Consider the following 229,642-nt stretch of genomic DNA (forward strand, 5'->3'; position numbering starts at 1 on the left):
GCGACCGCCTGGCGCGCAGCTTCCGCCACCGAGTCCAACGTCATGACGTTGGTCGAGCAGAAGCCGTAGGCGCCGCCGGCGATCACGCGCACACCGACGCCGGAGGATTCGGTGTTGACGATGTTTTCCACGTTCAGGTCGCGCGTGGTGATGAACTGGTTCAGGTAGCGGCCGATGCGCACGTCGCAATAACTGGCGCCGGCCTTGGTGGCGGCGTTCATCGCGGCGTCGGCCAGCGATTTTTTGAATTGCACGGCCATGGGATTGAGCAGCTCCTCGGCCGCGATGGCGTTGCCGAAAACCGGGATCAGCAAACTGCCGCCGGCGGCCGCGCCGACTTTTAGAAATGAACGACGTTCCACATGAACTCCTGAAAAATATGATCGAGTAAGTGGCGGCGCATGCATGGCGGATTACGCTGCGCTAATCCGCCCTACGTGGTTCCGCGCGACGCACGCGCCGCAGTCGAAGAGATACGTAGGGCGGATTAGGCGGAACGCCGTAATCCGCCAATGCCCGCGCGGCCCGCGTCTTTACACCGCGTCCGACAGCGACGTGAAGTTGAAGTCGCGCACCCGCATCGCCGGAATCAGCAACTGGTAATCCGACTCGTCGCCCGACAGGATCTCCGGCTTGCCCAATTCATCGATATTGTTCAACATCGACACCGGGCTTTCATTGAAGCGGAAGTTCTTGATCGGGTGCTTGATCTTGCCGTTCTCGATGTAGAAGGTGCCGTCGCGCGTCAAACCGGTCAACAGCACCGACTGCGGATCGACCATGCGGATGTACCAGGTACGGGTCACCAGCACGCCCTTCTTGGTGTTGGCGATCAGCTCCTCGGTCGACTTGTCGGTACCGGCCATGATGATGTTGCCGGGTGCGCCGATGGCGCGCTTGCCCTGCTTCTTCGCCCAGTACGTCGAGTAGTTCAAGGCGTTGATCTTGCCGTTCTTGATCAACTCCTGGTGCTCGCGCGCCAGCATGCTGCCGTTGTCCCACGGGAGCACCGCCACATTCTTGTCCCACGGGTCTGCCCACACATTGACCTGCTCGTCGAACAGCTTCTCGCCCATGCGGTTGCCGCCGCCCTTTTTCGACAGGAAGCTGCGGCCCTCGTCGGCCTGGCGCGCGTCGAAACCGTTGAACATATAGGCCAGCAGGTCGGACGTGGCGGCTGGCTCCAGGATCACCGTATAGCGGCCCGGTTCCAGCGCCTTGGCCTCGACCGACCGCAACGCCTTTTCGATCGCCACGTTGGACGCTTCACGCGCGTCGAATTTGCTGGCGTCGCCCACGCTGCGCTTGGCCCAGCCGGAACCGCGGCCATCCTCGGTGCGCACGGTCACGCTGAAATCGAGGCCGGTGTCGCGCTGGAAGCCGAACACGCCGTTCGAATTGGCGATGGCGGTGAACTTGGAAGTATCGGTGAAGAAGCCCGCCGCCACCAGCTTGTTCTTTTTGCTGTTCTCGATGCTGTACGCCGCCACCTGGGCGCGGAATTCAGGATCGATGTCGGCGGTCTTCTGGAAGAAGGTCTCGCTGGCCTTGTACTGCTGCTTGCCCGGCGTCGGCATGAACTCCGGGTTTTCCGGCGCCAGGCGCGCCAGGTCCTCGGCGCGGCGCACGGCCTTCTCCAGCGACTTGTCGTCCAGCTCATTGATGGTGGCGATACCCTGCTTCTTGCCGAAAGCGACCGACACCACCAGCTGCGTATCCTCGATCAAGCCGGCGGTCGACACGGCGTTGCGCGCGTAGCGGATATTGCCGGTGCGGCTGCCGCTCAGGTTCACTTCGCACTGGTCGGCCTTGGTCAGCGACAGCACCTTGTCGCAGATACGCTTGGTCTCTTCTTGACTCAAATTCTTCATATTCTCTGTTCTCCAGGCTTAGCCGATTTTGCGTGCGGTGTTGATGACGTTGATGCCGTTGAAGCGCGTGGTGCTGGCGCCGTGCGACACCACCGACGACTGCGAAGGCTGACCCTTGCCGTCGAAGAAGGAGCCACCCATGCGCCAATCGCGCTCGTCGCAGATGCCGGCGCAGGCGTTCCAGAATTCCTGCGTGTTGGACTGGTAGGCGACGTCCTCGAGCATCTGGCCGATCTTGCCGTTCTTGATTTCGTAGAACAGCTGTCCGCCGAACTGGAAGTTGTAGCGCTGCTGGTCGATCGAGAACGAGCCGTCACCGACGATGTAGATACCTTTCTTGACGTCCTTGATCATTTCGTCAGGCGTCATCTTCTTCTTGCCCGCCTGGAGGGAGACGTTGGGCATGCGCTGGAACTGCACGCTGCTCCAGTTGTCGGCGTACGAGCAGCCGTGCGACTCTTTTTCGCCGATGATGTGGGCCTGGTCGCGCGTGGCCTGGTAGTTGACCAGGATGCCGTCCTTGATGATGTCCCAGCGCTTGCACTTGACGCCTTCGTCGTCGTAGCCGACGTTGGCCAGCGAGCCTGGCGTGGTCTTGTCGGCGACGATGTTGACGATGTCCGCGCCGTACTTGAACTTCTTGCTCTGCCACTTATCGAGCGTGGCGAAGCTGGTGCCGGCAAAGTTGGCCTCGTAGCCCAGCACGCGATCGAGTTCGGTCGGATGGCCCACCGACTCGTGGATGGTCAGCCACAGGTGCTCGGGCGACAGCACCAGATCGTACTTGCCCGGTTCGACCGACTTGGCGGTCAGCTTTTGCTTGGCCTGTTTGCCCGCCGCGCGCGCGTCCTCGATCAAATCGTAGGAACCGGTGTACAGCGTGGTCACGCCGCCGGCGGCCTTGATCTTGTGCTCGGGGCGCGCGTCCAGGTATTCGTAGCCCATGCCGACCGGCGCCGACAAACCCTGGCGCGAGCGGAACTTGTTGGTCTTCTTGTCGACGGCGGTGGCGAACACCGGCATCCACAGACGGTGCAGGTCCTGGTCGATGTAGGAGCCGTCGGTCGATGCGAAGTACTTCTGCTGGTTCACCTGGAACAGCAACGATTGCATGAAGCTGGCGCCGCCGTCCATGCCGGCCTTGTTGGCGGCGATCAGCAGGTCGGCCTTCTCCTTGATCGGCACCGTGCGCCAGTCCTTGACGATCGGCGTGGCCCACGACACTTCGCCCACGCCCTTGACGGGGGCCAGTTGAACGGGTTCGGTTTGCAGCCTGGCGTTGGCCTTGGCGATGGCGACCGCCTGGCGCGCCGCGGCGGCCACGCCGTCCGGGGTCATGTCGTTGGTGGCGGCGAAGCCGTAGGCGCCGCCGGCGATCACGCGCACGCCGACACCGGCCGATTCCGTGTTGACGACGTTTTCGACATTCAGGTCGCGGGTGGTGATGAACTGGTTCAGATAGCGGCCGACGCGCACGTCGCAGTACGAGGCGCCGGCCTGGGTGGCCGCCGTCATCGCGGTATCGGCCAGCATCTTCTTGAACTGCACGGCGACCGGCGCGAGCAGCTCCTCGGCGGCGATCGCGCGACCGAAGGCGGGCAGCAGCATCGTACCCAGGGCCAGACTACTAATATTGAGGAAAGCACGTCGTTCCATCGTATCTCCAAACGTAAGGCAATGATTGTGGGCCAGCCGCCCAAGGTTCTGCTTTGCTTTTATTTGCTCTTCTAGCGCGTCCTACTCTGATAGCGCTTGCTTCTTTACGTGACACCTGAATATCCGTCGCCGTTTCCGCACGATTGCCAATATTAGCGCCGGATCAGGAATCGGGATAGGCAAAATGTATGCCATCCACCACAACGAAACACTGTGTTACAAGAGTCCCCGGACGGGGCGTCGAAGGTGGGAAAAGTGTCCGCGAAAGTGTCCGCGAAGTGTCCGGCAGGTGTCCGCGAGTGTCCGCGTCCGGCGCGACGAGGTCCAGCCTAACGCGCGGCGACGGCACGCCGCACTTCGGTGGTGCGGCCGTCGCAATTCGCTTGATCTTTTTGCATGCATGGCCGATGATCGCGCAGGGCGGGCGACTGCGCGCCGCCAACCGAACCCTCAGGAGACTTTGCATGAAGAGATATCTCGTGGCCGCCCTGGCCACCACCACGCTGTTCGCTGCAAGCGGCGCGATCGCCGCCACCGAAGCGGCCGACGCCAAACTGAAGGCCGCCGTCGCCGCCAGCACCCGCACCCCGGCCAACGTGCAGCGCGACGCCTACCGCCACCCTTACGAGACGCTGGCGTTCTTCGGCATCCGCCCGGACATGACGGTGGTCGAACTGGCGCCGGGCGCCGGCTGGTACACCGAGATCCTGGCGCCCTACCTGCGTGATAGCGGCAAATTGATCCTCGGCGGCGCCGACCTGGCCGCGCCGGACGAACGTGAACGCAACTCGGCGCAGCGCGTCATGGCGCGCCTGAACGCCAATCCGGTGTACAACAAGGTGGCGCTGGGCGTGTTCTCGCCGCCGCGCAAATATGAATACGCGCCGGCCGGCAGCGTCGACATGGTGCTCACCTTCCGCAACATCCACAACTGGATACCGGCCGGTCCGGAGAATATGAAAGCGCTGTTTGCCAGCGTCTACACGGCGTTGAAGCCGGGCGGCGTGTTTGGCGTGGTCGAGCATCGCCTGCCGGCCAACAAGACCCAGGACGAAACGGCCAGCAGCGGCTACATGCACGAGAAGTATGTGATCGGCCTGGCCGAGGCGGCGGGCTTCAAGCTGGCGGCCAAGTCGGAAATCAACGCCAACCCGAAAGACACCGCCGACCACAAAGGCGGCGTCTGGGCGCTGCCGCCGACCTACGGTAATAAAGACGAGGACCGCGCGAAGTACCAGGCGATCGGCGAAAGCGACCGCATGACGCTGAAGTTCGTCAAACCGTAATCATGTGACGGGGATCAGAACCGGGTGAACTTGTTCTCGTCCGGCGATCCCTGGGCGGCCGCCGAGACAACCCGTGCCGAACGTGCCATCGGCGCCGCCGCTCCCTTGATGGAAGCGGCGCGCCGCGCCGGCACCCGCTCCTCGACCGCATAGCGTTTGAATACCGCCATCAACTGCCCCAGCTGCTCGGCCTGGGCGCTCATCTCCTCCGACGTCGCCGCCAGTTCCTCCGAGCTGGCCGCGTTCACCTGCGTGGTCTGGCTAAGCTGATTGACCGCGCTGTTAATCTGACGCACGCCGGAGCTCTGTTCTTCCGACGCCGCCGATATTTCCTGCACCAGGTCCGACGTCTTGCGGATATTGGGCACCAGCGCATCGAACATCACGCCGGCCTGCTCGGCCAGATCGACGCTGTCGGCCGCCACTTTGCTGATCTCCTGCGCCGCCACCTGGCTGCGCTCCGCCAGCTTGCGCACCTCCGCCGCCACCACCGCGAAGCCCTTGCCGTGTTCATGCGCGCGCGCCGCCTCGATGGCCGCGTTCAGCGCCAGCAGATTGGTTTGATAGGCGATATCGTCGATGATGCTAATCTTGCTGGCGATCTGGCGCATCGCCGCCGCCGTCGCCTTCACCACTTCGCCGCCCCGCGTTGCATCCACGGCGGCCTGGGTGGCGATGCCGTCGGTGACCTTGGCGTTTTCGGTATTCTGCGCGATCGACGCCGTCATCTGCTCGATCGAGGCGCTGGTTTCCTCGACCCCGGCGGCTTGCTCGCTGGCCGCCTGCGACAGCGACTGCGCCGTCGAACTGACTTCCTGCGACGCCCCGGCCAGGCCGGCGACCACCATCTGCACTTCGCGCACGATGCCCGACAGGCTGCGCGCCAGCCATACCGCCAGCACGCATCCCAGCATGGCGATCACGATGTCGACCGACAGGATCAAGCGCTTGGCCGATTCCGTTACCTCGGTCATGGCCGCCGATTCACGGTCGGTGACGTTGTCGTTGAGCTTGAGCAGCTTGCGGAAGGCGCCGGCGATGGCGGCGTCGGCGCCTTTGATGGACTTGTCCATTTCCGTCGCCGTCATGCCTTTCGCCTGCATCGCTTCCAGCTCGACCATGCTGTCGCCATAGGCCTTGACGCCGGCCGCCACCTCGCCCAGCAGCACCTGCTCTTCTTCGCTGAGCGGGCCGACTGCCTTGTAGTTGGCCATTTCCTTGTCGATATTGGTCAGCGCGGCGCGGAACTGGGTGTTTTGCTCGCCGCCGCGCAGGATATAGTTCTTGAATTGCTGGACCGCCTGGCCCTGCGAGATGACGCCTTCGAGCACGGCGTTCTTGCGCGCCAGCGTGACGCTCTCGAAGTGCCCCCATTGATCGTGAAGCGCCGTCAGTTTGGCGAAGGCGATAATCCCCAGCGCCACCACCAGTAATACGATGGCGCCGAACCCGGCATGCAGCCGGGTCTCCATTTTCATTTGTTTGAACATGATGGTTCTCCAGGGTGATTTGTTGGTGTAGAAGCGGTGCGCGCCTACACGTGATCGAGGGCGGCGGGAGCGATGGCGGCCAGGTCGCCGACCGACGCCACCCGCCGCACGTCGAGCAGCAGCACGAAGCGGCCATTGACCTTGCCTATCCCCTGCAGCATCTCGGCCCGCACCTGCGCGCCAAGGCTGGGCGCCGGCTCCACCTCGGACGCTGGAATGTCGAGCACCGCGTTGACCGCGTCGACCAGGATGCCGATCACGAAGGCGCCGGCGCCGGCGTGGCCATCGACTTCGACGACGATGATGCAGGTGCGTTTGCTGACCGGTACCGGCTCGCGCTCCAGCCGGCACGCCAGGTCGAGCACCGGCACCGCCGTGCCGCGCAGGTTGATCACGCCGCTGATACAGGGCGGCATTTGCGGCACAGGCGTCACGCCCGCATACTCCAGTATCTCGCGCACGGCCAGGATACCCATCGCGAACATGTCCTGTCCCAGCATGAAGCTGAGATATTGCGGCTCAGCGCCTTGTACGTTGCTCATCATCGGTCCCGCTTTAGAATTTAACGAAATGCGATTCGTCCGGATCGGCCATGTCCATCATCTGCTTGCTGCTGCCGTGGCCCGGACGACCACGCCCGTTGCCTGGCTTGGCCGGCCTGGCCGGCGCCCGGGTGGTGCGCAGCGGTCGCGAGGCGCCCGACAGCTTGAAGAAGGACATGGTCTCCTGCAGTTGCTCGGCCTGGCCGCTCATCTCCTCGGCGGTGGCGGCCAGCTGCTCGGAGGCGGACGCGTTCTGCTGCGTGGTCTGGCTCAATTGCGTGATGGCCGAATTGATCTGGCCAACGCCGGCCGATTGCTCCTCCGACGCCGCCGTGATCTCCTGCACCAGGTTGGAGGTGCGGCGGATGTTGGGCACCATTTCATCGAGCAGATGGCCGGCCTTCTCGGCCAGCTGCACACTGCTGCTGGCCACCTGCTCGATTTCCTGCGCCGCGATCTGGCTGCGCTCGGCCAGCTTTCGCACCTCGGCCGCCACCACCGCGAAGCCCTTGCCATGCTCGCCGGCGCGCGCGGCCTCGATTGCCGCGTTCAGCGCCAGCAGGTTGGTTTGATAGGCGATATCGTCGATGATGCTGATCTTCTTGGCGATCTGCTGCATCGCGGCCACCGTCGACTTGACCGCGTCGCCGCCTTCGACCGCTTCAACAGCGGCCTTGCTGGCGATACCGTCGGTGACCTTGGCGTTCTCGGTGTTCTGCGAAATCGACGCCGTCATCTGCTCGACCGAGGCGCTGGTCTCCTCGGTGCCGGCGGCCTGCTCGCTGGCGGCCTGCGACAGCGACTGCGCCGTCGCGCTGACTTCCTCGGAGGCGCTGGCCAGCGACTCGGCACCGTTGTTCACGTCCTGCACCACCTGCGAGAGCTTGTCGATCATGCCCTTCATCGCCGCCAGCAGGCTGGTGGTGTCGCCCGCTTTGACCTGCACGTCGGCGCTCAAATCACCGTCGGCCACCTTGCGCACGATCTCCGCCGCGTAGCCCGGGTCGCCGCCCAGCTGGCGCATGATGCCGTTCAGGATGATCAACCCTATCGCCGCCAGCAACGCCAGCGCGACACCGCCGCTGACGTACATGCTGTTCATGGCGCTGGCGGAAGCGACATCGGCGTGTTTGACGTCGTTCTCACCGTATTGGACGTTCAGCGCCACCAGTTTGTTGAGGCTCTCCTCGGCGGCGGCGAAGGACGGACGGTTTTCCTGCAGCGTCTTATGCAGGAGCGCGAACAATTCCCTGCGCTTGCCTGGCTCCGCGCGCGCTATCTGCGCCGCGATGTCGGTGATGGCCATGTCGCGCGTCTTCCAGGTATCCCACTGTTTGGCGAAGGTCTTCCATACGTCGGCCTCCTCCGGCTCCTGCGGCAAGGCGTCATAGGTTTTCCAGGCCGCGTCGACCGCGCTCCAGGTGTCCTGCTTGCGTTTTACCTCGGCGGCGATATCGTTGGCGTCTTCTGGGAACATGCCCATCGCGTCGATGAAGCGGCTCGACGAGCGCAGCGCGGTCTGCGCTTCGTTGATGACCATCAAAGCCCGTACCGAGGGCATGCGGTTCTTGCCCAGTTCATTGAGCATCTCCCCTTGCCCCTTCAAGCCGGAGAAGGCAATGAAGACCACCACCACAAGCGCCAATATCGCTACGGCGAGCAATGCCAGGATCTTGGTCCTGACGGTCAGGGTTGATAGCATGATGGTTCCTTCCGTGTGATGCGGATAAAAAGCGATTTATAGGGCCAATTGCTGCAGGATTTCGCGATAGATCGCATTGAGTGCTACTGTTTTTTCGACGCCGCCGCGCTTGACGGCCTCCTTGGGCATGCCGTAGACCACGCAACTCGCCTCGTCCTGCGCGACGGTGCGCGCGCCGGCCTTGAGCATCTCCAGCATGCCGGCGGCGCCGTCGTCGCCCATGCCGGTCATGATCACGCCCAGCGCGTTGGCGCCAGCCGCCCGCGCGGCGGAGCGGAACAGCACATCGACCGATGGCCGATGGCGGTTGACCAGCGGGCCGTCGACCACTTCCACAAAGTACTGGGCGCCGGTGCGGCGCAACAGCATATGCTTGCCGCCGGGCGCGATCAGCACCTGGCCCTGGAGCACGCGGTCGTTGTTGGCCGCCTCCTTGACGCGCACCGCGCACACGCTGTCGAGGCGTGCCGCGAAGGCGGCGGTGAATTTTTCCGGCATGTGCTGCACCACCACGATGCCGGGGCACACGCGCGGCAGCGATGTGAGCACCTCTTCCAGCGCCTGCGTGCCGCCGGTGGAGGTGCCGATCGCCACCACGCGCTCGGTGGTGGCGGTCATCGGCCGGGCATCGGCCGGCGGCAGCACGGCGTCCGCATTGAGCTTGGCGGCGACCGGCGGCGCCGGCGCCCGGCCCGCCAGCTTGCCCACGCGCGCGCCGGACGCCGCCCGCACCGCCGACACCAGTTCGTCGGCGCTATCGTGCAGGAACTGCTTGAGGTCCAGGCGCGGTTTGGTGATGATGGCGACCGCGCCGGCGCCCAGCGCCTCGACCGAGGTCTGCGCGCCCTTCTCCGTCAACGTCGAACAGATCACCACCGGCGTCGGACGCTCGGCCATGATCTTGCGCAGGAAGGTGATGCCGTCCATCTTGGGCATCTCGACATCGAGCACGATCACGTCCGGCCACTGCACCTTCATGCGCTCCATCGCCAGCAGAGGATTGGCCACCGCGTAGGTGACGGTGATGCCCGGCGAGGCGTTGAGCAAGCCGCTGAGGACCTGCCGCACCACGGCCGAATCGTCGACGATCATGACGTTGATTGTACTCATGCGTTTTCCCTGGTGCGGGCAGCTTTCGGTTCCGGCGGAACCTGGCGGCTGAGTACATCGCCGCTGCGGATGGTGAAGATCAATTGCCGGTGCCCTTCGCCGAACAGGCTCTCGGAGACGACGTGGATGCCGTTCTTGTGCAGCATTTCGCGCGCGAAGTCGCCGTTTTGCAGGCCGATGTCGCGCACATTGGGATTACGGGGAAACATGGCGCCGCCGCCGAAGATCTTGGCCTGGCACTGGCCGGGCGCCACGTCGTGGCGCGCCAGGCCGTCGAGCAGCAGGTGCATGGCGTCGTCGCCGTACATGCCCGGCTTGTCGTGGGCTTTTCGATGTCCCGTGCCCGGCAGCAGAAAGTGCGACATGGCGCCGATGCGGCGCGCCGGGTGCCACAGCGTGACGGACACGCAGGACCCCAGCAGCGTGCGCACGCGATAGCGCTCGTCGCCGACGAAATAATCGCCGGACATCAGAAAGACATCGATCAGTTTCGAATCGGGCATGGCGCCGCTATGCCTTCCTGTAGATCGATGGCGCGACGACCGACATGGTGTCGTTGATGTCGTTCAGGGTCTCGGAGTGGCCGATCAGGAAATAGCCGCCGGGACGCAGCTGGGCGAGCAACCGTGCCACCACCTGGCGCTTGGTCTCCAGGTTAAAGTAGATCATGACGTTGCGCAGGAAGATCACGTCGAAGCAGCCGATCTTGGGCAGCGGCGCGTTCAGGTTCACCTGCTGGAACTGGACCCGCTGGCGCAACGCGCGCTCGATCAGCATGGTGCCGACCTCGCTGCCCTGGCCCTTGAGGCAAAAGCGCTTCAGGTAATCCTGCGGCATCTGGCTGGCGCGCTCCATCGGATAGTGGCCGCTTCGGGCGCGCTGCAGCACCCGCGTGCTGATGTCGGTGCCCAGCACTTCCCAGGCGGCGTCGCCCAGCACGTCGGCCAGCACCATGGCGATACTGTAGACTTCCTCGCCGCTCGAGCTGGCGGCGCTCCACACGCGCATCGTCTGGCGCTTCTCGCGCGCATCGAGGGCCAGCTCGCGCAGCAGCTGGAAGTGTTTGGGTTCGCGGAAAAAATAGGTTTCGTTGGTGGTCAGCAGATCGACCGCCATCTGCAGCTCGGCGGGGTCCGAGCGGCTTTCGAGCAGGCGCAGATAGTCGCTGTAGCTATCGAGTTGGTAATGCGCCAGGCGCTTGGCCAGGCGGCCGCTGACCAGCGCCTGCTTGCCATTGGACATAGTGATTCCGGCGGCGTCGTAGATGAAGCGCTGGAACTGCATGAACTCACGATCGGAGATGGCTACCAAGGGCATGACGCGTCACATTCAAAAAATCTGGAGAACAATCAGGAAAGCAGCGGGGGAGCGGCGGCTGCCGCGCCGCCGGCGGCGGAACGGGCCATCTCCACCACCTCCTCGGTCGACAGCACGCGGTCGATCGCCAGCAGGATGACGAACTTGCTATTGAACTTGCCGATGCCGGCGATGAAGTCGGGACGGATGCGGGTGCCGAACGACGGCGCCGGCTCGATGTCGCCGGCGGCGATTTCCACCACCGCGTTGACGGCGTCGACCAGCATGCCCAGCACCTGCTTGCCGTCGCCGCCGGCGCCCGCGACTTCGACGATGACGATGCAACTGCGCTTGGTGATGGCGCTGGGACTGCGGCCGAAGCGCGCCGACAGGTCCATCACGGGCACCACCGCGCCGCGCAGGTTGATCACGCCGCGCACGCAGGCAGGCATCATCGGCACCGTGGCCAGGCTGCCGTACTCGATGATCTCCTTGATGTGCAGGATGCCGACGGCGAACTGCTCCTCGCCCAGCATGAAGGTCAGGAACTGGCTCGGCAGCGCCGCCCCGCTTTGCAGCGCGACGATCGCACTGCTGCCGTAGGTGACGATGTTGCTGGCGGCGGCGTTGGCCGACTGGTTAACCATATGCGTAGTCTCCTCGTTTCACTAGGCGGCCAGGGCCACCGTGCCTTTGCCGCCGACGGCCTGCATCAGCGAGGCCACGTCCAGGATCAGCGCCACCTCGCCGCTGCCCAGGATGGTCGAGCCGCTGATGCATTTGACTTCGCTGAACATGGGGCTGAGCGGCTTGATGACGGTCTGGAATTCGCCCAGCAAGGTGTCGACCACCAGGCCGGCGCGGGTGGTGCCCAGCTTGAGCACCACGATACTCTCGCGCCGCGTGGCCGCGCCGTCGATGCGGAACAGCGAGCGCAGACGGATGAACGGCAGCACCTGTCCGCGCAGGTTGCAGTAGTCCTGCCCCGGTTCGGTGGCGAACTCGATGCACTCTTCGATCATGTCGAGCGGGATGACGAACACCGAGCCGCCCACCTGCACCAGGAAGCCGTCGATGATGGCCAATGTGAGCGGCAGGCGCACGGTGACGGTGGTGCCGGCGCCCTCCCTGCTGCTGACGTCCACGCTGCCGCGCAGCGCGGTGATATTGCGCTTGACGACATCCATGCCGACCCCGCGCCCGGACAGGTTGGTGACCTTCTCCGCCGTCGAGAACCCGGCCTCGAAGATCAGGTTGTAGATTTCGCTGTCGCTCAGTTTGCGCTCCGGATCGACCAGCCCGCGCTCGACCGCCTTGGCCAGGATCTTCTCCTTGCGCAGACCGCCGCCATCGTCGCTCACCTCGATGACGATGCTGCCCGATTCGTGGAAGGCGTTCAACTTGATCATGCCCTTGGCCGGCTTGCCGCTGGCGATGCGCACATCGGCCGGCTCGATGCCGTGGTCCATGGCGTTGCGCACCAGGTGCATCAACGGGTCGCCGATCTTCTCCACCACGGTCTTGTCCAGCTCCGAATCCTCGCCGTCGACCATCAGGCCGATGTCCTTGCCCAACTCGCGCGCGACATCGTGCACCACGCGCTGGAAGCGGTTGAAGGTGGCGCCGATCTTCACCATGCGCAGCTCGAGCGCGGCGTCGCGCACCTCCTCGACCAGGCCCGATAAGGTCGACGTGCATTCCTGCAGGTCGGTGTTGTGGATCTGCTGGCCGATCATGCTGGCGCGTGCGCCGGCGATGATCAACTCTCCCACCAGGTCGATCAGGCGATCGAGCTTGTCGGAATCGACCCGGACCGAGCGGCTCTCCTGCGCCTTCTGCTCGACCACCTGCTTTTGCTTCGCCAGCGCCGCCTCCACCACCACCGGCGGCACGTTGCCGGCGGCGACCAGGATGCTGCCCAGGCGCGGCGGCGATTCATCTCCGCCATCCTTGCCCTTTACCTCGCCGCTCGATTGCTGTTGCAGCGCGCCGGCAAGTTCGGACGCGGTCACACTGCCGCACAGGACCAGGATCTCGCCCAGGCGCGTGGGCTGCTCCGGCAAGGCGCGGATCAGATCGACGTACTGCGACACTTTGCTGTGCGGCGGGATGATGCGGATCTCGCAGTCGTCTTGCACGAACTCGAACACGCCGACGATGGCCTCGCGGTCGGCGTTGCTGTCGAAGGCGATCTCGAAACCCAGATAGCACAGTTCCGCGTCCATCTCCTCGGCCGCCGGCATGGCGTCGGGCACGGTGGCGATGCCGACGATCTTGCCCAGTTTGGCCAGATAGCGCAGGAACGCGATCGGATCCATCCCGTTCTGCAAAACGCCACGGCCGAAGCGCAGCGAGATGTGCCAGTAGTCGCTGTCGCCGGCCACCTTGTCGATGCGCTCGACGCCCGGTTCCGACTGCACGGTCAGCGACTGCGCCGAGGCCGGGGCGGACGCGCCGTGGGCGGGTTCGGCCCCGCCGTGGCCGCCCGACATGTGCCGGCGCAGCTGGTGCAGCAGCATCTCGCCCTCGGGCGCGGTATCGGGATCGGCCTCCAGCTGGCCGGCGGCCAGCGCCTCGGTCATGCCGGACAAATAATCGCAGCACGACAGCAGCAGCACGATCATTTCATCGTTGATCACCACGCGGCCGTCGCGCACCTCGTCGAGCAGGCTTTCCACCACGTGGGTGAAGGCGACGATGTGATCGAGGCTGAACAGGCCCGCCGAGCCCTTGATGGTGTGGGCGGCGCGGAAGATGGCGTTGATCGCCTCGCCCTGGTCCCCGGCGATGTCGATGTTGAGCAGCGCGTTCTCCATGTCCTCCAGGAGTTCGCGGCTTTCGGTGATGAAGGTCTGTAGCGCTTCGTCCAGGTTCATGACTGGCCTTCCGATGAATTTAGCTGTGGATCAGCAGGGCGTCGCCGAAGAAGGCGCCCAGGTTGAGCATCTCGACAATCTCGACCACGGCGGGGCTGTGGTTCAGCAGGCGCAGTTCGCGCTTGTCGGCGGCGGCGGTGTTCTTGGCCAGCATCAGCACCTGCAGGCCGGCCGTATCGAGCTCGGTGACGCCAGACAGGTCCACTTCCAGCACGGGCGACTTGCGCAGCGCCTCCAGCACCGTCACCTTCAGATCGGCGGCGCGGTAGATCGTCAGCTCGCCGTCGATGGCGAGACGGGTCACCCCGGTGGCATCGTCGGAACTCATGGCAGCACCAGCTTGGCCACGGCGCCGAGCAGCACCTCAGGCTTGAACGGCTTGACCACCCACGCCTTGGCGCCGGCGGCCTTGCCCTCCTCCTTCTTGCCCTCCTGCGATTCGGTGGTGAGCATGATGACCGGCGTGAAGCGGTAGTTCGGCAACTGCTTGAACTCCTTGACGAAGGTGATGCCGTCCATATTGGGCATGTTCACGTCGCACACCACCAGATGGATTTTCTGGCCGGTGCATTTGGACAGCGCGTCGACACCGTCGCGCCCTTCGATGACATCGTAGCCCGCGCCCTTGAGCGCGATGCCCACCACCTGGCGCAGAGACGCGGAATCGTCGACCACCATAATCGTTTTTGCCATGGCTTATGTACCCTATCTACCTTGTGGTTTCAGAAAAAAGTGATCTCGTCGGCGGCGGCGGCAACCGGCGCGGCGTGCTTGGAGCCGCTGTGCACCGCGTGCTCCTCGGCCATCGCGTAGGTCTTCTGCAGCTCGTGCAACAGCGGCGCCGGATCGAGCGGCTCGAGCACGTGGTGCGCCTCGTAGCGGACGCGGTTCTCGCGCAGCAGCGACGGCAGCAGCTCCATGTTCTCGCGCACGTGCGCCATCACCTGGCTGACGCGGTCCTGGAACTGCAGCTGCACCAGCGCCTGTCCCACCTCGCCCTGGATGTCGATGCTCTCCTGCTTGAGCAGATCGGACGACTGCACCAGCGCGTCGGTCATGCTGCGGAAGTCGGCCAGCACGGTGTCGATCATGCCCTCGGCCGACTGCATCGAGCGGTCTTCCTGCTCGCTCGATTGCTCGGCCGCCTGGCTGGCGGCGAGGATGGCGCTGCTGATCAAGCCGACCCGGTTGGAGATGTTGCGGCCCGTCTCGGCCGAGCGGCTCGACAGGTTGCGCACCTCCTGCGCCACCACCGCGAAGCCGCGCCCCGCCGGTCCCGCGCGCGCCGCCTCGATCGCGGCGTTGAGCGCCAGCAGGTTGGTCTGCGCGGCGATGCTGGCCACCCCTTCGGCCATGTCGCGCAGCTCGCGCGTGAAGCGTTCCAGGTCCTTGATCTGCGCCAGCATGGCATGCTTGGATGACATCGCCGACTTCATCGACGTCACCACGGAGCCAAGCTGCGACTCGCTGCGCGCGAATACCTCGGTCATCGACGGCGCGCCCTTGCCGCCACCGCCATCGACGCTGGAGACGTGCAGCGCATGGTCCAACTTATCGACGATGCTCGAGAAGCGGCCGGCCAGGTCGGCGACGGCTTCCTCCATTTGCGTGCGGGAGTTTTCAATATGGCGGCACCAGATCGGCAGCACGGCGTCGCCGAAGCGTTCGCGCCCGTCGAGGTAATCGTCGACCATCGACGCTCCGCCCGCAGCGGCGCCGGCGGCGCCCTGGCCGAACGCGCACCAGGCGGCGGCGGCCAGCAGCAGCACGGCCCACAGCACCGCGTACCAGCCCCATGCGTTCCATCCTGCGGCCATCGTTCCTGCCGCGCCGGCGCCGGCGAGCGCGAACGGCACCACCACGCTTCTGTCCAATACAAATTTTGTCTTCACTGTCTTCACTAAACGCCACCCCGCTGAAGTCTCAAAAACGTCGCCGATGGGAACGTCTGAAGGTCCAACTCTATCGCAATTGAACCGCCTTTGTTCTCATAAACTTTAAATCTGGCCGGCCCATTGCAACATCCTGTTGCACCCGCGCAACCACGAACGGAGCCTTATAGAGACTAGCAAAACGGTACTTTGGGGGACCCCGCAGCGGGCCGCCGACTCTCGACAATTTCTTACTTTCAATGTAGATTGGCAAGGTTGCATAGCTGTTAATGACAGCGTCGCACCCCCCACTTGATAAAGGAAGAAACATGAAACAATATGGCGCGGAATTTTTTGGAACATTTTGGCTGGTGCTCGGCGGCTGCGGCAGCGCGGTGCTGGCGGCGGCCTTCCCTGGCGTCGGCATCGGCCTGCTCGGCGTGTCGCTGGCGTTCGGCCTGACGGTGCTGACGATGGCATACGCCATCGGCCACATCTCCGGCTGCCACCTCAACCCGGCGGTGTCGATCGGCCTGTGGGCCGGCGGCCGCTTCCCGGCCAATAAACTGCTGCCGTACATCGTGGCGCAGGTGCTCGGCGCGATCGTCGCCGGCGGCGTGCTGTATGTGATCGCCACCGGCAAGGCCGGCTTCGACGTGGCGGGCGGCTTCGCCTCGAACGGCTATGGCGCGCACTCGCCGGGCGGCTACTCGCTGACGGCGGCGCTGGTGACCGAGGTCGTGATGACGATGATGTTCCTGCTGATCATACTGGGCGCGACCGACGAGCGCGCGCCGAAGGGTTTTGCGCCGCTGCCGATCGGCTTGGGGCTGACCTTGATCCACTTGATCAGCATCCCGGTCACCAACACCTCCGTCAACCCCGCGCGCAGCACCGGCGTGGCGCTGTACGTCGGCGACTGGGCCACCGCGCAGCTGTGGGCGTTCTGGGTCGCGCCGATCGTCGGCGCGCTGCTGGGCGCCGCCATCTACCGCTTCATCGGCAAGCCGGAGGAAGTCATCGCGGTGACCAGTCAACGTAAAGCGGCGTAACACCGAAGTCATCCTCCCATCCTCTCCCGCAGGTCCGTGCCCGGCGCCCGGACCTGCCCCGCCCAGGCGCTTTCGCGCACCGCCGTACCCTCCGGCGCGAAAAGGTTTACACTTCGTCCTCGCGTGGTCGGCTATTCACATACCGGCATCCATTACATCATCGCCGGTTGCTGCAGCCGCGCCATCGAAACATGAACCAGGCATTCTTAGAGCACAGGGCAAAGTACCGCGACGTCGTCACACAGCGCTACCGCGTGACCCCGGAAATGTACGACGAGGTATCGCGCCTGCTGGCGCCGATCGCCGCGCCAATCAGCATGCGCAAGGGCGAGTACCTGCAGCGCATCGGCGTGCTGGCGCAAAGCGTCTACTGGCTGCACAGCGGCGTCGCCCGCACCGGCTTCCTCACCGACGCCGGCAACGAGGTGACTTTGTACTTCCGCACCGACGGCCAGGCCGCCGCCTCCCACGACGATCTGCTGCGCGCCAACCGCAACGAGCTGTCGCACAATTTCGTCATCGCCGAAACGGCGATCCACGGCTACCACATCGACTGGGTCGCGCTGACCGGTCTGGCCGAGCGCCACGGCGTGTTGCGCGACTATTATCTGAAGGCCTCCGAGCACGGCATCATCGACCAGGGCAAGCGGCTTTACCTGAGCGTATGCCCGGCGCTGGGACGGCTGGCGGCGTTCCGGCGCGACTATCCGGGCCTGGAGCACCGCATCTCGCAAAAGGTGGTGGCGTCCTTCCTTGGCGTCACGCCGCAGTACATGTCGCAGCTGCTGCGCCAGGACGCGGCCGAGAACAAGCGAAACTAACCGGCTGAACGACCAAACCGCGAGGCGAAAAAAAGCGTCCCGTGGGACGCTTTTTCCTGACCAATGCAGCGGTCTTATTTCTTCATGCCGGTGATCTTGTTCTGCGCGTCGACGAACACGATCTTCGGTTTGTAGTCGGCGATCTGCTCTTCGGTCATCGGCGCGTAGGTGCAGATGATCAGCAGGTCGCCCAGGTGCGCCTTGCGGGCTGCGGCGCCGTTCAGCGAGATCTCGCCGGTGCCGCGCAGGCCCGGAATCGCGTAGGTCGCGAAACGCTCGCCGTTGTTCACGTTATACAGATCGATATGCTCGTTCGGCAAAATATCGGCCGCCTCCAGCAGATCCATGTCGATCCCGCAGGAACCCTCGTAGTTCAGATCCGCCTGCGTGACCGTAACCCGGTGCAGCTTGGCACGCAGCATAACTCGTTGCATAGACATCTTCTTCATCCCTCGATTAGTAATCATTCAAGCTTGCCAAAGTGCCTTTGCGGGACCCGATGCAATGCGAGGGCGATATCATATCACTAGCCGGACTCATGCGGCTACTCCTGCCATTTATTTAGGCGACGGCGTGAAGTTCAAATCGCGGAAGTCGTAGCTGAAGTCCGTCTCGGTCGAAATGGGCTCCATCTTCATGCGCTCGATGCTGCCGTTCGGGTTCAGTGCAAACGTGACGTAGGCGTCGGCGTTGAAGCTGCGCTCCTTCCAGCGGACGATGAAGGTATCGTGCTGGAAGTGCTCCAGCTCCCCCGTCAGGTCCGGCGTGCGGGCGAAGCGCATCACGCGCTTGCCACCTTCGGCGGCGATGGTGACCTTGCCGTACCACGGGTCTTCATACGCGCCGTCGTAGGACGCCAGCGGCAGCGACGGCGACGACCTGGCCGCGCGCGCCGTGTGCTCCTTGCCCAGGCGCTCCAGCTCCTCCTTGTGGGCCGCCGCCTCCTGCTCGGCGTACAGCTTGATCCAGTCGGTGGCCGGCACCTTGAGGTACTGGTCGAGGATGCGCCAGTACAGGGCCGCCATCGCCGGGCCGTTTTCGGCGTTGGTCAGGATCGCGATGCCCAGTTTTTCCTCGGGCACCATCAGCACCGTCGAATAGAATCCCACCAGCGCGCCGCCGTGCATGGCGATCTTGCGGCCCTTGTAGTCGCGCAGGCTGAAGCCCAGGCCGTAGGCGGCGAAGTTGGCCTTGGTGGCCGCCAGCGCCGGTTTCGGCTCGCGGATGCGCATCGGCGTTTGCTGGGTCCACATCTCGGCCAGTTGTTTGGCGCCGATCAGTTGCTTGCCGTCCGGTGTCTTGCCGTCGTTGAGCAGTAAATTCATCCAGCGCGCCACGTCCCCGGCGCTGGTGTTCAGCCCCACCGCGCCGACCGCGTTCGGCACCGGTATCGGCTTGACCACCACCGGCTTGTCATTGACCTTGCTGTGCGGCGCCGCGTAGTCGGCGCTGGCCAGCATCGCGGCCACGCTGGTGGTGGTGTCGTCCATGCCCAGCGGCGTGAGGATGCGGTCGCGGATGGCGTCGCCCCACGGCTTGCCATCCTTCTCTGCGATGATTTTTCCGGCAACGATGTAGAGCAGGTTGTCGTAGGCGTAGCTGTTGCGGAAGCTGGTGGCCGGCTTGATGTAGCGCAGCCGCGAAATGATTTCGTCGGTGCTGAAACTGGTGGTGGGCCACCACAGCAGGTCGCCGGCGCCCAGACCCAGGCCGCTGCGGTGCGTGAGCAGGTCGCGCACCGTCATCGCGCCGGTGACGTAGGCGTCGTACATCTGGAAGCCCGGCAGGTGCTTGGTGACCGGATCGTCCCAGGCGATCTTGCCCTCGTCGACCAGCATCGCCAGCGCCGCGGCGGTGAAGGCCTTGGAGTTGGACGCCACCTCGAACAGCGTTTTGGCGTCCACGGGTTTGGGCTCGCCCAGCTTGCGCACGCCGTAGCCCTTTGCGGCGACGACTTTGCCGTCCTTGACGATGGCGATCGCCATGCCCGGCACGCCGAAGGTCTTGAGGGCGCGATTGACGTCGGCGTCGAGGTCGAACGCGGGGACCGCCGCGGTGCTGGACGCCGTGCTGGACGCCGTGCTGGACGCCGCGCTTGCGGTCGCGGTGGCGGCGGCGTCCGGCGCGGCGAGCGCCGTGCAGGTTGCCGCGCCGAATGCCGCCATCAACGCGGCCGCTACAAAAGTACGGGAGAACTTCATTATTTATACAGTTTGAATTGTTTGTCGACCGAGGCCTGCGTCACGGGATGATAGTGGTCGCGCGCCTTGGCGTAGACGGCGCGCGCCCAGTCCTTGTCGCCCGGGTTCTTCAGCAGCGCGCTATACAGCGGCACGACGAACTTCTGCCGGCCCACGCTCATGAGGAATTTGTTGAGCGGATCGCGCACGTTGTAGCCCGCCTTGACGGAACCCAGGTAGAAGCGATACGCGATCTCGTTGTTGCCGGTCTTGGCCAGGCCGAACGCCTGGTCCAGCTCCTGCATCTGCGCGGCGGTGGCCTTGCCCTCGATGGCGTTCAGGAAGTGCATCCACTCGAGCGCGATCCAGCCCTTGCCGCCCAAATCGGCGGTCGGCAGTTCGCCCTTGAGCCACGCGGCGCGCTGGGCGTCGAGCGCCGCCAGGCGCGGCGAGGCCGCGCGCACGGCGGTGGCGGGAATGCCGGGGGCGTACAGCCATTCATCCAGCTCCGCCTGCGGCATGTACTCGGGGTGCGCGTCGAGCAGGTTCTTTTTCAGGTACTCGACGAATTCGTCGGTGGTGGCGGACTTGAACGCGTGCTGGTCGAACCAGCCGCGCAGGAAGGGATCGAACACCTCGCGTCCGGCACGCTGCTCGATAGTGCGCAGGAACCACGCGCCCTTCGGATAAATCAGGCCGCCGTCGGCGTAGGTCGACGGGTCGGTGTCCGGGCCGCGCGTCGACAGCGCCTGCTTGGAGGCCGGCACGGTCAACAGCGAGACCAGCGCCTCCTCCTGCTCGACCTGCAGGTTCATCTCGGCGATCTCGGGGCCGTAGATCTTTTCGACGATGCGGGTGGTGACGTAGGTGGTGAAGCCCTCGTTGAGCCACATGTGCTTCCACGAGGCGTTGGTCACCAGGTTGCCCGACCACGAGTGCGCCAGTTCGTGCGCTATCAGGTCGACCAGGCTGCGGTCGCCGGCGATCATGGTCGGCGTGAGGAAGGTCAGGCGCGGATTTTCCATGCCGCCGTACGGGAACGACGGCGGCAGCACGATCATGTCGTAACGCTCCCACCGGTAAGGGCCGTAAAGGCTCTCGGCGGCGCTGATCATCTTCTCGGTGTCGGCCAGCTCGCTGGCGGCGGCCTCGATGCGGGCCGGTTCGGCGTAGACCGCCGAGCGCGGACCGAGCTTGCGCACCTCGATCTCGCCGATGGCGATGGCCAGCAGGTAGGAAGGAATCGGCTGCGCCATCTTGAACTTCCAGCCGCCGTCGCCGGTGGCGGCGGGGTCGTTGTCGGCGCTCATCAACACGCGCAGGCCGGCCGGCGCGTCGATGCGGGCGCTGTAGGTGAAGCGCACCGCCGGCGTATCCTGCACCGGCGCCCACGAGCGCGCGTTGATGTCCTGCGACTGGCTGAACATGAACGGACGCTTGCCGGACATGGTCTGCGCCGGCGACATCCATTGCAGCGCGGCGGCCGACGGCGCGGTGCGGTAGTAGACGCGCACCTTCTGCGGCTGGAATGGCAGCGCGATGCGCAGCGCCCGGCCCTTCTGCACATCGAGCTTGTCGAGCATGAAGGAGGCCGAGGTCCAGCGGCCGCCCGGATTGAGCACCTGCACCTTGGCGATACTAAGTTCGTTCGTGTCCAGCACCAGGGTACGGGCCGACTTGTCGATCCAGTTCAATGTCAATTCGGCGTAGCCGCCCAGCGTCTTGCGGCCGAAATCGGCCTTCAGGTCCAGATACAGGTCGCTGGTGCGGACCTGGTCGTAGCGCGCATAGCTCAGCGGATCGGCGTGGGCGGCAAGCGACATCAGTGCGGTAAGCACGAACGCGGACAGTGTCTTCTTGATAGGCATGGTGATCTTTTCAATGTTGGTCTGAAGCGCGATGCAGAATATCACAGGCATGTATCGGGGATGTGTACAGCGGCCAACCGGAGCGGCGAACTGTCCCGGAGAACGGCTGTGTTAAAATACGCGCCGTAATTGGGGAGTAGTCGGCTTGCGCCTCCCGGCGCAGGAACCTGCATCAACATAATCGGTCCGCAGACCGTGGTGCAGGTGGTTGAAAAACTTGACGAGACCATGATCGAGGTGCGGCCATGATGGGCCGGAGTCGCGCCTGGATCATTGGTTAATCGTTTCCGGCCCGCGTACTACTCACATCATCCAATGGAAGCATTCCTCGTCTCCACAGGCATTGTCGCTCTCGCAGAAATCGGCGACAAAACCCAGCTGCTCGCTTTCGTCCTGGCCGCCAAGTTCCGTCGTCCCCTGCCCATCATCGCCGCGATCTTCATCGCCACCATCGCCAATCACGCGTTCGCGGCCGCCATCGGCACCTGGATCACAGGCCTGCTGGGGCCCGACACCCTGCGCTGGGTGCTGGGCGCCTCGTTCCTGGCGATGGCCGCATGGACCCTGGTGCCCGACAAGCTCGATGACGAGGACACGCGCCTGGCCGGCTACGGCGTGTTCATGACCACCCTGATCGCCTTCTTCGTCGCCGAGATGGGCGACAAGACGCAGGTGGCCACGGTGGCGCTGGCGGCGCGCTACGATGCGCTGATCGCCGTCGTCTGCGGCACCACCCTCGGCATGATGATCGCCAACGTCCCGGCGGTCTACCTGGGCGACAGGATCGCCAACCGCGTCTCGCTCAAGCTGGTGCACGGCATCGCCGCCGCCGTCTTCGCGGTGCTCGGTGTGGCGACGCTGCTGGGCGCCGGCGCCAGCCTCGGCGTCTAAACCCCGGGGGTCAAGTCTGTCATTCGGACACGGCCCCATCCGTAATGGGATCGCAGCGCTGAGCTTGTGTCCGAATGTCAGACTTGACCCCAAGTGGTTATGGTAGCTCCTTTGCAGGGATGGCCGACCGCGCCGGCAGACGCAGTTCGACCTGGTGGGTCATGCCCGTGTCGACCAGCGCGATCGCCTGCTCCTGTTGCGGCACGCCGTCGACCGTCAGCACCGGCACCGCGCTGGCCCCGGCGCCATTGTCATGCAGCACGCGGATCACGTACGAGGATGTCTCGTAACGGTAGGTCAGCGTGAACGTGTTCCAGCCGGCCGGCATGCGCGGCGTCAGCGTCAATTGCTGCGCGCTGCGCGTGAGGCCAAGCAGGGATTCGATGATCAGGCGGTACATCCAGCCCGAGGACCCGGTGTACCAGCTCCAGCCGCCGCGCCCGACGTGCGGCGCCACCGCGTAGACGTCGGCCGTCACCACATAAGGCTCGACCTTGTAATTGGCCGTGCCTTCCGCCGTCCTGCCGTGCATGACCGGATTGATCATGCGCGCCAGTTCCCAGGCGCGCTCGGTGTCGCCCAGGCGGGCGAACGCCATCGCGGTCCAGATCGCGGCGTGGGTGTACTGGCCGCCGTTTTCGCGCACACCCGGCACATAGCCCCGGATGTAGCCGGGGTTCGGCCCGGCCTTGTCGAACGGTGGATCGAGCAACTGGATAATGCCCGAGTCGCGCCGCACCAGGCGCTGGTTGACCTGCTCCATGGCGCCGCGCACGCGCGCCGGATCGGCGGCGCCGGACAGCACGCCCCAGCTCTGCGAGATCGAATCGATCTGGCATTCCTCGTTGGTGTGGGAGCCGAGCGGCGTGCCGTCGTCGAAATAGGCGCGGCGATACCACTCGCCGTCCCAGGCATTCTGCTCGACGTTGGCGGCCAGCTTCCTGGCCTCCTCTCGGCATTCGGCGGCGAACACCGCGTCGTCCTTCATGTCGGCGACATCGGCGAAGCGTTGCAGCACTTCGCACAGGAAGAAGGCCAGCCACACGCTCTCGCCCTTGCCATGCTCGCCCACCTTGTCCATGCCGTCGTTCCAGTCGCAGGAGCCGATCAGCGGCAGACCGTGTTCGCCGAAGCGCAGGCCGTGGCGGATCGCCTGCACGCAATGCTCGTACAGGGTGCCGCTCTGGCCCGAACGGCTAGGCAGGTCGTAGTAGGAATCCTCTTCCGGCTTGACGGCGCGCCCTTCCAGGTATGGCAGGTTTTCCTCCAGCACGCTCATGTCGCCGGTGCTGGCGACGTAGCGCCAGGCGCCAAGCGGCAACCACAGATAATCGTCCGAGCAGTGCGTGCGCACGCCGCGGTCCGACGGCGGATGCCACCAGTGCTGGACGTCGCCCTCGAGGAACTGGTGGGCGGCGCACAGCAGCAGCTGGTCGCGCAGCAGGTGCGGCTGCGTGTGGATGGTCGCCATCGCGTCCTGCAGCTGGTCGCGGAAACCGAACGCGCCACCGGACTGGTAGTAGCCGCTGCGCGCCCAGATGCGGCAGGCGATGGTCTGGTACATCAGCCAACCGTTGGCGATGACGTCGAGCTCCGGTTCCGGCGTTTCGATGCGCACCGCGCCCAGGGTCTGTTCCCAGTGCGCGTGGACGGCGGCCAGCGCCTCCTGCGCTGCGCCGGCGCTGCGGTGCTTTTGTACCAGGCTGCTGGCGTCGGCGTTGCGGCGGCCGGCCACACCGAGCACGAAGACGATCTCGCGCTCCTGGCCCGGCAGCAGGTCGAACGGCGCCTGGATGGCGGCGCAGGCGTCGAGCCCCGCGCCGACCTTGCCGGACAGGCGAGAACGGCGCAGCGCGGCCGGCGCGGCGAGCGAGCCATTACGGCCCAGGAACTCGCCACGGTCGCCGGTGATCGAGCGCAGGCTGGCGTCGCAATTGAAGAAGGCGACGCGGCCGGTGAACTCGGTGTTGTACGGATTGCGGGCGAACATCGCGCCGCTGACCGGATCGACCTCGGTGAGGATATGCATGCCGGACTTGGAACGCATATCGCCCAGCACCCATTCGACGTAGCCGGTGACGGACAGCTTGCGCGCCACCAGCGTATCGTTGCGCACCTTGAGCACCGTGTACTTGATCGGCGCGTCGGTCGAGACGAAAGTCGTCATCTCGGTGGCGATGCCATTCTCGCTGTGTTCGAACACGCTGTAGCCGAAGCCGTGGCGCGTGACGTAGTCGCCGGCGCCGCGCGCGGGCAGCGCGGCCGGCGACCAGAACTCGCCGGTCTGCTCGTCGCGCAGATAGAAGGCTTCGCCGCTGGCGTCGCTGACCGGATCGTTGTGCCATGGCGTCAGGCGGTATTCATGCGCGTTCTCGTGCCAGGTGTAGGCCTGGCCGCTTTCCGAGATGACGGTGCCGAACTGCGGATTGGCCAGCACGTTGGACCACGGCGCGGGCGTGCGCTGGCCTTCGCGGGTGGTGATCACGTATTCGCGGCCGTCCGGCGTGAAGCCGCCGATGCCGTTTTCCAGCATCAGCGGACGCGCGGGACGGGCCGGCGGCACCGCGTCGCCGTACTCGCCGCGACCGTCCGCCAGCAACGGCGGCATGCGCATCGACTGCGGGCCCGGGCGCTTGATCTGCTCGGCCAGCGGACCACGGGTGTCGCTGAGGATGGCGCGCGCCACCGATTGCAGCAGGATGCGGTCCTCGTTGGAGATCTGGTCGGCCAGGCGCACGAAGATGCCGCCCGGACGGTCGACCGCCTGGGCGTCGATGCCCGAGGCGATCAATCCCATGATTTGTTCGTGCAGCAGCTGGCGGTATCCCGACTGGTCCTCGTACCAGATGACCAGGTCGACCACCAGGCCTTTGAGGCGCCAGTAGGCGTGCGCCTGCACCATCTGGCGCACCAGATCGATGTTGGCCGGGTCGCGGATCTGCAGCAGCACGATCGGCAGGTCGCCGGAGATCGCGTACGCCCACAGGCCGGACTGGCCGCGATGGTTCTTGACCAGCGTGCCGACATCGGCGCGCAGCGCGGCGTTCGGATAGATGACCGAGTTGGCCAGGCGGCCGTACAGCTGCGCGTCCGCCTCGCTGGCGTTGAGCTGGCGCAGCACGACCTGGCTGTGGGTCCACGCAAGTTCGAAGGTGCGGTCGGCCAAGTGGCGGTCCTGGTATTTGTCGATCAGGTGCAGCGCGGCGTCGCGCTGCTCGGTCATGCCGGTGACGATATCGACGGTGGCCGTCTGGTCCGGCTTGAGCGTGATGGTGTAGCGGATCGCCACGACCGGATCGAGCACCGAGCCTTCGGCGCCGTCCAGCGGGCCGCTTTCCAGCAGCGCACGCGGCGCGGCGGCGGTGTTGCCGCGGCCGAGGAAGCGCGAACGGTCGGTTTCGAACGACACCTCGACCACCTTGGCGTCGTGCACCGTCATCGAGTGCAGCATGTACGGCATGGCCTCGTTGCCGCCGCGCGGACGGCGCGTGCACAGGATCGCCTGCTGGTCGCGCAGGATCTCGGTTTGCACGAACAGCTTGCTAAAGGCCGGGTGGGCGGCATCGGCGGCCGCCGGCGCCATCACCACCTCGGCGTAGCTGGTCACCTCGATGGTGCGCATGCTGTCGCTCTTGTTGGTGATGCGGGTGCGGCGCAGTTCGATGTCGTCTTCCGGCGAGACCACGATTTCCGTGTACAGCTCCATGCCGCGGTCGGAGCGGCGGAATTCGGCGCGTCCTTCCGAGAAGATCACTTCGTACTTGCGCGGATCGACCAGGGTTGGTTGATACGTCGTGGACCAGAACTGGCCATCATCCAGGTCGCGCACGTAGCAGAAGTTACCCCAGTTGTCGCGGGTGCTGTCTTCGCGCCAGCGCGTCACGGCCAGGTCGCGCCAGCGGCTGTAGCTGCCGCCGGCGTTGGTGACCATGACGTGATAGCGTCCATTCGACAGCAGCTGGGTTTCCGGTACCGGTGTGCTGTGCTGGGTGAGCACGCGCATCGGCGCCGCCTGCTGATCGGGCACGGTCGAACGCAGCGCCGCCAGCTCGGTGGTGTTGGAATAGAAGGCGCCGGCTTGCGGGCTGCGTTCCTGCAGCACCAGCAAGGTCGATTGCAGCAGCGGATCGGATTCGAAGCGGCGCTGCATCGGCCGGTCGTGCAGCAGGTAGCTGAGCGACAGCAGGCCCATACCCTGGTGGTGGACCATGAACGAGCGCACCACGGCGCAGCTCTGGCCGCGCGGCAGGCGAGAGGCGGTGTAGTCGATCGCCTCGTAGAAGCCGTAGCGTCCCATGAAGCCCAGGCCCGCCATCTTCTGCAGGTTCAGGCAGGACGCTTCCGGCTGCACCATCAGTCCCATCATGGTGGCGTACGGCGCGATCACCAGATCGTCGGCCAGGCCGCGCTTGAGGCCGAGGCCGGGAACGCCGAAGGCGCGGTACTGGTAATTGAGGCTGGTGTCGACGGTGTTGTAGCCGGACTCGGAAATCCCCCACGGCACGCCACGGCGCTTGGCGTAGTCGATTTGCGCATCGATGACGGCATTGTAGGTCTGGTCGAGCAAGGTGCTCGGGTAGTTCGGCATCACCAGCAGCGGCATCAGGTACTCGAACATCGAGCCGCTCCAGGACAGCAGCACCGGCTTGCCGGCGACGATGCACAACTGGCGGCCCAGCGCGAACCAGTGGTCCTGCGGCAGCTGGCCCTGGGCGATGGCGATGAAGCTGGCCAGGCGCACTTCGGACGCCAGCAAATCGTAATAGCTGGCGTCGAGGCGGCGCTCGCTGACGTTGTAGCCGATAGCCAGCAGGTTAGTCGTCTCGTTGTACAGAAAGCCGTATTCCATCTGGGCGAACCCGCAGCTGCGCTGCGCCAGTTCGGCCAGCGCGCGCATGCGTTCATGCGCGGCGGCGCTGCCCTGCTCGAGCAGCTGCGCCAGTTGTTGCTGGCGTTCGCGCTCGGCCGGGGCCAGGTCGGTCACCGGAATGGCGGCGGTGGCGTGGGACAGGCTGGCCAGCTCGCGCAAGGTCGGCACGCGCGTCATGCTGGTGTCGAATACGGTATCGGAAGACAGGTTGACCCATGGCGTCAACACCGCCAGTTCGTCAAGCGCGGCGTGGCTTTGCTGAACCAGCGAGGCACTCCACATCGCGGCGTCGCTTTGTGGATCGACCTGCGCGTGCAGCGCTTCGGCGGCTTGCGCGGCCAGCACCAGCCAGCCATTCAACTGCTGCAGGTGTGTGGGGTCGGGCTTCGCGGCCATAAGCGCCAGCAGCGGCGCCAGGTCCGGCGGCGTGGCGATGGATTCGGCGCTCTGGGTTGCGCTGGATGGCGCGGCCTTGTCGGCGTCGCCGTCGGCGTTGGCAACGGTCGCCACGCTGACGCTTGCAGCCGGTGCACTGGCGGTGGCGGCGTCGTTGAGCGTCTCTTCCAGCACGCGCAGGGTGGACAGCATGCCGTCGATGATTTGAGGACCGAGCACCGGCTGGTCGAACATGCCGGTCAGGCCGGGCTGCAACGTCAGCAGGTGGCCCGCCAGGTTGCCGCTATCGACCGTCGAAATATAGATCGGGTGGAGCGGCTTGAGGGTCTGCGTGTCGTACCAGTTATAGAAGTGGCCCTGGTGGCGCTCCAGCTGATCCATCGCATCCAGCGTGGCGCCGGTGCGCGCGATCAGCTGCGACACCGTGATGTAGCCGAAGTCGCATGCGCTCAGGTTGGCCAGCAGCGCCATGCCGATATTGGTCGGCGAAGTGCGGTGCGCGATGACCTGCGCCGGATGCTCCTGCATGTTATCGGGTGGCAGCCAGTTGTCGTCCGGGCCGACGAAACGGTCGAAATAGGCCCAGGTGCGGCGCGCCAGCTTATGCAGGAACACATTCTGCTCCGGCGACAGCTGCGCATCCTTGCGCTTGATCGGACGGCTGATCCAGTCCGCGAGCGCCGGCGCCACCAGCCACGCCAGCAGGAACAGCGCGGCCGGCGCCAGGCTGGCGGGACGCCAACCGAGCAGCATGCCGCCGATGAACAGCGCCAGCACGGGCGCAGGCCACATCCTGACCCAGGTGCTGGCGTTGGCGCCGGTGCGCGACAGCGCCGAGGCACGCCACTCGAGCATGTGCTTATGCGATACCGTCATGCGGTAGACGCTACGGACGATCGCGTCAAGGCTGAAATAGGCCTCGTATGGCAGGAAAACCAGCATCAATATCGCGTGCGAGAAGTGCAGGCCGGTGCGGCGCATGGTCGCGCGCAGATGCTGGCTCCATAAAGTATCCTTGGGCCGGTGCAGCAGGTCGTGCAGCGCGCTGACAAACGGCGGCAGGAAGATCACGGTCAGCACGGCGCCGGTCCACAGCCACGGGTCGGGCAGCCAGCGCCACGCGACGATCAGCGACAGCACCAGCGCCGGCGCGGTCAGGCTGCGGCGCAGATTGTCGAACAGCTTCCAGCGCGACAGCAGCGACAGCGGATTTTTCTCGCGCTTGCGGCCGGGGCCCGGCACGCGGCCGAACAGCCACGAGATCAGCTGCCAGTCGCCGCGTATCCAGCGCTGGCGGCGGCTCACGTCGTCGCTGTAGCGGCTCGGATATTCTTCGTAAAGTTGGGCGTCGCTGAGCAAGCCGGCGCGCAGATAGCAGCCTTCCAGCAGATCGTGGCTGAGCACCTGGTTGTCGGGCAGGCGGTGTCCCAGCACCTGCTCGAAGACGTCGACATCGTAGATGCCCTTGCCGATGAAGGAGCCTTCCAGGAACACGTCCTGGTAGACGTCGGAGACGGTGCGGGTGTACGGGTCGATACCCGGCTCGCCGCCGCACAGCTTTTCGTAGTGCGATGCGTTTTCGCTCGGCAGGCTGACGGCCACGCGCGGTTGCAGGATGCCGTAGCCTTCGACCACGCAGCCGCGCGCAGCGTCGACACGCGGGCGGTTCAGCGGATGCATCATGGTGGCGATGAACTGCGCCGCCGCGTCGCGCGGCAGCTGGGTATCGGTATCGAGCGTGATGACGTACTTGATGCTTTCGAGCTGGCTGATATCGCCGACGACGACCGAGAATTTGTCGCGCGCGCCGCCACGCAGGAAGCGGTTCAGGTCCTGCAGCTTGCCGCGCTTGCGCTCGTAGCCCATCCAGGCGCCTTCCTGTGGATTCCACAGGCGCGGGCGGTGCAGCAGCAGGAACGGCGTGGCCGGGTCGCCGCTCGGATGGACGGCGTACTTGCGATTGAGCTGTTCGATCCGGTGCTGCATTTGCTCGAGCAGCGAGGCGTCGCCCGGGAGGGTCTCGGCGGGTGCGTCGGCGAAATCGGTCAGCAGGCAAAACACCAGGTTGGGATCGCGATTGGCGAGGAAGCGCACTTCCAGCTGTTCGCACAATTCCTCGATGTTGTCCTTGCTGTAGGCCAGCGTCGGCACCACCACCAGCGCCCTGCCCTCGGCGGGAATGCCGTCGTCGAGGTCCATGCGCGGCAGCGGATTGGGACGGGTGATCTGGGTGGTCACCCAGTTGACGAGGCTCAGCGCCAGCTGGCTGCTGCCCAGCAGCGCCAGCACGCCCAGCGCCACCAGCACGATGCCGTTCACGCCGTGGAAGGCGGCGCGTTCGAGCAGCAGCGCGGTGGCGACGAAGGTGATGGCGGCGATCGCGCCCAGATAGGATGTCAGCGGCGAGGCGCCCGACGTATGGCGGAACACCTCGCGCCACGGACGGCGCATGCCGGTCACTTTTTCCAGCGCCGGCAGTCCGCCGCCAATCAGATAGAAACCGACGTGGCTGTGGCGCTCATCGCCGCTGTTAGAGTGCGCCACGGCCAGTTGCAAGGCCTGCTGCGCGACTTCCACTTCCGACAGGCGCGAATGCTTGGAGATCTTCTCCACCGAATGGCGGTAATGGTCGCGCGTGGCGAATTCCATGCGGCCGTAGACGCCGGCCGGGTCCTGGCGCAAGGTCTGTTCGACCACGCTCATGGTCTCGACGAACTCCTGCCAGTCCATGGTGCCGAGGAAGCGCAGGCTGCCGATGCTGTTGGCGATCGACACCTGTTCGGCCGCCTGCTGCTGGATCTCGGCCTGGATCTGTTGTTCGATGGTGTGGCCCGATTCGGCCAGGCGGTGCGTGATCCACGACAGCGCCAGGGTCAGCGCAGAACTTTGTCCCTGCAGGCGGCGCGCCAGTTCAGCGACGAAGGCGGTGGTGATCGGTGGATTGGAGCGGGCCATGTCGGCCACCATCAAAATCAAACCGCTCGGATTTTTTTCCACCACCTCGGTCATCTGGTCGGCCCAGCTGTTGGCCAGATCGCGGTCGGCGCGGTTGTCGGCCACGCGCACGGCCACGCGGCGCAGGTTCTCGATCAGCGCGAGACGCAGCATGATCGGGATCGCCCACAATTCGCCCAGCTTGAGCGGCGCGATTTCCTGATAGGCGGCGACGAAGCGGCACAGCGATTCGAAATCGACGCGGCCATCGCCGTGCGAGATGATTTCCAGCGCCAGCTTGTAGACGCGCGGGCAGCCTTCCGGCGCGCCACGGCTCAGGCGCGGCAGCTCCTTGCTGTACCCCTTGGGCAGGTGACGCCGGGCGATGCGGATCTGCTCTTCGATCAGATAGAAGTTATCGAGCAGCCATTCGGAGGCGGGCGTGATCTGCCGGCCGGCCTTGACGGCCTCGGTAAGTTCGTCGCAGGTGGTGTTGATGAAGTCGGCGTTTTCCGACAGGCGCGACAGCAGCTGGTCGGGACCGCCGCGGGTGCTCAGTTCGTGGTGGGCCGCCAAGGTCCTGCCGTGCGCGCCCATTTGTGCGGCGCTGAAGAGCTCGGCGCGTAAGGGCAGGTCTTCGTCGTCTTCGTCCGAGACCAGGGAGGCCGTTGTCGATTCGCGGAATCCGAGCGTCATCTCGGGCATTAGGGGATTGGACTTTTTCAACTTATACCTCGCTATGTTGCATGCGAGACGCGGCCGCGCTCCAGCTACGGGCGCGACGAATCTGCGAATGGGAAATTATGTGCTAAGGCATCGTACTGGGGCGCGCGAGATGGCACTGTACGGTGACGAACATACAGCCGTGAGTGACGGAGTCCGGGCAAATAAAAAGGGCCATTCAGGCCCTTTTGGTGACTAGCATTTTGCCGTGCCGGTTGTGGCGGCAAGTTTATGCGGCGAGCGCCAAGCCGCCGCTGAGGCTATACGATTGCTGATGACCAAGGCGGCGCAGGCACTGCGTGGCTTTCATGCTGCGATTGCCGCTGCGACAGAAAAATACCAGCGGCCGCTGCTCGCCGCGCAACCATACGCTGGCCTGGCCCGCCAGCCGGCTCAGCGGCACGCTATGCGCCACGCGCCCTCCCGGACCTGGCATGACGGTGGCGGCGAATTCATACGCCTCCCGCACGTCGATCAAGACGGCGTCCGGATGCGCGGTCAAAAACGCTTCAAGCTCGGCGCTGTCGAGTTGCATGTCGCGCTGTGTTGGCAGTTGCGCGGAGGCAGTCAAGGTTGCCTGCGAGTGCTTCGTCATGCTAGTACAGAACTGATTCTGCTCGTCGCGGGTGGGGCACAGCAAGGTGTGCGGTCCGCTGACGGCCCGCAACGCCTCGTCCAGCGAATCGGCGCTGAATACGAAGCGAACGGACGAGGCCGGCAAGCGGCCGGCGTCGGTAGTTCCCAGCAGATACGCGCGCGATCCATTGTAGGAAACAGCGGCGGCACCACCGGCGGCCACGCTGGCCAGCACTTGCGCGCCGAGCGCGATCGCGCGCGCGGTCGCGCCGCCCTCCAACGCCACCTCCACCTGCGCGGCGGCCGGCCAGCCAAACTCGTCCACCGAATCGGCAACGTAGTGACCGCCCAACGCGTCCACCAGCGACTGGCGCCCCGTGTCCGCCGAGGTGCCGACCACCGCCAGCACGCGATAGTTTTGGCAGCGCACATACGAGGCGATGCGCGACGTCATTTCCGGCAACGGATCGATGACCACGCAACTGCCGCTTGCCGCGTCCAGCACCAGCCAGCTGCACGCGCCTTCGACACCCAGTTGCAGCAAGCCGTCATGCGGCACGGCGGCACTCTCGGATGCGATCAGGCAACTGGCGCGCAGCGCGGCGCCGCAGCGCTCGATGCGGGCACAGGCGGCGGCGATCATTTCTTCGTCGGCCAGCGGACCGAAGGACATGCGGATGGCGCCGGCGCTGCGCCACAGCGGCACGCCCATCGCGTCGAGCACGTAGCTGGGCGCGGCCTTGGCCGACGAACACGCGCTGCCGGCGCTGACGCGCACTTCGGCCGCGTCGAACACGTCCATCAACTCGCGGCTCGACAGGCCGGGCACGGAGAAGTTGAGCGTGGTCGGCAAGGCCTTGCCGAACGGATTGTTGAACACCACGCCGGGCAAGGCGGCGCGCAGGCTGTCGGCCAGGCGCGCCCGGAAATTCCACAGCGCGTCGTGGCTGCGGAAGGTGTCGCCGCGTTCGAGCGCGGCCAGCACCACGCCCAGCGCGGCGATGCCGGCCATGTTCTCGGTGCCGGAACGCTGGCCCGACTCCTGGCCGCCGCCCATGATCAGCGGCGTGAACGGCGCGCCGGCGCGCACGTACAACATGCCCACGCCTTTGGGCGCGTAAAGTTTATGGCCGGAAAATGGGGCGTAATCGATGCGGGTGGCGGCCAGGTCCAACGTCAGCTTGCCCAGCGCCTGAACGCAATCGACCATCCAGTAGGCGGCCGTGCCGGTTTCCTTGATGACCGCTTCGATGCCGTCCAGATCGCTGACGACGCCGGTCTCATTATTGGCGGCCATGGTGCAGATCAACGCGGCCGAGCCGGCCACTTGCCGCAGCAGCGCCAGGTCATGGGCGCCGTCCGTGTTGACCGGCAATTTGTGCAGGGTCAGATTCAAACCCAGCAGACGGTTCCAGTGCGCCAGGCTTTCCGGCACGGCCTTGTGTTCGGTGGCGCCGTAGACCAGCAGACTGCCGATGGCCTCGCCGCGCGCCTGGCGCTCGCGCAAGGCCACCAGCGCCGACAGCACCGAGGTCTGGATGCCTTCGGTGGCGCCGCTGTTGAACATCAGCCGGCCGTCGCCGACACCCAGCAAGCGCACCGCGCAGGCACGCGCCTGGTCGAGCATGGCCTTGGCCTTGAGCCCGGTGGCGTGGGTGCTGCTGGGATTGCCGAAGCGTTGGCCCATGGCATCGATGGCGGCGCTGATGGCGGCGGGCAGAACGGCGGTGGTGGCGTTGCCGTCGAGGTAGATTTCAGTGGTCATGGTGTTCGCCGCAAGGATATACAAGTCAGCTGAACAGTTTAACCAGGCACCAAGGAGAAAATATGCCAAAATAGTCTCTCCTTAGCGGGTAAGTTAGCATGAGCATGCTTCATTACTCCGCAATCCGGTTCAAATCGTTTTCTTAGCCTATTTCATATGAATTCACTCGATAAATTCGACTGTGCCATCCTGGCCGCGCTGCAGGTGGACGGCACGCTCTCGATCGCCGCGCTCAGCGAGAAGGTCGGCCTGTCCAGCACGCCGTGCTGGAAGCGGGTCAAGCGCCTGGAGGAGGAAGGCTATATCGAAAGCCGCGTCGCCATCGTCAACCGGCGCAAGGTCGGGCTGCCGGTGACGGTGTATGTCAGCGTGCGCACCGGCCAGCACGACGCCAAGTGGCTCGACCGCTTCGCCGCCGCCGTCATGGCCTTGCCGGAGGTGCAGGAATTCCACCGCATGAGCGGCGACGTCGACTACCTGCTCAAGGTGGTCACCACCGACATCGACGGCTATGACGCGTTTTACAAGCGCCTGATCAAGGTCGGCCAACTGACCGGCGTGTCGTCGGCGTTCTCGATGGAACAGATCAAATACACGACCGCCTTGCCGCTGGAACTGGTATCCCATCAGGATTCGCACCAATAAGGTGCAACGTGCGTGCGTGAGCCGGCCCGACATGGGATAATGCTTATTTCGAATACTCATTAAGCCCATGCGCGCTATCCTGGACCGCTGGCTCCCCAGCCCCACCACCGCCAGCGGCGCCGAACAACTGCGCGCCGCCATCGGCGCCCTGTGCGGCCTGCTCATCACCGCCGTCCTCAGCCACTTCCTGCTCGAACCCAGCAGCGCCACCATCTTCATGGTCGCGCCGGTGGGCGCCTCGGCCGTGCTGCTGTTCGCGCTGCCCGCCAGTCCGCTGGCCCAACCCTGGTCGGCCATCGGCGGCAACGTCGTCAGCGGACTGGTGGGCGCGGCCTGCGTGCGCTGGCTGGGCGCGGGTTCGGCCATATCGTTGCCGATGCCGATGCTGTGCGGCGTCGCCGTCGGCGCGGCGATCGCCGCCATGTTCGCGCTGCGCTGCCTGCATCCGCCCGGCGGCGCGGTGGCGTTGACGACCGTCATCGGCGGCCCCGCCGTGCACGCGGCCGGTTTCGAATTCGCGCTGCTGACGGTGCTGGTCAACACCGCGCTGCTGACCGGCATGGCCATCATCTACAACAACCTGACCGGGCGCCGCTATCCGCACACGCAGCAGGCCGCCCATCCGAATCCGCACGGCACCAGGGACGCGGTGCCGACCGTGCGGCTGGGCTTCAAGCCCGAGGACCTGGACGCCGTGCTCAAGCAACACGACCAGGTGCTCGACATCAGCCGCGACGATCTGGAATCGCTGTTCATGCAGACCGAGCAGCGCGCCTACCAGCGCCGCTTCGGCATCATCAATTGCGCGGACATCATGTCGCGCGACATCGTCAGCGCCGAATTCGGCACCGACCTGGAGCAGGCGTGGCAGTTGATGCGGCGCCACCACGTGGCGGCCTTGCCCGTGCTCAACCGCGCGCGCAGGGTGATCGGCATCGTCACGCAAACCGACTTCCTCGACCATGGCGGCCTGGATAATTACGGCGACATCCGCCGGCAACTGCGGCGCTTCCTGCGCAAGAGCGGCGTCACCCACACCGAAAAAGCCGAGGTGGTCGGCCAGATCATGACCCACCACCCGACCACGGCGCGGCTCGACACGCCCATCGTCGACCTGGTGCCGCTGATGGCCGACTCCGGCTTCCACCACATTCCCGTGGTCGACGACGAGCAGCGCTTCGCCGGCATCATCACGCAATCGGACCTGGTGGCGGCGTTGTATGAGAGCCGCTTCGCCGAAGCGGCCGCCTGACGTGGCTTGATACAATTTGTTTCTTGGCCGGCCGACGCTATGCCTTATGCTAGTCGCCGCCAGAGTTCTCATTGACCAGGAAACAAAACATGAAGCATGCATCCCGTCTTGCCAGCGTCGCGGCCGCGCTCGCGCTGGTGTTCGTTCCAATCAGCAACAGCATGGCGGCCCCGGCAGCCGCCGTGCCACGGGTCAGCGCCACCCCGGCGCACCAGGCGCTGCTGGCCATCGCCGACCAATACTACGACGCCGTCGCCCGCTACGAGCCGATCGGCGCGACCGAGAACGGCGACAACCGCTACGACGACCAGCTGGGCCTGAGCATCTCGCCGGGCAAGCGCGCGCTGCAGTTCAAGATGTACCGCGATTTCAGCAAGCGCCTCAAGACCATCAAGCGCGCCCACCTGAACGCCGAAGACCGCCTCAACCTGGACATCCTCGCCTATGAACTGCGCGGCCTGCTGGCCATGGAGCGCTTCCCCGAGCACCTGTTGCCGGTCACGCAGATGGACAGCGTGCCGGTCGTGCTGGCCAACTACGCCGGCGGCGAGGCGTCGCAGCCGATCGCCACCGTCAAGGAATACGACGCCTATCTGAGCCGCATTTCGCAGATGCCGGCCTGGATCGACCAAGCCATCGCCAACATGCGCGAAGGAATGAAAAAAGGCATCACGCAGCCGAAGGCCATCATGATCTCGGCGCTGCCGCAGTTCAAGAAGCTGGTCAGCGACACGGCGGAAGCGAATATTTTCTACACCCCGATCAAGAAATTGCCGGCCGGCTTCAGCGACGCCGACAAGCAGCGCCTGACGGCCGCCTACCGCAAGACCGTCGGCGACGACATCATGCCGGCGCTGGCCCGCCTGGCCACCTTCCTGGAAAAAGATTACCTGCCGGCCTGCCGCACCTCGACCGGCCTGGGCGCGCTGCCGGACGGCGCCGCCTGGTATCAGGCGCGCGTGGCCAACGCCACCACCACCACGCTCAAGCCGGACGCGATCCATGCCATCGGCCTGCGCGAAGTGGCGCGCATCCAGCAGCAGTTCGCCGAGCTCGGTCCCAAGCTCGGCTACAACGGCCCGGCCAAGGGCTTGCCGGTATGGGTCGCCGCGCAGGACAAGTTCCGCCCGTTCAAGACGGAGGAAGAAGTGCAGGCCGTGTTCCACAAGCTGAACGACGTGCTCGACACCAAATTGCCGCAGATGTTCACCTTGATGCCCAAGGCCAAACTGGACCTGCGCCTGGAACCTGAACTGAGCCGGGCCACCGCGTCCGACCACTACACGGCGCCGGCCGGCGACGGCTCGCGTCCGGGCGTGTTCTGGTCGGTGGTCAACGATCCGGCCAAGTACGGCAGCACCGGCATGACCACGCTGTTCCTGCACGAGGGCAAGCCGGGCCACCACTTCCACATCGCGCTGATGCAGGAATTGAACCTGCCCGACTTCCGCAAATACGGCGGCAACAACGCCTTCACCGAAGGCTGGGCGCTGTATTCCGAAACCTTGGGCAAGGAAATGGGCTTGTTCGATGATCCGGCGCAATACTTCGGCCACCTGAACGACGAGCTGCTGCGCGCCACCCGCCTGGTGGTCGACACCGGCATGCACGCGCAGGGCTGGACGCGCGAGCAAAGCATCCAGTACATGCGCGACACCCTGGGCTACGACGACTACGCCAAGACCGAAACCGAACGCTACATGGCGTGGCCGGGCCAGGCGCTGGGCTACAAGATCGGCTCGCTCAAGATCGTCGAACTGCGCCACCGCGCGGAAGAGGCGCTGGGCGATCGCTTCAGCCTGCCTAAATTCCACGAAGTGGTGCTCAGCGACGGCACCGTGCCGCTGGCGCTGCTGGAAGAAAAAGTGGACCGCTGGATCGCGTCGCAGCGATAACCGCAATGGGCCGCGACGATGGCGACATCGCGGCGGCCCAGCTTGCCGTGCCCCGCCCCATTTGTTACGTCTGCTTCCGGCGTTGACACAATCCTGCGCCACCTTGATCTATCGCAAGAACCCTCCTGAAATACAAGCGCCCTCTTCCGGCTCGCGCAATACTGCGACTATCATTAAGCCTGCTGAATGCGCTCATGCACTCTCTCCTGCCCGCCATTGTCTCGCTACTCTTCCTGAGCTACGGGGCATATGTGCTGCATTCGCGCGGGGTCAGCCGGGTCAGCCTCACGTTATTCCTGCTCTGCACCACCACCTTTTGCTGGCAATTCTCCTGGGCGATCCTGTTCCAGATCCGCGACCCGGACGAGGCCCTGGCGGCGGCCAAGCTCGGCTATCTGCTGATCCTGTTCCTGCCGACCACCTTGTACCATTTCGTCGCCGAACTCACCGCGCAGCGCAGCGAGCGCCGCTGGGTCGAGCTGTCCTATCTGTTCGCCGGCTTCCTGGGCGTGATCCTGCTGAGCAGCAACTGGCTCATCGCCGGCCTCTACACTTACTTCTTTGGCTTTTATCCCAAAGCGGGCCCGCTGCATGTGCTGCACTTGCTGCACACGATGGTGGTCGTCGGCCGCAGTCTGTGGCTGCTGTACCGCCGCCAGCAGTTGGCCGTGTCGACCGAAAAAACGCGCTTGCGCTATTGCCTGGTCAGCATGCTGATTTACTTCTTCGCATCGGTCGATTATCTGTGCAACTACGGCGTGCAGTTCTATCCGCCCGGCATGCTGTTTGTCGCCGCCAGCCTCGGCCTGATCGCCCAGGCCATGGTCCGGCACAACTTGCTGGCCGACCCGATGGAAGTCGCCGCCTCGATCGCGCACGAAATGCGTACGCCGCTGGCCACCATCCGCAGCCAGTCGCGGGTGTTGGCCAAGTCGCTGCCGGAGTTACTGGCCGGCTACCATCTGGCGGTCGAACACAAGTTGATCGAGCCAACCTTGCAACCTGCGCAACTGAACTACCTCGGCAAGCTGACCCAGCACATCGACGCGGAGATCAGCCGCTCCAACTTCGTGGTCGACATGATGCTGGCCTCGGCCCGCGCGGGGATGCTCAGCCGTAGTGATTTTGCCAACCATTCGATCCAGAAATGCGTGGAGGAGGCGCTGGCCTGCTACCCGTTCGAAAGCTCGATGCGGGACAAGGTGGTGGTCAAGGGCGGGCACGATTTCACGTTCTTCGGCTCGGACGTGCTGCTGGTCTACGTTTTATACAACCTGTTCAAGAACGCGCTATACGCGATCAAATCGGCGGGACGGGGAGAATTGGAGATCGCTTTCTTTATCGACGGCGCCGATAAAAAGCTGTTGGTAACCGATACCGGCAGCGGCATACCGGCCGACGTGCTGCCCCACGTTTTCGAACCGTTTTACAGCACCCGGCATAATGGCGGCGGCACGGGGATGGGGTTGGCGTTTTGCGAGCAGGTGATTACCGCATTTGGAGGGAAGATTCATTGCGAATCCCAGGCCGGGCGTTATACACGGTTTTCTTTATCGTTCCCCCAAAGACAGGTATCTGCCGCTTGGGCGAATGAGCGGACGATGGAATATTAGATGCAATATTCAAAGCGAAGATTAAGCCGCCGCGTCCTCGTTGATGACTTTCTCCAGATCGGATTCCTCGCCCAGCACATAGATTTTCTGTTCGCGTAATACCTGCAGAATGAATGGCTGTTGTTCGCGCAGGCGCCGCTTAAAATCGGGAATCGAATACAGGTTGGGATTGATCTTTCGGCGCAATAAGCGCTCCGCGACCGGCAACCTGGATAACAACTCGCCGTAGCTGGTGTTATCTCCGATCAGCAGCAACTCCACCGGCGTATCCATACCCTCGTGTTCCTTGGCCGTCGCGCCATAAACGAAGGCCACGTTCAATACATGCTGCAGCGGCGCCAAGGCCGAATTCAATACGCTGACCAGTCCGAAGGTTTTCTTGACCAAGCTGCTTAATTCCCCGAACACGATGCATTCCTTGTTGGGCTTGAAGCGGCGCACATTGCCGATGCGTTCGGACGTGATAACACCAGACTCGTGCAGGCGTTTGAGCTCGCGTTGGGCCGAGGCGCTTCCCAGACCGGTCAGGCGCATGATCTCGTTCAGGTGGAAACCTTGATTGACACGTACAAACAGCAAGCCCAGCAGTTTTTGCTGGGCGGGAGTGAAGAGGGCTTGAGCGATCATGAGCCAGATATTAGCATGAACGAACTAAATGCTGGCGCAAACTCCGGGGTCAGGTCCGCCATTTCTACACGGACTATAGCGTAGGGGGCTGGGCGCGTGCGCGCGGTTGGCTGTCAGGCGGCGCTTGGCGGATTACGGCGTGCCGCCTAATCCGCCCTACGTGGATCTGTGGTGTCGCGGCGGTCCCAGCACGGAATTAACCGAATCACAGAATTAATTTCCTTCGGGCGAACGATGTGAATTCGCGACTTTTATTAAATCGTGGGCATAAAAAAACGGCACCCGAAGGTGCCGTTTTACATTGCGCTATATTTCTCTTACGCTTCGCCGTCGTGCGGAGTAACGGTTTCCACCGCTTCCACATCGCCGCCGGACATCGAGGCTTTTTCGGCCAGCAGCAGAGCTTGACGCTCTTCCACTTCCCACTGCTCTTTCTCTTTGCGAGCGCGGTGGAATGCCAAGCCGGTGCCGCCTGGAATCAGACGACCAACGATGACGTTTTCTTTCAGACCGCGCAGACCATCGCGCTTGCCCATAATTGCGGCTTCCGTCAGAACGCGGGTGGTTTCCTGGAACGATGCGGCCGAGATAAACGAATCGGTCGACAGCGATGCCTTGGTAATACCCAGCAGAACGTTTTCGTAGGTTGCAGGAATCTTATTCTCTACATTCATACGGTCGTTTTCATCCAGCAGTTCCGAACGCTCAACCTGCTCGCCAACGATGTAGTTGGTGTCGCCGGCATTCACGATCTGAACGCGACGCAGCATCTGACGCACAATGACTTCAATGTGCTTGTCGTTAATCTTAACGCCCTGCAGACGATAAACGTCCTGCACTTCGTCAACGATATAACGCGCCAGCGCTTCGATACCCAGCAGACGCAGAATGTCTTGTGGATCGGCCGGGCCGTCGACAATCATTTCGCCCTTGTTCACCACCTGGCCGTCGTGTACCAGCACTTGCTTGTCCTTGGTGATCAAGAACTCGTGCTTGTTGCCGTCCATGTCCGTGATTTCCAGACGCTGCTTACCTTTGGTTTCCTTACCGAATGCAACCGTACCGGTCACTTCAGCCAGCATACCCGCGTCTTTCGGCGAACGTGCTTCGAACAGCTCGGCAACGCGCGGCAGACCACCGGTAATATCGCGGGTCTTCTGCGATTCGGTCGGGATACGTGCCAGCACTTCGCCGACCGATACCGCCTGGCCGTCTTTCACCATGATCAGCGCGCCGACCTGGAAGCCGATCGCCACCGAGTGTTCGGTGCCGGCGATCTTGACTTCTTCGTTCGAGTCGTTCAACAGTTTGACCTGTGGACGCAACGTTTTGGTCAACGAACCGCGACGCTTCGCATCGATCACGACCAAAGTCGACAGACCGGTCACTTCGTCCACCTGACGGGCAACGGTCACGCCTTCTTCGACGTTCTCGAAACGCACCACACCGGCGTATTCGGTGATGATCGGACGGGTCAGCGGATCCCAGGTCGCCAGGGCCGTACCGGCCTTGATGACCATGCCGTCCTTGACGATCAGGGTCGCGCCGTACGGCACCTTGTGACGCTCGCGCTCACGGCCGTGGTCGTCGGTGATCAGCACTTCGCCCGAACGGGAAATGACGATTTGCGCGCCCTTGCCGTTGGTGACGTAACGCATGGTCGAGGTGAAACGGATGGTACCGTTCGACTTCGCTTCCACCGACGAGGCAACCGCCGCACGCGACGCCGCACCACCGATGTGGAACGTACGCATGGTCAGCTGGGTACCTGGTTCACCGATCGACTGCGCGGCAACCACACCGACGGCTTCGCCGGCGTTGACCAGCATGCCACGGCCCAGATCGCGGCCATAGCACTTGGCGCACAGGCCGAAGCGCGTGTCGCAAGTCAGCGGGGTACGGACCTTGACTTCATCGATCGACAAACGCTCGATCTCTTCAACCATGTCCTCGTCCATCAGGGTGCCGGCTTCGTACAAGGTCGCCTGGGTTTCCGGATTGACGACGTCGTTGACCACCACGCGGCCGAGGATACGGTCGCGCAGCGCTTCGATGACTTCACCACCTTCAACCATCGCCTTCATCAGCGTGCCGTTCGAGGTGCCGCAATCATCTTCGATGACGACCAGATCCTGGGTCACGTCGACCAGACGACGGGTCAGGTAACCCGAGTTCGCGGTTTTCAGCGCCGTATCGGCCAGACCTTTACGAGCGCCGTGGGTCGAAATGAAGTACTGCAAAACGTTCAGACCTTCGCGGAAGTTCGCGGTAATCGGCGTTTCGATAATCGAACCATCCGGTTTCGCCATCAGACCACGCATACCGGCCAGCTGGCGAATCTGCGCCGCCGAACCGCGGGCGCCCGAGTCGGCCATCATGTAAATCGCGTTGAACGATTCCTGGGTCGACTTGGTGCCGTCACGCTTGATGACGTCTTCCACTTTCAGCTGGTCCATCATGGCCTTGCCGACTTCGTCCGAGGTCTTGCCCCAGATGTCGACGACCTTGTTGTAACGCTCGCCGGAGGTCACCAGACCCGAGGCGTACTGCTGCTCGATCTGTTTGACTTCGGATTCCGCAGCCGAGATCAGGGTGACTTTTTGTGGCGGTACCAGCATGTCGTCCACGCAGATCGAAATACCGGCGCGGGTTGCCAGGCGGAAGCCCGACTGCATCAGTTGGTCAGCAAACACGACCGTCGCGCGCAGGCCGCACTTACGGAACGAGGTGTTGATCAGTTTGGAAATTTCTTTCTTCTTCAGCGCGCGGTTCAGCACCGAGAAAGGCAGGCCTTTCGGCAGGATTTCCGACAGGATGGCGCGGCCGATCGTGGTCTCGTAGCGAGTCACGGTGCGGACGAATTCGCCGGTCACTGGGTCTTTTGGATTCTCGACGATACGCACGGTGATGCGAGTCGTCAGTTCCACTTCCTTGTTGTCGTAAGCACGAATAACTTCCGACACGTCCTGGAACAGCATGCCTTCGTTTTTCGCGTTGATCGCTTCGCGGGTCGCGTAGTACAGACCCAGCACGATATCCTGCGACGGAACGATCGACGGTTCGCCGTTCGACGGGAACAGGATGTTGTTCGACGCCAGCATCAGGGTACGCGCTTCCATCTGCGCTTCGATCGACAGCGGAACGTGCACAGCCATCTGGTCACCGTCGAAGTCGGCGTTGAATGCCGCGCAGACGAGTGGGTGCAGTTGGATGGCCTTGCCTTCAATCAGGACCGGCTCGAAAGCCTGGATGCCCAGACGGTGCAAGGTAGGCGCACGGTTCAGCATGATCGGGTGTTCGCGGATCACGTCTTCCAGGATGTCCCAGACGACCGGCTCTTGAATCTCGACCAGCTTCTTGGCGGCCTTGATCGTCGTAGCCAAGCCCATCAGTTCCAGCTTGTTGAAGATGAACGGCTTGAACAGCTCGAGCGCCATCAGTTTCGGCAGACCGCACTGGTGCAGTTTCAGCTGTGGACCCACCACGATGACCGAACGGCCCGAGTAGTCGACGCGCTTACCCAGCAAGTTCTGACGGAAACGACCGCCCTTACCTTTGATCATCTCGGCCAGCGATTTCAGCGGACGCTTGTTGGCGCCGGTCATCGCTTTGCCGCGACGGCCGTTGTCCAGCAGCGAGTCGACCGCTTCTTGCAGCATGCGCTTTTCGTTGCGCGTGATGATCTCTGGAGCACGCAGCTCCATCAAACGCTTCAGACGGTTGTTACGGTTGATGACGCGGCGATACAGATCGTTCAGATCCGAGGTCGCGAAACGGCCGCCGTCCAGCGGGACCAGTGGACGCAGTTCCGGCGGCAGCACCGGCAGCACTTCCATGATCATCCACTCAGGCTTGATGCCCGAACGCTGGAACGCTTCCAGCACTTTCAGACGCTTGGCGTATTTCTTGATCTTTGCTTCGGACTTCGATTCCTTCAGTTCCACGCGCAGGGTCTCGGCATCGCGGTGGATGTCGATCGAGCGCAGCAATTCACGGATACCTTCGGCGCCCATGAAGGCGGTGAAGTCGTCGCCGTACTCTTCGTACTTGGCGGCGTAGTCGTCTTCCGACATGATCTGGCACTTCTTCAGCGGGGTCATGCCTGGATCGGTCACCACATATGCTTCGAAGTACAGCACGCGTTCGATGTCCCGCAGGGTCATGTCCAGGACCATGCCCAGACGCGACGGCAGCGATTTCAGGAACCAGATGTGCGCGGTCGGCGAGGCCAGCTCGATGTGGCCCATGCGCTCGCGGCGCACTTTGGCCAGGGTGACTTCAACGCCGCACTTTTCGCAGATCACACCGCGGTGCTTGAGGCGCTTGTATTTGCCGCACAGGCATTCGTAGTCCTTGATAGGACCAAAGATCTTGGCGCAGAACAGGCCGTCGCGCTCAGGCTTGAAGGTACGATAGTTGATGGTTTCCGGCTTTTTAACTTCGCCGTAGGACCACGAACGGATTTTTTCAGGCGAAGCGAGACCGATCTTGATCGCGTCAAAGGTCTCGTTCGTCTGTACTTGCTTGAATAGATCGAGCAGTGCTTTCATGTATCACTCCAGAGGTGATTAAACTTCTAATTCCTGAGACTACATCGCCCGGCCGGGTTGCCCCGCCGGGCTTTGTGCTTCTCAAACCAAACGACAGTCTTATGTAACCGAGCTGTCTTTTAGTTTCGTTCGAGGTCGATATCGATACCCAGCGAACGGATTTCCTTGACCAGCACGTTGAACGATTCAGGCATACCGGCGTCGATCACGTGGTCGCCTTTGACCAGGTTTTCGTACACTTTGGTACGGCCGTTGACGTCATCGGACTTCACGGTCAACATTTCTTGCAGCACGTACGATGCGCCGTACGCTTCCAGTGCCCACACCTCCATCTCACCGAAGCGCTGGCCGCCGAACTGGGCTTTACCGCCCAGTGGCTGCTGCGTCACCAGCGAGTATGGACCGGTCGAACGCGCGTGCATCTTGTCGTCGACCAAGTGGTGCAGTTTCAGCATGTGCATCACGCCAACGGTGACCTTGCGCTCGAATGCTTCGCCGGTGCGGCCGTCGTACATCGTGACCTGGTTCTTCGACGGCGTCATACCCAATTTCTGGGCGATGTCGTCAGGGTACGCCAAATCCAGCATGCGGCGGATTTCCGACTCGTGCGCGCCGTCGAACACCGGCGTAGCGAACGGAACACCCTTCTTCAGGTTGTTCGCCAGCTTCATGATCTCTTCGTCGTCGAACTGGTCCAGATCTTCCGGACGGCCGTTCTCGTTGTAGACGGTGGTCAGGAACTTGCGCATCTCTTCGACTTTGATCTGCTGTTGCAGCATCTCGCCGATACGGATACCCAGGCCTTTTGCCGCCCAACCAAGGTGGGTCTCGAGAATCTGACCCACGTTCATACGCGAAGGAACACCCAGCGGGTTCAGCACCACGTCCGCCGGCGTACCGTCGGCCATGTATGGCATGTCTTCGACCGGCACGATACGGGAAACCACACCCTTGTTACCGTGGCGACCCGCCATCTTGTCGCCCGACTGCAGACGGCGCTTAACGGCCAGATACACTTTGACCATCTTCTGCACGCCAGGTTGCAGCTCGTCGCCTTGCGTCAGCTTCTTGCGCTTCTCTTCGAAGGCCAGATCGAACTGGTGACGCTTCTCGTTGATCGATTCCTTGATCGCTTCGAGGGCGGTGGCGGCGGCGTCGTCCGCTGGACGGATGTCGAACCAGTGGTACTTGTCCAGATCGTCCAGGTATTCCTTGGTGATCTTGGCGCCCTTGGCCAGCTTCTTCGGACCGCCGTTGACGACCTGGTTGATCAGCATTTTTTCCAGACGCTGGAAGGCGTCGCCCTCCACGATGCGCATCTGGTCGTTCAAGTCCAGGCGGAAACGCTTCAGTTCATCGTCGATGATCTGTTGCGCGCGCTTGTCGCGGACGATGCCTTCGCGGGTGAACACTTGCACGTCGATGACGGTGCCGATCATGCCCGAAGGCACGCGCAGCGAGGTGTCTTTGACGTCCGAAGCCTTCTCGCCGAAGATCGCGCGCAGCAGCTTTTCTTCCGGGGTCAGCTGGGTTTCGCCTTTAGGCGTCACTTTACCGACCAGCGTGTCGCCGGCTTGCACTTCGGCGCCGATGTAGACGATACCGGACTCATCCAAACGAGCCAGCTGGTTCTCAGCCAGGTTCGAGATGTCGCGGGTGATTTCTTCCGCGCCCAGTTTGGTATCGCGAGCAACGACGCTCAGTTCTTCGATGTGGATCGACGTGTAACGGTCGTCTTTGACGACGTTTTCCGAGATCAGGATCGAATCCTCGAAGTTCAGACCATTCCATGGCATGAAGGCCACGGTCATGTTCTGGCCCAGAGCCAGCTCGCCCAGGTCGGTCGATGCGCCGTCGGCGATCACGTCGCGCTTGGCCACACGGTCGCCCACCTTGACGATAGGACGCTGGTTGATGTTGGTGTTCTGGTTCGAACGGGTGTACTTGATCAGGTTGTAGATGTCGACACCGACTTCGCCGGCGGTTGCTTCGTCATCGTTCACGCGAATCACGACACGGCCCGCATCGATGTAGTCGACGATACCGCCGCGCAATGCTTGCACGGTGGTGCCCGAGTCGACTGCCACGGTGCGTTCGATACCGGTACCGACCAGTGCTTTTTCAGGGCGCAGGCAAGGAACGGCCTGGCGCTGCATGTTGGCACCCATCAATGCGCGGTTCGCATCATCGTGTTCCAGGAACGGAATCAGCGACGCGGCGACGGACACGATCTGGCCTGGAGCAACGTCCATGTACTGGATGCGCTCTGGCGAGACCAGAATGGTTTCGCCGGCTTCACGGGCCGAGACCAGCTCATCGCTGAGCGTGCCTTCGCTGCTGATGGTCGCGTTCGCCTGAGCGATGATGTAGCGGCCTTCTTCGATTGCCGACAGGTAATCGATCTGGTCGGTGATCTTGGAACCTTCGACCTTGCGGTACGGGGTTTCCAGGAAGCCGTATTCGTTCAGGCGGGCGTACAGCGCCAGCGAGTTGATCAGACCGATGTTCGGGCCTTCAGGCGTTTCGATCGGGCACACGCGGCCGTAGTGGGTCGGGTGCACGTCGCGCACCTCGAAACCAGCACGTTCGCGGGTCAGACCGCCAGGTCCCAGGGCGGAAACGCGGCGTTTGTGCGTGATTTCCGACAGCGGGTTGGTCTGGTCCATAAACTGCGACAGCTGCGACGAACCGAAGAATTCACGGATCGCGGCCGAGATCGGCTTGCTGTTGATCAGGTCGTGCGGCATCAGGTTGTCCGCTTCGGCTTGGCCGAGGCGTTCCTTGACGGCGCGCTCGACGCGCACCAGGCCGGCGCGGAACTGGTTTTCGGCCAGTTCGCCGACGCAACGTACGCGGCGGTTACCCAGGTGATCGATATCGTCGACTTCGCCGCGGCCATTGCGCAGTTCCACCAGGATCTTGATCACGGCCAGCACGTCTTCGTTCGACAAGGTCATGGCGCCGGTCAGTTCGTCACGGCCGATGCGGCGGTTGAACTTCATGCGGCCGACGGCGGACAGGTCGTAGCGGTCGGCGCTGTAGAACAGGCCGTTGAACAGCGCTTCGACGGAGTCTTCCGTTGGCGGTTCGCCAGGACGCATCATGCGGTAGATCGCGACACGGGCGGCCATCTGGTCGGCGGTGTCGTCGATGCGCAGGGTTTGCGAAATGTACGCGCCCTGGTCCAGATCGTTGGTGTACAAGGTCTGGATTTCGCTGATGTTGGCTTCGCGCAGGCGGCCGAGGACGTCTTCGGTCAGCTCATCGTTGGCGGACGCGACGACTTCGCCGGTCTCCGGATCAACGATGTTCTTGGCCAGCACGCGGCCCAGCAGGTAGTCTTCCGGCACGGAAATATGCTTGATGCCGTTCGATTCGATGTCGCGCACGTGCTTGGCGTTGATGCGCTTGTCCTTCAGCACCAAAGTCTTGCCTTCCTTGTTGACGATGTCGAAGCGGGCGACTTCGCCACGCAGACGCTCGGCAACGAATTCCATCTCCGCGCCTTCCGAGCGCAGGTTGAAATTGTCGAAGACGAAGAAGTTCGCCAGGATTTGCTCGTGCGACATGCCGATCGCCTTCAGCAGGATCGTCACCGGCATTTTGCGGCGGCGGTCGACGCGGAAGAACAGGATGTCTTTCGGGTCGAACTCGAAGTCCAGCCACGAACCGCGGTAAGGAATGATACGCGCGGAGAACAGCAGTTTGCCCGACGAGTGGGTCTTGCCGCGGTCGTGTTCGAAGAACACACCAGGGGAGCGATGCAGCTGCGAAACGATAACGCGCTCGGTACCGTTGATGACGAACGAACCGGTGGTCGTCATCAAAGGCAGTTCGCCCATGTAGACTTCCTGTTCCTTCATCTCTTTGACGACCGGCTTGGTCGGCGATTCCTTGTCCAGGATCACCAGACGCACCTTGGCGCGCAGCGGCGACGCGAACGTCAGGCCACGCAGTTGGCATTCCTTGACGTCGAAGGCGGGATCGCCCAGGACGTACGACAGGAATTCGAGACGCGCAAAGCCATTGTGCGAAACGATAGGGAATATCGAGGTAAAGGCCGACTGCAGGCCGTCGTTCTTGCGGGTCGACGGTGCGACGTCTTCCTGCAGGAAACTATGGTAGGACTCGAGCTGGGTAGCCAGCAGGAACGGAACGTGGTGAACGTTGGCGCGCTTCGCGAATGATTTGCGAATGCGTTTCTTCTCAGTAAATGAGTAGTGCATGGACACTCCGTGAGTGACAGAAAGGATAAAAAATTCAGGTTTTGCCAGTGCGCGAACCGGTCGACTTCAACCGTTCCACAGCCACTTCAGCAACAATCTCGGCTGCATGTCACACAGACGAAACCTGAAATCTCTACCATTTCCAGCTGATTTGAATAAACTACTAACCACTGCAGCGTCGGACAATACGCTACAAATACGACGAGGACGACAAAGGAGCCAAAGCCGGATTTCCTCCCTTTCGAAAGGAAATCCGCAGCTTTGGCTCGAGGCGCTAACTAGCCGCCGTACAACTTGATTACTTCAGTTCAGCCTTGGCGCCAGCTTCTTCCAGCTTCTTCTTAGCGGCTTCAGCGTCAGCTTTCGACAGGGCTTCTTTAACGGTCTTAGGAGCGCCATCAACCACGTCTTTGGCTTCTTTCAGGCCCAGACCGGTGATTTCGCGAACAGCTTTAATCACGCCAACTTTGTTCGCGCCGATTTCGGTCAGAACAACGTTGAACTCGGTTTGCTCTTCAGCGGCAGCTGCGCCGCCGGCTGCGCCGCCAGCTGCTGGAGCAGCCATTGCAGCGGCCGAAACGCCGAATTTTTCTTCGAAAGCTTTGACCAGTTCGTTCAGGTCCATTACGGACATTTCGCTAACTGCTGCCAGGATGTCGTCTTTGCTAATTGCCATTTGAAACTCCAATAATTTATTGATTCGTTAGTACATCAGATTGGTACTTGAGAAAAACCCGCCCTAGCTAAGCCAGGGCACAGTCGCTATTAAGCGGCTGGGGCTTCTTCTGCTGCAACTTCTTCAGCTGCGGCAGGAGCGCCTTCGGATTTTTTCGCTGCCAGAGCAGCCAGACCACGTGCAAAGCCCGACACCGGAGCCAGCATAACGCCCAACAACTGCGAAATGAGGACTTCACGGCTAGGAATGCTCGCCAACGCGGTAACAGCTGCTTTATCCAGCTGCTTGCCTGCGTAGTTACCTGCGGTGATGACCAGTTTGTCGTTGGTTTTAGCGAAGTCAGCGATGACTTTAGCTGCTGCAACGGCATCGTCCGAGATCGAGTAGATCAACGGACCGGTCATGCTGTCTGCCAGGTTGGCGAACTGCGTGCCTTCGACGGAGCGACGAGCGAGCGTATTTTTCAACACACGCAGGTACACGCCTTGAGCGCGCGCTTTGGCACGAAGTTGCGTCAAGTGAGCAACCTGGATGCCACGATATTCGGCCACGACGATAGTTTGCGCAGTTGCTACTTTTGCGGAAACTTCGGCGACGACGGCCTTTTTGTCATTCAGATTGAGACCCACGGTCAACCTCCTTAAATGATGACGGGCGACTGCCTGCCATCGGTTCGAACAACGGCGTCCGAGGTTTAGGAGTCCAATGGACTACGAAACTTGATCGGGTACACCATCTGCGTTGGGCGGAAAATCCAATTAACCCGGCGCCTGCCTGCTGCGCTGAGCCCAACGGTCTTTGATTGTCTGGCCGCCACTGCAAGCAGTGTCGACCAGCCCAAAGAACTGCCCCATGCTTTTCAGCATAAGGACTAAATTTATTCAGTGGGTATCAGGGTCGAACACGCTGCGCGCATCCGAACCTGACACCCAGTTGTTGCCTATTAAGCAGCCAGGGTAGCCTGGTCAACACGGACGCCAGCGCCCATGGTCGACGACAGGGAAACCTTGCGCAGGTAAACACCTTTGCTCGATGCTGGCTTGGCTTTGTTCAGCGCGTCGATCAGGGCAACCAGGTTGCTCTTCAGATCGGCGTCGGCGAACGACTTGCGGCCGATCGTAGCGTGGATGATACCGGCTTTGTCGGTACGGTACTGAACTTGACCGGCTTTCGCGTTTTTCACGGCGGTAGCGACGTCAGGGGTAACAGTGCCGACCTTCGGGTTAGGCATCAGGCCGCGTGGGCCCAGGATCTGACCCAAGGTACCAACGATACGCATGGTGTCTGGCGAAGCGATGACGATGTCGAAAGGCATGTCGCCGGCTTTGACGCGCTCGGCCAGGTCTTCCATACCAACAACGTCGGCGCCGGCGGCTTTGGCCTGCTCGGCTTTTTCGCCCGAAGCGAACACGGCGACGCGAACGGTCTTGCCTGTGCCGGCTGGCAGCACGACGGAACCGCGAACGACTTGATCCGACTTCTTAGGATCCACGCCCAGCTGAACCGACACGTCGATCGATTCGTTGAACTTGGCGGTGGCCAGCTCTTTGATCAGCGCAACAGCGTTGTCGAAGGCATAGGTCTTGGTGCTATCAACTTTGGATTTGATAACTTTTGCGCGTTTGGACAGTTTTGCCATGATTACAGACCTTCCACCGTGATGCCCATCGAACGTGCGGAACCAGCGATGGTGCGTACAGCAGCATCCATGTCCGCAGCGGTCAGATCTGGGGTTTTCAATTTAGCGATTTCTTCAGCTTGCGCGCGGGTCAGCTTACCGACTTTGTCGGTATGTGGCTTCGGCGAACCTTTGGTGATACCCGAGTGCTTCTTGATCAGGTAGGTCGCTGGCGGCGTCTTCATCACGAAGGTGAACGACTTGTCGGCGAAGGCGGTGATGACGACCGGAATCGGCATGCCTGGTTCCATACCCTGGGTCTGCGCGTTGAACGCTTTGCAGAATTCCATGATGTTCAGACCGCGCTGACCCAGCGCTGGACCGATCGGTGGGGATGGGTTTGCTTTACCAGCTGGCACTTGCAGCTTGATAAAACCAATGATTTTCTTTGCCATGATGGCTCCTATCTTGGGTATGAGTAGTAGCGCCCCGCCATGCGATCGATTGCATGGCGGGGCTCCTCTGGTGCCAGATTGTCGGGGTTTTTACACCGTCGCCCGTTCTGGCGAACGGTATTTATACTTTTTCGACCTGGCCGAATTCGAGCTCGACTGGTGTGGCGCGGCCGAAGATGGTGACCGAGACGCGCACTTTCGATTTCTCGTAGTTGACTTCCTCGACGTTGCCGTTGAAGTCGGTGAACGGGCCATCCTTGATGCGGACTTGCTCGCCCACTTCGTACAGCACTTTTGGCCGCGGCTTCTCGACACCCTCTTGCATCTGCTGCATGATCTTGTCGATCTCGCGCGCCGGAATCGGGGTCGGCTTGTTCGATTTGCCGCCGATGAAGCCGGTCACCTTGTTGGTGTTTTTCACCAGGTGCCACGTCTCGTCGGTCATTTCCATCTCAACCAGGACGTAGCCCGGGAAGAAACGACGCTCGGTGACGGACTTTTGACCGTTCTTGACCTCAACCACTTCTTCGGTCGGCACCAGGATCTGGCCGAACTGGTCTTGCATGCCGGCGCGTTCGACGCGCTCGGTCAGCGCGCGTTGCACGCTTTTTTCCATACCGGAATACGCATGAACAACGTACCAGCGCTTATTGCTCACTGGAACGCTTACCGGCGCGGATACAGCTTCAGCAGCTTCAGCCGCCGGTGCTGCGCCGGTGACTTCTTCGCCTGCCGCGTCATCTTGCACGTTTTCGTTCATTATTTTCGTATGCCCAGAATGAGATCGTACAACAGGAATTCCAACGTCTTATCCGTGCCCCACAGGAACAGCGCCATCACCAGAACGAAGGCGAATACAATGCCGGTGATCTGGGTTGCTTCGCGACGGGTAGGCCAAACGACCTTTTTCGTCTCGCGTACGGCTTCTTTGGCGAAATTCAGGAAATCACGGCCAGTCGACGAAGTCCACAAGAGCAGAACGGCAAAAGCCAAACCAGCTACAAGTGCGCCTGCGCGTACGAGAGCTGGTTTGTCTGACAGGTAATAGAACCCCACCACGCCTGCGATTGCAACGGCTATTGCCAGCGCAACCTTAATCTTGTCATTCGACGTGCTGACGGTCTGCACGGATTGATTTGACATTTAATTTACTTTCGGTGCCCTGCACCTGAAAACGGTGGCAGGGACGGAGGGCATCGAACCCCCAACCTTCGGTTTTGGAGACCGACGCTCTGCCAATTGAGCTACGTCCCTACGTAAAACTACAAAGGATATCGATTATACCACCAGAGACGCCCCTGGTGGTAGATCAGGATATTCCTTAAGCGATGATCTTCGCAACAACACCTGCACCAACGGTACGGCCACCTTCGCGGATAGCGAAGCGCAGACCTTCTTCCATCGCGATCGGGTTGATCAGCTTGACGGTGATCGACACGTTGTCGCCTGGCATAACCATTTCTTTGTCCGCTGGCAGTTCGATCGAACCGGTCACGTCAGTCGTACGGAAGTAGAACTGTGGACGATAGTTGTTGAAGAACGGGGTGTGACGGCCGCCTTCATCTTTCGACAGGACATAGATCTCGCCGGTGAAGTGGTTGTGCGGCTTGATCGAACCCGGCTTGGCCAGAACCTGACCACGCTGGACGTCTTCACGCTTGGTGCCGCGCAGCAGCAGACCGACGTTGTCGCCGGCTTGACCCTGGTCCAGCAGCTTGCGGAACATTTCCACGCCGGTGCAAGTGGTCTTGACGGTGTCGGTGATACCAACGATTTCGATCTCTTCGCCGACCTTGATGATGCCGCGCTCGATACGACCGGTCACAACGGTACCGCGACCCGAGATCGAGAACACGTCTTCCACTGGCATCAGGAAGGCGCCATCGACTGCGCGCTCTGGCGTAGGGATGTAGCTATCCAGTGCATCGGCCAGACGCATGATCGCGTCAACGCCCATTTCGCCTTCTTTGCCTTCCAGCGCCATACGGGCAGAACCTTTGATGATCGGTACGTCGTCGCCTGGGAATTCGTACTTCGACAACAACTCGCGAACTTCCATTTCGACCAGTTCCAGCAGCTCAGCGTCGTCGACCAGGTCGCACTTGTTCAGGAACACGATGATGTATGGAACGCCAACCTGGCGGGCCAGCAGGATGTGCTCGCGGGTCTGTGGCATTGGGCCGTCAGCTGCGGAGCACACCAGGATCGCGCCGTCCATCTGTGCCGCGCCGGTGATCATGTTTTTGATGTAGTCGGCGTGGCCTGGGCAGTCAACGTGTGCGTAGTGACGGGCAGCGGTTTCGTACTCGACGTGCGCGGTGTTGATGGTGATGCCGCGTGCTTTTTCTTCCGGAGCCGCATCGATCTGGTCGTATGCTTTAGCTTCGCCGCCGAATTTCTTCGACAGAACGGTTGCGATCGCAGCGGTCAGGGTGGTCTTGCCGTGGTCGACGTGGCCGATGGTGCCGACGTTGACGTGCGGCTTGGTCCGTTCGAATTTACCTTTTGCCATTTTAGACTCCTAACGATTTGGTGTGATTGCCCGGGCTCGCGCCCGACTGTCTGTGAATACTGCTGAATTTGTTGCTACCGAATTTTTTGCTGCTCTGTGCCGACGTGCTGCGTATTACTGATGCACTGCGAATTCTGGTGCCCTTTACGTGGATTGAACACGTGGCCTCTCCCTTACCAAGGGAGTGCTCTACCACTGAGCTAAAAGGGCTGATGGGGTACTACTATTTGATGCCCTGCCTGCGCATCTGCATTGCAACAACACTGGAGCGGGTGAAGGGAATCGAACCCTCGTCGTAAGCTTGGAAGGCTTCTGCTCTACCATTGAGCTACACCCGCGAGGTATCGTTCATTTCACTTTTGCTACTCAGTCTCACCGCAACAACTTGGTGGAGGGGGCTGGATTCGAACCAGCGTACTCATAGAGAACAGATTTACAGTCTGTCGCCTTTAACCACTCGGCCACCCCTCCGCGAGGAACCGCAGAGTATGAAGCAATTACTTTGACCTGTCAACCCTCCAATTTCACTTGGACTGCGATATTTTGCGTCCCTGAGGATGAACCGTCTGCTTCGGGGCGAGATTTTAACTGGACCGCGTGCAAAAGTGCAAGTGTTGTTTTTACGTTGAATGATTTCCTATACAATCGGTCGCAGCTGGACCCGCTTTTCGACCCACCCACGCGACCCGGGAGCACCGCAGTTGAACACCACGCAGCTGTATTCCCCCGGCTCAGGCCGACGTCACCTGGCGCTGGCCAACCTGGCCCTGCTGGCAGCCTATCTGATCGCCGGCCGCCTCGGCCTGCTGCTGGCGCTGCCGCCCGGCTACGCTTCCCCGATCTTCCTGCCCGCCGGCCTCGCCCTGGCCGCCTGCGCCATGGGCGGCATGCGGCTGTTGCCGGCCGTCGCCCTCGGCGCGCTGTGCGTCAACCTGATGCCGTCGTGGCAGGGGTTGGGCGGCATCGCCGCGCCCGCCCTGCTCGGCGCGCTGTCGGCCGCCGCCGGCGCCACCTTGCAAGCCTGGGTGGGCGCCAGCCTGTTCCGCCGCCACATCGATCCGGCCCTCGGCTCGGGACGCGACGTGGCGCGCTTCATCCTGCTGGCGGTCAGCGTCACCGTCATCAGCTGCACCGTCTCGCTGTCGGGCATGCTGCTGGCCGGCGCGCTGCGCTGGGACGGCCTGGTGGGCGACTGGCTGGCCTGGTGGATGGGCGACACCATCGGCGTGCTGCTGGCCGCGCCGCTGACGTGGATCGCCATCGGCCGCCCGCGCGCGCTGTGGGAACGGCGCCGCCTGCTGGTGGGCCTGCCGCTGGTGCTGTCGGCGGCCGCCTTCATCGCCATCTATGTGCAGGCCGACAAATGGGAAAGCAACCAGCAGTTGCAAACCTTCCGCCTCAAGGCGCAGCAGACGGGCGACCTGCTGCAGGCGCAATTTAGCGAGCACGAACGCTTCATCTACGCCATGGCCAAGGCGCTCAACGATCCCAGCCGCATCCTCGGCGCGGACGACTTCAGCAACCTGGCGCACGGCTACCTCGACCAGCGCCCCGAGCTGCTGTCGATGGGCTGGCTGGTGCCGGTGGCCGGCGCCGACCGCGCCACGTTCGAGTCGTGGGCGCGCCAGCACGTCGCGCCGGCGTTCGAGATCCGCGAACGCTCGCTGGCGGGCACCTGGCGCGTGGCACCCAGGCGTGCGCGCTACTTCCCGGTCACCTTCGTCGAACCGGGCGAGGCGCGCGACTATATCGGTCTCGATTTCCTGTCCGAGGACCAGCGCCGCGCCGCGCTGGAGCGGGCGATCCAGTCGGGCCAGCCGACGGCGACGTCGCCGCTGCAATTCGCGCGCACCCTGCCCGGCCATGGCGTGGTGCTGCTGCAAACGGTCTATCCGAACAACGCCCAGCACCAGCCGGCCGGCGCGCTGCTGATCGCGCTGCAGTTCGACGCCTACCTCGACCAGGCGCTCAAGCGCTCCGAGTTCGAGCACTTCCTGGTGCGCTTCGAGGACATGGACGACGACACCCCGGGCCGCAGCCTGCGCGACACGCTGCTGCGCGCGCCGGCCACCGGCGACTTCCAGCACCAGCTGCATTTCGGCGGCCGCATCTACGAGCTGACCTTGGCGCCGACGCCGGCCTACCTGCAGCAGCAGCGCGGCTGGCAAAGCTGGACGGTGCTGACCTGCGGCCTGCTGCTGACTGGCCTGCTGGGCGCCCTGATGCTGCTCATCAGCGGCGAGCGCGCGCGCATCCAGGCGCAGGTCAAGGACAGCACCGCGCGCCTGCGCGAACGCGAAGCCAGGCTGCAAGCGATCCTGAACAAGGCCGCCGACGCCATCCTCACCATCGACGGCGACGGCCTGCTGATGTCGGCCAACGCCGCCGCCGGGCGCCTGTTCGGCTACACGCCCGAGCAGATGACGCGCCTGCGGCTCGAGCGCCTGATCCCGGTCGGCGTCGGCGAGGCCGACGGCCTCGACGCGGCCGGCCTGCTGCGCATGATCGCCTGCGGCGTCACGCACGACTACACCCTGACCGGCTGGCGCAGCGACGGCAGCGAATTCCCGCTGGCGATCTCGGTGAGCGAAGTCGAGCTGCCCGACGAGCACCTGTTCGTCGCCATCCTGCACGACCTCACCGAGCAGCGCATGGCGCAGGAGCGCATCCACCGCCTGGCCCACCACGACACCCTGACGGGGCTCGACAACCGCCTGTCGCTGAACCTGCGGCTGGAGCAGTTGCTGGCGCAGACGCGCCGCACCCACGGCGCGGCGGCGGTGCTGTTCATCGACCTCGATCACTTCAAGAAGATCAACGACACCCACGGCCACCAGACCGGCGACCTGCTGCTGGTCGCCGTGGCCCAGCGCCTGCGCGAGCTGCTGCGCGAGGTCGACATCATCGCCCGCCTTGGCGGCGACGAATTCATCGTCGTCACCTCCGGCGGCGTCACGCCGGACGACGTCACCCACATCGCCGTGCGCATCGTCGAGTCGCTCACCGAGCCTTATCCGCTCGAGGGCAAGACCATCCACAGCGGCGCCAGCGTGGGCGTGGCGATGTTCCCGTCCGACGGCGACGACGGCAGCACCCTGATGCGCCACGCCGACACCGCGATGTACGCCGCCAAGAGCCAGGGACGCGGCAACTTCCAGTTCTTCTCGGCGGCGATGAACGTCGCCACCCACGAGCGGCTGATGCTGGAGAACCGATTGTGGCAGGCGCTCGAGCAGGACGAGTTCGAGCTGTATTTGCAGCCGCAGGTGGAGCTGGCCACGCAGCGCATCATCGGCGCCGAGGCGCTGCTGCGCTGGCACCATCCGGAGCTGGGCATGGTGGGGCCGGACCGCTTCATCCCGATCGCCGAGGAGTCGGGGCTGATCCTGCCGCTGGGCGACTGGGTGCTCAAGCGCGCCACCGGCCTGCTGGCGGCGTGGCGCGGCACGCCGCTGGCGCACCTGCGGCTGGCGGTCAACCTGTCGGCGCGCCAGTGCCACGGCGCCGGCCTGCTGCCGCACCTGGACCACCTGCTATCGAGCCAGGGCATCGATCCGGCGCTGCTGGAACTGGAGATCACCGAGTCGGCGGCGATGCAGGATCCGGAACGCAGCCGCGCGCTGCTGGTCGAACTGCGCTCGCGCGGCATCAAGGTGGCGATCGACGATTTCGGCACCGGCTATTCGTCGCTCAGTTATTTGAAGTTGTTCGAGATCGACCGCATCAAGATCGACCGCGGCTTCGTCAAGGATATCGAGACCGATCCGGACGACGCGGTGATCGTCGCGGCCACCATCGCGCTGGCCCATTCGCTGGGGCTGGGCGTGGTGGCGGAAGGGGTGGAAACCGAGGCGCAGCGCGACTTCCTGCGCGCCAAGCAGTGCGACGAGGCGCAGGGGTATTTGTTTGCGCGGCCGATGCCGGCCGCCAGCTTCGAAGCGATGGCGCAAAACGAGGATGCTGAAGATGAGGAACCACGCAAACACGTAGGGCGGATTAGCGCAGCGTAATCCGCCATTTATGAGCCGCCGGCGGCGCACGCAATGGCGGATTACGGCGTTCCGCCTAATCCGGCGTGCGGCCTATTGTGGGATCGCGCTCGATCAACTCCAGCAGCGACGCCACCACCTCCGGGTCGAACTGCTTGCCGGCGCGCTCGGTGATGTAGGTCATCACCTCGGTGTGCGGCCACGGTTCCTTGTACGGCCGCTCGTGCAGCAGCGAGTCGAACACGTCGACCACGGCGACGATGCGCGCGGCAACCGGGATGTCGGTCCCTTTGAGCTGGTTCGGATAGCCGTTGCCGTCGAAATGCTCGTGGTGGCCGCCGGCGATCGCCGCGCCATACGTCAGATAACTCACGCCGTCGACCATGCCGGCGGCGCGCTCGAGGATCGCGCGCCCCACCGCCGCGTGGGTCTGCATCTGCGCCCGCTCCTCGGGCGTGTGCGCGCCCGGCTTGAGCAGGATGTGGTCCGGCGTGGCCACCTTGCCGACATCGTGCAGGATGCTCGCCAGCCCGATCATCTCGAGCAGCTGCGGCGTGATCTCGTCGGGATAGGAGCCGCGTTCGGCCAGCCGCGCGGCCAGCGACGACGACAGCTGCTGCACGCGCCGCACATGGCCGCCGGTGCCGCTGTCGCGGAACTCGGCCAGGTCGGCCAGCGCCACCACGGTGGCCTCCTGCGCCTTGCGCAATTGCCCGAACATGTACAGGTTGTCGAAGGCGGCCGCGATGCGCTGGCAGAACACCTCCAGCAGGTCGCGCTGGATCTGCGCCAGGGGCCACGGCGGCGTGACCGAGATGGCCACCTCGCGGTTTTCCTGGGTGTGGATGAACAGCACGTTGGCCGGGTGGTCGAACTGGCTTTTCTTTTCGGCGAAGGCTTTGGCGATGGTGGGCCACAACGGATGGCCGGTCGGCATCAGCTCGGACTCGCTCAGTTGCGCGTAGCCGCCGGTGGCCGCCACCACGCTGGTGACGCCGGTGTCGCCCTGCATCAGGCATAGCACGCCGTCGGAGCCGACGTCGAGGATCGCGCTGACCTGATTGAGCACGCCGGAGGCGAATTCGCGCAGCGAATGGATCTGGTACAGATTGGTGGCGCCGGCCAGGATCTTGCCCAGGCCGATGCGGCTGCGTTCGAGCATGTTGAGGCTCTCGTACGCGCGCAGCGCCGAGATCACGGTGGTGAACAGCTTCTGCGTGGTCAGCTCGGTCTTGGCCTTGTAGTCGTTGATGTCGTATTCGATGATGACGCGCTGCTCGGGCGCCTGGCCCGGCTGGCCGGTGCGCAGCACCACGCGCACGATTGCGTTGTGCAGCTCCTCGCGGATGCGGCGCGCCAGTATCAGGCCGGCGTCGTCGGTCTCCATCACCACGTCGAGCAGCACCAGCGCGATGTCGGGCGTGTCGCGCAGGATGTCGAACGCTTCGCGCCCGCTGTAGGCGGAGAACAGTTCGAGTTCGCGGCCCTTGAAGCTGACGTTGCGCAGCGCCAGGCGCGTGACGGCGTGGACGTCGGCGTCGTCGTCGACGATCAGCACGCGCCATTGGCGCTGGTCGGGAGCGCCCGCCCCATCGGCCGGCTGGTCTTCCTCGTCTTCCTCGATCAGCCAGTCGTCGTCTGAGGCGGTTGCATCTGTCATACACAAATCTCCTGGAAGGTCCGGCGTCCGGCCGCGCCGTGTGCCTGAGCTGAGGCTAGCATAATCAGATTCCCCCCCTGTGACAAGCTCCATGGAAGCGATAGCAACAGCGCGCCGCTTTTTACCAAACGGCGCTTTCCCAACGCTCGTCACGGCGCCCCGACTCTGCTACTCTTAGAGGGCGGCTGCCACCCCGGATCAACATTTCAAGGACCACAACAAGGTGCCGGGACGGGCCGGCAAGGGACACAAATAAAGACACGACAAGGACCATCGCCATGCAAGAAAACGCCTCCGATATCGCCGGCCGGGAGTTCCTGGCCTTCACGCTCGGCGCCGAGGAATACGGCATCGACATCCTCAAGGTGCAGGAGATCCGCGGCTACGAGGCCGTCACCCGCATCGCCAACGCGCCGGAGTTCATCAAGGGCGTGATCAACCTGCGCGGCATCATCATCCCGGTGGTCGACATGCGCATCAAGTTCAACCTGGGCGCGCCGGTGTACGACCAGTTCACGGTCGTCATCATCCTCAACATCAACGGCCGCGTGGTGGGCATGGTGGTCGATTCGGTGTCCGACGTGACCACGTTGACGCCCGAGCAGGTCAAGCCGGCGCCGGAGATGGGCACCGCCTTCAGCTCCGACTACCTGATCGGCCTGGGCACCATCGACGAGCGCATGCTCATCCTGGTCAATATCGACAAGCTGATGTCGAGCGAGGAAATGGGCCTGATGGAGACGGTGGCGAGCTAATTGCTGACCGGCAGCGTGTCGGCCTCGGCGGCGGCAGTGCGGCTGGGGGCCGCGCCGCCGCCGGGACCGGCGCCGGAGCAGCCGCCGCGGTTGGCGGCGGGGTCAAGGTTCTGGTAGCGGATCTCGTACTTGCCATTCGATAGTTTGTCAACCATCAGCTTGTCGTGCGCGCGCACATAGGCGTAGCGCACATTGGCGCGCCGCTCGACGTCGTAGACCTTGATGAACACGGCCGAGGCGTTGTTGGCGTTGTCGACCATCAGCTGGATGTCGTCGCCGCGGTTGCCGACGCTGAAGCCCTCGATATAGCCGGAGTTGGCCGGCCACGGCTCGCCGTTGGGCGAGACCAGGGTCTGGCTGTCGTTGTCGCAATCGGGCGTGAGGCCCGGCAGCACGATCTGCGACATCGCCACCACCTTGACCGGAGCCCCCTTGGGCGCCGGCGAGGTGTCGGCCTCCGGATAGAACGATTGCGGCCCGGCCCAGTCGTCGCGTTCGCGCTCGCGCGGTTCGGCCTTGGCCGCGCGCACCGGCTCGGCCTTGGCGCCGCCGCGCACCTTGCCGCCGAGCGCCGCGTCCAGCAACGCCGACTGGGACGCCATCGTGCCGCCGAGCCAGCCGGCCACCAGGCAGCCGGCCAGCCCGGCCCACCACTTCCATTTGCGCAGCGGCGCCGGCAACGGTTGCGGCTCGTCGACCGGCTCGGGATTCCAGCGGTCGGCGTCGTGGCGGTACTTGTCGGCGCCCCGGCCATCCTCGTTGCGGGTGCTTTCCAGCCACTCGATCTCCCACTCCTCGGCGGCGATCCATTCGTCGTGCTCGCGGCGGCGCTGGGTGTCGGACAAGGTGTCGTAGGCGCTGTTGAGAATGGCCATGATGCGCGCAGCCTTTTCATCCCCCGGATTTTTGTCCGGATGGTATTTCTGGCTGAGGGCCTTGTAGGCGGCACGTATGACTTCCTGAGGCGCCATGCGCGACACTTTCAGGTTGTCATAGTGAGTGTGTATCTTTCCCATTGGTCCCATGGCGTTAAATCGGCGCTCGATCCTGCATCATAGCCGATCTTGGCCCGCCCATCCCGCCGTTCAGGCGGCGGCGGCCTTTGCCTTTCTCGCCATTGTGTCATTTTGTCTACAAACGATGACTGCGGTCATGCATTGTGATGGCGTCGGGCAAGGTGACGTTCTTTCCTATAACCAAGACTTTAAACAATTCGCCCATCTCGGCCGGCGACAGCAGTTTTTGCACGGCGCCCGCCCGCGGCAGGTAATGCTTGGTGTCGGAAGGGTCGGTGCGCATCAGCAGCTCGCCGATGCCGGCGCCGATCAGGAAGGCGGCCTGGTTCAGGTACGCCAGCACGCCGGCGCCGGCGTCTTGCGCCGCCAGCGCCATCGCCGTGAAATCGACGTGGGCGGTGATGTCCTGCAGGCCGGGATAATAGAACGGGTCCGGATGCGCGTGGTGGCGGTAGTGGCACATCAGGGTGCCGGTGGCGCGCAGGTCCAGATAGTATTCGTGCGCCGGGAAGCCGTAGTCGAACAGGAAGGCGGCGTTGGCGCCGCCGTCGCGCAGCATGCGCCCCAGGGTGGCCATGAAGCCGCAGGCGACGCCGTGCACCTCGGTGACGTAACCGACCGGCAGTTCGGCGTGGCCGGCGACCTGGCGCTCGATCTGCGCCAGCAGCGCCGCGTCGGCCGGCGCCTCGAGCCAGTCGAAGCGGCCGTCGCGCACCGTCACGCGCAGCTCCTGCCAGCCTTGCGGGTGCCTGGTGACCAGGTGGACCGGCATGGCGTCGAGCACCTCGTTGCCGACAACGACGCCGTCGAAGGCGTCCGGCAGCGCGTCGAGCCATTCCACCTGCGGGAAGTCGCGCAACCGCTCGCGCTGGCGCGCGCGCAGTTCGCCGGACAGTTCGACGATGAAATAGCGCTCGACGGCGACGCCGTCGGCCGCCAGCGCGCTCAGGATGTCGAACGCCAGCTTGCCGGTGCCGGCGCCGAATTCGAGGATGCGCGGCGCGCTTTGGGCGATAATAGCGGCTGCGACACGCGCCAGCGCGGCGCCGAACAGCGGCGTCAGTTCCGGCGCGGTTGTAAAATCGCCATCTTTGCCAAGCTTGGCGGAGCCGCCGCTGTAGTAGCCCAGATCGGGCGCGTACAGGGCCAGCTCCATGAAGCGGGCGAAGGAAATCGCGCCGTCATGGCGTTCGATGTCGGCGGCGATCAGGTTCTGCAGGGCGTGGGACGCGGCCAGCGCGTCGCTAGAAGGTACGGGTAGGGACATACCGGCATTGTAGCGAATCGGCGCAGGTGCGTGATATTACGTGACACCCACAACATTTTTTGAACAGCGACTATGACCACAACGCAGCACTCCACCTCCCCCACCCCGGCAGCGCCGGCGCCCGTCCGCGTCGCCCTGGTGACCGGCGCCGGGCGCCGCATCGGCCGCGCCATCGCGCTCGGGCTGGCGCGCGCCGGCTGGGACGTGGCGGTGCACTACCGCGCCTCGGCGGACGAGGCGCGCCAGGTGGCGGCCGACATCGTCGCGCTGGGCCGGCGCGCCGTCGCGCTGCAATGCGACCTGTCGGACGAAGCGGCGGTGCGCGAACTGCTGCCGCGCGCCATCGCCGCCCTCGGGCCGGTGCGCTGCGTGGTCAACAACGCCTCGCTGTTCGACTACGACAGCGCCGCCGACTTCACCGCCGCCCGCCTCGACGCCCACATGCGCGCCAACGTCGCCGCGCCGATTTTGCTGTCGCAGGCGCTGCACGCGGCGACCGTCGGCAGCGGCGGCGAGCCGGCCGCCGTCATCAATCTGCTCGACCAGAAACTGTACAATCTCAATCCTGATTTTTTGTCGTACACCCTGTCCAAGGCCGCGCTGCACACCGCCACCACGATGCTGGCGCAGCAGCTGGCGCCGGCGGTGCGGGTGGTCGGCATCGCGCCCGGCATCACGATGGTGTCCGGCGACCAGACCGAAGCCGGTTTCGCCAACGCGCACCAGCAAACCCCGCTGGGCCGTTCCAGCACCCCAGAGGACATCGCCGACAGCGTCGTCTACGCCGCCTCGGCGCGCGCCATGACCGGCACCACCCTGCTGGTCGACGGCGGCCAGCACCTGATGCCGCTGCCGCGCGACGTGATGTTTTTGGCTAAATAAGCTCGCTGAATAAGTAGAATTTAAATCGAAAGAAGGTAATCCCATGTTGTCCGCCCTGTCCCACCCGAGCCTGACCGACTGCCGCCGCCTGTTCCTGCGCAATTACGAAGTGCTGATCAACATCGGCGTGTACGAATTCGAGAAAAAGGGCGAGCAGCGGCTGCTGATCAACGTCGACCTGTACATCCCGCTGGCGGTGTCGACGCCGACCCACGACCAGCTGGACGAGGTGGTCGACTATGACTTCATCCGCGACACCATCGCCAAGCTGATGGCGCGCGGCCACGTGCAGCTGCAGGAAAGCCTGTGCGACGACATCGTGCGCGCGATGCTGGACCACCCGCGCGTGCGCGCCGCCCGCGTGTCGACGATGAAGCCGGACGTGTATCCGGACTGCGAAGGCGTCGGCGTCGAAGTCTTCAAGATCAAGGACAACGTCTGATATGAACGCCCCACTGCACCTCCCGCAAGAACACCACGCCGCAGCCGCCGCGCCGGAGCGCGACCCGACCGATTCGCGCCGCTTCGAGCTGCTGCAAAAGAAGCTGCGCACGCAAACCGGCAAGGCGATCGTCGATTTCGACATGATCACCGAGGGCGACCTGGTGATGGTCTGCATGTCCGGCGGCAAGGACAGCTACGCGATGCTCGACATCCTGATGCACCTGCGGAAAATCGCGCCGGTCAAGTTCGACCTGATCGCGGTCAACCTCGATCAAAAGCAGCCGGGCTTCCCGGAGCACGTGCTGCCGGAGTATTTTGAAAAGATCGGCGTGCCGTACAAGATCGTCGAGCAGGACACCTACAGCATCGTCACCGAGAAGATCGAGCCGGGCAAGACCACCTGCTCGCTGTGCTCGCGCCTGCGCCGGGGCATCCTGTACCGCACCGCCAAGGAGCTGGGCGCGACCAAGATCGCGCTGGGCCACCACCAGGGCGACATCCTCGAGACCTTCCTGCTCAATATGTTCTACGGCGGGACCATCAAAACCATGCCGGCCAAGCTGACCGCCGACGACGGCGAGAACGTGGTGATCCGCCCGCTGGCCTACTGCCGCGAGCAGGACATCGAAAAATACGCCGGCAAGATGGGCTTCCCCATCATCCCGTGCAACCTGTGCGGCTCGCAGCCGAATTTGCAGCGGCAGGCGATGAAGGAGATGCTGGCGACCTGGCAGCAAAAGAATCCGCTGTGGATCAAGAGCATGTTCACCGCGATGGGCAACATCAAGCCGTCGCACATGATGGACCGCGGCCTGTTCGATTTCAGCAAAAACGAGATGCGCGAAGCCGAAGGCGCCTTCACCGGCGACATCCTGTTCGACAAGGACGAGAGCATCACGCTCGATGGCGTCAACGGCGCGTTCGCGATCCAGAGCGAAGTGCTCAAGCGCGCGCCGTAACAGGCATATAATCAAAGCCGGTTCTTAACGGGAGTGCGTCATGAGTGACAACCTCAACATCGAAGTCGCGATGTCGCCTGAATTGAAGCGGGCCATGGACAAAATCGAAACCTTGTCCGGCCAACCGGCTGAATCAATTGCGCAAGATGCGCTGAGACACTACGTCACTTGGCGGGTGCCGCAGTTGCTCGATCTGCAGGAAGCCGTCGCTGCGGCAGACGACGGCGATTTCGCCTCGAAGGACGAGGTCGACGAGTGGTTCGCTCGTCATGGCGCCTGACCTGCAAACCCACTGGTCGCGCCGCGCCCTATCCGATTTGTCCGACATCATCGATTTCATCTCGATCGATAAACCGCAAGCCGCGCGCAAACTGGCCCAAGCGATTCGCGCCAAAACCGAGACATTGGGAACGAATCCTAAGTTGGGGCGGGAAACCACGCCTGGTGTCCGCGAGATCATCGTGCATCGCCATTACTTGATTACTTACCGCATCAAAGCCGGCCGGATTGAGATACTTCAGATTTGGCACACTGCGCGAAAGCGATAGCTCCGCCACCTTGCTCGGGACCAGCGAGATGCAAGCCCAAACCACACCGTGCGGGAACGCGTCTCTTTCGCTGGTCTCTTTCGGTCTCTTTTTGTCTCTTTTCTACTCCAGCCTGCTTTAAAAGAAGCAGGAGACCGAAAGAGACCAAAAGCGACAAAAAGAGACAGCCAAAAGAGACCGTTTCCCGCACGGGCCATTTGCGCTACCGCCCCTCCCCGCTTAAAACTTCTGCGCCGTGCGCATCACCGGGTACAAGTTGAAGCGCTCGTCCCACGACGCATGGCGGCGGGCGAAGAACTCCAGGCGCGCCTGCTGGCTCTTGTTGAACTCGGCGTCGGTGTCGAGCTTTTTCTGGAACTCGGCGCGCAGCGCCGGATCGGCTTCGAGCTGCTCGCGCGCGACATCCTCGGCCACATACTCCTCCATGTACTCCTTGCGCTCGAAGGCGTTATTGAACTCGCCCCACGCCAGCAGCGAATCGGCGCCGCGCGGCTCGAGCATCGTCATCACCAGGCGCGCCTTGGGCTGCGCGATCGGCACAAACAGCGAACCCTTGGCCACGCTGCGGCGCTCGCGGCCCCAATCGCCTTCGACCGCCAGCGACTGCCGTCCTTCGAACGACTGCGCGCCGAATGTGGTTTTGCTGGCGCGGAAAGTCTCCACCTCCGCCGCCATCTGGTCCGCGCCCAGCACCTTGAACGTGATGCCGTGCTGTTTCAGCTTGGCCGCCACCCGGGGCGCGTCGGCCAGCGGCACCAGATAGCCGCCCCTTGGCGCGGCCACCCGCAAATCGGGCACGATCTCGTCGCGCAGCGGCACGGTCCACATCTGCGGCTTGCTTTCGTCGTAGTGCGTCATCAAACCGCCCGACACTTCCGAATGCGCGCGCGTGTACTCGTAGCCGGGGAACTGGATGGTCTTGGTGTTGTAGGTGGTGCGATAGCTCAGCGGCACCTCGGCGCCCGCCAGCGCCGCCGCGCGCGCGTCCGCCTCGCGCGCCGCCTTCAGCCACTGCTGGCCGTGCGCGCCGACCTGCGACAGCAGCGAGACGATGGTGTTGCGCGTGATGCGCACGCGGGTCGGATAATCCTTCCACGAGTGGGTCTCGACCAGCATCGCGAAGCGGTTACGCATCGGGAAGTAGCCGGTCGAAAAACGCGGCGCCGGCATGCTGTCGACAAAGCCGGAGGCCGGATCGTCGTTGAGCGCGAACGAGATGTAGTACGGCTTGGGATCCGAGCCCTGCGCCGCGAGGTCCGCCATCACGGCGGTGCGCAGCGCCAGGCCGGCCTGCTTCAGGTCCTCGTCGCCGCCGTGCACCGGCTCGACCTGGATCGAGACGTCCGGCTGGAACTTGGCGCCGTCGGTCACGTGCAGGTCGATGTAGGCCAGCGGGTCCCAGGCGTTCACCAGCGCCAGCATGGACTGCATCTCCGGGGCGTCGGCCTTGACGTAGTCGCGATTGAGGTTGTAGTTCTGCGCCGTCGTGCGCCAGCCCATTTCGACCGGGCCGCGCTGGTTCGGCCGGTTCCATTTGCCGAAGCGCTCATGGCCGTCGACGTTGAACACGGGGACGAACAACAGCACCTGCTTGTCCAGCGCGCCGGGGGCGGCCTTGTTCTCCAGCGCCTCGCGCAGCGCCAGGAAGCCGGCGTCCTTGCCGTCGATCTCGCCGGCGTGGATGCCGCCCTGGACCAGCAGCACCGGCAGGCCTCGCTTTTTCGCCTGCTCGGCGGTCAGCGCGCCGGTGCGCGAGACGGCCAGCGCCAGCATCGGACGGCCTTCCGGCGTGCGGCCGAATTCGAAGCATCGCACCTGCTTCGGATAGGCCTTCTGGAAGCGCGCGCACAGCGCGACCACCTCGTCGTAACGGCCGGTGTTCTGGAAGCCGGATCGCTCGGCGATGGTGCTCAGGGAAGCGGCGGCGGTGGCCGGCGCGGCGCCGGCGGTGGTGGCGGTGATGGCAGTGGTGGCGGAGGCAAAGGCAAGCAGTATGGCGGAACGGATCATGGACGAACTTCCAGCGTGGGGTTGATCGACCGGTGCCTGCGCCGGCACCGGGTACGCTGGAAATTATAGTCGGCTTTGCGCGCTAGCGATTGCGGATCGCGATTTCCCTGGCCTGTGGGCGCACCAGCGTCATGGCGCCGGAACCGATGGTGGCGGTGGCGGAGCGCGCGCGGTTCATGGCCGGCTGCGCCGGGCAGGCGCCGCTCGCGCGGTAGCTGAGCGCCGTCGATAGCAGCCGCTCGGCGCTGTCGCCCAACACGTGATCGAAGTCGTCGTCGGCGCGGCAGGTCGGCTGGAAACCATCGGCGTAGTCGCCGAAGCCCTTGTGGTTGGCGCCCTGCAGCTGGATCGCGAAGTAGGTGGTGCCGCAGTTATTCGCCGGCACAAAGCCGTATGGCTTGCCGCAGGTTTCGCCGCCGATCAAATTGACTTCGACGTCGATGCCGCGCAAGCCGTTGATTACCGATTCGCTGGCCGAGCAGGTGCCCGGCGTGGTCAGGATGGTGACGCGCTTGAGCCCCAGATAGGGCAGCGCGGCGCCGGCGGCCAGCTGCGACGACTTGAAGCCGTAAGCCTTGGTGCGGAACATGTCCGGCGGCTGCGGCGTGGTCTTGTCGTTGTATTGCAGCTGCTCGAAGATCTTGCCGCTGGTGGCCGCGGGTCCGGCGATCATGTAGGCCAGCTCGTTGGCCACGGCCAGGTAGCCGCCGCCGTTATAGCGCATGTCGAGCACCAGATCGACGATGTTGGCCGCCTTGAACGTGCCGATCGCCTTCGCCAGCTCGCTCTCGGACAGCTGATTGTGGTCGTCGAACTGCAGGTAGCCGACCTTGCCGGTCGGCGTGTCGATGGTTTTGACGTTCTGCACCGGCGGATTGCTCACCTGCCTCGAGGCCAGGTTGACCGTCAGCGGCACGCCGGCGCGCGTCAGCACCAGGCTGTGCGTCTCGCCGGCGGTGGCGGGGAACAGGCCGGCGTTGAGCCGCGCGACGCCGGCGCTGGTCGTGTCGGTCAACGCGACGCCGTCGACGGAGAGCAGGCCGTCGCCGCGCCGCAAGCCGGCCAGCGCGCCGGGCGACGCCGGCGCCACCATCGCCACCGCCCATACGCGCGGCGCCGCCGGGTCGGCGTTGCGCGCCCAGGTCACGCCGTAACCGACCTCCGTGCCGGAACTCGACAGCCCTTCCCACACTTCGGTCGGATAGGTGAAGTGGAAGCGGTCCTTGGCCCGGCCGGAGGCGGTGGTGGCAAACGTCTTGTAGTCGGCGAAGAAGTCCACCGCGCGCGTGTAGTTCTCCAGCCGCGGGTTGGCGGGCAGCTCGCGGTACCACAGATAGGTCTCGCTATAGAAGGAGCGCAGCCACTTCAATTCGTCCATCAGCGAACCTTGCCGGTCCGAGCTGCCCGGAAGCGGATGCTCGCAGCGGTTGGCCAGCGCCAGCCAGTCGGGTGGATTGTTGGGATCGATCACGGGCGGGCCCACCGGCGTGGACGGAGTCGGATCGGGAGCGGGCGACGGCGTCGGCACCACCGGTGGCGTCGGTGTCGGCGTGACGCCGACCGGCGGCGCGGGGGTGGCCGCGGGCGCGTTGCCACCGCCGCCGCCGCCGCACGCCGACAGCAGCGCCAGCGACGTCGCGGCTGCTGCCGCCAAACGTATCGAATGTTTTTTCATGGGAATATTATAGACCGGCACGGTGTCCGGGATGCCAGTAAAACAACGCTTTTTACAATTCAGGCTTGCAGGTCGGCATCGTCGCGGAACAGGCCGGCCAGCCAGGCGGCGAACACGTTCAGGCGCGGCGACGCCATGCGGCCCTGTGGATACAGCAGCGAAATCGGCATCGGCGTCGGCGGCATGGCGTGCAGCACCTCGACCAGCGCGCCGCTGGCCAGGTGATGGCGCACCTGGTAGCGCGCCGCCTGGATCAGGCCCATGTCCTGCAGCGCGCAGATGATGTAGGCGTCCGGATCGTTGACCGCGATGGCGCCGCGCACGGCCACCGTCACCACGCGGCCGTCGGCGACGAAATCCCAGTCGAACGGACGGCCGGTGCGGCCGGAAAAATGCGTCACGCCGCGATGCGCGTGCAGGTCCTCCAGCGTGCGCGGCACGCCGTGGGCGGCCAGGTAGCCCGGCGAGGCGCAGGTCAGGAAGCCCATGCTGCCCAGGCGCCGGCCGATCATCGATGAATCCTGCAGGTCGCCCACGCGCAGCGAGCAGTCCAGCCCTTCGCGCGTCAAATCCTTCACCTGTTCGCTCAGGGACACGACCAGATCGATCTCCGGATAGTCGCGGCAAAAGGCGCCGATGTGCGGCATGACCAGGTTGCGGCCGACCGCGCCGGGCAGCTCGACCCGCAACCGGCCTTTGGGCGTGGCGGCGCGCTGGCCGCGGAAAGTGCCCTCGGCGTCGTCCACCGCCTGCAGGATATCGAGGCATTTCCTGAAGTAGTCGGCGCCGTCGGGCGTCAGCGACAGGCGGCGCGTGGTCCGCTGCAGCAGCTGGGTGCCCAGAAACGCCTCCAGCTTCTTGATCGTCGCCGTCAACGCGGCGCGCGGCAGGTCCAGCGTTTCGGCCGCCTTGGTGTAGCTATTGGCCTCGACGATGCGCACAAACACCTGCATGGCCTTCAAACGATCCATGATTGTTCATATAAAGTGAAAAGTATGGGAGCATTATGCCCTAATTATCTTCATCGCGGTTTCGCCTACACTGGGCTCATCGAAATTCCATTCCTGGAGCCATCATGAACAAACCTTCGGAAACCGACATCAGCCCCGGCATGGTGCTGTTGCTGGCCGCCGCGACGGGCCTGATCGTCGCCAACCTGTATTACGCGCAAACGCTGGTCGGCCCGATCAGCGCCGCCACCGGACTGTCGGCGCAGGCGGCGGGCCTGATCGTCACGTTGACGCAGATCGGCTACACCATCGGCCTGCTGTTCGTCGTCCCGCTGGGCGACCTGCTGGAAAACCGCCGCCTGATCGTCAGCGGCCTGCTGTTCACATCGGCGATGCTGGTGCTGGCCGCGTTCAGCACCAGCGCCTGGATGTTCTTGACGGCGGCGCTGGGCATCGGCCTCGGCTCGGTGGCGGCGCAGATCATCGTGCCGTTCGCCGCGCACCTGTCGAAGGAATCGACGCGCGGCCATACCGTGGGCAAGGTGGTCAGCGGCCTGCTGTTGGGGATCATGCTGGCGCGCCCGGTCGCCAGCCTGGTGGCCGACGCCAGCAACTGGCACGTCGTCTTCGGCGGCGCCGCGATCATCGTGCTGGCCGTGGCGCTGGTGCTGCGCGCCAAACTGCCGCTGCGGGTGCCGGCGTCGAACATCACCTACCCGGCGCTGATGGCGTCCCTGTGGCACCTGTTCCTGCGCACGCCGCTGCTGCGCCGCCGCGCCGCCTACCACGCCGGCCTGTTTGGATCGTTCAGTTTATTCTGGACCGTCACGCCGCTGATGCTGGCCGGTCCGCAGTTCCACCTGTCGCAGACCGGCATCGCCATCTTCGCGCTGGTCGGCATGGCCGGCGCGGTGGCCTCGCCGATCGCCGGGCGCCTGGCCGATGCGGGCCACACCCTGATGGCGACGGCCGCCGCGCTGGCGCTGGGCGTGGTCGGCTTCGCCCTGCCGATGATCGCGCCGGAATCGCGCAACGTCGGCCTGGCGATACTGGTGATCGCCTCGATCGTGCTCGATATGGGCGTGGCGGCCAACCTGGTGCTCGGCCAGCGCGCCATCTTCACCCTGGGCGCGGAGGTGCGCAGCCGCTTGAACGGGGTGTATTTCGCGCTGTTCTTCGCCGGCGGCGCGCTCGGTTCGGCGCTGGGCGGCTGGATGTTCGCCACGCACGGCTGGCATGCGGCGCTGCTGACCGGCATGGCCTTCCCGGCCCTGGCGCTGGCGTATTGGGTGACGGAATATGCGGGGCATGGCGGATTGGCGCGCAGCGCGTAATCCGCCAATGCGTCAGGAACCGAAATGGTAGTTCAGTTCCACCCAGCCTTGACGTCCGACCGGGCTGTAGCTCCCGACCGGGTAATACGGCCAACCGCCGCTGGTGTCGCTCTTGACCTTGTTGAACAGGTTGTTGACCGCCACGGAGATCGTGGTGCTCGGATTCAAACGATACACCACGCTCGCATTGACCAACGTCGTCGGCGTCAGATACGCCTCGCCGGCGCCGTTGGGCACTTTGCTGTAGCGCTGCACGAACAGCGTGTTCGACCACTTCTCCAGATTCCACGTCACACTCGCATTGAGCTTGTCGCGCCAATCGGGATTGGTCAGGTCCTTGAGGTCGTCGTTCAACGGATCGCCCGAGAACTGGCGCGACTTCTTGTCCAGCGTCTTCGAATAATTCAGCTTCGAGACGAACAGGCCCCAGCCGGCCGTGCGCAGCACATGCTTGACGCTGACATCGATGCCGTTCACGCTGGTGGACGCGGCGTTGATCGGATTGACCGTGATCTGGCGGATCTCGCCCGGCTTGTTAAGCGCGGTGAGCGGGTTGCGTTCGATGCGGGCGATGGCGTCGGCGCACGTCGGCGAGGTCAGGTCGCCGGCCATGCGGCAATCCGATTCGTCGCGCAGCAGCTTGTCGGCGCTCAGGTTGGTCACCAGATCGTCGATCTTGATGTTCCAGTAGTCGAGCGAGACGTCGAAGTCGGCGCTCGGCGACCACACCAGGCCGAGGCCCGTCGAACGGCCACGCTCCGCGCGCAGGTCCTTGCTGCCGTTCTGCACATAGTCCGATCCCGGCGAGACGTTGGCGAACTCGCAATCGGCCACCGGCTGGCCGGCCTTCGCGCAGCGGTAGTAGTCGGTGGTGGAAGAATAATAGCCGGTGCCGCGCGCCTTGAAGATGTAGTTCATGTCCGGCGCCCGGAAGCTGGTCGCGTAGTTACCGCGCACCAGCAGCTGCTTGACGGGACGCCATTCCAGGCCGCCGTTGTAGGTGGCCTTGCCCTGATCGCGGCCGGCGTAGCTGTAATGGTCGTAGCGGCCGGCCAGCGTGGCCGACAACTGCTGCAGCAGCGGCACGTTGGCCTCCACGCCCAGCGCGTAACGCTTGCGGGTGCCGGCGGTGACGTCGGCCGGCGGCGCCAGGTTGAAGTAGCCCTGGTTGATGCGTTCATCGGGACGGTTCGAGAACCCCTGCTTGCCCACCTCCGCCACCGTCGCCAGCCTGACCGGACCGGCCGGCAGCGCGAACGCCTCGCCGTTGGCGGACAAGCTGAGGGTATTGGTCCACGACTTGTCGTCGCTGTGGGTGAAGCCGGTGATGCTGTCGAACTCCGTCGGCGTCAAACGGCGCGTCAGGCGCGACTGGTCGGGCGCGAAGATCGCCACGCCGTCGGCGTCCACGCCCAGTTGCGGGCCAAGGAAGAAGCTGTCGATATTGGCCAGCGCGCGCGGCGCCTTGGCCTGGCTCTTGTAGAGCGACGCCGTGTAGGCTGCTTCGTACTGCCAGCTGCCGGCGAGCTGCCCCTTGGCGCCGAACGACAGCGAACTGGCCTGGTCGTCCCAGGTGCGGTTGTAGCGATCGACGCCGCCCATCTCCTCGGGCGAGATGTATTTGTTCCACGCTTCGTAGTTGCCGGTGTTCTGGTTGACGAAATAAGCGTCGGTGAGCGAGCGCGAGGTCCACGACGGGCCGCGCGTGTTGTTCGCGCTGCGATTCTGGCCGTATAACCCCTCGATGAACAGGGTGGTGGACGGCGACAGCTCGTAGTTGGCGCTGCCGAACACATTCTGGCTGCTGTTTTTGGTCTGCGTGGTCCAGTAGGTGGGACCGACGTTCGGGCTGGCGCAGTAGCTGCCGGTCCTGGCGGTGTATTTGACGGCGCTGCCGTTGAAGACGTCGCCCAGGCCCGCGCAGGCGTCGCCCAGATCGACATAGCGCCCGCTGGTGACATTGCGCCGGCCCAGGATCGAGGTCGGCGCCACGCCGGTGCGGGTGCTCATGAAATCGCGGTCGCGGCTCCACAGCGGATCGCGCTCCAGCAATTCGATGCTGAACAGGGTATTGAGTTTGTTGAAAGCGTGGCCGCCGGTGACCTGCAGGCGCTTGTCGCCGCCCCCGCCGCGCGAAGTACCGCCGGCTTTCAGGTTGATATCGTAACCTTCCGCTTGTTTTTTCAGGATGATATTGACCACCCCCGCGATCGCGTCCGAGCCGTAGACGGCCGACGCGCCGCCGCTGAGGATCTCGATGCGCTCGACCACGCTCGAGGGGATGTTGGCCAGGTTGGTGAAGTTGACCGTGCCTTCATAAGCGATCGGGAAGTCGGCCATGCGACGGCCGTTGAGCAGCACCAGCGTGTGGTTCGGCCCCAGGCCGCGCAGGCTGATGGTGTTGGCCGACGGCGTGAAGGTGTTGCCGTAGTCGGCGCCCTGCGTGAAGCCGCTGTTCTGCGCCTGGTTGTTCAAGGCGTCGAAGACGTTGCGGTAGCCCTGCTTGGTGATGTCCTCGCCGGTGATGACGGTGACGGCGGAAGGCCCCTCGAGCGTGGCGCGCGGAATGCGCGAGCCGGTGACGACAACTGCGGGCGGGTTCAGGGTTTCCGAGCCCGCCACCTGCGCGCTCGACGAGCCGGCAGCGCCGCACAGCAGCGCGATAGCGCCTGCCGCCAGCGGATTCAATTTAAATTGTGTTTGCACTGAAGTGGTCCGATGAAAGATGGGGATGCCATCCTATCAACCACAGGACCAGAAATGAACGAACGAATCCGCGCAAGCTTATGCATTATTTTGGTGCATGGTCCGGAAGCGCCGCTCCGCTGCTCTACAATCGCAGTTCGCGCATCTCACCGGGGACATTCATGACCACAACCGCCAGCGCCGGCCCCAAATGGGGCATGGCCATCGATCTCGAACGCTGCATCGGCTGCCACGCCTGTTCGGTCGCCTGCAAAGTCGAGAACTCCGTCTCGCTCGGCCACTTCCGCACCAAGGTGTACTACTACGATTTCGCCGCGCTCAATCCGTACAACCAGCAGCCGACGACCAAGCGCGCCTTCCTGCCGACGCTGTGCATGCAGTGCGAGGACGCGCCCTGCCTGGACGCCTGTCCCACCGATGCGATCACGCGTGGCGCCGACGGCATCGTGCGCATCGACGACGCGGTCTGCGACCGCAGCCGCGATTGCATCAAGGCCTGTCCCTACGGCGCTATCCACATCGACCCGGTGGCAGAAGTGGCCGACAAATGCGATTTCTGCTCGCACCGGCTGGACGCCGACATGGAGCCGGCCTGCGTGGAGGTCTGCCCCGCCGAGGTCTTCGCCTTCGGCGACTTGAACGACCCGGCCAGCAAGGTCAGTCTGTTCCATGCCAAACACCGCGCGCAGACGGCGCCCCTCAAGCCGGAGGAAAAAACCCGTCCGCTGGTGCAGTACCGGGGTCTGGGCGGCGTGGTGCCGCGCGCGATGGAGCGCAAGATCCCCAAGGGCCGCAGCCACGACCCGTTCTCGTACGAGGTCGAGACCTGGGACCAGCTCAAGTCCGAGTTCCCGCCGGCCGCGCCGCGCGCCAACAAACCGCGGGGAGGCTGACATGGACCGTCGTGGATTCATCAAAAACGGCATCGGCTCGATGGCCACCCTGGGTTTGGGCGAGACCATCCTGCTCACGCCGAACGCCGCCGGCGCCATGAACTACCGGCCGGCCGCCGACGGCCGCCAGCGCAAGGTCAAAAACGATTACCGCAGCGCCAAGCGCGTCACCAGCGTGTGCCTGAACTGTTCGACGGTATGCGGCATCGAGGCCTTCGTCCAGGACGACAAGGTGATCAAAATTCGCGGCAATCCGCTCGACCCGAACATGGGCAGCTACATGACCTGCGCCAAGGGCCAGTCCGGACCGACGATCAACGACTATCCGGAGCGCCTGCTCTACCCGCTAAAACGGGTGGGCGCGCGCGGCGAGGGCAAATGGCAGCGCATCAGCTGGGAGCAGGCCTACACGGAAGTGGCCGAACGGATCAAGGCCAGCATCGCCAGCGGCCACCCTGAGCGGGTCGCGCTGCACCAGGGCCGCTCGCGCATCGACGCCGAGATCAACCGCTTCCTGAGCGCGATCGGCACGCCGGTGCAGTTGAACCACCGCGCGCTGTGCTCCTCCAACAAGCGCGCCGCCAATTACGTCTCGCTCGGCGAGACCGACTGGGAATCGATCGACGCCGAGCGCTGCAAATACTTCCTCAACTTCGGCGCCAACTTCTACGAGGCGCACCAGGGCGGCCTGCACCTGGTCAGCCGCGTGGTCAAGGCGCGCTTCGACCACGGCGCAAAACTGGTCACCTTCGACGTGCGCCTGTCCAATACCGCCGGCCGCAGCGACGAATGGCACCAGCCCTTCCCCGGCACCGAGGGCGCCGTCGCGCTGGCGATGGCGCACGTGATCATCCGCGAAAACGAAATCGACCACGACTTCGTCGCCAAATTCGTCCAGCCGGGGTTGGAGACGATGCGGGCCTGGCTGGCCACCTGCACGCCGGCATGGGCGGCCAAGCTGTCCGGCATCGCCGCGCGCGACATCGAACGCCTGGCGCTGGAGTTCGCGCGCCTGCGGCCGGCCGTCGCCGCCTTCACCAACCGTGGCACCGGCGCCCACTACAACGGCTTCAATGCCGAACGCGCGGTGGTGATGCTCAACGCGCTGGTCGGATCGATCGCCAAGCCGGGCGGCTATTGCTACGGGCTCGATGAAAAGCTGTCCGCCAGCCGCTACCCGCAACCGCAACCCGTTCCGCCGAGCCCGAAAATCCGCACCGACCTGGAAGATCCGCCCGAATGGCCGCTGGCGAACCGCTGGCAGAAGATGAAGGTCGGCCAGATCGTCTACGACTACCTGCGCCAGGGCCGCGCAAAGCTGGACGTCTACATCAGCTACACGCTGGGATCGCCGATGACCTGGCCCGAGGGCCGCAGCACCACGGTCGAAGTGCTGCTGGACGAAAAACTGATTCCGTTACACGCCTGCTCGGACGTGGTCTATTCCGAGATGGCGCACTACGCGGACCTGATCCTGCCCGACGCCACCTACCTGGAACGCTGGGGCATGGACATACGCAACAACCTCGAGCTGACCCACTACGTCGCGCTGCGCCAGCCGCTGACACCACCGCCGGGCGAGGCGCGCAGCTTCGCCGACGTGCTGTTCGACATCGGCCGCCGGCTCGCGCCCGAACAGGCCAAGTATTTCCAGTTCGGCAGCCACGAGGACTTCGTGCGCGCGCAGTGCGCCAAGCTGCCGACGACGGGGCCGGACGGCCGGCAATTCAAGGATGGCTTCGAATATATGAAGCATTACGGCGTGTTTGTCGACCGTTCGCAGCCCAAGCCTTACCAGGTCTATCAAAAGCCGCTGAACGACAAGCAGCTGGAGGGCAGCCGCACCGATGCCGGCACCGGCGTGATCTACCGGGCCAACGATAAAGGCAAGGAGGTCGCCGTGGGCGTGCGGGTGGGCGACGCGGCGGTGCGTGGCTTCACCACGCCGTCGCGCAAGTTCGAGGTGCACGCGCCGGAGATCACGCAGGTGGCCAAGACGCTGGGCATCGCCGATGACGGGCTGCCGACCTTCGCGCAGATCCCTTCGCACCGCAACCTGCCGGCGGACCGCTTCATCCTGACCACGTTCAAGTGGAACGTGCACACGCAGGCGCGCACCGCGTCGCAAAAATACCTGACGGAGATCGTGCACGACAATCCGATGTGGATCAACGCCGGCGTGGCCAAAAAGATGGGGCTCAAGAGCGGCGACATGGTGGAGCTGACCACTTACCGGCCGAGTTCAGGGCCGGCGGACAAGGCCGAGCAGCAGGCCTATCGCGGCACCGGGGAGAAGATCGGCTCGGCGCGGATGCGGGTGTTCGTCACGCGCGGCATGCACCCGCGCGTGGTGGCGGTGTCGAATTCGGTGGGCTGGATCAGCGGCGGGCGGGCCAGCGAGGGACGCAGCGGACGCCGGGTCGAGGTGGCCGCGCGCGGCATCGCGCCCGACGCCGCCAAGGGCTTCGGGCCGGCGCCGGCGCTGGACGATCTGAATGCGGGGGTATGGTGGGACGAAAAGAACGGTGGCAAGGGCAATGGCGTCAACATCAACGCGCTGCTGCCAATCAACCCGCAGCCGCTGGTGGGCATGCAGGCGTGGTTCGATACCGTATGCTCGCTGCGTAAGGTATAGCTGAATGACATGTGATCCGCCAATGCATGCGCCGTCGAGACGCATGCATGGCGGATTACGCTTCGCTAATCCGCCCTACGTGTTTTAGACGTGTTTCGGACGTGTTTCAGATGACGTGTCAGGCAGCGTGCGTATGGCTATCGACCGGCACCGGCGCGACCGGCTTGCCGAAAGCGGCCAACAGCGTCGCCTCCTTCTGCTTGGCCGATTTCAGGTGCCGCTCCTTCACATGCCCGTAGCCGCGAATATCCTCGGGGATGCTGGCGATGGCCACCGCCTGCGCCAGGTTCTCCGCCGTCAGCTTGGGCAGCAACGAGGCCACCGTCTGACGATACTCGCCGATCAACGCGCGCTCCATTTTGCGCTCGGCCGTGTAGCCGAAGACGTCCAGCGCCGTGCCGCGCAAGCCCTTGAACTTGGCCAGCACACCAAACGCCTTCATCATCCACGGGCCGAATTCCTGCTTGATCAAGCGTCCCTGCGCATCATGCTTGGCCATCAGCGGCGGCGCCAGGTGGAACTTGAGCTTGATGTCGCCCTCGAACATGCCGGCGATCTTCTGCTGGAACGCGCCGTCGGTGTACAGGCGCGCGACTTCATACTCGTCCTTGTACGCCATTAGCTTGTAGTAGTAGCGCGCCACGGCCTCGCTCAGGCGGGTCGACTTGCCCAGCTTGGCCTCCTCGGCGCGCACCTGCTCGACGAACGCCTTGTACTGCTGCGCATAGTCGGCGTTCTGGTACGCGGTCAGCAGTTCGACGCGGCGGTTGACGATATCGTCGAGCGTCTGGATGCGTTTGAACTCTATCACCTTCGCCGGCGTGGTCAGTTTGGTGACCGAACCCAGATCATGCGCGGCGGTGCGGCCCCAGTGGAAGGCGGCCTTGTTGAAGTTGACCGAGATCGCGTTCAATTCGATCGCCTTGATGATGGACGCTTCGCTCAGCGGCACATGGCCCTTCTGGAACGCATAGCCCAGCATGAACATGTTGGTGGCGATCGAATCGCCCATCAACGCGGTGGCGATCTGGCCGGCGTCGACGAAGTCCACATGGTCGTTGCCGCAGGCGCGCACGATCTCGCTGCGCGAGCCGGCGTCCGGGAACTGCCAGTCCGGATTCTTGACGAAAGCGGCGGTCGACGAGCCGGTCGAATTGATCATCGCATGGGTGCGGCCCTCGCCCATGCGCGACAGGGCGTCGCGGCTGGCGGTGACGATCAAATCGCAGCCGATCACCAGATCGGCGCTGCCGGTGCCGACGCGGGTCGAGTGCAAATCGGCCTGGTTGTCGGCCAGGCGCACGTGCGACATGACCGGGCCGCCCTTTTGCGCCAGTCCGCTCATGTCCAGCACGATGGCGCCCTTGCCTTCGACGTGCGCCGCCACGGCCAGGATCTGGCCGACGGTGACCACGCCCGTTCCGCCGATACCGGTGATCAGGATGCCGTACGGCGTGTCCGTCGACGGCAATGCCGGCATCGGCAAGACGGCAGCGGGCGCGTCGCCCGTCGCCGCTTTTTTAGGCTTTTTCAGCGCCCCGCCTTCGACCGTCACGAAACTCGGACAGAAGCCGGTGGTGCACGAGAAGTCCTTGTTGCACGACGACTGGTTGATCTGGCGCTTGCGGCCCAGTTCCGTCTCCAGCGGTTCGACCGACAGGCAGTTCGATTGCACCGAACAGTCGCCGCAGCCTTCGCACACGGCTTCGTTGATGACGGCGCGCTTGGCCGGATCCGGATACTCGTTGCGCTTCCGGCGGCGGCGCTTCTCGGAGGCGCAGGTCTGGTCGTAGATCATCGCCGACACGCCAGGCTTGTCGCGCAGTTCGCGCTGCACGTCCATCAACTCGCTGCGGTGGCGTACGGTGACGCCTTCCGCCCATTTGTAATCGGACGGGTATTTTTCCGGCTCGTCGGTGACGACGATGATCGGCGTCACGCCTTCGGCCGCGATCTGGCGCGAGATCATGCCCGGATCGAGCGGTCCGTCGAACTGCTGGCCGCCGGTCATGGCGACGGCGTCGTTGAACAGGATCTTGTAGGTGATGTTGACCTTGGCCGACACCGCCGCGCGGATCGCCAGGATCCCGGAGTGGAAGTAGGTGCCGTCGCCCAGGTTGGTGAAGACGTGCTTCTCGTTGGTGAACGGCGCCTGGCCGACCCAGGTCACGCCTTCCGCGCCCATATGGGTGAAGGTCGACGTTTCGCGGTCCATCCACAGCACCATGTAGTGGCAGCCGATGCCGGCCAGCGCGCGCGAGCCTTCCGGCACCTTGGTCGACGAGTTGTGCGGGCAGCCGGAGCAGAAGTACGGCGTGCGGTCGGTGTCCGGATTGGCCTTGGTCGGCAGCGTCTTGAGTGCCAGCTCCTTGGCTTCGAGGAAGGCGACGCGCTGTTTGACGCGCTCCGCCACCGGATGGCCGTCGCAGTAGTGGGCGATGCGCGAGGCGATGGCGCGCGCGATCTGCGCCGGGTTCAGTTCATAGGTGGCCGGCAGCAGCCAGTCGCCGTGGCCCGTCTTGCCCTTGTTGCTCCATTCGCCGGTGTCGTCGAACTTGCCGACCACGCGCGGACGCTGGCCGTCCGGCAGGTTGTACAGTTCCTCCTTGAGCGCGTACTCGAGGATCTGGCGCTTCTCTTCCACCACCAGGATCTCGTCGAGGCCCTTGGCGAATTCGTGCACGCCGTCCGCCTCCAGCGGCCAGGTCATGCCGATCTTATACAGGCGGATGCCGATGTCGGCGGCGGCCTGCTCGTCGATGCCCAGGTCGGCCAGCGCCTGGCGCGTGTCCAGGTAGGATTTGCCGGCGGTGATGATGCCGATCTTCGGCTTCGGGCTGTCCCAGATGATTTTATTGAGCTTGTTGGCGCGCGCGTAGGCCAGCGCGGCGTACCACTTGTAGCTGTTCATCCGCACTTCCATATCGAGCACGGTGTCGGGCCAGCGGATATTCAGGCCGCCGGCCGGTAGTTCGAAGTCGGTCGGTAGCTGGATCTGCACGCGGTCCGGATCGAAGTCCACCACGGCGCCGGACTCGATGATGTCGGTCACGCACTTCATCGACACCCACAGGCCGGTATAGCGACTCATGGCCCAGGCGTGCAGGCCGTAGTCGATGTACTCCTGCACCGACGACGGATACAACACCGGAATGCCGCAGGCGTTGAGGATGTGGTCAGACTGGTGGGCGGTGGACGACGATTTGGCCGCGTGGTCGTCGCCGGCCAGTACCAGCACGCCGCCGTGCTTCGCCGAGCCGGCGTTGTTGGCGTGCTTGAAGACGTCGCCGCAGCGGTCGACGCCGGGGCCTTTGCCATACCACATGGAGAAGACGCCGTCGTATTTGGCGTCCTTGAAAAGATTGGTCTGCTGCGTGCCCCACACCGCCGTGGCGGCCAGGTCTTCGTTCATCCCGGGATGGAATTTGACATGGTGGGCATCGAGGTACTTCTTGGCCTTCATCGCCGTCATGTCGACGCTGGTGACGGGCGAACCGCGATAGCCGGTGATGTAGCCAGCGGTGTTGAGGCCCGCCTTGAGATCGCGTTCGCGCTGCATCATCGGCAGGCGGATCAGCGCCTGGGTGCCGGTCATGAAGGCGCGGCCGCGCTCCAGCGTCCATTTGTCGTCGAGCGAAATGTCGTCCGAGGGGGTGCCCGGGTCCAGCAGCGTACCCTTGTGAGGTGCGTTCATTAATGTCTCCAATATTCTCTGAAATACTGAACGCGGCAGGACCGGATAGGCCCTGCCGCGCGATTGCCGGTGCTCCGTTCTATGCGGTGCTACCGGCGGTTTTTCCTGCGATTTCTACTACTATAAGCCTTATGCGGGCGCTTTAGCCGGATCTTGCAGCACGCCGCGCTTGATCTGATCCAATTCGATCGATTCGAACAACGCCCGGAAGTTGCCCTCGCCGAAGCCCTGGTCGCCCTTGCGCTGGATGATCTCGAAGAAGATCGGGCCGATCACGTTCTGCGTGAAGATCTGCAGCAGCAGTTCACGCTCGTTCTCGTTGCTATGGCCATCGATCAGGATGCGCAGGCGGCGCAGGTCTTCCAGGCGCTCGCCGTGGCCCGGAAGGCGGCGGTTGACCAGCTCATAGTAAGTCTCGATGGTGTCCTGGAAGGCGATACCGGTCGTCTTCATCTTCTCGATCGAGGTATAGATGTCGTCGGTGCCCAGCGCGATGTGCTGGATGCCCTCGCCGTGGTACTCGTCGAGGTACTCGGCGATCTGCGATTTATCGTCCGACGATTCGTTGATCGGAATCCGCACCTTGCCGCACGGGGAAGTCATCGCTTTCGACTTCAAGCCGGTCAGCTTGCCCTCGATGTCGAAGTAGCGCACCTCGCGGAAGTTGAACATCTTCTCGTAGAAGTCCGCCCATTCCTTCATGCGGCCGCGATGGACGTTGTTGGTCAGGTGGTCGATATAGGTCAGGCCATTGCCGACCGGGTTGGCGTCCGCGCCGGGGATGGCGACGAAGTCGACGTCGTAGATGCTGATGTCGCCGATCGATCCCTGCTCGCCGTTGTTTTTACCGCGCCAGCGGTCGACCAGATAGATCAGCGAGTCGCCCACGCCCTTGATGGCGGGGATGTTCAGCTCCATCGGGCCGGTCTTGTTGTCGAAGCCCCAGGCGCCGAGGTCCAGCGCGCGCTTGTAGGCGGCCGCCGCGTCCTGCACGCGGATCGCGATCGCACACACGGACGGGCCGTGGTGGCGCGCAAAGCGTTGGGCGAACGAATCCTGTTCGGCGTTGATGATGAAGTTGATGCCGCCCTGCCGGTACAGCGTCACGTCCTTGTGACGGTGGCGGGCGATGGCGGTGAAGCCCATGCGCTCGAACAGCGCGCCGAGCGCTTTCGGGTCGGGGGCGGCGTATTCGACAAACTCGAAACCATCGGTTCCCATCGGGTTGTCCCAAGGCTGGAATTGCATGCGTGTCTCCTCGTTAGAATAGCGCCAGTATAGTCCCGCACACCGGGCATTAAATTGCAAACAATTCGCACCCACGGCCATTTTGAGCAATAATATTGCCTCAACACTGAATTATCGAGGGATTTATGACCAAAATTGCGCTGGATAAAACCGACCGTAAGATTCTGTCCATCTTGCAGGCCGACGGCCGGCTGTCGAACCAGGACGTGGCCGAGCTGGTCGCGCTGTCGCCGTCGCCGTGCCTGCGCCGCATCAAGCGGCTGGAGGAGGCGGGCGTGATCCGCCAGTACGTGGCGCTGCTGGACCCGGACAAAATTGGCCTGGGGTTGCTGGCATACGTGAATGTACGGCTGGAGAAGCACAGCGACGCGGCCGCGCACAGCAACGCGCGCGCGCTGGGCGCGCAAAACGCGCCGGCCTCGCCGCGCGCCGACTTCGCGGTGTCGGTCGAGCAGTGGCCGGAGGTGGTGGCCTGCTACGCGATGACGGGGGAGATGGATTACCTGCTGCGCGTTCACGTCGAAGACATGGACCACTTCTCGCGCTTCATGATGGCGACGTTGCTGCGCCATCCGGCGGTGCTGGACGTGAAATCGAGCTTCGCCCTGCAGCGCATCAAAGACACGACGGCCCTGCCGCTCGTATAGTCTTAACAGCGGCAATAAAAGTGAATATATCCGGACAGACATGGATATATTCAGCCCGCCCGATCCTTCATGCCATCGGGCGGCACGATGACCCAAACAATCCGTGCGCTCGGCACGCTGTAATCCAGCAACGAGAACACGCGCGGACGGTCATCGCAATGAAAAAAGCAGACTTCCCTCCACTTTGGCCACCGGGCATTCACCCCGTGACACTGGCCGAACTACAAGCCGTCGCCGTCACGCCTTTCTTGGCGGATGCGCGCCGGGCGATAATATTTGCTTCGTTCAAACAGTGGATTCAAAAACTTCAATCTTTTGAAGTCCACGCTATACTTTGGATTGACGGCTCGTTTTTAACGGCCAAAATTGGCCCGGATGATATTGATTGCATCATGTGGAATCCAAGCGCTGGGACTGATCTGACGAATGATCAAAAGTTGGAAGTTCGGGCCTTGACCGACCGCGCCAAGGTTAGCAGACGCTTCCATGTAGACTTATATATGGAAGCGCCAAGTGCCAATGAATCATTACATCGGCAGGCATATTTTAAAGGTTTGTTTGGTTTCCAGCACGACGGCAAGACGCCGAAGGGATTTGTCGAGTTGAGAATATGAACATCGAATTTCTCAGGAACCATGCTCGCGCGCTTAGCGAATTTGCGGCGGCGACGACCGCACGCGCCGCACTGAATCCCGATGATTTCTGGTTGGAGATCGCCGCGAAGAACCAACAACAGGCCGCCCGCGACGCAATGCAGGCGCTTGCCGCCGCGTGCGCCCAGGAAGCCGGTGAAATAGACAAGCAAGAACCGTTCAAGCGTCAGCTTGTCGACATCGAAAAGCTCGATTAACTCGCGAAGTGACGGTTCAAATGCTGCAGGAACGGCTCGGCCGCCATGAAGCCGATCACGCGGCTGTTCGGAATCTCCTTGCCGCCGTTGAAGAAGATCAGGCCCGGTGGACCGAACAGGCCGAAACGCTTCATCAGCGCCTTGTCGTCGGCGTTGTTGGCGGTGACGTCGACCTGCAGCAGCATCACCTCCTTCATCTTGCCGCTGACGGCCGGCTTGGAGAAGGTGAACCGCTCCATCTCCTTGCAGGCCACGCACCAGTCGGCGTAGAAGTCCAGCATCACCGGCTTGGTGCTGGTGGCCAGGATCTGATCCAGTTCGGCTACCGTCTTGATGCGCGTGAAATGGGCCTCGCCGCCTGCCGCTGCGCCGCCAGCGGCGCCACCTTCGGCGCGGGCGATGGTCAAGTGGCCCAGCGGCTGCAGCACGTCGCGGCCGGCGCTGGCGGCGCCGGTCAACTCGAACAGTCCGACCAGCAGGAAGGCGAGGCCCAAGGTCTTGCCGACATAGGCGCCCAAGCCCGCACCCTTCGGAATGCCATCGAACACGTGCAGGAACATGGCGCACAGCAGCGCGAACACGCCCCACATGATCATCATCGTGGTCACCGAGAACACCGGCGTGACCATCCAGATGGCGACCGCGATCAGCAGCAGGCCGAAGACCTTCTTGACGCCGTTCATCCACGCACCGGCGCGCGGCAGCAGGCTGCCGGCCGACAGGCCAGTCAACAGCAGCGGCACGCTCATGCCGACCGCCATCGAGAACAGCGCCCAGCCACCGGTCCAGACGTTGCGCGTCTGGCTGATGTAGAGCAGCGCGCCGGCCAGCGGACCGGCCACGCACGGACCGACGATCAACGCCGACAACGCGCCCATGATGAACACGCCTGCGAATTTGCCGCCGCCCATATTGCCGCTGGTGGAACTCAGGCGGCTTTGCAGGCTGCTTGGCAGCTGCAACTGATAGACGTCGAACATCGACAGCGACAGCGTGAACAGCAAGGCGCCAAACGTCAGCAGCACCCACGGTTTTTGCAGCGCGGCGGCCAGGCCTTCACCGGCCAGGCCGGCGCCGACGCCGAGCGACGTGTAGACCAGCGCCATGCCAAGGCTGTACGCCAGCGCCAGCATGAAGCCGCGGCCACGCGAGACATTGCCTTCGCCGACGATGATCGACGACAGGATCGGCACCATCGGCAGCACGCACGGCGTGAACGACAACAGCAGGCCGAAGACCAGGAAGGCCAGGCCGATGCGCCATGCGCTACCGCTTTGCAGCGTGCGCTGGGCCAGCGAGCTGTCATCTTCCGGCGCGGCGGCCGAGGGGGCAGCCGAAGCGGATGCCGCAGTGGATGCCGGGGCTGCGGGAGCGGCGGCTTTCGTCGCGTCCAGGGCGGCTGGATCGATCGCCGTCAGCTTGCCGGGCTTCCTCGGGTCGACACGGTAGCTCTGCTCCGCCGGCGAATAACACAAGCCGGCGTCCGCGCAGCCCTGGTAGCCGACCAGCAGCGTGTACGGCTCCTTGGCCGCCACCGGGAGATCGACCACCAGCGTGTCCTGGTAGGTCTCCATCTCCTTGTTGAAATTGGTGTCGAACTTGCGTATGCCGTTCGGCAGCACCGGCGCCGTCACCTGCGCGCCGTCGGCGGCGTTGAAGCTCAGACGATCGCGGTACAAGTGGTAATCCTTGGCGATCTTCCACGTCAGCCGTACGGTCTTGGCGTCCAGCGCCTCGGCGCTCAGTTTGAAAGCCTGGTCAGGCTCGAGAAAATCGCCGGCCCGCACCTGGCTGCCCGCAAACAGCGCGATGAGCGCCACCAGCATCGTCGCCAGCATCTGCAAACGCACCATCCATTTTTGTCGTTTCATGAGATATCCCTATACAACATCTGCCCCTGATCATCGATGGTCAGATAACCCATGTCAGAGGCGTTCAGAAAATTGAGTCCGCCCTGCTGTTTCAGCATGGCGATCGTCGAACAACTACCTGCCGCTATCGCCATCGGCGCCATCACGCTCACCGAGCGCCAGTGCCGCACCGGCATGCCGGTGCGCGGATCGAGGATGTGGCAGTAACGCTGCCCATCCAGTTCAAAATAACGTTCGTAGTCGCCGCTGGTGGCCAGCGCGCCCTGGCTGATCGGAATACTGGCGACCACCGCGTCGGGATCGCGCGGGTCCTGTATGCCGATGCTCCAGGGGCGCCCGTCCAGGCGGGGGCCGATGAAGCGCATGTCGCCGCCCAGGTTCACATACCCGTGCCGCACGCCGGCCTCCATCAACAAGGCCGCCGCGCGGTCGGCCGCGTACTCCTTGCCGAAGCCGCCGAAGTCGATCTCCATGCCGGCTTCGCGAAGATGGACCGCCTCGCCCTCGCAGGCCACCTTGTCCCAGCCGACCAGCGCCAGCAACGGTTCCAGCACCTCCGGCTTCGGCACGCTCGGCCGGCGGAAATCCCAGGCCTTGCGCAGCACGCCGGAAGTGATGTCGAACAGCCCTTCGCTGGCGCCGTACAGCGCGGCGGCGTAGGACATCAGCGCCATGGTCTCCTTGTCGCAGACCACCGGCCCCCTGTCCGCCCCAGCGCCGGCGTTAATCCGCGAGACGATGCTCTCGGGCCGGTAGCGCGAGTACTTCTCTTCTATCCTCCGCACCTCCGCCACGGCCTGCCGCGACAGCAGTTCGGCCGTGTGGGCGTCGGGCGCGGCCAGCCGGATCTCGCAACGGCTGGCCATCGCGTCGAACGCGGTGCGGTGGATCGCGTCTACCATTGCCGGTTGACCGCGATCTGGAAGGTCTGCGCGCGCAACGGCTCGAGCCCCGGGCTGCCGGAGTGGAACGCGCGCCAGCTGCCGCGCTGCTGGTAGGCCGAGGCCTTGACGTCCACCGACCACAGCTTGTCGATCTGCTTGCTGACCTTGAGCCCCACGGTCACCGCGCCAAAGCCGGACAGGCGCTGGTCGGCCGACGACAGGCCCGGATTGGCGGCGTTGAAGCCCGGCGGGAACGGCGTACCGAACACCGGATCGTAGACCGGGTCGTAGTAGAAGTCCGCCGCGCTCTGCGTGTAGAGGCGCACTTCCGGCGTCACCGTCCAGCCCTGCGACAGCGGCTGCACATATTCCTGCGACAGCGTATGCCCGCGCACGCCGAAGCTGTCGCGGTAGTAGCGGTAGGAGCTGCGGCTGATGCCACCGGTCGATTCGATATGGTGGTTCCAGCGCAGCAGCACCGTGTTCTCGTTGCGGCTGCGCGGGCGGTTGTCGAAGGCCTTGTACGGATCGGAGAAGAAGCCACGGCCACGGTCGTGCGCCAACGTCAGTTGCACCACGTCGTTCTTGGTCAGCACCTGGGTCACGCCGACCAGCAGGTTGGTGGTGTTCTTCTTCGCGCCGACGACGGCGCCGCCGGTGGAATTGATCTCGTCGTTGGAACGGCCGAAGCCCGCCGACCACGTGGTGTTGCGGTCTTCGCTCTCGAAGGTGCCCTGCAGCGACAGCGCGCGCGACACGTAGTCATGCTCGGTCGAATAGCTGGCGCCGACCGACACGCTGCCGCGATCGAGGTAGCGCTTGAGCGAGACGTCGCCGGCCTTGCGGTCGTCGTTCATGCGCGAGGCGCCGGAGACGGCCGTGTGGTAGCGCGGCGAGGCGCCCGACACGTCGTCGGTCACGGCCGAGGCGCTGATGCTCCAGACGCCGGCCACCGGCGCCATGATGGATACCGACGGCGCGTGCACGCGGATGCGGTCCATGTCGGACTGGCTTTCGCGATAGTCAAGGTAGCCGATGCTGATCACGCCATTGGTCGGCGGCGCCTCGGCGTGGGCCTGCACGCCCGGCAGCATCAGCGCCGCCGCCAGGATCGAACCGGCCAGCGACGTTGCCGGGGATGGCGCCGAAGATGAGGACATCGACGGCTGGCCGTCGTCATGCATGGTGATGTTTTTGCTCGTCATAAGGGATTCCATGTCAGTTGCAACCGCAGCCGCCACCACCGACACCGGCGCCGCCCGACGAGGACTCGCGGCTGGTGTAGATATGGTCGTCGTAACGGCTGAACAAACCGCCGTCGTTAAAGGTCATCTCGGGCTTGGCCAGCGTGCCTTTTTCCCACGGCTGGACATTGCCGAACGAGGCGCAGCCGGACAGGCTGGCAGCCAGCGCCAGAACGATCAGGGTTTTCATTTAACGGCTCCCAGTGCGGATTGAATCTTCGCTTCCAGCTCGGCGCGGTCGGCGTCGCGGAAGCCCGAATGCTCCAGCAGGACCTTGCCGTCAGGCCCGATCAACACGCTGCTCGGCATGCCCTTGATGCCGTACTGGCGCGGCGTCGCGCCCTTCGGATCGAAGGCGATGGTGAACTTGGCCGGCGTCGCCGCCAGGAAGGTCTTGGCGTCCTCGCTTTTGGCGTCGACGTTGACGCCGATGATCTGCAGGCCGCGCGGGCCGTACTTGGCCTGCATCTCGTTCATCCACGGGAAGGACTGGCGGCACGGGCCGCACCACGAGGCCCAAAAGTCGACGTACACCACCTTGCCGGTCAATTTCGCCAGCTGGACGGGGCCGTCCATGCCCTGCAGGTCGAACTGCGGCGCGGGTGCGCCCTTCTCCAGCGCGAACGCGGACGATGCGCCCAGCGCGGCGGCCAGCAAGATCGATATGGCTTTGATTTTCATAAGGGCTCCAGGTTAGTTTTGATCGTTACGACGGCGGCGCCACACGATCACGCCCAGCGACAGCATGACCAGCAATGCCAGCATCGGATCGTTGACGCTCTGCGAGGCCGAGCAGCCGCCGCCACCGCGGTTTTGCGGCGTGGCGTTGGACGGGGCGGCATTGGCCTGGCCGTTCAACGCGATGGTCCAGCTGCTGCCGGCCACATTCGACTGGATCACGACATTGCCGCTGTTGCCGCCGGCGTTGACCGGCGTGTAACGCACCACCAGGTCGCAGGTGGCGCCGGGTTGCAGCGTGAACGGGAAGGCGGCGCAGCCGGTGCTGTCGGCGACGGCGGCGAACGGGCCGCTGAAGGCGGCGCTGGCCAGCGTCAGTGGCGCCGAACCGCTGTTGGTCAGCGCGAAGCGGCGGGTCGGTGCGGCGGCGCCGATGGCGACGGCGCCGAAGTCGAAGCTTTGCGGGCTCAGTCCCAGCGAAGGGGCGCTGACCGCGACCGCCACGCCGTTGCCGCTCAGTGGCAAGGTGAACTGGGCGCCGGCGTCGGTCACCAATTGCAGGTTCGCGCTGCGGGCGCCTGCCGCCGTCGGGCGGAAGGCGGTGGTGATGGTGCAGCTGGCGCCGGCGCTGACGGCGCCATTGGCCGCGCAGGTGCCGCCGGTGACGAAGTCGCCCGGCTGGGCGCCGCCCAGGGTCAGGGTCGAGATGCGCACCGCCGCGCTGCCGGCGTTGTTCAAGGTCGTGGTGTGCACGGCCGCGCTGGCGCCGACTTGCGTGTCGGCGAAGGCGATCGGACCGGTCTCGGACAGCACCGGGACGCCGACCGATTGCGTGGTGCCGCTGCCGGTGATGGCCACCTGCGCCGCCGCCGCGTTGGAGGTCACGCCCAGGGTCGAGGTCACCGCGCCGTCGGCGGTCGGTGCGAAGCGCACCGGCACCGAGCAGCTGGCGCCGACGGCCAGCGTGGCGCCGCAGTCGCCGCCGGCGATGGTGAAGGTGCTCGATCCGGTCAGCGCGATGCGCGTGAAGGCGACGGCGACGTTGCCGGTATTGGCCAGCACCACCGACTGCGATGTGGCCGGGGAGCTGATCGTGCGCAGGCCGAAGGCCAGCGCGGACGGCGTGGCGGTCAGCGCCGGGGCGGCGGCCGAGGCGGTGCCGGACAGGCCCACGGTGGCGTTGCCGTTGGCGGCGTTGGAGGCCAGCGTCAGGCTGGCGGCGAAGGCGCCGGCGGCCGTTGGCGTGGCCTGTACCGTGACGGCGCAGCTGGCGCCGGCCGCCAATGGCGTGGCCACCGCGCAGTTGCCGCCCAGCGTGAAGATGTTGGCGTTGGCGCCACTCAGGGCGATGGCGCTGAACGTCAGCGGCGCTTGGCCGCTGTTGGTGACGTTGATGGTGGAGACGGCCGACGCGGCGCCCGTCAGTTGCGGGCCGAAGTTGACGCTTGGCGCCGACAAGGCGATGGTCGCCTGCGGCGTGGCGTTGCCGGTGCCGCTCAGGGCCACGGTGCTGCTGCCGCCGGTGGCGTCGTGGGTGATGGTCAGGGTGGCGGCGCGCGCGCCGGCCACGGTCGGACGGAAGCTGACCTGCACGGTGCAGTTGGCGCCCGCCGCGATGGCCGCGCCGTTGGCGCAGCTGCCGCCGGCCAGGCTGTAGTCGCCGGCCGCCGCGCCGCCCAGGGAGATGTTGCCGATATTGAGCGCGGCGTTGCCGGTGCTGCTCAGGGTGGTGCTCAACGGCGCGCTGGTCTGGCCGATGCTGGTGCCGCTGAAGGCCAGGCTGGCCGGCGCCAGCGAGGCGGCCGGCGACGCCGTCACGTTGGGATTGCCGATGTAGGCGGCGATGTCCGCCAGTTCGGCGGCGCTGAAGCGGCCGGCGAACTGGCCCATGCCGCCACCAGCGTTGCGGGCGATGGCGGCGGCGATGACGGACGGCTGATTGGCGGCGCGCTGGATGTTACTGACGTTGTTGGCCGGTGAGGGGCCATGACAAGCGACGCAGGTGCCGCCGCCGCCGACAGGACCGCTCTGGTACAGGGTGCGGCCGTTCAAGGCGTTTTGCGCGTGCGCCGATTGCGAAGCCAGTCCCAATAGCAGCGCCGCTGCCGCCGCCGCCGCCCGGTATTGCAGCCGGAATTCCCACGTTAAACCTGTCATGCCACTCTCCTGAAGTTGATCTTGAAGTCGATCTAAAATAGATCTATGAACCGCAGACAGAGATAGCAAAGGCGTTGAAAGCGCTGTGCACCAGCGCGCACCACAACCAGTTGCGCGTGCGCTGATAGAGCAGCGCCAGCGCCAGCCCCGGTAGCAGCACCGCGACGGCGGCCTGCCAGCCGGAGCCTAGGTGCAGCAGCCCGAAAGCGGCCGTCGACACCAGCACGGGCCAAGTCCACCCAGGGCACTGGCGCAGCCCCGGCGGCGAGCGCCGTATCAGCCACTCCTGCAGGCCGGCGCGGATCACGCACTCCTCCAGCAGCGGCGAAAGCACCAGCAGCCGCAGGCAAACACCCAGGTCGGGCGCCCGCAACTGGGCGCCGCACAAGGCGTCCGCCGCCCAGGGCATGGGCAGAAGTGAGGAAATCAGCGGCACGTTGGGAAGCCTGGTTACCGGTTTGCGTATCTTGTCTGACCGTTCATTCCAGGCCAGCCGGTAAGGGTTCTAACTATAGTGGGAGAAAATGCGATTTATTTTCGGCCGGTCAGGCGACCGAGCCATTTGGTGGCGAAGCGCTTGTTCGCCTTGAGGGTGTAGTCCAGCGTGGCGAATTGCTCGTCCAACGCTTCCTGCAGCACGCTGGCCGGATTGGCCGGTGGCAGTTTGAGGTAGGCGTCCGCCTCGCCGTAGTCGCGATGGATCTCCATGCCGGCTTTTTTCGCGATGTGCATCATCGTCTTGTTCGACGACAGGCAGTGCATATATAAGGTGTCGACGTCGTTGTTGCGGCAGTGGATGGCGGCGCGCTCGAACAGCTTGGAGCCGACGCCCGTGCCGCGCGCGCTCTTGCTGACCGAGACGCCGAATTCGGCCACCCGCTCCTTCTCGGTGACGGCGCTCTTCGACTCGTCGCGCGGCGCGAAGGCCAGGTGGCCGACGGCCACCAGCTTGAACAGGCGGTTGTACACGCCAAACACCATGTCGCGTGAAAAATCGATGTTGTTGACGTACTTCTCCACCTGCTCGTCGGGCAGCATGGTGCCGAAGCGCAGCAGCCGGTCGCTGCTTTCCAGTTCAAGGAAGTGCTTGACCATGCGCCGGCGGTCGCGCTCCTGCAGCTCCTTGACGAGCACCGTCGGACGGTGTTTGCCGTCTTTGTGCTTGCCCCAGCGGCGCAGCGGATTTTGGAACAGATCGATGGAGTTCATAGTGGCGAAAGTGACATCATGCGGCGGCATGGTGCAGCGCACCATCGACCCCATTGTACTCCTGTTTATGCGGGGCCGCCGTCCGGGGCGGCCGGCGGCAGCGGCATGCCGGCGTCGTCCTCGCCATCGATGTCGGCCGCCCGCAGCGCCACTTTCACGGCCGTCACCCGCGCGCGGTGCACGAATTCGGGTATCCGCTGCGGGTTGGCCGCGCTGGCCTGGGCGATCTCGCCGGCGTTGACGCCGCGCGCGGCCGCCATCGCCGCCTCCAGGTGCGCCAACTGCGGGAACGGCGCGTCGAGATAGCTGGCGGTGGGGCCTACGCGGCCGCGCGAATCGCACTCGGTGGCCAGCAGCATCTGCGAAAAGCGCGCCGGCTTGCGGAAGGCGTCGCAACGCTCCAGCAGCTTGACGATGGTGTTGGGTCGCAGCTGCAAAGCGCGTCCCACGTTGCCATGTTCGCGCGCGGTCATCACGGCCAGGTCGCGGCATTCGGTCGGCACCTTGAGGCGTTTGCACACCTGCTCGACCAGTTTGACGCCCAGCTCCTCGTGGCCGTGGTGCGCCGGCCACGTGGCCGACGGCGTCACGCCCTTGCCCAAGTCGTGCATCAGGCAGGCGAAGCGCGTCGGCAGCTCCAGCTTCGCCCGCGCGGCGCAATCGATCACCTGCAGGATATGGACGCCGGTGTCGATCTCCGGATGCCACTTCTCCGGCTGCGGCACGCCCCACAGCGCGTCGAGCTCCGGCAGGATGCGCGCCAGCGCGCCGCAATCGCGCAGCACCTCCAGCATGCGCGACGGCTTGTCTTCCATCAGCCCGCGCGACAGTTCCTGCCACACGCGCTCCGGCACCAGCGCGTCGACCTCGCCCTGCTCCGTCATCTGCCGCATCAGCGCATTGGTTTCCGGCGCCACGCGGAAGTCGCTGTAGCGGGCGGCGAAGCGGGCCACGCGCAGGATGCGCACCGGGTCCTCGGCAAAGGCGTCGGAGACGTGGCGGAACACGCGCTGCTCGATATCGCGGCGGCCGCCGAAGGGATCGGTCAGCGTGCCGTCGTCGGCGCGGGCGATGGCGTTGACGGTCAGGTCGCGCCGGATCAAATCCTCCTCCAGCGTGACGTCGGGGGAAGTATGGAACACGAAGCCCTTGTAGCCGGGCGCGGTCTTGCGCTCGGTGCGGGCCAGCGCGTACTCCTCCTGCGTCGTCGGATGCAGGAACACCGGGAAGTCCTTGCCGACCGGGCGGAAGCCCTGCGCCAGCATATCGTCCGGCGTGGCGCCGACCACCACGTGGTCGTGGTCCTTGACCGGCAGGCCAAGCAGCGCGTCGCGCACGGCGCCGCCGACGACATAAATCCGCATCATCGTCAGTCCGGCAGTTCGGCGTCGTGCTTGGGCACCGTTTCGGTTTCGGCCAGCGCCTCGGCCACCCAGCGCGCGACGGCCGGATGCGCCAGCACGCGCTGGCAGTAGGCGTCCAGCGCCGGCGCCAGCGACACGCCGTAGGTGCGGAAGCGCATCACCACCGGCGCGTAGTAGGCGTCGGCGATCGAGAAGTCGCCGAACAGGAACTGGTGGTGACCGAAGCGCGACAGGCACTCCTCCCAGATCTCGCTGATGCGGCCGATGTCGGCCTGCGAGCCGTTGGTGCGGCCCCTGCCGGGGAAGCTGGCGCGGATGTTCATCGACATCGCCGTGCGCAGGTCGGCAAAGCCGGCGTGCATCTCGGCGCAGACCGAGCGCGCCATCGCGCGCGCGGCCACGTCCTGGGGCCACAGGTGCAGCTCCTGGAACTGCTCGGCCAGATATTCGCAGATCGCCAGGCTGTCCCAGATGGTCATCTCGCCGGCCAGCAGCACCGGCACCCGGCCGCTGGCCGAGTAGCCGCAGATGCGGTTGGCGGTGTCGGGTTGGTCGAGCAGCACGCGCACCTCCTGGAACGGAATGCCGAAAGCGGTCATCGCCACCCACGGCCGCATCGACCATGACGAATAATTCTTGTTGCCGATGATGAGCGTCAGGCCCGGCTCGCGCGCGGCGGCCAGGGAAGTCGACAGGCTGGGATCAAGTTTGGTGGTCTGCATGATGCGTCCGTAATGATGGTGTGGTCTATGCGTGGTCTATGCGTGGTCAATGCGCGGTCAACGCGAGCCGTAGCTCGATTCCTGCTCTTCCTCGGGGGTGTAGGAGCGCGGCGCGACGGTTCCGATGCGCGCCTTCAGCGATTGCGGGCGGCCCTCGAACAAGGCCGCGTAGTAGGTGGCGTTTGACATCACGTTCTTGACGTAGGTGCGCGTCTCGTAGAACGGAATGGTCTCGATGAAGATGGCGCTGTCGATCGGCTTGGTCAATGTGGCGCGCCAGCGGCGCGAGCGCCCCGGCCCGGCGTTGTAGGCGGCCGTGGCCAGCACCTCGGAACCGTCCATGTTCCCGAGCACCATGTTCAGGTAGTTCGTGCCCAGCATGATATTGGTGCGCACGTCGGTCAGCATGTCCTGCGCGAAGTCGGTCAGGCCGAGTTTCTTGGCCACCCAGCGCGCGGTCGACGGCATCACCTGCATCAGGCCCGAGGCCCCCACGTGCGATTGCGCGCCGAGGATGAAGCGCGACTCCTGCCGCATCAGGCCATACACCCAGGCCTTGTCGAGGCCCAGCGTTTGCGTGGCGGGGTGCATGACGTCGTGGTGCGGCGACGGGAAGCGCTGCGTGTAGTCGACCTGGATGCGGGTGCGGTCCGAGGTGTTGACCATGCGGTCGAGGATCTCGTTCTGGCGCGCGAATTCGGCGGCGGCCAGGTAGCCGCGTTCGTCCAAGCCGCGCAAGCCCCAGTTCCATTCGCGCGTGCCCTCGAAGCGCAGGCGCATGCCGAAGAACTTGAGCGAACGCTGGAAGTTGGGATTGGCGGCGATCGCCGCGATTTCGGCGGGGGTGATCGGCAGCCCAGGCAGCGGGATGGTAATCAGTTTGCCGGTTTCCTCCAGCGCCAGCTGGCCGTAGAAGTTCGGCTGGTCCGAGATGCTGCGGAACAGCCGCTCGGCCTCGCCGGCCGGATGGCTGGTCACGCCGGCTTCGGCCATCAGCGCGCGGCCCATCCAATAGATCCAAGCCGGATCGTCGCGCAGCGAGGCGGGCATCGCCTGGATATTGGCCTTGACCTGGCGCCAGTCGCCGGCGCGCAGCGCGATGCGGGTTTTCCACTGGATCTGGTCGATGGACAGCCTGGCGCCGTTCGAGCGGCGCCAGTATTCGGCGGTGTCGGTGTCCAGCGAATAGGACGATTGCAGCGCGATCGCCGCCCAGCCTTCCTGCCGCTCCAGCGGCGTCAGGGACGAGGCCTTCTCCAGCGCCAGCGCCGCCAGCTTGACGCTGGTCTTGGCCATGCGGCCGACGGCCACCACGAAGATCTCGTGTTCGGTGCGGCCGGCGCCCGGCCCCTTGGCCAGCGCCAGCGCCGGCGTGTCGACCGCCTGCACCGCCTTCTTCTCCGGGCCGCCCAGCAAGGCGACGATGCGGCGCGCCTGCCCGGTGGCGTTGAATTCGCCGGCCAGGCGCAGTTGTTCATACAGGTCGTTGGCGTCGAACTGGCCGGTCTGGAACAGGGTGGCGATCAGGCCCGCGCAAGGCTCGCCGTAGACCGCCGGTGATGTCAGCAGCGCGCGCGCCTCGTCGGCCACCTTCTGGCCCTTGAGCGCGCGCGATTGCAGCGCGTAGCATTTGACCTGGGTGTCGTCGTTGAGCACAAACAGCGGCAGCTGCTCGTCGAAGGTGATCCAGTCGCGTTTGCGGCCCAGGTCCAGCAGCCAGTCGTTGCGCAGGCGGTCGACGATGGCCTGGCCTTCGTAGCGCTTCATGAAATCGCGGATTTCCGCGTAGGAGGCGTCCTTCAGGCGCGATTTGAGCCGATAATAATCGACATACGAAGGAATCGAATAATTGGCGAGACGGGCCGCGTAGAAATCCACCTTGGCCGCGTCGTCCTGCCGCACCGCGTCGCGCATCAGCAGGAAGGCATCGTCCTGCCGCTTGGTCTCGGCGCCGATATCCTCGGCGTGGGCCAGCGAGATATACGACGGGTTGAACGCAACCCAGGCCACGACGACAACGCCGGCAATCCATTTCGAAGCGGAAATCAATGTGAAACTCTCTTTAAGCAGTGTACGAAGCGACAACCGAATCCATGACCGGCGATGAATCCATGACCAGCGACCCTAGAATACCACGTGCCGAGAGCGAACGAATAGCCCCGGCCGCCACACAAAAGGCCGATTTGCGCAAGCAGTTGCTGACCGCGCGGCGCGCGCTCGATCCGGCCGCGCGGGCGGCGTGGGACCATGCCATCGGCGCGCGGGTGATCGCCTGGTGGCGCGCGGCGCGGCCGGCGGCATTGGGGGTGTACTGGCCGCTGCGCGACGAGCCGGATCTGCACGCCGCCTACGTGGCTCTGGAGCGCCTGGGCGCGCGGCTGCTGCTGCCGGTGGTGGTGGAAAAACACGCGGCGCTGGAATTCGCCGACTGGCGCATCGGCGAGGCGATGGTCAAGGATGCGATGGGGGTGGCGGTGCCGGCGGAGTTGCGGCTCGCGGCGGCGTACCCGCCGGCATTGCTGGTGCCTTGCCTGGGATACAACCCGGATGGTTATCGATTGGGTTATGGCGGGGGCTTTTACGACCGCACGCTGGCGCGGGCGCCGCGTCCGGAGACGGTGGGCATCGCGTACAGCTGCCTGGAAGTGAGGTTCGACGCCGACGCGCACGACGTGGCGCTGGACGGCATCGTCACCGAAATCGCGGACATTTAACCCGCAGTGCGGCCACAGGGGTCGTACCCCTTGGGGTATGACCCCGCGTCGGTTTGCGGGTTACGCGTATGCGCCGACTGTCACACCAGCCGTTGCCAAAGCGCGGTTGTCGCCGCGGCCTGGTTCATGCTGTAGAAGTGCAGGCCCGGCGCGCCGCCGGCCAGCAGGCGCTCGCACAGCTGCGACACGACATCGAGGCCGAAGGCCTTGATCGACGCGGTGTCGTCGCCGTAGCTGGCCAGCTTCAATCGCACCCAGCGCGGTATCTCGGCGCCGCACATGTCGGAAAAGCGCATCAGCTGCGTGTAGTTCGTGATCGGCATGATGCCGGCCACGATCGGCACGTCGATGCCCATCTTGCGGGTCTGGTCGACGAACTGGAAGTAGGCGTCGGCGTTGTAGAAGTACTGCGTGATGGCGGCGTTGGCGCCGGCCTTGACCTTGCGCTCGAACGCCAGCAGGTCGTCCTGCGGCGACTTGGCCTGCGGGTGGACCTCCGGATAGGCCGCCACTTCGATGTGGAACCACTCGCCGGTCTCCTGGCGGATGAACTCCACCAGCTCGTTGGCGTAGCGGAATTCGCCGGACGCGCCGTAGCCGCTCGGCAGGTCGCCGCGCAGCGCGACGATGCGCTTGATGTTGTGCGACTTGAATTCGGCAAGGATGGCGCGGATCGACTCGCGCGTGCCGCCCACGCACGACAGGTGCGGCGCGGCATCCTCGCCGGCGGCCAGGATCTCGACCACCGTGTCCAGCGTGCCGCGCTGCGTGCTGCCGCCGGCGCCGAAGGTCACGGAAAAATATTTGGGTTTCAGTTCGGACAGCTTGGCGCGCGTGGCGCGCAGCTTTTCCGCGCCTTCCGCTGTTTTCGGCGGAAAGAATTCGATACTGAAATTATGACTAGTCATCTGCGTTCTTCAAAAGTAAGGTAGACAGAGCCCAGGAAATCACGCTGTACAACAGTGCGCCACCGATCGCCGACAGGAAGCTGTCGACGTGGAAACCATCGACGAATTGCGCCACCAGCCAGAACATGAAGCCGTTGATGACAAAGATAAACAGTCCCAGCGACAGCATGGTCACGGGCAAGGTCAACAGCAACAGCACGGGGCGGATCAGCGTGTTTACGAGGGCTAACACGAAAGCCGCGACGAGGGCTGCGCCTATGCTTGTGACATCGACGGAATGCATGAGGTACGGAATTGCCAGCAGGGCAACCGCATTGATTAACCAGGTAAGGACCAGACGCATAACTAAGTCTCGCTGCAAAAAAATTAGCTCAATAAAACAGGGCCGGCACGCGCCGGCCCCGCATCACACCGTCAGATTAATAACGGTAGTGGTCCGGCTTGTACGGACCTTCCTGCGTCACGCCGATGTAGGCCGCTTGCTCTTCGGTCAGCACGGTCAGCTGGGCGTTCAGTTTCTTCAACTGCAGGCGCGCCACTTTTTCGTCCAGGTGCTTCGGCAGCACGTAGACGCCGACCGGGTACTTGTCGGTGTTGGCGAACAGCTCGATCTGGGCGATGGTCTGGTTCGCGAACGACGAGCTCATCACGTACGACGGGTGGCCGGTGCCGCAGCCCAGGTTCACCAGGCGGCCTTCGGCCAGCAGGATGATACGTTTGCCCGACGGGAAGATGACGTGGTCGACCTGCGGCTTGATATTTTCCCAGGTGTACTTCTTCAGGGCGGCGACGTCGATCTCGTTGTCGAAGTGGCCGATGTTGCAGACGATGGCCTGGTCCTTCATGGCCAGCATGTGCTTCTCGGTCAGGATGTGATAGTTGCCGGTGCAGGTGACGAAAATGTCGCCGTGTTCGGCGGCATAGTCCATGGTCACGACGCGGTAGCCTTCCATCGCCGCCTGCAGCGCGCAGATCGGATCGATTTCGGTGACCCACACCTGCGCCGACAGCGCGCGCATGGCCTGGGCCGAGCCCTTGCCGACGTCACCGTAACCGGCGATGACGGCGACCTTGCCTGCGATCATGACGTCGGTGGCGCGCTTGATGCCGTCGACCAGCGACTCGCGGCAACCGTACAGGTTGTCGAACTTCGACTTGGTGACGGAATCGTTGACGTTGATCGCCGGGAAGGCCAGCTTGCCCTCTTTGTGCATCTGGTACAGGCGGTGCACGCCGGTGGTGGTTTCCTCGGTCACGCCCATGATTTGCGGCAAACGCTTGGAGTACCAGCTCGGGTCGATCGCCAGGTGCGCCTTGATGGCGTTGAACAGGCAGATTTCTTCTTCCGAATTTGGCGAAGCCAGCACCGAGATGTCTTTTTCGGCGCGCGCGCCCAGGTGCAGCAGCAACGTGGCGTCGCCGCCGTCGTCGAGAATCATGTTGGAGTAGACGGCGTTGCCGGCGGCGTCGGCGGGCCACTCGAAGATGCGGTGGGTGTAGTCCCAGTATTCGTCCAGCGTTTCGCCCTTGATGGCGAACACCGGCGTGCCGGCGGCGGCGATGGCGGCGGCGGCGTGGTCCTGGGTCGAGTAGATGTTGCACGAAGCCCAACGCACCTTGGCGCCCAGCGCTTCGAGCGTCTGGATCAGCACGGCGGTCTGGATGGTCATGTGCAGCGAACCGGTGATGCGCGCGCCCTTGAGCGGCTGGGCGGCGGCGAATTCCTCGCGGATCGCCATCAAGCCTGGCATTTCGGTTTCGGCGATGCGGATTTCTTTGTCACCCCAGGAAGCCAGGGAAATATCGGCGACCAGGTAGTCTTGTGCGGATTTGAGTACGGCGTTCATCACGCCCTCCTTTCAGTTAGAAAAAAGTAACGTGAGCGCGGTTGCAGATTCCGAGCCTGGCAAAAATGAATTCGTCGCAGCGCTCCTCGGAAGGTGCATTTTAGCACCACCTTGGCGCGCAGCACACACGCCACGCCAAATAAGGTGGGTCAAGCGAGGTTCAAGCAACACTACAATCCGGGGAGTAACCCCCAGCTTCGGGGTCAAGTCTGTCAATCGGACACGGCCTCTAGCGTAGATACCTTCCACGGTAGAGCTTGTGTCTGAATGTCAGACTTGACCCCGGAGTTGCTTTATTTCAGGCCGGCGGCGTCGCGCAGGATCGCGGCCTTGTCGGTGCGCTCCCACGTGAATTCCGGCTCTTCGCGGCCGAAGTGGCCGTAGGCGGCGGTCTTGGCGTAGATCGGACGCAGCAGGTCGAGCATCTGCACGATGCCTTTCGGACGCAGGTCGAAGTGCTCCATCACCAGCGCGGCGATCTTGTCGTCGGGGATGACGCCCGTGCCTTCGGTGTAGACCGTGATGTTGATCGGACGGGCCACGCCGATGGCGTAGCTGACCTGCACCTGGCATTGGCGCGCCAGGCCGGCGGCGACGACGTTCTTGGCGACGTAGCGCGCGGCGTAGGCGGCCGAACGGTCCACTTTCGTCGGATCCTTGCCGGAGAAGGCGCCGCCGCCGTGCGGGCTGGCGCCGCCGTAGGTGTCGACAATGATCTTGCGGCCGGTCAGGCCGCAGTCGCCCTGCGGGCCGCCGATGACGAAGCGGCCGGTCGGGTTGACCAGGTATTTGGTTTCGGCGAGCCATTCGCGCGGCAGCACCTGCTTGATGATCTCTTCGATCACCGCCTCTTCGATCTGCTTGTGCTGCATTTCCGGCGCGTGCTGGGTCGACAGCACGACGGTGTCGACCGCGACCGGACGGCCGTTGACGTAACGCAGCGTAACTTGCGATTTGGCATCCGGGCGCAGCCATGGCAGGCGGCCGTCCTTGCGCAGCTGCGACTGGCGCTCGACCAGGCGGTGCGCGTAGTGGATGGCGGCCGGCATCAGCTCGGCCGTCTCGTCGCAGGCGTAGCCGAACATCAGGCCCTGGTCGCCGGCGCCCTGGTCGAGGTCGATACCGGCGCCTTCGTCCACGCCCTGGGCGATGTCCGGCGACTGCTTGTCGTAGGCCACCAGCACCGCGCAACCGCGGTAGTCGATGCCGTAGTCGGTGTTGTCGTAGCCGATGCGCTTGATGGTTTCGCGCGCAACTTGAATATAATCAACGTTGGCGTGCGTGGTGATTTCGCCGGCCAGCACGACCAGGCCGGTGTTGCACAGCGTTTCGGCGGCGACGCGCGCCTTCGGGTCCTGCTCGAGGATGGCGTCCAGAATGGCGTCCGAGATTTGGTCGGCGACCTTGTCGGGATGGCCTTCCGAGACGGATTCGGAAGTGAAAAGATAATCGTTTGACATCGCAAGCTCCTGCTACTGGTTGAGAATGGTTGTCGCTCACCCAATACGGCTTGCGACGCTTTAGCGATATTTATATTCCGCTTCGCAAGTTGTCTATTAACTCAGCGGGTAGTGCATACGTGGTATTTTACGCTTCTTAAAAAAATTTTGGCTAGAGCAATAGCAGCCGAACACTCCTCCATATTGACGATTTAACTTCATGCTTGTTTATCTATTCCGCTTTTTATCGATCTTTCCGCTGCCGCTGCTGCACGCGGTGGGCGCCGGGTTGGGCTGGCTGGTTTATCTGTGTTCTCCCTCGCATCGTCGGCGTATGCGCGAGAACATGGCCCTTGCGGGCTATTCGGGCCACCTGTCGGCTGCCATCGCCGAGGCCGGAAAAAGTATCGTCGAGCTACCATTTGTCTGGTGCGCGTCCCCCGCGCGGGTGTCGCGCCTGGCGCAGGCCGAGAACTGGGAGTTGGTGCAAACGGAGCTCGACGCGGGACGCGGGATCGTGTTCCTGACGCCACACTTGGGCTGTTTCGAGATCGTCGCGCAGGAAATCGCGCTGCGCACCGAGCTGATGGTGATGTACCGCCCGCCCAAACAGGCGGCGCTCAAGCCGCTGGTCGAGGGCGCGCGCGCGCGCAAGAACCTGCTGCTGGCGCCGGCCAATATGTCCGGCGTGCGCATGCTGGCCAAGTTCCTTAAGAAAGGCAAGCCGATCGGCGTGCTGCCCGACCAGGTGCCGCAGGAGGGCGAAGGCGTGTGGGCCGATTTCTTCGGCCGCAGCGCCTACACCATGACCCTGCCGGCCAAGCTGGCGCAGATGGGCGACGCCACCATCATCGTCACCTACGCCGAGCGCCTGCCCGGCGGCAAAGGATTTATCGTGCGCTTCGTGCCGTTCGACGGCTCGCTGGCCGGTAGCACGGCCGAGCAGGCCCGCGCCATCAACGCCGCCATGGAGCGGCTGATCGCCCGCAATCCCGAGCAATATTATTGGAGCTACAACCGCTACAAGGTACCGGCCGGTATCGACGCGCCGGTCGCGGCGGGAGAACAGGCATGAAGCTGCTGTTAGGATTGATGTGGCTGCTGCATTGGCTGCCGCTGCCGCTGCTGGGCCGTGTCGGCAAGCTCACCGGCAGTCTGTTGTTCATGACCCTGCGTTCGCGCCGCCACATCGCGCTGACCAATCTGCGCCTGTGCATGCCGGAGCTGAGCGAGGCCGAACGGATCGACATCGCGCGCGGCCATTTCCAGGCGTACTCGCGCAGCGTGTGGGAGCGCGGCATCCTGTGGTGGGCCTCGGAGGCCCGGCTGCGGCGCCTGATCCGGGTCGAACCCGGTCCGGTGCCGGTGGAAGAGATGACGGCCCGGCCGACCATCCTGCTGTGCCCGCACTTCGTCTGCCTGGACGTGGCCGGCGCCTCGATCGCGATGGTGGCGAGCGCCTCGTCGATGTATGTGCAGCAAAAGAACACCGCCTTCGACAAGGTGCTGCGCGCCGGCCGCGCCCGCTTCAAGCCGGTCAAGCTGTTCACCCGCCAGGACGGCATCAAGCCCATCCTGCGGGCCTTGCGCGACAAGCTGCCCTACTTCATGCTGCCGGACATGGACTTCGGCGAAAAAGATGCCGAGTTCGTGCCATTCTTCGGCATCCAGGCGGCCACGTTGACCGCCACCGCGCGCATCGCCGCCACCACCGGCGCCCAGGTGATGCCAGTGATCGCCACCTTCCTGCCAAACTATCAAGGTTATTGTGTGAAGTTCTATCCGGTGTGGGACAATTACCCCGGTCCCGACATGGTCGCCGCCACCCGCCGCATGAACGAGTTCATCGAGGAAAGGGTGCGCGAAGCGCCGTCGGAGTATTTCTGGACGCATAAGCGCTTCAAGACGCGGCCCAACGGCGAGCCCTCGCTCTATCAAACTTCCAAGTAGAAGACCGACGATGAAACTCAAATTCACCAAAATGCACGGCGCCGGCAATGACTTCGTGGTCATCGACGGCATCAACCAGCAGATCGACCTGACGGCGGCGCAATGGAAGCTGCTGGGCGACCGCCGCTTCGGCGTCGGCGCCGACCAGATCCTGCTGGTGGAAAAGTCCGTCCAGCCGGACGTCGATTTCCGCTACCGCATCTTCAACGCCGACGGCGGCGAAGTGGAACAGTGCGGCAACGGCTCGCGCGCCTTCGTCAAGTTCGTCTCGGAAAAAGGGCTGACCGACAAGCAGAGCATCAAGGTGGAAACCAGGGCCGGCGTGATCGCGCCGCGGCTCGAGGCCGACGGCAGCATCACCGTGGACATGGGCCCGCCGGTGTTGGACGCGCCGCGCGTGCCGTTCGACGCCGAAGGCTTGCAGGGTGAACGCCACGGCGGCGCCACCTTGTGGCCGCTGGTGCTGGAGCTCGCGGGCGCCAAGGAAAGCGTGCTGATCTCGGCCGTGTCGATGGGCAATCCGCACGCGGTGCAGGTGGTCGACGACGTCGACGCGGCGCCGGTGGAGCTGACCGGTCCGCTGATCGAGCACCATCCGCGTTTCCCGAACCGGGTCAACGCCGGCTTCATGCAGATCGTCGATCGCGGCCACATCAAGCTGCGCGTGTTCGAGCGCGGCGTCGGCGAGACGCTGGCCTGCGGCACCGGCGCCTGCGCGGCGGCGGTGGCCGGCATTGCGCGCGGCCTGCTCGACAGCCCGGTGCGGGTCGACGCGCGCGGCGGCCAGTTGTCGATCAGCTGGGCGGGCGAAGGCCAGCCGGTGCTGTTGACAGGCCCGGCCGTGACGGTGTTCGAAGGCGAGATGGAAATTTAATTACGCGGCCAATAAATCGTCGCCATCGGCCGCCGGCAGCCACGTCTTGAGCCGGTACAAGCGCTGGCGGTAATTGCCTTCCGGGCCATCCGGCCCGCCATCGACCGCGTCGAACAGGCGGCTGATGCGGTCCAGCGCCTGGCGCTCGCGGGCGGTGCGCAGCAAAATCAAACGCCGCTTGCTGCGCCCGTAGCTGGCGCGGATATCGACCACCAGGCAATGCCCCTGGTCGGCCGCCTTGACATCGAGCAGCAGCGCTTCGGCCCGGCTCAATCCAAACAACTCGGCCAGCTCCAGCCGCGCCGCCAGCAATGGCTGGCTGACCGTCAGCTCGCGCGTGACGCAGCCGGCGATGCTTTCCGTCCAGCCCGACTCCTTGGGCGAGTGCGCGATCCGCTCCAATGCCGCGTCGGCCTCGTCGCAGCCCTGCGCCGCCGCCTTTTGCAGCCAGTAGACCGCGCGCACGTCGCTGTTCTCGTCGTTGCGGCGGTTGCGCCAGGCATACATGCCGCATTCGAGCTGGGCGCCGCAATGCCCCATCTCCGCCGCCCGCTCCAGATAGGCTTGCGCTTCGGCCACGCAACGCTGCGAGAATTCCGGCTTCAGATAAATGCGCGACAACGCGAACCAGGCGTCGGCCAGGCCCTGCTCGCCGGCCAGGGTCAGCCAGCGTATCGCCCGCTTGAAGTTGACGGCGGCGATGCCCCTGGTTTGCCGCTTGCCCTCGCTGTCCATGCGCGCGAACCACAGCCCCAGCGCCAGCTGCGCGCAGCGCTCGCCACCGTGTGCGGCCAGCTCGCGGCATTGCCGCAGTTCGGCCTGGTATCCGGCCGCGTATCCGGCCTCATACCCGGCCTCGCACCCCCGCGCGCTGTCGAGCAGGCTGGCGCAGCGCGAAAGCAACGTCAGTTGTTGCGGGCCGAGCGGCCAGTCGGCCGCCCGCGCCGCCTCGGCGTCGCACGGTGCCTCGGCCAGCAACTTGCGCAGCGGCGGCATCGCGCGTTGTAAAAACACGTCGCGGTCGCCATGCCAGGCCTCGTCGAGCATCGCATAGTGGGCCGCCATGCCGTAGTCGGCCGTATGCGCCCACGGCGGACGCGCACCGGTCCGGTTGGCAGGCGGGCGCGGGCCGCGGCCGGCGCGCGCGGACGGCGGCGCCGACGCCTGCGCCGCGTTGGCCGCCGGCACGCCGCCCTGCTGGGCCAGCAGCCACTGCGCCTCCACCGAGCCGGAGCGGGCGGCCGTGTCGAGCGCCTGCAGCGCCTTGTCGCGCAGCTGGGCGTGATGGGGAAGCTGGGCGGCGTCGGGCGGCGCCGACTGGTTCAGCACCAGTTGCGCCAGCACCACACCGGCTTGCTGGACACCGGCGTCATACGCGCGGTCGTACCAGGACAGCACGGCTGGAAGGCAATGTTGTGCGTGTTCGAAGGGGACGTAGCTGCCGATCAGCATCCAGGCTTCATCCTGGTCCTGCAGCGCGGCGCGATTGAGCCAGTGCAGCGCCGTCGGCAAGCTCAACGGAAGACTGGCGCCACCAAACAGATACAGCTTCCCCAACGCTAACTGGCAGACCGCGTCTCCGGCGCGGGCGCCCCGTATGATCCCTAACTCTTCTCGATTTGCCATCGTCTCACTATGAATGTGATTTATCGAAGCGGGCGGTGCAGCGGCGCCGTTGCCGGGCGGCCGGGTCACCATGAGCCTTCAAGTGTAGCGTGCCATCGACGCCACACCCTAGACATAATGCGCGGGCGCTTGATCTGCCACAAGCTCGAACCCCCTGCCGCCCCTGTACGCTGGAACTGTTTTGATGCTTTCATGAAAAGAAATAATGCACAAACAGCAGGTTAGACCCTGTAACGGCAAGGGCCAAGCGGGCGGCTGACGGAGCACCGGTCGAGCGTTTCGAAAATACAACAGGAAGCCGCGATTCACCTGCTTTTGACACAAACAAGCCGCCATAGCCGACCATTCCAGCGCGTTTGTAGCGGTCAGCCTTTAAGGTTCGATCCAACCGGGGAACATGAAGCGGCCGGAAAGCATTAGACCTTTGTACGATTTTCTCTGAAAAGGAATAACTCAAATGATCAAAAAATCTTTAGTGACCGTGGCACTCATGGGCGCGTTCGGCGCTGCATCCGCGCAATCGTCCGTCGCCATTTATGGCACTCTGGATGCAGGCCTTTCCAAGCGCACCAACTCCGGCAACACCTCCACCATGGTTGGCAAACGCGACAACAACAAGCTGGGTTTCCGCGGCGTCGAGGACCTGGGCAACGGCCTCAAGGCCCTGTTCCAGCTGGAGATCCGCTACGAGCCGGACACCGGCGTGATCGAAAACACCACCCGTCCCCTGTTCCAGGGCCAGAGCCGGGTCGGCCTGCAGGGCGGCTTCGGCACGGTGCGCATCGGCCGCGGCCTGACCGCGTTCCAGGAAACCAGCACCGCCTTCGAGCCGTGGGCAGGCATGCCGGCCACGGCCGGCTACCAGACCGACCTGCAAGTGGCCGGTTACACCAGCGATCCGCTGAGCGCGGCCGGCAACTCGGCCAACCGCTTCTCCAATGCCGTGTTCTATAACACCCCCGTGATCGCCGGCATCTTCCAGCTGAACGCCACGGTGGCCTCCAAGGAAGCCAACAACAACCCGGTCATCATCGGCCGCGGCACCACGCTGGCGCCGCAGTTCCCGGCCAATAGCAAGGCCGCCGCAGTGCCGTACTCGCTGAGCGCCACCGCTACCAGCGGCCCGTTCGCCGCCTACGGCGCCTACGAGCGCAACGCCGTCGACACCAAGCTGTGGTCGGTCGGCGCATCGTTCAAGCCGATCCCGGACTTGAAGCTGATGGGCTCCTACCAAAAGCAGGACCAGGAAGAAAGCGTGCTGATCAATCCTGAAACCAAGGCATGGCTGGTCGGCGCCAACTACACCATCGGCGCCGGCATGATACGCGCCGGTTACGGTCAGAAAAAGCCGGACAACCAGGCCAACAATCCGAACATCGCCAAGACCAAACAGGTCTCGATCGGTTACGACTACAACCTGTCGGCCCGCACCTATCTGTACGTCGATGCGGCCCGCAAAAAAATCACCCCTGCCGCGACGTTTAATTTCTACAGTCTCGGCATACATCACAACTTCTAAACCTCGCGGTCGGCAAGAACCGCTGGTGTGACGTTGGGGATACGGACAAGGGCAACCTTGTCCGTTTTTTTTCGCGTGCTTTTCGTTTAGTACAACGCCGCGCGTCGGTTAAAATGTGTGACTAGCCCCAACTTTGCAGATAGAGCACCCATGACCGTCCCACTGGATTCCACACTTGTCGCGCAGTACCTGACAGACCACCCGCACTTCTTCGAAGAACACGCTGACTTGCTCGGTGAAATCAAACTGGCCAGCCCCATCACCGGCCGCGCCGTCTCGCTGCAGGAGCGGCAGATGGAAGTGATGCGCGATAAGTACAAGGCGCTGGAACTGCGCATGAGCAACCTGATGCGCCTGGCTTCCGAAAACGAAGCCATCGCCAACAAATTCCACCGCTGGACCAAGGTGCTGCTGGAGGCCGAAGATGTGGGCTCCATGCCACACTCGGTGGTCAGCGGCCTGAAGTCGGCGTTCGACGTGCCGCAGGTGACGTTGCGCATCTGGGACACCGAGCGCGAGTACGACGGCGAATGGTTCGTCAAAGGCGTGACCGAGGACGCGCGCCTGTTCGCCAACAGCCTGATGGCGCCCTACTGCGGCACCAACAAGGATTTCGAGGCGGTGCGCTGGCTCGACGACGCCACCGGCATCACCTCCACCGTGATCATCCCGCTGCGCAAGCCGGGCAACAAGAACGCCTTCGGCCTGCTGATCCTGGGCTCGGCCGACCCGGCGCGCTTCACCTCGCTGATGGCGACCGACTTCCTGGTCCACATCGGCGAAACCTCCAGCACCGCGCTGGCCTGGCTGCTGGCCTGAGGGGCGACACCATGGGCGCCGAACCGGACAGCAAGCTGGCCTGGATCGACGCCTACCTCGGCTATTTGCGCACCGAGCGCAAGCTCTCGGGGCACACCACCGCCGCCTACGCGCGCGACTTGCAGGAACTGGCCGCGCTGTCGGACGGCCACGACTGGCAGGCGATCGATCATTTCCTGATCCGCCGGCTGACCGCCAAACTGCACGCAAAAGACCTCGATCCGCGCTCTATCGCGCGCAAACTGTCCAGTTGGCGCGGATTTTTCGGCTGGCTCGGCGACCGGATCGCGCTGTCCGCCAACCCGGTCCAAGGGGTGCGCGCGCCCAAACGCGCCAAGACATTGCCGCGCGCACTGGCGGTCGACGACGCGGTGCGGCTGGTGGCGCCGCCCACGCCGCGCGCCGGCGCCGGCTTGGAACCTGCCGACCTGTGCAACCGCGCGATGTTCGAACTGTTGTATTCCAGCGGCCTGCGCGTGTCCGAACTGGCCGGCCTCGACCTGACCGCCGGCAAGGCGGCGCTGGGCTGGGTCGACCTCGACAACCGCGAAGTGATCGTCACCGGCAAGGGCGACAAGCGCCGCGTGGTGCCGGTGGGCGCCGCCGCGCTCGAGGCGCTGGCGGCGTGGATTGCCGTGCGCCCGGCGCCGGTCGACGGCGGCAACGCGCTGTTTGTCAGCACCCGGGGCACCCGGGTCTCGCCGCGCGTGATCCAGCAGCGTTTGCAGGCCCACGGCGTGGCCGGCGGCGCCCCGGTGCACGTGCATCCGCACATGCTGCGCCATTCCTTCGCCTCGCACGTGCTGCAATCGTCGGGCGACCTGCGGGCGGTGCAGGAAATGCTGGGCCATTCGAGCATCAGCTCGACGCAGGTCTATACGGCGCTCGATTTCCAGCATCTGGCCGAGGTCTACGACAAGGCCCACCCGCGCGCCAAGGTGAAATAGCGGCGCAACAGCGTCTAAATCCAGTCCGTACTGACGCCGCTCAATCGGACCAATTGCTGGCACAATTGAAATTCCGGCATAATCGGCCGATTGCATTTTTGCTGTAGAGCCCCATATAGGGTTCCCGACCACCAGACTCAGGCTGCTTGAACATGGAATTGATCCCCACCACCATCCTGACCGGCTTCCTTGGCGCCGGCAAGACCACGTTGCTCAATCGCATCTTGCAAGAACAGCACGGCATGCGCATCGCCGTCATCGAGAACGAGTTCGGGCAGGAAAACATTGACAACGAAATCCTGGTCCAGGATAGCGGCGAACAGATCGTCGAAATGAACAACGGCTGCATCTGCTGTACGGTGCGCGGCGACCTGATCGTGGCGCTGACCGGCCTGGCGCAAAAGCGCGCCGCGGGCGAGCTCCACTTCGACCGCGTGGTCATCGAGACCACCGGCCTGGCCAATCCGGGACCTGTGGCGCAGACCTTCTTCGTCGACGAAGAAGTTGGCACTCACTACATGCTCGATGCGGTGGTCACCGTGGTCGATGCCCGCCACGCGATGGACCAGCTGGACCAGCACGAGGAAGCACAGCGCCAGGTCGGGTTCGCCGACAAGATGCTGCTCTCCAAGACCGACCTGGTCACCGAGGACGAGCTGGCGACCCTGACCGCCCGCCTCAAGCGCATCAATCCGCGCGCACCGATCGGCAAGGCCGATTTCGGCCGCGCCCCGCTGAGCGACGTGCTGGACCTCAAAGGCTTCAACCTGAACGACAAGCTGGAGCTGGACCCCGATTTCCTGGCGACCGACCAGGCCCACGACGACGACCATGTGCACGACGAGCACTGCGGCCACGATCACGGCCATGAAGGCCACGACCACAACCACCATCACGGCCACCACAGCGATGACATCGCCGCGTTTGTGTTCAAAAGTACACGCCCGTTCGACACCGCCAAGCTGGACGAATTCCTTGGCGGGCTGGTAAATGTCTATGGTCCTCGCATGCTGCGCTACAAAGGCGTATTGTTGATGCAGGGCGCCGACCGCAAGGTGGTGTTCCAGGGCGTGCACCAGATCATGGGCAGCGATCTGGGCGCGAAATGGGGAGAAAACGACGTTCGCGGCAGCAAAATGGTGTTTATTGGTAAAAATCTGCCAAAAGACATCTTTATTAGCGGTTTGGAACAATGTCTGGTATAAACTATCCGGGTTTTGTGGGGATGGCAATTTGTCACTAAACTGTCACAGCAAGCGCCACGAAATCCGGGCTGATTAATTTGAAAACTCTGTCGTATCGAAGGTAAGCGAAGTTATGACCAAAACTAATAAATCGACCCCCGCCGCCGCCGACCGCGTCCTGACCGAAGAAGAAATTCTGAAGATGGATGAAAAGGATTACATGAATCCGGCGCAAATGGCATTTTTCAAAGCAAAGCTGCAAGCCCTTGAAAAAGAGCTGCTGAAAAACGCCGGCGAAACCACCGAACACCTGCGCGAAACCGTGCTCGTACCGGACCCGGCCGACCGCGCCACGATCGAAGAGGAACACGCGCTGGAACTGCGCACCCGCGACCGCGAGCGCAAGCTGCTGAAAAAAGTCCAGCAGTCGATCGTCGCCATCGACGGCGGCGACTATGGCTGGTGCGAGGAAACCGGCGAGCCGATCGGCATCCCGCGCCTGATCGCCCGTCCGACCGCCACCCTGTCGCTGGAAGCGCAACAGCGCCGCGAACTGAAACAAAAACTGTACGGCGACTGATCCCGCCGGCCGGCCCCTGCGGCCGGCCGCCGCCAAGCCAGAAAGCACGCGCTCGCCGCGTGCTTTTTTACGTGTTTTTTTTGCCTGCTTCTACGCACCCTTCCCATCCGTAACACGAAAACCCCTTTCCCTTCCGCTACACTAAGCTGACACGGCCAGCGCCGACGACAACGAGGAAAGCGTGGGACTGTTTTCGCTATTCAAAAAACCCGATCCGCCGCGTCCGGACCAGGCGCCGGACCCGCTTGGCGACGACGACGCCGCGCGGCTGGCCGCCAACAGCGAAACCGCGCGCCAGCACCAGCAGGCGCGCCAGCGCGAGATCGCCCGCGCCACCGCCATGAAAATCGACGCCATCGAATCGGCGATGGCGTTCGACATCTTCAACCAGCCGGAACCGGCCTGGGGCAGCGGCCCGCGCGCGCCCAAATCCGCCCCCTCATCCGAACCCGCCAAACCCGCCAGCACCGGCAACGACGGCGGCCCCGACACCGAGGCGCCGGCCGACCTCCCCACCACCGTGCTGCTGGGCGACGACGACTTGCCGGAGGCGGCGGTGGCGGCGCAGACCGCGCCGGTGGTCGAGGAAATCGCCATCCTCTACGCCAACGGCCAGAGCGCGGCCGCAGAGCAGATGCTGACCGACAGCGTCGGCGCCAGCCAGGACCGCACCGTCTGGTGGATGCTGTTCGACCTGTACCAGGCCGACGGCCGGCGCGAGCGCTTCGACAACCTGGCCATCGATTACGTCACCACCTTCGAAACCTCGCCGCCGTCGTGGAGCGCGGCGGCCGGGCTGGCGGCCGCCTCGCCCGGCTGGGCCGGCGTGACGCCCACCACCACCTTCAGCGGCGTGCTCGGCGAGCACATCGCCGGCCGGCTCGAGGACCTGCTGCGGCTGGCCGACGCGCATCCGGTGCTGCGGCTGGAATTCCACCGCGTCACCGACATCGAAGCCACGGCCTGCTGGCTGCTGCTCGACACGCTGCGCCGCCTACAGGACCGCCGGCGCGAACTGATCCTGGTGGGCGCGGCCGAACTGGCCGCGCAGATCCGCGCCGGCATCGCCATCGGCCGCCCCGACGACACCGAAGGGCCGTGGCTGCTGCTGCTCGAACTGCTGCAACTGCTCAACCGCGAAAAGGAATTCGAGGAAACCGCCATGGATTATTGCGTCACCTTCGAGGTGTCGCCGCCGTCGTTCGCCGCCCCGCACCAGGTGGCGATGGCGCCGGCCCAGCGGGCGCCGGCGTCGCCCGACCGTTTCATGTTGCCGCCAATCATGGAAAGCCAGCTCGGCCCGCTGCTGCCGGCCATCGCGCACTACGCCGGGCAATACCAGGCCATCGTGTTCGATTGCTCGCGGCTGCTGCGCATCGACTACCCGGCCGCCATCGGCCTGCACGCCTGCCTGCAGCCGCTCGCCACCGGGGGCCGCAAAATCGAATTCCGCGACGTGAACCATCTGGTCACGGCCCTGTTAAGATTACTCGGCTACGGCGACATCGCCCGGCTCTATCCGCATAAGTACTAGGCATAAGTACTGGTTTTGTACTAACTTGCAATTCCGCTTTCCAGCCCCACTTTTCAGTCTTGAAGCAGTTCGCGTCATTACTTTGAGGTCAATATGGAACAATTTCACGGTACCACCATCCTGTGCGTGCGCCGCGGCAAAGACGTCGCCCTCGGCGGCGACGGCCAGGTCACGTTGGGCAACATCGTCATGAAGGGCACGGCCCGCAAGGTGCGCAAGGTCTACCAGGGCAAGGTCCTGGTCGGCTTCGCCGGCGGCACCGCCGATGCTTTCACCCTGCTCGACCGCTTTGAAGGCAAGCTGGAAAAACACCAGGGCAATCTGCTGCGCGCCTCGGTCGAACTGGCCAAGGACTGGCGCACCGACCGCGTGCTGCGCCGCCTGGAGGCGATGCTGCTGGTGGCCGACCACGAGTCGACCCTGGTGATCACCGGCAACGGCGACGTGCTCGAGCCCGAGGACGGCGTCGGCGCCATCGGTTCGGGCGGCACCTACGCCCAGTCCGCCGCCAAGGCTTTGGTGGAAAACACGGAACTGTCGCCTGCCGAGATTGTCAAAAAGTCACTGACCATCGCGGGGCAGCTGTGCATCTACACCAACTTGAATCACATCGTTGAAACACTGGAACCAGCATGAACATGACTCCCCATGAAATCGTCGGCGAACTCGACAAGCACGTGGTCGGCCAGGGCAAGGCCAAGAAGGCGGTCGCCATCGCGCTGCGCAACCGCTGGCGCCGCCAGCAGGTCGAGGAGCCGCTGCGCCACGAGATCACGCCCAAGAACATCCTGATGATCGGCCCGACGGGCGTCGGCAAGACCGAGATCGCGCGCCGCCTGGCCAAGCTGGCCGACGCGCCGTTCATCAAGATCGAGGCCACCAAGTTCACCGAGGTCGGCTACGTGGGCCGCGACGTCGACACCATCATCCGCGACCTGATCGACATCGGCGTCAAGCAAACCCGTTCGGCCGAGATGGCCAAGGTGCGCGCCCGCGCCGAGGACGCCGCCGAGGACCGCGTGATCGACATCCTGCTGCCGCCGGCGCGCGACTTCGGCTTCCACCAATCGACGCCGTCGGACGCGCCGCAGGCCGGCGACGCCACGCGCCAGACCTTCCGCAAGCGCCTGCGCCAGGGCGAGCTCGACGATAAAGAGATCGAGCTGGAACTGGCCGAGGCCGGCCCGCAGATGGAAATCATGGCCCCGCCCGGCATGGAGGAAATGACCGAGCAGATCAAGTCGATGTTCTCGGGCATCGGCGGCGCCCGCAAAAAGGCGCGCAAGGTCAAGATCAAGGAGGCGATGAAGTTCCTCATCGACGAGGAAGCCGCCAAGCTGGTCAACGACGATGAGATGAAGCAGAAGGCCATCCAGAACGTCGAGCAGAACGGCATCGTCTTCCTCGACGAGATTGACAAGATCGCCTCGCGCTCGGAAGTGGGCGGCGCCGACGTCTCGCGCGCCGGCGTGCAGCGCGACCTGCTGCCGCTGGTCGAGGGCACCACCGTCAACACCAAGTACGGCATGATCCGCACCGACCACATCCTGTTCATCGCGTCGGGCGCCTTCCACCTGGCCAAGCCGTCCGACCTGATCCCGGAGCTGCAGGGCCGCTTCCCGATCCGGGTCGAACTGGAGTCGCTGTCGATCGCCGATTTCGAGCGCATCCTCACCAGCACCGACGCCTGCCTGACCAAGCAGTACGAGGCGCTGCTGGCGACCGAGAACGTCAAGATCGAGTTCGCGCCGGAGGGCATCACGCGCCTGGCGGAGATCGCCTACTCGGTTAACGAGCGCACCGAGAACATCGGCGCGCGCCGGCTGTACACGGTGATGGAAAAGCTGCTGGAGGAACTGTCGTACACCGCCAGCGAGGACGGCGGCAAGGTCATCACCATCGACGCGGCCTACGTCAACGAGCGGCTCGACGCGCTGGCGGTCAACGAAGACCTGTCGCGCTACGTGTTGTAAGAAGGGGCGGCAATGGCGAACAAGGCCTTGTCGACGCGGCAGAAGATGACGATCCGCGTCGAACCGTCGCAAAAGCCGCCGCGCAATCCGGTGGCGCTGGCGGCCAAGGCGCGCGCCGGCGGCGCCGGTCCGCACGCCAAACCGGTGGCCTCCGAGCGCCAGGCCGCCAAGCGGCTGCTGGCCAAGGCCAAGCTCAAACCGGACCCGGAAGATCTGTGAAATAGCGCTGTGGGCAGATCTGTGAAACCGTCGACGGGCGCCTGTGGTGGCGCCCGCTCTCGGGGAATGACGCCATCGTCCTCCACATCCTCCCGTTGTACTAATTGATTGTTCCAAGAACTACTTTTCAGCACGGCAAGTACCGTGCTACGATACCTTTCGCGTGCTGTCTAGCCGATTTGTCAAGGTATCCATGAGTTCACCGGAATTGCTGTTGCAGGTACTGCGGACCCAGATGCGGGCCGCCGGCGTCACCTACAAAATGCTTGCCGAGCGCATCGCGATGAGCGAATCGAGCGTCAAGCGCATGTTCGGTCAGCAGGACATGTCGCTGTCGCGGCTGGCGCAGATCTGCAAGGCGGCCGGGGTGGCGATGGAGGACGTGCTGCGCGGCGCCGCCGACGCCACGCCGCAGACCGACGCGCTGACCCTGACCCAGGAAAAATCGCTGCTGGCGCAGCCGCATCTGCTGCTGATGGCGATCTGCTGCCTCGGCCACTGGACCCTGGAGCAGGTGCTGGAAACCTACGACCTGACCGAACCCGAATGCATCATGCTGCTGGCCGAGCTGGACCGCCTTGGCGTGATCGAACTCAAACCGATGAACCGCTACCGCCTGCGCGTGTCGAACGCCTTTAGATGGCTGCCGGACGGCCCGGTGCAGCAATTTTTCCGCGAGCACGCGGTCAACGACTATTTCGGCGGCAGCTTCGACGGCGCCGGTGAAACCTTGCTGTGCCTGCCCGCGCGGCTGTCGCTGCCGAGCGCGCAGGAGCTGGTCGGCCGCATCCAGCAGCTGGCCGGCGAACTGGCGCGGCTGCACCAGGGCGACCGCAAGCTGGCGCCGCAGGAGCGCGACGGCTTCACGCTGCTGGTCGGCTTCCGCTCATGGGAATTCGCCGCCTTCACGGCGCTGCGGCGGGCGCCCGCCAAGGGCTGACCCCATCCTTCCCCTTACCGCGCTTCACGCGCTCAGCCGGGCTCGACTGCCGGCTGACCTTCCCTGCATCCCAGATGTTGCTCCACCCCTACAAAATATCGCCGTTCCAATGTCGATTAAATAAATCCCGCAAGAAATTTATTTAAAACCTGCAACTGATCCTGTACCTTCGCTTTATTCGAAGGCGCATCGCCACATCATTAACTTGCAGATTGGATGGCATTAAGCCGGTAATTAACGGCATGGCCATCTTGCATAAATTTTCAATTTTTTATATGTTCAAGAATAACACTCAGATATTATTTATATTCTTGAAATCGGCGCGCATCGCTTTGTGCGCGGCCGCGCTTGCAGCGTTCTCGTTGCACGCGCCGGCGGCTTGGGCCGGGCGTCCGCTGGTAACGGAAGATGCCGCGGTCCTGGACGCGGGCGCGTGTGAACTGGAAGGCTATATCGCACGTCTTGGCCGGCCCCGACTCAACCTGCAATGGGGGCAATTAGGCTGTGGCACCGGTTTTGATACGCAAATCAATGCCGGCGCCGGCAGGGAAAAAACCTATCCCGGCCATGTGACGATCGCGGCGGTCAGCGGGAAAACCGCGCTGCGCGCGCTGACGGACCAGCAGGCCGGCATCGCCATCGCCTATTCGGTGCTTGGCGGCAACCACGTCGACCACATGCGCCACGAAGCGACGGAAATCAAGGCGGTGCTCAGCGTGCCGCACGGCCACTGGCTGGCCCACGCCAATGCCGGCTGGGTCCGCACGCCGTCTTCCCATGGCGGCAAAACGATCTGGGCGCTGGCGCTGGAGCGGCGCAACGCCGCCGGCCCGGTCGACCTGATGGGCGAAATCTTCGGTGACGACAGGGCGGCGCCATGGGCGCAGCTCGCCGCTCGCTGGACCGTTGTTCCGGATCGCCTGGTTTTCGATACTTCCATCGGCGCGCAATTCAACGGCATCCATAGCCGGCAGGCGACCATCGGTTTAAAACTTGCTTTTTAAAAGCATACTCATTCATTCATATCAAGCGGAAAGGATTATTGTGATTTCAATTACCAGTTTATCGGTCGGCAAGCGTATCGGGATGATCGCTGGAAGCGGGCTCGTCATAAGCGTGATCATCGGCATTTTCGCGATTTATCAGCTGAACAATATGAGCGATGTTGAAACCAGCCTGGTGGAGGATGCGCTGCCGAGCATGAATATCATCAACGATATTAATGACGACATGAATAATGTCCGCGAAAGCGAACTCAACTATACACTTGCGCAAAATGAAAAACAGCTCCAGGACGAGGAAAAAGCCGCCCAGGAATACCGTGCCGAAGTGCAGAAGAATGTGCAGGACTACGCCCGCCGTATCGACAACGATGCGGAGCGCGCAGCGTTTGCCGATCTGACCCGGCAAATCGAGCTGTATTATGCCGAACACGCGAAAACCCTGACCAGCGCCCGCGCCAGCCTCGGCCAGGCCAACGCCGATCTGGCGACGCAGGCGCGCGAGGTGTCCGGCAAGTCCTTCGATGAATTGGGCAAAAAGATCGACGCGCTGGCCACCTATAACAATGGCGCGGTCAAAGACGTGCACGCAATCGCGCAAGCGCGCCACGTCGGCAGCGTGCGGGCGATTACGGCGCTGCTGCTCGTCGCCCTCACCCTGGCCGGCGGGCTCACCGTGTGGATCACGCGCGGCCTGCTCAAACAACTCGGCGGCGAGCCCGGCGAGGTCAGCGATATCGCCGGGCGCATCGCCAACTGCGACCTGATGGTCGATGTCCGCGTCAAGGCCGGCGACGGCGGCAGCGTCATGCATGCGATGAAGACCATGCGCGACAGCCTGGTGCAAGTGGTCGGCCAGGTGCGCGACTGCACCGATTCCATCAACGCCGGCGCGACCGAAATCGCCACCGGCAACCTCGACCTGTCGTCGCGCACCGAACAGCAGGCCAGCGCGCTGGAGGAAACGGCGTCGTCGATGGAAGAGCTGACCAGCACCGTCAAGCAAAACGCCGACAGCGCGCGCCAGGCCAACCAGTTGGCGATCTCGGCGTCGGGCGTCGCGGCCCAAGGCGGCTCGGTGGTGGCCCAGGTGGTCAATACGATGGCGTCGATCAACGCGTCGTCGAAAAAAATCGTCGACATCATCGGCGTCATCGACGGCATCGCCTTCCAGACCAACATCCTGGCGCTGAACGCGGCGGTCGAGGCCGCGCGCGCCGGCGAGCAGGGGCGCGGCTTCGCGGTGGTGGCGTCGGAGGTGCGCAACCTGGCGCAGCGCTCGGCGGCGGCGGCTAAGGAAATCAAGACCCTGATCGACGATTCGGTCGAGCAGGTCGACGCCGGCGCCAGGCTGGTCGACCAGGCCGGCGCGACGATGGCAGACATCGTCGACTCGATCGCCCGGGTGAGCGGCATCGTCTCCGAAATCGCCTCGGCCAGCGTCGAGCAGACGGCGGGCATCGAACAGATCAACACCGCGATTTCCGAGATGGACGGCGTGACCCAGGCCAACGCGGCGCTGGTGGAGGAAGCGGCGGCGGCGGCCGGTTCGCTGCAGGAGCAGGCCAACACCTTGTCAGAGGTGGTCGGCGTCTTTAAACTGCACGCGGGCGCGACGGTACAAAGCAAGGCCCCCCGGCGGCCGTCGCCGACGTTGACCGCCTCTCCACAGCGGGCACTGCTGTCGTAAGTTCGCCTTGGCCCGGGCCGCCTCAGCCGGCCCAGGCCGTCACCAGATCGGCCCCAGGAACAGATACATGCTGCTGTCCCCCGACTTGGTGGCGCCGGAGCCGAAGTACAGCGGCCCGAAGCGCGTATCCACCGACACGAAGCCGCTGGCGGCGTGCTTCAGCGATCCCACCTTGAGCGGGTTGTCCGGCCCGTAGGCGGCGCCGGTCTCCAGCGAAAAGCCCAGCCGCACGTCGCCGCCCAGCGCGGTTGGCATGACGCCGATGCGCTTGGCCATCACCACACGGCCCAGCACCGTGCGGCTGCCCATGACCGAATCGGTGGTCGTGCCCGACAGCCGCAGGAAGCCGCCCAGGGTCGATTGCGACGCACCGCCCTGGTTGCGCGCCCACTCGCCATACACATGGCCGGCCCAGCTGCCGAAGCTGAACGCCTTCAACGCCTGCACGCTTTGCCGGGCCGGCACCGGACCGTCGCGCCCGCGCGTCATCAGCCGCTGCAATTCGACATTGAACAAGGTGCCGCGCGTGGGGAACGCCACCGTGTCCAGGCTGTCGATATTGAACGACAGCGCGCTAACGTTTTGCGCCTCGCGCACCTCGCGCGGGTCGTGCGGGATGGTGCGCTGGGACGTGACCGTCTGCCGCGACGCGGTGTAGCGCAAGTCGCCCCAGTTGCCCAACTGGCGGCCCAGCGCCATCGACACGGTCTTGGCATTGTAGCCAAGGCGCGCCTGGCGGAAGCCGGAGGCATCGAACACGTCGAACGCCGACGAGCCGTACTGCAACTCGGGCGCCACATACCACTGCGACCCCGCCCCCAGCGGCTGCCACCACTGCGTGCCGATGACGCGCTCGGTGCCCACGCGCGCGACCGTGCGCAACTCCGCGCCCCAGTCGTTGAGCGAGGACAGCACGTGCATGACCTTGAGCTCGTAGGCGTTGTTGTCGGTGAAGTCGCTGTTCAATTCGAGGCCGATGCGCAGGCGGCTGCGCGCCCAGTCGGCCTCGGTCGGCTTGATCAATACGCTGCGGCCGTCCTGGTCGTCGCGGATCTCGGTTTCCACGCGCGCCAGGTCGCCGCGTCCGAACAGCTGGTTGCCGGCGCGCTGCGCCTGTTCGCTAGTGATCATTTGGCCGACCTTGAGGCCCGACTGCACGGCCAGCGCCTGCGGGTTGATGCGTCCGCTCGGCGCCACCTCCAGCTTGGCCAGCCGCACCGGCTGGTCGATCGGCACCGGCGCCGACAGGCGGCTGGTTTCATAGGCGGCGTACTGCGCCTCCGGCAGCGCCAATTGCACCAGTTTGTCGCTCATCGACCGCACCGCCGCCTCGCCCTCCTTCATCGCGCGGTCGTGGCTGCCGAAATCGAGGAAGCCGATGCCGCCCAGGTCCGGCGCCAGCAAAATGTCGCTGGGGCGCAGCTCCTTGAGCGAGCGCTGGACGTTCTGCTCGGTCAGTATCTGCAGCATCTGCTGCGCCACGCTGACCGCGCTGACCAGTTCCTTCTCCTGCGCCAGCGGGGTGCCGACGTTGACGGCGATGATGATGTCGGCGCCCATCTCGCGCGCCACGTCGACCGGCAGGTTGCGCACCAGGCCGCCGTCGACCAGCAAACGCTGGCCGACGCGCACCGGCGCGAACACGCCCGGCACCGCCAGCGAGGCGCGCATGGCCAGGAATAGCGGCGTGTCGCGCAGCTCCACCAGCTCGCCGGTGACCAGGTCCGAGGCGACCGAGCGGAACGGCAGTTGCAGCAGATCGACCGGTTTGTCGCGCGCGCCGTGCGGCAGCACCTGCGTCAACGCCAGCTCAAGCGCCTCGTTGCCGGCGGCGGCCGGCGGCAGGGTGACGCCGTCCATGCGGGCGCCCAGCTCGATGCGCGACGGCAGCAGCAAATCCTCCTCGCGGCGGCGGTACACCAGCTGGTCGCGCGGCGGGCGGTCCGCCACCACCGCGTTCCAGTCGGTGCGGCGCACCAGTTGCTCGAGCTGCTCGACCGAGCTGCCGGCGGCGAAGGCGCCGCCGACCACGCTGCCCATGCTGGTGCCGACGACGAAATCGACCGGGATGCGCAACTCCTGCAGCGCGCGCAGCACGCCGATGTGGGCGAAGCCGCGCGCGCCGCCGCCGGACAGCACCAGCGCGACCTTGGGACGCGACTTGGCCGCGGCATCGGCGGGCGGCGGCGGGGCGGCGGCCGGCGCCACCGAGGCGGCGTTCGGGTGGACGGGCGACTGCGCCGAGGCGCCGACCATGGCGATGGACAAGAAAAAGCCGCAGCAAACAGCTGCGGCCAGGGAGCGGGCGATAACCATAAGCCTCTCTTATTGTTGACGGTCGAAGCCGGGAACGGGCGCGATGGTGGTCGATGAGCTGCTGGAGCGTGGCGGATTCTGCTGCTGTTGCTGCTGTTGCTGCTGTTGCTGCTGTTGCTGCTGCGGCGTTGGCTGCATCGCCGGCGCCGGTTGCATCGCGGGAGCCGGTTGCATGGCGGGCGGTGTCGGCGGCACGGGCGCCGGCGGTGGCGATCCCTGCTGGATCGGCTGCATCGACTGGTACGGCTGGCCGCCGGCCGGCCCCGCCGAACTGGTGGCGCCGGCGTCGCTCGGCAAATCGATGCGCTTGATGGCGCCGCCCTCGGACAGCAGCACATACTTCGGATGCACCTCCTTGACGGTCACGCCCGGCACCACTTCCTTGCCGATGCCCAGCGCCAGCGCCGGCTTGTTGTCGACCGCCAGGATGGCGGCGCTGCCGACACCGCTCGAAGCGACCACGCCCTTGAGCTGATAGTTGCTGGCGGCGGCGACCGAGATCTGGCCGCCGAACAGGCCCTTGGCGGCGTCCAGGTTGAGCGCCATCGGTGGCGGCGGCGGCGGCGCGGCGATCGCGCGCTGCGGCGGCTTGAACAACTGCAAACCCCAGTACGCCAGCGACACCGACAGCAGCACCACGGCCAGCACGCTGCCGACCAGTGGCAAACGCTTCATAGATTCATGCTTCATAACTTCCCTTGTCAGCGTACCAGCTGATTGATTTCGATGATAGGCATCAGCACCGCCAGCACGATCAGCAGCACCACCACGCCCATCGCCAGGATCAGCGCCGGCTCCAGCAGGCCGGCGATGGTCAGGGTGCGCCGCTCCAGATCGGCCTCCTGCGCGGAGGCCGCGCGGTCCAGCATCGCCGGCAGCTCGCCGGTGATCTCGCCGGCGCGGATCATGTGGATCAGCATCGGCGGAAAGTGCTTTTGCGCCGACAGCGAGCGCGCCAGGCTCACGCCCTCGCGCACGGCGTCGCTTGCCTCCTCGACCAGCTCCTTCATGGCGACATTGGACAAGGTGTCGCGGCTCGTTTCCAGCGCGCGCAAAATCGGCACGCCGGAACCGGTGGTGATCGCCAGCGTGCTGGCGAAGCGCGCCGTGTTCAGGCTGCGCTCGAACTTGCCGTACAGCGGCGCCGTCAGCAGCCAGGTGTGCCAGCGGCGCTTCAGCACCGGGTTCTGCAGCGCCCGGCGCCACATGAACCACGCGCCCACCAGCAGGATCGCGACCACGATGCCGTAGTTACGCACGAAGTCGGACACGGCCAGCATGACGATGGTCAGCACCGGCAGCTTCTGCTTGGTGTTGGCGAACACGGAAACGATCTGCGGCACCACATAGGTCAGCAGGAAGATCACGATCGAGAACGCCACCACGGTGACGATGGCCGGGTAGGTGAAGGCCAGCCGCACCTTTTGCACCAGCGCGTTGCGACGCTCGATGTAGTCGGCCAGGCGCGACAGCACGCGCGACAGTTGGCCGATCTGTTCGCCCGAGGCGACCAGCGCGCGGTAGATCTCGGCGAAGTCGCGCGGATGGCGTCCCAGCACGTCCGACAGCGCGGCGCCGCCGATCACCTCCGAGCGGATCGAGGCGATCAGGTCGCGCATGTAAGGACGCTCGGCCTGTTCCAGCAGCGCGGTGAAGGCTTGCTCCAGCGGCAGGCCGGCTTCGAGCAAACTGGCCAGCTGGCGCGTGAACAGCGCCAGCTCGGTGGTCGACAGCCGTTCGCCGAAGCCGCGGCTCTTGGCCACGCCGGCGGCGTCGATCTGCGCGGCGATGGCGTCGACCTTCAGCGGCACCAGCCCCAGCGTGCGCAGCTCGGAGCGCGCCGAACGCGCGCTGTCGGAGTTGAGCACGCCTTTTTTGGTGGCGCCGCCGGCGTCGACGGCTTCATAGCGGAATGCGGGCATCGTTGTCGGCCTAGTCTTTGGTCACGCGCAGCAACTCGGCCTGCGTGGTGATGCCGGCGGCCAGCCAACGCTCGCCGTCGTCGCGCATGGTTTGCATGCCGCTGCCGATGGCGGCCGCTTTGACTTCGGCCTCCGAGGCGCGGTTGTGGATCTGGGCGCGGATCTGCTCCGTCGTCTCCAGGAATTCGTAGACGCCGACCCGGCCCTGGTAGCCGGTGTGGCCGCAGTGCTCGCAGCCGACGGCGTGCCACAGCTGGCCGTCGAAGCTCTTGCAGTGGCCGCACAGCTTGCGCACCAGCCGCTGCGCCAGCACGCCCAGCAGCGACGACGACAGCAGGAACGGTTCGATCCCCATGTCCAGCAGTCGGGTGACGGCGGCGGCGGCGTCGTTGGTGTGCAGGGTCGCCAGCACCAGGTGACCGGTCAGCGAGGCCTGCACGGCGATCTGCGCCGTTTCCAGGTCGCGGATCTCGCCGATCATGATCACGTCCGGGTCCTGGCGCAGGATCGCGCGCAGCGCCTTGGCGAAGGTCATGTCGATGCGCGGGTTGACCTGGGTCTGGCCGACGCCGTTCAGGTCGTACTCGATCGGGTCTTCCACCGTCATGATGTTGGTGGTGGCCGCGTTCAGCAGCGACAGCGCCGCATATAACGTCGTGGTCTTGCCCGAGCCGGTCGGCCCGGTCACCAGCACGATGCCGTGCGGCTGGTTGATCAGCGCGTCGAACTTGGGCAGCATGGTTTCGCTCATGCCCAGGTGGTTCAGGTCGAGGCGGCCGGCCTCCTTGTCCAGCAGACGCAGCACGGCGCGCTCGCCATGCCCGGTCGGCAGGGTCGAGACGCGCACGTCGACCGGCTTGCCGCCGATGCGCAAGGTGATGCGGCCGTCCTGCGGCAGGCGCTTCTCGGCGATGTCGAGCTGCGCCATGATCTTGATCCGCGAGATCAGCGAGCCGTGGATCGCCTTGCGCGGACGCACGATGTCGCGCAGCGAACCGTCGACCCGGAAGCGCACCACCGAGGTTTGTTCGAACGGCTCGATGTGGATGTCGGAGGCGCTGTCTCGCAGCGCCTGCGTCAGCAGCGCGTTGATCATGCGGATCACCGGCGCGTCGTCGGAAGATTCGAGCAAGTCCTCGATCGCCGGCACGTCCTGCAACAGCTTGGTCAGGTCGAGCTCGGCGTCGAACTCGTCGGCCACCATCGAGGCGTTGCCGCCGGCGCTGGCATAGGCCGTGGCGATGGCGGTCTCGAGGTCGGCCCGGGTCATGCTCTTGAGCTGGATGCGGCCGAAACGGCGCGACACCTCGGCGATGGCGGCCGGCGCCGTGGCGCCGCACACCATGACGTCCACCGTGTGCTCGGCGGCGTCGCTCTGCTGCGCCAGCACGACGAAGTCGCGGGCGAAGGCGTAAGGTAGAAGATTACTCATCTCGTCGGCTCATCTCACTGCTGGGGTTGCTGCTGGGGTTGCGGTTGCGGCTGCACATTGTCGGCGCGGCCCGGCACGCGTGGAATCGGCGCCTGCGGAATCGGCTTGGCGACCACGCCGCCGCCACTAAGCACGCCGTTTTGCAGCGCCGGCAACACCGGCTGGCCCAGGTCCTCGACCAGCACGCTCTGCGGCGGCTTGATCGCTTCCTGCGACGAGCGCATGTAGTCGTAGCGGTCGGTCGCCAGGCTGGTGCTCTGCTCCTGGTTGCGGATCACGACCGGGCGCAGGAACACCATCAGGTTGGTCTTCTTGCGGCTGCGCGTCTGGTACTTGAACAGGTTGCCGATGATCGGGATGTCGCCCAGGCCGCGCGTCTTGTCGGTGCTGTCGCCCTCGGTGTCCTCGATCAGGCCGCCGAGCACGATGATCTGGCCGTCGTCGGCGATCACGTTGTTCTCGATCACGCGCTTGTTGATGGTGATGCCGGCGGTGGCCGTCAACGTCGATTTGTCGACGCTCGAGGTCTCGTGATAGATCGCCAGCTTGATGGTGCCGCCTTCGGAAATCTGCGGGCGCACTTTCAACGTCAGGCCCACTTCCTTGCGGTCGATGGTCTGGAACGGGTTGCTGTTGGTGCCGGACGTGGTGGTGAACTGGCCGGTCAGGATCGGCACGTTCTGGCCGACCGAGATCGTCGCCAGTTCGTTGTCGAGCGTGATCATGTTTGGCGTCGACAACACGTTGGCGTTGCCGTCGGACTCCAGCGAGCGCGCCAGCAGGCCCAGGCCGAGGCCGCCGGCGACCTGCTTGAACAGGCCCACCGTCAGGCCGGAGCCCGGCAGCGTCGGCGTCGTGGTCGATGTCGAGCCGTTGAGCAGGGACAAGGCGACATTGCCGATGTTGTTGTTGCTGCCGCCGATGGACGACTGTTGCAGGCCGCCCAAGCGGTATTTGCTGTCGGCATTGCCGGTGGCGCCCAGCCATTGCACGCCGAACTCGGACGCCTTATCGGACGTCACTTCGACGATCAGCGACTCGATATAGACCTGGGCGCGGCGCACGTCGAGCTGGTCGATGACGGCGCGCAGGTTGCGGTAGACCGATTCCGGCGCAGTGATGATCAAGGTGTTGGTGGTGGCGTCGGCCTGGATATAGCCGGCCTGGCCGCCGCCGCCCTGCTGTTGCTGCGAATTGTTGTTGCCGGTCAGCAGAGGATTGGTCGGGCCAGTGCTGCCGCCGCTGGCCGAGCTGCCGCTGCTCTGGCCGCCGAAGCTGCCGGTGTTGCTGCTCTGGCCGCCCTGGTTGCCCTGGCCGGTGCCGGTGCCCGTGCCGCCCTGCTGGTTGGTCGACGAGGTGTCGCCCGACACCAGCGCGCGCAGGGTCTGCGCCAGCTTGGTCGCCTCGGCGTTCTTCAGGTAGACCACGTGGACGTTGCCCAGTTCCTGGGTCGGCTGGTCGAGTTTGGCGATCAGCGACTTGGCCAGGTTGGAGCGGGCCGCCGACGGCGCGCGCAGGATCAGCGAGTTGGTGCGCGGATCGGCCAGCACGCTGACCCGGCCTGCATCACCGCCGCCGGCGCCCGGCGCGCCACCGCCGCCGCCCGCGTCCATCAGCTTGTTGACCATCGAGGCCAGGTCGCTGGCGATGGCGTAACGCACCGGGATCACGTCGAGGTCGGCCGTGGCCGGCGCGTCCAGCGCGGAGATGATCTTGGCCAGGCGCTTGAGGTTGTCCGCGTAGTCGGTGATCACCACCGTGTTGTTGCCCGGATTGGCGTTGATGGTGTTGTTGGGCGAAATGAGCGGCCGCAGCACGGTGACGACGTTGCCGGCCGATTCGTAGTTCAGGTGGAAGATCTGGCTGACGATCTGGTCGCCCTTGATCTGCGTCGGCGCCGAGCCGATCTGGGTCGGGCCCGATTGCAGCTTGGCGTCCGCCTCCGGCACCACCTTGGCGTAGCCGTCGCCGCTGACGACGGCGTAACCTTGCAGGCGCAGCGCCGAGGTCAGCAGGCTGAACGCCTGCGACTTGCTGATCGACTTTTCCGACACCAGGGTGATCGTGCCCTTGACGCGCGGGTCGATGACGAAGGTAATGTTGGTGTAGTGGCCGACGGCCTTGATCACCGACTCGATGTCGGCGCCGACAAAGTTCAGCGCGGCGTCATCGGCGGCGGCGTGGGCCAGGGCCGGCCACAGCAGCCCGGTGGTCGGCACGGCGCCGAGCGCGCAGCACAGCATCGCACCCGCGCTCAGGCGGCGCAGCGCGGGAAGATTGGATTTGCTCACGGACTGTTTTTTCATTGTCTGAACTTTGTATCTAGTGTTGTAACCACGATTGAAACTAAATATAACCATGTCGGCGGCGGCTTATGGCCGCTCATTGGCAACTCGCGCGCTACGCGCTAATCCGCCCTACGGGAAAGCTTAGCGGACCTCTAAAGCGATGACGTTGCGGTCGCTGCCGGGACGGCGCTGGCCGAGCAAATTCAACAAATTGGCCAGCGTGTCTTCGTATCCCTTTGCCGCCTCCGCCTGCCCGGAAAACTGCAGGCGGCCATTATTCAGGTTGCCGCGTCCGCTCAGCAACAGCGGCCCCTTGACGGAATCGAGCGTCAAGGCGGCCTGCTGGCCGCGCCAGTCGAGCGCCAGCGTGTAGCTGCCCAGCGGGCTGACCGGCGCCAGCCGCGACGACATGTCCGTCATCTCCAGCGTGGTGCGGCCGTTGACGGCGATCTGGCGGTCTTGCAGCGCCAGCTCCAGCGCGGTCCACGACAGGCGCATGATGCCGCTGGGCGCCAGCGTGTTGAGCGGCGCGCCCAGGCCGGCCAGGCCCTGCGCCGGCAACAGCAGCGCCGACGGACTGAGTTGCCACTGCGACCAGCTGCCGCGGAACGTCACCGGCTGCGCCAGCGCCTCGCCGTTGTCGAGCCGCAGGTCGACCATGCCGACCAGCGCCAGCGGCGAGATCTTCCAGCTGAAACGTCCCGGCAGCAACGGCGTGACCGGCCGGTTGCCGCCGGCCGCGCCGCCGATGAAGGCCGAGCCGCGCCACAGCGTACCCTGCGCGTCGCCCAAGGTCAAACGGCCGCCGGTGCGCTGCTCGACGATGGCACCGAGCCACGTGGCAGGAAAGAACACCGCCAGGGTGATCAGCACGCTGAGCGCGATGGTCAGCAACCATAGCACGGCGCGCTTCATGCATGGCCTTTTTGCGCAAGCCGCACGCTCATCGCGCGCCCTGGCGCAAAGTCAGGGTGGCGTTGACCATGCCGGCCGTGTCCTGGGCCGTGAAATTGGCGTCCTGGACGGCGATGCGGCTTTCGTTGCGCACCGCGTCCAGCCAGACGACGATGCCGGCGAAGGCGACGTTGTTAAGCTGGACCTTGGCGTACTCGCCGGTGATGTTGACCGACTGCGCCGTCAGGCCGCGCGCGGTCAGGCCGGCCGTCAGGCTCTCGCGCGTCATCGGCGTCGGCTCGATGGTGTTCTGGCCGCGCAAGGCGGCCGCCTCCAGCGCCATCGCCTGCAACTCGGCGGCCTGCTGGCGCAGCACCGGCAACTCCTTGCTCAGCTTCTCGCGGCCCTCGAGCGCCGGCGACAGCAGCACGCCGTAGAACAGGCCCAGCGCGACCACGACGCCGCCGATGGCCAGCAGGCGACGCTCCTGCTCGGTGCGCGCCAGCCAGAAGGCCGACGCGCGGGCGCGGTAGTCCTGTATCGTTTGATCGAGTTTGCTCATGCCGTTGTGCTCATGGTTCTGTTCATGATTCCATTCATCGTGATGCTCATGGCGCTGCTCATGGTTTGGCCCCGCCGGTGCTGGCGACGCGGATTTGCCAGGTGCCGGGATTGGCTTCCGTCAATTCCAGCTTGCGGGCCTGCAACGCGGCGCGGATTTGCGTCATCGCGGCGGCGTCGACGGTATTAGGTTTGACCTTGGCCTGCAGAGCGCGTTCCCTATAATCCAACGTAGCGATCACATCGCGCTTGGGCAACACGCTCAGCGCCTCGGCCAGGTTGGCGCTCATGGCGATGAAGCCGTCGGGCGCGGCCTGGCCGTCGTCGGCCTTGGCCAGCGAAATGTTCTTGCGCATTTGCGCGACCGGGTCGAGGATCACGGTTTCCTTCGGATAGGCCGCCTTGAAGGTTTGCATCATGGCCAGGCGCACTTCGTTGGCTTCGCGCTTGAGGCGCATCCATTCGACGTTCAGCCCCACCACGTTGACCAGCAGCGCCAGCGCGGCGATGCGCAGCGGCCAGCGCCAGCGTTGCCATTCGCGCGCCGAGGCGCCGGCCGCGCCCAGCGCCGGCGCCAGGTCCAGTCCGGCCGAACGCGACGCCGCCACCCAATGCTGCCAGTGATCCTCGGCCAGGCTGATGCCGTGCGGCGCCGTGGCCGTATCGGCCATCAGCGGCTCGAACTGCTTCATTTGCTCTTGCGACAAGTACAACGTGACCGGCTCGTCGCCGGCCATCGCGCGCAAGGTGTGCAGCGCCGCCAACGGCTCGGCCGGCAACGCCAGGCCCATGCCGTCGTACTGCGAGCGGCGCAGGATCAGCTCGTAGCCGGCCTCGCCCAGGCTCAGCGCGGCCGAGATCGATCCCGGCTGGAACGGCAGGCACAGCTGCATCGGCAGCACCGAGACGCTGTGCGCGCCCTGCGCCAGCAGCGCCTTGACCAGCACCTCCAGCCACGCGCGCTGGACCACGGCGACGGTGCGCACGCCGTCGGCGTCGGCCGTGCCGGCGGCCAGCACGCAATCGGCCGTGTCGCCCAGCACTTGTTCCTCGACCAGCGCCGGCAGCGCCGCCTTCAGGCGCGAGGCCGACAGCGGCGGCGCCTTCACGCGCAGCAAGGTCGCGTCCGAGGCGGCCAGCATCAGCACCACGCGGCGCGAGGCGGCGATCAGGTCCCCCAGGTTGCCCAGCGGCGACGTGCCCTGCCGCTCCAGATTGCCGCCGTCGCCGACCAGCGCGAACGGGCAGGTCTGGGCGGCGCCGCTGTCGACGCTGGCCTTGGCCGGATAGCGGATAAATAATGTACTCAAAGGGTCTCGCTTTCGTTGATCGCTCTCATTCGCTACTCTAGTTTTCCCGTATCCATACGACCGTGGTGAGGCCCGTCCCCTGCGCCCGCGACAGCAGCGACACCGTGTCCAGCGCAGCGCGGTCGAGCTTGACCTGGCTGAAGGCCAGGAAATAATCGCTGCGGACATCGACGTCCACCGCCGTCTTGCGCTGCGCCGCACCCATCTGCGGCTGCTGCGTGAAATCCGCCATCTGTCGATAATAAGCGCCCTTGCGCGTATTGACCATGGCTGCCGCGTCGCCCAGCGACAGGCCCGGCACCAGCGCCGCGATCAGTTCGGGCGGCGCGGTGTTCACGTTGACCTTGGTCGGCTGCGGCAGCACGATGACGAACTCGCGCAGCCGCTCGACCGCCTGCGGTGTGAAGCCGCTGACGGCCAGCAAATCCTCCAGCCGGACAAAGCCCATCGGCTCGACGCTGCCCGATACCGGCACGGTGCCGGCCGGCGTGCCGGTGCCCGTGGTGCCGCCAGTGCCGCCGGTGCCGGTGGAACCTCCGGTGCCCGTAGTGCCCGTGGTGCCGCCGGTGCCGGTCGTGCCGGTGCCGGTGCCGCCAGTGCCGCCGGTTCCGCTGCCGAGCGCGGCCTGGACCGGCTGCGTCATCGCCACCTGCATCGCCACCTGCTGCGCCAGATTCGTATCTAATTGCAGATTTGTCAAGAGGCGTTGGAGCACGCCGATCTGCGCCTTGTCCGGCACCCGCGCGGTGGCCAGGTTGGCGAGATTGTAACGCGACTGCGCATCGACAATTTTGCCCGACAAGGTGGCGTTGAAATCCTCGCCTTCCTGGCGCTCGCGCTCGACGTAGTCGTCCAGCCGGGTCTCTTCCAGCGGCGTCGACCAGATGCCGTTCAGTCGCGTGAAGGTCGACGAGTCGAGGAAGTCCTGGAACAGGATCAGCCGGCTCAAGTCCAGCGCGCCGCGCACGATCCAGCGGGTTTGCAGTTGCAGCCGCTGGTTTTCCATCGAGCGCACCTGCACCTGCTGCTGCCAGAACAGGCTGGTGACGATGGTGACGGCCAGGGTCGTCAGCAGCAGCGCCGTGATGACGGCGACGCCACGCTGGCGCCGTGGGTTCCGACGCGCCCGCATCACAACGCCCCCAGCAGGAAGGATTTGACCATCGGCACTTCCTGGCCCTGCAAGGCCAGCGACACTTCCAGCCCGGTCGGCGCGTTGCCCGAGCCGCCCGTCGTCATCCCGGCCGCCGGCCGCCATTCGGTGTTGATCCAGTAGCGCGCGCCCATCGACAGCACGTCGGACTGCAGCGCCACGCTGGCGGCGGTGTCGGTGTCGTTAAGCGCGGCCTGCCACAGCGCGTCCAGTTGCAGCAGGTCGCGCGTGGCGTTCGATTCGCGCCGCGTCAGCACGCCGTCGCGCACGCGATAGGCCACCACCTGCAGCCGGGTCGGCTCGTTTTCCGTCATCACCACCCGCACGAAGGTCAGGCGGTCGTTATCGGCCAGCATGTAGGGGCGGTTGTTCACCAGGGTTGCCGTGGCCAGGCTGGCGCAATCGCTCTGCAACTGCGCGAACGCCAGTTGCAGGCCGCGTGTCTGCTCCATCTTGGCCGTCAGCGACTCGCGCGAGCGGATGATGCCGTCCAGGCCGCGCCAGCCCAGCACGGCGACGATGGCCAGGATCGAAATGGCCACCAGCAATTCGATCAAGGTGAAGCCACCGCGTCGCTTGACATGGCGGCGCGTCATGAATTCAGCACCAGTTGGACCAGCTTGATGATGCGGCGTTCCGGGTTGGCTTGGTCGTAGACGCTGACCTCGACCCGGCGGAAGCGCGGATTCGGGCTGGCGATGACTTCTTCCTGGCACATCAGCTTCATGTCGCCCTGCGGACATTCGAAGGTCTGCTTGCCGACCGCCGGAAACGTCTTGGACAGGCGCAGCTGCACCAGCCGGTTCTCGGCCGACCAGGTCGCCATCATGGCGCCGCGCAGGCCGTTGCTGTTCTGGGTCAGGCTGCCGACCGCGCGCAGCGAGGCGCCAAGCGCGGTGCCGACGATGACCAGCGCCACCAGCACTTCGAGCAGGGTGAAGCCTTTGTTTTTGCGGGAGGGTCGGCGCATCTTGTTTATGGTCAGTCCACCGTGAAATGGCCGATGCCGTCGGCGCGGATGGCCACGCTGCTGCCGCCGCCGGTCATGGTCAGCACGAACGGCTTGTCGACCGGTTCGCGGCCGAAGATGATGCGCAGGTTGTTGTCGTTCTGGGCGTTGGGTGGCGGATCGAGCAGCAACGTCACCGGGCCCTGTTTGAACTCGCGCTCGCGCAGCAGGTCGTCCTGCACCGCGAGATCCCATTGCTTGTCGTTGCGGATCAGGAAACGGTAGCCGTCCGGCCCGGCCTCGAAGGCGATCTGGCGGTTGCGCACGATCGCCTCGTCGCGCGCCAGTTGCAGCAGCAGCGCGATGCGTTGCGCGTCCTGCTGCAGCGCCTGCTTCTGGCCGGGCATCGCGCTGAGCGAGACGATCCCCAGCGTGATGCCCAGGATGACCATCACCACCAACAACTCAATCAGCGTGAAGCCTCTCGGCGTAAAGCCTGGGCTCGGCCGGCGCGCGGCGCGCATGATCGGCTATCTCCGTGTGCTTAGTTTTCCCAGGAACCGATGTCGGCGTCGTCGCCGGTGCCGCCCGGGGCGCCGTCGGCGCCCAGCGAATACACATCGATCTCGCCTTTGATGCCCGGCGACAGGAACTGGTACGGCGCGCCCCACGGGTCTTTCGGCATCTTTTCCAGATAGCCGCCGGTCTTCCAGCCGTTGGCGGCCGGGCCGCTGGTCGGCTTGGTCAGCAGCGCCTGCAGGCCCTGCTCGGTGGTCGGATAGCGCTGGTTGTCCAGCTTGTACAGTTTGAGCGCCTGCATGACGGTGGCGATATCGACCTTGGCGGCGGCCACTTTCGATTCACCGGTGCGGCTCAGCAGCTTGGGCACGACCAGCGCCGCCAGCACACCCATGATGACCACCACCACCATGATTTCGATCAGCGTGAAACCGCGCGCGGCGCGACGTTGAGGCGTTGCTTTTTTCATAATTTACTACCAAATTAAAGTGAGTGCAGAGTATAAGGCCGAAACAGCGGAATCAGAGCAAGCAGAGGCGTGATTTTTGCGCCCCGGAGCTTAAACACGGCTTAATAATCGACGGTTTTAACCAGCTTTTACCAGCTTGTCATCGTCAGGTCATGGCATTGTCACACCATTGTCATGCCGGGCCTTTTCACGGACCCGGCGGCCCTGCGCTTTAATCGTGTTTGCGGGCGGTCGCCTCGATGCGGTTGCGGGCGCCGTCGTTGCCGCCGCCGTGCGCGTGATCGACTTCGGCCACGGCGGCGGCGGTCTTGGTCACCGTCGGCGCCTGCTTGACGAACGGGGCGATGCCAAGCGCCGTGTCGATCTCGCTCGGGTAGATCACATAGCCGCGCGTGATCACCGCCGATACCTTGCGCACGTCCTTGATATCCTTGGTCGGGTCGCCGTCCACCAGCACCAGGTCGGCCAGCTTGCCCGGCGTTATACTGCCGCGATCGTTGCTGGTGCGGGTGTAGCGGGCGCCGTTGCGCGTGGCCACTTGCAGCGCCTGGGCCGGGGTCAAGCCGGCCTTGACCAGCAGCGCCAGCTCCGAGTGCAAGGTGAAACCGGCGATGTCGTCGGTGCCGGCCACGATGGGCACGCCGGCGCGGTACATGATGCCGACGAAGTCGACCATCTTGCCGTAGGACTTCTCGTAGCGCTTGAGCTGCTCGGCGCCGTCGATCTTCATGGTGCCGACGGAAAAGCCGCGCGCCACGTCCGGCGGCATGTTGGCGGCGAAATCGGCGTACGGCTCGTTGACGTCGCCGTCGCGCTGCTTGAGGAAGGCGAACGCCGACATGGTCGGATCGATGGCGATTTGCTTCTTGGCCAGTTGGGCGACAAAGTCCTTGACCGGCTTGGAGTTGAAATCGAGATCGGCCACCTTCTCGGCCGGCAGCACGAAGCGGTTCAGGTTGCGCGTTTCGGTGTCCGGTTTGACGAAGAAGTTCAGCAGCACCTGGTTGATGTGCTGGATTTCGTCGTAACCGGCGTCGAGCGCCTGCTGCGCGCGAAGGCCGGCCGGCACGTGGCCGGAAACGCGCATGCCGCGCGTGTGGGCGTAGGCGACCGTGTCCTTCAGGATGTCTTTCGGGAAGGAGTTGTAGATCTTCAGTTGCGGATAGCCGCGCTGCGCGTACCAGTCGATCGCGTCCTTGGCGCCCTGCAAGTCCTTGACGGTGAAGCCGCCGCTGGCGCTGTACTGGCTCTCGCCTTCCAGGAAGCCGGCCGGCACCACTTGCGGACCGAGCAGCTTGCCGTCGGTGGTCTCATCCAGCATCGCCTGCATCTGGGCGTTGTCGTTGCCCATGTCGCGCACGCTGGTGACGCCGGTCGAGATGTTAAGCGCGCCCGACCAGCGGTCGACGTGGCCGTGCATATCGAACAGGCCCGGCAGCACGATGCGACCGCCGGCGTCGATGGTGTTGGCGGCGTCGCGCGTCGGCGAGCCGGCCGGCTGCACCGAGGTGATGCGGCCGCGCAGGATGTAGATGTCCGACGGCGCGCCCACGGTGGCCTTCTCGCTGTCAAAGACGCGGGCGTTCTTGACCAGGGTCAGGCCCGGCAGCGGGTGCTGCAACTTCTGCGCGACATCGGCCAGCATCTTGCTCTCGGCGGCTTTCTGGCGTTTGGCCATCTCCGGAATGGCCGCTTCCCAGCCCTGTTCCATCGCGTTCATGAAGCCCGGAATGATGACGGCAAACAAGCGCGGCTTGTCGCCGTTTGTGGCCCACATGAACGATGGCGACAGGCCGATGCCGGTTTGCGCCAGCAATTGCACGGTTTGCTTCTGGCCGGTGGCATTGGTGATCTCCAGCGCGTCCAGCTTGGTCTGCGACAAGGTGCCCGACGGCAGCAGCGGTAGCTTGTTGTCCGGCGCGGCGGCCAGCGCGGTGATGGCGGCGGAGATGACCTCGAAGGAACTGTTCAGCGGCACATAGGCGGCCGGACCGGCGACGGTTTTCTTGCCTTGTTCCGAGGTCGATTTCCACTCGGCCTGGTCGCCCTTGCGCTCGAAGCGCTCGTCGACCACGGCGCCGAAGGTGGAATTGCCCTTGACGGCATACTCGGTCATGGTGCCGTCCGGGCCGATGCGGAATTGCTCGGTCAGCTCGGGGCCGCGGCCGTTGTTCTTATAGATGAAACGCACCTTGGTCAGGCCGTCGTCCTGCTGCTCGACCACCTGCTCGCCCATCTGCTTGCCGCTTTCGGTGTAGATCAGATACTTGGTGGTGCTGGCGGCCTGCGCGCTGAAGGCGGCGGCCAATGCCAGCGGAAGTACGGCGAGTCGTTTCGTCAGCAAGGTCTTCTCCTGGAGGTGATGGTGTCGGCGGATGGTTTTGGAAAATTCTACGTTGTATTTTTCGTTATCATTCTACCTGCACCGCACACCGGGCAGGCATCATTTCTGCCGACGCCGATGCTGGTCCATTCCATGTTCAGGCCGTCGAGCATCAGCAGCCGCCCGGCCAGCGAGTTGCCTACGCCCATCAGCAGCTTGAGCGCCTCGGCCGCCTGCATGGCGCCGACCACGCCCACCAGCGGCGCAAACACGCCCATGGTGGAACAGGCCACGTCCTCGAACTGCTGGTCCTGCGGGAACAGGCATGAATAACAGGGGTTGCCTGCCTTGCGCGGGTCGAACACGCTGATCTGGCCGTCGAAGCGGATCACCGCGCCGGACACCAGCGGCTTACCCAGCGCCACGCAAGCGCGGTTGACGGCGTGGCGCGTGGCAAAGTTGTCGGTGCAGTCGAGCACGACATCGGCTTCGGCCACCAGTTCGGCCAGGCGGGCGCCGTCGGCCCGTTCGGTGAGCGCGCTGACGGCGATGCCGGGATTAATCTCTTGCAGGGTGATGCGCGCCGAGGCGGCCTTCGGCTGGCCGACGCGCGCCGTGGTGTGGGCGATCTGGCGTTGCAGGTTGGTCAGGTCGACGGTGTCGTCGTCGACCAGGGTGATGTGGCCGACGCCGGCCGAGGCCAGGTACAGCGCCGCCGGCGAGCCGAGGCCGCCGGCGCCGATCACCAGCGCGTGCGCGGCCAGCAGTTTTTGCTGGCCTTCGATGCCGATTTCGTCGAGCAGGATGTGGCGCGAGTAGCGCAGTAGTTGCGAATCGTCCATGGTCTCAACCGGCGGCCGGGCCGCGCTACTGTTTCTTGTTATTCGGTGACTGGCTGTTTCGCCGCCGGCTTGCCGTCACCGGCCTTGGATTTGGCTTCGGGCTTGGCGGCAGGCTTGGCGTTTGGCTTACCATCCGGCTTGGAGCTTGGCTTGCCATCTGGCTTGCTATCCGGCTTCACGTCGGACTTCACGTCCGACTTGATGTCCGGGCCGCTATCCGACTTGATCTCGCCGACGCCGTCGCCACCGGCCGCCGCACCCGCCTCCACCTTCGACAGTTTGACCGGCAAGCCCTTGAAGTGGTTCAGCGCCTGCGCCAGCTGGAAGTCGTCCTTGGAGCCGAATTCGACCGGTTTGGATTTCTTCGCCAGCGAAGCCATGCGCTGCGCGTCCTCCAGGCCGTCGCGCTGGGCGTTCAGGGCCTTCTGCGCGATGCTTTCGGCCTCCGGGTCCTTGTCGTTGCCCAAGTGCTTTTGCAGATCGGCTTCGCGCATGCGCAGGCTGTTCAAGCCGTCGCCGTCGGCGGTCTCGTCGACCATCAGGTCGGGCACGATGCCGCGCGCCTGGATCGAGCGGTTTTGCGGCGTGTAGTAACGCGCCGTGGTCAGCTTGACGGCGGTGTCGGCGGTCAACTGGCGCAGCGTCTGCACCGAGCCCTTGCCGAAGGTTTGCGTGCCCATGATGGTGGCGCGCTTGTAATCCTGCAACGCGCCGGCGACGATTTCCGACGCCGAGGCCGAGCCGGCGTTAACCAGCACCACCATCGGCACATCCTTCAGGCCGGCCGGCAGCTTGGCCAGCGGATCGGACTTGGCGCGCGGCGCGTAGAACTCCGGCCGGCCGTAGAAGGTTTCCTTGGACGACGCCAGCTGCCCGTTGGTTGAGACGATCACCGAATCCTTGGGCAGGAAGGCGGCCGAAACGCCGATCGCGCCCGGCACCAGGCCGCCCGGATCGTTGCGCAGGTCCAGCACCAGGCCCTTGATCTTCGGGTCTTGCGCGTACAGGGCGGTGATTTGCTTGGCCATGTCGTCCAGGGTCGGTTCCTGGAACTGCGAGATGCGCACCCAGGCGTAGCCAGGCTCGACGATCTTGGTCTTGACGCTTTGCACGCGGATTTCCTCGCGCGTGATGGTCATGACGAGCGGCTTGTCCTCATCCTTGCGGCTGATGGTGACGGCCACCTTGGAGCCGGGCTCGCCGCGCATCTTCTTGACGCTCTCGTCGAGCGACATGTTCTTGATCGGCGTGCCGTCGATACGGGTGATCAGGTCGCCCGTCTTGATGCCGGCCTTGAAGGCGGGCGTGTCCTCGATCGGCGAGACGACCTTGATATAGCCGTCCTCCATGCCGACTTCGACGCCGATGCCGACGAATTTGCCGGCGACGGTCTCTTTCATCTCGCGGAAGGCTTTTTTGTCCAGGTAGACCGAATGCGGGTCCAGCGAGGACACCATGCCGGAAATGGCGTCGGTGACGAGTTTCTTGTCGTCGACGTTTTCGACGTAGTCGGTCTTGATCAGGCCGAACACGTCCGACAGCTGGCGCAACTCTTCCAGCGGCAACGGGGTGCCGCCGGCTTTCTGCGCGATGGCGGGAAACTGCAACGAGGCGGTGACGCCGGCGATGGCGCCGAGTCCGATCAAAGCGATGCTCTTAAACTTGTTGCCCATTTTCTCCGCGAACCTTAAAACTTGACCCAGCCAGCCGGATCGAATGCCGTGCCCTGATGGCGAAGCTCGAAGTATAGCCCTGATTCCTCGTTGCCGCCGCTATTGCCCGCGCTCGCTATCGGGTCGCCCGACTTGACGATATCGCCTGCCCTTTTCAGCAACGACTGGTTATTACCGTAAATACTCATGTACTGGCCGCCGTGGTCGACGATGATCAGGTTGCCGAAGCCGCGCAGCCATTCGGCAAACACCACCCGGCCGCCGGCGACGGCGCGCACGTCGGTGCCTTCGGCGGCGCGGATGAAGACGCCCTTCCAGGCAGGTCCCTGGCCGCGCTTGCTGCCGAACTTGGCCGCGACCTGGCCGCTGACCGGCGAGCCCATCTTGCCTTTGAGGCTGGCGAAGGCGCCGGCCGGCGCGGCGGGCGCCAGCGCGATGTCGGCCGGACGGGCCGGCGGACGGACCGGTTCCGCGACCGGCGCCGGTGCAGGTGTCGGTGCAGGCGTCGGCGCCGGATCGGGCTTGACCGCGACTTTTGGTTCATCGGCGTCGATCGGATCGGGCCTGGCCGGCGCCGGCGGCTTGGTCGGCTGGGGCGGCTGCGCGGGTTTGATGGTGCCGGATTTGTTGGCGTTGGCCTTCGCCAAACGCTCGCGCTCGGCCTGCGCCGCCGCAGCCGCTTTCGCACGCGCCTGGGCCTGGGCCAGCAGCAGCGCCTTTTTCTCGGCGTCGGCCTTGGCCTTGGCGGCGGCGCGGGCGGCCGCCAGTTGTTCTTGGCGCTTTTTCTCGGCGGCGGCGGCGATCGCCTGCTCCTCGATCAGCTTGTTCAGCTTGTCGACCAGGCCGCTGATGCGCTGCTCGTCGCGCTCGACGTTGCCCGCTTCCTTGCGCTGGGCAACCAGCTTTTGCGACAAGGTCGACAGCAAGGCGGCGCGGCGCGTCTTTTCCTGTTCCAGCTTGGCTTTCTGCTGCAATTGCTCCTGGGCGATCTCGGCTAGCTCGTCGTTGGCGTTTTGCGCCTCGGCCTGATTATCCTCGACCGCCTTGAGGTTGGCGCGCAGCGCGTCCAGCAACTTGGCCTGCGCCTGCGACACATAGGCCATCATCTGCAAATCGCGGTTGATGCGGTTGGGGTTGTCCCCGGACAGCAGTAACTTGATGCGGTCTTCATTGCCGGCGACATAGTGCTCGCGCAGCAGCTTGGCCAGCTGCTGCTTTTGCAGCGCGACCGTGGCCGTCAGCCGTTCGCGCTCGGCGGTCAGCTGTTGCAGCTTGCTATGGGTATCGCCCTGCTCCTGCTGCAGGTCGCGCAGCGCGCGGTTGGCGTCCGAAATCGCCTGCTCCGACTCGGCCAGCGTATCGGCCGCGTCGTCCTTGGCGCTTTCGGTCTTGCTGATGTCCTTTTTGAGCGCCGACAGCTTTTGCTGCAAGCCGGCGCGCTCGGCCTCGGCCAGCGCCTTCTGCTTGCTGCGCTCGGTCGGTTTGCCCGAGCGGGCGGTCTGGGCGTGGGCTTGGATTTGCACGCCCAGGGACGTTATCAACAGCAGGGCCGCGCCTGTGACAGCGGCGGCCTTGCGCCAACCTCTCAATGAAGAATAAGACAAATTACTTGGCCTTGCCCTGGTTGGCGACGGCCGCCTGGGCCGCTGCGATGGCATCGGCGTCGCCGAGGTAATAGTGGCGGATCGGCTTCAGATCGGCATCCAGTTCATACACCAGCGGCTGGCCGTTGGGGATGTTGAGGCCGACGATGTCGTTGTCGCTGATGCCGTCGAGCATCTTGATCAGCGCGCGCAGGCTGTTGCCGTGGGCCGAGATGATGATTTTCTTGCCGGCGCGGATGGCCGGGGCGATTTCCTCGTCCCAGGCCGGCATCACGCGCGCCACGGTGTCCTTCAGGCATTCGGTCAGCGGAATCTGCGACTTGTCCAGGCCGGCGTAGCGCGGGTCGTTGAACGAGGCGCGGTCGTCGCCCTCTTCCAGCGGTGGCGGCGGCGTGTCGTAGCTGCGGCGCCATACCAGCACCTGCTCGTCGCCGTACTTGGCGGCGGTCTCGCCCTTGTCCAGGCCCTGCAGCGCGCCGTAGTGGCGCTCGTTCAGGCGCCAGTCGTTCTTGATCGGCAGGTACATCATATCCATCTCGTCGAGCGACAGCCACAGCGTGCGGATGGCGCGCTTGAGCACCGAGGTGTAGGCCAGGTCGAAGGTGAAGCCCGATTCCTTGAGCACTTTGCCAGCGGCCTTGGCTTCGGCCACGCCTTTTTCGGTCAGGTCGACATCGGTCCAGCCGGTGAAGCGGTTCGACAGGTTCCAGGTGGATTCGCCATGGCGCATGAATACGATTTTGTACATGTGGACTATCTTCAAAAAAGGAGTGAATCGGAGGGATTACCAGTGCTTTAAGAACTCTTCCAGCTTCTATTTTATAATGCGCGGATTAAGTTAAACCATTGGAACCCCGTGAAATTCTTCATTGACAATATTTTCATCATCGCCGTCGTCGTTCTGTCCGGCGGCGCGCTGCTGTGGCCCTTGCTGACCCAGCGCGGCAAACGGGCGACCCCGCAAGACGTGACGATGTTGATTAATCGTAGCAAAGCCACCATTGTAGACGTACGCGACGCGAAAGAATTCGCCAACGGTTCCCTGCCGGACGCGAAGAACATTCCACTGGCCGAACTGGACCAGCGAATGGGCGAACTGGACAAGTTCAAGAGCAAGAGCGTGGTGGTGGTTTGCCAATCCGGCGCGCGTGCTTCGTCGGCTGCGGCTAAACTGTCCAAAGCCGGCTTCACCGACGTGGTGAACCTGGAAGGCGGCATTGCCGCATGGCAAAAAGCAGGCCTGCCGCTGGCCAAGCCATCGGCAACCCCGTCGAAGCCATCGGTGACGCTGGCCAAGCCACAGGCAAAATAATTGGAAGGAAGCATCATGACGACCGAAGTGATCATGTACACCACCGCCGTGTGCCCATACTGCACCCGCGCCGAGCGCCTGCTCGAATCGAAGGGCGTGACCGAACTGAAGAAAATCCGCGTCGACCTCGACCCGGAGCAGCGGATGCTGATGATGCAAAAAACCGGCCGCCGCACCGTGCCGCAAATCTACATCGGCGACAAGCATGTCGGCGGTTTCGACGATTTGTATGCGCTCGATCAAGCCGGCGGCCTGACACCCTTGTTAAATGGCTAACTGACACCAAATACAACGAGCGGGCGGAAATCCTTTGCATCGATAGTGGTTTTGATACAATTGCCCTCGCGTTTGATTTGAGCTTTTATTCGGCCATCCCAAGCCAACATCATCTGAGCGGCGCGTGCCGCTCGTTTTCACTATAACGAAAGCGTTCCATGTCTGAAGAAAACCTGCAACCAGTATTCCAAATCCAACGCGTCTACCTGAAAGACATGTCGCTGGAGCAACCGAATTCCCCGGCTATCTTCCTGGAACAGGAAGCGCCGACCATCGAAGTGGCACTGGACGTGGGCGCCGAGCCACTGGCCGACGGCATCTTCGAATCGACCGTCACCATCACCGTGACCGCCAAGGTCAAAGACAAAGTCGCTTTCCTGGTCGAAGGCAAGCAAGCCGGTATCTTCGAAGCCCGTAACATCCCTGCCGATCAACTCGATCCGCTGCTGGGCATCGGTTGCCCGAACATCGTTTACCCTTACCTGCGCGCCAACATCGCCGACGTGATCACCCGTGCCGGTTTCCCACCAGTGCACCTGGCCGAGATCAACTTCGAAGTGTTCTACCAGCAGCGCCTGCAAGCCGTGGCCGACGCCGCCGCAGCAGCGCCAGCCGTCGACAGCACCACCACGCACTAATCAGCGAAACATTTCGCTGTTATACTGTAGCAACGTCGCCGGACGCTCGTCCGGCGGCTGTTTCACCCCACTAGCCGCGCCCCGCGCGCTGTCCTCCATCAGCAAGGTAAGCCATGACATTTCCCCGTTTGATCGCAGGTTTGAGCCTGATGCTGGCCGCCGCGAGCAGCCACGCGTTCGACTTCAAAACGGTAGGCGCCGCGCCCGTGGTGCTGTACGACGCGCCGTCGACCAAAGGCGGCAAACTGTTCGTCGTGCCGCGCGGCGCGCCGCTCGAAGTGGTGCTGGCCTACGGCGAATGGCTCAAGGTGCGCGACGTCAACGGCGAAATGGCCTGGACCGAGGCCAAGGGGCTGACCGCCAAGCGCAACGTCATTACCCGTACCGCCAATTTGAAGGTGCGCGCCACGCCGGATGACGCCGCCGCCCCCGTCTTCACCGCCGACAAGGGCGTGTTGCTGGAAGTGACCGAAGTGGCCGCTGGCGGCTGGATCAAGGTGCGTCATCGCGACGGCCTGATCGGTTACGTCAAGAATGCCGAGATCTGGGGCATATAATTCCCGTATCTGAACAACAGCGCGGGTCCCATGCCAGATAATCAAAACAAACAAGCGACGCCGGGCGTGCGCAAGGTGACCGTGCTCGGCGCGGGCGCCTGGGGCACCGCCGTCGCCATCGCGCTGGCCCAGCGCCACGACGTGCTGCTGTGGGGCCGCAACGGTGCCGCCCTGCACGCCATGGGCGAGGCCCGCGACAACACCGACTACCTTCCCGGCCATCCCTTCCCCGAGCGTTTGCAGGTTGAAACCGGCTTCGACGCTGCGCTGGCGCACGCGGCCGACGCCGACGGCCTGCTGATCGCCGCCTGCCCGGTGGCCGGCTTGCGTCCGCTGCTGGAGCAGCTCAAGCCGCATGCGGTGTCGCATGTGGTGTGGCTGTGCAAGGGCTTCGAATATGAAACCGGCCTGCTGCCGCATCAAATCGTGCGTGAAGTGCTGGGCGACGGCGTGGCCGGCGGTGCTTTGTCGGGGCCGTCGTTCGCGCAGGAAGTGGCGCGCGGATTGCCGTGCGCGCTGACGATCGCGTCGAACTCGGCGGCGCTGCGCGAATGCGTCGTGGCCGCTGTCCATGGCGGCAACATCCGCGTGTATTCCAGCGAAGATCTGGTCGGCGTGGAAGTCGGCGGCGCGGTCAAGAACGTGCTGGCGATCGCCACCGGCGTGGCCGACGGGCTGGGACTGGGGTTGAATGCGCGCGCGGCGCTGATCACGCGCGGGCTGGCTGAAATCACGCGCCTGGGCACCGCCTTGGGCGGTCAGATCGAAACGTTCATGGGCCTGACCGGCATGGGCGACCTGATTTTGACCTGCACCGGCGATTTGTCGCGCAACCGCCGCGTGGGACTGGGCCTGGCGCAAGGCAAGGCGCTGGAAACCATCGTGCAGGAGCTGGGGCACGTGGCCGAAGGCGTGCCGTGCTCGAAGGCGGTGCGCGAGCTGGCGGCCAGGATGGGCGTCGACATGCCGATCACCAACGCGGTGGCCGGCGTGCTGTTCGACGGCGACCAGCCGCAAGCGATGGTCACGAAATTGCTGTCGCGCGATCCGCGCGATGAAAAAGTCAAACGCTAAACCCGTGAACCGTCGCGGCTGATCAACCGGCTCGGCAATGGGGTCGTACCCCGTACGGGGTACGACCCCGCCACACGGGACCGGTACGCCGCCGCTCACTCCTAGGGTTGCTCTTCTTCTTTTGCTTCGCGCATCCACTGCACCAGCGGGAACGCATCCTTCAATCCGTTGACGATCAGCGGCACCAGCAACTCCGGCTTGTTCATCGGCACGTCGATCTCGGTCCACACGAAGAAACTCTTCAGCTTGATGTACTCGATGTGCTCGTGATCGGCGTCGAAGCCCTTCGGCGGCCGCATCAACTTGCCCTCGTCGCGGATATCGCCGAACGTCAGGCGCAGCTTTTTGTTCTTCAGCACCTTCTTGAAGCCGGCCGCGTCGTCGACCATATGCTGGCGCAAGGCCTTCAAGCGGCCCGCCGGCGGCATGTACTCGCCGGCGCCGAACAGCAACCTGCCGTGCCCGTCGATCTGCATGTAGTACGTCGGCCCGCCGGTCTGGCTCGGACGGCGCATGTCGTTCGGCGCCACCGCCGCCGAGAAGCGCGTCTTGTACGGACTCTTGTCATGCGCGAAGCGCACGTCGCGGTTGATGCGGAACATCGCCTTCTTCGGATTGCTGAACTTGACCGCCGGATCGAACTTGCCGACCCCGGCGATCATCTCCGTGACCACTTGCAGGAATTCTTCGCGCAAAATGTCGTAGCGCGGCTTGTTCATGATGAACCACGGACGGTTGTTGTTGTCAGCCAGTTCTTTGAGGAATTGCGTCAGGTCGCGTAAATGCATGGGTTCGGGTTTACTTTATTTTGGCGCTGGCCGGACGTTTGCCGACGGTGACGTCGACCGTCGTTTCGCGACTCTTGCGCAAGATCGTCATTTTAGCTTTTTCGCCCGGAATCAGTTGCGCGATGAGATTGAGCATGCCGTTGGTGTCGGTGACCGGCTTGCCGTCGACCGTCAACAGGATGTCGCCGGGCTTGATGCCGCCCTTGTCGGCCGGACCGTGGCGCACCACGCCGGCGATGATGGCGCCGCTCTGGCGCTTGAGGCCGAAGCTGCTGGCCATCTCCGGCGTGATTTCCTGCGTTTCCACGCCGATCCAGCCGCGCACCACGTGGCCGGACTTGATGATCGCCTCCATCACCGTCTTGGCGGTCGAGACCGGAATGGCGAAGCCGATGCCGACCGAGCCGCCGCTTTGCGAATAGATCGCCGAGTTGATGCCCAGCAGGTTGCCGGTGACGTCGACCAGCGCCCCGCCCGAGTTGCCGAAGTTGATCGCGGCGTCGGTCTGGATGAAGTTCTCGAAGTGGTTGATGTGCAGGTTGTTGCGCCCCAGCGCGGAGATGATGCCCATCGTCACCGTCTGGCCGACGCCGAACGGATTGCCGATGGCCAGCACCACATCCCCGACCTGCGACTGCTCGGGCTGCCCCAGCACGATCACCGGCAGCTTGTCGAGCGCGATCTTGATGACCGCCAGGTCGGTCTCCGGATCGGTGCCGACCACCTTGGCGGCCGCCTTGCGGCCGTCGGCGAGCACGACCTCGATCTCGTCGGCGGCCTCGACCACGTGGTTGTTGGTCAGGATATAACCTTCAGCCGAGACGATGACGCCCGAGCCGAGGCTGGCCTCGTCGTCGTCGCCCTCGCCATCCCGGTCGCCGAAGAATTTTTTAAAGAAGGGGTCGCGCAGCAGCGGATGCTTGCGGTGCTTGGGCTTTTTGCTGGTGATGATGTTGACCACGGCCGGCATCGCCCGCCCGGCGGCCGCCCGGTAGGAGCCGACGGCCGACGCCGGCGCCTTGCCCGGTCCGGCCTCCAGCATCACGGCCGGCCGCTCCGGGCTGCCCATCTGCTGCAGGCGCACCGGCGCGGCGCCCTGCGGCGCCACGGCCACATAGACAAAGTACAGCGCCAAAACGACGGTCACCGTTTGCGCAAACAATAACCAGAGTCGTCGCATAACTTGCATCTGCCGCCCGGCGGACGGCGTCCTTGGTTGTTCCAGATTATTTCTTCAGCGCGTCGCGGATTTCGCGCAGCAATACGATGTCCTCGGCGGGCGGCGCCGGCGGCGGCGTCACCACCGGATGCTCGCGCAAGCTGCGCGCGCGGTTCATCAAGCGCACCATCTGGAAGATGACGAAGGCCAGGATGATGAAGTTGAGCAGGATCGTGGCGAAGTTACCGTAGGCGAACACGGCGCCCAGCTTCTTGGCTTCGGCCAGGCTCAGGCCGGCCGCTTGGCCGTTCAGGCCGATGTAATAGTTGGCGAAGTCCAGCCCACCGAACAGCTTGCTGATCGGCGGCATGATGATGTCGGTCACCAGCGAATCGACGATCTTGCCGAACGCGCCGCCGATGATCACCCCGACGGCGAGGTCGACCACATTGCCCTTCATCGCGAATTCTTTAAATTCTTGCATCATTGCCATTTTTATATCCTCGACGTGTGGTCTTTTGTGAACAAAACTGCGTGTGGATCATACTATTTTTTCAATTAGATTCCAAACACGCTTGCGGTTCACGCATTTGGACAGCGATTTACGTTATAAGTTTGACCTATATCAATTAGCGAAACGGCCGGTCGCGCTCATAGGGCAGAGTCCGCCAAAAATCAAGCCCAAAACGGTGCGGAAATCGCCCAAATTGGGATTGAGGCAACGTTTTTGCTTTAATTCGCTACACGGTTACCTTATAATTTAAGGTTGCTAGAAGCTACATTCGTGCTTCATCAAGTTTTCGTTTTCAGGATTGTTCGCGGTTTCCAGATTTTGTTCGCACTTTGACTGATTGGGGTTTGTATGAGTAACGAAAAGCAGGTCGATTCCGGCCGTCGCGGTTTGCTCGTCGCAACAGGCGCGGCGGGTGGTGTAGTGGGTCTGGCAACCGCGGGGGCGCTGGTGAGCACCTTCCAGCCGTCGGAACGGGCGAAAGCCGCCGGCGCGCCGGTCGAGGTGGACATCTCGGCGCTCAATCCCGGTGAAATGACAACGGTCGAGTGGCGCGGCAAGCCGGTCTGGATCATCAAGCGCACGCCGGAAATGGTGGCGTCGCTGAAAAAGACCGACGGCAAGGTCGCCGACGCCGAGTCCAAACGCAATCCCGAAGAATTCACGCCCGAATACGCCCGCAACGAATGGCGCTCGCGCAAGCCCGACATCCTCGTCGCCGTCGGCATCTGTACCCACCTCGGCTGTTCGCCCTCGTCCAAGTTCGCCCCCGGTCCGCAGCCGTCGCTGCCGGACGACTGGGAGGGCGGCTTCCTGTGCCCATGCCACGGCTCGACCTTCGACATGGCCGGCCGCGTCTTTAAAAACAAGCCGGCGCCGGACAATCTGCAGGTTCCGCGCTATATGTTCTTGAGCGACAACAAGCTGGTCATTGGCAAAGACGAGAAAGGCGAGGCGTAAATCATGGCGGCTTTCAAAGAGACAAAACTGCCGGCGAACGCGCCGGTGGCACAAAAAGCACTAGGCTGGGTCGACGACCGCTTCCCCCTGACCAAGCTGTGGAACGACCAATGGGGCAAATACTACGCCCCGAAAAACTTCAACTTCTGGTACATCTTCGGCTCGCTGGCCATGCTGGTGCTGGTGCTGCAGATCGTCACCGGCATCTTCCTGACCATGCACTACAAGCCGGACGCCAACCTGGCCTTCGGCTCGGTCGAATACATCATGCGCGAAGTGCCGTGGGGCTGGCTGGTGCGCTACATGCACTCGACCGGCGCCTCCGCCTTCTTCATCATCATCTACCTGCACATGACGCGCGGCCTGCTGTACGGCTCGTACCGCAAGCCACGTGAACTGATCTGGCTGTTCGGCTTCGCCATCTTCCTGTGCCTGATGGCCGAGGCCTTCTTCGGCTACCTGCTGCCTTGGGGCCAGATGTCGTACTGGGGCGCCCAGGTGATCGTCAACCTGTTCGGCGCCATCCCGCTGATCGGACCGGACCTGTCGCTGTGGATCCGCGGCGACTACGTCGTCTCCGACGCCACCCTGAACCGCTTCTTCGCCTTCCACGTGATCGCCATCCCGCTGGTGCTGCTGGGCCTGGTGGCCGCGCACTTGATCGCGCTGCACGAAGTTGGCTCGAGCAACCCGGACGGCATCGAAGTCAAAGAGAACCTGGGCCCGGACGGCCACCCGGTCGACTCGATCCCGTCGCACCCTTACTACACGGTGCACGACCTGTTCGGCGTGTCGATCTTCCTGCTGATCTTCAGCACCGTCGTGTTCTTCGCGCCGGAAATGGGCGGCTACTTCCTCGAGTACAACAACTTCCTGCCGGGCGACTCGCTCAAGACCCCGCTGCACATCGCCCCGACCTGGTACTTCACCGCGTTCTACTCGGTGCTGCGCGCCACCACGGCCGACTTCATGTGGGTGCTGATGTTCTTCGTGGCCGCCTACGTGGTGTTCGTCTGGCTCAAGTCCCAGCTGCCGCGCCTGGTGAAAATCGCCATCGCCGTCATCGCGCTGGTGGCCATCATCGGCATGCTGCCGCAGATCCTCGACGCCAAGTTCTGGGGCGTGGTGTTCTTCGGCGGCTCGGTCGTGATCCTGGCCTTCATGCCGTGGCTGGACAAATCGCCGGTCAAATCGATCCGCTACCGTCCGACCTGGCACAAGTACGTGTACGCCGTGTTCTTCCTGTCGTTCCTGACCCTGGGCTACCTCGGTACCCTGGCGCCGACCGACGCCCGCACCCTGGTGTCGCAAGTGTGCACCCTGCTGTACTTTAGCTTCTTCCTGTTCATGCCATGGTGGAGCGCGATGGGCACCTTCAAAAGAGTGCCCGACCGCGTCGTCTTCCACGCGCACTGACCCTTGGCTAAAGTCGATAAAGGACATGACATGAATTTTGCAAAGAAACTGCTCGCCGCGCTGGCCCTGCTGCCGGCCCTGGCGTTCGCCAACGAAGGCGGCGTCGCGCTCGACAAGGCGCCGGACCGGTCGAACAACATGGCCGCCTTGCAACATGGCGCCAAACTGTTCGTCAACTATTGCCTGAACTGCCACAACGCCTCGGCGATGCGCTACAACCGCCTCAAGGACCTGGGCCTGAGCGAAGAGCAGATCAAATCGAACCTGCTGTTCACCGGCGAAAAGGTCGGCGAAATGATGACCACCAATATGCGTCCGAAGGATGCCAAGGTCTGGTTCGGCGTGGTGCCGCCGGACCTGTCGGTCATTTCGCGGGCGAAATCGTCCGGCGCCGGCACCGGCGGCGACTATCTGTATACTTACCTGCGTAATTTCTACAAAGACGACACCCGTCCGACCGGCTGGAACAACCGCGTGCTGGAAAACGTGGCCATGCCGCACGTGCTGTGGGAGTTGCAGGGCATCCAGAAGATCAAGACGGTCGAGGTGGAAGATCCGCACGAGCACGGCAAGATGGTGCAGCAGTTCGCCGGCTTCGAGCAGGTTAAGGCCGGCAGCATGAACAAGTTAGAATTCGACACCGCCGTGGCCGACCTGGTCGGTTACATGGAGTGGATGGCGGAGCCTGCGGCGCAGACCCGCAAAAAATTGGGCGTGGCGGTGGTATTGTTCATGTCCCTGTTCGTCTTGCTGGCATGGCGCCTGAACGCGTCGTTCTGGAAAGAAGTTAAATAATCGAGAGCGCCGGCTGGCCCGGCGCTTGTTTTGCGATGTCCGCCGTTGGCGGGCGATCGATCCGGGGTGATCCGTTCGCGGGTTCACCCCCTTAGTTTTTAAGGAACTACAAAAAATGATGGTTCTCTACTCGGGTACAACCTGCCCATTTTCGCAGCGCTGCCGTCTGGTCCTGTTCGAAAAAGGCATGGACTTTGAAGTGCGCGACGTCGACTTGTTCAACAAGCCGGAAGATATCTCGACCATGAATCCGTATGGTCAGGTGCCGATTCTGGTCGAGCGTGAATTGATTCTGTACGAATCGAATATCATCAACGAATACATCGACGAGCGCTTCCCCCATCCGCAGCTGATGCCGGCCGACCCGCTGATGCGCGCGCGCGCGCGCCTGATGCTGTTCAATTTCGAAAAGGAACTGTTCGTCCACGTGCACGTGCTCGAAAGCGAACGCGCCAAGGGCAACGACAAGAGCCACGACAAGGCGCGCGCGGAAATCCGCGACCGCCTGACCACCCTGGCGCCGCTGTTCCTGAAGAACAAGTACATGCTCGGCGACGAATTCTCGATGCTTGACGTGGCCGTCGCGCCGCTGCTGTGGCGCCTGGACCACTACGGCATCGAACTGTCGAAGACCGCCGCCCCGCTGATGAAGTACGCCGAGCGCATCTTCTCGCGTCCGGCCTACATCGAAGCGCTGACGCCGTCGGAAAAGGTCATGCGCCGCTGATCGGTTCGATCGCGGAAACGCCGATGTTTAGTTGAAATTATCGGCGCGCCCACCGTGTTGAACCGGGGGCGTGCCGTGTTTTACCGTAGTCTGGAATACCATGTCCGAAATTTCTACCAAGCCCTACATGCTGCGCGCCATTTATGAGTGGTGCACCGACAGCGGCTACACGCCCTACTTGGCCGTCAAGGTCGACGCCTCGACCACCGTGCCGATGGAATACGTCAAAAAAGGCGAAATCGTCCTCAACATCAGTTTCGGCGCCACCTCGGGGCTGAAGATGGACAACGACAGCATCCGCTTCCACGCCCGCTTCGGCGGTGTCTCGCGCGAAATCTACGTCCCGGTCAACAACGTCATGGCGATCTACGCCAACGAAAACGGCCAGGGCATGGCGTTCGAGCCGCAAGCCGGCGGGACCGATGCGCCGCCGCCGCAGGCCGAGCAAACCAGCGTGCCGGGACCGTCGCTGGCAGCCGTGCCGACGCCGGCGCCCGAGGGCAAAAACGAGGCCGCAAGCGCCCCGCAGGACGACAACGACCCACCCAAAAAGGGCGGGCGCCCCACCCTGACGCGGATTAAATAGCGTATAATTTGCCCCGTACAAGTTTCGCCGACTTAGCTCATTTGGTAGAGCAGTTGATTTGTAATCATCAGGTGGCCAGTTCGAAACCGGCAGTCGGCACCAGCAAAATCAAGCACTTAGCCCAGCCCTCACCGGCTGGGCTTTTTGTTTTCCGCGTCGGGTGTGCGACCAATAATTATCCGTCATTCGGATAAGATTGGTTTATCTGAATTACGGATACCTGCCATGTCAGCTGCCCCCGCATTCCATCCTATCATCACCACGCCACAGCTAGGTCAGTTGCTGTTGTCTGCGCGCAAGCGACGCAAGCTTACGCAGAGCGCCGTCGCGCAGCGTCTCGGCTTGAGCCAAAACCGCATTTCGCACTTGGAACAACATCCGGATGAAATCAGCGTCAAGCAACTGCTCAGTTGGTGTGCGGCGATCGGACTGGAACTGCGGCTCGGCGAGCGGACGGAAGGCGAGCCGAGCAGCTCTTCGGAGTGGTAATCATGGGGCGCCGCGCACATAGTCAAACCCTGCACCTCTGGGCCAATGGGGATTACGTCGGACGTTGGACCGTCAAAGCCAGCGGAGACTCCGAGCTGCAATACGATGCAGCGTGGTGCAAATCCACACACGGGCGCCCAATCTCATTGTCGCTGCCGTTCAATCTACATAACGAGCCGCTAAAGGGGGACCGCGTCTCCCACTACTTCGATGGGCTGCTGCCAGACAGTGACACCATACGCAAACGTGTCGCAGTCCGGTTCAAGACAGGCTCCACCAACGCATTCGACCTTCTCGCGGCCGTCGGCCGCGACTGCGTTGGGGCTTTACAGCTTCTGCCCAAGGGCGTCGAACCGGAGGGACTGGGACAAGTCGATGGCATGGTGGTGAATGACGAGGCCATCGAGCGGCACCTGCTGGACGTGGTCAATCCAGGCCATTACGGCGCCATGCAGGACCCCGATGACGACTTCAGGATTGCGCTGGCCGGCGCCCAAGAAAAGGACGCCTTCCTGTTGTGGAATGGAAAATGGCTGAAGCCTCGCGGCGCGACGCCGACGACCCACATCTTCAAGCTCCCCATCGGGCTGGTTGGCGGGCGACGGGCCGACTTCTCCACGTCGGTTGACAACGAGTGGCTATGCCTGCGACTATTCAAAGAATACGGGCTGCCAACGACGAATGCCGAGATCGCGACATTCGGCTCGCAACGAGTGCTCGTCGTCGAGCGTTTCGACCGGGCACTGTCGCGCGATGAGAAGCAGCTGTTCCGGCTGGTTCAAGAGGACTTTTGCCAAGCGACGGGGACCTCGCCGCTGATGAAATACGAAAGCGAAGGCGGCCCAGGCCTGCAGCAGATATTCACCCTGCTGCAGCAGTCGCAACAGGCGGTCGCGGACATGCGCACACTCATGGCCACGCAGCTGCTGTTCTGGATGCTGCGGGCACCGGATGGTCATGCCAAGAACTTCAGCATCCAGCTGCTCGCCGGCGAGCAGCGCTTCAAGATGACGCCCATCTATGACGTGATGTCGGCCTACCCCGCCATTGGCGATGGGCCGAACCAGTGGGCGGAGCAGGACATCAAGCTGGCGATGGCGCTACTCGGGAAGAACAAGCACTACCTGGCGCACACCATCATGCGACGCCACTTCAACAGCACGGCGAAGAAGGTCGGGTATGGCGACAACGCCGAGCCGATCATTCAGGACTTCATTGCTCGGACACCTGCGATTGTAGACAAGGTCCGCGCCGAGTTGCCGACCGGTTTTTCGGAAAAGGTCGCAGACCGCATTCTCGGTGGCATTCTCTCCGCAGCGCAAGCCTTGGAACGGATGTCTCCCGTTTAAACGGACCATTTACACGCCTCACATGCGGTAGGGCATGCGCAGTCAGGCCGTGGAACCGACCCAAGCCCGTAGTACAGCTCCGGTTATTTGACGGCCGCGCCCGTCCCCGCCTGGAACAGGATCTCGAGGCCGGAGCCCGCAAGCTCCTGAAAACGCAAACCCGCAGGTTCGATCTTGCCTGTCAGCACAATGGTGCGGAAGTGCGGCGTGCCTCCGGGAATCTTGGCAACCTGGACCAGATCGGGGACACCGTCGCCCGTGACATCGGCTAACGCCATCTGGCCGCTGCGGACCCTTTCGGCATAGCGGCCGAAAGCGTCGCGCGCCGCGCCGATATTGGCAGGAACCCGATCGCGGGATGCGAGCGCCACCGCAGCGAGCTCCTTATCAGTAGAGAACCCTTCGAAGACATGAAAGTCCTCTTCATGCACGCCGGAGCACGCGCCGCCGGTTAAAGTCGCCACCGCCAATTCAAGCGAGGCGTCGGCCATGAACACCTTGTCGTCCATCTCCTTGAGACGCACACGCGAGAACACGATATAACTGCGGTTTGGGTCCTGCCGGTCCTGAACGTGGGCAGGCGGGCGACGCAACCAAGTGGAGTCGGGGCGCCAAGTCGAACTGCCATCGCGCAAGCACTCCAGCAAGGTAGACGCTGATTCCATGCCTGCCGGGGCAGCGGATCTGGCCAGCAGCTGAACGCCATCTTTGCCGGCCACCATGCTAACGAAGGTGGGACTGGCCGTTGCCGCGTTCAGGACGAAAGTCGGCTCCATGCTTTCGGGGAACCCGGTCAGGGTCAGCTCGCCGAGGTTAGCTGCGACATCGCCACTACGCTTGCCGATGGCATAACGGCGCACGGTTGCCCCGGCTTCATAGCCGTCGCCATTGCCCGTACCACGCCTCATCCAGAGCAGCGAGGGTTGATTTGGATGCCCAACGACAAATGGCGCGCCCGCGTAGTTGCGATAACGGTCGCAGTCATCTCGTGGTTTGCCGTCCGGATTGCCACCGCAGTTGCGTTCGGACGTGCTGTATACATTGGGACTGCCGGTCTCGGCACGGAACTTTTTCCGGGCGGTATCGAACTCGATATCCACTACGCAGGGCGAGACATCTCGCGCCACGCTGCTGCACTTGTGGGTGCTCACGCCCATCAGGCGCACCCTCCCCGGCGTGTCCACACCGCTGACAGGGTGTATTTCAGAAAAATTCTGATCGCCGTTGGCGGTGACGAAGGCAAGTACCGGGGCGCCGACCGGCTCCTTTTTGCTGCTCCAGGGAGCCTTGTACTCACATTCCCTGCCTGGCGCGTGCGGTGCGAAGCCGCCGGTGGCTTTGACCCAGTCCTGCTCGGAGGCGCGGCCTGGAGGAAGCAAAGCGAAGTGTCCGTGCGTGGCGGCCAATTCGAAGCGCCTCCACCATACGAACCAGTCCTCACCCGCAGTGGCATCGCGTACCACCATAGGCGGACCGTTGAGGGCGTTGTATGACGCGGGCAAGGTAAAGCTGGCGCAGACAATCGCGCCGGAAGATTTCCAGCCCAAGATATGTACGAGGCTCCCCGAAGGCCGGATCTCAAAGTGATATGCGGCCTTGGGCAGCAAACCATCGCGTACCCAGTCATGCGGTGCATCGGCAATGCGGACCACACGGTAGCTGGTTGCTTTGACCGGATACGGGTCGAACTCGAAGAAGGTGGAGGCCTTCTCGCCATCGGACGCGCGGGCGCTCTGGAAGCTCCCCCAGCCGCCAAGCCGCACCCCGAGCGTCACCTTGCGTGCATCAGTTTCGCATTCACCGATGCTGGCCTTCGCATTGATAAACTTGCACAAGCGGAATGCTTGCTGCTGCAGCATGAAGTCGCAGTCGGCTTGGCTGTAGCCGTAGGTCGCGTTGCCGTGGCGATAGCAGTAGTCATGAAAGGCACAGGCTTGACGCATCTGCAGAGCGATCGGCGCTTGGCCTTCCACGCTATCGAAAGCCAATGCCTCCGCAAAAGGCGGAAGACTACAGCTAAGGCCCTTACCCATCCCGCCAGCCAGCTGCACCCCGTCGGACGAGGCGGATATGGGGTAAGCTGTGCGCGGCGCTTCGCGATCGTCGAAGCGCACTTCATTGGCAAGCACCGTGTCGGCGACCCGGTTGAAGAAACCGGCGCATCCAGTGATCGAAATGATCGTCACGACGGCTAGGATGCCGACGCCAATAATGGAGAGGCCGCGCCTGTTCATGGCTTGCACACCTCCATGCTGTTGGTGAAGCCCCTGATCTCGCCGAGATGGCCGCGCCATCCGCGCAACACCGACCAGTATCGTGCCCCGCCGACCGCAGGCTTGTTGGCGGCCGCCACCAGTCCGTCCTTCGCCACCCAGTGCCGCATGATGCGAGCCGCGCAGTTCAGGTTGACCTCAACCTTGTGCAGATCATCCGCGTTCTTGATAGCACAGGCATAAGCCCTCTGGTTGGCGCTTTCAATCGAAATCTGCAACAGGCCTCGGCTCACCACCTTCTCCTTGTTGGCGTCGACAATGTCCGGTTCAACATACTTTGTCTCGGGCTTGAAACCGCTTTCCGGCTTGGCCATGGCCGACAGCAAACCAGCCCAGAAACGCGTGCGCTTCACCGCATCCAGTCCTTCATAGGCTGGGCAGAAGGTCTGGATATCCTTAGGTACCAGGTTGGTGAGCGTAGTGGCCTGAACAGCGTTTTCCGCAGCAGCTGTCCAACTACCGTCCTTGTTCACCGTCTTCCACGCCGCGTAATCCGGAACCTGACTTGCCTCAGCCGCGATGGCGCCAGTTGCAATTGAGATCAGGGCAAACGAGATGGCTACGATAGGGAAGGATATGGGGCCGCTTTGCATCCGAATCTCCGTACGGTGAACGTGGCGCGCGGCGTGCCGCAAGCGACGGATTGGTTCAACTGCGAGAGGATTGCGACAGAAATTGCATTAATTGAATGTATATATGATAACTTGCTTAATGAATCAAAGCATCTCTAAGCAAAAATAAACAGAAATTGTGGCAATAAGCATACGGTCTAGGACTTCTTCAGACGCATAGTATATTTCTGCTGGCGGATCTGCTCGGCGCTTGAGCTTGTCTACTGATCGCCCGCCAGGATCCTATGACGTCGTACTAAGTTGGCCTCGCCGCCCGCAACCTTGCTACAATCCACTTATGCGACAGTTCCTTGCCATGATCATCGCGCTGGTCTTCGTGCTGCACGGCTCCCTGCTGGCGGCCGCGCCCGCTCGCATGTGCTGCAAGAGCGCCGATTGTCCAGTGACCCAATGCGTAGCGATGGATTGCCTGCCGGCGGCGATGCCTGCCATCGCCGCCGGTATTGCACTGCCCGCGCCCACACTGACGCGCCTGCCAGCCCACTGCCCTGCCCCGACCATGTCTCCGGCACCAACGAAAGATGTCTGGTGTCCGCCTGATTAGCCCGCCGAAGTGATGTCACGACCAACTTCTAGCTAATAAAGGAAACACCATGAAATCAATCATCATCAAAGCAAGCGCCGTGACGGCAATTCTGCTGGCCTCGGCTGGAGCCTATGCGGCAACCGCCATGGACTGCTGCGTCAGTCTGGAGTGCTGCGTGAAGATGCTCTCCTGCTGCTTCTAACGGGTAGCAAGTAAAAAGGTCCGCCAGCGACATGTCACTGGCGGGCTCAAGCGGCCAAAGGTGCGGGTTGGACTTGCAATGGAGTCTTAGCGAAGCGCTGTTCGGCTTGCCACAAATCGTACGCGCTTTGCTCAGCAAGCCACAGACGAGCTTCGCCGCCGCGCTCTTTTCCCAGCCATGCCTCGATACGCAAAGCCATCTCCGGCGAAATGGCGGCATGACCATTCAGGACTCGCGACAACGTAACGCGATTGACGTCCAATTGCTGCGCGGCTTCAGTCACCGACAGTCCTAGCGCCGGTAGCACGTCATCACGTAAAGTCAGTCCCGGATGTGGTGGATTGAACATGCGTGCCATGGTATTTCCTAATGATAGTCATGATAGTCGACGAGATCCCTTGCGGCGAATCGGTCTCGTTTAAGCGACGCAGCATCCGCCCCAGTCTCGGCGCATGGATGGCCTGAATGCCCGCCGTGCTTCCGGTCTCGAAAAAAGCCCTCAGTCCTTTGTGCTGAAAAGTTTTTATCATCTTTGATTGTAGCCTGTAACGTTACACACTACAAGAGCGTGGGCCGATGCAATTTCATCAAGCGTTCCGCCGTTCAGCAAATTGAGCGGCCAATCCTTTTGCCGGAACGAAGATCGAAACCAAAGTCGCATTGGTAGCCGTCAGATGGACGGTAGACGCAGGACACGTGTTCTTTTTGACGAACCCGGCCGTCCTTCTAGATTCCGCACTCGCTTTTTCTATCCGGCCCCATTGCGTCAAACATCTTCTTGGCTGCACGGCCACGGACGTAAAACGCGACCTGTACATTATTTGGGTGGGCGCATGAGCGTCGCCAAGATCACCTCCATAAATCGCATACTTCGTCTCGAATTACCCCGGCTTGTTGCGCACGCTCAGAACGCCAGCTTGAACCGCAATTACAAAACGACCTTTAGTACCAGATGCTACACACAAGCATCGGCTGACGAGTAAGCGTTAGTCCGCGACATATGGATGAAGAAACGCCAATCCCAGATTCAAGCGCACTGACTGTGCGGCGCAACCGCTGCTGCGGCAGACGGCGGCGCCGTTCCCGGCTCCATTTCCGCCAACGTCTCGGCCAGCTCCAGCGTAAGCGTCGCGAGCTGCGGCCTCACCGCGTCCAACTCGCCGGCGTCGGCCAGTTGCTCGATACGGGCGCAGCGCGCACGCAACGCATCCGCGCCGAGAAACGCGGCGCCGCCCATCAAGCTGTGCACGGCCAGCGCAACCGCGGCACCATCGCCCTCGTCCAACCCCTGCCACGCAGCCGTCAACAGCCGCGGCCCTTCGATCATAAACGCCGAGCGCATGGCGCGCTGCAACTTGGCATCCACCTCCGCCGAACGCGCCCCGGCGGCCGGCAACTCCGCCACGCCAAACATATCGTCCAACTCACTCAACGCCGGCGCGCCCGCCGCCATGGCGCGCTGCTCGCCGATCAAAGGCCTGCCGTTCGCCAGCAATTTTTCCAGCTGGCGGGCGATCTCCGTGTGCAAAGCGATTTCATCGATAGGCTTGGCGAGGAAGCCGCTGGCGCCGGCCGCCAGGAAGCGTTGCCGCTCCTCCGCCGTCGCGTTGGCCGTCAGCGCGATCACCGGCACGGCGGCGTCGCGCACGCCGTCCAGTCCGGCGCGCAGGCGCTGCAAGGCGGCCCTGCCGTCCATGCGCGGCATGCGGCCGTCCATGATCACCAGGTCGTAATCGCGCGCGGCCAGTTCCTCCAGCGCCGCCAAACCGTCCTCGACGATGGTGAGGGTGTGGCCCATGTTGCTCACCAGTTCCGTCAAGATCACCTGATTGGTGCTGCCGTCCTCGGCGCACAGCACGGCCAGGCGGGCGGCGTGCGGGCGGCGCGCCTCCTCAACGAGCGCGGTCACCGGCGCGCCGCGCTCCAGCGGCAGATGTACGCGGAACACACTGCCGACGCCGGGTTCGCTGCTCGCGTCGATGCGTCCGCCCATGGCGCCGACGATGTTCTTGCAGATGGCCAGGCCCAATCCGGCGCCGCCGTATTTGCGCGACGTGGCGGCGTCGGCCTGCTCGAACTTCTGGAACAGCCGGCCGAGCGCCTCGGCTTCGATGCCGATGCCGGTGTCGCGCACGGTCAGGACGATGCCTTGATCGCCGTCCTCCGCCACGCTCACGCGCACTTCGCCGCGCTCGGTGAACTTGACGCCGTTGCCCACCAGGTTGACGACCACCTGCCGCAGCCGCGTCGGATCGCCGCGCCACCAGGCCGGCATTCCGGGGGCGAACTCGGCGATGAGCGACACGCCCTTGGCCTCGGCGCGCTCGGCCAGCAGGCCCACCACGTCGTGGAGCAGGCCGGCGAGGTCGAAGTCCAGCACCTCCAGCGGCATCTTGCCGGCCTCCAGGCGCGAGAAGTCGAGGATGTCGTTGATGATTTGCAGCAGCACCTCGGCGTTGCTCAGGCTCAGGCGCAGCTTGTCGCGGGTGTTGGGCGCTACGCCCGCATCCTTCATGGCCGAACGCAACATGCCGATGACGCCGCCCAGCGGCGTGCGCACCTCGTGGCTGATCATCGCCAGGAAATCGCTCTTGAGCTGGTTCGACACTTCGGCCGCCCGCTGCGCCGCCAGCGATTCGGCCTGGCTCGCCTGCGAGGCGCGCAAGTCAGCCTCGCGCGCATGCAGGGTGGCGATCTGCGCCTCCAGCACTTGCCGGTAGCGGATTTCATTGTCGTGGCTGCGGGTATGGATGACGCGCTGGCGCGCCAGGGCGCCGTCCAGCCCGTGCAGCAGATAGGTGCACGATACCGTCAGCACGGCGGCGACCAGCAGGAAATTGATGCTCAGGATGAGCCAGTGCGCCAGCGGCCCGACCTTCACGACGGCCAAGCCCGGTTCTATCCCGCCGCAGTAGCCGGCCATAAAAAGGGTTGCGCCGCACCACGCGAGCGCCAGCAGGGCGGCCCTGCTGCCCACCAGCACCGTGCACAGCACCGGCACCGCCATCAAATAGATCTGCGACAGCGGTCCGAGGGAAAACAGCAGCACCACGGCGATCAGATAAACGATGCCCAGCAGTGCGCCGGCCCGCACCTGATAGGCGATATCCCGCCGATAATTCAGCCAACCGACGCCGGTGAGCGCGACGATGTCGGTCGCCACCAGCGGCAAGCGGCCTTGCTGCGCCGCCGCCCACATGCTGGGCACCAGGGCCAGCAGGCCAAGCCAGAAGGCGGCGGCGCACAAGCCGTTCAGCAGCCGATTGCGCCAGCCTTGCAGGTCCTGGTCGCCATGCTCGGGGCGTTCCATGCTGCGGTACAAGGCGGCGCGCAGGGCGCGCACCGGTGGGCTGTCGATCAAGGGGGCTCTCGCGGTCAGTGGAAATTGGCGCGATTCTACTACTTTCCGCCACTTCTTAGCATTTCACCATGAAAGTTCTGCCGGCACTCCAGCCCCAACGATCTTACTTGTCGAGAATGACGATCGGCTTGTTCTTTTCCACCAGATAGGTGGCCAGTTCCGACGTGGTGCCGGTGTCGATGTTCTTCGCCGAGTGCACCGCGCCGGCAGGGATGTAGATCGACTCGCCGGCCTTGAGGCGAACGACCTTGCCTTCCAGTTCATATTCGATGGCGCCGGTCAGCACGTAGGCGATCTCGACACCCGGGTGGGAGTGTTTCGGGAACGACGCGCCCTTGGCGAAATCGACGCGCACCTGGATCGCCTCGCGCGTGCTGTCGAACTGGCTGCGCACGGTTTCGGTGCGGGCGATGCCCTTGGCGTCGAACTTGGGGGCGCCCAGCGGCGCGGCCGACACGTGGTCGTGGGCGGCGGCCGGCGATTGCGCCTGGGCTTGCAGGCAGAACACCGCCAGCGAGGCGGCCACAGTAGCGATTTTAGCGATTGATTTCATCATGTTTCCTTGGTGAGTAAATTGGTGTGATGCCGAAAGTTACTTCTGGTTATATTGCGCAGAGCAACGACTGGTCGTCGATTGCCGCTGTTGTACAACTTGTATTACACTGCGCGCAGCCCACTCGCCAACCCACGGAGTACACGTGTCGAGCAGTACCGAACCAAGCAGCAAGCCAGTCCGCATCCTCCTCGTCGACGACCATCCGATGATCCTGGCGGGTCTGGCCGACACCATCGCCAACCAGCCCGATTTGCAGGTGGTGGGCGAACTCGACGACGGCGCCCGCGTGGTGGAGACGTTCGAAGCCTTGCGGCCGGACCTGACGATCATGGACATCGCCATGCCCGGGCTGGACGGCCTGCAGGCGCTCGAAGCGCTGCGGCAGCGCAACGGCCACGCCCGCGTGATCATGCTGACCACGCTGAGCGGCGACCACCAGATGCGCCGTGCGCTCGAACTGGGCGCGGCCGGCTTCCTGATGAAACACAGCCTGCGCAAGGACTTGATCGACGCGATCCGCGCGGTGCATGCCGGCCACCGCTGGATCCCGGCCGACGTGGCGCGCACCCTGGTCGAACGGCTGGGCCAGCCGAACCTGAGCGAGCGGGAGATGGCGGTGCTGTCGAGCGCGGCGGCCGGCAACGGCAACAAGCAAATTGGCGTGCACCTCGGCATCGCCGAGGACACCGTCAAAGCCCATATCCGCACCATCCTCGCCAAGCTCGACGCGCACGACCGCACCCACGCGGTCGCCATCGCGGTCAAGCGCGGGATCATCTCCCTCTAGCCACCAGCGCCGGCCCGCCGGCTTAGCCCTTGATGAAGGCCAGCAGGTCATTGTTGACGCGGTCTTTGTGGGTATCGGTCAGGCCGTGCGGCGCGCCCGGATACACCAGCAGCTTGGCGTGCTTGACGATCGCGGCGGCGGCTTTGCCGGAGGCGTCGATCGGCACGATCTGGTCGTCGTCGCCGTGGATGATCAGGGTCGGCTTGTCGAACTTTTTCAGGTCGTCACGGAAGTCGGTCTCCGAGAACGCCTTGATCGAGTCGTAGGTGTTCTTGTGGCCGGCCTGCATGCCCTGCGCCGTCCACGAATTGATCAACCCTTGCGATACCTTGGCGCCCGGACGATTGAAGCCGAAGAACGGGCCCGAGGCGATGTCGATATACAGCTGGGCGCGGTTGGCGGTCGAGCCGGCGCGGATGCCGTCGAACACCTCGATCGGCAGGCCGCCCGGATAATCGGCCTTCTTGAGCATCAGCGGCGGCACGGCCGACACCAGCGCCAGGCCGGCGACGCGTTTGGTGCCGTGGCGGCCGACGTAGCGCGCCACCTCGCCGCCACCGGTGGAAAAGCCCACCAGCACCGCGTTCTTCAGGTCCAGCGCCTCGATCACCTGGGCCAGGTCGTCGGCGTAGTGGTCCATGTCGTTGCCGTCCCAAGGCTGGCTCGAGCGGCCGTGGCCACGGCGGTCGTGGGCGATGCAGCGGTAGCCGCGGTCGGCCAGGAAGAGCATTTGCGATTCCCAGCTGTCCGAATTGAGCGGCCAACCGTGGCTGAAGACGACCGGCTGGCCATTCTTCGGCCCCCAATCCTTGTAGTACAGCTCGACGCCATCGCGGGTGGTCAGCGTCGAGACTTTGCGGGTCTGCGGTGTCGATGGCGTGGCGGCCGAGGCGTTGAGCGAGACGCCGGCGGCGGCGGTGCCGGCGGCGGCGGCGGCGGTGGCTGCGCTCATCAGCACATTGCGGCGGCGCTGGTCGGGATTGGTGTGGTTGGTCATGCTTTCCTCTCTTCGGGTATCAATGGTGGGCACGATGAACATGCCAGCCAAAGCGTACCGTGGCGCGTCGCCGCCGCCATCGCCATGAAGAGCGCGGACGCGCTAGCTCTTTCGAGCTAGCGCCCGCTAAGCGGCCTTCGCCTGGTGGCGGCGGCGCTGCCGCAAGCGGGCGAACAGCGCCGCCGAGCGGCCGCCGGCGTAAGCGTATTCGGCCGGGATGTCCAGGTGCATGACGGTGCCCTCGCCCGGCGCCGAGACCAGCTTGTAGCGCGCGCCGACATTCCTGGCGCGCTCGCCCATGCCGACGATGCCGTAGTGTTGGGGCCGGCCCGTTCCGCACGACATGGCCTCCGACATGCCGCAGCCGTCGTCGCGCACCAGCACCGACAGGCCGTCGGCACGGTAGTCGACGACCAGCTGCACCTTGTTGGCCTGGGCGTGGCGCGACGCGTTGAACAAGGCTTCGCGCGCGATCGCCTGCACCTCGTCGCGCAGCCGTGGACAGAGCGCGCGCGGCGTGCCGTGGATGGTCGCGCTGAAACGCTGCTGCAGCAGCACGTGGCCGTATTGCGCCAGCACCTGGCCCAGCTCGCCGCGTTCGCCGGCGCTGCGCAGGTCGGCGATACAGTCGCGCCCTTCGGCCATTAATGCATCGGCCAGGTCCAGGGTTTGTTCGAGCTTGCAGCGCTCCTCGGCGCTGATCGGCAGGCTGCGCGCCTGCTGGTGGAACAGCATGATCAAGCCCTGCACGCTTTGCAGCACGGTGTCGTGCAGGCCGCGCGCGATGCGCTCGCGCTCGGCCAGGCGCTGCTGCATGCGGTCGCGCATGCGCGCCGTCAGATGCCGCACGCGCAGCCGGTACAAGCCGCCCAGCAACAGCGCCGCCAGCAGCACCATCAGCACCTTGAACCAGTCGGTCTCGACGAAACGCGGCGGCAACGTCAGCGCCAGCGTCGCGCCGGTCTCGTTCCAAACGCCATCCTCGTTGGCGGCGATCACGCGGAAGCGGTAGCCGCCCGGGCCGAGGTTGGTGTAGACCGCTTCGCGGCGCATGCCGGCTTCCTGCCAGTCCGTATCGTAGCCTTCGAGCTTGTAGCGGAAGCGCACCCGCTCGGGCAGCGCCAGCGCCAGCGCGGTGTAGGCGATGCGCAGGTCGCGCCGTCCGGTCGGCAGCCGCACCTCATGCAGGGACGGGGTGACGGGATAACTCAGGTCGCCCGAGCGCAACGACAGCACCTGCACCGGCGGCGCCAGCGGATTGCGCGCGATGGCGGCGGGATCGAGGCTGGCCACCTCGCTGGCGGTGGCGAACCACAGCCGGCCGTCGCTGCCTTGCGCCATCGACGGCAAGGGGCGCAACTGCTCGGCGCCGCCGACCAGGCCGTCGAGCGCGTCGAAGCGCTCGTAAGGCAGCGGCCAGTCCGGCTCGCGCAGCAGGCGCGCGACATCGCCGGCGGCGACGCGGCTGATGCCCTCGGAACCGTACAGCCACAGTTCGCCGTCGGCGGTGCGCACCATGCCGGAGATGCCGCGCAATTGGCGCCCGCCGGCCGGCGTCGCGCCATGCCAGCGCTGGCCGTCGTACCACGCCAGCCCGTTCTGGCCGCCGGCCCAGACGCGCGCGCCGTCCACCAGCAGCGATTGAACATTGCCCAGCCGGAGGCCGTCGGCCGCGCCGAACACCCGCGTCCGTTGGCCGTCGATCACGGCGATCCGGTTCTGCAGGTAGCTTGCCCATACGCGTCCGCCACCGTCGGTCGCCAGCGCCAGCGCCAGCTCGCCCGGCAGGCCGGACAGGCCGTCGTCCTTGCGCCAGGTCCCGCCGTCGATGGTGAACAAGCCCTGGCGCGACAGCGAAATCCACATGCGGCCCCGGGCGTCGATCGTCATCGCCTGGGCGTCGTGGCCGGCCAGATGCGCCGGATACGGCAGCCGCGTGAGCACCCCGGAGGCGTCGCGGTGCCAGCGTTCGACGTCGTTGGCCAGCCACAGGCCGCCGTCGGGGGCGCGATAGGCGCCGCTGAGCCAGAACCGCCCCACCTGCTCGCGGGGACCGGCGGCGTCGTAGCGGCGCGGCGGATGGCGCCAGTCGCCGATGATGACACTGCCACCCTCGTCGGCGATCACGCCGGGGCGGTCGAACGCGGTGGCCACCGGCACGGCGCGCAAGCGGGTGCGCCGCAAGCGATCCAGTCCGGCGGAGGTGCCGATCCACAGATTGCCCTCGCGGTCCTCGAACGCCGTTTGCGGCAGCGGGCCGCTCATGCCGTTGGCCCGGGTCATCTGGCGCGCGTCGGCGCCCTTGCCCACGTAAGGGGCCTGGCGGCGTTCGAGCGCGTTCACCTTCAGTATCCACATATTGCCGTCGCGGTCGAACAGCGCGCCGTTGCCGCCCAGTTCCGCGCGCGGCGCCGGATTGCCCGGCGGCGGCGCGGACAACACGCGGTAGTGCTTGTCGACGCCGTCCGAGCCCCACAAGGTGCCGTCCGGCGCCTCGGCCATCGCCATCAGGTCGATATGCGGCCAGGCGCGCCGGTAGCGCGTCTGGCCCGGATCGCGGTAGTAAATCCCGCCCTCGACCGAGACCCACTGGCGGCCGTCGCGGCCATACAAGACTTGCCGGGCGTGTTTTTCCGGCAGGCCCTCCGGTGCGCCGATCCGGCGAAAACGCGTCGCGCCGGGCGCCAGATGCGCCAGGCCGGTCCTGGTCGCGGCCCACACGCTGCCGTCGGGCCCTTCCGTCATGGTGAAGATCGCGCCCGGCGGCAAGCCGTCGGCCTCGGTGTACAGGCGCGCGCCATTGGCGCCGAACACGCTGATGCCGCCGAAGCGCCCGCCCACCCACAGTCGGCCGTCGCGCGTGGTCAGCAATCCGAGCGTGTTGTTGGTGTGTACGGGGTGGCCTTGCACGCGGTCCATGCGCTCGAAATCGACCCCGTCGAAGCGGAACAGCCCGCTGGGCGAACTGATCCACAGCCAGCCGTCCAGGGTTTGCGTGAACTGCAGCACGTCGGCGGGCGCGCCGCGCTGTCCATTCCAGGCGGTATGGGCGTAATTGACCAGCGCCGGCACGGCGGCGACAGCCGCCTGCGACAGCACGAGCGCACCCGACACCAGCGCCCGGCGCGGCCAGGTCGGGGCAAAGGTCGCGATGCGACGCGCGAAATCGATCGCGATCTTCAACGAAGGGCCGTTTTCATCAGGTTATTCAAGGGGATGGGACACCGTCGTGCGCGTGGCGCCTGCGCAGTGTTGCGATTATTATAGTTGATTGGCGGCAGGATTAAAGCCGCCCGCCGCTGGGGGGTTCACTTCGGCGGGGGTAATTCTTGAGCAATTCGACCAGCTTGCGCGTCGAGTTCTCGCCCCACCAGTTCCACAACGCCTCCATTTGATCGCTGTTGCGCGCGAAGTAGGCGGTGCTGGCGGACAGCCACAAGGTCGAGGTGCGCACCGGTATCGGCAGCCGCGTCAGGCTGGCGCCGTAGCGGGCGGCGATGACGGCGTCCATCGCCGCGATGTTGGCGATCGAGAAGGCGAAGCCGTCGGCGCGCCGCAATGCCACTTTGTCCATATTGCTGTAGGTGTCGAGCGAGCCGTCGTCGACTTTGAAGCCTTCGGCCCTGAGCTGCTCGCCCAGCGGCGAACCCTGGTTGGTGACCAGGGTGCGGCCCTTGAAATAGTGGCGGGGATCGATGTTGGGCGGCAAGCCGTCGGCCGTGCGCACGTACACGACGGCCGTCATGCGCAGGCCGCGCCGCGCGTCCAGCTGGCCCTCCCGCATCGGCAGGGCGGAATACGGCTGCTCGCCGTCGCGCAGATCGACCGGGGCCAGATCGGCGCTGCCATTGAGCAGCGCCAGCTTGATGCGCGCGTTCGGCAAACGGAGCATTTCGGGCCTGCAGCCGACGCTGCGGACGGCCATTCGGAGCAGATCGACGCCCGCTCCCGCCGGCGCCGGCACCACCGAGCCGTTGCCGAAGTAATAGGGCGGCCGCTCGCGGTCGGGATAGGCCACCCGGATCACGCACTCGCGCGCGGAAGACTGTCCGCAAATCAGCAGCAAGCCTGCGGCAAACGCCATGACATTCATGCGAAACTCCGGTGGTCTAGCCGGAGTATAACGTCACAACGGCGGACTTCGATCACCCGAAGTCCGCCGTGCTCAGATTTGCAACAGATCAGGACTTGGCGAACGCCAGGAAGTCGGCGTTGAACTTCTCTTTATGCGTGTCGGTCAGGCCGTGCGGCGCGCCAGGGTATACGATCAGCTTGGCGTGCTTGACGATGGCGGCCGAGGCTTTGCCGGCGGCGTCGATCGGCACGATCTGGTCGTCGTCGCCGTGGATCACCAGGGTCGGCTTGTCGAACTTTTTCAGGTCTTCACGGAAGTCGGTTTCCGAGAACGCCTTGATCGAATCGTAGGTGTTCTTGTGGCCGGCCTGCATGCCCTGCGCCGTCCACGAATTGATCAAGCCTTGCGAGACCTTGGCGCCCGGACGGTTGAAGCCGAAGAACGGACCCGAGGCGATGTCGATATACAACTGGGCGCGGTTGGCGACCGAACCGGCACGGATGCCGTCGAATACCTCGATCGGCAGGCCGCCCGGGTTGGTGGCGGTCTTGAGCATCAGCGGCGGCACCGCCGAGATCAAGCCCAGCTTGGCGATGCGCTTGGTGCCGTGGCGGCCGACGTAACGCGCCACCTCGCCGCCGCCGGTCGAGAAGCCGGCCAGGATGATGTTCTTCAGGTCCAGCTTTTCGATCAGTTGCGCCAGGTCGTCGGCGTAGTGGTCCATGTCGTTGCCGTCCCATGGTTGGCTCGAGCGGCCGTGGCCGCGGCGGTCATGGGTGATGACGCGGAAGCCGTTGTTGGCCAAGTGGAAAGCTGCCGATTCCCAGCTGTCGGCGTTCAGTGGCCAGCCGTGGCTGAGCACGACCGGTTGGCCGGTGCGCGGACCCCAATCCTTGTAATAGATCTCGACGCCGTCGCGGGTGGTGATGGTGCTCACCGACTGCGCCACCGGGCCGCCTTTGACGACAGGGGCGGCCTGCGCCGCGCCGCTCATCGTCGCCAGTGGCACCGCAACGGCCGCGACGGCTGCTGCGGCGGCGCCGGCGCTGCTGAACAGGGCGGTACGACGGGAAAGGCTGACTGCTTGGTTTTGGGTGTCTTTGCTCATGATGGGCTCCTGATTTATTTAGATAACTGACGATTTAGTAGGGCGCTATGCTTGTCTTGCTTGCTTTGCTGTTGCGCCGCCGATGTGAGAACTATATATCGCACGCTATTCGATAGCAAGCGATTTTTATAAATATTTTTTGTACCGTGTTGGAGGACCGCCACCGGCGGCCCTCCCCTTGCCACGATCAGGACTTGGCGAACGCCAGGAAGTCAGCGTTGAACTTCTCTTTATGCGTGTCGGTCAGCCCGTGCGGCGCGCCGGGATAGACGATCAGCTTGGCGTGCTTGACGATGGCGGCCGAGGCTTTGCCGGCGGCGTCGATCGGCACGATCTGGTCGTCGTCGCCGTGGATCACCAGGGTCGGCTTGTCGAACTTTTTCAGGTCTTCACGGAAATCGGTCTCCGAGAACGCCTTGATCGAATCGTAGGTGTTCTTGTGGCCGGCCTGCATGCCCTGCGCGGTCCACGAGTTGATCAACCCTTGCGAGACCTTGGCGCCCGGACGGTTGAAGCCGAAGAACGGGCCCGAGGCGATGTCGATATACAACTGGGCGCGGTTGGCGACCGAACCGGCACGGATGCCGTCGAACACTTCGATCGGCAGGCCGCCCGGGTTGGTGGCGGTCTTGAGCATCAGCGGCGGCACCGCCGAGATCAGGCCCAGCTTGGCGATGCGCTTGGTGCCGTGGCGGCCGACGTAACGCGCCACCTCGCCGCCGCCGGTCGAAAAGCCGGCCAGGATGACGTTCTTCAGGTCCAGCTTTTCGATCAGCTGCGCCAGGTCGTCGGCGTAGTGGTCCATGTCGTTGCCGTCCCATGGCTGGCTCGAACGGCCGTGGCCGCGGCGGTCGTGGGTGATGACGCGGAAGCCGTTGTTGGCCAGGTGGAAGGCTGCCGATTCCCAGCTGTCGGCGTTCAGCGGCCAGCCGTGGCTGAGCACGACCGGTTGGCCGGTGCGCGGACCCCAATCCTTGTAGTAGATCTCGACGCCGTCGCGGGTGGTGATGGTGCTCACCGAGTGCGCCACCGGGCCGCCTTTGACGACGGGAGCGGCTTCGGCTGCGCCGGTCATCGTTGCCAGCGGCACGGCGACGGCGGCGACAGCGGCCGCCGCGGCGCCGGCGCTGCTGAACAAAGCGGTGCGGCGGGACAGGTTGACAGTGGTGGTTTCAGCGGCGTTGTTCATGATGGTCTTCCTTTTAGTTAATATGAGGATATAAATGTCTGTGCTACGATTCTTTGCAAGTTTGGCCTTGCGATGGGATGAATCTTAGGCCCGACGCCGCGTTTGTGGAACAGACAGCCTTGCAAGCCCGCTTTGCAGAAATGCACAGTCCCCCACTTTCACCCCTACGCCGACACAGATGCCAAGCAGTAACGATTTCGACTGGAACGACATTCCGCTGATCCTGGCGCTGGCCCGCAGCGGCAGCATGAGCGCCACCGGGCGCCAGCTGGGCGTGGACGCCTCGACCATCAGCCGCCGCATCGCCGCCGCCGAAAAAGCCCTGAAACTGCGCCTGTTCATCCGCGACAACACCGGCTACCAATTGACCGACGCCGGCCGGGTCTTCGTCGCGCACGGCGAGACCGTCTACGGCAATGTGGAAAGCATGCTGCAAGCGTCGTCGCAGGAGGCCGACGCCACCGCCGGCCCGGTCAACATCACCTCGATCGATTTCCTGTTCGACTACTGGCTGCTGGAGCACGTGCCCGAATTGCACGCGCAACATCCGCATCTGCAGCTGACCTTGCAGGCGGAGAACCAGAACCTGTCGTTCACGCGGCGCGAGGCCGACTTCGCCCTGCGCATGGGCAAGCCGGGCGAGGACGCCGCGCTGGTGATGCGCAAACTGGGCGATCTGGGCTTCGCCGTCTATGGCCACCCCCGCTACGCCGACACGCCGCGCGCCTGCTGGGGCACGCAACCGTGGATCGCCTACGACGACGCCCTGGCCGGCACCGGCGAGATGCAATGGCTGGCGGCGATGGCGCCGCAGCCGCGCCGCGTGCTCAAGGTCAACAGCCTGAGCACGATGGTGCGCGCCTGCCGCGCCGGGGTCGGCATGGCGCTGCTGCCGTGCATCATGGGCGAGCCCGAAGGCTTGCGCCGCATCGGCGCCGGGGTCGAGGTGCGGCGCGACATCTGGCTGCTGAGCCATCGCGACGCCGGATCGATCGCCCGCTTCAAGGCCGTCTCCGCCTGGCTGACGCAGCTCTACGCCAGCCACCAGGACCTGCTGTGCGGCGCGGGCCTCGACAACGGCTGATCCCGCCGCCCGATCGCGGCGCGCCAATGCCGAATTAGCCGCCAAATCGCAGTCTGGCCCCTCCTTTTTGCAGTTCGTCACATCCCGGTGGCTGGCCGGATGGCCCTTGTCTATAGTTCACTCAACGCAACGAACTATTCAACCCAAGGAGCTCAAAATGAACATCGCAAAAAACATGGAAGCCATCTTCCTCGCCGCCATCGTCGTCGCCGGCGCCACGTCCTTCGCCACCGCCGCCGTGCCGACAACGCGCGCCGCCGCGCCAGCCACCGCGCCGACGGCGGCGCTCATCGCCAAGGCCGACAGCAGCGCCATGCCGGTGGTGACGGTCACCGCCAAGCGCCTGACCGCCGCCGAAAAAGCCGCACTGTAATACCACCGCAATCCCACAGGCGAAGATGGAGCGCATCATGAAAAAATATCTGAAGGCCGCGATGCTGGCCACGGTGTTGTGCAGCGGCGCCAGCGCCGCGCTGGCCGCGGACGTCATCAGCGAGAGCCGCAGTGTCGATGCGCGCGCCGTCAACGTCGATCTCGATGGCGTCATCAGTCTGAAGATCAAACAGGGCGCGGTGGCGTCCCTGACCTTGTACGGTGAACCGGAGGCGCTGAAAAAAGTGACGGTGCAGCAGACCGGCGACACGCTGCGCATCGGCACCGTCAAAAACAACACCATCAACATCGGCGGCAAAAAGGATTTACGCGCCGAGCTGACCTTGCCGAATCTGCGCGCGCTGGTATCGGGTGGCGTGGGCGCCACCGAAGTGACGGGATTCAGCGGCGACAACCTGCGCCTGGCATTGGAAGGCGCCGGCGCGGTGAAGGTCAACGCGCAATACCGCAATGTCGACGTCAAGCTGGGCGGGGTGGGCGGCATGACCGTCAACACCGGCAGCAGCGATAACGTCGAACTGCATCTTAACGGTGCTGGCCGCATAGAGATGATCGGCCAGACCAGGCAATTGAACGCCAGCCTCGGTGGCGTCGGCAGCCTCGATGCGCAGCAGCTGCGCGCCGAAACGGTGGACGTCAACATGTCGGGCCTCGGCAGCGCCTCGGTCTATGCGAGGAACACCGCCAATCTCAAATTGAGCGGTCTCGGTTCCGCCACCGTGTATGGCAACCCGACCAATCGCAAGTCCGTCGCCAACGGCTTGGGCAGCGTGAGCTGGCAGTAAGGAATGCGCTGAAGCGCTTGTGTAGCGCCAGCGGCAACAGGAAACACATGGGTGTGTTTTTTCCGTCCGGGAGGATGATCTCCACCCGGACGGTTTTTTTATTTGAAGCGGACGTCCGCTGTGGCGTCGTGTCCGATGACGATGCGCATGTCGGCGCGGGGCGACTTTTCGTTTTTCGCTTTCAGGGGCAGGCCCAGCCGCTCCGACAGCGATTCCGCAACCACTTGCTGCTCGCGCTGGTATTCGATGCGGCTGACCGGCACGTCGAAGTTCTTCACATTCGTCAGCCGTACGGTCTTCAATCCGTCCACGTTCAACGAGCGCGCCAGCCGCGCGGCGGCGCCGTTGACGCCATTGCCGTTGCTGATTTCAAGACGCACCGGCGCGGGCAAGGCCGGCATCGCCGCCGTGGGACTGGCCGGCTTGCCCGGAACTGGCGCCGGTACCGGCATCGCCGTCGCCCTGATCGTTGGCGCGACGCGCAGCACCTCGACCAACGCGGCGCCGAGCTGCCGCACCTGGGTGCGCGGCATCGCCGCAAAAGGGTCCGGCTCGGGCGCGGCCGGTTCCACGGCTTTTTCCCGCAGCAGCGCATAGTCGCGCCGGACATCGTGCGCGCGCAAGGTGGCCGCCTGCTCATACATGGTGCGCGCCCGCTCGCGCTGGCCGTCCGCGTCCAGCGCCGCCGCCAGCGCTTCCCATTTGGCCGCGTCCATGGGATCGGACAGGCAGTCCCGCTCCAATGCCGTGATGACCCGGCCAGCCGGCGCCGCGGCCGGTGGCGGCTGGATCGGCGGCGCCTGCGTCCGCGTGCCGCCGCATGCGATCAGCAACAAGCCGGCGACTGTCGCCAGTAGTGATTTTTTCATTTCGAACCTCCCGTCAACGCGCCATGCCTGGCAACACCGAGCGATAAATCTGTATCCCCGCAGGGCCGATCAACACCAGCATCAGCGTCGGGAAGATGCAGAAGATCAGCGGGAACAACAACTTCAACGCGATCTTCGCCGCCGCCTCCTCGGCCTGCACGCTGCGCTTGCCGCGCAGATTATCCGAATGCACGCGCAGCGAATCGCCCATGCTGGTGCCGAAGCGCTCCGACTGGATCAGCATCGCCACCAGGGTGTCCACATCCTCGACGCCGCTGCGCAGCGCCAGGTTGCGCAACGCCCGCTCCTTGCTGAAGCCGGCCCGCATCTCCATCAGCACCAGCTGCAGCTCCTGCGCCAGCGCCACGCTCTTGATGTGGATCTCGCCGGCCACCTTGGCCAGCGCGCGCTCCAGACTCAGGCCGGCCTCCACGCAGACGGTCAACAGGTCCAGGGCGTCGGGAAAGGTCTCGAAGATCTCGCGGCAACGGCCGGCGGCCCTGCGCGACAACACGAAGTTCGGCAGGTAGTAGCCGATGCTGGCCGCCAGCAGCAGCAGGAACAGGAATCCCTTTTGCGGGACGGCGCTCAGCATCGTCATCGCCAGCAGCGCGGTCACGCCGGGTAGTCCCAACGCCAGTAGGCTCTTGGCGGCGAAGTACAGCGACGGCGCCGACGGGCTGCGCCAGCCGGCGTTCATGAAGCGGGTGCGCAATGGCGAGCGCTCCCACCCCTCCTCCGGCAACGACAGGCGCGAAAACGGCTGCGCCACGTGCGCCATCTTCTCGACCCAGCCGCCGGTCACCTCCGGCATCGCGAGCTCCGGCTCGACCACCTCGGTCAACCGCTCGCGAACCTGCACCGGCGAAAAGATTTTCAACGCCAGCATGGCGATGCCGACGACGACGATGAACACGATCGCCAAAAAGAGTATGTGCTGTCCGTCCATGCCGTGCTCCTTATATGCGGATGCGTATCAGTTTGCGCATCCATAAAATACCGCCCACCGCGACGGCGCCCGAATACCACATTAGTCGAACGCCGATCGGATCGGTCCAGAGAACCCGGATATAGGCCGGATTCAACACCGACATCAACAACAGCACCGCCAGCGGCAGAATGCCCAGTATCCAGGCCGACATCCGGCCCTCGGCCGACATCACGCGCACTTGCCCCAGCAGCTTCAGGCGGGCGCGTATCAGGCGGCTGATATTGCCCAGCACCTCGGCCAGGTTGCCGCCGGATTCGCGCTGTATCAGCACCGCGATGACCAGGTATCGCAAGTCGGTCAGCGGCACGCGCACCGCCAGGTTGTGCAGCGCCTCGTTCATCGGCACGCCGTAGTTGATCTCCTCGTAGGCGAATTTGAACTCGCCGGCGATCGGTTCCGGCATTTCCTCGCCCACCATCTGCATCACGTTCGCGAACGAGTGGCCGGCGCGCAGCGCGCGGCCGAGAAAGTCCGCCGCCTCCGGCAATTGCTCCTCCAGCTTGGACAGGCGCTCGCGCCGCGTGCGCATCAGCAGTATCCACGGCACCGCCATCGACAGCGCCACCCCGCCCCACGCCGCCAATACCGGCATATCGAGCACCCGCACGGCCACCACGCCGGCCACCAGCATCACCAGCGAGCAGCCGAGAAATTGCGCCACCGACCATTGAACGCCGGCCTGCAGCAGCAGATTGTCGAGCGCCCCCAGACGGGCGATGCGGCGCAGCTGCTTTTCCAGCGCCGGCCAGCGGCTGTAGGTGCGCCGTTTGAGGATATCGACCCGTTCGACGCCGCCCTCGCCCCGCTCGGCCATCAGCCGCAGGCGTTTGGCGATGCGCCGCGCGCCGCTGCCGTGGGCGCCGGACCACCACAGCCACGCGCCCTCGACCAGCAAGATCACGGCCGCGAACAGCAGCACCACGAAGGTGGAGAAGATGGCGTCCATGGCGCTTACTCGTAGATCCGGTCGGGATCGAAGACGGAATCGGGTACCGGCACGCCGAACATGCGCAGCCGCTCGGCAAAGCGCGGCCGCACGCCGGTGGCGGAAAAGGCGCCCTGCACCTTGCCGTTGGCGTCCACGCCTTTTTGCTCGTAGCGGAAGATCTCGTGCATCGCGATCACCTCCCCTTCCATGCCGGTCACCTCCTGCAGGCTGACCAGCTTGCGCGTGCCGTCGGTCAGCCGCGAGACCTGCATCACCACCGTCACGGCGGCGCAGATCTGCTGGCGCGTGGCGCGCGAGGTCAGGTTCACGCCGGCCATGCTGACCATGTTCTCCAGCCGCGCCAGGGCGTCGCGCGGGGTGTTCGAGTGGACCGTGGCCAGCGAGCCTTCGTGGCCGGTGTTCATCGCCTGCAGCATGTCGAGCGCCTCGGCGCCGCGCACTTCGCCGAGGATGATGCGGTCGGGCCGCATCCGCAGCGCGTTGCGCACCAGCGAACGCTGATTGACCTCGCCCTTGCCCTCGATGTTGGGCGGGCGCGTCTCCAGCCGGACCACGTGCGGCTGGCGCATTTGCAGTTCGGCCGCGTCCTCGATGGTGACGATGCGCTCGGACGCCGGGATGAACCCGGACAGCACATTGAGCATGGTGGTCTTGCCGCTGCCGGTGCCGCCGGAGATCAGGATGTTGATCTTGGCGTGGCCCAGCGCCTTGAGCACCTGCACCATGGGCGGCGTCAGGCTGCGGTTGTCGAGCAGGTTTTCGATCGTCAGCGGGTTGACCGAAAAGCGCCGGATCGACAGGATGGGACCATCGATCGCCAGCGGCGGGATGATGGCGTTCACGCGCGAGCCGTCCGGCAGGCGGGCGTCGACCATCGGGCTCGATTCGTCCACCCGCCGGCCCACCCGCGAGACGATCTTCTCGATGATCTTCATCAGGTGGGCGTTGTCGTTGAAGGTGACGCTGGTGAGCTCCAGCCGGCCGGAACGCTCGACATACACCTTGGCGTGGGTGTTGACCAGGATGTCCGACACCCCGGGATCGGCCAGCAGCGGCTCGAGCGGGCCGAAACCGAGCATCTCGTGCTGGATGTCGAGCACCAGGTTGTGCCGCTCGTGCTGGTTCAGCACGATGCGCTCCTCCTCGATGATGCGCTGGACCAGCAGCGCCAGCTCGTGCTTGAACTGCTCCGGCGTGAGCCGCTGCAACCGTTCCAGGTCGATCCGGTCCATGATCGTCTGGTGCATGCTCTTCTTCAGTTCCTGGTAGGCCGCCGCCGCCAGGCCGGGCGGACCGTTGCTGCCTTGCCGACCGTCCTCGCCGCTGGCCAAACGCTCGCGTAAGCTCATTTTCTGCTCCAGCAAATCAATCGTTGTCGGTGCGCCCGAACAGGCGGTCGAACAGGCCCTTGCTTTCGGAAACGCGGCGCGCCGTCACCAGTTCCACCAGGTCGGCCAGGCTGCGCGCCACCGCGCTGCTGCGCGACAGCTGCAGCACCGGTATGCCCTGGTTGACCGAGTCGGTGGCCGACATGTAATCGTTGGGCACCGTGTGCATCACTTCCGCGCCCAGCGCCTGTTCCAGGTCCATCAGCCGCAGCTTGCCGCCTTTTTCGTAGCGGTTGACGATCAGGCGGGTGCGCTCGCTCGGATAGCCCAGCGAGCGGAAGATGTCGAGCAGGCGGCGGCCGTCGCGGATGTCCGGCAGCGCCAGTTGCAGCACCGGGTAGATGGCGTCGGCCTGGTCGAGCGCGCGCAACGAAATGGCGTCGATCTGGCGGCCGACATCGAGCACGATGTAGTCGTAGTGCTGGCGCGCCACGCGCAGGATGGTGTCCATGTGCTCCGGCTTCATGTCGACCAGGTGGTTGGGATCGTCGGCGGCCGCCAGCACGCCGAAGTTCGAGGCCACGTGCACCAGGCAGGAATCGAGGAAGGAGCCGTCCATGCGGCTGATCTGGCCGCAGATGTCGGACAAGGTCATCGCCGGCTTCTGGTCCGACACGTACAAGGTGGCGTCGCCGAACTGGCCATGCAGGTCGATCAGCAGCACCTTCTTGTCGGCCAGCGCGGCCAGCGCGTAGCCGAAATTGGTCGACAAGAACGTGGCGCCGCTGCCGCCCTTGCAGGAGATGAAGGCCAGCACCTTGCCGTCGCGCATCTGGCTCACGCCGGCCGCCACCTCGATGCGGTCCATCGACTCGTGGAAGGCCTTGTGCACCAGCGGCAGCTGCAGCACTTCGCGCATGCCGGCCCGCATCGCGCGGATCAGCAAATCCTGCTGCGGCTCGCGCGTCAGCAGCATGAACGAGGCCGAAGGATAGGTCTTGCCGAGACGTTCGACCAGGTCGGCCTCGCCGGGTTCGACGTCGCTGGCGTCGAAGATCACCAGCTCCGGCGACTCCGGCAACTGCCGTTCGACGGCGTCGCGCAGGCCGTTGCGCGACGCCACCAGCTGCACCGCCGGCATGCGCGCCGAACCCTGTGCGGCGATTTCCGCGTGTAGCAGGGCGTCCCTGCTGATCATCAGTGCTTTCATGGTCGGGCCTTATTTAGCGTCGCTGCTGATCATGAACGTCGGCGCCTGCGGGGCGGTGCCGCTGAAGGTGCGCTGATACCGTTCGTAGGCGCCGTGCGCCGCCTTGCCGTTCATGCCGGCCACCGGGTCGGCGTTGCGACGCGCGTTGGGATCGATGATCTGCTGCGCCATCGCGGTGCGGGTGCTGCTGCCGAACTGGCTGTCCCACTGCGGCGTGGTCTTGCCCAGCGGCGTGTTGACGCAGGCGGCCAAGGTGCATGCCGCCAGCATGCTGAATAAAATACGCATAGTGATTCCTAAGAGGTGATTAACGTTTGTCGGTGGTCGGCGATGGCGCCGGCGCAGTCACGGGCGGCGGCTCGCCTTCCATTTTCCCGCCGAGGAAGAGTCGCGCGCGGCTTGGCGCGGTGGCGCCGTCGGTCGGCAGCTTGTAATCGGCCGGCAGCGGCTTGACCAGATGCGGTGTGACCACAAACAGCAATTCGGTGCGGTCCTGCTGGAAATCGGTGCTGCGGAACAGCGCACCGAGCACCGGTATCTCGCCCAGTATCGGCAGGCCGTGGATATTGGTGGTGCGGTTGTTCTTGATCAGGCCACCGATGGCGAAGCTCTGGCCGTCGAACAGCTCCACCGTGGTGGAGGCGCGCCGCGTCGTGATCAGCGGCAGGACGGCGCCGCCGGAGAAGCCGGCCGCAGTGATGCCGACGCCCTCGCGCGATATCTCCGACACTTCCGGCGCCACCCGCAGGTTGATGCGGCCGCCGGCCAGCACCGTCGGCGTGAAGCGCAGGCCGACGCCGAACTCCTTCTCCTCCAGGGTCACCTTGTTGTTGTCCTGCGCGACCGGGACGAAGATTTTGCCGCCGGCCAGAAAGCTGCCTTCCTGGCCGCTGATCGCCATCACCGTCGGCTCGGCCAGGATGCGTACCATGCCTTCCTTCCGGTCCGCGTCGACGCCCACACGGTTGCCGTCCGGGCGGCCCATGCCCAGCATCCCTTTCAGCGTGCCGCTGAAGAAGTTCGCCGCCAGCGTGGTTTGCCAGCCGCCGCCGCCGACGCTCACCAGCAGCCCGGCCTCCAGCTTGTCGAGCAGCGTCTTGGACACTTCGGCGATCTTCACCTCCAGCATGACCTGCTGCGGCGCGCTGACGTTGAGGAAATTGACGATGCGCGTGCCGCCTGCCGTGGCGCCGCCCCTGGCTTCGGCGGGCGGCGCCGGCGCGCCTTTTTCCGCGACGGCGGCCGACAAGTGCTGCGCCGGCCGGCGCACGAACGCCGCCGCCAGATCCAGCACGCGCGCGGCGGTCTGCGCGTCGTCGACCATGCCGCTGATGACCAGCGTGTCGCCGGCCGCGCTGATGTGGATGTTTTTCTGCTCCGGCATCAGCGCGGCGATCGACGCTTGCAGCGCCGACGGATCGATGCCGACCACTACTTCGACCACGTTGCACATGCCGCTGCGGCCCTGCACGATCATGTTGCTGGTGCCGATATCGACGCCGACCACGTACAGGGTATCCGGCGCCACCAGCATCGCCTGCAGCACGGCCGGATTGCCGACGCTGCGCGCCTGCACCGGCTCGGGCATGCGCATCAAGGTCGACTTCCCCAACTGCAGCGTCATGCTGCCCGGCGCGGCGGCCTGGCCGCTACAGCGCAAGCCCCGGCCTTCGGCAGGAGAATCGGAGGCCGGGGTGGCCGCCTGCAGCGGGAGCGTTGCCGCCGCCAGTACCAGCAGCGTCGCGGTGCGGAGTGGATTTTTCATGGCATCCTCACAGACATTCCTGCGTGCGCTGGGTGCCGACGATAACGCCGACACAAGCGCGCGCGCGCGGGGCTGCCGCCACCTGGGGGCGCGGCCTGGCCGCCACCGCCGGTTCCGGCGCCGGCTCGGCGGGCTTGGCGACGATGCCGAGCAGCGAGGACTTGGTGGCGCCGTCCGTGATGCCCGGACGCGGATCGACCTGGTTGCGCAGCACCAGCGACAAGGTGCCGACACTGCGCGCCAGGTCCAGGTTCTCCGCCTGCGAAGGCGTCACTTCCAGCGTGACGGCGTTGACCACGCGCGGCTTGGTCTCGTCGCGCCCCACCTCCTGGGCGACGGCCAGCACCAGTATCCGTTCCAGTACGATCTTCGAGATGGCGTTCTCGTTGCCGTTTCCCGACGACTGCGTGTTGACGAGGATGTCGACGAAATTGCCCGGCAACGCGAAGCCGGCCACGCCCACCACGTCGTTGACCCGCACGGTGATGGCACGCTTGCCCTCGGTGATCAGCGCCGACAGCCCGCCCACCGTGCCGGTTGGCGCCAGCTTCATTTCGCTCAATGGTTCGTCGCGCAGCACGCTGGTTTTGAGCACGCGCCCCACCAGCTTGGACGCGTCGGTCAGCGCGCCGCGCGGCAGGTTGTCGGCCGGCCAGTCGAGCGACTTCATCATCTCCGGCGTCAGCCGCTGACCGAGGCTGACATCGGCGGCGGCCACCACGATGCGGTTGGCCGTCGTCGGCGTCTGCCGCAGCAGCCAGCGCGACGCCATCAGCACCGCCCCCAGTCCGAATATGACGGCCAGCGCCATCATCCACAGTGCGCGCCGGTTTTTCATAGGATGTGTTGGGCCAGTTGGTCAACGGAGTCGCCGCGGTCGATGGCGGCCGGCCGTTCGCCGCAGGCGAACATGCTGCTCCAGGCCTGGTCGATGGTGGCGACGGTCAGGCGCGGCGACTCGCCGTTGAAGCCGGCGAAATCGACGATGCGGCCGATGATCTCCTGCGGGCCGCTGGCCAGCAACGGCAAGGCGCTGCCCGCGTGCAGTTCGTCGACCAGATAGCGCAGCGACGGCTCGTCGTACGCCACGCCAACGCTCAGGCAACGCTGGCGGAACAGCGTGCGGTAGTTGGCCGCGCTCAGCGCGCCGACCGCGATCTTGTAGCCGACGCGGCGCAGCGCCGAGGCGTCGAGCAGCGCGTCCGGCGCCTGGCTGGTGGCGAACAGGAGCCGCATCCGGCACGGCGCGCTGAAATGGTAGCCGCCCGCCAGCGACAACTGGCTGCGCTGCAGCTCCTGCGCCTGCGAGAAGCGGTTGAACAAATCGGTGGACGACATGCGCTGGCGACCCAGGTCATCGACGATCAGCAAGCCGTTGTTGGCCATCAGCTGGGGCGGCGCGCGGTAGCAGCCGTTGGGCGTGTCCGGCTGCGGGTCGAGCATGTCCTCGCTCAAGTCGCCGTCGAGCGCCACCACGGGCCGCTGGCACAGCACCCAGCGCGGATCGCTGCTGCGCCGCTCGGGCGCCTGGCGCACCTGGCGCGACAACGGCGCGCGGTGCAGCGCCGGATCGTAGACCTGGATGATGTCCTGCCCCACCATCAGCGCGTGCGGCACGGCGACCAGGCCCTGTTGCATGGCGCCGAGGCGGCGCGCCAGGGTCGACTTGCCGCCGCCCGACGGGCCGTAGAGCAGCATGGTGCGGCCCGAGTACATGGCCGCGCCGAGCATCTGCTGCACCGACGGCGGCAGGAAATCGTCGGAGAATTCGGCGGCCAGATCGTCCGCGCACAGCTGCGGCGTGTGGCCGGCCTGGCGTTCGACCATGGCGCGGTAGGCCTCCAGGGTGACCGGCGCCGGGCCGACGTAGCGGCAACGCTCCATCCACCCGCTGGCGCGCTGCTTGCCGGCCGCCGTCAACTGGTACTGGACGTCGATGTCGGATTCGCCGCGCCACGCCACCTCGGCCACATGCTCGGCCACCAGGAAGTCGAGCGCCTCGCGCAGCACGTTGATCGACAGGTGCAGCTTGGTGGTGAGCACCGGCAGATGGGTGCGGCCGCCGACGTAGATGGCCTTGGCGATGAGCTCGACAATGAGCTGTTGCGGCAAGCCGGTGTCGCGCAGGGTTTTGGGCTGCGGCGGCAACGCGTGGCCCGGCTCGGTCTCCGCAGTGGATGCATAGGGTGAGGGATCGAGGCTGAGCATGGCGGTCTCCGCGGACTGAATTGTTTCATTGAGGAATCAAGTTTATCGGGCGGTGCCCGGCGGGCATTGATGCGCAGCAAAGTCGGACCAAGCGTGCCGGTCAGCGATGCGCCCACGCCACAAAGCCGCCGGTGCCCAGCGCGATGGCCACGCCATAGGGAATGCCGCCGACGCTGCCGATCGAGGCCAGCGGCACGGGCGCCAGCGGCAGCCCCAGCAGGCGCCACATCAACGGTTTGCATATCAGCACGACATTGCGCCAGCTCTCGCGCCAACGGCCGCTACATACCAGCATCAGGACGGCCATGCCGCCGCCGATCAGGTAGGCCAGCACGCCGATGTGCAAGGCCGCCTGCGGCCCGACAAAGGCGCCGACCATGGCCATCAGCTTGACGTCGCCGGCGGCCATGCCACGCAATAGATAGAGGGGAAGGAATAAAAAAAAGCCGGCCAAGGTGCCGGCCAGCCATTGCGATACGGGTGCCCACTGCTGCCCGCCGAGCAGATGCAGTATCATCGCCAATAGCAGACCGCTTAAAATGAGGACATTGGGAATCTTGCGCATGGCCAGATCGGTCACCGCCGCCTGCGCGACCAGACAGATCAGAATGACTTCGATGGCGTTTAGCATGGTGGCTTTCGGACGAAAAAATGGCTTTCCAGCCGGGGGACGACTGGAAAGCCAAGCGGTTTAAGTCGTTGCGTCGGTGATCTTGGAACCGATGGTCTGGAACGCAGACTCCAGCACCGGCGTCAGGAAGGCGAACGCGGCGACGACAGCGGCGACCATGGTCGCCGCGATCAGACCGTATTCGATGGCCGTGATCCCGTCCTCGTCCGACGCAAACGCCTTTGCTGCTGCGATAAGTGAGTTCATGATGTACTCCCTAGTTGAGTCGATTAATAAAAAAACCTCTGATACGGACGGCCGGCCTGCAGACCGCCGTTTCCGCGCCATTGAGGTCACTATAGGACTAGCAGCTTTATGGGAATTGACTTGACGCAAGTTTTCTTCAAGGAACTATTTTGGTCGTTTTGCTCAAACAAGCGCAGTTGAAGCGCTTGGGCACTGGCGTAGGTCAAACCACTCGTTGTTGCCCGCGAGTACGCTGAAGGCGGCCCGGGACTCGGCTTTGCTGTAGGAAAATGGTTGCAAGAATGGTTGCAATAAGCGTCAAGGACATTTTTTTTCGCACACAAGAATTGCCTTGATTGCAAAAAGCTATTATCCTGCTTAGCTGTTCTTTGGAAAGGCCCCGTATTGCTTCTTTACCGTGCGCCTGACTATCAGAGAAATCGTGCTTGATAGGCGTGAACAAAGCGTGGCTGACCGCAAGGTTGTGTGTTAATTTTCCAGAGAAGAAAATGGATTCCCTACTGAAACACATGGTGGACATGACCGGCCACCGAGATCACACGATGCTCGACATCTCCGTGATTTCGGCGGTGCAGGAGCTTGCCCGCGCGAGTCAGGCCCGCGTGCTGACCCTGGCCACCGTGCGCGGCAAGGTGTTCGTGCGGGCGCGCGCCATCGTCGTCGCCGGCGAGCCGGCTTGCATGGTCGACAACACCGACCTGCACAATCCCGGCGAGCCGATCGAGAATTTCCCGGCGCTGGCGCACTGCATCGCCCACCACGAGTCCGGCGCCGACGTCGCCAACGAGGCCGGCGAGCACACGCTGTGGCTGCCGATCTGGCTGGGCGACAAGGCCGACACCTGCCTCGAGATCGTCAACCCGACGCCGTACACCAGCGACACCATCCATATCATCGGCGGCATCGTCAGCGTCTACCGCAACTTCCAGAACCTGCTCGACTACAGCGAGCGCGATTCGCTCACCGGCCTGCTCAACCGCAAGACCTTCGACGACCAGCTCTCCAAGATGCTGGCCGCCAGTATCGAGCAGGATTCGGTCACCTTGCCGGGCGAGCCGGAGCGCCGCCAGCACGGCGACGAGGAAAAGCAATGGCTGGCGGTGGTCGATGTCGACCATTTCAAGCACGTTAACGACCGTTTCGGCCATTTATACGGCGATGAGGTGCTGATCCTGATCGCCAACCTGCTCACCTCGTCGTTCCGCGCGCAAGACCGCGTGTTCCGTTTCGGCGGCGAGGAATTCGTCGTGCTGCTGCGCTCGACCACGCTCGACAACGCCAAAAAGATCATCGAACGCTTCCGCATGAACGTGGCGTCGCATGATTTCCCGCAGGTGGGCAAGGTGACGGTGAGCGTCGGTTTTGTCAGCATCAGCGCGCTGGAGGCGCCGGTGATCATCCTGGGACACGCCGATCAGGCGCTGTACTACGCGAAAAGCCACGGCCGCAACCTGGTGTGCCACTACGATGAGCTGCTCAGCGGCGGCCTGCTGCAGACCACCGCCTCGAACGACACGGCCGAATTCTTCTGACCGGCGGCTCGACGGCTTTACGCCAGGGTTAAAAACCGCATCGGATCGACATTCCACTTGGCCGCCGACTCGTGGCCGACGATCTTGTCGCCACCTCCAAAGCCCAGCCCGCGCGACAAATCGACCGTTTCCGGCTTGATGTACAGATTCTGCTTGGTGTTGAAGAAGACGTTCACCTTGGGCGCCAGCAGATTGGTTTCGTGTGGCTCGATCACCACACCGAGCCGGCCCGACTCCAGCATCACCATCGTCCCGACCGGATAAATGCCGACGCAGCGCATGAATTCCTGCGCGTACTGCGGATTGAAATGGAACTTGCTCCATTCATAGATCTTGCGCAGCGCAGCAGCCGCCGACATGCCTTTGTGATAACAGCGATCGGCAGTGATGGCGTCATACACATCGACGATGGCCGCCATTTGCGCCAGTTCGCTGATCTGTTCGTTCGCTTGCTTGCCGGGGTAGCCGCTGCCGTCGCGCCGTTCGTGGTGGTGCAAGGTGATGTCGAGCGGAATCGGCCCCACCTCGGGCGTCTTGCGCAGGATGTCATAGCCGTCGCGCGGGTGGCGCTTGATGATGGCGAACTCCTCGTCCGTCAGCGGTCCAGGCTTGTTGAGGATGGCATCGGGCACCAGCGCCTTGCCGGTGTCGTGCAACAGGCCGCCCAGGCCGGCCTGATGGGTAATATCGGCGTCGATATTGCGTGATCGACAAAACGCCACCAGCAGCGTACAGACGCTAACGGAGTGCAAAAACGTATAATCGTCCTTGGTTTTGATGCGCAGCAGGCCCACCAGCGCGCCCGGATTGCGCAGGATGGACTCGGTAATGCTCTGCACCACGGGCTCGACCTGGTCGAGTTCGATCGCCTTGCCCAAGCGGGCGTCCTGCATCACGGTGCGCACCAGGGTCGAGGCCTGGTGGCGGATCTGCACCGCGCGCCGCATCTCGTCGCCCAGCGAGACGCGCGTGACAATGGGCGTCTTGGCGGCGATGTCAACGATTTCGCGCTCGGTCGCCGCTTGCGCCTCGGCCAGCGACGGCGCGTCCTGCACGTCCAGGCCCCTGCCGCTGTCGATGACCACGTCATGGATGCCGGCGTTGAGGATCTTGCGGATTTCATCCTCGCTGGTCAGCAAAAACCGGTTGCGGACAAACGGGTGCGTCATCCAGTCGCAACTCAGGTCATGTATATACATGCCCACTTTGAGCTGGGATGAGTCGACTTTCTTTAACATACATGCACCCGCGAAAAGTCTGGAGGAGAGGACAATCTGAATTCAGTATAACAAATAGTTTCCTGTCAGGATCATATTTGCAAGTGTTACCATGTGTTGTCCATGACTATTCCGGGTCAAGCACCGCGCCGCACTATGGAACTACGCCAACTTCGTTATTTTGTCGCCATCGTCGACCACGGCTCGCTGTCGCGGGCGGCGCTGGTATTGCACGTGGCGCAACCGGCGCTGACGCAGCAGCTGCGCCAGCTCGAGGAGGAGCTGGGCGTGCAACTGCTGCACCGTTCGGCGCAGGGCGTGCTCAGCACCGACGCCGGCAAGATCTTCTACGAACACGCGCAAGCCATCCTCAAGCAGGTGGCCGACGCCCGTTCGGCCGTCACGCAGTCGGCCGAGCGCCCCAGCGGCAGCGTCACGCTCGGGCTGCCGCACAGCATCTCGGGCGCGCTAGCGTTGCCGTTGCTGACCGCCGCGCGCGCCACTTATCCGGAAATCACGCTGCAGCTGACCGAGGAACTGACCGGCAACCTGAGCGAGCAGCTCAAATCCGGCAGGGTCAACCTGGCCGTGCTGTTTGACGACGGCCAACTGGCGCAATTCGCCACAACGCCGCTGGTGGAGGAAGAGTTGCGCTTCATCTGCCGCGCCGACGCCGCCTTCGCGCTCGGCCAGGAGACGCTCAGCCTTGAGCAAACCCTGGGCACTACGCTAATCCTGCCGGGGCTGCAGCACGGCGTGCGTCCGCGCATTGAAAGCATGGTGCGCGCGGCCGGGCTCAAGCTTTCGAACGTCATCGAAATCAACTCCATCGCCATCCTCAAGTCGGCGCTGCTGGCCGACATGGGCGCGACCCTGCTGCCGTCGGCGCCGGTGCTCGACGAGCTGCAGCGCGGCACCCTGCGCGCCCATCCGATCCGTCAACCGGCGATTTCCCGCACGGTGGTGCTATGCGCCTCGAAAAACATCCCCCTGACCAACGCGGCCAGCGCCATCAGCCGGCTGGTGCAGCAAGTCAGCATGCAGCTGTGCCAGTCCGGCACCTGGCCCGGCGCCACCCCCATCCCCTAAACAATTGCTTCCGATCCGGGGTCAGGTCCACCATTTCTACACGGCCCCGACATTAGCGCCCCTTTTGCGGCGGTAAGGTAGAGCTTGTGTAGCATTGGTGGACCTGACCCCGGAGTTGCTTTGAGGGGTATCACTTTTTCTTATGCCCCGATTGGCAAACACTATTTCCGTATACGTCAACTCGCGCCCATACTAGGCCCAATCCCGCTCACCATGCGGCCCTGGCCCGATCGTGGAGCGCCTACCCGGCGTGACCGAGTTCAGGTGCGATCTGATACCAAAAACGGAGACCTCCCATGCTCGATACCAAGGCAACCGGCCCTGCAACGTCCGCAAGAGACGGCAGCGCCCGACTGACGACCGTCAGCCTCGACGACAAATACACCGCCACCCACGGCGACATCTTCCTGTCGGGCATCCAGGCGCTGGTGCGCCTGCCCATGATGCAGCGGGTGCGCGACCAGGCGGCCGGCTTGAACACGGCCGGCTTCATTTCCGGCTACCGCGGCTCGCCACTGGGCGGACTCGACGAGAACCTGTGGAAGGCCAAGCCGCACCTGGAGGCGCATCACGTGCAGTTCGTGCCGGGCGTGAACGAGGACCTGGCGGCGACCGCCGTCTGGGGCTCGCAGCAGGTCGATTTGATCGGCGAGGCCCAATACGACGGCGTGTTCGCCATGTGGTACGGCAAAGGCCCGGGCGTGGACCGCTGCGGCGACGTCTTCAAACACATGAACCACGCCGGCACCGCGAAGCACGGCGGCGTGCTGCTGGTGGCGGGCGACGACCACGGCGCCTATTCGTCGACATTGCCGCACCAGTCGGACCATCTGTTCTCGGCGTCGATGATCCCCGTGCTGTATCCCTGTAACGTGCAGGAGTACCTGGACCTCGGCATCCACGGCTGGGCGATGTCGCGTTTTTCCGGTTGCACGGTGGCGTTCAAGGCGCTGGCAGATACGGTCGAATCGTCGGCATCCGTCGACGCCGATCCGTTCCGCGTCGATGTCAAAATCCCGCTCGATTTCGTCATGCCGGAAGGCGGCCTGAATGCCCGCCTGTCGAGCATTCCGCTGGGCCAGCAGGCGCGCAATCAGGAAGCGCTGATGCAGGACTATAAAATCTACGCGGCGCTGGCGTACGCGCGCGAGAACAAACTCAATCACACCACCATCACCAGCCCTAACGCGAAACTGGGCATCATCGCCTCCGGCAAATCGTACCTGGACGTGCTCGAGGCGCTGGAGGAACTGGGCATCGACGAGAAGATGGCGGCCGATGTCGGCCTGCGCCTGTTCAAGGTGGCGATGCCATGGCCGCTGGAGCCGGACAGCGTGCGCGAATTCGCGCAAGGCCTCGACGAGATCCTGGTGGTCGAGGAAAAGCGCCAGATCGTCGAGTACCAATTGAAGGAGCAGCTGTACAACTGGCGCGACGATGTGCGCCCGCGCGTGATCGGCAAGTTCGACGAAAAAGGCGAGTGGGTGGCGCCGCGCGGCGAATGGCTGCTGACCTCCAAGGCCGATTTCTCGGTCTCGCAGGTGGCGCGCGTGATCGCCTCGCGCGTCAAGCGCCTGATTTCCGACCCGGTCACCTGCGACCATATCAAGGCGCGCCTGACCTTCCTCGACGCCAAGGACGCGGTGCTGAAGAAGGCCATCAGCACGCCGTTCCGCCCCGCATTTTACTGCTCCGGGTGCCCGCACAATACCTCGACCAAGGTTCCCGAGGGCAGCCTGGCGCTGGCCGGCATCGGTTGCCACGTGATGGCGACGTCGATCTACCCGGAGTTCAACAAGCTGACCACGCACATGGGCGGAGAAGGCGCGCCGTGGATCGGCCAGGCGGCGTTCTCGAAGATTCCGCACGTGTTCCAAAATCTCGGCGACGGTACCTACTTCCACTCCGGCTATCTGGCGATCCGCGCGGCGGTGGCGGCCAAGGTCAACATGACCTACAAGATCCTCTACAACGACGCGGTGGCGATGACGGGCGGCCAGCCGGTCGACGGCATCACATCGGTGCCGCTGATCGCGCAGCAGATGGCGGCCGAAGGCGTCAAACGCATCGCGCTGGTGACCGAGGACTTAGGGCGCTACACCGACCGGGCCGCCCTGCCGTCGCTGGTCAGCCTGCACGACCGCAAGGACATGGACGCGGTCCAGCGCGAGCTGCGCGAGGTCGAAGGCGTATCGGTGCTGATCTACGACCAGACCTGCGCGGCCGAGAAGCGTCGCCGCCGGAAGAAAGGCGAGTTTCCCGACCCCGCCAAGCGCATGGTCATCAACGAAGCCGTGTGCGAAGGCTGCGGCGATTGCGGCGTGCAGTCGAACTGCACCTCCATCCTGCCGAAGGAGACGGAGTTCGGCCGCAAGCGGACCATTGACCAATCTTCCTGCAACAAGGACTACTCGTGCGTGAAAGGCTTCTGCCCGAGCTTTGTCACTGTCGAAGGCGGAACACTGAAGAAGACCAAAACCGGGGTGAGTAAATCCAATAGTGACGACGGCGACGACGGTTTCGGCGCGCTGCCGGAACCCGAACTGCCATCCTGCGAGCAGCCCTACAACATCCTGATCAACGGCATCGGCGGCACCGGCGTGATCACCGTCGGCGCCTTGATGGGCATGGCCGCGCACCTGGAAGGCAAAGGCGCGTCGGTGCTGGATATGACCGGCATGTCGCAGAAAAACGGTTCCGTCACCTCGCACGTGAAGGTGGCCAAGACCCCGGCGCACCTGCGCGCGCAGCGCATCGCCACCGGCGAGGCGGACGTCATCCTCGGCTGCGACATGCTGACCGCCGGCGCCGCGGATGCGGTGTCGAAGATGCGTCCCGGCCGCACCCTGGCCGTCATCAACCTGCACGAACAGCCGCCCGGCACCTTCGCGCAAAACGCCGACTGGCAGTATCCGGTGGCCGAGGTGCGCGCGCTGATCGAGGAATCGGTCGGCGGTCCTGGCGCCGCCGATTTCATCGACGCCACCAAGCTGGCCACGGCGCTGATGGGCGACTCCATCGCCGCCAATCTGTTCATGCTCGGTTACGCGTGGCAGCGGGGCCGGATTCCGCTGACCGAGGCGTCGCTGCTGCGCGCGATCGAACTCAATGGCGTCGGCATAGCGTCCAACAAAAAGAGCTTCCTGTGGGGCCGCCGTGCGGCCGTGGACCTGAAGCGCGTCGAGCGCGTGGCCACGCCGACGCAGGCAATCGTCGTGCAAATGCCGCAAAGCCTGGAGAACATCGTCGCCAAGCGCGTGCAGTTCCTGACCGATTATCAGAATGCCGCCTACGCCGGCGTCTACGAGCAGCTGGTGTCGCAGGTGCGCGCCAGGGAAACCGCGCTGGGACTGGGGAACAAGCTGTCGACCGCCGTGGCCAAGTACTACTTCAAGCTGATGGCGTACAAGGACGAATACGAAGTGGCCCGCCTGTACACCGACGGACGCTTTGTCGAGCAGCTCAAACAGCAGTTCGAGGGCGACTTCTCGATCAAGTTCAATCTGGCGCCGCCGCTGTTCGCGAAGAAGGACGCCAAGGGCCATCTGGTCAAGGCGGAATTCGGCTCGTGGATGTGGAGCGCTTTCAAGCTGCTGGCCAAGTTCAAAGGCCTGCGCGGAGGCGCGTTCGATGTCTTCGGCCGCAGCGACGAGCGCAAGATGGAGCGCGCGCTGATCGTCGAATATCGTGAGATGGTCACCGCTTTGATCGGGGGGCTTACCGTGGAAAACCACGCGCTGGCGGTCGAACTGGCGGGGTTGCCGGAAAAAGTGCGCGGTTATGGTCACGTGAAGGAGAAGGCGGTGGCGGTCTTCCACGCCGAGAAGGCGCGCTTGATGGCGCAATTCGGCCAGCAGCGCGCAGCCTAAGCCTCAAAAGCTTACGTTTACGTAAACGTCATATAATAGCCACACAAAAACGCACGACATAGATCGCCGCACAGAATAGAAGGGACACCATGAACGACCTCTCCGCTCCGACCATCGCGGCAGTGCCGGATCAGCCGCGCCTGAACAACAAAATCCGCTTCGTCACCGCCGCCTCGCTGTTCGACGGCCACGACGCCTCGATCAACATCATGCGCCGCATCCTGCAATCGAACGGGGTGGAGGTGGTCCACCTGGGCCACAACCGCTCGGTCGACGAGGTGGTCACCGCAGCGCTGGCGGAGGACGTGCAGGGCATCGCCATCTCCAGCTACCAGGGCGGCCATGTCGAATACTTCAAGTACATGCTCGACCTGCTGCGCCAGCGCGGCGGCGCCCACATCAAAGTGTTCGGCGGCGGCGGCGGCGTCATCGTCCCCGACGAAATCGCGGACCTGCATGCGTATGGCGTCACCCGGATTTTCAGTCCGGAGGATGGCCAGCGCATGGGCCTTGTCGGCATGATCCAATGGATGGTGCAGCAGTGCGACATCGACCTGTCGCAGTACTCCCCGACGTCGCTGGCGCCGCTGCGCGAAGGCGATGTGGCCTCGCGCCATCGCCCGCTGGCGCAACTGATCACCGCGCTGGAAAACGATAAGGCCGCGCCGGCGCTGCGCACGGAAATCCTGGCCGCCGCCGAGGGCCTGCCCGTGCCGACCCTGGGCATCACCGGCACCGGCGGCGCCGGCAAATCGTCGCTGACCGATGAACTGATACGCCGCATCCGCCTCGACCAGGCCGACGCGCTCAACATCGCCATCATCTCGATCGACCCGTCGCGCCGCAAATCCGGCGGCGCGCTGCTGGGCGACCGTATCCGCATGAACGCGATCAATCCGTGGGCCGGCCAAAGCCGCGTGTTCATGCGGTCGCTGGCCACGCGCGAGGCGGGCTCCGAGATTTCCGAGGCGCTGCCCGACGTCATCGCCGCCTGCAAGGTAGCCGGCTTCGACCTGGTCATCGTCGAAACCTCCGGCATCGGCCAGGGCGACGCCGCCATCGTGCCGCACGTGGACGTGTCGATGTACGTGATGACGCCGGAATTCGGCGCCGCCTCGCAGCTGGAAAAAATCGACATGCTCGATTTCGCCGACTTCATCGCCATCAACAAGTTCGATCGCAAGGGGTCGCAGGATGCGCTGCGCGACGTCGCCAAGCAGTACCAGCGCAACCGCGAGCTGTGGAGTCAACGCCCGGAGGAGATGCCGGTCTACGGAACGCAGGCGTCGCGCTTCAACGACGATGGCGTCACCGCGCTGTATCAGGGCCTGTTGCCGAAACTGGCGCAATTCGGCCTGCCGACCAGGCCGGGCAAGCTGCCGGCGGTCGCGCTGCGCCACTCCAGCGGCAAGAACGTGATCGTGCCGCCGGCGCGCGCCCGCTACCTGGCGGAGATCGCCGACACCGTACGTGGCTACCACCGCTTCACCCGCAAGCAGGTAACCCTGGCGCGCGAACGCCAGCAACTGACCGAATCCAAACGCATGCTGGCCCTGGCGCATAAGAGCGCCGACTTTGACGATTTGATCGCCGACCGCGACGCCGCGATGGACGCCGGAGCCAAGAAACTGCTCGCCGCCTGGCCGGAGATGCAGGCCGCGTATGCAGGCGACGATTACGTCGTCAAAATCCGCGACAAGGAAATCCGTACCCGCCTGGTGCAGCATACGCTGTCCGGCACCAGGATCCGCAAGGTCGCCCTGCCCCGCTACGAGGACCACGGCGAAATCCTGCGCTTCCTGATGCTGGAAAACGTGCCCGGGTCGTTCCCGTTCACCGCCGGCGTGTTCCCGTTCAAGCGCGAAGGCGAAGACCCGACCCGCATGTTCGCCGGCGAAGGCGACGCCTTCCGCACCAACCGCCGCTTCAAGCTGGTCTCCACCGGCATGGACGCCAAGCGCCTGTCGACCGCGTTCGACTCGGTCACCTTGTACGGTGCCGATCCGGCGCCGCGCCCGGACATCTACGGCAAGGTCGGCAACTCCGGCGTCTCGATCGCCACGCTGGACGACATGAAGGTGCTGTACGACGGCTTCAACCTGTGCAGCCCGAGCACCTCGGTCTCGATGACCATCAACGGCCCGGCGCCTACCATCCTGGCGATGTTCATGAACACCGCCGTCGACCAGCAAATCGACCGCTTCGTCGAAGAACACAAGCGCCAGCCGGACGCCGACGAAGCGGCCAAGCTGCGCGAATGGGTACTGCAAAACGTACGGGGCACCGTGCAGGCCGACATCCTGAAGGAAGACCAGGGCCAGAACACTTGCATCTTCTCGACCGAATTCTCGCTCAAGGTGATGGGCGACATCCAGCAGTACTTCGTCGAGCACCAGGTGCGCAATTTCTACTCGGTGTCGATCTCCGGCTACCACATCGCCGAAGCGGGCGCGAACCCGATCTCGCAGCTGGCGTTCACCTTGTCGAACGGCTTCACCTTTGTCGAAGCCTATCTGGCGCGCGGCATGCACATCGACGATTTCGCGCCCAACCTGTCGTTCTTTTTCTCCAACGGCATGGACCCGGAATACACGGTGCTCGGCCGCGTCGCCCGCCGCCTGTGGGCGGTGGCGATGCGCGACAAGTACGGCGCCAACGACCGCTCGCAAAAGCTCAAGTACCACGTGCAGACGTCCGGCCGGTCGCTGCACGCGCAGGAGATCGACTTCAACGACATCCGCACAACGCTGCAGGCGCTGATCGCCATCTACGACAACTGCAACTCGCTGCACACCAACGCCTACGACGAGGCGATCACCACGCCGACCGACGAATCCGTGCGACGCGCGCTGGCGATCCAGCTTATTATTAATCGCGAATGGGGCCTGGCAAAGAACGAGAATCCGAACCAGGGTTCGTTCATTATGGACGAGCTGACCGACCTCGTTGAGGAAGCGGTGCTGCAGGAGTTCGAGCGCATTGCAGAGCGTGGCGGCGTGCTGGGCGCGATGGAAACCGGCTACCAGCGCGGCAAGATCCAGGAAGAGTCGATGCTGTACGAGCACCAGAAGCACGACGGCACCTTGCCCATCGTCGGCGTCAACACCTTCCGCAATCCGAAGGCGACGGGCGAGCCGCAAAAGATCGAACTGGCCCGCTCCACCGATGACGAGAAGCAATCGCAGCTCAAGCGGCTGGAGGAATTCCACAGCCGCCACGCGGCGCAGGCCCCGGCCGCGCTGGCCGCCTTGCAACAGGCGGCGATCGACAACGAGAACGTGTTCGAAAAGCTGATGGAGGCGGTGCGTGTCTGCTCGCTGGGGCAGATCACCACTGCGCTGTTCGAGGTCGGCGGCCAGTACCGGCGCAATATGTAGACAAACCAAACACCGACTAACCAACCCGCAGGAGGAAGACCATGACTACACTTTCTGCCGAAACATCGGCCGAGCTGCACAAGCGGCTCGACAGCGCGCGTGACGACGTGCTCGCGCAAATCCGCACCCGTTCTGACAGCTCGGACGAGCCGGCGGCGGTGTCCTTGCTGGCCCATCAGGGACAGCCGGACGACGTCTCACAGGCCGCGTATCTGCGCGACGATCAGATGGCGTTGCTGGGACAGGAGCGCGAATTGCTGCACGCTATTGATGTTGCCAGGGGCCGCCTTGACGAAGGCGTCGCGAACGTTTGCGCCGTCTGCGGCGAAGAGATTCCCGAAGCGCGCCTGCTGGCGCTGCCGACCGCGCAAACCTGCATTCGCTGCCAGGAGCGCGCCGAGGCCGGTGGCCAGACACCGTCCTCGACAACAATGTAGCCCAGGCCGCCGGCCAGCGCGGCCGGCGTGATGCCGAGCGCCTTACGCCTGGCCGGTCCGATCCTGCTGATCCACCGCGCGCACGTCGCGATCGCGCTCGGTCGCCGGCTTCTCTTCCCCACCGTTATCATTGCCCCCGCCCGGCGGCCGGCCCAAACCGGCGCCGCCGACTTCGTCAATCGGCGCACCGGCGCCGATGCCGGTGCTGACCAGCGCGGGGTCGTTCAGATCCTGCTCGGGCGTATTGGACGCCACCACCTTATCGACATCGTCGTTCTGCATTGGATCGGGCGGATGGGTGGGAATCGGCGGTTGCATACGCATGCGTTCCGGATCTTGCGGGTCGAGCTTCTCATCACTGTTGTGCTGGTTCATGCTGTCCTCCTCGTTTGCTGTGTCCTCGTAACCATGGGGTCGATGCCTGAATCGTGCGCGCCGGAAAAGGACGCCGATTCACGATAAATTTTGGCAGAATTTGTCAACGCATGAAACACCGGAGACCATCATGAGCAACGAGCAACGCGATCAACAAAGCACTGCTGAGCGGCAGCCTCCAGGAAACGCACAAAAGGCGGAGCCCACGCGCAGCGATGTACCCTCGGCGGGAACCCAGCCGGTAACCGCGACCGCCGGGCCGGACTTCACTGGCGCGCCCACCACTGCGGCGCAGGTGGCCGCCACCGGTAGCGATGCGGCCGCCGGCGCGCGCCAGTCGGGCGGCGCTGGCGGTCCCGGCGGCGAAGGACCGCGCCATCAGGCCGATGGGGTCGATGGCGTTGGCGCGCCCGGCACGCCCGGCGGCTCGCTGGCCGGCGGCGGCGACAACGCGGCGGGAGCGGCCGTGGCCGGACGGACCGGACTTGGAGAAGCCGCCTCCGCCGACGACACACGCACCGGCACGGGAACGTCGTCGGGCCACGCCACACCGCTGACCGGCGGCGACCCCAGCAGCGGCTCGACGCCGCCGGTGGACAACAGGGGCGGCGCATCCAGCGCTTAGCGCCGCGCGCGCTATGCGTTGGTTGGGGCTAAGGCTTGAAGTGCGGCCCCGCGCCCTCCTGCGCCAATGCATCCTGTGCATTGCGTAGCGGGCAGGCCTTCAACGACAGGCACCCGCAACCGATGCAGCCATCCAGTTGATCGCGCAACTGCGTCAGCGTACGGATGCGCTCATCGAGTTCCGCTTTCCACGCGGCCGACAGCCGGCGCCAGTCCGCAACGGTCGGCGTGCGTCCCGACGGCAGCGCATTCAACGCCTCGGCGATGGCCGCCAGCGGCATGCCGACCCGCTGCGCCACCTTGATCACCGCCAGCCGGCGCAACACCGAGCGCGCGTACCGCCGCTGGTTGCCGCCGGAGCGCACGGAGTGAATCAAACCCTTGGCCTCATAAAAATGCAGTGCCGATACCGCCACGCCGGCGCGCCCGGCCAGCTCGCCGACGCCCAGCTCCTTCGGTGGAGATGCCATATAAAATCCTTGACCTCAAGTTAAGTTGAGATTTTATAGTGTTCGCACACTCATCACACGAAAGGCCGCCATGACCCAGCTTAAATTCATCAACCCACCCGGTTTGTACGACCCGCGTCCCAACGGCTACAGCCATGTCGTCGTCGCGGAAGCGCCGGCACGGCTGATCTACGTCGCCGGCCAGGGCGGGGAAAACGCCGATGGCGTGCTGTCGGAGGATTTCGGAACGCAGGTGAAGCAGGCGCTGGCAAACCTGCAAACGGCATTGAACGCGGCCGGCGCCGGACTCGCCAACGTCGCCAAGCTCACGGTGCTGATCGTCGACCATAGTGAAGAACGCCTGCGCATCTTCGGCGGCGCGCTGGGCGAAGTGTGGGGCGACAATCCCGCCCCGGCCTGCACATTGATCCCGGTCCCGCGCCTGGCGCTGGACGGCATGCTGTTCGAGATCGAAGCGACCGCGATCAAATAAACATCAGATCGGGGTCAAGTCTGACAATCGGACACGAGATCAGCCGTATCAACCTATGGCGGCCGAGTTCGTGTCCGAATGTCAGACTGGACCCCGGGGTTTAAAGCGGCAAACAGGGCCCAACCGTCGTCCCGGCCAAAAACACCGGCTGCCACAGCTCGTGCAATTCGCTCGCCGGCGTGCCGTCGATCAGCGCCAGCAGCATCTGGATCATGCGCGCTCCGGCCTTGGTCGGCTCCGGCTGGTCGATGGTGGTGACGTTGGCGCCGGCCAGGGTGTCGGCCATGCTGCCCCAGACGATGATGGACATTTCCTTGCCCATTTCCACGCCGGCGTCGCGCAAGGCGCGCACCGCGCCGATGCCGGCGATGTTGTTGTCGACGATGACGGCGCTCGGGCGCGGCGAGCACGCCAGCAACTGCTGCATCGCCTGGTAACCGCTGCGCCGGTCCAGCTTGCTGTCGATCAGGTAGCGCGGATCGACCGCCAAGCCGGCCGCCGCCATCGAGGCGACGAAACTGTCCCGGCGCTGGCGCGCGAAGTTCATTTCCAGCGGTGCGCTGATCAGGGCCACGCGCTTGTGCCCCCACGCCAGCAGCCGCTCTATGGCCATGCTGGTGCCGGAGGCGTTGTCATAGTCGAACCAGGCGTACGGGGCGTCGAGCTCGGTGCGGCCGTAGGCGATGAACGGGAATTTGGATTTGCTGAGGAAGGCGACGCGCTCGTCGCGCACCAAGGTGCGGGCCACCACCAAACCGTCGACGCGGCGGCCCAAAACGGTCTGCTGATAGGAGCGTTGCTCGGCGTTCGGCGACACCGGCGCGATGATCAGGTTCTTGCCCACGTCCTCGAGCGCGGCCGACATGCCGGATACCACATCCAGGAACATCGGATCGCCCAGGTCGGACGGCAGCAGCGGATAAATGATGCCGAACACATTGGTGCGGCCCAGCGCGAGGCTGCGCGCGAGCGGATTGGGCTGGTAGCCTGCCTCCTGGGCCGCCTTCAAGACCCGCTCGCGCGTCCGGACATTGACCTCAGGGTAACCGTTTAACGCCCGGCTCACTGTGGTCTTCGACATGCCGAGGAACTTTGCCAGGAGCTGAAGATTCATAGAAAAACGCTCAATGTTGATCATTGATTATAGCGGCGCTGATGAGCTTGCCGCCATAGCGATCGCTTTTTCTAATGAGAAATACAACACTCGGCGGACCTTGCCTTTTTGTCCGCCATCACCTAATCTTCAGGGATTGATGTCAATTCTGCATTATCGCGTCCAGCGTTTTGTTACCAGGGGAATATCGTGGCCACCGTAATTTCTGCCAATGCATTGCAAGCTTCGGTCGCACAAGCTGAACGGCAAGTGCAACAGGGTCAGTCGAGGGTGAGCCAGGACGCCGGCCGCCTGGAACAGAGCCGCAGCCAGCTGACGAAGGACCGGCAAACCCTGGCCGATACCCAGCGGCAAAGCACCCAGGCCCAGCAACAGCAGGCCCCGGCGCAATCGTCGGCGATCCAACTGGGCGCCGCGCTCGGCAGTGCGATCGAACGCCCCAGCCGCGCCGAACAGCTACTGACGGCCAATCCGGCTGCTGTCCGGCCTCAGCTGAACGCGCAGGGACAAACCATCGGCAAGCTGATCGACGTTACCGCCTAGACACCAGGCCTAGGCGCTCGCCGCAGCGGCTTCGGCGGCGGCCGTTTCCCGCTCCACCAGCGGCACCCACCATTTGCCGTCCAGCGCCGGCTGCGTGATGTCGAGCGCGAGGCCGATCTCCGGCGTCGCCAGCGGCAGCCTGCGCTCGCCCGCCAATTCCGAAATGCGGTTGAACGGGTCGTGCCACGCGTGCATCGACAAATCGAAGGTGCCGTTATGGATCGGCATCATGACCTTGCCCTGCAAGTCGATATGCGCCTGCAACGACTCCTCCGGCTGCATATGGACGTCCGGCCATTGCGGATCGTAGGCGCCGGTCTCCACCATGGTCAGGTCGAACGGGCCGAATTTGCGCCCGATCTCCTTGAAGCCATCGAAGTAACCGCTATCGCCGCTGAAAAACACCTTCAGGCCACGGTCCTCGATGACAAACGAGGCCCACAGCGTCTTGTTGCGGTCGTTTAAGCCGCGACCCGAGAAATGCTGGGCCGGCGTCGCCACCAGCTTCAGGCCGGCCACCTGCGTGCTCTGCCACCAGCTCAACTGGCGCACCTTGGCGCGCGGGATGCCCCAGGCGATCAGGCGGTCGCCCACGCCCAGCGGCGTGATGAAGTGCTCGGTCTTGGCCGCCAGCTTGAGCACCGCCGCCTTGTCCAGATGGTCGTAATGGTCGTGCGACAGGATGATGCCCTTGATCGGCGGCAGTTCGTCGATGCTGATCGGCGGCTTGTGGAAGCGCTTCGGACCGGCCCACTGCACCGGCGAGGCGCGCTCGGAGAACACCGGATCGGTCAGCCAGAAGTTGCCGTCGAGCTTGAGCAACACGGTCGAATGGCCGAGGCGGAACAGGGTGCGATCCGGAGCATCCAATAACTGGCGCTGCGTGATCGCGTGAACGGGAATGGCCTGGCGCGGCACGGTGTCGGCCGGCTTATCGAACAGCACCCGCAGCATCAGGCCCAGGCCCTGCATCAGGCCCATCGCATGCATCTTGACCGGATTGCGGAACTTGCCGGTGCGCGTGCGCGGGGCGGTGGGCACGGACAGGCCGTCAAGGCCATCGAGACCGGCGGGGGATTTGGCGATAGCGGTTTGATAAGGCATCGGAACGCTCCAGGACAGATAATGTACACTACACAGTGTAGTTACATTTTTTGAGAAAGTAAACCAGACGGTGTAAAATAAATGCCATGAACCTTCCCCTCAAGCTCACCGACCGTAAGCGCCAGGCCGTCGTCGACGCCGCCATTGCGGAGTTCCGCGCCAGCGGTTTCGAGGCGACCAGCATGGACAAGATCGCCGCCACGGCCGGCGTGTCGAAACGCACCGTCTACAACCACTTCCCCAGTAAAGACGAACTGTTCGCGCAAATATTGCATGAGTTATGGACCAGCACGACCGCGTTGATGGAAACGCCGTATGTGCCGGAATTGCCGCTGCGACAACAGCTAGTGGAGATTCTTGGCAAAAAGATGGCGATGCTGCAGGACGCCTACTTCCTGGACCTGGCGCGTGTGGCGATCGCCGAGACGATCCACTCGCCGGCGCGCGCCCACGAGATGGTGGCGCGGCTCAGCGCCAAGGAGGAAGCCGTCACGCAATGGCTGCGCGCGGCGCAGGCCGACGGCAAGCTGCGCGAGGCCGACCCGGCAATGGCCTCGCAGATGCTGCAAGGACAGCTCAAAACCTTCGCCTTCTGGCCGCAAGTCACGCTAAACCAGCCGCAACTGGACGCGGCCACGCAGCAAAAGGTGATCGAGACCGCCGTCGATATGTTTCTGGGCTACTACGGCCCCGGGACCGACGCAAAGGCCTAGGCGAAGCTGACCGCGTAAATCGGCGGCAACGTGGTGGACACGGTCTGCCACTGGCCGCCGCCGTCCTCCGACAGCCAGGCGCCGCCGGTCGTCGACCCCATCAACAACAACTGGCCGTCGTCGCTGACCGCCAGCCCATGCCGGTAAACCAGGTCGTAGCAATGCTGCTGCGGCAGGCCGCCGCGCCACGCGGTGAAGCTCTGGCCGCCGTCGATGGTGCGGGTGACGGCCAGCGCCGCGCGCGGCGGCACGCGCTTGCTGTCGGCCTCGGCGGGCACGAACCACGCCGTCTCGCCGTCCGTCGGATGGACCGCCGTGGCGAAACCGAAATTCGACAGCGGCGCCGCGCGCACCTCGGTCCAGTTGGCGCCGTTGTCGACGCTGCGCCAGATGCCGTTGTGATGCTGGCACCACAGCTTGTCCGGCTCGCCCGCGCAGCGCACGATGCGGTGCGGGTCCTGCACCGCCTCCACCTCGGCCAGCTCGGGCGGCATATAGCTTGCCACCATGCCCCTGGCGCGCGGCGCCCAGCTCTCGCCGCCGTCGTTGGTCAGCCAGGCTCCGCCGCACGACACCCCCACCAGCACCGAGCGGCTGTCGCGCGGATCGACGCAAATGCTATGGATGCCCGGCACGTCGTAGCCGCCGCCCATCCACTGGCTGCGCTCGGGAATGTTCCACAGCGGCTCGACCAGGCGCCAGCTGTCGCCGCGGTCGTCGGAGCGGAACAGGCCGCCCGGCAAAGTCCCCGCCCACAGCACGCCAGGCTGGTCCGGCCCGCCGGCCGCCAGCGACCAGATTTGCTTGACGGCCCACTCGACCTTGTCGTCGCTGTCTGCCGGCTTGGGCGGAAACGCCGGCGCCGCGATCTCGGTCCAGTCGGTCGCGCCCGGATCGAGCCGGTGCAGCTTGCTGCCGAAATGGCCCAGGCTCAGCGCCGCGTACACCGTGCCGTCGCGCCGGTCCGGCAGCACCATCGACACCGGATCGCCAAGAAAATGCTGCCGGTCCACATGCCACGCCTCGTGCGTGCGGTAGAGTTCGAACAGCCCCTTGCGGGTCGCCAGATAGGCGCGGTCGGACATATCAGCCTCCTGATAGTGCTTGCAAGATATAGACTTTGGACAGGGGCGCGAGCGCGTCGTTCAAGCGCTCGCGTTCACGGGCGCGCTGGCCGTCAATGAAGATGACCACGTTCTCGCGCAGGCAGCCCTGCTCGTCGAGCACGTAACCGCGCAGCCTCGGATGGGCGTCGAAGGCCTGGTCGAGGGCGCCGCGCAGATCGGCCGCGTCGGTCTCCACCTGCGGCACGGTCATGAATCGACCCAGTTGCTGGGTAAAAATCAGTTGCGCCATGTTTACTTTCTCATTGGTCGACTGGATTCACCACAGATTCTAACGCGGATTGGCGCCGGTTTCGCTAAAATGAAAACGCGTCAACTACCGGAGCACCGCATGACGATTACGCCGCAAGAGCTGGAACTGCTGATGCAAGAGGTGGAAAAGGAGGATCCGATCGATTTCGCCGACCTGCCGTTCGACGAGCACGATCTGCGGGGATTGATTTCGAACCATTTGTGCGAGATGGCCGACGCCATGGAGAACTTCAGCGACGAGGACAAGCATTTGACGTTGCTGGCCGTCGCGGCCAAGCTGGTGCTGGAGAACATGGTGCTCAATATCCAGCTGTTGCGGCGCCATGGCGTGCCGCTCAGCGAATCGGCCGACGCGCTGCTGAGCCGGTTGCGCAAGGGGCCGGGGGCGTAGACATCACGGCAGGCGCTTTGCCGCCGGCGCCACGATCACCAGATCGCCCTCCGCCACGGCCACGCACGGCAAGATATACCCTTCTCGCTTCTCGTCCAGGCTCAGTCCGGGCCACTCGATCTTGTAGCGCACCGTGCCGCTTTTGCTCAGGCAGATGCAGGTGCGGCAGGTGCCGTTGCGGCACGAACTGGGCAAGCGCACGCCGGCCCGCTCGGCCGCTTCCAGCACCGTCGCCGGCGCCTCCGCCTCGAACCGCCAGCCCTGCCCCGCCAATGTCACCGTGCCGCCCATGCCGTCGCTTCCAGATCGTCAAACCGGCATGATACTAGAGCCGGCCGTCACCCGACCGCGACAAGTTTGGGCTTGGCCCTGGCCGGCGGTTTGGGCGCCGCCGGCAACGGCGCGCGCGCCACGCGCTTGGCGTTCTGCAGCTTGAACACCGCCATCGCCTGCGACACGCAACGCGTCTGCTGTGCCAGGTTGCCCGCCGCCGCAGCGGCCTCCTCCACCAGCGCCGCGTTCTGCTGCGTGATGTCGTCGATCTGGATCACCGCCTGGTTGACCTGGCCGATGCCGGTGCTTTGCTCGCGCGTGGAATTGGAGATCTCACCCATCACCGCCGACACCTTGCTGACCGACTCGATCACCTCGCCCATGGTCACGCCGGCGCTGTTGGTCAGCACCGTGCCCGCCTGCACCTTGGAGATCGACATATCGATCAGGGTCTTGATCTCTTTGGCGGCCGTGGCCGAGCGCTGCGCCAGCCCGCGCACCTCGCTGGCGACGACGGCAAAACCGCGTCCCTGCTCGCCGGCGCGCGCCGCTTCCACGGCGGCGTTGAGCGCCAGGATGTTGGTCTGGAAGGCGATGCCGTCGATCAGGCCGATGATGTCGAGGATCTTGTTCGACGAGGCGCTGATGTCGCCCATCGTCGAGACTACCTGCGAGACGATGCTGCCGCCCTGCGCCGCCACCTGTTTGGCGTGGTCGGCCAGGTCGTTGGCGCTGGCCACATTGGTCGCGCTCTGTTGCACGGTCGACGTCAGCTGCTCCATGCTGGCCGCGGTCTGCTGCAGGCTCGACGCCTGCGACTCTGTACGGCCCGACAAGTCCAGGTTGCCGTTGGCGATTTCCCCGGTGGCCTGCGAAATCTCCTCGAAGTTGGCGCGCACGTCGCCGATGATGCTGTGCAGGTTGATATTGGTCTGGCGCAGCGCCGCCAGCAGGCGGCCCACCTCGTCGTCGCGGCGCACCTCGATGTTGGCCGTCAGGTCGCCGCCGGCCATCATGCGCGCCGCCTTGGTCGCATGTCCCAGCGGCAGCGCCACATTCGCATACAGGCTGCGGCCGAACAACCCCATGGCCGCCATCGACAGCAAGGCCAATCCGCCCAGCCAACCGCTGGCGCCGGCCAGGGTCGCGCCGGCCATGCCCAGCAGGCAGGCGGCCAGCAAGGCCAGCGTCCCGCACACCAGCGCGCACGTGAGGCCGATCTGCGCGGCCAGCGACATCGTCATCAACCTCGACAGGCGCGCCGCGATCCCGGTCGATACGCCCTTGCCGTTGACGATGCGCATGCGGCGCGGATTGCCGGCCTTGAACTGCCGGTACAGCTCGTCGGCCGCGCGCACTTGCTCGCGCGTCGGCTTGGTGCGCACCGACAGGTAGCCGACCGGCTTGCCCTGCTCGATCACCGGCGTGACGTTGGCCAGCACCCAATAGTAGTCGCCGTTCTTGCAGCGGTTCTTCACCAGGCCGGTCCACGGCATGCCGTCCTTGATGGTCGCCCACAGGTCGGCAAAGGCTTCGACCGGCATGTCCGGATGGCGCACGATGTTCTGCGGCGCGCCCATCAGTTCTTCCTCGGTGAAGCCGCTGACGTCGATGAAGTAGGGATTGGCGTAGTTGATATTGCCTTGCAAATCCGTGCTGGAGACGATGGTCTTGCCATCTTCCATGATGTATTCGTTTTGGGTGATTGGAGTATTGGTGCGCATGGCCCATCCCTTATAGTTTTATCGTGAAAACACTGGAAATGGACGAGCGGGGGCTGGGGCCGTCAGGGGGTCGGCGGCCGACTGCTACCGCTCGATAAGGCAGGATAGGTTGAAACAATTAGTTCAAATCTCTCCAATTGTTTCAATCGTTGTTTACGACAAGAAACAGCGGCGATATTCGCGGCAAAACAACAGATCAGTCCGCCTTAAAATTCTGCCCCAGCGACATTGGTTTGTTGAGCAAGATTGTCTGCGGATTACGGCAGATAATCACCAGCACAACAATGGTGGCGAGATAAGGGAGCATCGACAGGAACTCCGACGGAATCGCCAATCCCAGCCCCTGGCCGTGGAACTGCAGCACCGTCACGCCGCCGAACAGATAGGCGCCCACCAGCACGCCGCGCGGCTTCCACGTCGCAAACACCACCTGCGCCAGCGCGATCCAGCCGCGTCCCGCCGTCATGCCCTCGACCCACATCGGCGTCAGCGCCAGCGACAGATAGGCGCCCCCGAGGCCGGCCATGGCGCCGCCGAACAGCACCGTGCCATAACGCAGCGCGATCACCGGAAAGCCGATCGCGTGGGCGCTGTGCGGCGACTCGCCGACGGCGCGTATCACCAATCCCAGACGGGTGCGCGCCAGCATCCAGCCGATCAGCACCACCAGCGCCACCGACGCGTACACCATGCCGTCGAAGCGGAACAGCAGCGGACCGACGAATGGAATCTCCGACAGCAGCGGGAAGGTCAGTTGCGGCATGCGCTCCACCGTCTGCCCGACGAAGCCGCGTCCCATGAACGCGGAGACGCCGATGCCGAACAACGTCAGCGCCAGGCCGGTGGCCACCTGGTTGGTCTGCAACGTCAGCACCAGGAAGCCGAAGATCAACGACATCGCCATCCCCGCCGCCATCGCCGCGAGAAGCCCGAGCCACATCTGGCCGGTGGCCAGGGTGACGCCGAAGCCCGTCACGGCGCCGACCAGCATCATGCCCTCCATGCCCAGATTGAGCACGCCGGAACGTTCGGTCACCAGCTCGCCCATCGAGGCCACCACCAGCGGGGTGGCGGCGCCCGCCGTGCTGGCGAGGAAGGCGATTAACAGCGCGGTATCGATCATGTGGCTTCTCCAACGACAGCAGGCAGATGGCGCTTGCGCGGTTTGAACCGGTAGTGGATGAACAGGTCGGCCGCCAGCAGGTAAAACAGCAGCAAACCCTGGAACATGCCGGTGATCGCCGACGGCACCTGCAGCTCGATCTGCGCGGTCTCGCCGCCGATGTACAGCAGCGACATCAACAACGCCGACAGCACCACGCCCAGCGGATGCAGGCGGCCGACATAGGCGACGATGATCGCCGCGAAGCCGTAACCGGCCGACACCGAGGGCTGCATCTGCCCCAGAGGGCCGGCCACCTCGCCCACGCCGGCCACGCCGGCCAGCGCGCCGCTGACCATGAACGCCAGCCACACGTTGCGCGGTTCGCTGAAACCCGCGTACAGCGCGGCGGCCGGCGCCATGCCGCTGACCTGCATGCGGTAGCCGGCAAAGGTGTGCTTGCAGAAGAACCAGGCCGCCGCCGCCGCGAGCAGCGACAGGATGAAGGCGGCGTTGACCCGCAGCCCCTCCACCAGCAGCGGCAAGGTGGCGGACTCGCTGAACATCTTCGACTGCGGGAAATTGAAGCCGTCCGGATCGCGCATCGGCCCGTGCACCAAATAACTCAGTAGATGATAAGCCACGTACACCAGCATCAGGCTGACCAGGATTTCGCTGGTGTTGAAGCGAGTGCGCAGCAGCGCCGGTATGGCCGCCCACAACATGCCGCCCAGCGCGCCGGCGGCCAGCATTAGCGGCAGCACCCACCAGGCCTCGACCTGGTCGAAGTACAGCGCCACGGCGCCGGCGGCGATCGCGCCGATGGTCAGCTGGCCGTCGGCGCCGATGTTGGCGACGTTGGCGCGAAAGCCGATCGCCAGCCCCACGCCGCACAGGATCAGCGGTGTCGCCTTCAGCAGCAGCTCGCCCACGCCGTACAACGTTGTCCACGGCTTGATGAAATACACGTGGAAGGCGTGCAGCGGCTCCTGCCCGAGGAAGAAGAACAATACGGAGCCGGTCAGCAGCATGGCCGCCGCGGCGATCAGCGGCGACGCCAGCATCATGCGGCGCGAAGGTTCCGGACGTTTTTCAAGCCTGGACATGGTCAGCTCCCTGGTAGTCGAAGTCGCCGCTCATCCACACGCCGATCTGGTTGATGCCGGTGTCGGCGGCCGGCACGGCGCGCGACAGGCGGCCGTCGGCCAGCACGGCGATGCGGTCGCTCAGCATGAATAATTCGTCGAGCTCCTCGGACAGAACCAGTACCGCCACGCCCTGGTCGCGCATGTCGAGGATGGCCTGGCGTATCAGCATGGCGGCGCCGACGTCCACGCCCCATGTCGGCTGCGCGAACACCATCACCCTGGGCGCCAGCCCGATCTCGCGGCCGACGATGAACTTTTGCAGATTGCCGCCCGAAAGGCTGGAGGCGGCCGATTCCTCGCCGCCGCATTTGACGTTGAAGCGGGCGATCACCTTGCGCGCGAAGTCGCGCACCGCGCCGCGCTGTATCAGGCCGTTTTTCACCATGCCGGTGTTGGCGGACGGCAGATAGCCGGTCAGCAGCGCGTTATCGGCCAGCGACAGCTCCGGCGCCGCGCCGCGTCCAAGGCGCTCCTCCGGCACGAAGCCCAGTCCGAGCTGGCGGCGGCGCGCGGCGTCCAGCGCGCCGACGTCCAGCGTGCCGAGGCGGATGCTGCCGGCGCCACCGCGCAGCGGACGCTCGCCGGAGATGGCTTTCAACAGCTCCTGCTGGCCGTTGCCGGAGATGCCGGCGATGCCGACGATCTCGCCGCCGCGCAGGTCCAGGTTGATGTCCTTGAGCCGGGTGCCGAAAGGGTCTTCGCTGTCCACGGTCAGGCCATCGATGGAGAGCATCACCTCGCCCGGCGCGCGCGGCGTGTTGACGCACACCGGCAGCTCGCGCCCGATCATCAACTCGGCCAGCGAGCGCGCGCTTTCCTGTTTCGGGTTGGCGGTGCCGGACACGCGCCCGCCGCGCAGCACCGTCGCCTTGTCGCACAGCGACTGGATTTCGTCGAGCTTGTGGCTGATATACAGGATGCTGACCCCTTCGGAGGCCAGGCGTCGCAGCGATTCGAACAATTTGAGCACCGCGTCCGGCGTCAGCACGGAGGTCGGCTCGTCCATGATCAACAGCCGTGGCGATTGCAACAGGCAGCGCACGATCTCCACCCGCTGCCGCTCGCCCACCGACATGCTGTGCACCAGGCGGAGCGGATCGAGCGGCAGGCCGTATTGTTCCGAGACGGCGCGGATGCGCGGCGCCAGTTCGGCCGGCGTCACCTTCTCGTCCAGCGCCAGCGCGATGTTTTCGGCCACCGTCAAGGTCTCGAACACCGCAAAGTGCTGGAACACCATGCCGATGCCCAGCTTGCGCGCGTCGTGCGGCGAATTGATATGGACCTGGCGCCCCTCCCAGATCACCTGGCCGTCATCGGGCTTGGTCACGCCGTAGATGATCTTCATCAGCGTGCTTTTGCCGGCGCCGTTTTCGCCCAGCACCGCGTGGATCTCGCCAGGCATCACGGTGAGGTTAACGTCGGCGTTGGCCACCACGGACGGGTATATCTTCGAGATGCCGAGCATCTGCAGGCGGGGTGCATGCTTCATCCGCTGTCCTCATCGTATACAAAGTAGTTACGTCGACAGACGCAATTAACATGCCACGCGAAGCGCCGGGTTGCGCGCCCTTTAAAACAGCACAGCGCACTGAATATGACATAAACGTCACCAAAAACGTGCGCGGTCTCCCTTCGGTTGTACACAAAAAGCGCGTGCGGTTGAGCACAGGGGTTGAGCACAGGGTTGAGCACAATTCCTGCTTATATAAGCGCGTGTATCCAACGGAGATCCAACAGATGTCATCCACCAGTTCCGCACGCCCACAAGGCAAACGCACCAACGCAGGCAAGGCCCAACCGGCCGCCCCGGCTGCGGGCAAAGTCGCGCCGCTCAAGCGCGGCACCACCGGCGTCGACATGCGCATCTACCGCGCCGTGGTCAACGCCGTCATGAGCCACCGCCTGCCACCCGGCACCCATCTGGGCGAAGCCGACTTCTGCGAGCTGTATCAGGTCAGCCGCACCACCGTGCGCAAGGCGCTGCAACGGCTGGCGCACGACCACATCATCGAACTGCGGCCCAATCGCGGCGCCGTCATCGCCTCGCCCACGCCGGAGCAGGCGCGCGACATCTTCGCCGCGCGTCGCGCCATCGAGCGCGAGATCATGCCGCTGGTGATACGCAATGCCACACCGGCTTCGCTGCGGCAGATACGCGCAGCCCTTGAAGATGAGGACCGGGCGCGCCGCACCGGCGACCGCGCCGGCTGGATACGTCTGGGCGGCGAGTTCCACATCCTGCTGGCCGAACTGGCCGGCAACCACGTGCTGCAACGCTTCATGGGCGAACTGGTGTCGCGCTGTTCGCTGATCATAGCGCTCTATGAAAAGCCCGGCGCACCGATGTGCGGCAACCACGAGCACCAGGACCTGGCGACCTTGATCGAGCAAGGACAAGTCGCCGAAGCGACGCACCTGATCGAGCACCACTTGCTGGAAATCGAAGCGCGCCTGCACCTGGACACCCCGCACAAAAAAGTGAACCTCGCCGAAGCGCTGTCGGATTTTTGAACGGGAAGGCAGGCATGTGGCCCGCAACTTGCTAGAAAAGACAACGAGATTGAATCCAATCGCCACACGAAATTGGATACAAAAATAGTTCGTTCATACCGCACCTTCACCCACTGACTGGAGTTCGCATGATGTCTCAACTCGTAACCCGCAACGCGGCAGCACTAATACTTCTCGCCGGCTGCGCCTGCGCCGCCCAAGCCGCCGATTGGAGCGACACCTACGTCGGCTACCGCTACGGCACCCGGTTCGCCGAGCCGTTCAACGACACCGACATCACCAAGAACATCGTCAACTTCAGCCACGTCTCGGGCTACAAATACGGCAAGAACTTCTTCAACGTCGACTTCCTGATGTCGTCGCACGACGACCCGTCGTCGGCCGGCGCGGCCAGCGGTGCGCACGAAGCGTACGCCGTCTACCGCCACACGCTCGACCTGGGCAAAATCAGCGGCAGCACGCTGGCCTTCGGCCCGGTGCGCGGCGTCGGCCTGACCGCCGGCTTCGACTACAACAGCAAGACCGACGCCGGCTACAACTCCAAAAAGCGCATGGTCGTCGCCGGCCCGACCCTGATGATGGACGTGCCGGGTTTCCTCGACATCAGCCTGCTCGCGCTATGGGAGAGCAACGCGCCGTTCAACACGTTCACCAACGTCGCCACGCCGCGCTACCGCTACGACACGCACGCCATGCTCACCGCCGCGTGGGGCATCCCGTTCAACATCGGCATTCCGCTGTCGTTCGAAGGCTACGCCAACTTCATCGACAAGAAAGGCAAGGACGAATTCGGCGGCGACACCGCGCGCGAGACCAACATCGACATGCAAATCATGTATGACGCCAGCGCCGTCGTCAGCGCGCCGAAGAACACCTTCAAGATCGGCGTGGAGTACCAGTACTGGAAAAACAAATTCGGCAATTCGGACAAGAACAACCCCGGCGCCACGGCCAGAACGCCGATGGTCCGCGCGGAATACCACTTCTAATCCACCCTCTTCAACGCTAAAGGAAACCGCATGATGAATCGTCGCACCATGATCGCGCTCGCCGCGCTGACCGCCGCCCTCGGCGCCACTGCCCTGCCCGCGCTGGCGGCAGAACCGCTGAAGATCGGTTTCGTCTACGTCGGCCCGGTCGGCGACGCCGGCTGGACCTACGCCCACGACCAGGGCCGCCTGGCGATGGAAAAGGCGCTGGCCGGCAAAGTCAAAACCACCTACGTGGAAAACGTGCCGGAAGGCGCCGACGCCGAGCGCGTGATCCGCAAGCTGGTCGCGGAAGGGAACAAGCTGATTTTCACCACCTCGTTCGGCTACATGAACCCGACCGAGAAAGTGGCCAAGTCCACGCCGGGCGTGGTGTTCCTGCACGCCACCGGCTTCAAGACCGCCAAGAACCTGGGCACCTACGAATCGCGCCTGTACGAGGGCGCGTACCTGGACGGCATCCTGGCCGGCAAAATGACCAAATCCAAGACGCTGGGCTTCATCGCCTCCTTCCCCGTGCCCGAAGTGATCCGCAACATCAACGCCTTCACGCTTGGCGCGCAAAGCGTAAATCCGGGCATCAAGACCAAAGTGATCTGGGTGAACTCGTGGTACGACCCGGCCAAGGAACGCCAGGCGGCGGAAACCCTCGTGGCGCAAGGCGCCGACGTCATGGCGCAGAACACCGACTCGCCGGCCACCTTGCAGGTCGCGCAGGAAAAAGGCGTGTACGCCTTCGGCTGGGACTCGGACATGTCGCGCTTCGCGCCCAAGGCCCACCTGACCGCGGCCACCAACGACTGGTCGGGCTACTACACCGATACCGCCAAAGCGGTCCTCGCCGGCACCTGGAAAACCGGCGACTATCGCGGCGGCCTGAAGGAAGGCATGGTCAAGATGTCGAAGTTGAACGCCGTGGTTCCCGCCGACGCAGCCAAAATCTTCGAGGAGAAAAAGGCGGCGATGACGGCAGGCACCTTCAACCCGTTCTCCGGTCCGATCAAGGACCAATCGGGCGCGGTCAAGTACGCGGCCGGCGTCGCCGTGCCGCTGAAGGACCTGCTGTCGATGAACTTCTACGTGCAGGGCGTGGACGGCGCGATTCCAAAATAGGGGCAACGGCGGGACGCTTTACGGTCCCGCCAACCGCGACACACATGACGACCGATCCCGTTTTATTCGACGACTGGCATCCGGTGGCGCTGTCCACGCGGATCGTGGCCGGCGCCGTCACCGCCAGCGACCTGCTGGACACGCGCATCGCCTTGTGGCGCGACAGCGCCGGCAACGTCCACGCATGGGAGGACCGCTGTCCGCATCGCGGCACGCGCCTGTCGATGGGCACAATCGACAACGACACGCTGCGCTGCGCCTACCACGGCTGGCGCTTCGACGGCGAGGGACGCTGCCGGCACATCCCCGCGCTGCCGTCGCTCCAACCCGACCAGCTCAAAGCGCGGGTCGGCGCCTTCCACACGCAGGAAAAATACGGGATGGTATGGGTTTGCATCGGGTCGCCTGCCGGATCGCCTGCCAGCTCTGGGCCGCCGCGCTTTCCAGAGTTCGCGGACGAGCGCCTGCGCAAGGTCTGGTGCGGCCCGTACGACGTGCAAAGCAGCGCGCCGCGCATCGTCGAGAACTTCCTCGACATGGCGCACTTCGCCTTTGTGCACGACGGCATACTGGGCGTGCCGGAACAGGCGGCGATCGCCGACTACACGGTCGAGACGTTCGACGATGCCGACTACGGCAGCGGCGTCTGGGCTAAACAATGCCGCGCGTGGCAGCCGCAGGCCAGTAAGGCCGCCACCGCCGGCAGCGACATCGATTACACCTACCGCGTGGTGCGGCCGCTGACGGCGATATTGACCAAGCATCCGCCGGGCGGCATCGTCGAAGCGATCGCGCTGTTGCCGCAGCCGCTGACCGAGACCACCACCCGCGTGTGGATCATCATGGCGCTCAACGATTTCAACTCCGACGACAACGCCCTGCGCGCCTTCCAGGACACCATCTTCCTGCAGGACCTGCCGATTTTGGAAAGCCAGAGCCCCGCGCGGCTGCCGCTGATTCCCGGCGCCGAAGTGTCGGTGGCATGCGACCGCATGTCGCTGGCCTATCGCAATTACCTCAAGCGGCAGAAACTGCGCTACGGCGTGCTGCGCGACGATTGATGCCCCGGCATCGGCCCGCCCTCAGCGGGCGGCGGACGCCAGCAATGTGAAATCGGCCCGGTAGTAGGTCCCCTCGGGCCCTTTGCCGGCCGGTTCCAGATAGAGCGCCAGCTTGCCGGTCACCGGGTGTTCGATCTCGTAGACCGCCGCCGGCAGCGCCGCGCCGGCACCGGCGAACAACAGCGAAAACTGGTCGAACTCCCTGGCCTGGTCGCGGCGCTTGACCTTCAACAGCGTCACGCTGGTGCCGCTGGTGCTGGCATACAGGTTGAAACTCTGCCCCGTGAGCGTCTGGTAGGTGGCGCCGCCCGGCTGCCGCGGCGCGGCCGCGAACGCGCTTGCCGCGTGCAGGCCGGCGCCGCCCAGCAAGGCGCCACCGGCGAAAATGAAGTTCCTGCGTTCCATGAAGATTCCCCAGTCAGGTTGCCGCTGGCGCGCCGGCGGCGCGCCATTCCATCGATTGATACAGGCCGCCATCGCCGGCGGCCTCGAAGCCCAGCCGCGCATACAGCGACCGCGCGCGGTTGGTGGGCAATACGCTCAGGCGCAACGGCAGCGCGTGGGCGCCGGCGCGCGTCATCAAGGCGCGCAGCAGGCCGGCGCCGATGCCGCGGTTGCGCACCTCCGGCAGCAGGCTGATATCGACCAGCCGCACGCCGGTTTCGTCGCAATCGACATACAGCCGTCCCACCGGCCGGTCGCCGTCGACCACCACGCTCACCTCCGCATGCGGAAAGCGCGCCAGGTATTGCTGCTGCTGGGCCGCGAACTGCATCGCGACGATGCGCTCGCGCAGCACCTCGTCGGCCAGCGCGGCCAGGTCCTGGCGCGTGCCGCGGTAAAGCCGCAGCATGAATTCCGCATCCTGCGGCGTGGCCGGGCGTAGCGTGATGGCGCTCATCGGCTCACCAGCGCGCCGGAAAAATGCCCTGCGTGGCGATGATGAAATTGACCTCGAGGTAAGGCTGCAGGTTGTTGTGCGGCTGGCCGCCACCCGCCACCGAGATCGGATTGGCGGCCATCGGCGCCAGGTTGCTGGGCGCCCGGTAGGGGGGCGTCGGCGACGACACGCCGGCCGGCAGGTTGCCCGCCGGCGAGGTGCTGGTGGCCGCCTGCGAAGTGGCGCGCAGCTGGTGGCCGTGGGACGGAAGCTGCGGCGTCTGCAGGCTGACGCTGGCGCTGCCGCTGCGCTCGCCCAGGTCGCGCGGCGTCAGCCCGGGACCGTCGCCGGTGCCAAGCGGCAGGCGCTGGCGCAGGTCCGGCAGGGCGAAGTTGTTCTTGCCGTCGCCGCCATAAGAAGTGCCCAGCAGCGCGAACAGCGCCGTGTTTTGCGAGATCGGCAAGAACTGGCCGTTGCACAAGGCCCACCCGGACGGGGCGAAGTTACCGCTGAACATGCGGATTTCGGCGATGAATGGATCTGACATGGTCGGTCCTAGTAAGGTGACGGAAACTCGCCAAACAGCGCAATGATGAAATTGATCGCCAGGAAAGGCGCCATGTTGTCGTGCGGCTGGCCGCCGCCCTCCGGCCGCACGGCACCCGCGTACATCGGCGTGAGCGCGGTGGGCGCGCCGTACAGCTTGGGCTTGGGCTGCGGCGTGCCGGGCACGTAGGCGCCGGTGGTGATGTCGAGCGCGGCGCCGGCCTTGGCCGGGGCCGCCGTGCTTGCGCCGACAGCGTGGGTGTGGTCCGGCATCTGGGCGGCCGTCAGCGTCACCGTTTCCGCGCCGCCGTGGTCGCCCGGCAGGTAGTCGTACCCGGCGTTCGCGCCGACATGAACCGGCACCCGGCCGCGCAGGTCGGGCAGCGCGAAGGTTTGCTGGCCATCGCCGCCGTAGGTGGTGCCGATCAGCGCGAACAGCGCGTCGTTCTCATTGATCGGTAGCACCGCGCCGTCGCAGAACCGCCACCCGTAGGGAGGGAAATTGCCGGCGAAGATGCGGATTTCGCCAATATAAGGTTGGGACATGGAGGACTCCGGCCGCGGTCAGAAGTGGGAAGGGTAAATGCCCGACAGGCAGATGCCGAACGTGCTGGTGGCATACGGCTGCATATTGTTGTGCGGCGCCCCGCCGCCGGCCGGCGCCACGGCCAGCGCGCCGAGCGCGGCGCTGCCATCGGCCGGACTGAACATGTTGATGGCGCCGGCCGGCACCGACGACAGCACCGCGCCGCCCGGCGCCGGCGTATGGCCCGGATTGCCCGGCGCCTCGGCCAGCAGCGCGTGCCGGTGGGCCGGCATCTCCGCCAGCGTCAGCGTGTGGCTGACGGCGCCGCCGCGCTGGCCAGGGGTGCCGTCCGCCGTGTGCATCGGCGCGCGCCCGCGCAGGTCGGGCAAGGCGAAGGTGGTTTGTCCGTTGCCGCCATAGTAGGTGCCAAGCAGCGAAAACAGCGCCTGGTTGCTATTGATCGGCAACAGCTGGCCGTTGCAGGCGGCCCAGCCTTTCGGCACGAAATTAAACGAAAACATGCGGATTTCTCCGAGGAAGGCTTCGGACATGGCGACTCCGGCGTGGTGGACTTAGAAAGACCGCTGTTGGCGTTGCTTGAGGGCGAGGCCGATCAGGCCCAGGCCCAGCACCAGCATCGACACCGACGCCGGTTCCGGCACGGTGCCGACCCCGACCCCGGTCTGCACCAGTGAAATATTGTCCAGCTGGTTATAGGCGAAGTAGTTGCGGTTGCCAAAGCTGAGCAAGCCGAAAGTGCCGTTGCCCAGCAGGCCGGTGATGGTGAAATGCTGCCAGTCGTGGCTGACGTCGGTCTCGCCGAACACCTGCGCGCCGTTGAACAGGACCAGGGCCTCGGTGTCGGCCGCCTCGACCGGATCGGCTTGCACTTGCAAATCGAATTCCAGCGTATAAATGCCGTTCACCGCCGTGGCGACCTGCTGGCTGATGTAGCCGAGGTTGTCGTAGGCCGATTCGCTGAAGACCTGGTTCAGCGTCGGCACGGCGGCGCTGTAGTCGGGGCCGACGAATTGACCGCTGGGGTCGCCGCTCGAGGTCCAGCCCAGCAGGGTGGCGGTTTCAAAATCGCCGTTCTGGACCAGATTGACGGCGGCGTGGACCGGCGCCGCGCACAGCGACGCCACGCAGATTAACGCGGTGAGAATTTTGGACATTGTGCGCCTTTTTGTTTAACATCAGGGATGAACGCTGAGGCACATCATACCGGCGAAGAATTATCAAAATGACATAATATTATTTGATGAAATTATGCTATCTGATAGCATTTTTATATGACTTAGCCGATGACCACAGCCACGCCGCAAGACCACGAATTCCTCAGCCGCGTGCTGGCGCTGGCGCAACGCTCGCGCGACGAAGGCCACCATCCGTTCGCCGCCATGGTGGTCGCCGCCGACGGCGAGGTCATCGCCGAGGCGATGAACGCCTCCAGCAGCGACCGCACCGCGCACGCGGAGATGAACGCGCTGCGCATGGCGTCGCAACGCCACAGCCCCGCGCAACTGGCCGGCGCCACCTTGTACGCCAACGCCGAACCGTGCGCGATGTGCGCCGGCGGCACCTACTGGAGCGGCGTCGGCCGCGTCGTCTACGCGATGTCGGAAGCGAGCCTGCTGCAACTGACCGGCAGCGATCCCGAAAATCCGACCTTGTCGCTGCCGTGCCGCGATGTCTTCGCGCGCGGCCAGCGGCCGACCGAGGTCATCGGTCCGCTGCGCGAGGACGAGGCGCGCGCCGCCCACGCCGGCTTCTGGCAAAAATAGAAACCCGAGGGCAACGATAGCCTCGGGCTGCCTATTTTCAACGTAGTGACTTGGTTGATCCGTCGTAAAGCTGCGCTTGCGCGACGGTCTAGTCTTGAAGTCATGCAGGCCGGTCCGGTCTGCCATTTCAAGGAGTCGCCATGTTCTCACTTCAACTATCCCACCTCTTCTCGTCGCGCCTGATGCGCCCCCTGGCCCTGCTGGCCGTGGCAGCGCTGTCGGCACCGGGCGCCGCGCTCGCCAGCAGCCCGTGGACCGGCAGCGGCTCGATGGGCGCGATCGACGAGTCGTGCTACCTCGCCGTTCAGATGGACAATTCCGAGGCAAGGCTTGTTCCCGGCCTGCTGTTGCCGTGCAAGATACGCTATCAGGTCACCGACTCGTTCGGCAGCTTGTCCACCGCCACGCTGGCGATGTTTGCGCACATCCGTGACAACAGCGTTACCGCCGGCAAAGTGGTGGTGCGTCTTTACGAGTATCCCAACGGCGGCGGCACGCCGGCCGGCAACCTGATGGCGACGATCGACAGCGATATGCTGGCCGGCACGCCGATCGCGGCCACCGGCTTCACGCGCTACCGCTTCCCTGCGGCCTGCGCCGGCGCCATGAATTTGAACTTCACGGCCAACACCTATTGGATCGAGGTCGACATGACGCCCGCCCTGCTGCCGGCCCTGCCCGGCTTAGCGATCGGATCGCTGCAACTGCGCAATTGCAGCTGATGCAGCTGCCTCGGGGGCGCGCCGCATCGTCGCGCGGCCGCCCTCTTCCAACCGTTCAATTAATGCCATCTGGCATACATTGCACACTTACCGTTTCAACAAAATTACCAGCAAAAACAAACACTTAACTCGCCAAAACGATGTTTCCTGGCGACAAAATCGCATCGCACAATAGAAGGTGTTTGATTAATTCGGACATTGGGATCAAAGTGTCAACCTGAGCCGTGCATCCACCGATGACGGGGAGACAACCATGAACCTTTCACATCCGATCTTACTGACAGCGCTGCTGGCCACCGCCGGCGCCGGCGCCCAAACCCCGCAAGTGGAAACGCCCACACCCGCCGTCCGCGCGGCGTCCGCCGCAGGCGTGGCGACGCCGTATTCGGTGCCGCGCTCGATGCGCCAGCCGCAGCGCGACATCGCGCCCGGACCGGTGCTGCTGCGCTTCACCACGGTGCAAAAGCTGAAGAAACGTTTTGAGGACGCCGACGCCGACCACAGCGGTACGTTGAACCGCGAAGAGGCGCGCAATGCCGGCCTCGGCGTGGTCGACAAGAATTTCGACAGCATCGACACCGCGCAGCGCGGCAACGTCAGCTTCGACGACCTGAACGCCTACCTGATCCAGCGCCGCGAAGAATCCGGCTCGCGCTGAACACGCCGACAAGTCCTCAGGCCGGCGGCGCGTCCCTGCGCGGCAAGGTCAGGCTGAACACCGCGCCCTCGCCCGGGATGCTGGCGACGGTCAACGTGCCCTCGTGCACCTCGGCCAGCTCGCGCGAAATATACAAACCCAATCCCAGCCCCGACGGCACCTCGTTGCCGACGCCGCGCTCATACGGTTCGAAGATTTTGGCCTGCTGATCGGGCGCGATGCCCGGACCGTGGTCGCGCACGTCGACCCGCACCGCATCCTGCCCGACCACCAGCGACACCGCCACCGGCTGCTGCGCGCCGTAGCGCAGCGCGTTGGTCAGCAGGTTGACGACGATCTGCTCGATGCGGAACTCGTCCCACCAGCCGCTGACCGGCGTGTCGGCGTCCAGGCTGATGCTGCAGCCGGCCGTGTTGGCCTGCGGCGTGAGGTCGTGCACCACGCGCCGCAGCAGGCCCGACAGCTCCACCCAGCCCGGCCGCAGCGACAGCTTGCCGCTGCGGATGCGCGAGACGTCGAGCATGTCGTCGATCAGGCGGATGATGCTCTGGATCTGGCGGTCGTCGCGCGCCACCATGCGCTGCAATTGCTCGGCGCCGAAGGCGGCCATGTTGCCGCGCTCGAGCTGCATCTTGCGCAGCTGCGTTTCCAGGTACAAGGTGTTGAGCGGCGTGCGCATCTCGTGCGACACCATCGACATGAACTCGTCGCGCATCGACAGCGCCCGCTGCAACTGCGTCTGCGCCGCGTTCAGCTCGGCCAGGGTGGCCTCCTGCTTCTGCCGCGCCAGCTCCAGCGCCTGCACCTGGCGCCGGGTGGCCTCGCGCTGCTCGTACAACTGGACAAAGACCTCGACCTTGCTGCGCACGGCGCGCGAGTCGAGCGGCTTGTAGAGCACGTCGACGGCGCCGGCCTCGTACCCCTTGAAGGAATAATTGAGTTCCTTGCCGGCGGCGGTGACGAAGACGATCGGGATTTGCCGGGTGCGCTCGGTGCCGCGCATCAGCTCGGCCAGTTCGAAGCCGTCCATGCCGGGCATCTGCACGTCGAGGAAGGCCATCGCGAAGTCGTGCTGCAGCAGCAAGGCCAGCGCCTCCTCGCCGGAGCCGGCCTGGAAGATCTCGCGCCCGGCGCCACGGATGACGGCGTTGAGCGCTTGCAGGTTTTCCGGCAGATCGTCGACGATCAGCAGTTTGGTCGGGTGCTCGGCTTGCATCAATTATTCTCCAGCATCAACAGCATTGTGTGTATCGCGTCCAGCGGCAGGACCAGGTCCGGCGTCCGCAGACGGATTGCTTCTTTCGGCATCGTGGCCACCTCGGCCTCGTCCGGGTCCTGCACCACGGTCAGGCCGCCGGCGCGGCCGATGGCGGCCAGGCCGGCGGCGCCGTCCTGATTGGCGCCGGTCAATAAAATGCCCAGCAAAGCCGGGCCGTAGGCGTCCGCCGCCGACTCCATGAGGAAATCGATCGCGGGACGGGCGAAGTGCAGCGGCGCCTCGCAGCTGAGCGAAAAGCTGCGGTCCGACTCAACCGACAAATGGTAGCCGGAACCGCCAAAGTATAGCGTCCCGGACGACAGCGGTTCCTTGTCGGCCGCCTCGCGCACCGGCAGGGCCATGCGCTGGCGGAACACATTGGCCAGCTGGCTTTGGCGGTTCTCCGGCAGGTGCAGCAGCGCCACCAGCGGCCGGCCATAACCGGCGGGCAGGCCGGGCAGCAGCTTGAGCAGCGCGCCAACGCCGCCGGCCGAGGCGCCGATCACCACCGCCTCGATGGTGCGGCCGGCCAGCGCGGCGGCGATCGCCGCCGTCGCCGCCGCCTTGGCCGGCGCACCCGATGGCGAACCCGATGGTCCCGTCGTCGGCTTCATTTCTAACGCTTCCTGAACAGCCGCTCGCGCTTTTGCACCGGTTCGAAACTGGGTGCGTAGGCGGAAAAATCGATGCTTTCCTTGCTGCCGAGGCCGAGAAAACCGCGATGGCACAGCGATTCGTGGAACAGTCCGAACGCGCGCTCCTGCAACCTCTTTTTGAAATAGATCATCACGTTGCGGCAGCTGATCAAATGGGTCTCGGCGAACACGGCGTCGGTCGCCAGGCTGTGGTCGGCGTAGGTGACGTTCTCGCACAGCGAACTGTCGAACAGGGCAGCATTATAGGCCGCCGTGTAGTAGTCGGAAAAGCTGCGGGTGCCGCCGGCGGCCTGGTAATTGGCCGTATATTCCTGCATGGCGTCGAGCGGGAAAACGCCCTTGCGCGCCTTCTCCAGCGACTGCGGATTGATGTCGGTGGCGTAGATCATGCTGCGCTCGAGCAAGCCTTCCTCCCGGAGCAGGATGGCCATCGACACCACCTCTTCGCCGGTGCTGCAGCCGGCGATCCAGATCTTCAGCGACGGATAGGTGCGCAGCACCGGCACCACCTGCTCGCGCAGCGCCTTGAAATAGCTGGGATCGCGGAACATCGACGTCACCGGGATCGTCAGGTATTGCAGCAGCTGGCTGAACGCGGCCGGCTCGTGCATGATGCGCGCCTGCAGCGCCGAGATGCTGGCGCATTCCATTTCCTTGAGCGCATGCAGCACGCGGCGCTTTTGCGAGGCGCCGGTGTAGTCGCGGAAATCGTAGCTGTACTTCATGTAGATGGCTTCCATCAACACTTTGAGCTCGATGTCGGTGTCGCTATGTTGCATGCGTGGTCCTCCGCTTCATCAGGCGCGCTCGCCGTTGGGCATCCACACCCGCAGCAGGGAATACAGGCGCGACAGGTCGATCGGCTTGGCCAGGTAATCGCTGGCGCCGGCGGCGAGGCACTGCTCCTGGTCGTCCTTCATCGCCTTGGCGGTGATGGCGATGATCGGCAGACGGGCGAAGCGGGCGTCGGCGCGGATATGGCGCGTCGCCTCCAGGCCGTCCATGCCGGGCATCATTACATCCATCAGCACCAGGTCGATGTCCGGATTCTGGTCCAGCTTTTCGATCGCCTCGAAGCCGTTGCGGCCGACCTCGACCAGCACGCCCTTCTGCTCCAGCGCGCTGGTCAGCGCGAAGATGTTGCGCACGTCGTCGTCGACCAGCAAGATGCGGCGGCCTTCGAACACGCGGTCGCGCGAGCGCACCGTGCGCAGCATGGTCTGGCGCTCGGACGACAGGTCGGCCTCGACCTTGTGCAGGAACAAGGTCACCTCGTCGAGCAGGCGCTCCGGCGAGCGGGCGCCCTTGATGATGATCGAGCGCGAATACTTGTGCAGGTCGGCCTCCTCGGCGCGCGACAGGTTGCGGCCGGTGTAGACGATCACCGGCGGGAACGCCGCCAGCTGCTCGCCGGACATGCGCTGCAACAGCTCGTTGCCCTGCATGTCGGGCAGCTTCAGGTCGATGATCATGCAATCGAACACGGTGGTGCGCAGCAGCGCCAGCGCCTCCTCGCCGCTGCCGACGTCGACGATGTCGACATCGTCGTCGGAGATCAGCTGCACCACGCTGTCGCGCTGGCGGTCGTCGTCCTCGACCAGCAGCACGCGCTTGATCTTTTGCGTCAGCTTGGTCTCGATGCGGCGGAACACTTCCATCAACTGATCGCGCGTGGTCGGCTTGAGCGCGAAACCGATCGCGCCCAGGTGCAGCGCGGCCTCGCCGGCATCCGAGCCGGACACCACGTGCACCGGAATGTGGCGGGTCTGGGCGTCGTCCTTGAGCATTTGCAGCACCGACAGGCCGGAGCGGTCCGGCAGGCGGATATCGAGCAGGATCGCGTTCGGACGGTGCAGGCGCGCCAGCTCCAGGCCCTCGTCGGCGTCGAACGCGACCAGGCAGCGGTATTGCTTTTCGTGCGCCAGGTCGTACAGGATGCGGGCGAAGGTGGGGTCGTCCTCGATCACCAGCACCGAGCGGGCGTTGTCGGCGCCGGGCGGCAATTGCTCGCGGTCGTCGTCGAAGGCGCGCACGCGCGGCGGCGCCTCTTCGGTACCGTCGTCGCCGCGGGCCGGCGGCGACGTCGCGGCGATCGCCAGGCCCAGCGACGTGGCCGCGTAGGCGCCGACGCCGCCGCCACCATTGTCATCCATGCTGGCCGGCGCGCTGGCGCTGCCGACGCGCGGTCCCGGCTCCGGCGCGGTCCAGCGCAACGGCATGGTCAGGGTGAAGCAGCTGCCCTTGCCCGGTTCGCTGACCAGGCTAATCGCGCCGCCCAGCAGGTGCGCCAGGTCGCGCGAGATCGACAGGCCCAGGCCGGTGCCGCCGTACTTGCGGCTGGTGGTGCCGTCGGCCTGCTGGAAGGCGTTGAAAATGCCTTGCTGGTCTTCCTGGCGGATGCCGATGCCGGTGTCCTGCACCGAGAAGCCGACCGCGCCGTCGCCGGCGGCATGCACGGCCAGGGTGATCTGGCCGTTGCTGGTGAACTTGAGCGCGTTCGACAGCAGGTTTTTCAGTATCTGTTCCAAGCGCTGGCGGTCGGTGACCATGTGCGTGGCCAAATCGTCGGCCACCTGCACGTGGAAGCCCAGTTTCTTTTGCTGGGCCAGCGGCTCGAACACCATCGCCATGCCTTCGACCACGTGGCGCAGCGACAGCTGCTCCGGCACCAGCTCCAGCTTGCCCGCCTCGACCTTGGAGATGTCGAGGATGTCGTTGATCAGGTTCAGCAGATCGTTGCCGGCCGAGTAAATCGTGTTGGCGAAGCGCACCTGCTCGTCGTTCAGGTTGCCGGCGGAGTTTTCCGACAGCAGCTTGGCCAGGATCAGCGAACTGTTCAACGGCGTGCGCAGCTCGTGCGACATGTTCGCCAGGAACTGCGACTTGTACTGGCTGGCGCGCTCCAGCTCGCGCGCGCGCTCCTCCAGGTCCGACTGCGCCTTGACCAGCGCGGCGTTTTTCTGGTCCAGCGCGGTGCCCTGCTCGGCCAGTTGCTCGTTGGTCTGTTCCAGTTCGGCCTTCTGGTTCTCCAGGCTGGCCTGCGATTCCTCCAGCACGCGCGACTGCTCTTCCAGTTCCTCGTTGGCGGTGCGCAATTCCTCCTGCTGCACCTGCAATTCCTCGTTGAGCTGCTGGGTCTCCTCCAGCACTTCCTGCAAGCGCTGGCGCGACTGGCTGGCCTCGATGGCGTTGCCGATGTTGCCCTTGACCAGGGTGAGGAAATCCATGTCGCGCACCGCGATTGGACGCAGCAGGCCGATTTCAACCACGCCGTTGATCTGGCCGTCGTTGTCGAGCGGCGCCAGCAGCACGCTGGCCGGCGTCCCGGCGCCCAGGCCGGAGGCGACCTGGATGTAATCGGCCGGCACCCGGTCGAGGCGGATCAGGCGGCGTTCCAGCGCGGCTTGCGCCACCAGGCTCTCGCCGGACTTGAGCTGCTGGTCGCGCCGTTCCCACTCGGCGCTGAAGCCGTACGACGCCACGCGGCGCAGGCTGCCGTCCGGGTTGCGCAGATACAGCGCGCCAACCACCGCGTTCATGTAGCGCGCCAGGAATTGCAGCAGCACCGCCGACAATTGCGGCAGGGCCAGCTGGCCGATGCCCTGCTGCGCCAGCTCGCTCTGGCCGGTGCGCAGCCAGGCTTGCTGCTGCAACAGATCGGCGTGTTCGGTGTGCTGCAGCAGCACGGCGTTATAGGTTTTCGAGAGGCCCAGCAGCTCGCGCCGCCCGAACCATGCCAGCGCGCCGCCCACGCCCAGGGTCAGCAGCAGGTAGACCACCGCCACGCTGATGGTGACGCTGCGCGCCGAGGCGTTGCGGTCCTGGCGCATGCGCATCTCGACCTCGAGAAAAGCGTCGAGCTGGCGGCGGATCTCGTCGAACTGGTTCTTGCCGCGTCCGGTCTTGACCGGGCCGGTCACATCGCCGTTGGCGGCGCGCAGCCGTATCATTTCCTGCGCGTATAAATCCCATTGCCGGTGCTGAGCCTCGATCAGGCGCAGCCGGTCGACCTGGGCATGGTTGTCTTCCACCAGTTTCGCCAGGCTGGCCAGGCTGGAGGCCACCTTCGGCTTGGCCAGCACATAGGGCTGGAGGAAGGATTCGTCGCCGGCCAGCATATAGCCGCGCAGGCCAGTCTCCATATCGACCATTTCCTTGCTGATCTCGCTAGCGTTGCCGATCACGCGCTCGCTATGCTCGACCCAGTTCATGGTCGTGACCAGATATACCAGCAGCACAACGAACACGCCGGCGCTGACCACGCCGGCGGCCAGCGGCAATGTGATGTTGCGGGCAAGAATACGACGGAAAGCTGCGTCGTCGAGGGTTTTAGTGGGCATGGCACGGACCAAGATAACTGGAGAAGCAAGATTTTATCTCAAATACAAGTTTAACCAGAGCGTCACTCCAACCGTGCGTGGGGGAAATAACATGGTCCCCACGCACATCTTGTTACGCCGTCCGGACCGCCGCCGGCGCCGCTGTCGATGCGGGCATCGAATTGGCCGCCGATGTACTTGCCGCCTCGTGCCAGATGACGCCGTCGGCGCGCACCGTGGTGCGGTTCAGGATACGGCGCGACTGCGGGCTGATCGGCGTCGCCTTGTGCGCCACGTGCAGGTTGTCGGCCACCACCACGTCGCCCGGCAGCCAATGGTGGCGGTAGGTCGCGCCGTCACGCGAATAATGGCGATCGACGGCCTGCATCAGCGCCTGCGAGCGGTCAGGGTCGTATCCCAGCACGCCGCCCGTCAGCCCCAGGTTCAGATACAGCGCGGGAATTCCGGTTTTCGGATGCTTGAGCACCAGGGGATGGACCACGCCGTTGCGATGCGCGGTATTAAGACCATCGAACTCCTGGCGGATATCGTCGTCCAGCTCGGCATAGGCGCGTTGCAGGTCGGTGAACAGCGTATCGCCGCCCTCGCTGGCCTGCGCCACCGAATACCACAAGCTAATCGGTGTCGGATCGGCGCGGAAGGAGCCGTCCGAATGCCAGTAGCGGCCCACTTCGACGTGGCCGTCCTCCGGCCGGCTGGCGACGCGGAAGATTTCCTCGAGGCCGTCCAACTGGCCGCGCATGGTGGGGAAGGTCTCCAGTGTGCCGAACAAGCCGGTCGCGGCGATTTGTTGCTGCGGCGTCAAGGTCTGGCCGCGGATGACCAGCAGGCCGTGCTCGAGCAATGCCGAACGCAGCAGCTTGGCCGTGCCGGGACCGGCGTCGCGCAGGTCCAAGCCTTCGATGATGGCGCCAAAGCCGACGGGGAGCGGGGTGATATTCATGTGGCCTCCTAAGCCTGAAATGTATGAAATCAATATATAGGCACCATGCGCTGATGATAATATGAATGGATTCGCATACACCTTTGCGCTGGACGCAACGCCACCATGGACAGATTCGCCGAACTGAAAGCCTTTTGCCTGGTCGCCAGCAATGGCGGCTTTTCGGCGGCCGCGCGCCAGCTGGGCGTGGCCACCTCGTCGGTGACGCGGCTGGTAGATTCGCTGGAGCAGCGCCTCGGCGCGCCGCTGCTGAACCGCTCGACGCGCAGCATCACCTTGACCGACAGCGGCCGCGCCTACGTCGAGCACGCCACGCAAATCCTCGCCGCGCTGGATGAGGCCGACGACGCCGCCGCCGGTCGCGACGCCGAGCCCAGCGGCGTGCTGCGCATCGCCGCCCCGGTCACGCTGGCGGTGCGCTATATCGCCCCGCTGCTGCCCGAGTTCGCGCGCCGCCATCCCAAGGTCACGCTGGACGTGCGGCTGAGCGACAACTACATTAATTTGGTCGAGGAGGCGGTCGACGTCGCCATCCGCATCGGCAGTCCGCAACAGCAGCCGCACCTGATCGCGCGCGAACTGGCGGCGCATCGGCGGCATATTTGCGCCAGTCCCGCTTATCTCGCAAGGCATGGTGCGCCGCAGACGCCGGCCGAGCTGGCGCAACACAACTGCCTGCAGTTTTCCTACGGCGCCAATCGGCACAGCTGGCGGTTGCGGCGCGACGGCGAGCAGGCCGACATCGACGTGCAAGGCAGCCTGAACGTGAATAACTCGGAAATGCTGCGCCAGGCGGCGCTGGGAGGGGTGGGATTGGCGCTGCTGGCCGACTGGCTGATCCGCGACGATCTGGCCGCCGGCGCCTTGCTGCCCGTGCTGCCGGAGTACGACGCCAACCCCGGCGACATGGATGTGGTGATCCACGCGGTGTATCCGGCCAGCCGCCGGGGCTCGACAAAGATCCGTGTCTTCACCGACATGTTGGCGGCGGCGTTGGCGCGCGAGGATCTTAGTTGAACAGCTTTTTCAGCTTCTCGCCGACGTTGATTTTGTTGTTGGACGGCGTAGCCGCCTGGACGGTTGGATCCGCCGCCGCCAGCCATACCAGCTTGGGCTCCGACTGCACTGGTGACCGCAACTTCAGATATGCCTTGAAGTCCCCGGGGTGAATCATCACGCCGTCTTCGCGCACCAATTGCGGCGTCCCCGTGACTTTAACGCCAGCCACCTTCATCAGCGACGACAGGTAGTGCACGTCGCGCTCAGCCTTCGCGGCATCGATGCCGCACTGGCGTGGCGCCGGCAACTCGTCGGTGGCCCAATAGTGTTTCCACGCCTGCCCATTGTCCGGTGCGCACCAGATCTGGGACACGCCTTGCCATGCCTCCTGCCCGCCGGCCTTGATGGGCCGCAACGACGACGGCACTACATAGAACGCGAGGTTATTGTTGGGACCCACTTTGCTGAACTGCTGTTCGAACATCTTGCAATACCCGCAGTCGAGCGCGGAAAACATCAGCATCTTGCGGCCGCCGCCGTCGCCATAGGTGACCTTGATCAGCTTGTCGTATTCGATCGCCGACATCATCTCGGCGCGCAGCGCGTCGCGTTCCTGCGGGGTGATCGGACGCGGCTGCGCGCCGCTGGGCGAATACACCCGCATCTCATTAACGTCGCCCCACAGCGTACCGGCTTCGTTGACGAAGCCGGCGAACTCGCCCTTGGAAGTGGTCAGCACATACATGCCGCGCACCAGCGACGGCGTCGCCTGCGTGGTCTTCTGGTCGAAACTTGGAGCCAGCCTGGCGGTTGCGGCGTTGGCAAACAAATTCTGCACGGCGGAGCGTCCGTCGGCCAGCGCCGTCGCCGGCAACGCCGCGATGATGGCCGCTACGCATGCCGCGCGCCCGACGGCGCGTCCATAACCCGATAACGTCGATTGTGACCGCTTGCTCGCCGACCCGCCCATAACTTCCCCTTTTGATTGAAATTTGCCGGCGCGCACGCTTCGAGGGATCGAAACATCAACGCGAAACATAGCAATAATAAATTATTGCATATTTAACCAAATTAGACCGTTCGGCAGTGGCGCTGCGACGTCAGCGTCCGGACTTGCCCGCCTTGGGCGGCGCGACGATGGGCTTGATCGTGCAGATCGGATTCTTCGGATCGGCGCAGCACGTCAACAGCTGGTTCAGCGATTCCAGGTTGGCCTGCTCCCAGAACTCCTTGCTTTGATCGTTGTTGACCGGCATCCAGTGGCTCAACGGATAGCTGTTGGCCAGCGCGTTGCCGCCCTTTGCCGGTATTTTACCGGCGGCCATCGGCACGAATTGCGAGCAGCTTGCCTGGTCGCCTATGCGGTGGCAACCGATGCAAGTGTTGTCGCGCGTGCTGATGCTATTCGAATGCCACTGCGCGAACTCCTTGCCGACGTTGCTGTAGCGGCCCAGCGGATCGGCTGGCAACAGATACTTGAGCTGGCCGATCCACGGGCTGTACATGAAGGGATCGGCGTCGTGGCAGCTCAGGCAGTTTTTCGACGCGGTGGCGGCCGGCGTCCACCAGAACTGGCCGGAGGCAATGCGCTGCGGCGGCGGCGCCTTTTCGTTGGGCGGCGGCACGCGCGAGGCGTCGAAGCCGGTCTTCTGGCCCGGCTTGCCCTCGGCGTGGAACCAGCAGGTGTCGCCGGTATCGACATTGTGGGCGACGATGTCGACCTCGTCGAAGAACTTGCTGTTCGGATCGCGCAACTGTTCGCGCCGGCACATGGCCGAGATTTGCGTCTTGCCGTAGGACAGATTGAGCAAGCGGGAATACGGCGTGCACTGGCCGAACGAATCGCCGGGATACGGCAGCAGCGCCGGCCGGTCGCACGTCATGCCGGGCTTGTACTCGGTCGGCGTCTTGCCATCGACGGTGATCGGCACGATGCTGCCGTCCAGGCAATCGAAGGCGGGAATCTGGCCGATCATGTCGGCGCACACCTGGCCGTACTCGACGGCGCTTTGCTTGCTGTATTTGCTGACGGCGGCGGCCTTGGGCGCGGCTTGCGCCATGCCCATCGTGGCGGCCAGCAACAGCGCCGGGATCAAGGACAGCAGCGAAGGCAGGCTCATAATTGCACCCCGCCACCCAGCGTATAGGGCAAGGCCACCTTGCGGATCGCCTCCATATAGCGCACGTAGCCGGTGCAACGGCACAGATTGCCGCCGACCCAGGTCTCCATGACCTCGTCGAGCTGCGAGGCCGGCACCGGCGCCCGCTTCAGATGCGACAGCATGGCGGTGGCCGCCATCAAAAATCCGGGCGCGCAGTAGCCGCACTGGAAAGAGAAATTTTCCAGGAAGGCTTGCTGCAACGGCGCCAGCGCCTGTTCCGAACCCAGGCTTTCGACCGTGTAGATCGAGATGTTCTCGACCGCGCTGACCGGCGTCGAGCAGGACAGCGTCTTCTCCAGGACATCGTCGCCACCTTCACGGGTGGCGACGGTGCAGGCGCGGCAAACGCCGATGCCGCAACAGAATTTGGTGCCGGTCAGGTCCTGTCGCTCATGCAGGAAATCGATCAGTGCCATGTCGGCGTCGCCGGCGTCGGCCTGCACGGGTTGGTCGTTGATGTGAAAACGGATGGGCTGTGTCATTTCAGGGACTCCAGGACGGCGCGGGCGGTGACCGGGGTCGTCGTATAGCGTTTGCCGCCGGTGGCCATCGCCAGCGCGTTGAGGATGGAAGGACCGATCGGGCACATCACCGCCTCGGCGATGCCGCGCGCGGTGGTCTCGCCCGGCGCCGGCGGCAGCACGATCAATTCCTGTTGCGGAATATCGGTCGAGCGCGCGATGGCGTAGCGGTTCAGGTTCCAGGTGCCGTTGCCCGGCCCGCTGCGGTCGTTCGGACAATGCTCGAGCAACACGTTCCCCAGCGCCATCGCGATCGCCCCCTGCGACTGGCCGGACACCATCTGCGGGCAATGCTGGACGCCGGCGCTGAGCACCGACACCACCGACTCGACCGCGATCACGCCGGTACGCGGCTCGATCGTGGCCGCCACCAGCGAACCGCAAGGCGCGTAAGTGGTGCGGCCGAACCGGAAGTTGATCAACGGCGGGTTGACCACCTGGCCGCGCGCAATCGGCTGCAAGGTATCGACCGTCAGGCCCATGGCGACATAGTCGAGCGGCAAGGTCGTGGCGCCGCTGCGGAAGGTGAACGGCGCCGTGGCAAAACCGCCGACATAGCTGGCGTGCACCACCGCCACCATCGGCAGGCGCATGCGCGTGGCCTGCTTGACCAGCGCCGACCACGGCAGCGACTTGACGCCCTCGGCGTGCAGCCGGTTGTCCTTCCAGCGCAACGCGGCGGCCGGCACCTCCCGCCCCCAGATGGCGTTGGCCGCCGGCAGCAAGGTCTGCAACACCAGCGCCAGCCCCGCCTGCTCCACCACGTGGTACTGGTAGAAAGCGCCCAGGCAGGCGCTGGCCGAGCCGGACGCCTTGAGCACGTAGTTTGGCGGCACCGGCGCAGGCGGCTTGGGCAGGCTGGTGGTCAGGTTCAGCGAGTCGAACAGCTGTGTCTCGCCCATGTTGATGCTGTTGGCGTTGCGTCCGAGGTAGGACGCCGGCGCCAGGCCGAGCGCTGTGGCGGCGCCATTGCCCATATCGATATAGGGGGTGTAGATGGTGATGGTGCCGGTCGGCTCGATTTGCACGGCGCCGAACATGCCGTCGCCGGAGGTGCCGTAGGCCTCGTTCGACAGCGCGAAGCCGACGCCGTACAGCAGCCCCTGGCGCTGCCTGGCCTGCTGCGTCAGCTTGCGGTTTTGCCACAGCGGATGCCGCTCCAGGCGCTGCAACATCTCTTCCAGCTGCAGGTCCTGCAGGATCGGCGCGCCCGTCACGGTGGCGCCACGGCCCTTGCCCAGCAGGTTGCGGCGGCGCAGCTCGAAAGGATCGATGTTGAGCGCCTGCGACGCTTCGTCGAGCAGGGTCTCGATCGCCATGAAGGCCTGCGGCCCGCCGAAGCCGCGCTGCGAACCGCCCATCAACTGCGGCGTTTGCATCGACCTGGCGTTGGCGATCGCGCGCGGAATGTTGTAGCAGCTCATCGAACTGAGCGCGGCCAGTTGCGCGACAAACGGCGTCAGGTTCATCTGATCGCCGCCGTTGAGCGTGAAATCGCAACGCAACGCCTGGATCTTGCCGTTGGCGTCCACCGCCAGGGTCTCGCTGAAATCCGTTTCGCAGCGCTTCAGGCCGACCTGGAACTGCTCGAAACGGCTTTGCGCCCAGCGCAGCGGCCCGCTGGAGAACGGCGCCGCCAGCGCCAGGTACATCGAAAACAGCGACGAATCGCGCCCGCCGAAGCCGCCGCCTGGGTAGCACGACAACAAATCGATGTCTTTCACCGGGTAGGCGCTGCCGTCGAAGATGTCGGCCGCGTTGCGCAGGTCGCCGCTGGGCGACTGCGTGCCCAGCACCAGGTTCAGTTGCTGGGTGGCGGGGTCGTACCACGCCATGCCCGACTCCGGCTCCATGAACATCGGATCGATGGTCTGGGTATAGAACTGGCGTGTGAAGGTGGGCCAGGTCTTGCCGTCGATCGCCGCCGAGATGCCGGCGGCCACCGCCTGCTTGTTCGCTGCGTAGTTGGGGGTATAGACGTAGTTAAAATTTTTCGCGTCGTCGCGGACATAGCTGGTGACCGGCTGATACGTGCCGGTCGCGGTGGCGGCCGGCGCGCCGTACTTGATCACGTCCGGATTGAATTGCAGGATTTTGACGGCGCGGCGGTAGACATCGAAATTGGCGAAAATCAGCATCGCCACCGGCTGTCCGAAAAAGTCCGCCGGCTTGCCGATACTGGCCAGGAACGGGCTGTTCATGCCGTCGGCCAGTTTGAGCTTTTTGTCGACCAGGGCCTGCGCGTCGATCACCGCCACCGGACGCAAGCCGGCGGGCAGCATGCCCAGGTCGTATCCGGTCACCACCTGGTCGTAGCGGTCGCAGCGCACCGCGTACAGGAACTGCTCGTTCTGCGGCCAGTCCTTGAAGTCGCGCGCCTTGAAATCGCGCGCGTAGATTTTTTGTCCCAGCACCTTCGGCAGGCCGTCGATGCGCCATCGGGCCCGGCCCGGCTCGGGCGCCCAGGCCGGTATCTCCGTCAAGCGCGGCCTCGACGCGTTCATCGCCATGCCGGGCAGGCTGGTCACCGACAAGCCGACGGTCGCGCCGCTGGCCAATACTTTTAAAAAGGTACGACGGCTGACTTCTGGAGTAATACCCATAATTCCGTTTCCTAATAACCTATTTCCGGGCGCGAACTGCGACGATATCGGAATTTCCAGTAGGAATTATCGTACCATTGCGGCTGGGCATGAAAAATCTCACATTGTCACAATGCAAAATCGCAATACCAAGCGGACTATGAAAAGACTGGCAGTAATGTGCATCCTCGCCGTGGCGAGCCTGACCGCCCGCGCACGGTCGGACGAGCTCGTGGCGGTTTATCAAGGCAACCGGCCGCCGTTCTCGTTCCGCGATGCGCAAGGCAAAGCCGGGGGCATCGAGGCGGACGTGGTCACCGAGGCGCTGCGGCGCGCGGGACGTCGCGTGACGTTCCGGGAGACGCCCAACGTGCGGCTGCTGCCGTTCAGGGAGGGCGATGGCGTCGACCTGGCTGTGAGCGTGCGCGGCAGCGATGGCCGCGGCGTGTATTTCTCGGACGAGTTCGTCACGTTCCACAACGTCGCCATCTCGCGGCGCGACCGGCACATCGTGCTCAAGACCATCGCCGACCTGGACCGCTACACCTTCGCCATCTGGCAAAACGGCTGGCGCGACCTGGGTCCCGCCTTCGAAGCGCGCTACCGGCCGGGCGCCGACGGCCGCTTCCCCGGTAATTATTTCCAGCCCTCCAACCAGCAAGCCCAAAACAAGATGTTCTGGTTCGGCCGGGTCGACGTCATCGTCGTCGACAAGCAAGTCTTCGAGTGGTATCGCAAGCAGTTCAGCGCCGAGTTCAACACGCAAGTGGCGCTGGACTACCATGCCATTTTCGACGCCACCACCGGCTTCAAGGTCGGCTTCCGCGAGCGCGACCTGCGCGACGCCTTCAACCGCGCGCTGATCGAGATGCGCAAGGACCAGACTTATTCGCGCATACTGGCCCGGTATGCGCTGCCTTCGTGGCACTGAACCGCCTGCGGTTGGACGGGCCGGTCACAGGCTCGCTTCGCCGACCAGATACGGGTTGGCCTGGCGGTAAGCGGCCAGCTCGGCACGAACTTGCGCGCGGGTCACGGCCGGCACGGCGGCTTCCGTCTGGAACTGCGGATATTGTTCGCCGCTGGCGATTTCGCCGCGTTGCTGGGCGAGACGCAGTTCGGCGCGCACCTCGTCACGGGTTTTAGTCGAGACAGCCTCTGGGTTGGAACCGGCGTACAGTTCGCCGGAATTCGGCGCCTGGCCCGCCGCGACGGCGGCTTTGTATTCGGCGACAACCTGGGCGCGGGTAACTTGAGGCGCTTCCTGGGCGTACACGACGGTGGATGCCAGCAGGGCGATGGAGAGGGCGATGGCGACGTTTTTCATGGTGTGACTCCTTAAAGTTTGAGTTGGCTGACTGCGGCTGTAGATAATTAGCGATTAGATAGTGAGCTATATTTATGGACTTGTTTATCCCGTGATCACAGATACAGGCTGACTTCGCCGACCGGATGCGGGTTGGCCTTGAGGTAGGCGGCCAGCTCGGCGCGGACTTGCGCACGGGTGATCATCGACACGGCGGCCTCGGTCTCGAACTGCGGATATTGTTCGCCGCTGACAACCTCGCCGCGTTGCTGGGCCAGGCGCAGTTCGGCGCGCACTTCGTCGCGGGTCTTGGTCGAGACAGCCTCTGGGCTGGAACCTGCATACAGTTCGCCCGAGTTCGGTGCCAAGCCAGCTGCGACAGCGGCTTTGTACTCGGCGACAACCTGGGCACGAGTCAGTTGGGGAGCTTCCTGGGCGTACACGGCCGAGGAGGACAGCAGGGCGATGGTCAGGGCGATGGCGGCGTTTTTCATGGTAAATCTCCTTTAAAGTGTTTGGATGGTGGTTCACTGCGTGCCCTTCAGATAACTTGCGATTCAATCGCTTGCTATTTTTCTGTGGCTTGTTTCGTTTGCAGCGCGCCGATGTGTGTACTTTACATAGTGTACGATCTAATAGCAATCGATTTAAATCTATCGACCCGATAGGAGAAACCTATCGGGCCTTTGCCTGTATCAAGGTGCGTCTGTCTTAGGCGAGCAGCAGAGAGGCCGAGAGGGTCTCAATGCCGTCTTCTTTGGGTCCAACGAGGCTGCGCCAGCCGATGACGCCGTCCGGCCGCACCAATATCGCGCCCAAGGCAGGAACACCGAACACTTCAGCGAACGGTTGCGACGGCGGGAAAATGACATCGTCGCCGACATCGATCGACCGCAGCCGCAGGCGCCCTGCCGCTGCCCGCCATTCCGGGTTTGCCGTCAGCAGCACATACTCCCTGCCGAACAAGTCCAGCGACGACATCCGCCGGCCCGCCTGGTTCACCCACACGTGCGGCGCGCGCGTGCCGGGTTGCCCCGCCCATTGCTGGGGCGTGGCGGCGGCCGGCAACTCGGACCCGGCGCCGGCCACCGCCCGTGACCGGACCAGCTGTCCAAACTCCATGGCATCGTTGCTGAACAGTGCCTCCGGCACGAAAGCGGCGCCGGCGCGCTCGGCATAATCGGGACGTGAAAAGGTCTGCTGGTGCCGCAGCCAGCCGATGGGACGCCGTTCCGCGTCGTAGGTGTCGAGCAAGGCCTGCCCGGCCTCGCCCTGGATCACACGCTGCAATTTCCAGGCGAGATTCCATGCATCGTCGATACCGGTGTTGGCGCCGAAGCCGCCCCGGGTGGGCGGCAGCTGATGCGCCGCGTCGCCGGCCAGGAACACGCGGCCCTGGCGGTAGGCATCGGCGATGCGGCCCGCCAACTCCCAGCGCCCCGTCGTGATGATGTCGAACGCCATGTCGGCGCCAAGCGCGCGGCGGATCGCCGCCCGCAGCGCGGCTTCGGTGCGCTCCTCGTCGCCGTCCAGCATCAGCACCCAGCGGCTGTCCCCGTACGTGGTCAGGAAGCCGCGGAAGCCCTCCTGCTCGATGGAGAACTGCTGCGCGCCGCGCTGCAGGAAGGCATCCGCTTCGGAGCAACGGAACAGCACGCTGCGAAGGATGCCGAGATGCCCGATGCCGCTGCGCGTAATGCCCAGCGCCTCCCTGACCGGGCTGTTGGCGCCATCGGCGGCGATCATGTAGTCCGCGCTGATCTCGTAGCGCTGTCCGCTGGTGCGGTCGAGGACCTGGGCTAGCACGCCCCCTTCGGTTTGCCGGAAACCGGTGAGCTCGGTGCTGGCGCGAAGCTCCGCGCCGCGTGCAATCGCCGCCGCCCGCAATATCGGCTCCAACGTGTCTTGCGGGATCGCCGCGCCGGTGCACGGCGATTGCTCGAGCGGGCACGGCGGCGCCTCGCCCGGCGTCCAGGCCTGCTCGCTGCACCAGTCACCGACCAGGCTGTCGACGGTCACGCGTCGCAGACGGGCGCCGGCGGGCACTTGGGGGATTTGATCGGCGATGCCGACGGCCCGGTAATGCTCCAACGTTGTTTCCGTGAAGCCCATGGCGCGCGGATGGGGCGAACTGCCTGGATGTTTATCGATGAGGATGTGCGGTACGCCGCGCCAGCC

199 protein-coding genes, 5 tRNA genes and 2 riboswitches (2 of these 206 cut by a window edge) are annotated in these 229,642 nt (G+C 64.5%); of the genes, 74 read left to right on the top strand and 130 right to left on the bottom strand.

The genetic code is table 11. The features are described 5' to 3' along the window. The 3 genes from AC0IYS_RS29185 to AC0IYS_RS29195 all read right to left on the bottom strand — a co-directional run. Window positions 1-362: the 5' end (the start) of a TldD/PmbA family protein gene (locus tag AC0IYS_RS29185; protein ID WP_471708451.1), read on the bottom strand. 1,276 nt of this gene lie to the left of the window's left edge; 362 of the gene's 1,638 nt are visible here — the first part of the coding sequence; the start codon lies at window positions 360-362; its stop codon lies off the left edge, out of view. Between the two features lie 171 nt (window positions 363-533). Beyond that, entirely contained in the window at window positions 534-1,871 is a 1,338-nt protein-coding gene (locus AC0IYS_RS29190) for a TldD/PmbA family protein (RefSeq protein ID WP_471708452.1), read from the bottom strand. Window positions 1,872-1,889: 18 nt separating this feature from the next. Continuing rightward, window positions 1,890-3,527 carry a TldD/PmbA family protein gene (locus AC0IYS_RS29195; protein ID WP_471708453.1) on the bottom strand — a complete coding sequence of 546 codons (1,638 nt, stop codon included), beginning with the start codon at window positions 3,525-3,527 and terminating at the stop codon, window positions 1,890-1,892. A gap of 464 nt (window positions 3,528-3,991) precedes the next feature. On the opposite strand from AC0IYS_RS29195, the gene AC0IYS_RS29200 reads away from it, so the two are divergent. Next, entirely contained in the window at window positions 3,992-4,813 is an 822-nt protein-coding gene (locus tag AC0IYS_RS29200; protein WP_471708454.1) for a class I SAM-dependent methyltransferase, read from the top strand. A 14-nt stretch (window positions 4,814-4,827) separates the two neighbouring features. On the opposite strand, the gene AC0IYS_RS29205 is transcribed toward AC0IYS_RS29200, so the two are convergent. The 11 genes from AC0IYS_RS29205 to AC0IYS_RS29255 are packed head-to-tail and all read right to left on the bottom strand — an operon-like array spanning window position 4,828 to window position 15,721. Continuing rightward, entirely contained in the window at window positions 4,828-6,303 is a 1,476-nt protein-coding gene (locus AC0IYS_RS29205; protein WP_471708456.1) for a methyl-accepting chemotaxis protein, read from the bottom strand. A gap of 44 nt (window positions 6,304-6,347) precedes the next feature. Beyond that, window positions 6,348-6,845, bottom strand: a complete 498-nt coding sequence (locus tag AC0IYS_RS29210) for a chemotaxis protein CheW (protein WP_471708457.1) — start codon at window positions 6,843-6,845, stop codon at window positions 6,348-6,350. A gap of 13 nt (window positions 6,846-6,858) precedes the next feature. Continuing rightward, entirely contained in the window at window positions 6,859-8,547 is a 1,689-nt protein-coding gene (locus AC0IYS_RS29215; protein WP_471708458.1) for a methyl-accepting chemotaxis protein, read from the bottom strand. A 36-nt stretch (window positions 8,548-8,583) separates the two neighbouring features. Beyond that, window positions 8,584-9,657, bottom strand: a complete 1,074-nt coding sequence (locus AC0IYS_RS29220) for a protein-glutamate methylesterase/protein-glutamine glutaminase (RefSeq protein ID WP_471708459.1) — start codon at window positions 9,655-9,657, stop codon at window positions 8,584-8,586. Further along, complete coding sequence (locus AC0IYS_RS29225) at window positions 9,654-10,160, bottom strand: chemotaxis protein CheD (protein WP_471708460.1); 507 nt, start codon at window positions 10,158-10,160, stop codon at window positions 9,654-9,656. The genes AC0IYS_RS29220 and AC0IYS_RS29225 overlap by 4 nt, the downstream gene beginning before the upstream one ends. A 7-nt stretch (window positions 10,161-10,167) precedes the next feature. After that, window positions 10,168-10,974 (bottom strand): CheR family methyltransferase, encoded by an 807-nt coding sequence (locus tag AC0IYS_RS29230; protein ID WP_471708461.1) that lies wholly within the window; start codon window positions 10,972-10,974, stop codon window positions 10,168-10,170. Window positions 10,975-11,006: 32 nt separating this feature from the next. Continuing rightward, entirely contained in the window at window positions 11,007-11,600 is a 594-nt protein-coding gene (locus AC0IYS_RS29235; RefSeq protein WP_471708462.1) for a chemotaxis protein CheW, read from the bottom strand. Window positions 11,601-11,621: 21 nt separating this feature from the next. After that, complete coding sequence (locus tag AC0IYS_RS29240; protein ID WP_471708463.1) at window positions 11,622-13,829, bottom strand: chemotaxis protein CheA; 2,208 nt, start codon at window positions 13,827-13,829, stop codon at window positions 11,622-11,624. 19 nt (window positions 13,830-13,848) lie between these two features. Continuing rightward, window positions 13,849-14,157: an STAS domain-containing protein gene (locus AC0IYS_RS29245; RefSeq protein WP_471708464.1), complete on the bottom strand. Its 309-nt coding sequence runs from the start codon at window positions 14,155-14,157 to the stop codon at window positions 13,849-13,851. Then, window positions 14,154-14,522 (bottom strand): response regulator, encoded by a 369-nt coding sequence (locus tag AC0IYS_RS29250; RefSeq protein ID WP_090325726.1) that lies wholly within the window; start codon window positions 14,520-14,522, stop codon window positions 14,154-14,156. The genes AC0IYS_RS29245 and AC0IYS_RS29250 overlap by 4 nt, the downstream gene beginning before the upstream one ends. A 29-nt stretch (window positions 14,523-14,551) precedes the next feature. Beyond that, window positions 14,552-15,721: a methyl-accepting chemotaxis protein gene (locus AC0IYS_RS29255; RefSeq protein ID WP_471708465.1), complete on the bottom strand. Its 1,170-nt coding sequence runs from the start codon at window positions 15,719-15,721 to the stop codon at window positions 14,552-14,554. 308 nt (window positions 15,722-16,029) lie between these two features. Between AC0IYS_RS29255 and aqpZ the strand changes: the two genes are divergently transcribed. Together aqpZ and AC0IYS_RS29265 are read left to right on the top strand one after the other, a co-directional pair. Further along, complete coding sequence (aqpZ, locus tag AC0IYS_RS29260; protein ID WP_471708466.1) at window positions 16,030-16,752, top strand: aquaporin Z; 723 nt, start codon at window positions 16,030-16,032, stop codon at window positions 16,750-16,752. Window positions 16,753-16,943: 191 nt separating this feature from the next. Further along, the gene (locus AC0IYS_RS29265) at window positions 16,944-17,573 is read left to right on the top strand and encodes a Crp/Fnr family transcriptional regulator (protein WP_471708467.1); all 630 of its coding nucleotides are present in this window, start codon (window positions 16,944-16,946) and stop codon (window positions 17,571-17,573) included. A 74-nt stretch (window positions 17,574-17,647) separates the two neighbouring features. On the opposite strand, the gene panD is transcribed toward AC0IYS_RS29265, so the two are convergent. The 3 genes from panD to AC0IYS_RS29280 all read right to left on the bottom strand — a co-directional run bounded on the left by panD (window position 17,648) and on the right by AC0IYS_RS29280 (window position 21,621). Further along, the gene (panD, locus tag AC0IYS_RS29270; RefSeq protein ID WP_090326118.1) at window positions 17,648-18,007 is read right to left on the bottom strand and encodes an aspartate 1-decarboxylase; all 360 of its coding nucleotides are present in this window, start codon (window positions 18,005-18,007) and stop codon (window positions 17,648-17,650) included. 123 nt (window positions 18,008-18,130) lie between these two features. Beyond that, a complete protein-coding gene (locus AC0IYS_RS29275) occupies window positions 18,131-19,774 on the bottom strand; it encodes a serine hydrolase (protein WP_471708468.1) in 1,644 nt (547 codons plus the stop codon). Further along, on the bottom strand, window positions 19,774-21,621 hold the full coding sequence (locus tag AC0IYS_RS29280; RefSeq protein WP_471708469.1) for a M1 family metallopeptidase: 1,848 nt from the start codon (window positions 21,619-21,621) through the stop codon (window positions 19,774-19,776). The genes AC0IYS_RS29275 and AC0IYS_RS29280 overlap by 1 nt, the downstream gene beginning before the upstream one ends. A gap of 119 nt (window positions 21,622-21,740) precedes the next feature. Then, window positions 21,741-21,926: riboswitch (yybP-ykoY riboswitch) on the top strand. A 10-nt stretch (window positions 21,927-21,936) separates the two neighbouring features. Here AC0IYS_RS29280 and AC0IYS_RS29285 point away from each other — a divergent pair. Next, window positions 21,937-22,512 (top strand): TMEM165/GDT1 family protein, encoded by a 576-nt coding sequence (locus AC0IYS_RS29285; protein WP_471708470.1) that lies wholly within the window; start codon window positions 21,937-21,939, stop codon window positions 22,510-22,512. Window positions 22,513-22,609: 97 nt separating this feature from the next. On the opposite strand, the gene AC0IYS_RS29290 is transcribed toward AC0IYS_RS29285, so the two are convergent. Continuing rightward, window positions 22,610-31,408: a GH36-type glycosyl hydrolase domain-containing protein gene (locus tag AC0IYS_RS29290; RefSeq protein WP_471708471.1), complete on the bottom strand. Its 8,799-nt coding sequence runs from the start codon at window positions 31,406-31,408 to the stop codon at window positions 22,610-22,612. Between the two features lie 256 nt (window positions 31,409-31,664). Continuing rightward, complete coding sequence (locus AC0IYS_RS29295) at window positions 31,665-33,776, bottom strand: aminotransferase class V-fold PLP-dependent enzyme (RefSeq protein ID WP_471708472.1); 2,112 nt, start codon at window positions 33,774-33,776, stop codon at window positions 31,665-31,667. Between the two features lie 156 nt (window positions 33,777-33,932). On the opposite strand from AC0IYS_RS29295, the gene AC0IYS_RS29300 reads away from it, so the two are divergent. From AC0IYS_RS29300 to AC0IYS_RS29315, 4 genes are all read left to right on the top strand, one after another. Next, window positions 33,933-34,421 (top strand): Lrp/AsnC family transcriptional regulator, encoded by a 489-nt coding sequence (locus AC0IYS_RS29300; RefSeq protein ID WP_471708473.1) that lies wholly within the window; start codon window positions 33,933-33,935, stop codon window positions 34,419-34,421. Window positions 34,422-34,488: 67 nt separating this feature from the next. After that, window positions 34,489-35,673 (top strand): HPP family protein, encoded by a 1,185-nt coding sequence (locus AC0IYS_RS29305; RefSeq protein WP_471708474.1) that lies wholly within the window; start codon window positions 34,489-34,491, stop codon window positions 35,671-35,673. Between the two features lie 89 nt (window positions 35,674-35,762). Then, complete coding sequence (locus AC0IYS_RS29310; protein ID WP_471708475.1) at window positions 35,763-37,568, top strand: DUF885 domain-containing protein; 1,806 nt, start codon at window positions 35,763-35,765, stop codon at window positions 37,566-37,568. A gap of 194 nt (window positions 37,569-37,762) precedes the next feature. Then, the gene (locus AC0IYS_RS29315) at window positions 37,763-39,181 is read left to right on the top strand and encodes a sensor histidine kinase (protein ID WP_471708476.1); all 1,419 of its coding nucleotides are present in this window, start codon (window positions 37,763-37,765) and stop codon (window positions 39,179-39,181) included. Between the two features lie 21 nt (window positions 39,182-39,202). Here AC0IYS_RS29315 and AC0IYS_RS29320 read toward each other — a convergent pair whose 3' ends face one another. The 14 genes from AC0IYS_RS29320 to AC0IYS_RS29385 form a co-directional block, all read right to left on the bottom strand. Then, complete coding sequence (locus AC0IYS_RS29320) at window positions 39,203-39,808, bottom strand: ArsR family transcriptional regulator (protein ID WP_471708477.1); 606 nt, start codon at window positions 39,806-39,808, stop codon at window positions 39,203-39,205. 317 nt (window positions 39,809-40,125) lie between these two features. Continuing rightward, window positions 40,126-44,358: a DNA-directed RNA polymerase subunit beta' gene (gene rpoC, locus AC0IYS_RS29325; protein WP_471708478.1), complete on the bottom strand. Its 4,233-nt coding sequence runs from the start codon at window positions 44,356-44,358 to the stop codon at window positions 40,126-40,128. Between the two features lie 119 nt (window positions 44,359-44,477). Beyond that, window positions 44,478-48,584, bottom strand: a complete 4,107-nt coding sequence (rpoB, locus tag AC0IYS_RS29330) for a DNA-directed RNA polymerase subunit beta (protein ID WP_471708479.1) — start codon at window positions 48,582-48,584, stop codon at window positions 44,478-44,480. Between the two features lie 298 nt (window positions 48,585-48,882). Next, window positions 48,883-49,260 carry a 50S ribosomal protein L7/L12 gene (gene rplL, locus AC0IYS_RS29335; protein ID WP_471708480.1) on the bottom strand — a complete coding sequence of 126 codons (378 nt, stop codon included), beginning with the start codon at window positions 49,258-49,260 and terminating at the stop codon, window positions 48,883-48,885. Window positions 49,261-49,349: 89 nt separating this feature from the next. Then, on the bottom strand, window positions 49,350-49,889 hold the full coding sequence (gene rplJ, locus AC0IYS_RS29340) for a 50S ribosomal protein L10 (RefSeq protein WP_471708481.1): 540 nt from the start codon (window positions 49,887-49,889) through the stop codon (window positions 49,350-49,352). A gap of 314 nt (window positions 49,890-50,203) precedes the next feature. After that, complete coding sequence (rplA, locus tag AC0IYS_RS29345; RefSeq protein ID WP_090325687.1) at window positions 50,204-50,899, bottom strand: 50S ribosomal protein L1; 696 nt, start codon at window positions 50,897-50,899, stop codon at window positions 50,204-50,206. A 2-nt stretch (window positions 50,900-50,901) separates the two neighbouring features. Further along, the gene (rplK, locus tag AC0IYS_RS29350; protein ID WP_090325685.1) at window positions 50,902-51,333 is read right to left on the bottom strand and encodes a 50S ribosomal protein L11; all 432 of its coding nucleotides are present in this window, start codon (window positions 51,331-51,333) and stop codon (window positions 50,902-50,904) included. A 121-nt stretch (window positions 51,334-51,454) separates the two neighbouring features. Then, window positions 51,455-52,093: a transcription termination/antitermination protein NusG gene (nusG, locus tag AC0IYS_RS29355; protein ID WP_471708482.1), complete on the bottom strand. Its 639-nt coding sequence runs from the start codon at window positions 52,091-52,093 to the stop codon at window positions 51,455-51,457. Further along, the gene (gene secE, locus AC0IYS_RS29360; protein ID WP_471708483.1) at window positions 52,093-52,476 is read right to left on the bottom strand and encodes a preprotein translocase subunit SecE; all 384 of its coding nucleotides are present in this window, start codon (window positions 52,474-52,476) and stop codon (window positions 52,093-52,095) included. The genes nusG and secE overlap by 1 nt, the downstream gene beginning before the upstream one ends. A gap of 35 nt (window positions 52,477-52,511) precedes the next feature. After that, a tRNA-Trp gene (locus AC0IYS_RS29365) sits at window positions 52,512-52,587 on the bottom strand. 67 nt (window positions 52,588-52,654) lie between these two features. Further along, complete coding sequence (gene tuf, locus AC0IYS_RS29370; RefSeq protein WP_090325678.1) at window positions 52,655-53,845, bottom strand: elongation factor Tu; 1,191 nt, start codon at window positions 53,843-53,845, stop codon at window positions 52,655-52,657. Window positions 53,846-53,980: 135 nt separating this feature from the next. Further along, window positions 53,981-54,055: transfer RNA gene (locus AC0IYS_RS29375), tRNA-Thr, on the bottom strand. Between the two features lie 54 nt (window positions 54,056-54,109). After that, window positions 54,110-54,183, bottom strand: a tRNA-Gly gene (locus AC0IYS_RS29380). A gap of 48 nt (window positions 54,184-54,231) precedes the next feature. Further along, window positions 54,232-54,316, bottom strand: a tRNA-Tyr gene (locus AC0IYS_RS29385). Between the two features lie 230 nt (window positions 54,317-54,546). Here AC0IYS_RS29385 and AC0IYS_RS29390 point away from each other — a divergent pair. Next, on the top strand, window positions 54,547-57,855 hold the full coding sequence (locus AC0IYS_RS29390; protein ID WP_471708485.1) for a bifunctional diguanylate cyclase/phosphodiesterase: 3,309 nt from the start codon (window positions 54,547-54,549) through the stop codon (window positions 57,853-57,855). Between the two features lie 55 nt (window positions 57,856-57,910). Here the strand turns inward: AC0IYS_RS29390 and AC0IYS_RS29395 are convergent, their stop codons facing one another. Then, window positions 57,911-59,494: a DUF3369 domain-containing protein gene (locus tag AC0IYS_RS29395; protein WP_471708486.1), complete on the bottom strand. Its 1,584-nt coding sequence runs from the start codon at window positions 59,492-59,494 to the stop codon at window positions 57,911-57,913. A gap of 278 nt (window positions 59,495-59,772) precedes the next feature. On the opposite strand from AC0IYS_RS29395, the gene AC0IYS_RS29400 reads away from it, so the two are divergent. After that, on the top strand, window positions 59,773-60,249 hold the full coding sequence (locus AC0IYS_RS29400; RefSeq protein WP_471708487.1) for a chemotaxis protein CheW: 477 nt from the start codon (window positions 59,773-59,775) through the stop codon (window positions 60,247-60,249). Here AC0IYS_RS29400 and AC0IYS_RS29405 read toward each other — a convergent pair. Then, window positions 60,246-61,265, bottom strand: a complete 1,020-nt coding sequence (locus AC0IYS_RS29405; RefSeq protein WP_471708488.1) for a J domain-containing protein — start codon at window positions 61,263-61,265, stop codon at window positions 60,246-60,248. The two genes, AC0IYS_RS29400 and AC0IYS_RS29405, sit on opposite strands and share 4 nt — an antisense overlap. 115 nt (window positions 61,266-61,380) lie before the next feature. After that, the gene (locus AC0IYS_RS29410; RefSeq protein WP_471708489.1) at window positions 61,381-62,532 is read right to left on the bottom strand and encodes a class I SAM-dependent methyltransferase; all 1,152 of its coding nucleotides are present in this window, start codon (window positions 62,530-62,532) and stop codon (window positions 61,381-61,383) included. A gap of 72 nt (window positions 62,533-62,604) precedes the next feature. Between AC0IYS_RS29410 and AC0IYS_RS29415 the strand changes: the two genes are divergently transcribed. From AC0IYS_RS29415 to AC0IYS_RS29435, 5 genes are read left to right on the top strand one after another with little or no spacing between them, the layout of a single operon-like run. Further along, window positions 62,605-63,414, top strand: coding sequence for an SDR family oxidoreductase (locus AC0IYS_RS29415; protein WP_471708490.1), 810 nt, complete (start codon window positions 62,605-62,607; stop codon window positions 63,412-63,414). Between the two features lie 43 nt (window positions 63,415-63,457). Then, window positions 63,458-63,856 carry a dihydroneopterin aldolase gene (locus AC0IYS_RS29420; protein WP_090325667.1) on the top strand — a complete coding sequence of 133 codons (399 nt, stop codon included), beginning with the start codon at window positions 63,458-63,460 and terminating at the stop codon, window positions 63,854-63,856. Between the two features lies 1 nt (window position 63,857). Beyond that, window positions 63,858-64,817 carry a tRNA 2-thiocytidine(32) synthetase TtcA gene (gene ttcA, locus AC0IYS_RS29425; protein WP_471708491.1) on the top strand — a complete coding sequence of 320 codons (960 nt, stop codon included), beginning with the start codon at window positions 63,858-63,860 and terminating at the stop codon, window positions 64,815-64,817. Window positions 64,818-64,857: 40 nt separating this feature from the next. Further along, window positions 64,858-65,097, top strand: a complete 240-nt coding sequence (locus tag AC0IYS_RS29430) for a hypothetical protein (RefSeq protein ID WP_471708492.1) — start codon at window positions 64,858-64,860, stop codon at window positions 65,095-65,097. Next, window positions 65,087-65,365 (top strand): type II toxin-antitoxin system RelE/ParE family toxin, encoded by a 279-nt coding sequence (locus tag AC0IYS_RS29435; RefSeq protein WP_471708493.1) that lies wholly within the window; start codon window positions 65,087-65,089, stop codon window positions 65,363-65,365. Before AC0IYS_RS29430 ends, AC0IYS_RS29435 begins: the two co-directional genes overlap by 11 nt. Before the next feature lie 219 nt (window positions 65,366-65,584). Here AC0IYS_RS29435 and AC0IYS_RS29440 read toward each other — a convergent pair whose 3' ends face one another. The 3 genes from AC0IYS_RS29440 to AC0IYS_RS29450 all read right to left on the bottom strand — a co-directional run bounded on the left by AC0IYS_RS29440 (window position 65,585) and on the right by AC0IYS_RS29450 (window position 70,021). Continuing rightward, entirely contained in the window at window positions 65,585-67,375 is a 1,791-nt protein-coding gene (locus AC0IYS_RS29440) for a M14 family metallopeptidase (RefSeq protein ID WP_471708494.1), read from the bottom strand. Between the two features lie 82 nt (window positions 67,376-67,457). Then, window positions 67,458-69,050 (bottom strand): S41 family peptidase, encoded by a 1,593-nt coding sequence (locus AC0IYS_RS29445; protein WP_471708495.1) that lies wholly within the window; start codon window positions 69,048-69,050, stop codon window positions 67,458-67,460. Between the two features lie 59 nt (window positions 69,051-69,109). Further along, window positions 69,110-70,021 (bottom strand): LysR family transcriptional regulator, encoded by a 912-nt coding sequence (locus AC0IYS_RS29450; protein WP_471708496.1) that lies wholly within the window; start codon window positions 70,019-70,021, stop codon window positions 69,110-69,112. A gap of 104 nt (window positions 70,022-70,125) precedes the next feature. Here AC0IYS_RS29450 and AC0IYS_RS29455 point away from each other — a divergent pair, with 104 nt between their 5' ends. Continuing rightward, window positions 70,126-71,334, top strand: a complete 1,209-nt coding sequence (locus AC0IYS_RS29455; protein ID WP_471708497.1) for an MFS transporter — start codon at window positions 70,126-70,128, stop codon at window positions 71,332-71,334. A 12-nt stretch (window positions 71,335-71,346) separates the two neighbouring features. On the opposite strand, the gene AC0IYS_RS29460 is transcribed toward AC0IYS_RS29455, so the two are convergent. Beyond that, complete coding sequence (locus AC0IYS_RS29460) at window positions 71,347-74,040, bottom strand: TonB-dependent receptor plug domain-containing protein (RefSeq protein ID WP_471708498.1); 2,694 nt, start codon at window positions 74,038-74,040, stop codon at window positions 71,347-71,349. A gap of 161 nt (window positions 74,041-74,201) precedes the next feature. Between AC0IYS_RS29460 and AC0IYS_RS29465 the strand changes: the two genes are divergently transcribed. Beyond that, entirely contained in the window at window positions 74,202-74,933 is a 732-nt protein-coding gene (locus AC0IYS_RS29465) for a 4Fe-4S dicluster domain-containing protein (RefSeq protein WP_471708500.1), read from the top strand. Window position 74,934: 1 nt separating this feature from the next. Further along, on the top strand, window positions 74,935-77,568 hold the full coding sequence (locus AC0IYS_RS29470; protein ID WP_471708501.1) for a molybdopterin-containing oxidoreductase family protein: 2,634 nt from the start codon (window positions 74,935-74,937) through the stop codon (window positions 77,566-77,568). Window positions 77,569-77,686: 118 nt separating this feature from the next. On the opposite strand, the gene AC0IYS_RS29475 is transcribed toward AC0IYS_RS29470, so the two are convergent. Further along, window positions 77,687-81,262, bottom strand: a complete 3,576-nt coding sequence (locus tag AC0IYS_RS29475; RefSeq protein ID WP_471708502.1) for an indolepyruvate ferredoxin oxidoreductase family protein — start codon at window positions 81,260-81,262, stop codon at window positions 77,687-77,689. Window positions 81,263-81,391: 129 nt separating this feature from the next. After that, window positions 81,392-82,510, bottom strand: coding sequence for a 4-hydroxyphenylpyruvate dioxygenase (hppD, locus tag AC0IYS_RS29480; RefSeq protein ID WP_471708504.1), 1,119 nt, complete (start codon window positions 82,508-82,510; stop codon window positions 81,392-81,394). Window positions 82,511-82,635: 125 nt separating this feature from the next. On the opposite strand from hppD, the gene AC0IYS_RS29485 reads away from it, so the two are divergent. The 3 genes from AC0IYS_RS29485 to AC0IYS_RS29495 all read left to right on the top strand — a co-directional run bounded on the left by AC0IYS_RS29485 (window position 82,636) and on the right by AC0IYS_RS29495 (window position 84,007). Then, window positions 82,636-83,157, top strand: coding sequence for an Lrp/AsnC family transcriptional regulator (locus AC0IYS_RS29485; protein WP_090325644.1), 522 nt, complete (start codon window positions 82,636-82,638; stop codon window positions 83,155-83,157). A gap of 158 nt (window positions 83,158-83,315) precedes the next feature. After that, a complete protein-coding gene (locus tag AC0IYS_RS29490) occupies window positions 83,316-83,771 on the top strand; it encodes a DUF6932 family protein (protein WP_471708505.1) in 456 nt (151 codons plus the stop codon). After that, the gene (locus AC0IYS_RS29495; RefSeq protein WP_471708506.1) at window positions 83,768-84,007 is read left to right on the top strand and encodes a hypothetical protein; all 240 of its coding nucleotides are present in this window, start codon (window positions 83,768-83,770) and stop codon (window positions 84,005-84,007) included. The genes AC0IYS_RS29490 and AC0IYS_RS29495 overlap by 4 nt, the downstream gene beginning before the upstream one ends. On the opposite strand, the gene dsbD is transcribed toward AC0IYS_RS29495, so the two are convergent. The 11 genes from dsbD to AC0IYS_RS29550 all read right to left on the bottom strand — a co-directional run bounded on the left by dsbD (window position 84,004) and on the right by AC0IYS_RS29550 (window position 96,185). Then, complete coding sequence (gene dsbD, locus AC0IYS_RS29500; protein WP_471708507.1) at window positions 84,004-85,878, bottom strand: protein-disulfide reductase DsbD; 1,875 nt, start codon at window positions 85,876-85,878, stop codon at window positions 84,004-84,006. The two genes, AC0IYS_RS29495 and dsbD, sit on opposite strands and share 4 nt — an antisense overlap. Continuing rightward, window positions 85,875-86,780, bottom strand: a complete 906-nt coding sequence (locus tag AC0IYS_RS29505) for an FAD:protein FMN transferase (RefSeq protein WP_471708508.1) — start codon at window positions 86,778-86,780, stop codon at window positions 85,875-85,877. The genes dsbD and AC0IYS_RS29505 overlap by 4 nt, the downstream gene beginning before the upstream one ends. Beyond that, window positions 86,774-87,967 (bottom strand): DUF3570 domain-containing protein, encoded by a 1,194-nt coding sequence (locus AC0IYS_RS29510; protein WP_471708509.1) that lies wholly within the window; start codon window positions 87,965-87,967, stop codon window positions 86,774-86,776. The genes AC0IYS_RS29505 and AC0IYS_RS29510 overlap by 7 nt, the downstream gene beginning before the upstream one ends. A 13-nt stretch (window positions 87,968-87,980) precedes the next feature. Continuing rightward, complete coding sequence (locus AC0IYS_RS29515; RefSeq protein WP_471708510.1) at window positions 87,981-88,196, bottom strand: DUF4266 domain-containing protein; 216 nt, start codon at window positions 88,194-88,196, stop codon at window positions 87,981-87,983. Further along, a complete protein-coding gene (locus tag AC0IYS_RS29520; protein ID WP_471708511.1) occupies window positions 88,193-88,687 on the bottom strand; it encodes a TlpA family protein disulfide reductase in 495 nt (164 codons plus the stop codon). Before AC0IYS_RS29520 ends, AC0IYS_RS29515 begins: the two co-directional genes overlap by 4 nt. Before the next feature lie 12 nt (window positions 88,688-88,699). Next, window positions 88,700-90,841, bottom strand: a complete 2,142-nt coding sequence (locus tag AC0IYS_RS29525; RefSeq protein ID WP_471708512.1) for a choice-of-anchor D domain-containing protein — start codon at window positions 90,839-90,841, stop codon at window positions 88,700-88,702. A gap of 43 nt (window positions 90,842-90,884) precedes the next feature. Then, window positions 90,885-91,250: a JDVT-CTERM system glutamic-type intramembrane protease MrtJ gene (mrtJ, locus tag AC0IYS_RS29530; RefSeq protein ID WP_471708513.1), complete on the bottom strand. Its 366-nt coding sequence runs from the start codon at window positions 91,248-91,250 to the stop codon at window positions 90,885-90,887. 122 nt (window positions 91,251-91,372) lie between these two features. Then, window positions 91,373-92,050, bottom strand: a complete 678-nt coding sequence (locus tag AC0IYS_RS29535) for a GNAT family N-acetyltransferase (protein ID WP_471708514.1) — start codon at window positions 92,048-92,050, stop codon at window positions 91,373-91,375. A gap of 65 nt (window positions 92,051-92,115) precedes the next feature. Continuing rightward, window positions 92,116-93,414 (bottom strand): multifunctional CCA addition/repair protein, encoded by a 1,299-nt coding sequence (locus AC0IYS_RS29540; protein WP_471708955.1) that lies wholly within the window; start codon window positions 93,412-93,414, stop codon window positions 92,116-92,118. Between the two features lie 5 nt (window positions 93,415-93,419). Continuing rightward, complete coding sequence (locus AC0IYS_RS29545; RefSeq protein ID WP_471708515.1) at window positions 93,420-94,136, bottom strand: glutathione S-transferase family protein; 717 nt, start codon at window positions 94,134-94,136, stop codon at window positions 93,420-93,422. 57 nt (window positions 94,137-94,193) lie between these two features. Continuing rightward, on the bottom strand, window positions 94,194-96,185 hold the full coding sequence (locus tag AC0IYS_RS29550; RefSeq protein ID WP_471708516.1) for a lytic transglycosylase domain-containing protein: 1,992 nt from the start codon (window positions 96,183-96,185) through the stop codon (window positions 94,194-94,196). Window positions 96,186-96,247: 62 nt separating this feature from the next. Here AC0IYS_RS29550 and AC0IYS_RS29555 point away from each other — a divergent pair, with 62 nt between their 5' ends. Next, window positions 96,248-96,850: a 5-formyltetrahydrofolate cyclo-ligase gene (locus AC0IYS_RS29555; protein WP_471708517.1), complete on the top strand. Its 603-nt coding sequence runs from the start codon at window positions 96,248-96,250 to the stop codon at window positions 96,848-96,850. An 80-nt stretch (window positions 96,851-96,930) separates the two neighbouring features. On the opposite strand, the gene metF is transcribed toward AC0IYS_RS29555, so the two are convergent. From metF to metK, 4 genes are all read right to left on the bottom strand, one after another. Further along, a complete protein-coding gene (gene metF / locus AC0IYS_RS29560; RefSeq protein ID WP_471708518.1) occupies window positions 96,931-97,758 on the bottom strand; it encodes a methylenetetrahydrofolate reductase [NAD(P)H] in 828 nt (275 codons plus the stop codon). After that, the gene (locus tag AC0IYS_RS29565; protein WP_471708519.1) at window positions 97,751-98,101 is read right to left on the bottom strand and encodes a phage holin family protein; all 351 of its coding nucleotides are present in this window, start codon (window positions 98,099-98,101) and stop codon (window positions 97,751-97,753) included. Before AC0IYS_RS29565 ends, metF begins: the two co-directional genes overlap by 8 nt. 76 nt (window positions 98,102-98,177) lie before the next feature. Continuing rightward, the gene (gene ahcY, locus AC0IYS_RS29570; protein WP_471708520.1) at window positions 98,178-99,605 is read right to left on the bottom strand and encodes an adenosylhomocysteinase; all 1,428 of its coding nucleotides are present in this window, start codon (window positions 99,603-99,605) and stop codon (window positions 98,178-98,180) included. Between the two features lie 26 nt (window positions 99,606-99,631). Then, window positions 99,632-99,699, bottom strand: a riboswitch (S-adenosyl-L-homocysteine riboswitch). A 199-nt stretch (window positions 99,700-99,898) separates the two neighbouring features. Beyond that, window positions 99,899-101,065, bottom strand: coding sequence for a methionine adenosyltransferase (gene metK / locus AC0IYS_RS29575; protein ID WP_471708521.1), 1,167 nt, complete (start codon window positions 101,063-101,065; stop codon window positions 99,899-99,901). Between the two features lie 199 nt (window positions 101,066-101,264). Here metK and AC0IYS_RS29580 point away from each other — a divergent pair, with 199 nt between their 5' ends. Genes AC0IYS_RS29580 through dapF form a run of 3 tightly spaced genes read left to right on the top strand, consistent with a single transcriptional unit; the run spans window position 101,265 to window position 103,868 of the window. Then, window positions 101,265-102,119: a lysophospholipid acyltransferase family protein gene (locus AC0IYS_RS29580; protein ID WP_471708522.1), complete on the top strand. Its 855-nt coding sequence runs from the start codon at window positions 101,265-101,267 to the stop codon at window positions 102,117-102,119. Beyond that, window positions 102,116-102,994: an LpxL/LpxP family acyltransferase gene (locus AC0IYS_RS29585; protein WP_471708523.1), complete on the top strand. Its 879-nt coding sequence runs from the start codon at window positions 102,116-102,118 to the stop codon at window positions 102,992-102,994. The genes AC0IYS_RS29580 and AC0IYS_RS29585 overlap by 4 nt, the downstream gene beginning before the upstream one ends. A gap of 10 nt (window positions 102,995-103,004) precedes the next feature. Continuing rightward, window positions 103,005-103,868 carry a diaminopimelate epimerase gene (gene dapF / locus AC0IYS_RS29590; protein WP_471708524.1) on the top strand — a complete coding sequence of 288 codons (864 nt, stop codon included), beginning with the start codon at window positions 103,005-103,007 and terminating at the stop codon, window positions 103,866-103,868. On the opposite strand, the gene AC0IYS_RS29595 is transcribed toward dapF, so the two are convergent. Further along, window positions 103,869-105,494: a tetratricopeptide repeat protein gene (locus tag AC0IYS_RS29595; protein WP_471708525.1), complete on the bottom strand. Its 1,626-nt coding sequence runs from the start codon at window positions 105,492-105,494 to the stop codon at window positions 103,869-103,871. 457 nt (window positions 105,495-105,951) lie between these two features. On the opposite strand from AC0IYS_RS29595, the gene AC0IYS_RS29600 reads away from it, so the two are divergent. The 12 genes from AC0IYS_RS29600 (at window position 105,952) to AC0IYS_RS29655 (ending at window position 117,900) form a co-directional block, all read left to right on the top strand. Continuing rightward, window positions 105,952-107,013 (top strand): porin, encoded by a 1,062-nt coding sequence (locus AC0IYS_RS29600; RefSeq protein WP_471708526.1) that lies wholly within the window; start codon window positions 105,952-105,954, stop codon window positions 107,011-107,013. Window positions 107,014-107,163: 150 nt separating this feature from the next. Beyond that, complete coding sequence (locus tag AC0IYS_RS29605; RefSeq protein ID WP_471708527.1) at window positions 107,164-107,832, top strand: DUF484 family protein; 669 nt, start codon at window positions 107,164-107,166, stop codon at window positions 107,830-107,832. A gap of 11 nt (window positions 107,833-107,843) precedes the next feature. Continuing rightward, entirely contained in the window at window positions 107,844-108,779 is a 936-nt protein-coding gene (locus tag AC0IYS_RS29610; protein WP_471708528.1) for a tyrosine recombinase XerC, read from the top strand. 152 nt (window positions 108,780-108,931) lie between these two features. Further along, the gene (locus tag AC0IYS_RS29615) at window positions 108,932-109,984 is read left to right on the top strand and encodes a CobW family GTP-binding protein (RefSeq protein WP_471708530.1); all 1,053 of its coding nucleotides are present in this window, start codon (window positions 108,932-108,934) and stop codon (window positions 109,982-109,984) included. A 112-nt stretch (window positions 109,985-110,096) separates the two neighbouring features. Then, the gene (dksA, locus tag AC0IYS_RS29620) at window positions 110,097-110,543 is read left to right on the top strand and encodes an RNA polymerase-binding protein DksA (RefSeq protein ID WP_090325594.1); all 447 of its coding nucleotides are present in this window, start codon (window positions 110,097-110,099) and stop codon (window positions 110,541-110,543) included. A 181-nt stretch (window positions 110,544-110,724) separates the two neighbouring features. Continuing rightward, a complete protein-coding gene (locus AC0IYS_RS29625; protein ID WP_471708531.1) occupies window positions 110,725-112,077 on the top strand; it encodes an STAS domain-containing protein in 1,353 nt (450 codons plus the stop codon). 93 nt (window positions 112,078-112,170) lie between these two features. Further along, window positions 112,171-112,713: an ATP-dependent protease subunit HslV gene (gene hslV / locus AC0IYS_RS29630; RefSeq protein ID WP_090325589.1), complete on the top strand. Its 543-nt coding sequence runs from the start codon at window positions 112,171-112,173 to the stop codon at window positions 112,711-112,713. Continuing rightward, window positions 112,710-114,050: an ATP-dependent protease ATPase subunit HslU gene (gene hslU / locus AC0IYS_RS29635; RefSeq protein ID WP_471708532.1), complete on the top strand. Its 1,341-nt coding sequence runs from the start codon at window positions 112,710-112,712 to the stop codon at window positions 114,048-114,050. Before hslV ends, hslU begins: the two co-directional genes overlap by 4 nt. A gap of 12 nt (window positions 114,051-114,062) precedes the next feature. Continuing rightward, entirely contained in the window at window positions 114,063-114,269 is a 207-nt protein-coding gene (locus AC0IYS_RS29640; RefSeq protein ID WP_471708533.1) for a hypothetical protein, read from the top strand. A gap of 193 nt (window positions 114,270-114,462) precedes the next feature. Beyond that, entirely contained in the window at window positions 114,463-115,209 is a 747-nt protein-coding gene (locus AC0IYS_RS29645; RefSeq protein WP_471708534.1) for a helix-turn-helix domain-containing protein, read from the top strand. Between the two features lie 242 nt (window positions 115,210-115,451). Then, on the top strand, window positions 115,452-116,213 hold the full coding sequence (locus AC0IYS_RS29650; protein WP_471708536.1) for a hypothetical protein: 762 nt from the start codon (window positions 115,452-115,454) through the stop codon (window positions 116,211-116,213). Between the two features lie 40 nt (window positions 116,214-116,253). Beyond that, entirely contained in the window at window positions 116,254-117,900 is a 1,647-nt protein-coding gene (locus tag AC0IYS_RS29655) for a methyl-accepting chemotaxis protein (RefSeq protein ID WP_471708537.1), read from the top strand. A gap of 39 nt (window positions 117,901-117,939) precedes the next feature. Here the strand turns inward: AC0IYS_RS29655 and AC0IYS_RS29660 are convergent, their stop codons facing one another. The 18 genes from AC0IYS_RS29660 to gpmA form a co-directional block, all read right to left on the bottom strand. Then, complete coding sequence (locus AC0IYS_RS29660) at window positions 117,940-120,216, bottom strand: patatin-like phospholipase family protein (protein WP_471708538.1); 2,277 nt, start codon at window positions 120,214-120,216, stop codon at window positions 117,940-117,942. A 9-nt stretch (window positions 120,217-120,225) separates the two neighbouring features. After that, window positions 120,226-120,891, bottom strand: a complete 666-nt coding sequence (locus AC0IYS_RS29665) for a type II secretion system protein N (protein WP_471708539.1) — start codon at window positions 120,889-120,891, stop codon at window positions 120,226-120,228. Window positions 120,892-120,917: 26 nt separating this feature from the next. Further along, a complete protein-coding gene (gene gspF, locus AC0IYS_RS29670) occupies window positions 120,918-122,138 on the bottom strand; it encodes a type II secretion system inner membrane protein GspF (protein ID WP_471708540.1) in 1,221 nt (406 codons plus the stop codon). Window positions 122,139-122,148: 10 nt separating this feature from the next. Further along, window positions 122,149-123,570 carry a type II secretion system ATPase GspE gene (gspE, locus tag AC0IYS_RS29675; RefSeq protein WP_363499390.1) on the bottom strand — a complete coding sequence of 474 codons (1,422 nt, stop codon included), beginning with the start codon at window positions 123,568-123,570 and terminating at the stop codon, window positions 122,149-122,151. A gap of 14 nt (window positions 123,571-123,584) precedes the next feature. Then, a complete protein-coding gene (gspD, locus tag AC0IYS_RS29680; RefSeq protein ID WP_471708541.1) occupies window positions 123,585-125,876 on the bottom strand; it encodes a type II secretion system secretin GspD in 2,292 nt (763 codons plus the stop codon). A 123-nt stretch (window positions 125,877-125,999) separates the two neighbouring features. Further along, window positions 126,000-126,773: a type II secretion system protein N gene (locus AC0IYS_RS29685; RefSeq protein WP_471708542.1), complete on the bottom strand. Its 774-nt coding sequence runs from the start codon at window positions 126,771-126,773 to the stop codon at window positions 126,000-126,002. Window positions 126,774-126,801: 28 nt separating this feature from the next. Continuing rightward, window positions 126,802-127,314 (bottom strand): type II secretion system protein GspM, encoded by a 513-nt coding sequence (gspM, locus tag AC0IYS_RS29690; RefSeq protein WP_471708543.1) that lies wholly within the window; start codon window positions 127,312-127,314, stop codon window positions 126,802-126,804. Window positions 127,315-127,372: 58 nt separating this feature from the next. Beyond that, on the bottom strand, window positions 127,373-128,623 hold the full coding sequence (gspL, locus tag AC0IYS_RS29695) for a type II secretion system protein GspL (RefSeq protein WP_471708544.1): 1,251 nt from the start codon (window positions 128,621-128,623) through the stop codon (window positions 127,373-127,375). Window positions 128,624-128,660: 37 nt separating this feature from the next. Further along, a complete protein-coding gene (gene gspK / locus AC0IYS_RS29700; protein ID WP_471708545.1) occupies window positions 128,661-129,755 on the bottom strand; it encodes a type II secretion system minor pseudopilin GspK in 1,095 nt (364 codons plus the stop codon). Beyond that, entirely contained in the window at window positions 129,755-130,372 is a 618-nt protein-coding gene (locus tag AC0IYS_RS29705) for a PulJ/GspJ family protein (RefSeq protein WP_471708546.1), read from the bottom strand. Before AC0IYS_RS29705 ends, gspK begins: the two co-directional genes overlap by 1 nt. After that, window positions 130,369-130,746: a type II secretion system minor pseudopilin GspI gene (gspI, locus tag AC0IYS_RS29710; protein ID WP_471708547.1), complete on the bottom strand. Its 378-nt coding sequence runs from the start codon at window positions 130,744-130,746 to the stop codon at window positions 130,369-130,371. Before gspI ends, AC0IYS_RS29705 begins: the two co-directional genes overlap by 4 nt. Window positions 130,747-130,757: 11 nt before the next feature. Next, on the bottom strand, window positions 130,758-131,249 hold the full coding sequence (gspH, locus tag AC0IYS_RS29715) for a type II secretion system minor pseudopilin GspH (protein ID WP_471708548.1): 492 nt from the start codon (window positions 131,247-131,249) through the stop codon (window positions 130,758-130,760). 20 nt (window positions 131,250-131,269) lie between these two features. Next, window positions 131,270-131,713 carry a type II secretion system major pseudopilin GspG gene (gene gspG / locus AC0IYS_RS29720; protein WP_090325555.1) on the bottom strand — a complete coding sequence of 148 codons (444 nt, stop codon included), beginning with the start codon at window positions 131,711-131,713 and terminating at the stop codon, window positions 131,270-131,272. A 211-nt stretch (window positions 131,714-131,924) separates the two neighbouring features. Continuing rightward, window positions 131,925-134,057 carry an amidohydrolase family protein gene (locus tag AC0IYS_RS29725; RefSeq protein WP_471708549.1) on the bottom strand — a complete coding sequence of 711 codons (2,133 nt, stop codon included), beginning with the start codon at window positions 134,055-134,057 and terminating at the stop codon, window positions 131,925-131,927. A 47-nt stretch (window positions 134,058-134,104) separates the two neighbouring features. Then, window positions 134,105-134,878: a HesA/MoeB/ThiF family protein gene (locus AC0IYS_RS29730; protein ID WP_471708550.1), complete on the bottom strand. Its 774-nt coding sequence runs from the start codon at window positions 134,876-134,878 to the stop codon at window positions 134,105-134,107. A gap of 38 nt (window positions 134,879-134,916) precedes the next feature. Further along, window positions 134,917-136,551, bottom strand: coding sequence for a S41 family peptidase (locus tag AC0IYS_RS29735; RefSeq protein WP_471708551.1), 1,635 nt, complete (start codon window positions 136,549-136,551; stop codon window positions 134,917-134,919). A gap of 14 nt (window positions 136,552-136,565) precedes the next feature. After that, a complete protein-coding gene (locus AC0IYS_RS29740; RefSeq protein WP_471708553.1) occupies window positions 136,566-138,092 on the bottom strand; it encodes a murein hydrolase activator EnvC family protein in 1,527 nt (508 codons plus the stop codon). Between the two features lie 64 nt (window positions 138,093-138,156). After that, entirely contained in the window at window positions 138,157-138,903 is a 747-nt protein-coding gene (gene gpmA, locus AC0IYS_RS29745; protein ID WP_090325546.1) for a 2,3-diphosphoglycerate-dependent phosphoglycerate mutase, read from the bottom strand. Between the two features lie 108 nt (window positions 138,904-139,011). On the opposite strand from gpmA, the gene AC0IYS_RS29750 reads away from it, so the two are divergent. The 5 genes from AC0IYS_RS29750 (at window position 139,012) to AC0IYS_RS29770 (ending at window position 142,012) form a co-directional block, all read left to right on the top strand. Next, entirely contained in the window at window positions 139,012-139,467 is a 456-nt protein-coding gene (locus AC0IYS_RS29750; RefSeq protein ID WP_471708554.1) for a rhodanese-like domain-containing protein, read from the top strand. Window positions 139,468-139,482: 15 nt separating this feature from the next. Further along, the gene (gene grxC / locus AC0IYS_RS29755; protein WP_090325542.1) at window positions 139,483-139,743 is read left to right on the top strand and encodes a glutaredoxin 3; all 261 of its coding nucleotides are present in this window, start codon (window positions 139,483-139,485) and stop codon (window positions 139,741-139,743) included. A 158-nt stretch (window positions 139,744-139,901) separates the two neighbouring features. Continuing rightward, the gene (gene secB / locus AC0IYS_RS29760; protein ID WP_471708555.1) at window positions 139,902-140,381 is read left to right on the top strand and encodes a protein-export chaperone SecB; all 480 of its coding nucleotides are present in this window, start codon (window positions 139,902-139,904) and stop codon (window positions 140,379-140,381) included. A 113-nt stretch (window positions 140,382-140,494) separates the two neighbouring features. Then, a complete protein-coding gene (locus tag AC0IYS_RS29765) occupies window positions 140,495-140,938 on the top strand; it encodes an SH3 domain-containing protein (protein ID WP_471708556.1) in 444 nt (147 codons plus the stop codon). 30 nt (window positions 140,939-140,968) lie between these two features. Continuing rightward, a complete protein-coding gene (locus AC0IYS_RS29770) occupies window positions 140,969-142,012 on the top strand; it encodes an NAD(P)H-dependent glycerol-3-phosphate dehydrogenase (protein ID WP_471708557.1) in 1,044 nt (347 codons plus the stop codon). A gap of 101 nt (window positions 142,013-142,113) precedes the next feature. On the opposite strand, the gene AC0IYS_RS29775 is transcribed toward AC0IYS_RS29770, so the two are convergent. Genes AC0IYS_RS29775 through mscL form a run of 3 tightly spaced genes read right to left on the bottom strand, consistent with a single transcriptional unit; the run spans window position 142,114 to window position 144,452 of the window. Next, complete coding sequence (locus AC0IYS_RS29775; RefSeq protein ID WP_471708558.1) at window positions 142,114-142,800, bottom strand: DUF2461 domain-containing protein; 687 nt, start codon at window positions 142,798-142,800, stop codon at window positions 142,114-142,116. A gap of 10 nt (window positions 142,801-142,810) precedes the next feature. Next, window positions 142,811-143,980 (bottom strand): Do family serine endopeptidase, encoded by a 1,170-nt coding sequence (locus AC0IYS_RS29780; protein ID WP_471708559.1) that lies wholly within the window; start codon window positions 143,978-143,980, stop codon window positions 142,811-142,813. A 46-nt stretch (window positions 143,981-144,026) separates the two neighbouring features. Next, the gene (mscL, locus tag AC0IYS_RS29785) at window positions 144,027-144,452 is read right to left on the bottom strand and encodes a large conductance mechanosensitive channel protein MscL (RefSeq protein ID WP_471708560.1); all 426 of its coding nucleotides are present in this window, start codon (window positions 144,450-144,452) and stop codon (window positions 144,027-144,029) included. Between the two features lie 369 nt (window positions 144,453-144,821). Between mscL and petA the strand changes: the two genes are divergently transcribed. The 8 genes from petA (at window position 144,822) to AC0IYS_RS29825 (ending at window position 150,792) form a co-directional block, all read left to right on the top strand. Beyond that, a complete protein-coding gene (gene petA, locus AC0IYS_RS29790) occupies window positions 144,822-145,430 on the top strand; it encodes a ubiquinol-cytochrome c reductase iron-sulfur subunit (protein WP_463453678.1) in 609 nt (202 codons plus the stop codon). Window positions 145,431-145,433: 3 nt separating this feature from the next. Then, a complete protein-coding gene (locus AC0IYS_RS29795) occupies window positions 145,434-146,846 on the top strand; it encodes a cytochrome b (protein WP_471708561.1) in 1,413 nt (470 codons plus the stop codon). Window positions 146,847-146,876: 30 nt separating this feature from the next. Then, the gene (locus tag AC0IYS_RS29800; protein ID WP_471708562.1) at window positions 146,877-147,641 is read left to right on the top strand and encodes a cytochrome c1; all 765 of its coding nucleotides are present in this window, start codon (window positions 146,877-146,879) and stop codon (window positions 147,639-147,641) included. 115 nt (window positions 147,642-147,756) lie between these two features. Then, entirely contained in the window at window positions 147,757-148,368 is a 612-nt protein-coding gene (locus tag AC0IYS_RS29805; RefSeq protein ID WP_017877976.1) for a glutathione S-transferase N-terminal domain-containing protein, read from the top strand. A 100-nt stretch (window positions 148,369-148,468) separates the two neighbouring features. Further along, window positions 148,469-148,954: a ClpXP protease specificity-enhancing factor gene (locus tag AC0IYS_RS29810; RefSeq protein ID WP_471708563.1), complete on the top strand. Its 486-nt coding sequence runs from the start codon at window positions 148,469-148,471 to the stop codon at window positions 148,952-148,954. Between the two features lie 26 nt (window positions 148,955-148,980). Continuing rightward, window positions 148,981-149,056 (top strand) — tRNA-Thr (locus tag AC0IYS_RS29815). Between the two features lie 123 nt (window positions 149,057-149,179). Next, window positions 149,180-149,443, top strand: a complete 264-nt coding sequence (locus AC0IYS_RS29820) for a helix-turn-helix domain-containing protein (protein WP_471708564.1) — start codon at window positions 149,180-149,182, stop codon at window positions 149,441-149,443. 2 nt (window positions 149,444-149,445) lie between these two features. Continuing rightward, window positions 149,446-150,792 carry a type II toxin-antitoxin system HipA family toxin gene (locus AC0IYS_RS29825; RefSeq protein ID WP_471708565.1) on the top strand — a complete coding sequence of 449 codons (1,347 nt, stop codon included), beginning with the start codon at window positions 149,446-149,448 and terminating at the stop codon, window positions 150,790-150,792. 83 nt (window positions 150,793-150,875) lie between these two features. On the opposite strand, the gene AC0IYS_RS29830 is transcribed toward AC0IYS_RS29825, so the two are convergent. Then, the gene (locus tag AC0IYS_RS29830) at window positions 150,876-153,026 is read right to left on the bottom strand and encodes a hypothetical protein (RefSeq protein ID WP_471708566.1); all 2,151 of its coding nucleotides are present in this window, start codon (window positions 153,024-153,026) and stop codon (window positions 150,876-150,878) included. Next, window positions 153,023-153,658, bottom strand: a complete 636-nt coding sequence (locus AC0IYS_RS29835) for a transglycosylase SLT domain-containing protein (RefSeq protein WP_471708567.1) — start codon at window positions 153,656-153,658, stop codon at window positions 153,023-153,025. Before AC0IYS_RS29835 ends, AC0IYS_RS29830 begins: the two co-directional genes overlap by 4 nt. Before the next feature lie 632 nt (window positions 153,659-154,290). Here AC0IYS_RS29835 and AC0IYS_RS29840 point away from each other — a divergent pair. Beyond that, window positions 154,291-154,425 (top strand): hypothetical protein, encoded by a 135-nt coding sequence (locus AC0IYS_RS29840; RefSeq protein ID WP_471708568.1) that lies wholly within the window; start codon window positions 154,291-154,293, stop codon window positions 154,423-154,425. Window positions 154,426-154,471: 46 nt separating this feature from the next. Here AC0IYS_RS29840 and AC0IYS_RS29845 read toward each other — a convergent pair whose 3' ends face one another. The 3 genes from AC0IYS_RS29845 to AC0IYS_RS29855 all read right to left on the bottom strand — a co-directional run bounded on the left by AC0IYS_RS29845 (window position 154,472) and on the right by AC0IYS_RS29855 (window position 158,339). Next, the gene (locus AC0IYS_RS29845; RefSeq protein ID WP_471708569.1) at window positions 154,472-154,783 is read right to left on the bottom strand and encodes a HigA family addiction module antitoxin; all 312 of its coding nucleotides are present in this window, start codon (window positions 154,781-154,783) and stop codon (window positions 154,472-154,474) included. Window positions 154,784-155,452: 669 nt separating this feature from the next. Then, complete coding sequence (locus tag AC0IYS_RS29850; RefSeq protein WP_471708570.1) at window positions 155,453-157,786, bottom strand: ATP-binding protein; 2,334 nt, start codon at window positions 157,784-157,786, stop codon at window positions 155,453-155,455. Between the two features lie 103 nt (window positions 157,787-157,889). Then, on the bottom strand, window positions 157,890-158,339 hold the full coding sequence (locus tag AC0IYS_RS29855; RefSeq protein ID WP_471708571.1) for a cupin domain-containing protein: 450 nt from the start codon (window positions 158,337-158,339) through the stop codon (window positions 157,890-157,892). 145 nt (window positions 158,340-158,484) lie between these two features. On the opposite strand from AC0IYS_RS29855, the gene AC0IYS_RS29860 reads away from it, so the two are divergent. Then, window positions 158,485-159,129: a response regulator transcription factor gene (locus AC0IYS_RS29860; RefSeq protein ID WP_471708572.1), complete on the top strand. Its 645-nt coding sequence runs from the start codon at window positions 158,485-158,487 to the stop codon at window positions 159,127-159,129. 22 nt (window positions 159,130-159,151) lie between these two features. Here the strand turns inward: AC0IYS_RS29860 and AC0IYS_RS29865 are convergent, their stop codons facing one another. The 5 genes from AC0IYS_RS29865 to AC0IYS_RS29885 all read right to left on the bottom strand — a co-directional run bounded on the left by AC0IYS_RS29865 (window position 159,152) and on the right by AC0IYS_RS29885 (window position 166,498). Next, window positions 159,152-160,126: an alpha/beta fold hydrolase gene (locus tag AC0IYS_RS29865; RefSeq protein WP_471708573.1), complete on the bottom strand. Its 975-nt coding sequence runs from the start codon at window positions 160,124-160,126 to the stop codon at window positions 159,152-159,154. A gap of 126 nt (window positions 160,127-160,252) precedes the next feature. Then, window positions 160,253-163,309 carry a sensor histidine kinase gene (locus AC0IYS_RS29870; protein ID WP_471708574.1) on the bottom strand — a complete coding sequence of 1,019 codons (3,057 nt, stop codon included), beginning with the start codon at window positions 163,307-163,309 and terminating at the stop codon, window positions 160,253-160,255. A 100-nt stretch (window positions 163,310-163,409) separates the two neighbouring features. Continuing rightward, window positions 163,410-164,219, bottom strand: a complete 810-nt coding sequence (locus tag AC0IYS_RS29875; protein ID WP_471708575.1) for a hypothetical protein — start codon at window positions 164,217-164,219, stop codon at window positions 163,410-163,412. A gap of 88 nt (window positions 164,220-164,307) precedes the next feature. Then, a complete protein-coding gene (locus AC0IYS_RS29880; protein ID WP_471708576.1) occupies window positions 164,308-165,309 on the bottom strand; it encodes an alpha/beta fold hydrolase in 1,002 nt (333 codons plus the stop codon). A gap of 187 nt (window positions 165,310-165,496) precedes the next feature. Next, the gene (locus tag AC0IYS_RS29885) at window positions 165,497-166,498 is read right to left on the bottom strand and encodes an alpha/beta fold hydrolase (RefSeq protein ID WP_471708577.1); all 1,002 of its coding nucleotides are present in this window, start codon (window positions 166,496-166,498) and stop codon (window positions 165,497-165,499) included. 178 nt (window positions 166,499-166,676) lie between these two features. Between AC0IYS_RS29885 and AC0IYS_RS29890 the strand changes: the two genes are divergently transcribed. The 3 genes from AC0IYS_RS29890 (at window position 166,677) to AC0IYS_RS29900 (ending at window position 168,760) form a co-directional block, all read left to right on the top strand. Continuing rightward, the gene (locus tag AC0IYS_RS29890) at window positions 166,677-167,582 is read left to right on the top strand and encodes a LysR family transcriptional regulator (protein ID WP_471708578.1); all 906 of its coding nucleotides are present in this window, start codon (window positions 166,677-166,679) and stop codon (window positions 167,580-167,582) included. 157 nt (window positions 167,583-167,739) lie between these two features. After that, window positions 167,740-167,955: a hypothetical protein gene (locus tag AC0IYS_RS29895; RefSeq protein ID WP_471708579.1), complete on the top strand. Its 216-nt coding sequence runs from the start codon at window positions 167,740-167,742 to the stop codon at window positions 167,953-167,955. 37 nt (window positions 167,956-167,992) lie between these two features. After that, complete coding sequence (locus AC0IYS_RS29900; RefSeq protein WP_471708581.1) at window positions 167,993-168,760, top strand: GIN domain-containing protein; 768 nt, start codon at window positions 167,993-167,995, stop codon at window positions 168,758-168,760. 98 nt (window positions 168,761-168,858) lie between these two features. Here AC0IYS_RS29900 and AC0IYS_RS29905 read toward each other — a convergent pair whose 3' ends face one another. From AC0IYS_RS29905 to AC0IYS_RS29955, 11 genes are all read right to left on the bottom strand, one after another. Then, complete coding sequence (locus AC0IYS_RS29905) at window positions 168,859-169,629, bottom strand: LytR C-terminal domain-containing protein (RefSeq protein ID WP_471708582.1); 771 nt, start codon at window positions 169,627-169,629, stop codon at window positions 168,859-168,861. Window positions 169,630-169,642: 13 nt separating this feature from the next. Next, entirely contained in the window at window positions 169,643-170,578 is a 936-nt protein-coding gene (locus AC0IYS_RS29910; protein WP_471708583.1) for a type II secretion system F family protein, read from the bottom strand. A gap of 10 nt (window positions 170,579-170,588) precedes the next feature. Then, window positions 170,589-171,566 (bottom strand): type II secretion system F family protein, encoded by a 978-nt coding sequence (locus AC0IYS_RS29915; protein WP_471708585.1) that lies wholly within the window; start codon window positions 171,564-171,566, stop codon window positions 170,589-170,591. A 5-nt stretch (window positions 171,567-171,571) separates the two neighbouring features. Beyond that, on the bottom strand, window positions 171,572-172,918 hold the full coding sequence (locus tag AC0IYS_RS29920; RefSeq protein WP_315222002.1) for a CpaF family protein: 1,347 nt from the start codon (window positions 172,916-172,918) through the stop codon (window positions 171,572-171,574). Between the two features lie 16 nt (window positions 172,919-172,934). After that, window positions 172,935-174,107 carry an AAA family ATPase gene (locus tag AC0IYS_RS29925; RefSeq protein ID WP_471708587.1) on the bottom strand — a complete coding sequence of 391 codons (1,173 nt, stop codon included), beginning with the start codon at window positions 174,105-174,107 and terminating at the stop codon, window positions 172,935-172,937. Between the two features lie 9 nt (window positions 174,108-174,116). Then, window positions 174,117-174,395, bottom strand: coding sequence for a hypothetical protein (locus tag AC0IYS_RS29930; protein ID WP_471708588.1), 279 nt, complete (start codon window positions 174,393-174,395; stop codon window positions 174,117-174,119). A gap of 19 nt (window positions 174,396-174,414) precedes the next feature. After that, window positions 174,415-175,872 (bottom strand): type II and III secretion system protein family protein, encoded by a 1,458-nt coding sequence (locus AC0IYS_RS29935; RefSeq protein WP_471708589.1) that lies wholly within the window; start codon window positions 175,870-175,872, stop codon window positions 174,415-174,417. A gap of 7 nt (window positions 175,873-175,879) precedes the next feature. After that, complete coding sequence (gene cpaB / locus AC0IYS_RS29940) at window positions 175,880-176,710, bottom strand: Flp pilus assembly protein CpaB (protein ID WP_471708590.1); 831 nt, start codon at window positions 176,708-176,710, stop codon at window positions 175,880-175,882. Continuing rightward, complete coding sequence (locus tag AC0IYS_RS29945) at window positions 176,707-178,080, bottom strand: P-loop NTPase family protein (protein WP_471708591.1); 1,374 nt, start codon at window positions 178,078-178,080, stop codon at window positions 176,707-176,709. Before AC0IYS_RS29945 ends, cpaB begins: the two co-directional genes overlap by 4 nt. 100 nt (window positions 178,081-178,180) lie before the next feature. Then, complete coding sequence (locus AC0IYS_RS29950) at window positions 178,181-178,711, bottom strand: A24 family peptidase (RefSeq protein ID WP_471708592.1); 531 nt, start codon at window positions 178,709-178,711, stop codon at window positions 178,181-178,183. Window positions 178,712-178,771: 60 nt separating this feature from the next. Then, window positions 178,772-178,957 (bottom strand): Flp family type IVb pilin, encoded by a 186-nt coding sequence (locus AC0IYS_RS29955; protein WP_471708593.1) that lies wholly within the window; start codon window positions 178,955-178,957, stop codon window positions 178,772-178,774. Window positions 178,958-179,445: 488 nt separating this feature from the next. On the opposite strand from AC0IYS_RS29955, the gene AC0IYS_RS29960 reads away from it, so the two are divergent. Further along, complete coding sequence (locus tag AC0IYS_RS29960) at window positions 179,446-180,489, top strand: GGDEF domain-containing protein (RefSeq protein WP_471708594.1); 1,044 nt, start codon at window positions 179,446-179,448, stop codon at window positions 180,487-180,489. 17 nt (window positions 180,490-180,506) lie between these two features. Here the strand turns inward: AC0IYS_RS29960 and AC0IYS_RS29965 are convergent, their stop codons facing one another. Continuing rightward, window positions 180,507-181,727 (bottom strand): HD-GYP domain-containing protein, encoded by a 1,221-nt coding sequence (locus AC0IYS_RS29965; RefSeq protein WP_471708595.1) that lies wholly within the window; start codon window positions 181,725-181,727, stop codon window positions 180,507-180,509. Between the two features lie 135 nt (window positions 181,728-181,862). Between AC0IYS_RS29965 and AC0IYS_RS29970 the strand changes: the two genes are divergently transcribed. The 4 genes from AC0IYS_RS29970 (at window position 181,863) to AC0IYS_RS29985 (ending at window position 190,478) form a co-directional block, all read left to right on the top strand. Beyond that, on the top strand, window positions 181,863-182,795 hold the full coding sequence (locus AC0IYS_RS29970; RefSeq protein ID WP_471708596.1) for a LysR substrate-binding domain-containing protein: 933 nt from the start codon (window positions 181,863-181,865) through the stop codon (window positions 182,793-182,795). A 296-nt stretch (window positions 182,796-183,091) separates the two neighbouring features. Then, window positions 183,092-186,664 carry an indolepyruvate ferredoxin oxidoreductase family protein gene (locus tag AC0IYS_RS29975; protein ID WP_471708597.1) on the top strand — a complete coding sequence of 1,191 codons (3,573 nt, stop codon included), beginning with the start codon at window positions 183,092-183,094 and terminating at the stop codon, window positions 186,662-186,664. An 89-nt stretch (window positions 186,665-186,753) separates the two neighbouring features. Further along, entirely contained in the window at window positions 186,754-190,041 is a 3,288-nt protein-coding gene (gene icmF / locus AC0IYS_RS29980; protein WP_471708598.1) for a fused isobutyryl-CoA mutase/GTPase IcmF, read from the top strand. A 41-nt stretch (window positions 190,042-190,082) separates the two neighbouring features. Next, window positions 190,083-190,478, top strand: a complete 396-nt coding sequence (locus tag AC0IYS_RS29985; RefSeq protein ID WP_471708599.1) for a TraR/DksA family transcriptional regulator — start codon at window positions 190,083-190,085, stop codon at window positions 190,476-190,478. Window positions 190,479-190,520: 42 nt separating this feature from the next. Here the strand turns inward: AC0IYS_RS29985 and AC0IYS_RS29990 are convergent, their stop codons facing one another. After that, a complete protein-coding gene (locus AC0IYS_RS29990; RefSeq protein ID WP_471708601.1) occupies window positions 190,521-190,853 on the bottom strand; it encodes a hypothetical protein in 333 nt (110 codons plus the stop codon). 100 nt (window positions 190,854-190,953) lie between these two features. On the opposite strand from AC0IYS_RS29990, the gene AC0IYS_RS29995 reads away from it, so the two are divergent. Next, window positions 190,954-191,478, top strand: coding sequence for a hypothetical protein (locus AC0IYS_RS29995; protein ID WP_471708602.1), 525 nt, complete (start codon window positions 190,954-190,956; stop codon window positions 191,476-191,478). Window positions 191,479-191,506: 28 nt separating this feature from the next. Here the strand turns inward: AC0IYS_RS29995 and soxR are convergent, their stop codons facing one another. Then, the gene (gene soxR, locus AC0IYS_RS30000; protein ID WP_471708603.1) at window positions 191,507-191,947 is read right to left on the bottom strand and encodes a redox-sensitive transcriptional activator SoxR; all 441 of its coding nucleotides are present in this window, start codon (window positions 191,945-191,947) and stop codon (window positions 191,507-191,509) included. 70 nt (window positions 191,948-192,017) lie between these two features. Here soxR and AC0IYS_RS30005 point away from each other — a divergent pair, with 70 nt between their 5' ends. Next, the gene (locus AC0IYS_RS30005) at window positions 192,018-192,419 is read left to right on the top strand and encodes a RidA family protein (protein ID WP_471708604.1); all 402 of its coding nucleotides are present in this window, start codon (window positions 192,018-192,020) and stop codon (window positions 192,417-192,419) included. Between the two features lie 100 nt (window positions 192,420-192,519). On the opposite strand, the gene AC0IYS_RS30010 is transcribed toward AC0IYS_RS30005, so the two are convergent. After that, entirely contained in the window at window positions 192,520-193,533 is a 1,014-nt protein-coding gene (locus AC0IYS_RS30010; RefSeq protein WP_471708605.1) for a substrate-binding domain-containing protein, read from the bottom strand. A 249-nt stretch (window positions 193,534-193,782) separates the two neighbouring features. Here AC0IYS_RS30010 and AC0IYS_RS30015 point away from each other — a divergent pair, with 249 nt between their 5' ends. Beyond that, window positions 193,783-194,076, top strand: coding sequence for a hypothetical protein (locus tag AC0IYS_RS30015; protein WP_471708606.1), 294 nt, complete (start codon window positions 193,783-193,785; stop codon window positions 194,074-194,076). A 9-nt stretch (window positions 194,077-194,085) separates the two neighbouring features. Here the strand turns inward: AC0IYS_RS30015 and AC0IYS_RS30020 are convergent, their stop codons facing one another. Continuing rightward, a complete protein-coding gene (locus tag AC0IYS_RS30020) occupies window positions 194,086-195,180 on the bottom strand; it encodes an MBL fold metallo-hydrolase (RefSeq protein WP_471708607.1) in 1,095 nt (364 codons plus the stop codon). 86 nt (window positions 195,181-195,266) lie between these two features. On the opposite strand from AC0IYS_RS30020, the gene AC0IYS_RS30025 reads away from it, so the two are divergent. Further along, complete coding sequence (locus tag AC0IYS_RS30025; protein ID WP_471708608.1) at window positions 195,267-195,893, top strand: TetR/AcrR family transcriptional regulator; 627 nt, start codon at window positions 195,267-195,269, stop codon at window positions 195,891-195,893. Here the strand turns inward: AC0IYS_RS30025 and AC0IYS_RS30030 are convergent. Then, a complete protein-coding gene (locus tag AC0IYS_RS30030; protein WP_471708609.1) occupies window positions 195,890-196,978 on the bottom strand; it encodes a WD40/YVTN/BNR-like repeat-containing protein in 1,089 nt (362 codons plus the stop codon). The genes AC0IYS_RS30025 and AC0IYS_RS30030 overlap by 4 nt on opposite strands. Window position 196,979: 1 nt before the next feature. Then, on the bottom strand, window positions 196,980-197,249 hold the full coding sequence (locus AC0IYS_RS30035) for a MoaD/ThiS family protein (protein WP_471708610.1): 270 nt from the start codon (window positions 197,247-197,249) through the stop codon (window positions 196,980-196,982). Between the two features lie 99 nt (window positions 197,250-197,348). Between AC0IYS_RS30035 and AC0IYS_RS30040 the strand changes: the two genes are divergently transcribed. Then, entirely contained in the window at window positions 197,349-197,660 is a 312-nt protein-coding gene (locus AC0IYS_RS30040; protein WP_471708611.1) for a hypothetical protein, read from the top strand. Window positions 197,661-197,663: 3 nt separating this feature from the next. Here the strand turns inward: AC0IYS_RS30040 and AC0IYS_RS30045 are convergent, their stop codons facing one another. The 5 genes from AC0IYS_RS30045 to AC0IYS_RS30065 form a co-directional block, all read right to left on the bottom strand. Continuing rightward, entirely contained in the window at window positions 197,664-197,951 is a 288-nt protein-coding gene (locus tag AC0IYS_RS30045) for a 2Fe-2S iron-sulfur cluster-binding protein (RefSeq protein WP_471708612.1), read from the bottom strand. 47 nt (window positions 197,952-197,998) lie between these two features. Further along, window positions 197,999-199,657: a methyl-accepting chemotaxis protein gene (locus AC0IYS_RS30050; protein WP_471708613.1), complete on the bottom strand. Its 1,659-nt coding sequence runs from the start codon at window positions 199,655-199,657 to the stop codon at window positions 197,999-198,001. A gap of 196 nt (window positions 199,658-199,853) precedes the next feature. Next, the gene (locus tag AC0IYS_RS30055; RefSeq protein WP_471708614.1) at window positions 199,854-200,780 is read right to left on the bottom strand and encodes an ABC transporter permease; all 927 of its coding nucleotides are present in this window, start codon (window positions 200,778-200,780) and stop codon (window positions 199,854-199,856) included. Further along, complete coding sequence (locus tag AC0IYS_RS30060; protein ID WP_471708615.1) at window positions 200,777-201,865, bottom strand: ABC transporter permease; 1,089 nt, start codon at window positions 201,863-201,865, stop codon at window positions 200,777-200,779. The genes AC0IYS_RS30055 and AC0IYS_RS30060 overlap by 4 nt, the downstream gene beginning before the upstream one ends. After that, window positions 201,852-203,396: an ABC transporter ATP-binding protein gene (locus tag AC0IYS_RS30065; protein ID WP_471708616.1), complete on the bottom strand. Its 1,545-nt coding sequence runs from the start codon at window positions 203,394-203,396 to the stop codon at window positions 201,852-201,854. Before AC0IYS_RS30065 ends, AC0IYS_RS30060 begins: the two co-directional genes overlap by 14 nt. 248 nt (window positions 203,397-203,644) lie before the next feature. Between AC0IYS_RS30065 and AC0IYS_RS30070 the strand changes: the two genes are divergently transcribed. The 4 genes from AC0IYS_RS30070 to AC0IYS_RS30085 all read left to right on the top strand — a co-directional run bounded on the left by AC0IYS_RS30070 (window position 203,645) and on the right by AC0IYS_RS30085 (window position 207,581). Beyond that, window positions 203,645-204,418 carry a GntR family transcriptional regulator gene (locus tag AC0IYS_RS30070; RefSeq protein WP_471708617.1) on the top strand — a complete coding sequence of 258 codons (774 nt, stop codon included), beginning with the start codon at window positions 203,645-203,647 and terminating at the stop codon, window positions 204,416-204,418. A gap of 131 nt (window positions 204,419-204,549) precedes the next feature. Beyond that, window positions 204,550-205,407, top strand: a complete 858-nt coding sequence (locus tag AC0IYS_RS30075) for an outer envelope protein (RefSeq protein WP_471708956.1) — start codon at window positions 204,550-204,552, stop codon at window positions 205,405-205,407. A 30-nt stretch (window positions 205,408-205,437) separates the two neighbouring features. Further along, window positions 205,438-206,520, top strand: coding sequence for a BMP family ABC transporter substrate-binding protein (locus AC0IYS_RS30080; protein ID WP_471708618.1), 1,083 nt, complete (start codon window positions 205,438-205,440; stop codon window positions 206,518-206,520). A gap of 44 nt (window positions 206,521-206,564) precedes the next feature. Further along, window positions 206,565-207,581, top strand: coding sequence for an aromatic ring-hydroxylating dioxygenase subunit alpha (locus AC0IYS_RS30085; protein WP_471708619.1), 1,017 nt, complete (start codon window positions 206,565-206,567; stop codon window positions 207,579-207,581). Between the two features lie 21 nt (window positions 207,582-207,602). On the opposite strand, the gene AC0IYS_RS30090 is transcribed toward AC0IYS_RS30085, so the two are convergent. Genes AC0IYS_RS30090 through AC0IYS_RS30115 form a run of 6 tightly spaced genes read right to left on the bottom strand, consistent with a single transcriptional unit; the run spans window position 207,603 to window position 210,708 of the window. Then, window positions 207,603-207,986 carry a DUF6916 family protein gene (locus tag AC0IYS_RS30090; RefSeq protein ID WP_471708620.1) on the bottom strand — a complete coding sequence of 128 codons (384 nt, stop codon included), beginning with the start codon at window positions 207,984-207,986 and terminating at the stop codon, window positions 207,603-207,605. A 13-nt stretch (window positions 207,987-207,999) separates the two neighbouring features. Then, window positions 208,000-208,482: a GNAT family N-acetyltransferase gene (locus AC0IYS_RS30095; protein ID WP_471708621.1), complete on the bottom strand. Its 483-nt coding sequence runs from the start codon at window positions 208,480-208,482 to the stop codon at window positions 208,000-208,002. A gap of 4 nt (window positions 208,483-208,486) precedes the next feature. Then, window positions 208,487-209,008 (bottom strand): phage tail protein, encoded by a 522-nt coding sequence (locus AC0IYS_RS30100; RefSeq protein ID WP_463453618.1) that lies wholly within the window; start codon window positions 209,006-209,008, stop codon window positions 208,487-208,489. A gap of 8 nt (window positions 209,009-209,016) precedes the next feature. Then, window positions 209,017-209,553 (bottom strand): phage tail protein, encoded by a 537-nt coding sequence (locus AC0IYS_RS30105; protein WP_471708622.1) that lies wholly within the window; start codon window positions 209,551-209,553, stop codon window positions 209,017-209,019. An 18-nt stretch (window positions 209,554-209,571) separates the two neighbouring features. Further along, complete coding sequence (locus tag AC0IYS_RS30110; RefSeq protein ID WP_471708623.1) at window positions 209,572-210,084, bottom strand: phage tail protein; 513 nt, start codon at window positions 210,082-210,084, stop codon at window positions 209,572-209,574. Window positions 210,085-210,105: 21 nt separating this feature from the next. After that, window positions 210,106-210,708, bottom strand: a complete 603-nt coding sequence (locus AC0IYS_RS30115; RefSeq protein ID WP_471708624.1) for a PEP-CTERM sorting domain-containing protein — start codon at window positions 210,706-210,708, stop codon at window positions 210,106-210,108. Between the two features lie 129 nt (window positions 210,709-210,837). Here AC0IYS_RS30115 and AC0IYS_RS30120 point away from each other — a divergent pair, with 129 nt between their 5' ends. The 3 genes from AC0IYS_RS30120 to AC0IYS_RS30130 all read left to right on the top strand — a co-directional run bounded on the left by AC0IYS_RS30120 (window position 210,838) and on the right by AC0IYS_RS30130 (window position 212,697). Next, window positions 210,838-211,317 carry a nucleoside deaminase gene (locus AC0IYS_RS30120; RefSeq protein WP_471708625.1) on the top strand — a complete coding sequence of 160 codons (480 nt, stop codon included), beginning with the start codon at window positions 210,838-210,840 and terminating at the stop codon, window positions 211,315-211,317. A gap of 140 nt (window positions 211,318-211,457) precedes the next feature. Then, the gene (locus AC0IYS_RS30125) at window positions 211,458-212,039 is read left to right on the top strand and encodes a hypothetical protein (RefSeq protein WP_471708626.1); all 582 of its coding nucleotides are present in this window, start codon (window positions 211,458-211,460) and stop codon (window positions 212,037-212,039) included. Between the two features lie 253 nt (window positions 212,040-212,292). After that, entirely contained in the window at window positions 212,293-212,697 is a 405-nt protein-coding gene (locus tag AC0IYS_RS30130; RefSeq protein ID WP_471708627.1) for an EF-hand domain-containing protein, read from the top strand. Window positions 212,698-212,713: 16 nt separating this feature from the next. Here the strand turns inward: AC0IYS_RS30130 and AC0IYS_RS30135 are convergent, their stop codons facing one another. The 5 genes from AC0IYS_RS30135 to AC0IYS_RS30155 form a co-directional block, all read right to left on the bottom strand. Then, window positions 212,714-213,913, bottom strand: coding sequence for a hybrid sensor histidine kinase/response regulator (locus tag AC0IYS_RS30135; protein ID WP_471708628.1), 1,200 nt, complete (start codon window positions 213,911-213,913; stop codon window positions 212,714-212,716). Continuing rightward, on the bottom strand, window positions 213,913-214,569 hold the full coding sequence (locus tag AC0IYS_RS30140) for a chemotaxis protein CheB (RefSeq protein ID WP_471708629.1): 657 nt from the start codon (window positions 214,567-214,569) through the stop codon (window positions 213,913-213,915). Before AC0IYS_RS30140 ends, AC0IYS_RS30135 begins: the two co-directional genes overlap by 1 nt. 2 nt (window positions 214,570-214,571) lie before the next feature. Beyond that, window positions 214,572-215,390: a CheR family methyltransferase gene (locus tag AC0IYS_RS30145; protein ID WP_471708630.1), complete on the bottom strand. Its 819-nt coding sequence runs from the start codon at window positions 215,388-215,390 to the stop codon at window positions 214,572-214,574. 18 nt (window positions 215,391-215,408) lie between these two features. Beyond that, a complete protein-coding gene (locus AC0IYS_RS30150) occupies window positions 215,409-218,951 on the bottom strand; it encodes a response regulator (RefSeq protein ID WP_471708631.1) in 3,543 nt (1,180 codons plus the stop codon). A 112-nt stretch (window positions 218,952-219,063) separates the two neighbouring features. After that, a complete protein-coding gene (locus tag AC0IYS_RS30155; protein ID WP_471708632.1) occupies window positions 219,064-219,894 on the bottom strand; it encodes a TauD/TfdA dioxygenase family protein in 831 nt (276 codons plus the stop codon). Between the two features lie 105 nt (window positions 219,895-219,999). Between AC0IYS_RS30155 and AC0IYS_RS30160 the strand changes: the two genes are divergently transcribed. Next, window positions 220,000-220,911, top strand: a complete 912-nt coding sequence (locus tag AC0IYS_RS30160) for a LysR family transcriptional regulator (RefSeq protein ID WP_471708633.1) — start codon at window positions 220,000-220,002, stop codon at window positions 220,909-220,911. On the opposite strand, the gene AC0IYS_RS30165 is transcribed toward AC0IYS_RS30160, so the two are convergent. The 4 genes from AC0IYS_RS30165 to AC0IYS_RS30180 form a co-directional block, all read right to left on the bottom strand. Continuing rightward, on the bottom strand, window positions 220,904-221,863 hold the full coding sequence (locus AC0IYS_RS30165; protein ID WP_471708634.1) for a thioredoxin fold domain-containing protein: 960 nt from the start codon (window positions 221,861-221,863) through the stop codon (window positions 220,904-220,906). The two genes, AC0IYS_RS30160 and AC0IYS_RS30165, sit on opposite strands and share 8 nt — an antisense overlap. Before the next feature lie 130 nt (window positions 221,864-221,993). Next, complete coding sequence (locus AC0IYS_RS30170; RefSeq protein ID WP_471708635.1) at window positions 221,994-223,013, bottom strand: hypothetical protein; 1,020 nt, start codon at window positions 223,011-223,013, stop codon at window positions 221,994-221,996. Then, window positions 223,010-223,537 (bottom strand): (2Fe-2S)-binding protein, encoded by a 528-nt coding sequence (locus AC0IYS_RS30175; protein ID WP_471708636.1) that lies wholly within the window; start codon window positions 223,535-223,537, stop codon window positions 223,010-223,012. The genes AC0IYS_RS30170 and AC0IYS_RS30175 overlap by 4 nt, the downstream gene beginning before the upstream one ends. Beyond that, window positions 223,534-226,179: a xanthine dehydrogenase family protein molybdopterin-binding subunit gene (locus tag AC0IYS_RS30180; protein ID WP_471708637.1), complete on the bottom strand. Its 2,646-nt coding sequence runs from the start codon at window positions 226,177-226,179 to the stop codon at window positions 223,534-223,536. Before AC0IYS_RS30180 ends, AC0IYS_RS30175 begins: the two co-directional genes overlap by 4 nt. 139 nt (window positions 226,180-226,318) lie before the next feature. Here AC0IYS_RS30180 and AC0IYS_RS30185 point away from each other — a divergent pair, with 139 nt between their 5' ends. Continuing rightward, window positions 226,319-227,089 carry a substrate-binding periplasmic protein gene (locus AC0IYS_RS30185; protein WP_471708638.1) on the top strand — a complete coding sequence of 257 codons (771 nt, stop codon included), beginning with the start codon at window positions 226,319-226,321 and terminating at the stop codon, window positions 227,087-227,089. A gap of 24 nt (window positions 227,090-227,113) precedes the next feature. Here AC0IYS_RS30185 and AC0IYS_RS30190 read toward each other — a convergent pair whose 3' ends face one another. From AC0IYS_RS30190 to AC0IYS_RS30200, 3 genes are all read right to left on the bottom strand, one after another. Beyond that, window positions 227,114-227,485 (bottom strand): DUF4148 domain-containing protein, encoded by a 372-nt coding sequence (locus tag AC0IYS_RS30190; protein ID WP_471708639.1) that lies wholly within the window; start codon window positions 227,483-227,485, stop codon window positions 227,114-227,116. Window positions 227,486-227,580: 95 nt separating this feature from the next. Next, complete coding sequence (locus AC0IYS_RS30195) at window positions 227,581-227,958, bottom strand: DUF4148 domain-containing protein (RefSeq protein WP_471708640.1); 378 nt, start codon at window positions 227,956-227,958, stop codon at window positions 227,581-227,583. A gap of 217 nt (window positions 227,959-228,175) precedes the next feature. Beyond that, window positions 228,176-229,642: the 3' portion of an FAD-dependent monooxygenase gene (locus AC0IYS_RS30200; protein ID WP_471708641.1), read on the bottom strand. It continues 63 nt past the right edge of the window; 1,467 of the gene's 1,530 nt are visible here — the last part of the coding sequence; its start codon lies off the right edge, out of view; the stop codon is at window positions 228,176-228,178.

The organism is Duganella sp. AC237 (assembly GCF_979254035.1).

Coding starts and splice junctions, on each gene's coding strand:
- hslU (WP_471708532.1), top strand. CDS start 112,710: ATGAACATGACTCCCCATGAAATCGTCGGCGAACTCGACAAGCACGTG.
- AC0IYS_RS29665 (WP_471708539.1), bottom strand. CDS start 120,891: ATGAAGCGTTTGCCACTGGTCGGCAGCGTGCTGGCCGTGGTGCTGCTG.
- gspK (WP_471708545.1), bottom strand. CDS start 129,755: ATGCGGGCGCGTCGGAACCCACGGCGCCAGCGTGGCGTCGCCGTCATC.
- AC0IYS_RS29445 (WP_471708495.1), bottom strand. CDS start 69,050: ATGAAAAAACATTCGATACGTTTGGCGGCAGCAGCCGCGACGTCGCTG.
- AC0IYS_RS29825 (WP_471708565.1), top strand. CDS start 149,446: ATGGGGCGCCGCGCACATAGTCAAACCCTGCACCTCTGGGCCAATGGG.
- AC0IYS_RS29950 (WP_471708592.1), bottom strand. CDS start 178,711: ATGCTAAACGCCATCGAAGTCATTCTGATCTGTCTGGTCGCGCAGGCG.
- AC0IYS_RS29545 (WP_471708515.1), bottom strand. CDS start 94,136: ATGCAGACCACCAAACTTGATCCCAGCCTGTCGACTTCCCTGGCCGCC.
- AC0IYS_RS29435 (WP_471708493.1), top strand. CDS start 65,087: ATGGCGCCTGACCTGCAAACCCACTGGTCGCGCCGCGCCCTATCCGAT.
- gspG (WP_090325555.1), bottom strand. CDS start 131,713: ATGAAAAAAGCAACGCCTCAACGTCGCGCCGCGCGCGGTTTCACGCTG.
- gpmA (WP_090325546.1), bottom strand. CDS start 138,903: ATGTACAAAATCGTATTCATGCGCCATGGCGAATCCACCTGGAACCTG.
- mrtJ (WP_471708513.1), bottom strand. CDS start 91,250: ATGCCCTGGGCGGCGGACGCCTTGTGCGGCGCCCAGTTGCGGGCGCCC.
- AC0IYS_RS29515 (WP_471708510.1), bottom strand. CDS start 88,196: ATGAAAACCCTGATCGTTCTGGCGCTGGCTGCCAGCCTGTCCGGCTGC.
- AC0IYS_RS29465 (WP_471708500.1), top strand. CDS start 74,202: ATGACCACAACCGCCAGCGCCGGCCCCAAATGGGGCATGGCCATCGAT.
- AC0IYS_RS29610 (WP_471708528.1), top strand. CDS start 107,844: ATGGGCGCCGAACCGGACAGCAAGCTGGCCTGGATCGACGCCTACCTC.
- petA (WP_463453678.1), top strand. CDS start 144,822: ATGAGTAACGAAAAGCAGGTCGATTCCGGCCGTCGCGGTTTGCTCGTC.
- dsbD (WP_471708507.1), bottom strand. CDS start 85,878: ATGAAACGACAAAAATGGATGGTGCGTTTGCAGATGCTGGCGACGATG.
- AC0IYS_RS29455 (WP_471708497.1), top strand. CDS start 70,126: ATGAACAAACCTTCGGAAACCGACATCAGCCCCGGCATGGTGCTGTTG.
- AC0IYS_RS29835 (WP_471708567.1), bottom strand. CDS start 153,658: ATGCAAAGCGGCCCCATATCCTTCCCTATCGTAGCCATCTCGTTTGCC.
- AC0IYS_RS29960 (WP_471708594.1), top strand. CDS start 179,446: ATGGATTCCCTACTGAAACACATGGTGGACATGACCGGCCACCGAGAT.
- AC0IYS_RS30155 (WP_471708632.1), bottom strand. CDS start 219,894: ATGAATATCACCCCGCTCCCCGTCGGCTTTGGCGCCATCATCGAAGGC.
- dapF (WP_471708524.1), top strand. CDS start 103,005: ATGAAACTCAAATTCACCAAAATGCACGGCGCCGGCAATGACTTCGTG.
- AC0IYS_RS29420 (WP_090325667.1), top strand. CDS start 63,458: ATGTTGTCCGCCCTGTCCCACCCGAGCCTGACCGACTGCCGCCGCCTG.
- secE (WP_471708483.1), bottom strand. CDS start 52,476: ATGTCAAATCAATCCGTGCAGACCGTCAGCACGTCGAATGACAAGATT.
- AC0IYS_RS29220 (WP_471708459.1), bottom strand. CDS start 9,657: ATGAGTACAATCAACGTCATGATCGTCGACGATTCGGCCGTGGTGCGG.
- AC0IYS_RS30040 (WP_471708611.1), top strand. CDS start 197,349: ATGACGATTACGCCGCAAGAGCTGGAACTGCTGATGCAAGAGGTGGAA.
- AC0IYS_RS29800 (WP_471708562.1), top strand. CDS start 146,877: ATGAATTTTGCAAAGAAACTGCTCGCCGCGCTGGCCCTGCTGCCGGCC.
- AC0IYS_RS29645 (WP_471708534.1), top strand. CDS start 114,463: ATGAGTTCACCGGAATTGCTGTTGCAGGTACTGCGGACCCAGATGCGG.
- rplL (WP_471708480.1), bottom strand. CDS start 49,260: ATGGCAATTAGCAAAGACGACATCCTGGCAGCAGTTAGCGAAATGTCC.
- AC0IYS_RS29275 (WP_471708468.1), bottom strand. CDS start 19,774: ATGAAGTTCTCCCGTACTTTTGTAGCGGCCGCGTTGATGGCGGCATTC.
- AC0IYS_RS29555 (WP_471708517.1), top strand. CDS start 96,248: ATGACCAGCGACCCTAGAATACCACGTGCCGAGAGCGAACGAATAGCC.
- AC0IYS_RS30060 (WP_471708615.1), bottom strand. CDS start 201,865: ATGTCCAGGCTTGAAAAACGTCCGGAACCTTCGCGCCGCATGATGCTG.
- metF (WP_471708518.1), bottom strand. CDS start 97,758: ATGACTAGTCATAATTTCAGTATCGAATTCTTTCCGCCGAAAACAGCG.
- AC0IYS_RS29290 (WP_471708471.1), bottom strand. CDS start 31,408: ATGACGCTCGGATTCCGCGAATCGACAACGGCCTCCCTGGTCTCGGAC.
- AC0IYS_RS29990 (WP_471708601.1), bottom strand. CDS start 190,853: ATGAACCAGCACAACAGTGATGAGAAGCTCGACCCGCAAGATCCGGAA.
- AC0IYS_RS29955 (WP_471708593.1), bottom strand. CDS start 178,957: ATGAACTCACTTATCGCAGCAGCAAAGGCGTTTGCGTCGGACGAGGAC.
- AC0IYS_RS30175 (WP_471708636.1), bottom strand. CDS start 223,537: ATGACACAGCCCATCCGTTTTCACATCAACGACCAACCCGTGCAGGCC.
- grxC (WP_090325542.1), top strand. CDS start 139,483: ATGACGACCGAAGTGATCATGTACACCACCGCCGTGTGCCCATACTGC.
- AC0IYS_RS29485 (WP_090325644.1), top strand. CDS start 82,636: ATGACCAAAATTGCGCTGGATAAAACCGACCGTAAGATTCTGTCCATC.
- AC0IYS_RS30125 (WP_471708626.1), top strand. CDS start 211,458: ATGTTCTCACTTCAACTATCCCACCTCTTCTCGTCGCGCCTGATGCGC.
- AC0IYS_RS29810 (WP_471708563.1), top strand. CDS start 148,469: ATGTCCGAAATTTCTACCAAGCCCTACATGCTGCGCGCCATTTATGAG.
- AC0IYS_RS29195 (WP_471708453.1), bottom strand. CDS start 3,527: ATGGAACGACGTGCTTTCCTCAATATTAGTAGTCTGGCCCTGGGTACG.
- AC0IYS_RS29320 (WP_471708477.1), bottom strand. CDS start 39,808: ATGATCGCTCAAGCCCTCTTCACTCCCGCCCAGCAAAAACTGCTGGGC.
- AC0IYS_RS29495 (WP_471708506.1), top strand. CDS start 83,768: ATGAACATCGAATTTCTCAGGAACCATGCTCGCGCGCTTAGCGAATTT.
- AC0IYS_RS29640 (WP_471708533.1), top strand. CDS start 114,063: ATGGCGAACAAGGCCTTGTCGACGCGGCAGAAGATGACGATCCGCGTC.
- AC0IYS_RS29780 (WP_471708559.1), bottom strand. CDS start 143,980: ATGCGACGACTCTGGTTATTGTTTGCGCAAACGGTGACCGTCGTTTTG.
- AC0IYS_RS30045 (WP_471708612.1), bottom strand. CDS start 197,951: ATGGGCGGCACGGTGACATTGGCGGGGCAGGGCTGGCGGTTCGAGGCG.
- AC0IYS_RS29540 (WP_471708955.1), bottom strand. CDS start 93,414: ATGCGGATTTATGTCGTCGGCGGCGCCGTGCGCGACGCGCTGCTTGGC.
- AC0IYS_RS30005 (WP_471708604.1), top strand. CDS start 192,018: ATGACCCAGCTTAAATTCATCAACCCACCCGGTTTGTACGACCCGCGT.
- AC0IYS_RS29605 (WP_471708527.1), top strand. CDS start 107,164: ATGACCGTCCCACTGGATTCCACACTTGTCGCGCAGTACCTGACAGAC.
- AC0IYS_RS29875 (WP_471708575.1), bottom strand. CDS start 164,219: ATGAATGTCATGGCGTTTGCCGCAGGCTTGCTGCTGATTTGCGGACAG.
- AC0IYS_RS29615 (WP_471708530.1), top strand. CDS start 108,932: ATGGAATTGATCCCCACCACCATCCTGACCGGCTTCCTTGGCGCCGGC.
- AC0IYS_RS29200 (WP_471708454.1), top strand. CDS start 3,992: ATGAAGAGATATCTCGTGGCCGCCCTGGCCACCACCACGCTGTTCGCT.
- AC0IYS_RS29865 (WP_471708573.1), bottom strand. CDS start 160,126: ATGACCAACCACACCAATCCCGACCAGCGCCGCCGCAATGTGCTGATG.
- AC0IYS_RS29410 (WP_471708489.1), bottom strand. CDS start 62,532: ATGTCCCTACCCGTACCTTCTAGCGACGCGCTGGCCGCGTCCCACGCC.
- AC0IYS_RS30105 (WP_471708622.1), bottom strand. CDS start 209,553: ATGTCCCAACCTTATATTGGCGAAATCCGCATCTTCGCCGGCAATTTC.
- AC0IYS_RS30075 (WP_471708956.1), top strand. CDS start 204,550: ATGTCTCAACTCGTAACCCGCAACGCGGCAGCACTAATACTTCTCGCC.
- AC0IYS_RS30120 (WP_471708625.1), top strand. CDS start 210,838: ATGACCACAGCCACGCCGCAAGACCACGAATTCCTCAGCCGCGTGCTG.
- AC0IYS_RS29880 (WP_471708576.1), bottom strand. CDS start 165,309: ATGAGCAAAGACACCCAAAACCAAGCAGTCAGCCTTTCCCGTCGTACC.
- AC0IYS_RS29300 (WP_471708473.1), top strand. CDS start 33,933: ATGAATTCACTCGATAAATTCGACTGTGCCATCCTGGCCGCGCTGCAG.
- AC0IYS_RS29505 (WP_471708508.1), bottom strand. CDS start 86,780: ATGGTAGACGCGATCCACCGCACCGCGTTCGACGCGATGGCCAGCCGT.
- AC0IYS_RS29945 (WP_471708591.1), bottom strand. CDS start 178,080: ATGCTCAGCCTCGATCCCTCACCCTATGCATCCACTGCGGAGACCGAG.
- ahcY (WP_471708520.1), bottom strand. CDS start 99,605: ATGAACGCCGTACTCAAATCCGCACAAGACTACCTGGTCGCCGATATT.
- AC0IYS_RS29765 (WP_471708556.1), top strand. CDS start 140,495: ATGACATTTCCCCGTTTGATCGCAGGTTTGAGCCTGATGCTGGCCGCC.
- AC0IYS_RS29585 (WP_471708523.1), top strand. CDS start 102,116: ATGAAGCTGCTGTTAGGATTGATGTGGCTGCTGCATTGGCTGCCGCTG.
- AC0IYS_RS30035 (WP_471708610.1), bottom strand. CDS start 197,249: ATGGCGCAACTGATTTTTACCCAGCAACTGGGTCGATTCATGACCGTG.
- AC0IYS_RS29805 (WP_017877976.1), top strand. CDS start 147,757: ATGATGGTTCTCTACTCGGGTACAACCTGCCCATTTTCGCAGCGCTGC.
- AC0IYS_RS29490 (WP_471708505.1), top strand. CDS start 83,316: ATGAAAAAAGCAGACTTCCCTCCACTTTGGCCACCGGGCATTCACCCC.
- AC0IYS_RS29205 (WP_471708456.1), bottom strand. CDS start 6,303: ATGTTCAAACAAATGAAAATGGAGACCCGGCTGCATGCCGGGTTCGGC.
- gspF (WP_471708540.1), bottom strand. CDS start 122,138: ATGCCCGCATTCCGCTATGAAGCCGTCGACGCCGGCGGCGCCACCAAA.
- AC0IYS_RS30090 (WP_471708620.1), bottom strand. CDS start 207,986: ATGGAACGCAGGAACTTCATTTTCGCCGGTGGCGCCTTGCTGGGCGGC.
- AC0IYS_RS29685 (WP_471708542.1), bottom strand. CDS start 126,773: ATGAAGCGCGCCGTGCTATGGTTGCTGACCATCGCGCTCAGCGTGCTG.
- mscL (WP_471708560.1), bottom strand. CDS start 144,452: ATGGCAATGATGCAAGAATTTAAAGAATTCGCGATGAAGGGCAATGTG.
- AC0IYS_RS29705 (WP_471708546.1), bottom strand. CDS start 130,372: ATGACGCGCCGCCATGTCAAGCGACGCGGTGGCTTCACCTTGATCGAA.
- AC0IYS_RS29935 (WP_471708589.1), bottom strand. CDS start 175,872: ATGAAAAATCCACTCCGCACCGCGACGCTGCTGGTACTGGCGGCGGCA.
- AC0IYS_RS29650 (WP_471708536.1), top strand. CDS start 115,452: ATGGCCATCTTGCATAAATTTTCAATTTTTTATATGTTCAAGAATAAC.
- panD (WP_090326118.1), bottom strand. CDS start 18,007: ATGCAACGAGTTATGCTGCGTGCCAAGCTGCACCGGGTTACGGTCACG.
- AC0IYS_RS30100 (WP_463453618.1), bottom strand. CDS start 209,008: ATGTCAGATCCATTCATCGCCGAAATCCGCATGTTCAGCGGTAACTTC.
- AC0IYS_RS29240 (WP_471708463.1), bottom strand. CDS start 13,829: ATGAACCTGGACGAAGCGCTACAGACCTTCATCACCGAAAGCCGCGAA.
- AC0IYS_RS29225 (WP_471708460.1), bottom strand. CDS start 10,160: ATGCCCGATTCGAAACTGATCGATGTCTTTCTGATGTCCGGCGATTAT.
- AC0IYS_RS29280 (WP_471708469.1), bottom strand. CDS start 21,621: ATGCCTATCAAGAAGACACTGTCCGCGTTCGTGCTTACCGCACTGATG.
- AC0IYS_RS29845 (WP_471708569.1), bottom strand. CDS start 154,783: ATGGCACGCATGTTCAATCCACCACATCCGGGACTGACTTTACGTGAT.
- aqpZ (WP_471708466.1), top strand. CDS start 16,030: ATGAAACAATATGGCGCGGAATTTTTTGGAACATTTTGGCTGGTGCTC.
- gspE (WP_363499390.1), bottom strand. CDS start 123,570: ATGAGTAATCTTCTACCTTACGCCTTCGCCCGCGACTTCGTCGTGCTG.
- AC0IYS_RS29660 (WP_471708538.1), bottom strand. CDS start 120,216: ATGGTTATCGCCCGCTCCCTGGCCGCAGCTGTTTGCTGCGGCTTTTTC.
- AC0IYS_RS30145 (WP_471708630.1), bottom strand. CDS start 215,390: ATGCAACATAGCGACACCGACATCGAGCTCAAAGTGTTGATGGAAGCC.
- AC0IYS_RS29430 (WP_471708492.1), top strand. CDS start 64,858: ATGAGTGACAACCTCAACATCGAAGTCGCGATGTCGCCTGAATTGAAG.
- AC0IYS_RS30160 (WP_471708633.1), top strand. CDS start 220,000: ATGGACAGATTCGCCGAACTGAAAGCCTTTTGCCTGGTCGCCAGCAAT.
- gspD (WP_471708541.1), bottom strand. CDS start 125,876: ATGAAAAAACAGTCCGTGAGCAAATCCAATCTTCCCGCGCTGCGCCGC.
- AC0IYS_RS30025 (WP_471708608.1), top strand. CDS start 195,267: ATGAACCTTCCCCTCAAGCTCACCGACCGTAAGCGCCAGGCCGTCGTC.
- AC0IYS_RS30185 (WP_471708638.1), top strand. CDS start 226,319: ATGAAAAGACTGGCAGTAATGTGCATCCTCGCCGTGGCGAGCCTGACC.
- AC0IYS_RS29315 (WP_471708476.1), top strand. CDS start 37,763: ATGCACTCTCTCCTGCCCGCCATTGTCTCGCTACTCTTCCTGAGCTAC.
- AC0IYS_RS29905 (WP_471708582.1), bottom strand. CDS start 169,629: ATGAAAAAATCACTACTGGCGACAGTCGCCGGCTTGTTGCTGATCGCA.
- AC0IYS_RS29215 (WP_471708458.1), bottom strand. CDS start 8,547: ATGCTATCAACCCTGACCGTCAGGACCAAGATCCTGGCATTGCTCGCC.
- AC0IYS_RS29235 (WP_471708462.1), bottom strand. CDS start 11,600: ATGGTTAACCAGTCGGCCAACGCCGCCGCCAGCAACATCGTCACCTAC.
- AC0IYS_RS29470 (WP_471708501.1), top strand. CDS start 74,935: ATGGACCGTCGTGGATTCATCAAAAACGGCATCGGCTCGATGGCCACC.
- gspM (WP_471708543.1), bottom strand. CDS start 127,314: ATGAGCAAACTCGATCAAACGATACAGGACTACCGCGCCCGCGCGTCG.
- AC0IYS_RS29565 (WP_471708519.1), bottom strand. CDS start 98,101: ATGCGTCTGGTCCTTACCTGGTTAATCAATGCGGTTGCCCTGCTGGCA.
- AC0IYS_RS29475 (WP_471708502.1), bottom strand. CDS start 81,262: ATGAACGCACCTCACAAGGGTACGCTGCTGGACCCGGGCACCCCCTCG.
- AC0IYS_RS29975 (WP_471708597.1), top strand. CDS start 183,092: ATGCTCGATACCAAGGCAACCGGCCCTGCAACGTCCGCAAGAGACGGC.
- AC0IYS_RS29305 (WP_471708474.1), top strand. CDS start 34,489: ATGCGCGCTATCCTGGACCGCTGGCTCCCCAGCCCCACCACCGCCAGC.
- rplA (WP_090325687.1), bottom strand. CDS start 50,899: ATGGCAAAACTGTCCAAACGCGCAAAAGTTATCAAATCCAAAGTTGAT.
- AC0IYS_RS30195 (WP_471708640.1), bottom strand. CDS start 227,958: ATGAAAAACGCCGCCATCGCCCTGACCATCGCCCTGCTGTCCTCCTCG.
- AC0IYS_RS30050 (WP_471708613.1), bottom strand. CDS start 199,657: ATGCGCACCAATACTCCAATCACCCAAAACGAATACATCATGGAAGAT.
- soxR (WP_471708603.1), bottom strand. CDS start 191,947: ATGGCATCTCCACCGAAGGAGCTGGGCGTCGGCGAGCTGGCCGGGCGC.
- AC0IYS_RS29855 (WP_471708571.1), bottom strand. CDS start 158,339: ATGAAATCAATCGCTAAAATCGCTACTGTGGCCGCCTCGCTGGCGGTG.
- AC0IYS_RS29405 (WP_471708488.1), bottom strand. CDS start 61,265: ATGGGAAAGATACACACTCACTATGACAACCTGAAAGTGTCGCGCATG.
- ttcA (WP_471708491.1), top strand. CDS start 63,858: ATGAACGCCCCACTGCACCTCCCGCAAGAACACCACGCCGCAGCCGCC.
- AC0IYS_RS29890 (WP_471708578.1), top strand. CDS start 166,677: ATGCCAAGCAGTAACGATTTCGACTGGAACGACATTCCGCTGATCCTG.
- AC0IYS_RS29285 (WP_471708470.1), top strand. CDS start 21,937: ATGGAAGCATTCCTCGTCTCCACAGGCATTGTCGCTCTCGCAGAAATC.
- AC0IYS_RS30150 (WP_471708631.1), bottom strand. CDS start 218,951: ATGCCCACTAAAACCCTCGACGACGCAGCTTTCCGTCGTATTCTTGCC.
- AC0IYS_RS29395 (WP_471708486.1), bottom strand. CDS start 59,494: ATGACAGATGCAACCGCCTCAGACGACGACTGGCTGATCGAGGAAGAC.
- AC0IYS_RS30140 (WP_471708629.1), bottom strand. CDS start 214,569: ATGAAGCCGACGACGGGACCATCGGGTTCGCCATCGGGTGCGCCGGCC.
- AC0IYS_RS29820 (WP_471708564.1), top strand. CDS start 149,180: ATGTCAGCTGCCCCCGCATTCCATCCTATCATCACCACGCCACAGCTA.
- AC0IYS_RS30020 (WP_471708607.1), bottom strand. CDS start 195,180: ATGCCTTATCAAACCGCTATCGCCAAATCCCCCGCCGGTCTCGATGGC.
- AC0IYS_RS30085 (WP_471708619.1), top strand. CDS start 206,565: ATGACGACCGATCCCGTTTTATTCGACGACTGGCATCCGGTGGCGCTG.
- AC0IYS_RS29310 (WP_471708475.1), top strand. CDS start 35,763: ATGAAGCATGCATCCCGTCTTGCCAGCGTCGCGGCCGCGCTCGCGCTG.
- gspI (WP_471708547.1), bottom strand. CDS start 130,746: ATGCGCCGACCCTCCCGCAAAAACAAAGGCTTCACCCTGCTCGAAGTG.
- AC0IYS_RS30165 (WP_471708634.1), bottom strand. CDS start 221,863: ATGGGCGGGTCGGCGAGCAAGCGGTCACAATCGACGTTATCGGGTTAT.
- AC0IYS_RS29925 (WP_471708587.1), bottom strand. CDS start 174,107: ATGAAAGCACTGATGATCAGCAGGGACGCCCTGCTACACGCGGAAATC.
- AC0IYS_RS29245 (WP_471708464.1), bottom strand. CDS start 14,157: ATGAGTTCCGACGATGCCACCGGGGTGACCCGTCTCGCCATCGACGGC.
- AC0IYS_RS30070 (WP_471708617.1), top strand. CDS start 203,645: ATGTCATCCACCAGTTCCGCACGCCCACAAGGCAAACGCACCAACGCA.
- AC0IYS_RS29520 (WP_471708511.1), bottom strand. CDS start 88,687: ATGAAAATCAAAGCCATATCGATCTTGCTGGCCGCCGCGCTGGGCGCA.
- AC0IYS_RS30030 (WP_471708609.1), bottom strand. CDS start 196,978: ATGTCCGACCGCGCCTATCTGGCGACCCGCAAGGGGCTGTTCGAACTC.
- AC0IYS_RS29295 (WP_471708472.1), bottom strand. CDS start 33,776: ATGACCACTGAAATCTACCTCGACGGCAACGCCACCACCGCCGTTCTG.
- AC0IYS_RS29730 (WP_471708550.1), bottom strand. CDS start 134,878: ATGGACGATTCGCAACTACTGCGCTACTCGCGCCACATCCTGCTCGAC.
- AC0IYS_RS29830 (WP_471708566.1), bottom strand. CDS start 153,026: ATGAACAGGCGCGGCCTCTCCATTATTGGCGTCGGCATCCTAGCCGTC.
- dksA (WP_090325594.1), top strand. CDS start 110,097: ATGACCAAAACTAATAAATCGACCCCCGCCGCCGCCGACCGCGTCCTG.
- tuf (WP_090325678.1), bottom strand. CDS start 53,845: ATGGCAAAAGGTAAATTCGAACGGACCAAGCCGCACGTCAACGTCGGC.
- cpaB (WP_471708590.1), bottom strand. CDS start 176,710: ATGAAAAACCGGCGCGCACTGTGGATGATGGCGCTGGCCGTCATATTC.
- nusG (WP_471708482.1), bottom strand. CDS start 52,093: ATGAACGAAAACGTGCAAGATGACGCGGCAGGCGAAGAAGTCACCGGC.
- AC0IYS_RS30130 (WP_471708627.1), top strand. CDS start 212,293: ATGAACCTTTCACATCCGATCTTACTGACAGCGCTGCTGGCCACCGCC.
- AC0IYS_RS29415 (WP_471708490.1), top strand. CDS start 62,605: ATGACCACAACGCAGCACTCCACCTCCCCCACCCCGGCAGCGCCGGCG.
- AC0IYS_RS30180 (WP_471708637.1), bottom strand. CDS start 226,179: ATGGGTATTACTCCAGAAGTCAGCCGTCGTACCTTTTTAAAAGTATTG.
- AC0IYS_RS29250 (WP_090325726.1), bottom strand. CDS start 14,522: ATGGCAAAAACGATTATGGTGGTCGACGATTCCGCGTCTCTGCGCCAG.
- AC0IYS_RS30115 (WP_471708624.1), bottom strand. CDS start 210,708: ATGTCCAAAATTCTCACCGCGTTAATCTGCGTGGCGTCGCTGTGCGCG.
- AC0IYS_RS29965 (WP_471708595.1), bottom strand. CDS start 181,727: ATGTTAAAGAAAGTCGACTCATCCCAGCTCAAAGTGGGCATGTATATA.
- AC0IYS_RS29440 (WP_471708494.1), bottom strand. CDS start 67,375: ATGATCCGTTCCGCCATACTGCTTGCCTTTGCCTCCGCCACCACTGCC.
- AC0IYS_RS30010 (WP_471708605.1), bottom strand. CDS start 193,533: ATGAATCTTCAGCTCCTGGCAAAGTTCCTCGGCATGTCGAAGACCACA.
- hslV (WP_090325589.1), top strand. CDS start 112,171: ATGGAACAATTTCACGGTACCACCATCCTGTGCGTGCGCCGCGGCAAA.
- rplK (WP_090325685.1), bottom strand. CDS start 51,333: ATGGCAAAGAAAATCATTGGTTTTATCAAGCTGCAAGTGCCAGCTGGT.
- AC0IYS_RS29970 (WP_471708596.1), top strand. CDS start 181,863: ATGGAACTACGCCAACTTCGTTATTTTGTCGCCATCGTCGACCACGGC.
- AC0IYS_RS29580 (WP_471708522.1), top strand. CDS start 101,265: ATGCTTGTTTATCTATTCCGCTTTTTATCGATCTTTCCGCTGCCGCTG.
- rpoC (WP_471708478.1), bottom strand. CDS start 44,358: ATGAAAGCACTGCTCGATCTATTCAAGCAAGTACAGACGAACGAGACC.
- AC0IYS_RS29910 (WP_471708583.1), bottom strand. CDS start 170,578: ATGGACGGACAGCACATACTCTTTTTGGCGATCGTGTTCATCGTCGTC.
- AC0IYS_RS30135 (WP_471708628.1), bottom strand. CDS start 213,913: ATGCAAGCCGAGCACCCGACCAAACTGCTGATCGTCGACGATCTGCCG.
- AC0IYS_RS29600 (WP_471708526.1), top strand. CDS start 105,952: ATGATCAAAAAATCTTTAGTGACCGTGGCACTCATGGGCGCGTTCGGC.
- AC0IYS_RS29795 (WP_471708561.1), top strand. CDS start 145,434: ATGGCGGCTTTCAAAGAGACAAAACTGCCGGCGAACGCGCCGGTGGCA.
- icmF (WP_471708598.1), top strand. CDS start 186,754: ATGAACGACCTCTCCGCTCCGACCATCGCGGCAGTGCCGGATCAGCCG.
- AC0IYS_RS29210 (WP_471708457.1), bottom strand. CDS start 6,845: ATGAGCAACGTACAAGGCGCTGAGCCGCAATATCTCAGCTTCATGCTG.
- AC0IYS_RS29190 (WP_471708452.1), bottom strand. CDS start 1,871: ATGAAGAATTTGAGTCAAGAAGAGACCAAGCGTATCTGCGACAAGGTG.
- AC0IYS_RS29400 (WP_471708487.1), top strand. CDS start 59,773: ATGCAAGAAAACGCCTCCGATATCGCCGGCCGGGAGTTCCTGGCCTTC.
- AC0IYS_RS29920 (WP_315222002.1), bottom strand. CDS start 172,918: ATGAGCTTACGCGAGCGTTTGGCCAGCGGCGAGGACGGTCGGCAAGGC.
- AC0IYS_RS29885 (WP_471708577.1), bottom strand. CDS start 166,498: ATGAACAACGCCGCTGAAACCACCACTGTCAACCTGTCCCGCCGCACC.
- AC0IYS_RS29930 (WP_471708588.1), bottom strand. CDS start 174,395: ATGCGTATTTTATTCAGCATGCTGGCGGCATGCACCTTGGCCGCCTGC.
- AC0IYS_RS29770 (WP_471708557.1), top strand. CDS start 140,969: ATGCCAGATAATCAAAACAAACAAGCGACGCCGGGCGTGCGCAAGGTG.
- AC0IYS_RS29840 (WP_471708568.1), top strand. CDS start 154,291: ATGAAATCAATCATCATCAAAGCAAGCGCCGTGACGGCAATTCTGCTG.
- AC0IYS_RS29735 (WP_471708551.1), bottom strand. CDS start 136,551: ATGGGCAACAAGTTTAAGAGCATCGCTTTGATCGGACTCGGCGCCATC.
- rpoB (WP_471708479.1), bottom strand. CDS start 48,584: ATGCACTACTCATTTACTGAGAAGAAACGCATTCGCAAATCATTCGCG.
- AC0IYS_RS29595 (WP_471708525.1), bottom strand. CDS start 105,494: ATGGCAAATCGAGAAGAGTTAGGGATCATACGGGGCGCCCGCGCCGGA.
- secB (WP_471708555.1), top strand. CDS start 139,902: ATGTCTGAAGAAAACCTGCAACCAGTATTCCAAATCCAACGCGTCTAC.
- AC0IYS_RS30095 (WP_471708621.1), bottom strand. CDS start 208,482: ATGAGCGCCATCACGCTACGCCCGGCCACGCCGCAGGATGCGGAATTC.
- AC0IYS_RS30080 (WP_471708618.1), top strand. CDS start 205,438: ATGATGAATCGTCGCACCATGATCGCGCTCGCCGCGCTGACCGCCGCC.
- AC0IYS_RS30110 (WP_471708623.1), bottom strand. CDS start 210,084: ATGTCCGAAGCCTTCCTCGGAGAAATCCGCATGTTTTCGTTTAATTTC.
- AC0IYS_RS29265 (WP_471708467.1), top strand. CDS start 16,944: ATGAACCAGGCATTCTTAGAGCACAGGGCAAAGTACCGCGACGTCGTC.
- AC0IYS_RS29230 (WP_471708461.1), bottom strand. CDS start 10,974: ATGCCCTTGGTAGCCATCTCCGATCGTGAGTTCATGCAGTTCCAGCGC.
- AC0IYS_RS29895 (WP_471708579.1), top strand. CDS start 167,740: ATGAACATCGCAAAAAACATGGAAGCCATCTTCCTCGCCGCCATCGTC.
- AC0IYS_RS29900 (WP_471708581.1), top strand. CDS start 167,993: ATGAAAAAATATCTGAAGGCCGCGATGCTGGCCACGGTGTTGTGCAGC.
- AC0IYS_RS30190 (WP_471708639.1), bottom strand. CDS start 227,485: ATGAAAAACGTCGCCATCGCCCTCTCCATCGCCCTGCTGGCATCCACC.
- AC0IYS_RS29450 (WP_471708496.1), bottom strand. CDS start 70,021: ATGGATCGTTTGAAGGCCATGCAGGTGTTTGTGCGCATCGTCGAGGCC.
- gspH (WP_471708548.1), bottom strand. CDS start 131,249: ATGCGCGCCGCGCGCCGGCCGAGCCCAGGCTTTACGCCGAGAGGCTTC.
- AC0IYS_RS29985 (WP_471708599.1), top strand. CDS start 190,083: ATGACTACACTTTCTGCCGAAACATCGGCCGAGCTGCACAAGCGGCTC.
- AC0IYS_RS29535 (WP_471708514.1), bottom strand. CDS start 92,050: ATGAACTCCATCGATCTGTTCCAAAATCCGCTGCGCCGCTGGGGCAAG.
- AC0IYS_RS30170 (WP_471708635.1), bottom strand. CDS start 223,013: ATGAGCCTGCCTTCGCTGCTGTCCTTGATCCCGGCGCTGTTGCTGGCC.
- AC0IYS_RS29775 (WP_471708558.1), bottom strand. CDS start 142,800: ATGCATTTACGCGACCTGACGCAATTCCTCAAAGAACTGGCTGACAAC.
- AC0IYS_RS29525 (WP_471708512.1), bottom strand. CDS start 90,841: ATGACAGGTTTAACGTGGGAATTCCGGCTGCAATACCGGGCGGCGGCG.
- AC0IYS_RS29915 (WP_471708585.1), bottom strand. CDS start 171,566: ATGGACGCCATCTTCTCCACCTTCGTGGTGCTGCTGTTCGCGGCCGTG.
- AC0IYS_RS30065 (WP_471708616.1), bottom strand. CDS start 203,396: ATGAAGCATGCACCCCGCCTGCAGATGCTCGGCATCTCGAAGATATAC.
- AC0IYS_RS29510 (WP_471708509.1), bottom strand. CDS start 87,967: ATGACGAGCAAAAACATCACCATGCATGACGACGGCCAGCCGTCGATG.
- metK (WP_471708521.1), bottom strand. CDS start 101,065: ATGTCAAACGATTATCTTTTCACTTCCGAATCCGTCTCGGAAGGCCAT.
- hppD (WP_471708504.1), bottom strand. CDS start 82,510: ATGCAATTCCAGCCTTGGGACAACCCGATGGGAACCGATGGTTTCGAG.
- AC0IYS_RS30055 (WP_471708614.1), bottom strand. CDS start 200,780: ATGATCGATACCGCGCTGTTAATCGCCTTCCTCGCCAGCACGGCGGGC.